The organism is Pectobacterium aquaticum, from assembly GCF_003382565.3.
Taxonomy (GTDB): domain Bacteria; phylum Pseudomonadota; class Gammaproteobacteria; order Enterobacterales; family Enterobacteriaceae; genus Pectobacterium; species Pectobacterium aquaticum.
Map to the genome: position 1 here is coordinate 804,910 of NZ_CP086253.1, position 230,686 is coordinate 1,035,595.

184 protein-coding genes, 3 tRNA genes, 4 rRNA genes and 3 pseudogenes (1 of these 194 cut by a window edge) are annotated in these 230,686 nt (G+C 52.8%); 115 read left to right on the plus strand and 79 right to left on the minus strand.

What is annotated here, in order from left to right:
* The 3 genes from DMB82_RS03820 to DMB82_RS03830 all read right to left on the minus strand — a co-directional run.
* A protein-coding gene (locus tag DMB82_RS03820) for an alpha-galactosidase (RefSeq protein WP_116164242.1) crosses the window boundary here: on the minus strand, positions 1-1,799 show its 5' portion. The gene continues 346 nt to the left of window position 1, outside the view; the window shows 1,799 of its 2,145 coding nt (coding positions 1-1,799); it begins with the start codon at positions 1,797-1,799; its stop codon lies beyond the left edge, outside the window.
* A 209-nt stretch (positions 1,800-2,008) separates the two neighbouring features.
* Entirely contained in the window at positions 2,009-3,013 is a 1,005-nt protein-coding gene (locus tag DMB82_RS03825; protein ID WP_102118033.1) for a LacI family DNA-binding transcriptional regulator, read from the minus strand.
* A 54-nt stretch (positions 3,014-3,067) separates the two neighbouring features.
* Positions 3,068-3,676 carry an HD domain-containing protein gene (locus DMB82_RS03830; RefSeq protein ID WP_010301802.1) on the minus strand — a complete coding sequence of 203 codons (609 nt, stop codon included), beginning with the start codon at positions 3,674-3,676 and terminating at the stop codon, positions 3,068-3,070.
* A 245-nt stretch (positions 3,677-3,921) separates the two neighbouring features.
* Here DMB82_RS03830 and trhA point away from each other — a divergent pair, with 245 nt between their 5' ends.
* Positions 3,922-4,569, plus strand: a complete 648-nt coding sequence (gene trhA, locus DMB82_RS03835; RefSeq protein ID WP_103183036.1) for a PAQR family membrane homeostasis protein TrhA — start codon at positions 3,922-3,924, stop codon at positions 4,567-4,569.
* A 54-nt stretch (positions 4,570-4,623) separates the two neighbouring features.
* Here the strand turns inward: trhA and ygfZ are convergent, their stop codons facing one another.
* A complete protein-coding gene (ygfZ, locus tag DMB82_RS03840) occupies positions 4,624-5,625 on the minus strand; it encodes a tRNA-modifying protein YgfZ (protein WP_102118032.1) in 1,002 nt (333 codons plus the stop codon).
* Between the two features lie 234 nt (positions 5,626-5,859).
* Between ygfZ and sdhE the strand changes: the two genes are divergently transcribed.
* From sdhE to rlmF, 3 genes are all read left to right on the plus strand, one after another.
* Positions 5,860-6,126, plus strand: a complete 267-nt coding sequence (sdhE, locus tag DMB82_RS03845) for an FAD assembly factor SdhE (RefSeq protein ID WP_005971623.1) — start codon at positions 5,860-5,862, stop codon at positions 6,124-6,126.
* Positions 6,127-6,145: 19 nt separating this feature from the next.
* Complete coding sequence (locus DMB82_RS03850) at positions 6,146-6,520, plus strand: protein YgfX (protein WP_226373417.1); 375 nt, start codon at positions 6,146-6,148, stop codon at positions 6,518-6,520.
* Between the two features lie 68 nt (positions 6,521-6,588).
* Positions 6,589-7,524, plus strand: coding sequence for a 23S rRNA (adenine(1618)-N(6))-methyltransferase RlmF (gene rlmF, locus DMB82_RS03855; protein ID WP_116164244.1), 936 nt, complete (start codon positions 6,589-6,591; stop codon positions 7,522-7,524).
* Between the two features lie 81 nt (positions 7,525-7,605).
* Here rlmF and fldB read toward each other — a convergent pair whose 3' ends face one another.
* Both fldB and DMB82_RS03865 read right to left on the minus strand, forming a co-directional pair.
* Positions 7,606-8,124, minus strand: coding sequence for a flavodoxin FldB (gene fldB, locus DMB82_RS03860; protein WP_102118029.1), 519 nt, complete (start codon positions 8,122-8,124; stop codon positions 7,606-7,608).
* A gap of 162 nt (positions 8,125-8,286) precedes the next feature.
* Complete coding sequence (locus DMB82_RS03865) at positions 8,287-9,615, minus strand: MFS transporter (RefSeq protein ID WP_014914180.1); 1,329 nt, start codon at positions 9,613-9,615, stop codon at positions 8,287-8,289.
* Positions 9,616-9,926: 311 nt separating this feature from the next.
* On the opposite strand from DMB82_RS03865, the gene xerD reads away from it, so the two are divergent.
* The 8 genes from xerD to DMB82_RS03905 all read left to right on the plus strand — a co-directional run bounded on the left by xerD (position 9,927) and on the right by DMB82_RS03905 (position 18,289).
* A complete protein-coding gene (gene xerD / locus DMB82_RS03870; RefSeq protein WP_102118028.1) occupies positions 9,927-10,826 on the plus strand; it encodes a site-specific tyrosine recombinase XerD in 900 nt (299 codons plus the stop codon).
* A gap of 182 nt (positions 10,827-11,008) precedes the next feature.
* Positions 11,009-11,725, plus strand: coding sequence for a bifunctional protein-disulfide isomerase/oxidoreductase DsbC (gene dsbC, locus DMB82_RS03875; RefSeq protein ID WP_116155174.1), 717 nt, complete (start codon positions 11,009-11,011; stop codon positions 11,723-11,725).
* Between the two features lie 6 nt (positions 11,726-11,731).
* On the plus strand, positions 11,732-13,492 hold the full coding sequence (recJ, locus tag DMB82_RS03880; RefSeq protein WP_189645110.1) for a single-stranded-DNA-specific exonuclease RecJ: 1,761 nt from the start codon (positions 11,732-11,734) through the stop codon (positions 13,490-13,492).
* A gap of 239 nt (positions 13,493-13,731) precedes the next feature.
* Positions 13,732-14,830, plus strand: a protein-coding gene (prfB, locus tag DMB82_RS03885; protein WP_116164246.1) for a peptide chain release factor 2 whose coding sequence is annotated in 2 segments (ribosomal slippage) — positions 13,732-13,806 and positions 13,808-14,830 — 1,098 coding nt in all. Because the reading frame shifts where the segments join, the coding sequence is not laid out codon by codon here.
* Between the two features lie 8 nt (positions 14,831-14,838).
* Complete coding sequence (lysS, locus tag DMB82_RS03890) at positions 14,839-16,356, plus strand: lysine--tRNA ligase (RefSeq protein ID WP_116164248.1); 1,518 nt, start codon at positions 14,839-14,841, stop codon at positions 16,354-16,356.
* Positions 16,357-16,632: 276 nt separating this feature from the next.
* Positions 16,633-17,388: an AraC family transcriptional regulator gene (locus tag DMB82_RS03895; protein WP_102118023.1), complete on the plus strand. Its 756-nt coding sequence runs from the start codon at positions 16,633-16,635 to the stop codon at positions 17,386-17,388.
* A 62-nt stretch (positions 17,389-17,450) separates the two neighbouring features.
* Positions 17,451-18,134 (plus strand): LysE family translocator, encoded by a 684-nt coding sequence (locus DMB82_RS03900; protein WP_116164250.1) that lies wholly within the window; start codon positions 17,451-17,453, stop codon positions 18,132-18,134.
* Positions 18,135-18,215: 81 nt separating this feature from the next.
* A tRNA-Gly gene (locus tag DMB82_RS03905) sits at positions 18,216-18,289 on the plus strand.
* 645 nt (positions 18,290-18,934) lie between these two features.
* Here the strand turns inward: DMB82_RS03905 and DMB82_RS03910 are convergent.
* Together DMB82_RS03910 and DMB82_RS03915 are read right to left on the minus strand one after the other, a co-directional pair.
* Positions 18,935-19,519, minus strand: a complete 585-nt coding sequence (locus DMB82_RS03910) for a hypothetical protein (protein WP_226887670.1) — start codon at positions 19,517-19,519, stop codon at positions 18,935-18,937.
* Positions 19,520-19,563: 44 nt separating this feature from the next.
* Positions 19,564-19,902 (minus strand): hypothetical protein, encoded by a 339-nt coding sequence (locus tag DMB82_RS03915; protein ID WP_102118019.1) that lies wholly within the window; start codon positions 19,900-19,902, stop codon positions 19,564-19,566.
* Positions 19,903-20,979: 1,077 nt separating this feature from the next.
* Between DMB82_RS03915 and DMB82_RS03920 the strand changes: the two are divergent.
* A pseudogene (locus DMB82_RS03920) lies at positions 20,980-21,454 on the plus strand (Hcp family type VI secretion system effector).
* A 228-nt stretch (positions 21,455-21,682) separates the two neighbouring features.
* Here DMB82_RS03920 and DMB82_RS03925 read toward each other — a convergent pair.
* On the minus strand, positions 21,683-22,360 hold the full coding sequence (locus DMB82_RS03925) for a hypothetical protein (RefSeq protein ID WP_116162495.1): 678 nt from the start codon (positions 22,358-22,360) through the stop codon (positions 21,683-21,685).
* A gap of 286 nt (positions 22,361-22,646) precedes the next feature.
* Positions 22,647-23,282 (minus strand): hypothetical protein, encoded by a 636-nt coding sequence (locus tag DMB82_RS03930; RefSeq protein WP_102117415.1) that lies wholly within the window; start codon positions 23,280-23,282, stop codon positions 22,647-22,649.
* A gap of 272 nt (positions 23,283-23,554) precedes the next feature.
* Between DMB82_RS03930 and DMB82_RS03935 the strand changes: the two genes are divergently transcribed.
* The gene (locus DMB82_RS03935; protein ID WP_116162505.1) at positions 23,555-23,947 is read left to right on the plus strand and encodes a YybH family protein; all 393 of its coding nucleotides are present in this window, start codon (positions 23,555-23,557) and stop codon (positions 23,945-23,947) included.
* A gap of 95 nt (positions 23,948-24,042) precedes the next feature.
* On the opposite strand, the gene DMB82_RS03940 is transcribed toward DMB82_RS03935, so the two are convergent.
* The gene (locus DMB82_RS03940) at positions 24,043-25,113 is read right to left on the minus strand and encodes a DUF1176 domain-containing protein (protein ID WP_116162493.1); all 1,071 of its coding nucleotides are present in this window, start codon (positions 25,111-25,113) and stop codon (positions 24,043-24,045) included.
* A 376-nt stretch (positions 25,114-25,489) separates the two neighbouring features.
* Between DMB82_RS03940 and lpxP the strand changes: the two genes are divergently transcribed.
* A complete protein-coding gene (gene lpxP / locus DMB82_RS03945) occupies positions 25,490-26,413 on the plus strand; it encodes a kdo(2)-lipid IV(A) palmitoleoyltransferase (protein WP_116162491.1) in 924 nt (307 codons plus the stop codon).
* Positions 26,414-26,479: 66 nt separating this feature from the next.
* Here lpxP and DMB82_RS03950 read toward each other — a convergent pair whose 3' ends face one another.
* On the minus strand, positions 26,480-27,964 hold the full coding sequence (locus DMB82_RS03950) for an NCS1 family nucleobase:cation symporter-1 (RefSeq protein ID WP_116162489.1): 1,485 nt from the start codon (positions 27,962-27,964) through the stop codon (positions 26,480-26,482).
* 151 nt (positions 27,965-28,115) lie between these two features.
* On the opposite strand from DMB82_RS03950, the gene DMB82_RS03955 reads away from it, so the two are divergent.
* Genes DMB82_RS03955 through puuE form a run of 3 tightly spaced genes read left to right on the plus strand, consistent with a single transcriptional unit; the run spans position 28,116 to position 30,546 of the window.
* Positions 28,116-28,838, plus strand: coding sequence for a GntR family transcriptional regulator (locus DMB82_RS03955; protein WP_116162487.1), 723 nt, complete (start codon positions 28,116-28,118; stop codon positions 28,836-28,838).
* Positions 28,839-28,882: 44 nt separating this feature from the next.
* Positions 28,883-29,572 (plus strand): aspartate/glutamate racemase family protein, encoded by a 690-nt coding sequence (locus DMB82_RS03960; RefSeq protein ID WP_207189305.1) that lies wholly within the window; start codon positions 28,883-28,885, stop codon positions 29,570-29,572.
* Between the two features lie 14 nt (positions 29,573-29,586).
* Positions 29,587-30,546 (plus strand): allantoinase PuuE, encoded by a 960-nt coding sequence (gene puuE / locus DMB82_RS03965; protein ID WP_116155183.1) that lies wholly within the window; start codon positions 29,587-29,589, stop codon positions 30,544-30,546.
* A gap of 274 nt (positions 30,547-30,820) precedes the next feature.
* On the opposite strand, the gene DMB82_RS03970 is transcribed toward puuE, so the two are convergent.
* A complete protein-coding gene (locus DMB82_RS03970) occupies positions 30,821-31,135 on the minus strand; it encodes a hypothetical protein (RefSeq protein WP_226887622.1) in 315 nt (104 codons plus the stop codon).
* 372 nt (positions 31,136-31,507) lie between these two features.
* Here DMB82_RS03970 and DMB82_RS03975 point away from each other — a divergent pair, with 372 nt between their 5' ends.
* From DMB82_RS03975 to DMB82_RS04085, 23 genes are all read left to right on the plus strand, one after another.
* Positions 31,508-32,863 (plus strand): NCS2 family permease, encoded by a 1,356-nt coding sequence (locus tag DMB82_RS03975; protein ID WP_116155184.1) that lies wholly within the window; start codon positions 31,508-31,510, stop codon positions 32,861-32,863.
* Between the two features lie 271 nt (positions 32,864-33,134).
* Positions 33,135-34,781: a Na+/H+ antiporter gene (locus tag DMB82_RS03980; RefSeq protein ID WP_102117421.1), complete on the plus strand. Its 1,647-nt coding sequence runs from the start codon at positions 33,135-33,137 to the stop codon at positions 34,779-34,781.
* 356 nt (positions 34,782-35,137) lie between these two features.
* Entirely contained in the window at positions 35,138-35,848 is a 711-nt protein-coding gene (locus DMB82_RS03985; RefSeq protein ID WP_102117422.1) for a response regulator transcription factor, read from the plus strand.
* Positions 35,826-37,325 (plus strand): sensor histidine kinase, encoded by a 1,500-nt coding sequence (locus DMB82_RS03990; RefSeq protein WP_102117423.1) that lies wholly within the window; start codon positions 35,826-35,828, stop codon positions 37,323-37,325. The genes DMB82_RS03985 and DMB82_RS03990 overlap by 23 nt, the downstream gene beginning before the upstream one ends.
* 257 nt (positions 37,326-37,582) lie before the next feature.
* Positions 37,583-37,807: a Flp family type IVb pilin gene (locus DMB82_RS03995; protein WP_040031053.1), complete on the plus strand. Its 225-nt coding sequence runs from the start codon at positions 37,583-37,585 to the stop codon at positions 37,805-37,807.
* A gap of 7 nt (positions 37,808-37,814) precedes the next feature.
* Positions 37,815-38,366, plus strand: a complete 552-nt coding sequence (locus DMB82_RS04000) for an A24 family peptidase (RefSeq protein ID WP_010295689.1) — start codon at positions 37,815-37,817, stop codon at positions 38,364-38,366.
* Positions 38,367-38,413: 47 nt separating this feature from the next.
* The gene (gene cpaB, locus DMB82_RS04005; protein WP_102117425.1) at positions 38,414-39,358 is read left to right on the plus strand and encodes a Flp pilus assembly protein CpaB; all 945 of its coding nucleotides are present in this window, start codon (positions 38,414-38,416) and stop codon (positions 39,356-39,358) included.
* A gap of 79 nt (positions 39,359-39,437) precedes the next feature.
* Positions 39,438-40,877, plus strand: coding sequence for a type II and III secretion system protein family protein (locus tag DMB82_RS04010; protein WP_116162485.1), 1,440 nt, complete (start codon positions 39,438-39,440; stop codon positions 40,875-40,877).
* 21 nt (positions 40,878-40,898) lie between these two features.
* Positions 40,899-41,585, plus strand: a complete 687-nt coding sequence (locus tag DMB82_RS04015) for a CpaD family pilus assembly protein (RefSeq protein ID WP_116155186.1) — start codon at positions 40,899-40,901, stop codon at positions 41,583-41,585.
* 14 nt (positions 41,586-41,599) lie between these two features.
* Positions 41,600-42,799: a CpaE/TadZ family protein gene (locus DMB82_RS04020; RefSeq protein ID WP_116162483.1), complete on the plus strand. Its 1,200-nt coding sequence runs from the start codon at positions 41,600-41,602 to the stop codon at positions 42,797-42,799.
* 79 nt (positions 42,800-42,878) lie between these two features.
* A complete protein-coding gene (locus DMB82_RS04025; protein ID WP_039282089.1) occupies positions 42,879-44,282 on the plus strand; it encodes a TadA family conjugal transfer-associated ATPase in 1,404 nt (467 codons plus the stop codon).
* Between the two features lie 17 nt (positions 44,283-44,299).
* Positions 44,300-45,280 (plus strand): type II secretion system F family protein, encoded by a 981-nt coding sequence (locus DMB82_RS04030; RefSeq protein WP_116162481.1) that lies wholly within the window; start codon positions 44,300-44,302, stop codon positions 45,278-45,280.
* Between the two features lie 14 nt (positions 45,281-45,294).
* Entirely contained in the window at positions 45,295-46,254 is a 960-nt protein-coding gene (locus DMB82_RS04035; protein WP_116162479.1) for a type II secretion system F family protein, read from the plus strand.
* Positions 46,255-46,359: 105 nt separating this feature from the next.
* On the plus strand, positions 46,360-47,211 hold the full coding sequence (locus DMB82_RS04040) for a tetratricopeptide repeat protein (protein ID WP_102117432.1): 852 nt from the start codon (positions 46,360-46,362) through the stop codon (positions 47,209-47,211).
* The gene (locus DMB82_RS04045; protein WP_102117433.1) at positions 47,211-47,783 is read left to right on the plus strand and encodes a hypothetical protein; all 573 of its coding nucleotides are present in this window, start codon (positions 47,211-47,213) and stop codon (positions 47,781-47,783) included. Before DMB82_RS04040 ends, DMB82_RS04045 begins: the two co-directional genes overlap by 1 nt.
* On the plus strand, positions 47,776-48,408 hold the full coding sequence (locus tag DMB82_RS04050) for a TadE/TadG family type IV pilus assembly protein (RefSeq protein ID WP_116162477.1): 633 nt from the start codon (positions 47,776-47,778) through the stop codon (positions 48,406-48,408). The genes DMB82_RS04045 and DMB82_RS04050 overlap by 8 nt, the downstream gene beginning before the upstream one ends.
* Positions 48,409-48,588: 180 nt before the next feature.
* The gene (locus tag DMB82_RS04055) at positions 48,589-50,208 is read left to right on the plus strand and encodes a Tad domain-containing protein (RefSeq protein WP_116155191.1); all 1,620 of its coding nucleotides are present in this window, start codon (positions 48,589-48,591) and stop codon (positions 50,206-50,208) included.
* Between the two features lie 58 nt (positions 50,209-50,266).
* Positions 50,267-59,938 (plus strand): beta-propeller fold lactonase family protein, encoded by a 9,672-nt coding sequence (locus DMB82_RS04060; protein ID WP_116162475.1) that lies wholly within the window; start codon positions 50,267-50,269, stop codon positions 59,936-59,938.
* A 325-nt stretch (positions 59,939-60,263) separates the two neighbouring features.
* Positions 60,264-62,069 carry a TolC family protein gene (locus DMB82_RS04065; RefSeq protein ID WP_116162473.1) on the plus strand — a complete coding sequence of 602 codons (1,806 nt, stop codon included), beginning with the start codon at positions 60,264-60,266 and terminating at the stop codon, positions 62,067-62,069.
* Positions 62,069-62,824: an efflux RND transporter periplasmic adaptor subunit gene (locus DMB82_RS04070; protein WP_102117436.1), complete on the plus strand. Its 756-nt coding sequence runs from the start codon at positions 62,069-62,071 to the stop codon at positions 62,822-62,824. The genes DMB82_RS04065 and DMB82_RS04070 overlap by 1 nt, the downstream gene beginning before the upstream one ends.
* On the plus strand, positions 62,821-64,176 hold the full coding sequence (locus tag DMB82_RS04075; RefSeq protein WP_116162471.1) for an efflux RND transporter periplasmic adaptor subunit: 1,356 nt from the start codon (positions 62,821-62,823) through the stop codon (positions 64,174-64,176). The genes DMB82_RS04070 and DMB82_RS04075 overlap by 4 nt, the downstream gene beginning before the upstream one ends.
* Positions 64,177-64,178: 2 nt before the next feature.
* Positions 64,179-66,308, plus strand: coding sequence for a site-2 protease family protein (locus DMB82_RS04080; RefSeq protein WP_116162469.1), 2,130 nt, complete (start codon positions 64,179-64,181; stop codon positions 66,306-66,308).
* Between the two features lie 328 nt (positions 66,309-66,636).
* Positions 66,637-68,367: a polysaccharide lyase family protein gene (locus DMB82_RS04085; protein ID WP_208644312.1), complete on the plus strand. Its 1,731-nt coding sequence runs from the start codon at positions 66,637-66,639 to the stop codon at positions 68,365-68,367.
* Between the two features lie 364 nt (positions 68,368-68,731).
* Here the strand turns inward: DMB82_RS04085 and DMB82_RS04090 are convergent, their stop codons facing one another.
* The 4 genes from DMB82_RS04090 to acs form a co-directional block, all read right to left on the minus strand.
* Entirely contained in the window at positions 68,732-68,941 is a 210-nt protein-coding gene (locus tag DMB82_RS04090) for an RpnC/YadD family protein (protein WP_226887620.1), read from the minus strand.
* 669 nt (positions 68,942-69,610) lie between these two features.
* Complete coding sequence (gene actP / locus DMB82_RS04095) at positions 69,611-71,269, minus strand: cation/acetate symporter ActP (RefSeq protein WP_102117440.1); 1,659 nt, start codon at positions 71,267-71,269, stop codon at positions 69,611-69,613.
* Positions 71,266-71,577 carry a DUF485 domain-containing protein gene (locus DMB82_RS04100; protein ID WP_102117441.1) on the minus strand — a complete coding sequence of 104 codons (312 nt, stop codon included), beginning with the start codon at positions 71,575-71,577 and terminating at the stop codon, positions 71,266-71,268. Before DMB82_RS04100 ends, actP begins: the two co-directional genes overlap by 4 nt.
* Before the next feature lie 125 nt (positions 71,578-71,702).
* Positions 71,703-73,664, minus strand: a complete 1,962-nt coding sequence (gene acs, locus DMB82_RS04105; RefSeq protein WP_102117442.1) for an acetate--CoA ligase — start codon at positions 73,662-73,664, stop codon at positions 71,703-71,705.
* 896 nt (positions 73,665-74,560) lie between these two features.
* Here acs and DMB82_RS04110 point away from each other — a divergent pair.
* The 3 genes from DMB82_RS04110 to DMB82_RS04120 all read left to right on the plus strand — a co-directional run bounded on the left by DMB82_RS04110 (position 74,561) and on the right by DMB82_RS04120 (position 77,200).
* Complete coding sequence (locus DMB82_RS04110) at positions 74,561-74,953, plus strand: hypothetical protein (protein WP_040031067.1); 393 nt, start codon at positions 74,561-74,563, stop codon at positions 74,951-74,953.
* Positions 74,954-75,809: 856 nt separating this feature from the next.
* The gene (locus DMB82_RS04115) at positions 75,810-76,010 is read left to right on the plus strand and encodes a FecR family protein (protein WP_226887619.1); all 201 of its coding nucleotides are present in this window, start codon (positions 75,810-75,812) and stop codon (positions 76,008-76,010) included.
* 170 nt (positions 76,011-76,180) lie between these two features.
* On the plus strand, positions 76,181-77,200 hold the full coding sequence (locus tag DMB82_RS04120) for an AI-2E family transporter (protein WP_116162465.1): 1,020 nt from the start codon (positions 76,181-76,183) through the stop codon (positions 77,198-77,200).
* A 94-nt stretch (positions 77,201-77,294) separates the two neighbouring features.
* Here the strand turns inward: DMB82_RS04120 and DMB82_RS04125 are convergent, their stop codons facing one another.
* The gene (locus DMB82_RS04125) at positions 77,295-78,821 is read right to left on the minus strand and encodes an MFS transporter (protein WP_102117444.1); all 1,527 of its coding nucleotides are present in this window, start codon (positions 78,819-78,821) and stop codon (positions 77,295-77,297) included.
* 382 nt (positions 78,822-79,203) lie between these two features.
* Between DMB82_RS04125 and DMB82_RS04130 the strand changes: the two genes are divergently transcribed.
* The gene (locus DMB82_RS04130) at positions 79,204-79,578 is read left to right on the plus strand and encodes a hypothetical protein (protein WP_102117445.1); all 375 of its coding nucleotides are present in this window, start codon (positions 79,204-79,206) and stop codon (positions 79,576-79,578) included.
* Here the strand turns inward: DMB82_RS04130 and DMB82_RS04135 are convergent.
* Entirely contained in the window at positions 79,571-81,058 is a 1,488-nt protein-coding gene (locus DMB82_RS04135; protein WP_116155198.1) for a mannitol dehydrogenase family protein, read from the minus strand. The genes DMB82_RS04130 and DMB82_RS04135 overlap by 8 nt on opposite strands.
* A 321-nt stretch (positions 81,059-81,379) precedes the next feature.
* On the opposite strand from DMB82_RS04135, the gene DMB82_RS04140 reads away from it, so the two are divergent.
* Positions 81,380-82,660 (plus strand): O-acetylhomoserine aminocarboxypropyltransferase/cysteine synthase family protein, encoded by a 1,281-nt coding sequence (locus DMB82_RS04140; RefSeq protein WP_116162463.1) that lies wholly within the window; start codon positions 81,380-81,382, stop codon positions 82,658-82,660.
* Positions 82,661-82,723: 63 nt separating this feature from the next.
* On the opposite strand, the gene DMB82_RS04145 is transcribed toward DMB82_RS04140, so the two are convergent.
* From DMB82_RS04145 to cybB, 3 genes are all read right to left on the minus strand, one after another.
* Entirely contained in the window at positions 82,724-83,791 is a 1,068-nt protein-coding gene (locus tag DMB82_RS04145; RefSeq protein ID WP_102117447.1) for a L,D-transpeptidase family protein, read from the minus strand.
* 184 nt (positions 83,792-83,975) lie between these two features.
* The gene (locus tag DMB82_RS04150; RefSeq protein WP_116162461.1) at positions 83,976-84,773 is read right to left on the minus strand and encodes a deaminated glutathione amidase; all 798 of its coding nucleotides are present in this window, start codon (positions 84,771-84,773) and stop codon (positions 83,976-83,978) included.
* Positions 84,774-84,794: 21 nt separating this feature from the next.
* Complete coding sequence (cybB, locus tag DMB82_RS04155; protein WP_116162459.1) at positions 84,795-85,331, minus strand: cytochrome b561; 537 nt, start codon at positions 85,329-85,331, stop codon at positions 84,795-84,797.
* A gap of 458 nt (positions 85,332-85,789) precedes the next feature.
* Here cybB and DMB82_RS04160 point away from each other — a divergent pair, with 458 nt between their 5' ends.
* Positions 85,790-86,215, plus strand: a complete 426-nt coding sequence (locus tag DMB82_RS04160; protein WP_116162457.1) for a hypothetical protein — start codon at positions 85,790-85,792, stop codon at positions 86,213-86,215.
* A gap of 94 nt (positions 86,216-86,309) precedes the next feature.
* Here the strand turns inward: DMB82_RS04160 and DMB82_RS04165 are convergent, their stop codons facing one another.
* Both DMB82_RS04165 and DMB82_RS04170 read right to left on the minus strand, forming a co-directional pair.
* Positions 86,310-87,878: a glycoside hydrolase family 43 protein gene (locus tag DMB82_RS04165; protein WP_116162455.1), complete on the minus strand. Its 1,569-nt coding sequence runs from the start codon at positions 87,876-87,878 to the stop codon at positions 86,310-86,312.
* Positions 87,879-87,931: 53 nt separating this feature from the next.
* Positions 87,932-89,368 carry a glycoside-pentoside-hexuronide (GPH):cation symporter gene (locus DMB82_RS04170; protein WP_102117452.1) on the minus strand — a complete coding sequence of 479 codons (1,437 nt, stop codon included), beginning with the start codon at positions 89,366-89,368 and terminating at the stop codon, positions 87,932-87,934.
* A 260-nt stretch (positions 89,369-89,628) separates the two neighbouring features.
* On the opposite strand from DMB82_RS04170, the pseudogene DMB82_RS04175 reads away from it, so the two are divergent.
* Positions 89,629-89,751, plus strand: a pseudogene (locus tag DMB82_RS04175) (GNAT family N-acetyltransferase); the annotation flags it as partial.
* A 75-nt stretch (positions 89,752-89,826) separates the two neighbouring features.
* Here the strand turns inward: DMB82_RS04175 and hemW are convergent.
* From hemW to DMB82_RS04205, 6 genes are all read right to left on the minus strand, one after another.
* Positions 89,827-90,966 (minus strand): radical SAM family heme chaperone HemW, encoded by a 1,140-nt coding sequence (gene hemW, locus DMB82_RS04180; protein ID WP_102117453.1) that lies wholly within the window; start codon positions 90,964-90,966, stop codon positions 89,827-89,829.
* Positions 90,959-91,552 (minus strand): XTP/dITP diphosphatase, encoded by a 594-nt coding sequence (locus tag DMB82_RS04185; protein WP_039470191.1) that lies wholly within the window; start codon positions 91,550-91,552, stop codon positions 90,959-90,961. Before DMB82_RS04185 ends, hemW begins: the two co-directional genes overlap by 8 nt.
* A gap of 31 nt (positions 91,553-91,583) precedes the next feature.
* On the minus strand, positions 91,584-91,874 hold the full coding sequence (gene yggU, locus DMB82_RS04190) for a DUF167 family protein YggU (protein WP_010295005.1): 291 nt from the start codon (positions 91,872-91,874) through the stop codon (positions 91,584-91,586).
* Positions 91,871-92,425 carry a YggT family protein gene (locus tag DMB82_RS04195; protein WP_010295003.1) on the minus strand — a complete coding sequence of 185 codons (555 nt, stop codon included), beginning with the start codon at positions 92,423-92,425 and terminating at the stop codon, positions 91,871-91,873. Before DMB82_RS04195 ends, yggU begins: the two co-directional genes overlap by 4 nt.
* A gap of 49 nt (positions 92,426-92,474) precedes the next feature.
* Entirely contained in the window at positions 92,475-93,296 is an 822-nt protein-coding gene (gene proC, locus DMB82_RS04200; protein WP_116162503.1) for a pyrroline-5-carboxylate reductase, read from the minus strand.
* Positions 93,297-93,397: 101 nt separating this feature from the next.
* Positions 93,398-94,111, minus strand: a complete 714-nt coding sequence (locus DMB82_RS04205) for a YggS family pyridoxal phosphate-dependent enzyme (protein WP_116162453.1) — start codon at positions 94,109-94,111, stop codon at positions 93,398-93,400.
* 21 nt (positions 94,112-94,132) lie between these two features.
* On the opposite strand from DMB82_RS04205, the gene DMB82_RS04210 reads away from it, so the two are divergent.
* On the plus strand, positions 94,133-95,173 hold the full coding sequence (locus DMB82_RS04210; RefSeq protein ID WP_116162451.1) for a type IV pilus twitching motility protein PilT: 1,041 nt from the start codon (positions 94,133-94,135) through the stop codon (positions 95,171-95,173).
* 1 nt (position 95,174) lies between these two features.
* Here DMB82_RS04210 and DMB82_RS04215 read toward each other — a convergent pair whose 3' ends face one another.
* A complete protein-coding gene (locus tag DMB82_RS04215) occupies positions 95,175-96,746 on the minus strand; it encodes a methyl-accepting chemotaxis protein (RefSeq protein WP_116162449.1) in 1,572 nt (523 codons plus the stop codon).
* Positions 96,747-97,089: 343 nt separating this feature from the next.
* Between DMB82_RS04215 and nsrR the strand changes: the two genes are divergently transcribed.
* From nsrR to rlmB, 3 genes are all read left to right on the plus strand, one after another.
* A complete protein-coding gene (gene nsrR, locus DMB82_RS04220) occupies positions 97,090-97,515 on the plus strand; it encodes a nitric oxide-sensing transcriptional repressor NsrR (protein WP_107333412.1) in 426 nt (141 codons plus the stop codon).
* A gap of 41 nt (positions 97,516-97,556) precedes the next feature.
* The gene (gene rnr / locus DMB82_RS04225; protein ID WP_116162447.1) at positions 97,557-100,013 is read left to right on the plus strand and encodes a ribonuclease R; all 2,457 of its coding nucleotides are present in this window, start codon (positions 97,557-97,559) and stop codon (positions 100,011-100,013) included.
* Positions 100,014-100,098: 85 nt separating this feature from the next.
* Positions 100,099-100,830: a 23S rRNA (guanosine(2251)-2'-O)-methyltransferase RlmB gene (gene rlmB, locus DMB82_RS04230; protein WP_040032596.1), complete on the plus strand. Its 732-nt coding sequence runs from the start codon at positions 100,099-100,101 to the stop codon at positions 100,828-100,830.
* Positions 100,831-100,906: 76 nt separating this feature from the next.
* Here rlmB and DMB82_RS04235 read toward each other — a convergent pair whose 3' ends face one another.
* Positions 100,907-102,439 carry a methyl-accepting chemotaxis protein gene (locus DMB82_RS04235; protein ID WP_116162445.1) on the minus strand — a complete coding sequence of 511 codons (1,533 nt, stop codon included), beginning with the start codon at positions 102,437-102,439 and terminating at the stop codon, positions 100,907-100,909.
* Between the two features lie 482 nt (positions 102,440-102,921).
* Here DMB82_RS04235 and DMB82_RS04240 point away from each other — a divergent pair, with 482 nt between their 5' ends.
* Complete coding sequence (locus DMB82_RS04240) at positions 102,922-103,320, plus strand: DUF350 domain-containing protein (RefSeq protein WP_102117460.1); 399 nt, start codon at positions 102,922-102,924, stop codon at positions 103,318-103,320.
* A 103-nt stretch (positions 103,321-103,423) separates the two neighbouring features.
* On the opposite strand, the gene bsmA is transcribed toward DMB82_RS04240, so the two are convergent.
* Positions 103,424-103,732: a biofilm peroxide resistance protein BsmA gene (bsmA, locus tag DMB82_RS04245; protein WP_102117461.1), complete on the minus strand. Its 309-nt coding sequence runs from the start codon at positions 103,730-103,732 to the stop codon at positions 103,424-103,426.
* Between the two features lie 438 nt (positions 103,733-104,170).
* A complete protein-coding gene (locus DMB82_RS04250; protein WP_102117462.1) occupies positions 104,171-106,111 on the minus strand; it encodes a methyl-accepting chemotaxis protein in 1,941 nt (646 codons plus the stop codon).
* A gap of 292 nt (positions 106,112-106,403) precedes the next feature.
* Between DMB82_RS04250 and yjfP the strand changes: the two genes are divergently transcribed.
* The 6 genes from yjfP (at position 106,404) to DMB82_RS04280 (ending at position 109,273) form a co-directional block, all read left to right on the plus strand.
* The gene (gene yjfP / locus DMB82_RS04255; RefSeq protein ID WP_116162443.1) at positions 106,404-107,156 is read left to right on the plus strand and encodes an esterase; all 753 of its coding nucleotides are present in this window, start codon (positions 106,404-106,406) and stop codon (positions 107,154-107,156) included.
* Between the two features lie 181 nt (positions 107,157-107,337).
* Positions 107,338-107,730 (plus strand): 30S ribosomal protein S6, encoded by a 393-nt coding sequence (rpsF, locus tag DMB82_RS04260; RefSeq protein WP_005974793.1) that lies wholly within the window; start codon positions 107,338-107,340, stop codon positions 107,728-107,730.
* Between the two features lie 5 nt (positions 107,731-107,735).
* On the plus strand, positions 107,736-108,056 hold the full coding sequence (gene priB, locus DMB82_RS04265; protein WP_015841576.1) for a primosomal replication protein N: 321 nt from the start codon (positions 107,736-107,738) through the stop codon (positions 108,054-108,056).
* A 4-nt stretch (positions 108,057-108,060) separates the two neighbouring features.
* The gene (rpsR, locus tag DMB82_RS04270; protein ID WP_005974788.1) at positions 108,061-108,288 is read left to right on the plus strand and encodes a 30S ribosomal protein S18; all 228 of its coding nucleotides are present in this window, start codon (positions 108,061-108,063) and stop codon (positions 108,286-108,288) included.
* A gap of 41 nt (positions 108,289-108,329) precedes the next feature.
* Positions 108,330-108,782, plus strand: a complete 453-nt coding sequence (gene rplI / locus DMB82_RS04275) for a 50S ribosomal protein L9 (RefSeq protein WP_102117464.1) — start codon at positions 108,330-108,332, stop codon at positions 108,780-108,782.
* A 128-nt stretch (positions 108,783-108,910) separates the two neighbouring features.
* A complete protein-coding gene (locus DMB82_RS04280; RefSeq protein ID WP_116155208.1) occupies positions 108,911-109,273 on the plus strand; it encodes a DUF488 domain-containing protein in 363 nt (120 codons plus the stop codon).
* Here DMB82_RS04280 and DMB82_RS04285 read toward each other — a convergent pair.
* Positions 109,270-109,983 carry a LysM-like peptidoglycan-binding domain-containing protein gene (locus DMB82_RS04285; RefSeq protein WP_116162441.1) on the minus strand — a complete coding sequence of 238 codons (714 nt, stop codon included), beginning with the start codon at positions 109,981-109,983 and terminating at the stop codon, positions 109,270-109,272. The two genes, DMB82_RS04280 and DMB82_RS04285, sit on opposite strands and share 4 nt — an antisense overlap.
* 299 nt (positions 109,984-110,282) lie before the next feature.
* Here DMB82_RS04285 and fklB point away from each other — a divergent pair, with 299 nt between their 5' ends.
* Positions 110,283-110,903: a BamJ family beta-barrel-assembly machinery protein gene (fklB, locus tag DMB82_RS04290; protein ID WP_010279036.1), complete on the plus strand. Its 621-nt coding sequence runs from the start codon at positions 110,283-110,285 to the stop codon at positions 110,901-110,903.
* Positions 110,904-110,987: 84 nt separating this feature from the next.
* On the opposite strand, the gene ytfE is transcribed toward fklB, so the two are convergent.
* A complete protein-coding gene (gene ytfE, locus DMB82_RS04295) occupies positions 110,988-111,653 on the minus strand; it encodes an iron-sulfur cluster repair protein YtfE (RefSeq protein ID WP_116162439.1) in 666 nt (221 codons plus the stop codon).
* Positions 111,654-111,881: 228 nt separating this feature from the next.
* Here ytfE and DMB82_RS04300 point away from each other — a divergent pair, with 228 nt between their 5' ends.
* Positions 111,882-112,304, plus strand: a complete 423-nt coding sequence (locus DMB82_RS04300; protein ID WP_116155884.1) for a DUF2502 domain-containing protein — start codon at positions 111,882-111,884, stop codon at positions 112,302-112,304.
* Positions 112,305-112,374: 70 nt separating this feature from the next.
* On the opposite strand, the gene DMB82_RS04305 is transcribed toward DMB82_RS04300, so the two are convergent.
* Both DMB82_RS04305 and DMB82_RS04310 read right to left on the minus strand, forming a co-directional pair.
* The gene (locus DMB82_RS04305; protein ID WP_116155885.1) at positions 112,375-112,929 is read right to left on the minus strand and encodes a flavodoxin family protein; all 555 of its coding nucleotides are present in this window, start codon (positions 112,927-112,929) and stop codon (positions 112,375-112,377) included.
* A 12-nt stretch (positions 112,930-112,941) separates the two neighbouring features.
* Positions 112,942-114,894, minus strand: a complete 1,953-nt coding sequence (locus tag DMB82_RS04310; protein ID WP_116162437.1) for a bifunctional 2',3'-cyclic-nucleotide 2'-phosphodiesterase/3'-nucleotidase — start codon at positions 114,892-114,894, stop codon at positions 112,942-112,944.
* A 212-nt stretch (positions 114,895-115,106) separates the two neighbouring features.
* Between DMB82_RS04310 and cysQ the strand changes: the two genes are divergently transcribed.
* Positions 115,107-115,847: a 3'(2'),5'-bisphosphate nucleotidase CysQ gene (gene cysQ / locus DMB82_RS04315; RefSeq protein WP_116162435.1), complete on the plus strand. Its 741-nt coding sequence runs from the start codon at positions 115,107-115,109 to the stop codon at positions 115,845-115,847.
* An 11-nt stretch (positions 115,848-115,858) separates the two neighbouring features.
* Here the strand turns inward: cysQ and DMB82_RS04320 are convergent, their stop codons facing one another.
* Entirely contained in the window at positions 115,859-116,428 is a 570-nt protein-coding gene (locus tag DMB82_RS04320; RefSeq protein WP_116155888.1) for a YtfJ family protein, read from the minus strand.
* A 348-nt stretch (positions 116,429-116,776) separates the two neighbouring features.
* Between DMB82_RS04320 and DMB82_RS04325 the strand changes: the two genes are divergently transcribed.
* Positions 116,777-116,983, plus strand: a complete 207-nt coding sequence (locus DMB82_RS04325) for a DUF1107 domain-containing protein (protein WP_005974755.1) — start codon at positions 116,777-116,779, stop codon at positions 116,981-116,983.
* 59 nt (positions 116,984-117,042) lie between these two features.
* Here the strand turns inward: DMB82_RS04325 and paeA are convergent, their stop codons facing one another.
* Complete coding sequence (paeA, locus tag DMB82_RS04330) at positions 117,043-118,368, minus strand: polyamine export protein PaeA (RefSeq protein ID WP_102117473.1); 1,326 nt, start codon at positions 118,366-118,368, stop codon at positions 117,043-117,045.
* Positions 118,369-118,539: 171 nt separating this feature from the next.
* On the minus strand, positions 118,540-119,178 hold the full coding sequence (gene msrA / locus DMB82_RS04335) for a peptide-methionine (S)-S-oxide reductase MsrA (RefSeq protein WP_102117474.1): 639 nt from the start codon (positions 119,176-119,178) through the stop codon (positions 118,540-118,542).
* A gap of 473 nt (positions 119,179-119,651) precedes the next feature.
* Between msrA and tamA the strand changes: the two genes are divergently transcribed.
* The 3 genes from tamA to DMB82_RS04350 are packed head-to-tail and all read left to right on the plus strand — an operon-like array spanning position 119,652 to position 125,763.
* Positions 119,652-121,367 (plus strand): autotransporter assembly complex protein TamA, encoded by a 1,716-nt coding sequence (gene tamA / locus DMB82_RS04340; RefSeq protein WP_116155898.1) that lies wholly within the window; start codon positions 119,652-119,654, stop codon positions 121,365-121,367.
* The gene (gene tamB, locus DMB82_RS04345; protein ID WP_116162433.1) at positions 121,364-125,401 is read left to right on the plus strand and encodes an autotransporter assembly complex protein TamB; all 4,038 of its coding nucleotides are present in this window, start codon (positions 121,364-121,366) and stop codon (positions 125,399-125,401) included. Before tamA ends, tamB begins: the two co-directional genes overlap by 4 nt.
* A 2-nt stretch (positions 125,402-125,403) precedes the next feature.
* Positions 125,404-125,763: a gamma-glutamylcyclotransferase family protein gene (locus DMB82_RS04350; protein ID WP_102117476.1), complete on the plus strand. Its 360-nt coding sequence runs from the start codon at positions 125,404-125,406 to the stop codon at positions 125,761-125,763.
* Positions 125,764-125,878: 115 nt separating this feature from the next.
* Here DMB82_RS04350 and ppa read toward each other — a convergent pair whose 3' ends face one another.
* Both ppa and plsY read right to left on the minus strand, forming a co-directional pair.
* Entirely contained in the window at positions 125,879-126,409 is a 531-nt protein-coding gene (ppa, locus tag DMB82_RS04355; protein ID WP_102117477.1) for an inorganic diphosphatase, read from the minus strand.
* Positions 126,410-126,682: 273 nt separating this feature from the next.
* Positions 126,683-127,318 carry a glycerol-3-phosphate 1-O-acyltransferase PlsY gene (gene plsY / locus DMB82_RS04360; RefSeq protein ID WP_102117479.1) on the minus strand — a complete coding sequence of 212 codons (636 nt, stop codon included), beginning with the start codon at positions 127,316-127,318 and terminating at the stop codon, positions 126,683-126,685.
* A 128-nt stretch (positions 127,319-127,446) separates the two neighbouring features.
* On the opposite strand from plsY, the gene folB reads away from it, so the two are divergent.
* Together folB and bacA are read left to right on the plus strand one after the other, a co-directional pair.
* Positions 127,447-127,800, plus strand: coding sequence for a bifunctional dihydroneopterin aldolase/7,8-dihydroneopterin epimerase (gene folB, locus DMB82_RS04365; RefSeq protein WP_102117480.1), 354 nt, complete (start codon positions 127,447-127,449; stop codon positions 127,798-127,800).
* Positions 127,801-128,150: 350 nt separating this feature from the next.
* Positions 128,151-128,969 carry an undecaprenyl-diphosphate phosphatase gene (bacA, locus tag DMB82_RS04370; protein ID WP_102117481.1) on the plus strand — a complete coding sequence of 273 codons (819 nt, stop codon included), beginning with the start codon at positions 128,151-128,153 and terminating at the stop codon, positions 128,967-128,969.
* A 75-nt stretch (positions 128,970-129,044) separates the two neighbouring features.
* Here bacA and DMB82_RS04375 read toward each other — a convergent pair whose 3' ends face one another.
* Positions 129,045-130,289, minus strand: coding sequence for a multifunctional CCA addition/repair protein (locus DMB82_RS04375; RefSeq protein ID WP_102117482.1), 1,245 nt, complete (start codon positions 130,287-130,289; stop codon positions 129,045-129,047).
* A 108-nt stretch (positions 130,290-130,397) separates the two neighbouring features.
* Positions 130,398-131,018 carry a TIGR04211 family SH3 domain-containing protein gene (locus DMB82_RS04380; RefSeq protein WP_102117483.1) on the minus strand — a complete coding sequence of 207 codons (621 nt, stop codon included), beginning with the start codon at positions 131,016-131,018 and terminating at the stop codon, positions 130,398-130,400.
* 322 nt (positions 131,019-131,340) lie between these two features.
* Here DMB82_RS04380 and DMB82_RS04385 point away from each other — a divergent pair, with 322 nt between their 5' ends.
* From DMB82_RS04385 to DMB82_RS04405, 5 genes are all read left to right on the plus strand, one after another.
* A complete protein-coding gene (locus tag DMB82_RS04385) occupies positions 131,341-132,678 on the plus strand; it encodes a CYTH domain-containing protein (RefSeq protein WP_116162431.1) in 1,338 nt (445 codons plus the stop codon).
* A gap of 52 nt (positions 132,679-132,730) precedes the next feature.
* Positions 132,731-135,586: a bifunctional [glutamate--ammonia ligase]-adenylyl-L-tyrosine phosphorylase/[glutamate--ammonia-ligase] adenylyltransferase gene (glnE, locus tag DMB82_RS04390; RefSeq protein WP_167469131.1), complete on the plus strand. Its 2,856-nt coding sequence runs from the start codon at positions 132,731-132,733 to the stop codon at positions 135,584-135,586.
* Between the two features lie 120 nt (positions 135,587-135,706).
* A complete protein-coding gene (gene hldE / locus DMB82_RS04395) occupies positions 135,707-137,143 on the plus strand; it encodes a bifunctional D-glycero-beta-D-manno-heptose-7-phosphate kinase/D-glycero-beta-D-manno-heptose 1-phosphate adenylyltransferase HldE (protein WP_102117485.1) in 1,437 nt (478 codons plus the stop codon).
* Between the two features lie 136 nt (positions 137,144-137,279).
* Complete coding sequence (gene ligA, locus DMB82_RS04400; RefSeq protein WP_116162429.1) at positions 137,280-139,334, plus strand: NAD-dependent DNA ligase LigA; 2,055 nt, start codon at positions 137,280-137,282, stop codon at positions 139,332-139,334.
* Between the two features lie 3 nt (positions 139,335-139,337).
* The gene (locus DMB82_RS04405) at positions 139,338-139,559 is read left to right on the plus strand and encodes a DUF3820 family protein (protein WP_039465978.1); all 222 of its coding nucleotides are present in this window, start codon (positions 139,338-139,340) and stop codon (positions 139,557-139,559) included.
* Positions 139,560-139,651: 92 nt separating this feature from the next.
* Here the strand turns inward: DMB82_RS04405 and DMB82_RS04410 are convergent, their stop codons facing one another.
* The 3 genes from DMB82_RS04410 to garD form a co-directional block, all read right to left on the minus strand.
* On the minus strand, positions 139,652-140,011 hold the full coding sequence (locus DMB82_RS04410; RefSeq protein WP_116162427.1) for a FlxA-like family protein: 360 nt from the start codon (positions 140,009-140,011) through the stop codon (positions 139,652-139,654).
* A gap of 183 nt (positions 140,012-140,194) precedes the next feature.
* Complete coding sequence (locus tag DMB82_RS04415; RefSeq protein WP_167469130.1) at positions 140,195-141,730, minus strand: methyl-accepting chemotaxis protein; 1,536 nt, start codon at positions 141,728-141,730, stop codon at positions 140,195-140,197.
* A 790-nt stretch (positions 141,731-142,520) separates the two neighbouring features.
* Positions 142,521-144,095: a galactarate dehydratase gene (gene garD / locus DMB82_RS04420; RefSeq protein ID WP_102117492.1), complete on the minus strand. Its 1,575-nt coding sequence runs from the start codon at positions 144,093-144,095 to the stop codon at positions 142,521-142,523.
* A 543-nt stretch (positions 144,096-144,638) separates the two neighbouring features.
* Here garD and DMB82_RS04425 point away from each other — a divergent pair.
* The 6 genes from DMB82_RS04425 to DMB82_RS04450 all read left to right on the plus strand — a co-directional run bounded on the left by DMB82_RS04425 (position 144,639) and on the right by DMB82_RS04450 (position 152,584).
* Positions 144,639-145,991: an MFS transporter gene (locus tag DMB82_RS04425; protein ID WP_102117493.1), complete on the plus strand. Its 1,353-nt coding sequence runs from the start codon at positions 144,639-144,641 to the stop codon at positions 145,989-145,991.
* Between the two features lie 741 nt (positions 145,992-146,732).
* On the plus strand, positions 146,733-148,070 hold the full coding sequence (locus DMB82_RS04430) for an enolase C-terminal domain-like protein (protein WP_116186507.1): 1,338 nt from the start codon (positions 146,733-146,735) through the stop codon (positions 148,068-148,070).
* 36 nt (positions 148,071-148,106) lie between these two features.
* Entirely contained in the window at positions 148,107-149,447 is a 1,341-nt protein-coding gene (gene gudD, locus DMB82_RS04435) for a glucarate dehydratase (RefSeq protein WP_102117495.1), read from the plus strand.
* A 69-nt stretch (positions 149,448-149,516) separates the two neighbouring features.
* Entirely contained in the window at positions 149,517-150,287 is a 771-nt protein-coding gene (garL, locus tag DMB82_RS04440) for a 2-dehydro-3-deoxyglucarate aldolase (RefSeq protein WP_116162419.1), read from the plus strand.
* Positions 150,288-150,376: 89 nt separating this feature from the next.
* Complete coding sequence (garR, locus tag DMB82_RS04445; protein WP_116162417.1) at positions 150,377-151,261, plus strand: 2-hydroxy-3-oxopropionate reductase; 885 nt, start codon at positions 150,377-150,379, stop codon at positions 151,259-151,261.
* Positions 151,262-151,438: 177 nt separating this feature from the next.
* The gene (locus DMB82_RS04450) at positions 151,439-152,584 is read left to right on the plus strand and encodes a glycerate kinase (RefSeq protein ID WP_102117498.1); all 1,146 of its coding nucleotides are present in this window, start codon (positions 151,439-151,441) and stop codon (positions 152,582-152,584) included.
* Positions 152,585-153,043: 459 nt separating this feature from the next.
* Here DMB82_RS04450 and barA read toward each other — a convergent pair whose 3' ends face one another.
* The gene (gene barA, locus DMB82_RS04455; protein ID WP_116162415.1) at positions 153,044-155,839 is read right to left on the minus strand and encodes a two-component sensor histidine kinase BarA; all 2,796 of its coding nucleotides are present in this window, start codon (positions 155,837-155,839) and stop codon (positions 153,044-153,046) included.
* 116 nt (positions 155,840-155,955) lie between these two features.
* Here barA and rlmD point away from each other — a divergent pair, with 116 nt between their 5' ends.
* The 5 genes from rlmD (at position 155,956) to eno (ending at position 164,049) form a co-directional block, all read left to right on the plus strand.
* Positions 155,956-157,308, plus strand: a complete 1,353-nt coding sequence (rlmD, locus tag DMB82_RS04460) for a 23S rRNA (uracil(1939)-C(5))-methyltransferase RlmD (protein ID WP_116162413.1) — start codon at positions 155,956-155,958, stop codon at positions 157,306-157,308.
* Positions 157,309-157,358: 50 nt separating this feature from the next.
* A complete protein-coding gene (gene relA, locus DMB82_RS04465) occupies positions 157,359-159,593 on the plus strand; it encodes a GTP diphosphokinase (RefSeq protein WP_116162411.1) in 2,235 nt (744 codons plus the stop codon).
* A 387-nt stretch (positions 159,594-159,980) separates the two neighbouring features.
* Complete coding sequence (mazG, locus tag DMB82_RS04470; protein WP_116162405.1) at positions 159,981-160,793, plus strand: nucleoside triphosphate pyrophosphohydrolase; 813 nt, start codon at positions 159,981-159,983, stop codon at positions 160,791-160,793.
* 226 nt (positions 160,794-161,019) lie between these two features.
* The gene (pyrG, locus tag DMB82_RS04475) at positions 161,020-162,657 is read left to right on the plus strand and encodes a glutamine hydrolyzing CTP synthase (protein ID WP_102117503.1); all 1,638 of its coding nucleotides are present in this window, start codon (positions 161,020-161,022) and stop codon (positions 162,655-162,657) included.
* A 96-nt stretch (positions 162,658-162,753) separates the two neighbouring features.
* Positions 162,754-164,049, plus strand: coding sequence for a phosphopyruvate hydratase (eno, locus tag DMB82_RS04480; protein ID WP_116155118.1), 1,296 nt, complete (start codon positions 162,754-162,756; stop codon positions 164,047-164,049).
* 182 nt (positions 164,050-164,231) lie between these two features.
* On the opposite strand, the gene DMB82_RS04485 is transcribed toward eno, so the two are convergent.
* Both DMB82_RS04485 and DMB82_RS04490 read right to left on the minus strand, forming a co-directional pair.
* Positions 164,232-164,909 carry a type 1 glutamine amidotransferase domain-containing protein gene (locus tag DMB82_RS04485; protein WP_116162497.1) on the minus strand — a complete coding sequence of 226 codons (678 nt, stop codon included), beginning with the start codon at positions 164,907-164,909 and terminating at the stop codon, positions 164,232-164,234.
* Between the two features lie 47 nt (positions 164,910-164,956).
* Positions 164,957-166,375: a coniferyl aldehyde dehydrogenase gene (locus DMB82_RS04490; RefSeq protein WP_116162403.1), complete on the minus strand. Its 1,419-nt coding sequence runs from the start codon at positions 166,373-166,375 to the stop codon at positions 164,957-164,959.
* A gap of 158 nt (positions 166,376-166,533) precedes the next feature.
* On the opposite strand from DMB82_RS04490, the gene DMB82_RS04495 reads away from it, so the two are divergent.
* From DMB82_RS04495 to bglB, 3 genes are all read left to right on the plus strand, one after another.
* The gene (locus tag DMB82_RS04495; protein WP_102117506.1) at positions 166,534-167,424 is read left to right on the plus strand and encodes a LysR family transcriptional regulator; all 891 of its coding nucleotides are present in this window, start codon (positions 166,534-166,536) and stop codon (positions 167,422-167,424) included.
* Between the two features lie 302 nt (positions 167,425-167,726).
* Positions 167,727-169,286 carry an MFS transporter gene (locus DMB82_RS04500; protein ID WP_116162401.1) on the plus strand — a complete coding sequence of 520 codons (1,560 nt, stop codon included), beginning with the start codon at positions 167,727-167,729 and terminating at the stop codon, positions 169,284-169,286.
* Between the two features lie 43 nt (positions 169,287-169,329).
* Entirely contained in the window at positions 169,330-170,469 is a 1,140-nt protein-coding gene (bglB, locus tag DMB82_RS04505) for a beta-galactosidase BglB (RefSeq protein ID WP_010309925.1), read from the plus strand.
* A 360-nt stretch (positions 170,470-170,829) separates the two neighbouring features.
* Here the strand turns inward: bglB and DMB82_RS04510 are convergent, their stop codons facing one another.
* Positions 170,830-171,576 carry an SDR family oxidoreductase gene (locus DMB82_RS04510; RefSeq protein ID WP_116162399.1) on the minus strand — a complete coding sequence of 249 codons (747 nt, stop codon included), beginning with the start codon at positions 171,574-171,576 and terminating at the stop codon, positions 170,830-170,832.
* A gap of 8 nt (positions 171,577-171,584) precedes the next feature.
* Positions 171,585-172,568: an MBL fold metallo-hydrolase gene (locus tag DMB82_RS04515; protein WP_116162397.1), complete on the minus strand. Its 984-nt coding sequence runs from the start codon at positions 172,566-172,568 to the stop codon at positions 171,585-171,587.
* A 202-nt stretch (positions 172,569-172,770) separates the two neighbouring features.
* Here DMB82_RS04515 and queE point away from each other — a divergent pair, with 202 nt between their 5' ends.
* The gene (gene queE / locus DMB82_RS04520) at positions 172,771-173,442 is read left to right on the plus strand and encodes a 7-carboxy-7-deazaguanine synthase QueE (protein WP_102117541.1); all 672 of its coding nucleotides are present in this window, start codon (positions 172,771-172,773) and stop codon (positions 173,440-173,442) included.
* Positions 173,443-173,526: 84 nt separating this feature from the next.
* Here queE and queD read toward each other — a convergent pair whose 3' ends face one another.
* Positions 173,527-173,889 (minus strand): 6-carboxytetrahydropterin synthase QueD, encoded by a 363-nt coding sequence (gene queD, locus DMB82_RS04525; protein WP_039470263.1) that lies wholly within the window; start codon positions 173,887-173,889, stop codon positions 173,527-173,529.
* A gap of 94 nt (positions 173,890-173,983) precedes the next feature.
* Complete coding sequence (locus DMB82_RS04530) at positions 173,984-175,318, minus strand: glycoside hydrolase family 28 protein (protein WP_116162395.1); 1,335 nt, start codon at positions 175,316-175,318, stop codon at positions 173,984-173,986.
* A 575-nt stretch (positions 175,319-175,893) separates the two neighbouring features.
* On the opposite strand from DMB82_RS04530, the gene DMB82_RS04535 reads away from it, so the two are divergent.
* Complete coding sequence (locus DMB82_RS04535) at positions 175,894-177,186, plus strand: ABC transporter substrate-binding protein (RefSeq protein WP_116162393.1); 1,293 nt, start codon at positions 175,894-175,896, stop codon at positions 177,184-177,186.
* Between the two features lie 53 nt (positions 177,187-177,239).
* Here DMB82_RS04535 and DMB82_RS04540 read toward each other — a convergent pair whose 3' ends face one another.
* Positions 177,240-178,919, minus strand: coding sequence for a hypothetical protein (locus DMB82_RS04540; RefSeq protein WP_102117512.1), 1,680 nt, complete (start codon positions 178,917-178,919; stop codon positions 177,240-177,242).
* A gap of 354 nt (positions 178,920-179,273) precedes the next feature.
* Between DMB82_RS04540 and cysJ the strand changes: the two genes are divergently transcribed.
* From cysJ to DMB82_RS04580, 8 genes are all read left to right on the plus strand, one after another.
* On the plus strand, positions 179,274-181,103 hold the full coding sequence (gene cysJ, locus DMB82_RS04545; RefSeq protein ID WP_102117513.1) for an NADPH-dependent assimilatory sulfite reductase flavoprotein subunit: 1,830 nt from the start codon (positions 179,274-179,276) through the stop codon (positions 181,101-181,103).
* Entirely contained in the window at positions 181,103-182,836 is a 1,734-nt protein-coding gene (gene cysI / locus DMB82_RS04550) for an assimilatory sulfite reductase (NADPH) hemoprotein subunit (RefSeq protein ID WP_102117514.1), read from the plus strand. The genes cysJ and cysI overlap by 1 nt, the downstream gene beginning before the upstream one ends.
* 12 nt (positions 182,837-182,848) lie before the next feature.
* Positions 182,849-183,583 carry a phosphoadenylyl-sulfate reductase gene (locus DMB82_RS04555; protein ID WP_102117515.1) on the plus strand — a complete coding sequence of 245 codons (735 nt, stop codon included), beginning with the start codon at positions 182,849-182,851 and terminating at the stop codon, positions 183,581-183,583.
* A 284-nt stretch (positions 183,584-183,867) separates the two neighbouring features.
* Complete coding sequence (gene cysG / locus DMB82_RS04560; protein WP_116162391.1) at positions 183,868-185,310, plus strand: siroheme synthase CysG; 1,443 nt, start codon at positions 183,868-183,870, stop codon at positions 185,308-185,310.
* Between the two features lie 9 nt (positions 185,311-185,319).
* The gene (cysD, locus tag DMB82_RS04565) at positions 185,320-186,228 is read left to right on the plus strand and encodes a sulfate adenylyltransferase subunit CysD (RefSeq protein WP_039494678.1); all 909 of its coding nucleotides are present in this window, start codon (positions 185,320-185,322) and stop codon (positions 186,226-186,228) included.
* A gap of 74 nt (positions 186,229-186,302) precedes the next feature.
* On the plus strand, positions 186,303-187,730 hold the full coding sequence (gene cysN / locus DMB82_RS04570) for a sulfate adenylyltransferase subunit CysN (RefSeq protein ID WP_039285240.1): 1,428 nt from the start codon (positions 186,303-186,305) through the stop codon (positions 187,728-187,730).
* Positions 187,669-188,349, plus strand: a complete 681-nt coding sequence (gene cysC, locus DMB82_RS04575; RefSeq protein ID WP_226893081.1) for an adenylyl-sulfate kinase — start codon at positions 187,669-187,671, stop codon at positions 188,347-188,349. The genes cysN and cysC overlap by 62 nt, the downstream gene beginning before the upstream one ends.
* A 57-nt stretch (positions 188,350-188,406) precedes the next feature.
* Entirely contained in the window at positions 188,407-188,739 is a 333-nt protein-coding gene (locus DMB82_RS04580) for a DUF3561 family protein (protein ID WP_189338692.1), read from the plus strand.
* Between the two features lie 53 nt (positions 188,740-188,792).
* Here DMB82_RS04580 and DMB82_RS04585 read toward each other — a convergent pair whose 3' ends face one another.
* The 3 genes from DMB82_RS04585 to DMB82_RS04595 all read right to left on the minus strand — a co-directional run bounded on the left by DMB82_RS04585 (position 188,793) and on the right by DMB82_RS04595 (position 191,185).
* Positions 188,793-189,515: an amino acid ABC transporter ATP-binding protein gene (locus DMB82_RS04585; protein WP_095700430.1), complete on the minus strand. Its 723-nt coding sequence runs from the start codon at positions 189,513-189,515 to the stop codon at positions 188,793-188,795.
* The gene (locus DMB82_RS04590; protein WP_039306715.1) at positions 189,502-190,266 is read right to left on the minus strand and encodes an amino acid ABC transporter permease; all 765 of its coding nucleotides are present in this window, start codon (positions 190,264-190,266) and stop codon (positions 189,502-189,504) included. Before DMB82_RS04590 ends, DMB82_RS04585 begins: the two co-directional genes overlap by 14 nt.
* 133 nt (positions 190,267-190,399) lie before the next feature.
* Entirely contained in the window at positions 190,400-191,185 is a 786-nt protein-coding gene (locus DMB82_RS04595) for a basic amino acid ABC transporter substrate-binding protein (RefSeq protein WP_102117520.1), read from the minus strand.
* A 320-nt stretch (positions 191,186-191,505) separates the two neighbouring features.
* Between DMB82_RS04595 and ftsB the strand changes: the two genes are divergently transcribed.
* From ftsB to rpoS, 7 genes are all read left to right on the plus strand, one after another.
* Positions 191,506-191,841, plus strand: a complete 336-nt coding sequence (ftsB, locus tag DMB82_RS04600) for a cell division protein FtsB (RefSeq protein WP_010299850.1) — start codon at positions 191,506-191,508, stop codon at positions 191,839-191,841.
* Between the two features lie 3 nt (positions 191,842-191,844).
* Positions 191,845-192,558 carry a 2-C-methyl-D-erythritol 4-phosphate cytidylyltransferase gene (gene ispD / locus DMB82_RS04605; RefSeq protein ID WP_116162385.1) on the plus strand — a complete coding sequence of 238 codons (714 nt, stop codon included), beginning with the start codon at positions 191,845-191,847 and terminating at the stop codon, positions 192,556-192,558.
* Between the two features lie 40 nt (positions 192,559-192,598).
* Positions 192,599-193,096 (plus strand): 2-C-methyl-D-erythritol 2,4-cyclodiphosphate synthase, encoded by a 498-nt coding sequence (ispF, locus tag DMB82_RS04610; protein WP_102117522.1) that lies wholly within the window; start codon positions 192,599-192,601, stop codon positions 193,094-193,096.
* 90 nt (positions 193,097-193,186) lie between these two features.
* On the plus strand, positions 193,187-194,233 hold the full coding sequence (gene truD, locus DMB82_RS04615) for a tRNA pseudouridine(13) synthase TruD (RefSeq protein ID WP_116162383.1): 1,047 nt from the start codon (positions 193,187-193,189) through the stop codon (positions 194,231-194,233).
* 140 nt (positions 194,234-194,373) lie between these two features.
* Positions 194,374-195,000 carry a protein-L-isoaspartate(D-aspartate) O-methyltransferase gene (locus DMB82_RS04620; RefSeq protein ID WP_102117524.1) on the plus strand — a complete coding sequence of 209 codons (627 nt, stop codon included), beginning with the start codon at positions 194,374-194,376 and terminating at the stop codon, positions 194,998-195,000.
* Positions 195,001-195,357: 357 nt separating this feature from the next.
* A complete protein-coding gene (gene nlpD, locus DMB82_RS04625; protein WP_167469129.1) occupies positions 195,358-196,383 on the plus strand; it encodes a murein hydrolase activator NlpD in 1,026 nt (341 codons plus the stop codon).
* A gap of 53 nt (positions 196,384-196,436) precedes the next feature.
* On the plus strand, positions 196,437-197,429 hold the full coding sequence (gene rpoS / locus DMB82_RS04630; RefSeq protein WP_102117526.1) for an RNA polymerase sigma factor RpoS: 993 nt from the start codon (positions 196,437-196,439) through the stop codon (positions 197,427-197,429).
* Positions 197,430-197,547: 118 nt separating this feature from the next.
* On the opposite strand, the gene proS is transcribed toward rpoS, so the two are convergent.
* The 6 genes from proS to metN form a co-directional block, all read right to left on the minus strand.
* Positions 197,548-199,266 (minus strand): proline--tRNA ligase, encoded by a 1,719-nt coding sequence (gene proS, locus DMB82_RS04635; protein ID WP_102117527.1) that lies wholly within the window; start codon positions 199,264-199,266, stop codon positions 197,548-197,550.
* Between the two features lie 145 nt (positions 199,267-199,411).
* A complete protein-coding gene (gene tsaA / locus DMB82_RS04640; protein WP_116162379.1) occupies positions 199,412-200,128 on the minus strand; it encodes a tRNA (N6-threonylcarbamoyladenosine(37)-N6)-methyltransferase TrmO in 717 nt (238 codons plus the stop codon).
* Positions 200,125-200,535 (minus strand): Rcs stress response system protein RcsF, encoded by a 411-nt coding sequence (gene rcsF / locus DMB82_RS04645; protein ID WP_102117529.1) that lies wholly within the window; start codon positions 200,533-200,535, stop codon positions 200,125-200,127. The genes tsaA and rcsF overlap by 4 nt, the downstream gene beginning before the upstream one ends.
* A gap of 118 nt (positions 200,536-200,653) precedes the next feature.
* Complete coding sequence (locus DMB82_RS04650) at positions 200,654-201,469, minus strand: MetQ/NlpA family lipoprotein (RefSeq protein WP_102117530.1); 816 nt, start codon at positions 201,467-201,469, stop codon at positions 200,654-200,656.
* Positions 201,470-201,536: 67 nt separating this feature from the next.
* Positions 201,537-202,190, minus strand: a complete 654-nt coding sequence (locus DMB82_RS04655; protein ID WP_010681577.1) for a methionine ABC transporter permease MetI — start codon at positions 202,188-202,190, stop codon at positions 201,537-201,539.
* Positions 202,183-203,214 (minus strand): methionine ABC transporter ATP-binding protein MetN, encoded by a 1,032-nt coding sequence (metN, locus tag DMB82_RS04660; RefSeq protein WP_116162377.1) that lies wholly within the window; start codon positions 203,212-203,214, stop codon positions 202,183-202,185. Before metN ends, DMB82_RS04655 begins: the two co-directional genes overlap by 8 nt.
* A 179-nt stretch (positions 203,215-203,393) precedes the next feature.
* Between metN and gmhB the strand changes: the two genes are divergently transcribed.
* From gmhB to DMB82_RS04700, 8 genes and pseudogenes are all read left to right on the plus strand, one after another.
* The gene (gene gmhB / locus DMB82_RS04665) at positions 203,394-203,957 is read left to right on the plus strand and encodes a D-glycero-beta-D-manno-heptose 1,7-bisphosphate 7-phosphatase (protein WP_039530687.1); all 564 of its coding nucleotides are present in this window, start codon (positions 203,394-203,396) and stop codon (positions 203,955-203,957) included.
* A 384-nt stretch (positions 203,958-204,341) separates the two neighbouring features.
* Positions 204,342-205,883: ribosomal RNA gene (locus tag DMB82_RS04670) — 16S ribosomal RNA — on the plus strand.
* Between the two features lie 140 nt (positions 205,884-206,023).
* A tRNA-Glu gene (locus DMB82_RS04675) sits at positions 206,024-206,099 on the plus strand.
* A gap of 231 nt (positions 206,100-206,330) precedes the next feature.
* A 23S ribosomal RNA gene (locus tag DMB82_RS04680) occupies positions 206,331-209,237 on the plus strand.
* A 129-nt stretch (positions 209,238-209,366) separates the two neighbouring features.
* Positions 209,367-209,482, plus strand: a 5S ribosomal RNA gene (gene rrf, locus DMB82_RS04685).
* A gap of 18 nt (positions 209,483-209,500) precedes the next feature.
* Positions 209,501-209,576: transfer RNA gene (locus DMB82_RS04690), tRNA-Thr, on the plus strand.
* A 37-nt stretch (positions 209,577-209,613) separates the two neighbouring features.
* Positions 209,614-209,729 (plus strand): 5S ribosomal RNA (rrf, locus tag DMB82_RS04695).
* Together the 16S, 23S and 5S rRNA genes with 2 tRNA genes alongside form the textbook arrangement of a ribosomal RNA operon.
* Before the next feature lie 129 nt (positions 209,730-209,858).
* Positions 209,859-210,203: pseudogene (locus tag DMB82_RS04700) on the plus strand (alpha-ketoglutarate transporter); the annotation flags it as partial.
* 107 nt (positions 210,204-210,310) lie between these two features.
* On the opposite strand, the gene pssA reads toward DMB82_RS04700, so the two are convergent.
* The 4 genes from pssA to trxC all read right to left on the minus strand — a co-directional run bounded on the left by pssA (position 210,311) and on the right by trxC (position 215,863).
* On the minus strand, positions 210,311-211,666 hold the full coding sequence (pssA, locus tag DMB82_RS04705; protein ID WP_102119430.1) for a CDP-diacylglycerol--serine O-phosphatidyltransferase: 1,356 nt from the start codon (positions 211,664-211,666) through the stop codon (positions 210,311-210,313).
* Positions 211,667-211,863: 197 nt separating this feature from the next.
* Positions 211,864-214,515 carry a bifunctional acetate--CoA ligase family protein/GNAT family N-acetyltransferase gene (locus DMB82_RS04710; protein ID WP_116164743.1) on the minus strand — a complete coding sequence of 884 codons (2,652 nt, stop codon included), beginning with the start codon at positions 214,513-214,515 and terminating at the stop codon, positions 211,864-211,866.
* A 32-nt stretch (positions 214,516-214,547) separates the two neighbouring features.
* Positions 214,548-215,297 carry a tRNA-uridine aminocarboxypropyltransferase gene (locus DMB82_RS04715; protein WP_420892624.1) on the minus strand — a complete coding sequence of 250 codons (750 nt, stop codon included), beginning with the start codon at positions 215,295-215,297 and terminating at the stop codon, positions 214,548-214,550.
* 146 nt (positions 215,298-215,443) lie between these two features.
* Positions 215,444-215,863, minus strand: a complete 420-nt coding sequence (gene trxC, locus DMB82_RS04720; protein WP_010305384.1) for a thioredoxin TrxC — start codon at positions 215,861-215,863, stop codon at positions 215,444-215,446.
* A 249-nt stretch (positions 215,864-216,112) separates the two neighbouring features.
* Between trxC and DMB82_RS04725 the strand changes: the two genes are divergently transcribed.
* A complete protein-coding gene (locus DMB82_RS04725; protein ID WP_116164745.1) occupies positions 216,113-217,264 on the plus strand; it encodes a tRNA/rRNA methyltransferase in 1,152 nt (383 codons plus the stop codon).
* Between the two features lie 86 nt (positions 217,265-217,350).
* Positions 217,351-217,785, plus strand: a complete 435-nt coding sequence (locus DMB82_RS04730) for a DUF3574 domain-containing protein (RefSeq protein ID WP_116156521.1) — start codon at positions 217,351-217,353, stop codon at positions 217,783-217,785.
* Between the two features lie 50 nt (positions 217,786-217,835).
* Here DMB82_RS04730 and DMB82_RS04735 read toward each other — a convergent pair whose 3' ends face one another.
* The 7 genes from DMB82_RS04735 to DMB82_RS04765 all read right to left on the minus strand — a co-directional run bounded on the left by DMB82_RS04735 (position 217,836) and on the right by DMB82_RS04765 (position 225,409).
* The gene (locus DMB82_RS04735; RefSeq protein WP_010305375.1) at positions 217,836-219,020 is read right to left on the minus strand and encodes a NupC/NupG family nucleoside CNT transporter; all 1,185 of its coding nucleotides are present in this window, start codon (positions 219,018-219,020) and stop codon (positions 217,836-217,838) included.
* Positions 219,021-219,226: 206 nt separating this feature from the next.
* Positions 219,227-220,723, minus strand: coding sequence for a multidrug efflux MFS transporter permease subunit EmrB (gene emrB, locus DMB82_RS04740; RefSeq protein ID WP_420892627.1), 1,497 nt, complete (start codon positions 220,721-220,723; stop codon positions 219,227-219,229).
* A gap of 56 nt (positions 220,724-220,779) precedes the next feature.
* Complete coding sequence (emrA, locus tag DMB82_RS04745; RefSeq protein ID WP_010305366.1) at positions 220,780-221,955, minus strand: multidrug efflux MFS transporter periplasmic adaptor subunit EmrA; 1,176 nt, start codon at positions 221,953-221,955, stop codon at positions 220,780-220,782.
* 275 nt (positions 221,956-222,230) lie between these two features.
* Entirely contained in the window at positions 222,231-222,746 is a 516-nt protein-coding gene (gene mprA / locus DMB82_RS04750; RefSeq protein ID WP_010305362.1) for a transcriptional repressor MprA, read from the minus strand.
* Between the two features lie 189 nt (positions 222,747-222,935).
* Positions 222,936-223,265, minus strand: coding sequence for an L-valine transporter subunit YgaH (ygaH, locus tag DMB82_RS04755; RefSeq protein ID WP_116156523.1), 330 nt, complete (start codon positions 223,263-223,265; stop codon positions 222,936-222,938).
* The gene (locus tag DMB82_RS04760) at positions 223,262-223,993 is read right to left on the minus strand and encodes an AzlC family ABC transporter permease (RefSeq protein WP_116164749.1); all 732 of its coding nucleotides are present in this window, start codon (positions 223,991-223,993) and stop codon (positions 223,262-223,264) included. The genes ygaH and DMB82_RS04760 overlap by 4 nt, the downstream gene beginning before the upstream one ends.
* A 195-nt stretch (positions 223,994-224,188) precedes the next feature.
* A complete protein-coding gene (locus tag DMB82_RS04765; protein ID WP_116164751.1) occupies positions 224,189-225,409 on the minus strand; it encodes an MFS transporter in 1,221 nt (406 codons plus the stop codon).
* Positions 225,410-225,567: 158 nt separating this feature from the next.
* Here DMB82_RS04765 and DMB82_RS04770 point away from each other — a divergent pair, with 158 nt between their 5' ends.
* Positions 225,568-226,725, plus strand: a complete 1,158-nt coding sequence (locus tag DMB82_RS04770) for a lactonase family protein (RefSeq protein ID WP_116164753.1) — start codon at positions 225,568-225,570, stop codon at positions 226,723-226,725.
* 60 nt (positions 226,726-226,785) lie between these two features.
* On the opposite strand, the gene proX is transcribed toward DMB82_RS04770, so the two are convergent.
* Genes proX through proV form a run of 3 tightly spaced genes read right to left on the minus strand, consistent with a single transcriptional unit; the run spans position 226,786 to position 230,281 of the window.
* Positions 226,786-227,790, minus strand: a complete 1,005-nt coding sequence (proX, locus tag DMB82_RS04775) for a glycine betaine/L-proline ABC transporter substrate-binding protein ProX (protein ID WP_116164755.1) — start codon at positions 227,788-227,790, stop codon at positions 226,786-226,788.
* A 27-nt stretch (positions 227,791-227,817) separates the two neighbouring features.
* Complete coding sequence (gene proW / locus DMB82_RS04780) at positions 227,818-229,086, minus strand: glycine betaine/L-proline ABC transporter permease ProW (RefSeq protein WP_116164757.1); 1,269 nt, start codon at positions 229,084-229,086, stop codon at positions 227,818-227,820.
* Positions 229,079-230,281, minus strand: coding sequence for a glycine betaine/L-proline ABC transporter ATP-binding protein ProV (gene proV, locus DMB82_RS04785; RefSeq protein WP_102119444.1), 1,203 nt, complete (start codon positions 230,279-230,281; stop codon positions 229,079-229,081). Before proV ends, proW begins: the two co-directional genes overlap by 8 nt.
* Positions 230,282-230,686 lie beyond the last annotated feature (405 nt).

Here is a 230,686-nt window from a genome sequence, read left to right on the forward strand (position 1 = left end):
ATCTCGACCCGCCAGGTGGTGCCGCTGTGCAGCAGCGGGCGCAGCGTTTTGTGCAACTGGATGTAGTGGCGATAGCCTTCCAGCTCGTCGTCATCGGCCTTCACGGGATCCAGCTCAATGCCCATGTGGCCGAACAGGGCGGTCAGGCCGCGAAAGGCGATGGTATGACGCCGATAGGTGGCGTGGCAGCGGGCGTGCCCGATGTGTTGCCCCATCACCTCCGGTGGGAAGAAGTAGCTCATGCCGCGCTGGATAGTCTGGCGTTCCAATGCGTCGTTGTTATCCGACACCCAGAAACGCTGGGTACGCTCCAGCACGCCGTAGTCGATGCGGCCGCCGCCGGAGGCACAGGATTCAAATTCGACATCGGGAAAACGCTGGCGCAGGGTATCGAGCAGACGATAGAACTGTCGGGTTTGCGCATCGGCGGCCAGACGCCCTTCATGGCCGGGTTGCACCAGTTCGCGGTTCATATCCCACTTCACATAATCGATCGGATGCTCACCCAACAGCCAGCTCAGCCGCTCCAGCAGATAAGCGAAGGCCTCGGGCTGGTTTAAATTCAGTACGTACTGGTAGCGGCCCGTTGGCTGCGCGTAGCCGGGTAATTGCAGCACCCAGTCTGGATGGGCGCGGAACAGGTCGGAATCGGGATTGATCATCTCTGGTTCGACCCAAATGCCGAACTCCATCCCCAAGGCTTTGACATGCTCAATCACGGGCATCAGCCCGTTAGGGTACTTTTCCTCGTCCAGATACCAGTCGCCGAGCGCGGCTTGATCGTGGTGACGTCCACGGAACCAGCCGTCATCGATAATGAAGCGTTCTACGCCGACGTCGGCGGCTTTGCTCGCCATCTGCATGATGTACTCGGGGTCATGATCGAAATAGATCCCTTCCCACGTATTGAGGTGTACCGGGCGCGGCTTATCGCCGCTGAATTGGATCAGGGACTGGCGCAAGAAGGTGTGATAGCGCTGGCTCATGCCGTTTAAACCAGCATCGGAGAAGGCGGCGTAGACCCACGGCGTGGTGAGGGATCCCGACTGCGCCAGCGTGATTTCACCTGGCAGATACAGGGCTTCTGCCTGTATGACGCGACGGCCATCCGTTTTGATATCGGCACGCAGGCGGTGGTTGCCGCTCCAGCCTAAATGCACGCCCCAGACAGCGCCATGCTGTTCGCTGAATGCGGACTCGCCGAGGATAAAGCTGGGGAAATACTCGTGGGAGCTTCTTCCCCGACGGCTTTCCTGAATAAAACCGCCGTGCTGCAACGTGAGGCGGTGGGTCTGAAACTCGCGCAGCCAGCGGCCGTGAAACGCCATGATGTCGCTCGCCCGTTCTGGGACAGGTAGCGTGACGGCGAGGCGCTGCACTTGCCAGGCATCCGCACGCAGATTCTCTAGCGTGTGGCGCAGTTGCAGGACGTCGGTCTGCGGATCCAGACGCAGTTCGCTGATCAGTCGAAGCCCAGCCTGTGCATCTTCCGCCGTGATGGTGAGCGTATTGTCCTGAACGTCAGTCTGCGTCGTCGTGAAGATCGGCGCAGCATCATAGCCTGAATGGTGCCCCTCAATACCCGGCGAACCGAACTGACCACGCCCGTATTCCATCGCCAGCGTCAGAGGAAGATCCACATCCAGACGACCATTAGCGACGGGGCGTTGCAGAGAAACGATATCTTCTGGCGAAAAACCGCGCAGCCGTGGCCCCCAGTAGAGAATTTCTGCCGCAGGGGTGCAGCGTACGATGACATCGCACTGCGCGCTGGTTAATTGAACAATATCACGCATCATGAGGAGGATTCCAAATTACGAATAGTGGATCTTAGTGAAAACTTAAACGTTTAAGTCATCAACTTAAACGTTTAAGAAATGTGATGTTGTTAAAATAATCGTTAGAAAATGGAAAAAGGTTGCGATGAGGCTGTGAAGGGCATCTCGCTGACGGTTGGCGTAGCAAACCAACCGATGATTTTATTAAACGTGGTCGATAACGGAATAGATTAGGCAGGAAAGCTCGTGTTGCCGAGGCGTAATGTTGGCTGCCACAACACCTGCAAGTTTTCTACGGCTTCGCCCGCGATCAGCGCCTGCATCATACTGGCAATCTGTTCGCCAACCTGCTCGCGAGTTGCCTGTTCGATTGCGGTCACGGTGATGTCGGTCAGGCTGTCTTGCGGCAAGCCGTCATACATCACTAATGCGATGGGGTGTGAACCGGAAAGCCGCCCCGCCTGCTGCAACGCGGCGACTGCGCCATCGCCGTGGACATTGCCGTCCATCACCATCGCGGTGGGTGGTTCAGGCAGCGCCAAAAGGTCGAGCATGGCCTGATAGCCCGCGCGCCGCGTGGGATTCACACAGCGCAGATACGCGTCGTGAAACGGCAGGCCGTGGTGTTGCAGAGCATCGTGATAGCCCTGACGACGCTGCATGATAAACGCCTGCGGGTGATCTTCGCTTAACATGGCGATACGGCGATGCCCGAGCGCGATCAGGTGTTCGGTTGCCAACGCCATGCCTGCACGGTTGTCAAAATCGAACCAGGCGTAAGGGTGAGGAAGCTGGCTGCGCCCCAGCGCCAGAAACGGGACGTTGTTACGTTGCAGTAACGTCAGTCGTGCATCCTGCTCGCATGTATGCGCCACGATCAGCGCGTCGATACGGCGGCTGGCGATCAACCGGGCGGCACCCTGACAGGCGTCTTGCTCGTCAGCCAGCAGGAGAAAATCGACCTCATGCTGTGCCAGTTTGCGGCTGATCGCGCCAATCATCTCGAAAAAAATATCGTTACTCAGGGAAGAGGCATAGGGATAGACCAGCCCGACGGCGTTGCTTTTGCCCATTTTCAGGCGGCGTGCGTGCGTATTGGGGCGATAGCCAATACGTTCCGCTTCCTCCTGAATACGCTGGCGCGTGGCGTCGGAGATATCCCGATGGCCGTTCAGCGCACGACTCACCGCCGCCACGGACAAACCCAGGTTATTCGCGATTGTTTTTAAAGACATCACCCTCTCCTGACGTGCATGCCCGGCGGCGGGGCGTCTAGCGAGAAAACCGAATTATAGCAACCAGCCCTTGGCTTTGGCGTCTTCCAGATGTTGCTGGAGGTATTGCCACAGTTCTGGGTTGATCGTGGCGATGAACTCGGCGCGGTCAAGAACCTGTTCCAGACGGATGCCGTTTTCTACCCAGCTTTGCCCGCCGTTGTACAGATTCATCAGCATTGGCATGACGCGATCGAGCATCATGGCGAACTGGGCGCTGGGCGTTTCGTTGGCTTCATACTCTTCCCACAGATCGTGGAATTGCTGACGCTGTGGCTCGGGCAGCAGGCCAAAGATGCGGGCGGCGGCAGCCACTTCCTGATCGTGAATCGCCAGACGAGCGGAAAGATCGTAAACGAGCACATCGCCCGCATCGATTTCAACGATGTCGTGAATCAGCGCCATTTGGATCACGCGCTGGATATCGACGCCTTCACCGGCATAAGGCGCCAGCGCCATCGCGGCGACGGCAAAATGCCAGCTGTGTTCGGCAGAATCTTCGTGACGTTCGCTGCCGATAATCTTGGTGCGGCGCTGTACGCTTTTTAATTTATCGATTTCTATCAGAAAGCCGAAGACATCGGTCATGGAACCGAAATTCAGAGTAGATGGGGCAGATGACATGAAAAACTTACCTCTAAACAGGGAGATATCGACGTCGATCATTGTAGGGGATGTCGCCCGAGATTGACATGCATGATTACAGGCTAAGTGAGAGGGAAAGCCGGAAGTCAGACGAAAGTAAATATTTTAGCTTACACGTGTACACTGAAACTATTCTCAGTTAATCTGCTCAAAGGTTAAACACCTAGGCTTGCTTCGTTTTGCACAAGAGCGTGGATTATTGCCGAATACTGCGGAATCGATTGATGTCAAAAAATGAACAAATGTCGGATTACTCTCTGGCAGAGGAAATTGCGAACAGCATAAGCCACGGAATCGGTGTGATTTTCGGGATTGTGGGGCTGGTTTTATTGCTGGTGCAGGCAGTCAACAATGACGCTGGCAGCGTGGCGATTACCAGCTACAGTCTCTATGGCAGCAGCATTATCCTGCTGTTTCTGGCGTCGACGCTGTATCACGCGATTCCGTCTCAGCGTATTAAGCCGTGGCTGAAGAAATTCGACCACTGTGCCATCTATCTGTTGATTGCCGGAACCTATACGCCGTTTTTGCTGGTAGGGCTGGATTCGCCGCTGGCGCATGGTCTGATGGTCGTCATCTGGAGCATGGCGCTGCTGGGCGTGATCTTCAAACTGGCGTTTGCTCACCGTTTTGAAGTGCTGTCGTTAATTACCTATCTGGTGATGGGCTGGCTGTCGCTGGTGGTGATTTACCAGATGGTGATGAAACTGGCGGCGGGGAGCGTGACGCTGCTGGCGGTGGGCGGCGTGGTGTACACGCTGGGGGTGATTTTCTACGCCTGCAAGCGGATTCCCTATAATCACGCGATTTGGCACGGATTTGTGTTGGGCGGCAGCGTCTGCCACTTTCTGGCGATTTATCTTTATATCTAAGCCTGCATAAAACGCATGAGCCAAGGTGGCTCATGCGCGGTATCACTCGTCGAATTAATCCGTGATTTCATACGGCAGAGGCTGAACCGTGAGCTGGCTTTCGGCATCGTCACGGACGCGCAGGACGTTCTCTGCGGTGAAATCGTTATTCAGCACCGCCTGTACCCAAACATCACCGTTCTGCAATTGGCTGGCTGCCAACACCGTACCGGTACGACGCCAGTTCTCGCCGAGCTGCAATTCGAGATCGTCCCCCGCTTGCGGCACCTTATTTGCCTTACCCGCCAGCCAGTAAAGTGCACGCTTGTTGGCTCCGCGATATTTTGCCCGAGCGACCATTTCCTGACCGGTATAGCACCCTTTGCTGAAACTAATCCCATTTAATGCCTGTAAATTAGTCGCTTGCGGGATGAACTGTGCACTGTTTGCGCTGTCAATGATGGGCTGACCTGCTTCAATATCCAGCGTCAGCCATTGGCGGCTGTCATTCAGGCTGACTTTATCGCCGAGTTGTTCAAGCAGCGACGCACTGTGCTCAGGAGACAGTACCAGCAAGAAACGTTCTGCAGGATGGGCAAAATGCAGTAAGGTAGCCCCTTCGTGCTGCACGACAGGGTGTTCAGCGTCCGGAAGCTGGTTAAATACAGAGGCCAGAAGCTCGCGGATGCCCGCACCCGCTGCGCCCAGCAGGAGGGTGTTATCGTCTGGTGCGATGGTCGTTTTTGAGAAAACGGCGTATTTTTTCAGTTCGCTAAGCTGGGCGTCGCGTAGATTACGGCGCTCAATAAACGCAAAGCCTTCGCCGTGATGGAACAGACGCAGGTTGCTCCACATTTTTCCTTTCGCGTCGCAGTGGGCGCAAAGGATGTGCCCATCGTCAGGCAGCGCTCCGACATCCGCGGTGACCTGCCCCTGAAGATATTTGACGGTATCCGGCCCGACCAGCGTGGCGAGTGCCCAGTCATCCAAAGAGATGAGCGTAGCGGCTAGTTGAGCGGAAGCCAATGGGGGCTGTGAGGCAAAAGGAAGTTGATGAGCCGTATGTTGATTAACCATATAGTACAATCCTGCGCTAAGGGCGATACCCGAATGTCCTAATGGTAAAAGAGCGCTCAGGGTTTGCAAGTGGTTATTCACGAGCGTTATGGCATAGCACATCCTGATGCTGATGAGCGCACTCGGCGCGGCGCACACCAGTAAACTATGTCAAAATGTTACTATTAGTTGATACCCGCTACCGGAATCAGAGTACACTAGCGGCAAGCAGCGATAACAAGGTGGACATGAAATATGGAAATCGATAATAAATCACGCATTCATTGGGCATGCCGCCGTGGTATGCGCGAATTGGATATCGCGATCATGCCGTTTTTTGAGCATGACTATGACACACTTAATGACACGGATAAGCGCACGTTTGTCCGCTTGTTACAAAGCGACGATCCCGATTTATTCAACTGGCTGATGAACCACGGTGAACCGGAGGACGGAGAGCTGAAACGCATGATTTCCCTAATTCAGACGCGAAATAAAGATCGTGGCCCAGTGGCAATGTGACCTTCGCGTTTCCTGGCGCATGCAGCTGCTTTCATTGGTTGTGCATGGCCTATTAGTATTGCTCATTCTGCTGGCACCGTGGCCGGACGGCTATGCGTGGCTATGGCTATGCCTGGTCACGATGGTGATGTTCGGTTTTATCCGTAGCCAAAAGAATATCAAATCCCGACAGGGGGAAATCGTTCTGCTTAGCGAAACGACCCTGAACTGGCGGCAGCAGGAATGGCAGATCGTTAAACGACCGTGGCTGCTGAAGAATGGCGTATTGCTGTCATTGCAAGCGGTTAACGGTAAAGACAAACAACAGCTGTGGCTGGCGTCGGACAGCATGGGCGATGACGAATGGCGTCACTTGCGTCAAATTCTTTTGCAGCAGAAACACTGGGCAAGATAGCAGCGCGTTGGACATGTTTTTATTCGGTCATCGTTTGGCCGTGCTTTGAAATTGATTGGATATAACTGATGACTAAGCCCGCAGTGCAAAAAAATGGTCTGCACCCTCGTAATCGCCATCGCGACCGTTATGATTTTCCCGCGCTCAAACAGAGTTATCCTGCGCTGATCCCGTTTGTAAAGGTAAATGCCTACGGTGATGAGTCCGTGGACTTTGCCAATCCTGAGGCGGTGAAAACGCTGAATCAGGCGTTGTTGCAGCATTTTTATCAGATTGAGCACTGGACGATTCCAGAGGGCTTTCTGTGCCCGCCAATTCCTGGCCGCGCCGATTATATCCACCATCTGGCTGACTTGCTGGCGGAAGATAACCGTTCGGTGGTGCTGCGCGATGCGTCCGTGCTGGATGTCGGCTGTGGTGCCAACTGCATCTATCCGCTGATTGGACATCGCGAGTACGGCTGGCGCTTTACCGGCAGCGAGATTAATCCGCAAGCGATGAAAGCAGCCAATGAGACGATTGAGGCGAACCCCGGCTTGAATCGGTCGATTCGCCTGCGTCGTCAGAAGAACAGCAAAGCGATCCTGGCAGGGATTATTCACAAGAACGACACGTTTGATGCCGTCATGTGTAACCCGCCGTTCCATGCGTCTGCGGAGGATGCTCGTCAGGGATCGCAGCGCAAACTGCATAATCTGGGGCTGGATAAACGCTCACCGCTGAATTTTGGCGGCCAGCAGGATGAGCTGTGGTGTGAAGGTGGCGAGTCCGCTTTTATTGGTCAGATGATCAAAGAGAGCGCCGGTTTCGCCCGTCAGTGCCTGTGGTTTACGTCGCTGGTGTCACGCAAAGAGAACCTGCCGGAGATTTATCGTGCGCTGGAAGCGGTTGATGCGGAGAAGGTCAGAACGATAGATATGGCGCAAGGCCAAAAGCAAAGCCGCTTTGTCGCGTGGAGCTTTCTTGATACCGCGGCGCGTACCCGCTGGTTACAAAAGCGCTAGGCTACTTCAACCTTTACGGATATCAATATTCGCGGATGCCGATCGCAACGGTATCCGCCTCACATCACCATTCGGCTCAGATTACAGCAGTGACGCCATTTCTTGCAGGATCTGTTCGCACCACTGTTCCAACCGTTCATCACTGAGGTCGTATTGGTTCACTTCATCCAGCGCCAGCCCGACAAAGTGTTTACCGTCGGTAGTCAGCGGTTTCGGGCTGGTGAATTCGTAGCCCTCTATCGGCCAGTATCCAACGAAGGTGACACCCAGCGGCAGCAGTTGGTCATGCAGCATGCCCAGCGCATCAAGGAACCATTCGCTGTAGCCAAGCTGGTCGCCCATACCGTAGAGCGCCACGACTTTGCCGTTGAGGTTTAGCGTCGCTAACTGACCCCAAATGTTCTCCCAGTCTTCCTGAATCTCACCGAAATCCCAGGTGGGGATGCCGAGAATCAGCGTACTGTAATCTTCCATACGTTGAGGGTCGACATCCTTAACGTTGTGTAGATCCACCAGTGCTTCGCCCAGAATGTCGCGAATTTTTTCCGCTGCCATTTCGGTGTAGCAGGTGCTTGAGCCGTAAAACAGACCGATTTTCATATTCAGTTCTTTATAAACAATTTCTATCAATAAGGGCGCGTTCGCTTCCGATCACAGAGATGATGTGATGAGCGAAAGATGCCGCCGGATGTCGGTATTCTAAAAGGAGAACAGGAGTAAAGAAAGACGCAGTGAGGGCCGTAGCCCCCACCGAAGGGGATATTATCCCAGAGACTGGTGACGCGTTTCTTTGGTGAGAAGCAGTGCAATCAGCGTCAGCGATGCCATAGCAGCCAGATAAACACCGACGTAGAACAGGCCATAGTTAGCCGTCAGCCACGCGGCGATATACGGTGCGACTGATGCGCCCAGAATCGACGAGACGTTATAGGAGAATGATGCACCGGTGTAGCGTACTTCCGTCGGGAACAGCTCCGGCAGCAGGGCACCCATCGGGCCGAACGTCAGCCCCATGATGCTCAGACCCAGCACCAGGAAGCCCATCACCAGCGCCTGATTACCAGAACCGAGCATATAAGGGAACAGCATAGCGAAGACGATCATAAGGCAGGTGATGGTAATCATGGTCTTACGGCGGCCAAAAGCATCCGCTAGATAGCCCGCTACTGGCACCATCAGACCAAAGCCGATCACCGCGATCATCAGCATCAACAGGAAACTGTTACGTGAGAAGCCAAGCCCCTTAGGTTCTGGCGCTGTACCGTACGTCATGGAGTACACAGTCATGATGTAGAACAGCGTGTAGGTCGCCAGCATGATGAAGGTGCCGAGGATCGTGACTTTCATATGCTTACTGAGCAGCGTGCCCAGCGGCATACGCACCTGCTTACCGGCTTTGACCGCTTTGGTAAATACCGGGGCTTCATGCAGAGAGATACGGACATACAGGCCAACCAGCACCAGCGCGGCAGACGCGACGAACGGCACGCGCCAGCCCCAGGTCATGAACTGCTCTTCCGTCAGCAGCCAGGACAACAGCAAGAAAGTGCCGTTAGCGAAGAAGAAGCCAATCGGCGCGCCAAGCTGGGGGAACGACCCATACAGCGCACGTTTATGGGACGGGGCATTTTCGGTCGCCAGCAGCGCCGCGCCGCCCCATTCACCGCCCAAACCCAGGCCCTGACCGAAGCGCGCCAGTGCCAGCAGAATCGGTGCAAAAATACCAATAGTTTCGTAGGTGGGTAACAGCCCAATCAGAACGGTTGAAATCCCCATGGTCAGCAGAGAAGCGACCAGTGTGACTTTACGTCCGACGCGGTCGCCAAAGTGACCGAAGACTGCCGAGCCAATCGGGCGAGCCACAAAGGCAATCGCAAAGGTGGCGAGCGACTGTAGCGTCGCAGCAGTCGGATCGCCTTGTGGGAAGAAAATGTGCGGGAAAATCAGCACCGCAGCGGTGGCGTAGATATAAAAATCGAAAAATTCGATAGCGGTGCCAATTAATGACGCAACAATCACTTTATTGCGTGAGTTTACGGGTGGTGCTTCCGCTTCGGCATCGAGAGTGGGAGTGATGGTGGTGGCTTGCATAATGTTTCTTTATTTTAACAACACGAACAGCCATTCTACGCACAGAAAAATCGGCTTTTCAACGTTGATTCAGTAAGGTCAATGCCAGTAGACGCGCGGCTTCAAGGAGCCTGTTCCGCTATATTGACGATACATAAGATATAATGTGCCTCGGCCTTATTTTTGCCGGAGAATGTTATGGCGATGTTAGTGTTCACGGAATATGTGAGATCGCGCACAATTCTGTTTTCGAGAGAAGGCGGACTGGATGAAGGTGTAAAGTCGCCGCTTCATCGGCATACTATTACCAACCAGCGAAGAAGGACACGGCGATGCAAGAACACGATCAGGCGCTTATCGAACAGTTTCTCGATGCGCTGTGGCTGGAAAGAAATCTGGCAGAGAATACGCTGGCCTCTTATCGGTTGGATCTGCGAACGCTCGCGGAGTGGCTTGCACATCATGAGAACGGTTTGCTACAGGCTCAGTCGCTCGATCTTCAGGCGTTTCTCGCTGACAGAGTCGAGGGGGGCTACAAGGCGACCAGTTCTGCCCGCTTGCTGAGCGCGATGCGCCGCTTCTTTCAGTACCTTTATCGGGAAAAGCGTCGCAGCGACGATCCGAGTGCGGTGCTATCATCGCCAAAACTGCCGCAGCGTCTACCCAAAGATTTGAGCGAGGCGCAGGTTGATACGTTGCTCAACGCCCCAAGCATTGAACAACCGCTGGAATTACGCGATAAGGCCATGCTTGAGGTATTGTATGCGACGGGGTTGCGTGTTTCCGAGCTGGTTAGTTTGACGATGAGTGATGTCAGCCTGCGGCAGGGCGTGGTACGCGTGCTGGGGAAAGGCAATAAAGAACGTCTGGTGCCGCTGGGTGAAGAAGCGGTGTACTGGATCGAGTATTATCTGGAACATGGTCGTCCGTGGCTGCTGAATGGGCAAACGCTGGATGTGCTGTTTCCCAGCAATCGCGCACGGCAAATGACGCGCCAGACGTTCTGGCACCGCATCAAGCATTATGCGGTACTGGCGTCCATCGACAGCGAAAAGCTTTCGCCGCATGTCTTACGCCACGCGTTTGCGACCCATTTATTGAACCACGGCGCGGATTTACGGGTCGTACAGATGCTCTTGGGGCACAGCGATCTTTCCACGACGCAGATTTACACCCATGTGGCGACGGAGCGGCTGAAACAGCTGCATCAGCAGCACCATCCGCGCGCCTAGGGATAATATAACCAATCGAGTCACTATAGAGTAACAGGACGTTATCTGGCTGACGGGACACCCCGTTCACTATCACCGCGCATGTATCACCGCGCATGGGTACAAGGCTACTTTGCTACGGACCATGTTTGCTACGGACCATGTTTGCTACGGACCATGCTGCGAAAAACAGGATTGATGAAATGAAAAAAGGGTTATTACTGCTTTCTTTGCTGGTGGCGACGGCGACCCATTTCGCCCATGCCGATGATGCTGCGATCAAGCAGACGTTAACGCGTCTGGATATGCAAGGGGCGGAAATCCTGCCTTCGCCGATGGCGGGTATGAAAACTGTCATTACCGATAGCGGTGTGCTGTACATCAGCGAAGACGGCAAGCATTTGCTGCAAGGCCCGCTTTATGATGTGAGCGGCACTATGCCAGTCAACACCACCAATAAGATCCTGATCGGCAAGCTGGATGCGCTACAGGATCAGATGATTGTGTATAAAGCCGCGCAGGAAAAACACGTTATCACCGTGTTCACCGACATCACCTGCGGCTATTGCCACAAACTGCATGAACAGATGAAAGACTACAACGCGCTAGGCATTACCGTGCGCTATCTGGCCTTCCCGCGTCAGGGTATGAAATCGCCGGCAGCGAAAGATATGCAGTCCATCTGGTGCGTGGCCGATCGCAATAAAGCGTTTGATAGCGCGATGAAGGGCGACGCGATCTCGGCTGCAACGTGTAAAACCGATATTGCCGCGCATTACCAACTGGGCATACAGTTTGGCGTGCAGGGTACCCCCGCCATCGTGCTGCAAGACGGTATGGTCGTACCGGGATATCAAGGGCCGAAAGAAATGCTGGCGATGCTGGAAGCACACAAAGCCTCGAAAAAAACCGGCGGTTAATGCTACGTGGATATGATTACCCAACTCCGCCGGCGTCCGCTGGCGGAGGACATTGATTTACCTGACACTGTTCCACCCTTGCTGCGTCGCCTTTATGCGCAGCGCGGCGTGAAAGGTGCGCAGGAGCTAGAACGTAGCCTGAGTGGTTTACTCAATTACCGTTTGCTCAGCGGCATTGATAAAGCGATTGATCTGCTGCAACACACGTTGGCCGAGAAGCGCTGCATCGTCATTGTTGGCGACTTTGATGCCGATGGTGCCACCAGCACCGCGCTCACCGTATTAGCGCTGCGCAGTATGGGTGGCGTTAACGTGAAATATCTGGTGCCGAACCGTTTTGAAAACGGCTACGGGCTAAGCCCAGAAGTGGTAGCGCAGGCTGCCGCGCTGGGGGCGGAAGTGATTGTGACCGTGGATAACGGGATCTCTTCTCACGCGGGGGTTGAAGATGCGCATCGGCGTGGTATCGCGGTGCTGGTGACCGATCACCATCTGCCGGGTGAAACCCTGCCTGACGCCGACGCCATGATTAACCCCAATCTGCCTGACTGCCAGTTTCCCTCCAAAGCACTTGCTGGTGTGGGCGTTGCGTTTTACCTGATGATGGCGCTGTTCGTGCGCCTGCGCGATAGCGACTGGTTTACGCAGCCCTTGTTTACGCAACAGGGACTGGCGAAGCCGAATCTCACCGAATTACTGGATCTGGTCGCGCTGGGCACGGTGGCTGACGTCGTGCCGCTGGATGCCAATAACCGAATTCTGGTTGCACAGGGGCTGAACCGCATTCGTGCTGGCGAGTGTCGCCCGGGCATTCGTGCGCTGCTGGAAGTGGCTAACCGCGATGCTAGCCAGCTTGTCTCCAGCGATTTAGGTTTTGCGCTTGGGCCACGATTGAATGCCGCCGGTCGGTTGGATGACATGACGGTCGGCGTTGAGCTGTTATTGAGTAACGATATTACTCAGGCGCGCATGCTGGCTAATGATTTAGATGCGTTGAATCAGGACAGGCGGGAGATCGAACAGGGAATGCAGGTCGAAGCGCTGCGCCTGTGCGAATCGCTGGAACGCACTCGTACTGAATTGCCTTACGGGCTGGCGATGTATCACCCAGAGTGGCATCAGGGCGTTGTCGGTATTCTGGCTTCGCGTATTAAAGAGCGTTTTCATCGTCCGGTAATTGCCTTTGCACCCGCGGGCGACGGCATGCTGAAAGGGTCGGGGCGTTCTATTTCTGGTCTGCATCTGCGTGATGCGCTGGAGCGGCTGGATACACTGTATCCCGGTATGATGGATAAGTTCGGCGGACACGCAATGGCGGCAGGGCTATCGCTGCATGAAGATCGGTTCGACGATTTCCGTCAGCGTTTCGGCGAGCTGGTTGGCGAATGGCTCGATCCGTCTCAGCTTGAAGGCGTTGTTTGGTCTGATGGTGAACTCGCTCTGCCGGAGCTGGATTTGTTATCGACGGCAGAAATGCTGCGCTACGCCGGGCCGTGGGGTCAGGCGTTCCCTGAACCGACGTTCGATGGTTGCTTCCGTATTCTGCAACCCCGTCTACTCAAAGAACGCCATTTGAAAGCGATGTTTGAACCGATAGGCGCAACTGGCGCTGTGCCGCTGTTAGATGGTATCGCGTTCAATGTCGATACCACCATCTGGCCGGATCCGAGCATTAAAGAAGTGGAAATGGTGTATCGGCTGGATATTAACGAGTTTCGCGGTAAACGCTCGGTGCAATTGATGATTCAACATCTGTGGCCGCGCTGATATACCCGTCATACTTCAAGCTGCTTGTGCGTTGGCTGTCCTTACTCGCCCCAGTCACTTACCTGAGTAAGTTCCTGGGGACTCACGCGGTTGCCGCCTTCACGCAACTCGAATTATCTAGGGTATAGTACGAACCACATACGGTGGGCAGAAAGTCTATAAAATGCGCCTTTTATCCGCTAGAATGGCGGGTTACACCATTCCGTTGTCAACGACTTAACGTAAGAATATAAAAAATCATGTTTGAAATTAATCCGGTAAAAAACCGCATTCAGGATCTGTCTGAACGTAGTGCCGTTCTTAGGGGGTATCTTTGACTATGATGCCAAGAAAGAACGCCTCGAAGAAGTAAACGCCGAGCTGGAACAGCCTGATGTCTGGAATGAGCCTGAACGCGCTCAGGCATTGGGAAAAGAACGTTCCTCGCTGGAAGCTATCGTAGACACCATCGATCAACTGACTCAGGGTCTGGAAGATGTGAATGGTCTGCTTGAGCTCGCGGTGGAAGAAGACGACGAAGACACCTTTAATGAGACGTCGGTAGAACTGGACGCGTTGGAAAATAAATTAGGCCAGCTCGAGTTCCGTCGCATGTTCTCCGGCCAGTACGACAGTGCGGATTGCTACCTGGATATTCAGGCGGGTTCTGGCGGTACGGAAGCGCAGGACTGGGCTAGCATGCTGGTGCGTATGTACCTGCGTTGGGCGGAAGCCAAAGGGTTTAAAACCGAAATTATTGAAGAGTCAGACGGTGACGTAGCCGGTACAAAATCCGCCACAATCAAGATCATCGGTGACTATGCGTTTGGCTGGTTGCGTACTGAAACGGGCGTACACCGTCTGGTGCGTAAGAGCCCGTTCGATTCCGGCGGCCGCCGTCACACCTCATTCAGCTCCGCGTTTGTCTACCCGGAAGTGGATGACGATATTGATATCGAAATCAATCCAGCCGACCTGCGTATTGACGTTTACCGCGCATCCGGTGCGGGTGGTCAGCACGTTAACCGGACAGAATCCGCGGTGCGTATTACCCACATTCCGACCAACATTGTCACGCAGTGTCAGAATGACCGTTCCCAGCATAAAAACAAAGATCAGGCGATGAAACAGCTGAAAGCCAAGCTGTACGAGTTTGAGATGCAAAAGAAAAATGCTGAGAAACAGGTGATGGAAGACAACAAATCTGATATCGGCTGGGGTAGTCAAATTCGTTCCTATGTTCTGGATGATTCGCGCATCAAAGATTTACGTACCGGAGTGGAAACACGTAACACTCAGGCGGTACTGGATGGCGATCTGGACAAATTTATTGAAGCAAGTTTAAAAGCGGGGTTATAAGAATTCACATGGCTGAATCACAATCACAGGGTGCCGATCAGGCGCAAGATCTGAATAATGAATTAAAAGCGCGTCGTGAAAAGCTGGTGGCGCTGCGTGAAACTGGGATCGCATTCCCGAATGATTTCCGCCGTGACAGCACGTCCGATCGTCTGCACGCAGAGTTCGATGCCAAAGAGAACGAAGAGCTGGAAGAACTGGGTATCGAAGTGACCGTTGCGGGCCGAATGATGACCCGTCGCATCATGGGTAAAGCCTCTTTCGTGACCTTGCAGGACGTCGGTGGCCGTATTCAGCTGTATGTTTCTCGCGACGATCTGGCGGAAGGCATCTATAACGAGCAGTTCAAGAAGTGGGATCTGGGCGATATCCTGGGTGCGCGCGGCAAGCTGTTCAAAACCAAAACTGGCGAGCTGTCTATCCACTGTACCGAACTGCGTCTGCTGACCAAAGCGCTGCGTCCGCTGCCGGATAAGTTCCACGGTCTGGCCGATCAGGAAACCCGCTATCGTCAACGCTATCTGGATCTGATTGCCAACGACGAATCACGCAATACCTTCCGCATCCGTTCTAACGTGATGGCTGCTATTCGCCGCTTCATGGTGGATAACGGCTTTATGGAAGTCGAAACGCCAATGATGCAGGTGATCCCTGGCGGCGCGTCTGCCCGTCCGTTCATCACGCACCATAACGCGCTGGACATCGACATGTACCTGCGCATCGCGCCGGAACTGTACCTGAAGCGTCTGGTTGTGGGTGGTTTTGAGCGTGTGTTCGAGATCAACCGTAACTTCCGTAACGAAGGCGTTTCGCCACGTCACAACCCTGAATTCACCATGATGGAACTTTATATGGCGTATGCCGATTATAAAGACCTGATTGTGTTGACGGAAAACCTGTTCCGTACGCTGACGCAGGACGTGCTGGGCTCGACGACGGTGGAATACGGCGACCAGACATTCGACTTCGGTAAGCCGTTCGAGAAGCTGACGATGCGCGAAGCGATCTGCAAATACCGTCCTGAAACCCACGTTGCCGATCTGGACGATCTGGAGAAAGCGACCGCGATCGCACAGTCTCTGGGCATCAAGATCGAGAAAAGCTGGGGCCTGGGCCGCATCGTTACTGAGATCTTCGAAGAGACGGCGGAAAGCAGCCTGATTCAACCGACCTTCATCACCGAATATCCGGCTGAAGTGTCACCGCTGGCGCGTCGTAACGATGATAACCCAGAAATCACCGATCGCTTTGAGTTCTTCATCGGCGGCCGTGAAATCGGTAACGGCTTCTCCGAGCTGAATGATGCCGAAGATCAGGCAGAGCGTTTTGCTCAGCAGGTGAATGCTAAAGATGCAGGCGATGACGAAGCGATGTTCTACGACGAAGACTACGTAACCGCCCTGGAACACGGCCTGCCGCCAACCGCGGGTCTGGGTATTGGTATCGACCGCATGGTGATGTTGTTCACGAACAGCCACACCATCCGCGACGTTATCCTGTTCCCAGCGATGCGTCCGCAGAAGTAAGATAGAGAAAGTCAGACTGACATTGTCGTCATACTTTATTAAACCGGTGCAACTGCACCGGTTTTTTTTATTATCGACAATGCCAAATTTTAGGGGAAACACGGGGATGAGGTTCCCGTAGGGATACCTCGCACCGTGGTAGCCCCGTGTATCTCGATCTCACCTCGATAGTATTATCATCTCGTTTTATCTCCGCATTTTGTCGTCATTCTGTGATTGTCGCCCAACGGGGGAAGATGCTATTTTCAGGCATTCATTCACTGCTGGAACACCCTCATGATGACGTACCGCGATGCCTGGTTCGAACTGGCGCTGTTAACTAATGGCCGCAGTTTTCCACGGCATACGCACGACGAGTTCGTCATCAGCGCCAATCTCAGCGGGTTGGAAACGGTCTGGCTGGATGGAGAAACCTTTGTTGCCACCAACGATATGGTGACAACCTACAATCCCAACCAACTGCAAGGCAGCGAGAACGCGTTTGACCGCTGGCAGTGCGCATCGCTGTACGTTCACCCGCAGGCATTCGAGCATTATTTCCACCAAACCTTTCGATTCTCACGGGGCTGGAATCCGTCGGCGCAATTGGCATCCGAGCTAAAACAGCTCGTCACCTCTGATTTGGACGATAGCTCGCGTCAGGAGCGTATTATCCTGCTGCTGGCCGGGTTGATGGAAAACCAACATCCTATGCCGTCTCAGGGACAGGTCAAAGAAGCAGAGCGGATCACGCGGATCAAAGACGGGTTGCTGAACGATCTTAGCGATGTCCCCACACTCGATCAGCTCGCACAGCAGGAAAATCTGTCGGTGGCACATCTGGTGCGCTCGTTTAATCAGGCAGTCGGGCTACCGCCGCTGGCGTGGTTGATGCAGCGACGCATGTGTAAAGCGCGGGAGCTGCTGCGGCAGGGCGCTGCGATTAGTCAGGTCGCGGGCGATGTCGGGTTTGCCGATCAGGCGCATTTCACGAAGGCCTTCAACCGCTATAATGCCATGACGCCGGGGCAATTCCGCCGTATCAATTTTTGACAATACAGCCTTTCCCTTCGGCTCTACACTCGCCTTATTGCTTAACGCTCGAAGGGAATACCATGCTGTTAGTTGTCTTCACGGGGATGCTGCTATCCCTGTCACTCTGTCTCGATCTGGGAATGGTCAATACCGCGATTATTAACCGTGGGCTGCGACATGGGGCGCGCTCGGCGTTTTATATCGGGCTGGGTTCCTGTTTCGGCGATCTGTTTTATGCCACGCTGTCGGTGCTGGGTCTGGCGGTGGTCTTTAACCTGACGCCCGTCCGCTGGGTGTTATGGATTGGCGGTGGGTTGATTCTGATTTGGATGACATTCAACATGGCGCGCGCGGCATGGCGTGACTATCAGGTTAAGCGCTTCGCCGACCTGTCTGCGACAGCGAATGCGGCGGATTTTACTGCCCCACCTGCCCGATATACCGAGTTTTTCAGCGGCTTCGGCATGGCGTTGGCGTCACCGACGGCGTTACTGTGGTTTGCGGCGATCGGCGGCACGATTATTGCGCAGTCTACCGATGGCTCTGCTTTCATGATTACGCTGTTTCTGCTGGGCTTTTTCGTCGGCGGCGTACTGTGGACGTTCTTCCTTGCCGCGCTGGTGAAATACGGCCAGAGTCTGCTGAAAGAACGGATCTCATTCTATTGCAGCCTGATTTCCGCACTGCTATTTGCCTACTTTGCCTGGCACGTCATTTCCAATGGCTATGAGACGCTGTTTCTACCGCTCTCCACAGCTGCATAACCGGCTAAAACATCAGCACTTTGCCGGGTTTTTTACTTGCTCGGCAACAGCATAGCGCTATAATGCCAGTCGCTTCTGTGTGCGAGTGTAGTTCAATGGTAGAACGGCAGCTTCCCAAGCTGCATACGAGGGTTCGATTCCCTTCACCCGCTCCAATTACACTTCTGTCAACGTCTACCCAAATCCAACAAATCCAGTAACCACAAGGCTTCGCGCGAATTCTCCGTCGCTCAGGGAAAACCCTCGTCTATCTAAATCTACAGCCTAGTGTGTATAGTTATGTGTACAGGACATGAGGACATCTGAAATACTATACGCGTCACTCCAATACTCGGAGGTAAACTATACAGATGCTGCTTACAGGTTTTGAACTCAGCAGCGCCAAGGTCTACATTAGAAATGATGGTCATGGCCTCCCTAACCTAACGGATCGAAGGGACAGCGTGATTGTTATAAATTCATTAGCCTATTGATGTATCTGGCCGTTTATTTTTTATTGGCTTCAACACATCTACTCGTCTGTAAGCCCCGTTCTGCAAGGGATTGCCGGAACTGCGGTACGTTCCTTTTCTCGCCTGATTTTTTACCACGTCACATAAAATAATAACGTGTCTTTAAATTCAAAGAGATAACGTGATTTTTGCGGGTTTCAAAACCAGAAAAAAACGGCAAAACTGAAAAATTTTATGATCCGAAACCGCAGGCGGGTGCGGTGTAGCGCCGATTTTGTGGTGTGAGTGTTTATTTGGTGTGGGTGAATGGAAAGCTGTTTTTTTTGCTAAAAAAACCATAAATGCCGACTAAGTATCTATCTTTGTGGCGATAAGAACGTGATCGCTTCGATCATGCCATGTGGGATGAAAGCCCAAACTTATGGGGTCGGATAATTCTACATTATCAGGATTGCCCCAAATTGTATCGGCTACAGCCTGCATTGCCTGGATATCACCTTGGTACACGTATCTTGCACCAGTTGTGTTGGTTTTAAATTCCAGTTTGCCATCGACTACGGTTAAGAGGGTGATCTCAAGGCTGCTTTCCTTAGGGATACCGAATAACCAAAGTAGCATTCCTGCTTCTGTTTGGTGTGTATCACTAATCACAGCGCCATAGTGCTCGATAATCGTTTTATATACAGCTGTTGATACACCGCCTAACTGATAGTCAGCATCAACGTAGGCCGACTCAACTTGAGGAATGCGGGTACCCAAATCAAGCGGTGGCGTTAACTCGAAAGATAATACATAACTGGCTATATGTTCGTCGGATAGTTCATCCTTAACATAAAGCATTGCCATTTCATTGTGGTAATCTTCAAGCAAAGCACGGTAATGTCTGCCACTCTTGCTGGTAAATTGCAACCAAACAAAATGACCGGAATCCATATCAATAGAATCCGGCCAGTATAAGGTTTTATCGTGTTCAGCTATCAAATTTGGCGACATTGATGCATGTGGCTCGACTGAGTAAAAAAGGACTCCAACGCGCGTTGAGAGAAATTTACATTCAAATTTTTCAAGTCATGCCAAAGAGAAGCTTGATTAACAGGGATCATCTGCCCATTTTTTTCAATGGTCACCTCAACAACTGGCTTCACTTTTGAATAAGTTGGCGTATTTTCCCAGTCTGAACGTAGCACCATAAGTACTGGTCGTTCTTTACGGTTTTTCATGCTTCTCACTTCAAAATCACCCAAAACGCCGGGTACAGAAAAACGCCCGATACGCTCGGTTCTGTTGGCGATAGTGTGCGGCGAATGTGTAATCATATTCTGCCCTCATGGAATGAAGAGACTTGGTTATAGTTTAAACACAAAGATGGATGACGTCTACTGGTGTCTACTCGCGTACTCTGGTGTCAAGAGTACGCGAGTAGACTGTCTGTTTTTGTCTTGTAAGCAAACAGATTGCTCGGTTGCAGCAAGACATTAAACTACAGCCGAATTTCAGTAGCAGTGCGGTGAGAAAGAAGAAATAGATGTGTATAGAAATATGAGTAAAGTACTTTTTATAATAAATTAAATTGTAATAATTACATTGTCTTATGTTTTTTATTCGATTCCCTTCACTGACGTCCACCCAAGTCCAATAAATCCAGTCACCACAAGGCTTCCCGCGATTTCTCAGTCGTTCAGGGAAAACCCTCGTCTATCTAAATCTACCAGTCAATGTGTATAGGACAGGATGAAATCTGAAATCCTATACATATTCGCTCTCAACACAGGTAGGAAACTATACACATATCTCTTTCATCAAGCATAGTGAAGTGTGTAAATATTATGATTTAGTTAATTTTTATTAATTTAATAATGATTTAGATATTTTTCCATGAAGCAATATAAATTGCTTAAATACAAGGCTTTCATAGATGTGAATATTATATGTTTAATAAAAAGGCATTCACCATCACTGGATGGCTTTTATTATCTTACCTATATTTTCATATAGAATAAATTAATAATAACTTGATTAGCAATAACCATCTGAGTAAAACATTCCTCTCCATTATCAAGTTTACTATCAATAATAACGATAGGGAATAACGAATTTTTTTAATGAAAAGTTAAGCATAGCGTAAGCAGGCTGATAAAGACATTCAACAAGGGTTAGAAAGAGTGGGCGTATGTTCTAATATATTCATGTAACGGTTATCCTTTAGATGATACATTTCATTATATGTTACTATGACCATGAAAGTGCTCAGTCCATCCCCATGGAAATAAAACGTTTATATATGAATAACGGTTTTGTGTGGTTTTAAAATTTCACATGAGAGAGTATTATATCCATGCAACAGAGACTACGGTTCCAAACCGTAGAATGGGATTTCTTTGTATGGAGGCATAATGTCCAATCTTATTTATCTTAGCGTTACCGGGGAAAAACAGGGACTGATATCAGCAGGATGTTCATCTCTGGACTCTATTGGCAATAAGTATCAATCGGCCCATGAGAATGAAATTTTTGTTTATGAGTTGGTGAACAACATTAGTCGAGAAGAGAATATTTCAATGTTTCCTGTCGAGATCAGAAAGCCAATTGATAAAGCCACGCCATTGTTCGCTCGGCAATCAATGATAAGGAAAAGCTGGAGTGCATTCTTTCTACAGAACGGCGCAGTCTGGTGGAAATGAACTTTATTTTAAGATGAAGCTTCGGGATGCACTTATCAGCAATATACGCTTTTTCTATCCTAATTCACTGACACATAATGACGTTCAGCCACAGGAAAGCGTATCATTCAAATTTGCTTCTATTGAATGGGAGCATGTTATTGCAAGAACAAGTGCTTACATGCTTTGGCAGAATGTAGCCTACTAAGATTATATTAAAGGCCGAATTATTTTCGGCCTGATTTTTTTGAGCCATATTTTATGTTGATAAAGACGATTATGGCAATTGAAAGTAACATTAGTTTCATCCAGTGTTCTGGAATAAACGAGACATAAAAAAACCATAATGCAATGGTTATAATAACTAAAACCTCGGTGATTATAAAGTTTTTTATCATATATTTTATCATTTTTTTTAAATTCATTACCTTATAACTCAATTAATTAAGTTGATTATTTCTTCTTCACTTTTATGATTTGTTAAATTATATGGTGAGAGAATTGGTTCTATTAAAAAATATAACATTTCTAATTTTTGTGAATAAAATAAAGCATATAATGCGGGATTAATATCCCGTAAATGACGGGCTGACATGGCCGCTTTCTGAACTTTTCCATAAAATGCTGTTACTGTTATAGCCCAATAAGATGTTTGATTTATTGTTCTGCGTAAAGATGTTTGGAAATTAAGCGTCGTGCTAATAAATTTAGCTAGTGCATATGATATTGACTCTTTTATCGCCCTGTTTGTGGAGAATTCAGACGCTACACCTAAAACTGCTTTGGCTATTTTTTTTTTCTGTTTATTTTCATCAAAATCTTTCATTAAATTATCGATGTAAATCTTCACCATATCCAGAATAACATCATCTCTTTTAAATACTTCTTTTATTGCGCTAACCATTCTGGAGTCTTCATACTGTAATTCTTGACAGACATCGTTATATTTCTCAAAGAGACATGATGAATACCAGCTTGTTCTTTCCATACCACTATATAGATCAGTTGTTAAACTTATTGAGTTGCTCTTTAATTTCTTTGTTATGTCATCTAAATGGGTTGCGAGAACTTTTTCAGATTCCATTTTGTATTTTAAATATTCTGATGCTTGCATTCTATGTATTCCTTTTACTAAACCTCTCTCCTTTTATGCAGGTAGTTTACCCGAGTAACTGGCAACATTTCAATGTTTTTGCTGTCCTGCTAATTTGCATCCTACTAATTATAGAGTGAAAGTGTTGTTTTTTTAGAAAAGACGATAATATATCCTTATATAAATGAAACTTCGTGGTCGCCCCCTCTGTTAAGATAGTTGGCAGTGTCTCCTGAAGGTAGAAATTCTGGATGAAGTTTTACCATGCTGTATTTGTGATAAGGATAAGAGCAGTTGTATCGAAAATTTACTTAATGCTCTTATTAAGAGCATTAAGTAAATCGAATGGATCTGGTGGATTTGTCTTAGCAAAAAACTCAGAACCTAAAACCAAAGGTTGATGTCTTATTTTATAAATCGACGATAACGTAGAAGCGCGACTAATGAATATCATGTTTGCTAATTCATTTGGTGCATTGTAATTTTTTACCAGTCTAGGTGGCAACGCCGCATCAATTATAGTGTCATCTCCCAATGTTACCCATGCATGAAGTGATTGTGGTGTTTCTAATTTATCAGATTCATACCATTCTTTTTTCAGGTATTCTGAAGTTGTTTCAAATTCATCGGTTCCGTTGATAATGACATTGCCGATGACAATTTCAGCAGCAATCCCCTTGTGATTTAAATATGCAAATATATGAGATGATAATAACTGACATGAATTCCCCCAGTAACCCGGATGAATACTATCAAGTATTGCTGATAATTCATTACATATGAGATCATTAACAAGATGTAATGTCCTATCTTGTATGGTTTTTTTTTCAGATGTAAATGGCTTTCTTTTAAAATTTAATACTGAAGCTTCGTTTGCTGCATTTACTAGTTGTTCTCGATAGGATAGTGAATAGCTATCATTATAATTAATTATTCCATGCATTCGTTTTACTCCTTCAGACTGCGTACTAAATTTTTGGAGATGGTGGCATTAATATCGCTCTGTTTCAAGTTCTGGGAAGAAAGACATTGATTAGTAACATGAAATTTAGACGACGGTTTCGGTGGATAATCACCCAAAAAATTGCTGTTTCCATAAGCAGAATTTTCTCGCAATCTGAATACAAGATATTATTATAAATAACATCCCTATTATCATGTGGTTGCGCGTTATTTCTATTGGGTTTTTACGCCATTTTACTGAGGTCAATGCTTATGAAACCGCATCCGATACGCGAAATTATTGAAGCCTGTGATAAAGCAATATCTGAGCGAAATTTTGATGCTCTGATGAGTTATTACGCCGAGGATGCTGCACTTGTTATCAAGCCAGGCATGGTTGCGAGAGGCAAAGATGATATAAGAAAAGCATTTGTCGCTATTGCTGATTATTTTAAAAACCAACTTATTGTTGAACAAGGAAATATGCAGGTTATTGAGGGCGGGGGAGATGCTTTAGTGATCATAGAAACCGTTCTTCATTACCCAGATGACACAGGGAATATTGTCACCACAACTCGACGAGCGACCTACGTGTTCAGGAAATATGTTGATGGGAACTGGCTTTGCACAATTGATAACTCCTATGGAACAACACTTCTTGACTGATTCTGTTGAGTGAATGCAGGCGCGTTCAGAGCGGTTACTCTAACGCGCGTTTTCTTATGCCGAAATTCGAGGCCAGCGAGTGGCCCCAATTCCTTTCACTTTTCCGCTTTAATCACCGTCGTCGTCCAGTAGGGTAAATCCCAGGTGCCGCCGAGACGGATCATACGGCACGATCCTGTGATGGACATGCGGCTCAACTGGAACGCTTTGCCATCCCATGTCCAGGCATCATCACTCATGCAGTCTGCGAGCCCGCGCCCTTTTTGTACTGAGGTAATTTCACCGTTTTCGTAATCTGTGCCATCTGTCGTCACGAGCTGCGGTTGAGTCTGCATGGCGTTATCGATGACCCAGTAGGCGTAGCCTTCGTTATAAGCCGCGCGCCAGCAAAGGGTGCTGAGCAGGGACATGTTGTCATTAAGTGGTGTGAGTTCAATTGGTTCTGCTGCTCTGTCATCCTGTGGTAGAAAGTCATAGCAGCTATCTTCCTTTAGCGTCTTGAGCAATTTTTTCTGGATGGCCGCTTGTTCTGCGTCTGTCAGATTCCGTGAGGGTTCCTGTTTGGTTGCTGCCGCGTAGATAACGGGGGCAGTTACAGCAGATAACTCACTGCTTTTATTTCCTTTTTTGGTAATGGCATCCGTTGTCCCGATGCGATCTTGTTTCTCATCCATCTTTAGCAGTACCGCATAGGCACCCGCTCCCGACAGTTCGGAAACGACGTCATTGTGATGAAACGCCACTTTCCCGCTTCCTTTTAGTGCCTGTAGGACGAGGGGAATCTGTGTCTCATTGAGCTGCCAGAGGTTGTCTCCGGTTGAGATGAGTCGTCCTTTATCCACGCCGTCAATGGTTAGCGTGAGTGTGGTGCTTTTAGGAATTACCTGGTATACCTCTGCGAGTATAACGTCAGCCGTGATTGGCGTATTTTGCCCAGCATGACGCGTGAGAAGCAGTGAGACTCCGGGAATATCCTCCTCTTCTCCTGTGTACTTCTCTTCTGGCGAGTAGCCGGCAGCCCGACACGTTAGCGTGTTATCGCAGACCACTTCCCAGTCTTTATGAAAGAAAGTGCTATCAGCGAAGGTTGTGGCAAACGCCAGAACAGGAATCCCCGTGATCAGTGCCGTTAGCATAGAGAGGTGGGAAGGGAGAGAAAAAGTCATTTTCCATCAAGTCCTTGATTATGTTGTGGCTTGCTGCCTGCCTATTTTCGCTGCCAGAAAGCCAGTCGCTTTTTTGGTGTATGCCAAGATGTTAGCGTTAGACGGCGTAATATTGCGAATATTTCTTGTCCGACCACTCCTTTATTCGCAGTGAATCGGGTATGATGCTGCTGCCGTCAGCCGTTCATCGGCTGCTCAAAATCCCCTCTGTGTTATCAGCATGTTTATCCTGCTTTTTAACCTCACGCGCGATAACGGTCAGAAACGGTTTTCCACACAATTGAAACGATCCCTATAAATAAGTGTCATGATAGATGTAGCGCGATGAGAACGACTCTTTATGCGGTACGCTGTTAATCACTTAAAGACGAGTATCATGAAGATTAAGCAAATATTTACCTGGGCACTACTCCACCCGCGCTATTGGATGACGTGGTTCGGTCTTGGCGTGCTGTTTTTATTAGTTCAACTCCCTTATCCGCTACTGATGAAGCTCGGGAGCAGTGCAGGTCGTCTATCCCGCATCTTTCTGAAACGCCGGGTGTCGATTGCCAGACGCAATCTTGAATTGTGCTTCCCTACGATCTCCTACGACGAAAGAGAAGCGATGATCGACAATAACTTCGCTTCGCTCGGGATGGCATTAGTCGAAACCGGTATGGCCTGGTTTTGGTCCGATCGCCGGGTGCGCCAGTGGTTTGATGTTTCAGGGCTGGAGCATTTACAGAATGCGACCGCAAAAGGTCAGGGCGTAATGGTGATTGGTATTCACTTTATGTCCCTGGAACTGGGGGGCAGGGCGATGGGGCTGTGTCAGCCTATGATGGCGATGTACCGTCCACACAATAATAAAGCGATGGAAATGGTACAAACCTGGGGACGTTCTCGTTCCAACAAAGCGATGATTGACCGCAAAGATCTGCGTGGCATGGTGCAAGCGCTAAAGCGGGGCGAAGCGGTATGGTTCGCTCCCGATCAGGACTACGGCCCTAAAGGCAGCGTTTTTGCCCCGTTCTTTGCGGTGAAAAATGCGGCAACCACGAACGGCACATACACGATTAGCCGTCTCGCAAAACCGGCAATGATGACGACAGTGCTGATTCGCAAACCCAATGCCTTGGGCTATCAACTGGTGATTCAACCTGAATTACAGGATTACCCTTATCACGATGAACAGGCTGCAGCGTGTTACATGAATAAGGTGATTGAGAAAGAAATCATGCGTGCGCCTGAGCAGTATCTCTGGCTGCACCGTCGTTTTAAAACGCGCCCGGCAGGGGAAGTGTCGCTTTACGCCTGATACGAACTACGCCTGATACGAAGTGCCGCACCGGTTTTCATGCGGTGCGGCGCTGCTGATGGTGCTTTATTCTTTTTCTAACAGTAGTCCGCGTGGAGCGAAGGATTTTTTCATGGCACCAACGCATTCGTGGCGAGCCAGATAGCGGTAGCAGCCAGCGGCAAGGAATGCGCCGATAAACCAACTGAAGTTGGCCGCGTCACGCCACTGTGGCGTGAAGGTGATAATCAACCCAATGGTCACCGCGGGGATTAACGCCATTATCGCATTGGGATTGAAGCCGTTGCGATACCAGTACTTCCCTTTTGGCGTTGCGTCGAACAGATCGTCCACATAGACTTTCCCTCCTTTGATGACATAGAAATCCATCAGCAGAATGCCGAACAGCGGGCCGATAAAGGCACCGAGTACGTCTAGCGTGTAGTGAATCAACTCTGGCGAGTTGAAGAGGTTCCACGGCGTGAGCAGTACGGAGCCGACAGCGGCGATCATACCGCCCGTGCGGAAGCTGATACGCTGCGGTGAACAGTTGGAAAAATCAAACGCTGATGAAACGAAGTTAGCAACAATATTGATCCCGATGGTCGCGATAATCATGGTCAGCACGCCAAGCGCGACGGCAAAACCGCTGTCAATATGCGAGACGGTTTCAATCGGATCGGTAATCATGCGGCCGAATAATGACTGTGTTCCCGAAACGATCACCACGGTGATAATCGAGAACAGCAGAAAATTGAACGGCAGACCCCAGCGGTTGCCTCGACGGATTTCCTGCATGCTTTTACCGTAGCGAGAAAAGTCACCGAAGTTCAGCAGCGGGCCGGAAAAGTAGGAAACCACCAGCGCCGTGGCGGTGAGCATTTGCCAAAGTTGCTCGCTGGTCGTGAGTGTTTTGCTGGTCAGCGTAAAAGAAATATTCTCCCATCCGGTCTGGTAAACAATCCAGATCGCGAGCGCCGTCATAACGATATAAACCGCTGGGCCTGCAAAATCGATAAAGCGTTTAATCGCGTTCATGCCATGCCAGAACACGAGGGCCTGCAGGAACCACATGATGCCAAAGCAGATCCATCCCAGTGCAGACAGGCCGAGCCAGTGACTCTGTGTCAGTGGGGTGAGCGCAGGATAAAACTTCAACAGAACCAGCATAAGTGCATGTGCCGCCAGGTATGTCTGAATCCCGTACCAGGCAAAAGCGATGAGGCCACGAATGACAGCGGGAATATTCGCGCCAAAGACACCGAATGCCTGACGGCAAATCACCGCATAAGGAACGCCGCTCATCTGGCTGGGCTTAGCCACCAAATTTGCGCAGACCTGCACAATACAGATGCCCACAAGCAAACACAGCAACACCTGCCAGCTTGCCAACCCCAGTGCAAAAAAGCTGGCTGCGACAACGTATCCGCCCATGCTGTGCACGTCTGACATCCAGAATGAAAAGATGTTGTACCAAGACCAGGTTTGAGCACGTGTCGGTGCCAGATCCTCATTGCAGAGTTTGGGGCTGTACGCGTTGCTACCATTACCTGTAATCATTTTTTCTGGCATGGAATCTGCTCCTTTTACCCTAGTCGTGAAATGAATGACGTTATGTATGTAAAAAAGGAGTTGCATTAATCAGGCCAAAATTAATTTATTGTATACACATTTTATGTTTTATGTGTACGATCTGATGGGAATGTGACAACGAGAAGAGCGAATGAACTACACTTACGGACTGGGAAATGAGCAGTTTTTGCAGCAAAAAGACGATGTTATCTATCAGGCTCTGCTTAACTCTATCGTCGAACACCAATTACTGCCGGGTACAAAATTGCCGGAGGAAGCGCTGGCAGAGGTGTTTGATGTGAGCCGAACGGGAATTAGAAAAGTCTTACAACGTCTTGCGATGGTGCAGATGGTGACGTTAACGCCCAAACGTGGTGCGCACGTATCGACGCCATCCGTTGAGGAAGCGCAGGAAATTTTCCAGACTCGCCGCTTTATTGAGTGTGCCAATCTGTCTGAGGTGGTGTTGCACTGCGAGTCTTCTCATCTGGCGGCGTTAGATCGGCTGATCGTGGCAGAGCAGCAGGCACATGCAGACCAAAACGGTGCAGAAGCGATCCGCCTGTCTGCCGCATTCCATATTCAACTCCAGGCGATCTCTGGCAACGCCGTGCTAACCGGAGTCGTGTCGCAACTGACGCTGCGTTCATCATTGGTTATCGCCGCCTATGGCACGCCGTGGCAGCAAGGGTGCCGATGCCACGATCATCACGATCTGCTGGTGTTACTACGGGATAAAAATGTCTCAGGGTTAGCGGAAGCGATGACGCGGCATTTTGATGACATTGTTGCCAGCCTGCGTTTTGACAGAGATGAAGACGTGGAGCCGGATTTCCGCCGACTGTTCGGCCATCTTAAGGAGACGCTCGCGTGAAACCTTGCGTGATTCAGGTGATTAACCCTAATACCAGCCTCGCCATGACCGAAACGATCGGTGCCGCGGCTCGCGCTGTGGCATCGCCGGGAACGGAGATTGTTGCGGTCTGTCCTTCTCAGGGCGCACCCTCTATTGAGGGGCATTTTGACGAGGCAATAGCCGCGATTGGCGTGTTGGAACAGGTGAAGCAGGGGAAGGCACAGGGCGTAGATGGGCACATTATTGCCTGCTTTGGCGACCCAGGGTTACTTGCTGCCCGTGAGGTCGCCAGTAAGCCAGTCATCGGTATTGCCGAAGCCGCTATGCATATGGCAACACTGGTGGCAACGCGCTTCTCGATTGTTACCACGCTACCGCGCACCGTCATCATCGCCCGCCATTTATTACAGCGTTATGGCTTTGAACATCACTGTGCTGCGCTGCACGCGATCGATTTGCCAGTGCTCGCGCTGGAGCAGGATAGCGGGATTGCACAGAACAAAGTGCGTGAATATTGTATACAATCTCTGCGTCAGGATGGCGTGGGTGCGATTGTGCTTGGGTGTGGTGGAATGGCCGATCTGGCGCAGGAACTGACGCAAGAACTGTCGATTCCCGTGATCGACGGCGTTAGCGCTGCCGTCAAGCTGATTGAGTCATTGTCGGCACTGGGATTGACGACCAGTAAACAGGGCGATCTGGATTACCCGATTGCCAAGCCGCTGAGCGGCATGTTTAGTTCGCTGCGTTAAAAAAGGGAAAGGACATGATCACAGCACCTGCTGCAACGATGTATGGCATTGAGAGCGATTATCCGCGTGACCTGATCGGATATGCAGGACAGCCCCCGCATGCTAACTGGCCTGAAAATGCACGCATTGCCGTGCAGTTTGTCTTGAACTACGAGGAAGGTGCGGAAAATAATGTCTTGCATGGTGACGCCGGATCCGAACAGTTTCTGTCCGATATTATTGGTGCCGCGAGTTATGCGGATCGTCATATGTCGATGGATTCGCTGTATGAATATGGTTCGCGCGCCGGTTTTTGGCGTATCCATAGTGAGTTTCAGCGTCGCGGGTTGCCGTTGACGGTATTCGGTGTGGCAATGGCATTAGCACGCAATCCCGCGGTGGTGGAGGCGATCAAATCGGCTCATTATGATGTGGTCAGTCATGGTTGGCGCTGGATTCATTACCAGCACATGGATATCGACACTGAACGCAAGCACATGCATAAAGCCATTGAGGTGCTGACGACGTTATTTGGTCAGGCTCCGCTTGGCTGGTATACCGGCCGAGACAGCCCCAATACCCGCCAGTTGGTTGTCGAACAGGGCAATTTTTGGTACGACAGTGACTACTACGGTGACGATCTACCGTTCTGGATGCCAGTCAAAAAAAACAATGGTGACGTGCATCCGCATCTGATCGTGCCGTATACATTGGATGCCAATGATATGCGTTTTGCCTCACCGCAGGGTTTTAACAGCGGAGATCAATTCTTCACCTATCTGAAAGACAGTTTTGATGTGCTCTACGAGGAAGGGGAAACCGCACCTAAAATGCTATCTATCGGGATGCACTGTCGTTTGTTAGGACGGCCAGGCCGTTTTCGGGCGTTGCAGCGTTTTCTTGATTATATTCAACAGCATGAGCGCGTGTGGATTTGCCGTCGTCAGGATATCGCCGAGCATTGGCGTCAGCATCATCCGTATGTCGCGCGCTGAAGCTCAGAGAATACCAGAAACAAAAATGGCTACCGGATGGCAGCCATTTTAGGGTGGTTAACGTACTTAAGTACGATTAACGGAAGATAGCGTGGGGGTTAACACCGCGATAGGTTTTGCCCAACGCTTTTAATATTTGATTGATTTTGCGGACAACGCGCATCTTTTTTATCCCCCACGATTCTTAAATAATTATTGGTTGAAAGTACCAAAGTTGATGTTGATGTTTTCAAACATAGCGATGATTTTGTTCAGCAGTTTCATGGTCATTTCCTCAGTGGTTAGTTGATTTGTTTTCTGTGATGCTGTTCACGTTTTTAAGAATACTCGCACTGATACGGGTGGTCAACTTTTTTGTGATGCGAATCACAAAAAAATGAACGATCAGTTTGTGAGGAGTAAACCGCTGTTTTGATTTCCGTCTAAGAACCCTTTCTGCTTTTTCTTCATACTGACCCACTTTCAGCGAGTTGCCTGATTGAGCATTACCTGTACGGTCTGGGCGCTTCTTTACCGGACAGATGAAGTGAGATAGGTAAATTGTCTCGATTAGCAGTTGAAATAAGCGCGGGTGAAGCGGGATAATCACGCGCTTCTATTGCCTGGCGCCGTTTTGTCCAGCTAGTTTTAGTGCCGCCTGTTGAATACAGCAGTGTTTTATACGTCAATATCTTGATACGACAACGTTTTCCAGCTTTGCGCCCAGTGAGTTAATCGTTTGCGTGCGGGGCTATACCCTAAATAATTCGAGTTGCAGGAAGGCGGCAAGAGAGGGAGTCCCGATGAGCTTACTTGAGTAAGTGATTCGGGTGACTGAACGCAGCCAACGCACGTGCAGCTTGAAGAATGACGGGTATATACGGTTCATGCTGCGCCAGCGATGTGGTGCATTCGCGGGGCAAGGCCGCAGGAACCGTCAAAATCGATCTTAAATAATAATGGCATTTCAGGGGATACCACCATGTCAAACACCACTCGTCAGGCAGGCTCGCAAGGCACGCTTGATGCTTTTTTCAAAATCACACAGCGCGGCAGTAACGTGCGTCAGGAAGTGTTAGCTGGCCTGACGACGTTTCTGGCGATGGTTTACTCCGTGATTGTGGTTCCGAGTATGCTGGGTAAGGCTGGCTTCCCGCCTACCGCCGTGTTCGTTGCAACCTGTCTGGTTGCTGGGCTGGGGTCGCTGCTGATGGGATTGTGGGCCAATCTGCCAATGGCGATTGGTTGCGCGATTTCGTTGACGGCGTTCACCGCGTTCAGCCTGGTGCTGGGTCAGCAAATCAGCATTCCTGTCGCGCTGGGAGCGATCTTCCTGATGGGGGTGCTGTTCACCATCATTTCTGTCACGGGTATCCGCTCTTGGATCTTGCGTAATTTGCCGATGGGCGTGGCGCATGGCACGGGAATTGGTATCGGTCTGTTCCTGCTGATTATTGCCGCCAACGGTGTAGGTCTGGTGGTAAAAAACCCGATTGACGGCCTGCCGGTTGCGCTGGGTAATTTCACTTCTTTCCCTGTCATTATGTCCCTGCTGGGGCTGGCGGCGACTATCGGTTTAGAGAAGCGTCGCGTGCCGGGCGGTATTCTGCTGGTTATCATTGCGATCTCTATTCTGGGACTGATTTTTGACCCGAATGTAAAATACGCGGGCTTCTTTGCGTTGCCGAGCCTGACAGCGGCTGACGGTTCATCGCTGATCTTCAGTCTGGATATCATGGGCGCATTGCAGCCGATGGTTCTGCCGAGCGTGCTGGCGCTGGTGATGACCGCTGTGTTCGATGCCACGGGGACGATCCGTGCCGTTGCCGGACAGGCGAACCTGTTGGATAAAGACGGACAAATCATCAACGGTGGTAAAGCCCTGACCGCAGACTCCGTGAGCAGCATTTTCTCCAGTCTGGTCGGGACGTCGCCGGCTGCGGTTTACATCGAATCCGCAGCGGGCACGGCAGCCGGTGGTAAAACGGGCTTAACGGCAACCGTAGTCGGTGTACTGTTCCTTCTGCTGCTGTTTGTGTCTCCGTTAGCGTATCTGGTACCGGGCTATGCCACTGCACCCGCGCTGATGTACGTCGGCCTGCTGATGCTGGGCAACGTCTCCAAACTGAACTTTGATGACTTCGTGGATGCGATGTCCGGTCTGGTCTGTGCCGTATTCATCGTGCTGACCTGTAACATCGTGACCGGTATCATGCTGGGCTTTGGCGCGCTGGTATTAGGCCGCATCTTCTCCGGCGAATGGCGTAAACTGAACATCGGCACCGTGGTGATTGCTGTCGCGCTGGTCGTGTTCTACGCTGGCGGCTGGGCGCTGTAATTCTTTCTAATAGACCTTCTGGTGCCGTCCAGAAGGTCTGTCATTCCTCGTCTTTCCTTCTTCCCTCATTACCTACGCCAAACACGATTTTATGTGCCCTTTTATTGGCTTTGGGTTTAAGTTTTTTGTGTGATAATCAACTTGGTTATTAATCTCGGCTTTTCGGCTAAAAGTCTATTTTCATACCGAGCTAAATGCGTTAGACATGGAAGAGCCGTTTGCTCGCTAACAGGTAGAGTTTTTTTGATTTAGGAGTACGTCTAAGGAAAGCATGGAAATATTTTTTACGATTCTTATTTTGACCCTGGTTGTATCCCTGTCTGGGGTTGTTACCCGCATTTTACCTTTTCAAATCCCTTTGCCTTTAATGCAAATCGCGCTGGGTGCCATCCTTGCCTGGCCTCAGTTCGGCTTGCACGTTGATTTCAATCCCGAGCTGTTTATGGTGCTCTTCATTCCGCCGTTGCTGTTTGCCGACGGCTGGAAAACGCCGACGCGTGAGTTCCTGAGGCACGGTCGTGAAATTATTGGTCTGGCGCTGGTTTTGGTTCTGATTACCGTGGTGGGCATCGGCTATTTCATCTACTGGATGGTGCCAGGTATGCCGCTGATTGCGGCCTTCGCGCTTGCCGCCGTGCTGTCGCCAACGGATGCCGTTGCGCTGTCTGGTATCGTGGGTGAAGATCGTATTCCGAAAAAGCTGATGGGCATTTTGCAGGGCGAAGCGTTGATGAACGATGCGTCCGGTCTGGTGTCGCTAAAATTTGCTATCGCGATTGCGATGGGCACGATGGTGTTTACGGTTTCCGGTGCGACGCTGGAATTCATGCAGGTGGCGCTGGGCGGTCTGCTGGCGGGCGTCGGTGTGACCTGGCTATTCGGTAAATCGCTGCGTATTATCAGCCGCTGGAGCGGTGGCGATGCCGCAACGCAGATCGTGTTGCTGCTGCTGTTGCCTTTTGCGTCGTATCTGATTGCGGAACACATTGGTGTGTCGGGCATTCTGGCCGCGGTAGCCGCAGGGATGACGATGGGTCAATCGGGTGTCATTCGTCGCGCGCCGCTGACGATGCGGCTGCGTGCGAACGGCGTGTGGTCGATGTTGGAATTCGTGTTTAACGGCATGGTATTCATCATGTTGGGCCTGCAATTGCCGGACATTCTGGAAACTTCGGTGACGCAGGCGGAACTGGATCCAACGGTTGAAACCTGGATGCTGTTTACCGATATCGCGATCATCTATGGTGCTTTGCTGCTGCTGCGTTTCAGCTGGCTGTGGGTGATGAAAAAATACAGCACACACATCCAGAAAAAGCGCCCGATGATCTTTGCTGAGTTTTCCACGCGCGAGCTGTGGATTGCGTCTTTTGCGGGCGTGCGAGGGGCGATTACGCTGGCGGGCGTGCTCTCTATTCCGCTGCTGCTGACGGACGGCACCGCGTTCCCGTCACGCTATCAACTGGTGTTTATCGCCACGGGCGTTATTCTGTTTTCTCTGCTGTGTGGCGTGCTGGCGTTGCCATTTTTGCTGCGTGGTGTGGTGGTCGCGGACAAGACCGCGCATGCTAAAGAAATCCGCATGGCGCGTATGGCGGTGGCAGAAGTGGCGATCAAAAGTATGCACAAAATGGAGGAGCGTCTGGCCGCCGATCGGGAGGAAAACATTGATGAGCAGGTGCTGAAAGAAGTCAGTGCGCGCGTCATCGGTAATCTGCGCCGACGGCTCATTGATAAAGACGACCCTGAAAATGGCCTGCTGATTGAGAATCTGGAGCGGCGTTTTCGCCTGACTGCGCTGAATTCTGAACGTGCAGAGCTGTATCACCTGCGTGCCACGCAGCAAATCAGCAATGAGACGTTGCAAAAAATGCTGCGCGATCTCGATCTGATGGAAGCGCTCCTTATCGAAAATGAGTAAGGCGCGGTGAGGCGATCCTCGTTACCGCGTTGATTTCTTTCTCTTCTCTATCCTTTTTCACCCTCCCCATGGCGTAAGTAATGGGGAGGTTTTTTATGCGTCCAGTCTAAGAACGGCGTCAGGTGATTGTAAACTGCTTGTCACTAAATGATAATGATTGTTATTATCTGTAGGGCTTTTCTCATAAGTGAAAAGCAGAGAAGTAAAAACCAGAGAAGTAAAAAATTAGAAGCAAAAAACGGCCCGCACGGTATCAACATCGTGTGGGGTGAATAGCTGTTTGAAGGACCAGATAAAATAAACGGACATTAACCCTGAATTAATTAGGTAATAAGCCACGTTTATAGGGGAAAATTATGCGTGTATTAGTGGTTGATGATGATTCTGTGCTGTGCCATTGGCTGGGGTCTAAATTACATTCCCACGGCCATTCTTGCCGAATGGTGCACGATGGCGCACACGCATTAAAAGCAATCAAGGATGAAGTTTATGATGTCGTTCTGCTGGACAGAATGTTACCCATCATGGATGGATTTACGGTATTACGTGAATTACAAGGCTCACGTCATCCGCCTATTATGCTGCTCTCGGCGCTGGATCGTGATGTCGATCGGGTGATGGGCTTAGAGCTTGGTGCGGAAGATTATCTCGGCAAGCCTTTTAATTTTAATGAGCTTAGATTACGTCTGGATATTATGGCGCGGCGCGGTAAACACCATGTCGATAATCCTTCCATGCTGACCTTTGAAGACCTGCAACTTGACCGTATGCAGCGTATTGCATGGCGCGGCGGTAAGCGTATCGATTTGACCGATAAAGAAATCAAATTACTGATTATATTAATGGAAAATCCGGGGCAGGCGATTACGCGTACGATGCTGTTAGAGCGCGTATGGGGCTACAATTTTGATCCGCAGACCAATCTGATCGACGTTCATATGTCAAAGCTGCGGGCAAAAATTGATAGAGGCTTCCCGCATCCATTAATTAAAACGCTAAGAGCGATGGGCTACGCACTAGGCGCGGTAGATAAGGACAAAACCGATGTTGGCAGCCACGCTGAATAAAATAAAAATAAAGAAGCTCGGGCAGCGCTGGCAGGTAAAAATAAAACACTGGCAATTACTGGGGGCAAGCCAATACCCTGGCTTTTTATGTACCTCTAATTTTCGCCAGGCAATAACCATTGTTTTTCTGTTCTTATTGATGATGCTGATGTGTATTGTTGGCTTCAGCTCATTAAGTGAAACGCTGATTAGAACGCATGTCCGTGAAGTTATTCTGGGTAATATTTACGATTACTCGATGCAGTCGCGTTTAACGAATGCCGATAGCCTGATTACGCAATTACGGCAGGATAATCGAGCGAAAGGGGATGAATTACCGCTGTTTCTGGTGATGGATAAACACGGTGATATTCTGTATCACAATCATCCCTTAAAAATGCATCCTTTACCCCCCTATTCTACCAATACGCACCCTCTGGAAATGCGACAGCATACCGATTGCCAGATGGATGTCAGCTGTCTTAAAGCCGAAATTTCCACCCCAGACGATCCCAATCTGATCGGTTTGTCCGTGATGTTAGATGACGGGGGCGTGCTGTTTACTGCTTACAACATTCGACCCATGTTAGAGCGGGTGAGGACAATCCCGCTTGTGGCGGGGGCGGGGCTGTTTGTCGTGCTGCTTTTCTGCCTGTTTATCAGCCGTCATTTCAGCTTACGCCGCTTGCGCAGCGTGGAGAAAATCCGTGCGGCGCTACATCGCTACAGCAGCGGTGAGCAACAGGTGCGTATGCCGCTGTCGCCTTACGACGATGATTTTGACAGTCTGAGTGCCGATATTAACCAGAATCTGGAACGCATCGAGCGCTTGATGGAGCAGGTGCGCAGCACCTCCAGCCATGTTGCACATGAACTGCGTACGCCGTTGACGCATCTGCAAAATCGCTTGTTCAACCTGACGGAGCGGGCAGGGCTGGATAACGACATTCGTGATGAGTTGAATCTGGCGGTGGGCGAGGTGCATAAAATCCTCGGGCTATTCCGTACCGTGATGCGCATCGGTGAAATCGAAAGCGGACGCTGTGTGCACCAGTTTGAGAATATTGAGGCGCGCCAACTGCTGGAAGAAATTGCCGAATATTATCAGCCGCTGGCGGAAGAGCGCGGCTGTCGTTTGAAGATTGAAATAAAAGCCGGCATTCAGCTCTTTGGCGACCGAGCGCTGCTATTTCAGGCGCTGGCCAATCTGGTCGAGAACGCGCTGAAATATGCGGCGCAGGGAAAATACATCACGTTGAGCGTGACGCTGTACCGTGGCTGGATCGCCCTGAGCGTAGCTGATCGCGGTCCGGGCATTCCGCCTGCGCTGCATGCCAAAGCGCTACAGCGCTTTCAGCGGCTGGATACCTGGTTTCAGTCCGGTTACGGGTTGGGATTATCTCTGGTGCAGGCAATTACCGACCTGCACGGTGGCAAACTCTATCTGGACTCCTCAGAGCCGGGCCTGAATGTTTATCTGTGCCTTAATCGCTGCTAATCCTATTTTTTTCTTGATCGCTTATGAATATCCCTGCAAAAAACATGAATATTTATTAATTTTTTCTGCAATGTAATGTGTGTTAATTATTGATTTATATTGATAATTTTTTGCATGGAAAGATTAACGAATATTAATGTTCTACTGCTTGCGGCTCTTGATAATAAGTCTCATTATTAATCTTATTATCATCATGGCACCTCCCGAATTTCCGAGTAGGCCATGATTTCTTTGTCTGCGGATTAGAGAGTCTTCCCATGAAAAATATTAAAGCAAAATTGCGTTCTTTCCTGCGTGACGAGAGCGGTGTAACGGCTATCGAATACGGCATTCTTGCAGCGGCAATGGCGGCAGCCATCGGCGCTATTTTCGGCGGCGACGGTATCTTCGTGAAAGCGCTGAATGAGAAATTCAGCCAAATCGCCGATCAAATCACCGGAGCTGGTACTCTGGGATCTGGTTCAGTAAACGTACCGAAATAAGCGCGAGATGGCGGATTACGCGCACTGGCCGCAGACGGCACTGCTGATGGGGTGCCTGCTGTGGTGTATCAGTACCGACCTGTTAGTACGCAAAATTACGAATCAGGCGGTACTGATTTTATTGCTGGGCTGGCTGTTTTTCAGCGCTTCACATGTCCTGCAAGCCGGTGCGTTAGATATGTTGGCACTACGGAAAATGCTCTGGGCGCTGCCTGGCGCGGCGGCAGTACTGGTTGTGGGATTTTTGCTTTTCCTCACCGGCAGATTAGGCGCTGGGGATGTCAAGCTGATGAGTGTGCTGTGCCTGTGGGTTGGGCAAGGACACCAGATTGTTTTCGTCATGGTGACGGCGCTGGCTGGCGGTGTTTTGGCGCTCAGTTTGCCGCTGCTGAATACCGTACCCACAGCGGTGGCGATGGGCATTCAAACCACCAACCGGATATTCAAGAGTCGGCTGCCTATGCCACCCGCGTTGCCCGCCGATCTTTCTCAAGGCATACCTTACGGCGTCGCCATTGCGTTTGGCGCGATGTATGTCCTGATTTTTCCCTTGTTTTAATTCTGTCGCAGCTTTAAGACACACACGGCTTAGGTAGGCAAGTTGAAATGAAAGTGAACTCTACATACGTACTGTCAGGCGCGCTCGTGCTGGCAGGCATTGTTGCGCTGATGGTGCGTAGCCATCTCTCTTCTGAACCCCCTGCGCCGCCTCCGGTCGTGGTTAAAGCGCCGGAAAAAACGGCTGTTTTGGTGGCCGCGAAAGATCTGCATCCCGGTGATTTTCTGGATTCATCCTCCCTGCGCTGGCAGGAGACAGATGAATCGGTTTCTCGTTCATTTAACTTTGTTCGCGGTAAAGACAGTCAGTCGCTACTGTTCGGCTCAACGTTGCGTGAAACAGTGGCAGAAGGTGCGCTGTTAAACAGTAATGTATTAGTAAAGCCTAATGAACCGGGTTTTGTTGCTGCGGTGCTGGGTAAAGGGATGCGTGCTATCTCCGTTCCTACCAGCGCTATTGCGAGCAATGCCGGGTTAGTGTCCGCTGGCGATCGTGTTGATGTGATCCTCAGCATGAAACGGGACGATCAGTCAGAGCTACCTGCAAGCCGTAATCAGCCTGTTGTGATGCCACTGCTGGCATCACAAACGATCGTGCGCGATTTACGCGTATTGGCGCTGAACGATAAAACCGGTACGCCGGTATACCCACGCTTTGATACCGCGGAAGACGGTACGGTGCTTGATGCCACCGCCAAAAGCCGTGAGTCTGCCGTGCGTTCTCGTCCTGCGACCTATCAAACCGTGACGCTGGAAGTGACGCCTCAGCAGGCTGAAGCGCTAGCGGTTGCCAAAGAACTGGGCATTCTGCATTTGGCACTGCGCAGTGCCGATCTGGATGACGCGGTCGATCCGGCCACAGGGCGACCACATGTGACCACGGTTCCGCTGGCGACCGATATCTACGGAGCGCTATCTGCCGGATCCGGCGGACATAAAGTGAAAATCTATCGCGCTGAGCAAAAAGACGTGGTGACGTTCCCCTCCCGATAGGAAGAACACGCCATCTGACAGCCTGCGGGGTGCCGCACGTTGCTCATGGAAAAATGAAGCCCATTACGGAATTAAGTAAATGACGATGTTTTCGCTGTTTTTGAAATCGGACTTTCGGGGTACGTGCAAACGATTGCTGGCCGCTGGCCTGTTTAATGCAGTATTGCCTGTCACGCTGACGACGATGATGTTGCCTTCGACCACGCTGGCCGCCGGGGTATCGGTGGCGCCAGTCACCGATGAGGTGCGACTGACCGTGAATCAGGGACGGTTACTGCACCTCAATGCGCTGCCGGACAGCGTGCTGGTGGCCGATCCGAATATTGCCAGTTTCGAACTGCCTTCACCGGGTAACCTGTTTGTCTACGCCAAAAGTGTCGGTACCACCACGCTCTATGCGATGGATGAAAATGGCAATGTGATCAACGCCATTCGTCTGGTATCCGAGCATGATTTGAAAGCGCTGGGTGAACGCATGAAGCGTGAATTCCCCGGTGCGGATATCCAACTGGAAGCCTCGATTCCCAGTGGCGTGATTGTGCGCGGCAGCGTCGATACCCCGCAGGATGCCAAGCGCGTGATCGACAGCATACAGGCTTATATCAGTGCGTCCTCCGGCGGTGGCGGGCAGGGTGGTGGAGGTGGTGGCGAAAAACTGCCAGGCTCCAGCGAATCCTCCGGCAAAGTGATCAATCAGCTCAAAATCAAAACGCCTTCGCAAATCAATATTCAGGTGCGCGTGGTGGAAGTGTCCCGCAAGTTAACCAGTGAACTGGGCTTCAACTGGGCGGCATCACTGAGCACCGGTAGCGGCAACATGACCGCAGGCAGCGGATCGCGTCTTAATCTGTTCAGCGCCACGACCGGGAGATTTGCTAACCCAACGGATACTGGCTTCCTGAACTTCGGTCGCTCCAGACTGAGCGGATTGTTAACCGCGATGAACCAGCAGGGCATGGCGACCGTGTTGGCCGAGCCAAACCTGACGGCGATGTCAGGGGAAACCGCTGCGTTTGCAGCAGGGGGTGAAGTGCCAATCGTCCTGATCACCAATAACAGCGTCAGCATCGATTACAAATCCTACGGTGTGATTCTGCGCATGACGCCAACGCTGCTCTCTGCCAATCGCATCAGCCTGCACATTGCGCCGGAAGTCAGTGAGCTAACCGACGTCGGCTCCGTGCAGCTGGAAGGCGGATCGCGCATTCCCGCTTTAACGGTACGTCGTGCGGATACCACGGTAGAGCTAGCCAGCGGACAGAGCTTTGCGCTGGCGGGCATGCTGCGTAGCGCCGGTAGCCAGACGATCAACGGTGTGCCGGGATTAAGCAGCGTTCCGATGTTTGGCCGCCTGTTTGAAAGCGAATCCACCAGTCAGGAAGAAACGGAATTAGTGATTATCGCGACCGCCTATGTCGTTGAGCCGGTTAACGCGGGCGATCTGCAGACGCCAGGACAAGGCGTAAAAATGCTGGATTCGTCTATGCCGCGTTCTGCATCTATCGGCTATCTCTACTGAGTCCGCGAGGGGCAATAAAACATGAAAACGATCAACAACCGTCACCCTCTGATTCGCCCACTGCACATGCGTGTGGCAGTACTTACCGCCGTGGTTCTGCTGGCAGGATGCGGATGGAATAAGCCGATTAACGATGTACGTATGCAGCGCTTCGATCAGCCCGGGCTTCAACCCATTGCTGTCCAGCCTTCATCGGTGTCCGTGCCGTTACTGGTTGCACCGAACGGGCGGGGTTTCCTTCCTGAATCCTTGAGACAGCTCAATATCATGTTGAAAGATCAGGGACGGCTCTCCGCACAGACGCTGACGCTTATCCCACACAGCGCGAGCGGCGAGCAGATGGCAGGGCGACTGGTTACCGTGCTGAAAAACGCCGGTGCTAATCCACAGAATCTGAAACAGATGCGCCGTTCTACGGCGAGTGGACAGAATGGCGATTTGGAAGTGATCTCCGAAGCGCTGGTGGTCAAAACCACCCGCTGCACGATCAATGACCCCAATCAGCTGATGGTGAAGCCCTATGAGGCGATGGGTTCTCTCGGCTGCGCTACGCAAAACAATCTGGCGATGATGGTCGCCGAACCACGCGATCTGATTCAGGCGAAAGCGCTGGATAGTGCGGATGGCGTGGCGGCGGTCAATAGCATCGAACGCTATCACAAAGATGAAGTGAAAGAGCTCATCGACATTAACTTTGAAGAAGATTAAGGGCGTGACATTCCATGAGTGAAATTACCCCTAACGATGGTGAAGAGCTGGCGCTACCGCTGGTGGCATTCGCCAATGACGTACGCGATGTCGCTGACCTCAGCGATCTCTTCAGCCGTTTGAAACAGCCGGATGTTCCGGTGATGTCTGGCGGTATCGCCGCGGCTCGCCAATGGTGCGAACTGAATGTCCCGCCGCGTATTTTACTGGTGGATCTGGAAGGGGCGCACTGGCCACTTCCGGCACTGGAAGAACTGCTGAGCGTCTGTGGCCCCACCAGTCAGGTGATTGCGATAGGCAAAGAGCAGGATGTCGGTTTGTATCGCGCACTGCTTCAGGCGGGCGTGGTGGACTATCTGGTGAAGCCGCTCACGCTGGATCTGCTGGCGGCAACGCTGGCGAAGTGTGAAGGCCAACAGGCTGGGCCAGAATATGCCCGCATGGGCAGGACGATTGCGGTCGTCAGCGCCAGCGGCGGAAGCGGCGCAAGTACCGTGGCGATGGGGCTGAGTCGCCTGCTGTCCGGCGAGCGTCATTTGCCTGTGGCACTGGTGGATTTTGACCGTCGTAACGGCGATCAGCTGCTGTTGCAGGGGCAAACCGATGATGCGGGTCTGGCGGCGGTGTTGGGGACGCAGGAACTGGATACCCGACTATTACAGCGTGCCATGCTGCGCGTGGATACCCGTCTGCACCTGCTGGCACAGAAGCCGGAACTGGGGGAATTGGCTCCGGTTGACGTGGATAACGTGCTGAATCTCGGTGGTGCGCTGTGCCGCATGTTCAATCAGGTGATTTGGGATCTGCCTAGCAGCTACCCAACCGGTGCGCTGGACGTGCTGACTTACGCGGATCTGCGCATCATCGTGACGGAATTGACGCTTCAGGATGCGCGTAATGTACGGCGCGTGCTGAATGAGATCGGCGACGAAAGCGAAGGGCAACGCCTGCTGCTAGTGCATAACCAGAGCCGTTTTGCTACGACCGCGCCGTTAAGCCGCGATCAGTTCGAGCAATTTACCGGTCGGAAGATTGATGTCGTGCTGCCGAATGCGGGCCACGCGCTGTCGCAGAGCCTGACGCTCGGCGCACTGAATCTGGCTGCAGCACCTGCTTTCCAGCAGGGATTACGCCAACTGGTCGATCTAGCCTGCGGTGTACGCGCCAGACCGGCGGAAAAACGCTGGTTCTCACGTTGGTTAAAACGCGCGTGATGATGTTCAGCGTGCACCGTTTTCTTAAAGGTTAACGGACTATTTTAGGGTTACGGACTGTTTTTTGGGGTTAAGGATTATGTTGATTCGCAAGAATAACCTGCAAAAAAGTGAAGCAGGAAAAAGTACGCCTCAGCCTGCGCCTGCTGCCAACGTGGCAGAACTGAAAACGCGTCCGGCTGCGGAGAACCGCACACAGCCTGCGGCGAACACGTCTTCTGGATCTGCACCGGCTGCCCGCCAGACGGACAACCGAAACAGCCAGCGTCGGATTATCCGCGCACAGCTCTACGATCAGATCGACGCAGGTAAAGCGGCGATGATGGGGCGTGACAAGCTGTTAGTGCAGATCGAAACGGTGATCCGCCGGATCTGTGATGAGCAGCGCTTGCAGCTTTCCCGGCAGGAAGAAGAAGCTATCGCCGCCGAAATGCTGGATGAGATGACCGGGATCGGGCCGATCCAGCCGCTGCTGTCGGATGACACGGTCAACGATATTTTGGTCAACGGTGCTGGTCAGGTGTTTGTCGAGCGCTTTGGCAAGCTGGAACTGTCGCCGATTACCTTCATTGATGAAGAGCATGTGTTTAACACCGCGCAGCGTATTGCCGCCGCGGTGGGCCGTCGTATCGACGAAGCCAGCCCGATGGTGGATGCGCGTCTGCCGGACGGTAGCCGTGTCAACGTCATCACCTATCCGCTGGCGATCGACGGCACCACGATCTCGATCCGTAAATTTATGCGCCGCAACCTGTCGTTGGAAATGCTGGCAGAGCGCCGCTGCATGTCCTACGCGATGGCGGATGTCCTGAACAAAGCGATGCAGGCGCGCGTTAACGTGATCGTCTCCGGCGGAACGGGGGCGGGTAAAACCACCTTACTGAATGCGCTGTCGCAGAAAATCGGCAGCACCGATCGCATTATCACCATTGAAGATGCCGCCGAGCTGCAATTGCAGCAGGAGCACGTGGTGCGGCTGGAAACTCGTCCTGTCAGCGCCGAAGGCACTGGCCGCGTCGATCAGCGCGATCTGATGCGTAACGCCCTGCGTATGCGCCCCGACCGCATCATTCTGGGTGAGGTGCGCGGCGGCGAGAGCTTTGACATGTTGCAAGCAATGAATACCGGTCACGACGGTTCGCTGTGTACGGTGCACGCCAATACCTCGCGGGATGCGATACAGCGTTTGGAAAACATGGTGATGATGGCGAACATGCAGCTGCCGCTGATGGCGATCCGCCGTCAGATCGCCAGCGCGGTGCACCTGATCGTGCAGATCGAACGTATGCGTGACGGCATGCGCCGCGTGGTGTCCATTACTGAAGTGTGTGGTATGGAGAACGAAGTGATCCAGCTTCAGGATCTGTTCAGCTTCAACATTCAGGGGATGGATGGACAAGGTCTGTTGACGGGTGAATATGTTCAGCACATTCAGCGCCCGCAGTTCTACAGCGATAAAGCGCATCTGTTCGATGCGCAGTGACGGGCTGAGGAGACGCGATGAGTGATTTACGCCTGAATCTGATCACGTTGCTGGTGTTTGGCAGCGTGCTGATGCTGCTGTTGGCGGTCAACGCCTGGAGAAAATCACGGCAGCAGCGTATGCAGCGTGAACAACGCTGGCAGCAGATTTTGAACGAGGTCAGCCCATCGGCTGCCGCCGTGGCGTCTGATTCCATTCTGCGTGACGAGATCAGAACGCCGCTGATGGGTGTCCCGGTGATTGGGCGCTGGCTGGCGATCCTCTGGGCGCAGATGACGTTCATCGGCTGGAAAAAGAACCTGCTCCAGCGCTCCCTTTCGCTAGGGGCGGTGAGCCTGATTCTCGGCATGATTCTGGGACAACGCACTCTGCTGCCGCTCACGATGGGGCTGATATTTACGCTGATGCTGTTTATCAGCATCGGCATGCTGCTATTCCGTTCGACGCTGCAAAAACACCTGAAAGCGCTGCGCGAGAGCCTGCCGGAAGCCATTGATGCCATTACCCGCAGCTGCCGTGCCGGTGTGCCGGTGGCGAATACCTTCGCGATTGTCGCGGAGCACCTGACCGGGCCGCTGGCGAATGAATTCAAGACGATCGATCACTGGCTGCGGTTGGGGATTCCGCTGCGTCAGGTGATCCAGGCCTCGGCTACGCGGGTGCCGATGTCCGAATATCGCTTTTTCGTGGTGATTCTGATCATCAATCAGGAAGCGGGTGGGCGACTGGGGGAAACGCTGGAACGTCTGTCCGCGACGCTGCGTGAACGTCGGGAACTGCAACTGAAAGTGCAATCCAAAACGTCGGAAGCGCGCGCGTCCGCCAAGATTGTCGCCGCGCTGTTCCCCGGCTGTCTGGCTTATCTATACATGAAGTCACCGGAGGATTTCAGTTTCTTGTTCTCCGATCCGGTGGGAACGACGGTACTGATTTACGCCTTGTGCAGCGTCTCGGTCGGCATGTTGATCACGCACGTTATGGTTAAACGGATAGGCTAAAGGGAGAGCCATTCATGACTGTTTTTGACGATCCCTTACTGCTGCTGGCGCTCGTGCTGATGGTGGCGGGGATTTACCTTGCACGTACACAGCATAAAGCGCAGCAATACAAGCAGTTGGAAATTCGCATGCGTGGGCATCTGCCCGTCGCCTCTATAGAGGCGGCCTCTCAGGAAAATATCCTAAGAGGCCAGGGAGCAACACTCTCTCCCCTGCTGGAAAAGCTGTTGCAGCCGATTGCCACCCAGGGCGAGCGTTTGTCGGGATCGGATCGCGATCGCCGCAATCTGCGCCGTCTGCTGGATCTCGCTGGGCTCCGCCGCAACGAAGCGGTGGGCTGGCTGGTCATGGGAAAATTTGCCGCCGGGGCGCTGTTCGCTATCGCGCTGGTGTGGGGATGGTTACCACCCGCTGACCGTGCAGGCCTGACGGGCGTAGCTGCGGGGCTGATCGGCTTCTTTGTCGGTTCGATGGTGCCGGAATGGTGGCTGAAATGGCGTGCGGCAAGCCGGGGTGAAAAGCTGGCGCGTGCGGTGCCGGATGCACTGGATCTGATGGTGGTCTGCGCCGAAGCCGGCCTGCCTATCGGACGCGTGTTGCAGGTGGTATCGAAAGAACTGGGGTTGTCTTCACCGGAAATGGCGGATGAACTGCACTACACCGCCGCCGAATTACAGATCCTGTCGGATCGTACGTTAGCGATGAAGCATCTGGCGGAGCGTACCCGCGTCAGCGAGATCGAAAGTATGGTGGCGACGCTGATTCAGGCGGAGCGCTACGGTACACCGCTGTCTCAGGCGCTGCGCACGATCGCGGATGAAAGCCGCAAGACGCTGATTCTGGGGCTGGAAGAGAAAGCGGGTAAATTGCCTGCGCAGCTGAGCGTGCCGCTGATGGCGCTGATCCTGCCACCGATTATCGCCATTATGGCATCGCCTGCACTGGTGCGAGTGATTCGCCTGCTGGCGCAGTAGCGTTTTATTTTTTAACGCATTGATTTTAATGTGTTTATTTAAAAAATATCGATTCCCGGTATCAGCCGGAAATCACAACGGTTACAACCGATGGAGTTATCGAAGATGGTCGATCTGGTAGCAAAACTTAAGCGCGGCGCGCCCATGCTGGCACTGCTGATTGTCAGTACCGTACTGGCGGGATGCAGCAGCTCGATGGCGATTAAAGGCAGTAAAGATGAAGGCCTGCGTTTGGCACGCTTGCTGCGCGATCAAGGGCGTGTTGAAGCGGCGACGGAAGTGTACGCGCGCCTCGACAGCCGCGATGCGCTGAAAGGCGCAGAGATGCTGGAGTATGCCAGCGTGGCGGCTCTGGCGCGTTCACCGCAGCAAACGCTGGAGCTGTACGGACGAGCACGCCAGGCGCTGGGCGGCGATACCAATAAAATGACGCCGGAAGAAGCGCTGGCGGTGTGTTTGGGAATGGGTCGTGCGCAGCTGGCATTAGGACGTAATGCCATGGCGCAAACCGACTTTGCCTGTGCACTGAAAGCACAGCCGAACGATGCGGGTGCACTCAATGGCATGGGCGTGGTGATGGATGCCTCAGGCAAACACGCCGAAGCGCGTCAGCTGTTTGAAAAAGCGTTGCAGATAAACCCGGCAGATGTCGCGGCACTCAACAATCTGGCGCTCTCATGGCTGGCAAGTGGCAACGCAGACAAGGCGATTTCTCTGCTACGTTCGGTGGATGAGAGTAATGCAACTGGCAGACTGAATCTGGCGCTGGCCTACCTTTCTGGCGGCAGAGACGATGACGCGCGTGCCGCGCTGGCAACCATTGCCCAGCCACAGCGTATTGATGGCCTGATCGACGAGCTGAATCAGCGTTTACAGCAGATGCAGCAGGATAAATCCCGCGGTGAAGCGCTGTTGTTATCCAGCCGTCAGCGCCTGCAATTGAGTACGCCTGAGTAATGGCATGGCTTCGTAATCTCGGCCCGTGGCGTGATAAGGGCATCGTGCAAGGCAGAATACAAAGTATCGTGCCGCGCCATGAACGCCACTGGCGCAGCACGCGCGGCGTGATTGCGACGGAAGTGGCGTTTCTGGTGCCGGTGGTGCTGGTCGGGGTGATGATGCTGTTTGAACTGGCGCGTATCGGGCTGGTGATCGCTGCCGGCAGCGCCGCGCTGGATAAAGCCGTGCAGGCTTTCCGCCTCGATAACCTCGCCTCGGATAGCGCGGAACAGATGGGAACCCGTCTAAAGGCGCGCATGGTTGAAGCGGGATACGGCTACCTCAAAGAAGACGATTTAACCGTCAGCGTGTTGCACTTCGACAACCTGAGCCAGCTTGGCGGGCTAACGAACGGCAATGGCAGTCAGGACAATCCCAATGGTGAGGAAACGACGACGCTGCCAGTGTGGTCCGTGACGGTGCAGATTAAAAAGGCGTTTATTACGCCGTTGCCGGAAGTGTTAACGCTGGGGGACACCTTCCGCTATCAGTACAAACATGTGTTTGGGACGGAACTGCGCAATGACTGATCGGTTACTGAAAACCAGTCGTGTATCGAAAACCAGCCGTTTCCTGAGCGGGATACGCCGCTTCTGGTTTTCTCACCGTGCCTCCACGGCGGTAGAAACGGCGTTAGCGTTCCCGATTGTGTTGGCGATTGGGTCGCTGTGTGCGGATATCTACACCGTCGGGCTTGAACGTACGCGCATGGAACAGCGTGCGGGCGCTATTTCGTCAATATTAGCGATGCAGCAGAAGCTGGATGAGAAGGGGCTACAAGGGCTACTCGATACGATGTTGCCAACGGAAGGTGCAGGAAATTACCAACTGTTAATCAGCAACGTGCGTCAGACCGGTGAGCTGCACTGGCAGTTGAGCAGAGGCACGGCAGAGGCGCTGTGTACGGAAAGTGAAACGCTGCCGGGTGAAGAATATCTTCCTGAACTGCCGGAAAGAGACCGCGAAGAGGGCAGCAAGAATATCTCCATGATCGTGGTTGAGATCTGCCGTCAGGGAAAGGATGTGGGTCTGCTGGGCGGCCTGTCGCTGGGCGGACTGCTGCATGCATCGTCAGTCAACCGGGTCGCTATCGACGTGGTTGAGCTGGATGAGGTACTCAGAAAAGAGGCCGGTCTGGAAGAAAAAGATCAATAACGACGGACTTTATACAAGACACAGAAGCGGCAAATAGACCGCAAACGGCAGCGAGCTTCTCGTTACCGGAATAACGAAACCATTAAAAACCGATAGGCATATGAGCAATGTCGTTTTTATTTTCCCGCTTTATGGGCGGGTTGAATACGCGCTGAATCCAGGAATACAGGATAGGAAGGAATGAAAAAAACCTTACAGAACAGAAGAGTAAAAAAAGATGCTACCGGAATCACTCTGTTCTGGCGTGAACGCCTGTCTGCCTTTATTCAGCAGGAAAAAGGCGCGGGCACGGCATTCTATACGCTGGGTGCAATGGCGTTATTGGTGACGGCGGCTTTTATTGTCGATACCTCCACGGCAACCGGCGATGCAACGCAAATCAAACGCGCGACGGATGCCGCTGCGTTGGCCGTCGGGCATCAGGCGACCATTAATGGCGAAGAATACAGTCAGGAAGAGACCAATAAGCTGGCGTATGACTACGTCAAAAACAATCTGGGGATGAATCGTGCTCTGAGTGAAAAACTGGCAGCAGGTGACGTGTCCGTCACGGAAGGGCGCAACAGCGAGACGCGTAAAACCTATACCGTCACCGTCGCCTTCGAAACCAAGCCCAGTTTGCTGAGCCTCGGTGCGAGGAAACAAGAAGTGTACTCGACCTCCGAAGTCATCAACCGCCCGACCGAAATTGCCTTTGTCATGCCGGTGACGGGGGATATGAGTGAGGGGGATATCCGTTCGCTGAAAAGCGTTAGCCGTAGTTTTGTCGAACGCATGCTGAGCAGCGCAGACGGCAAACGTGACAACCTGTGGCTATCGCTGGTGCCGTACAGCCAGTCGGTTAGCGTATACGATGCGGAAGACGCCAACCGCATTCGGCGCTGGGCTGCACCGGGTGCGTTGAATCCGCCAGAACTGCGTTCGCTGTTTGCCAGTGGCGTGGTGAGTAGCATAGCTGACCGCCGTTTCCCCGATCGTCGCGCTAACCTGCTGTGCATGTATCGTGGGCTGGGTCGGGAAGAAAACTTCTTCTGGGATGAACCGCCCGTCGGCCAATTCAAGGTCTATTACCGCCACGATTTGCCGCAAAACGGCAGTCCCGGCGCACCCCCTATCTCCTGGCGCGGCCCGAATCCCGATTTTGACGATACCAATGCGGTAGATACCCGCTGGATCGTTGCAGACAAAGGGTGCCCGAACGCCGCGCTGATGCCGCTGACCAATGAAGAAAGTAAGCTGAATCAGCGTATCGAACAGTTTTCTGCCCGCTTCAACGTGAACTATGCCATCGGTATGTCGTGGGCGGGCGCGGCGCTGTCGCCCAACATGCGCGGTTCAGACGGCTGGGGCGATGCCACGCTGCCGCTGGATTTCAATCTGGACGGTAACGGTGATGGTCAAAAAGTGATCGTGATGATGGCGAATACCGTGGGCGATTGGTTCGACACCGACAGCTACAACTTCAACCGCAACCAGTTTTCTGGCAGTAGCGGATCAGATGTTGCACGCGAATTCGCGCAACAACGCTTTCGTGACCTGTGTTCCAGCTTCCGCGCGCGCAACATCAAATTTTATTTTGTCGGCATTCGCCCCGGCGACCCAGAGGATTTTGGCCGCAACCTGTTTGACCGCGAAGCGACGCCGGGCCTGCTGATTTGCACCGAAGGTGAAAAACGCATGAGCTTTATCGATGGTGCAGGCTTCGGCGCAGAGGGCGTTGAGGATCAATTGATTCAACGGTTGAATCGTATTGCCGGCCAGATCGAAACCGAGGGCGGCTATGTTCGGCTGGTTGAATGACCGCTGAAGGTAGCCAGGAATGACGCGATTTGCCCCTTTCATTACAGGACATGACACGATGACTTTTTCCCGCTCAAAATCTGGTTCAGGCTTCACGCGCACGCCGCGTCAGGCGTGGGTATTGGAACCGCGCATGATGTTTGACGCCGCTGCTGTGGTAACGGCGGTAGATGTGGCGGCGCATGTTGCGGCAACGGACACCGCGCCCGGCATTGATGCCACGCCGGTTAAGGCGACGGTCACCATTACCGACAGCAGCGACAGCTTTCAACCGGTCGATCTGTTCAGCGACGTTCGCGTGTCGGCAGATAAAAACGGACAGACACTGAAAGATTTGGTGATTACCGTCAACCGCACGGGCGCGAATCAGGCATTAGTCATTGACGGTAAAAGTATTACGCTGGAATCAGGGAGTGGGACGACGCGCGCGGAAGGGGATGGTTTTTCATACCGCGTGGCAGTGAGCGGAGAAACCACGACGGTGACCGTTAATATCGACGGTTTCACCAATAACCTCGCGGATACAAGGGCGATGATTGACAGTATCGCCTACCAGCCGCTGGATAAAACCGTGGCCGGCGGTGACGTGGTGGTGACGCTGAAAAGCCTGAGCGATGAGGGCGGTGATGATACCGATACTGCCGATCTGAATATTCACGCTACCGTTACTATCGACAGCAAGATCAATGTGGCACCGGTGGTATCTGGTGATGTGGTTCGAGAAGTAGAATCATTTGTTACCGGTACTCTGGCTCATTCTACGGAAGTGGCTTATTCCTCTGATGGCCGCTTTGTCTATGCCGCAGGTGCAGACAACACCCTTTCTGTTTTTTCAGTCGATGAGTTGGGTCGCCTGACGCAGAAGCAGAGTGTCGTCGTTGAAAACCTGGGAACCGTCAATCATTTAGTGGTCAGCGGTGATGGCAAATCGGTCTATACAGTTTCTGGTAACGGTAATCTGGTTCACCTGAGCGTGAACGACGGCCTGCTGAGCTACACCGGCACAATATCGTTGGGAAGTGGCGCCAACGGTGGACTGGCTATCTCTGATGATGGTGCTCAAGTTTATGTGGATGCGAGCAACAACTATGGCCGGGAAGTCTACGTTTATAGTCGTGATGCTGTGACAGGTGAGTTGAGCCGCGTACAAACGTTAGAGTCACATCGTAATGGCTCCATCGCAACCTCTGGTAATTACGTTTATATCGCACATAGCAGTCCACTTGTTTTTGAAAATCATGAGTTAAAAGTCTATCAGCGAGAGGCGGACGGTAAGTTAACGCTGCTCCACACGTTATCTCTCAGTGCTAAAGGGCAGGACGCTATCGATTATGCACTGGCGACATCTCCTGATGGAAAACTGCTGTATATGGGTAACCCTACGGAGAACACGATTACCGTTTATCGCTTGGGTTCTGATAATCGTTTGACTCAGTTCAACACGGTATCCAGTGCTCCTGTGGGGAGTTTGACGCTGAATGCTGATGGCTCGATGTTGTATGCCGCGACGACAGACGGCGCGATCAATATCTATACGGTGGCTGACAGTGGCAACCTCATCCTGACCGGGAGTGCGGCAGGTAGCACGACTGGCGAAGATATTGCTTTATCGGCGGATGGACGATCGCTTCTGGTTTCTGGCGGCGGACTGATTCGCTACTCATCGATTCGGACTGTGATTCACGGTTCTGAAGTGGTGTTGGCCGAGAGATTAACGTTATCCGACGCTAACTTTGACAAGCTGGCAGAGGGGAAAGGTGATTACGGTTCGTCTCAGTTAGTCTTGAACCGTTCTGGCGGCGAATCCAGTGATGATGTGTTTGGTTTTAATGCAGAAAATGGCCTGCGTTTTGATAATGGTCAGATCTTCAAAGGCGAGCAGGCGATAGCCACGTTTGACCAGACTGGTGGCAAACTGACGATTGCTTTCCTTGCTGGAACCAGTCGGGATGACGCTAATAACGTCCTGAAGCAGATTACCTATCGCAACGTCGGTAGTCAGAGTGCGGCCGAAACAGTAGTGCTCGCAGTGACGGCGAACGATGGCGAGCTGAACAGTACTGTGACCACGGTCGCGCTGCTGCTGACCGCTAACAGTGCGCCAACGCTGGTTAGTCAGGGTGGAAGCAATCTGACGCTGGATACGCGCGGCTCCTCCGTCACGCTGTTCAAAGATACCGCGATTAACACCGGAGAAGCCGGGCAGGCGCTGACAAAACTGTCGATCGGGATTGATGGCCTAAATAACCCGCATCAGGAGTACCTGGCGGTGGATGGCACGGTCATCGATCTGAGTAAGAACAGCGCGGGCACCACGGCTAGCGGTTACCAGTATAGCTACACCTATAACGCCCTGAGCGGCGAGTCTTCACTGGTGCTGAGCAGCGTTCAGGGCATCAGCAGCATGGCAGTGATGAAGCTGGTCGATGGCCTTAGCTACTCGACTGGCAAAGAGAGCACCAGCGACAGCGGCTTGCGTACCATCACGTTAACCGAATTGCAGGATAACGGCGGCACTGCCAATGGCGGGAGTGACACCGCGACGCTGACGATCTCCAGCAGCATCAATCTGGCCTTAAACGATGCGCCTGCGATTGATGCAATCTATTCCCCTGATGCCACGCTGTTTTACAACGCGGTGACGCTCAGTGGTTACAGCGAACGCGTCTCGGCAATCAGTGTCTCTCAGGATGGTAAAACCCTGCTGGTCACCGGTAGTGAAGGGAACAATAACAGCGGCAAGACTTATCTACGCGTTTACGCCCGTGATGCGGAAACCGGCGAATTGACGTTGCTACAAAGCTTCACGCAGGGCGAACAGGACGATCCGTCCACCCCTGCGATTGAAGTTAACGGCCTGAATACCATCACTACGCTGGCGCAATCGAAAGATGGCTCCAGCGTGTATGTCGCGGGAGGAAGCGGAAGCGCCTACTCGCTGGTGCAGTTTAGCCGTGACACGACGACGGGGCTGCTGAGCTATGTCGGGATTGTCGCTACGCAGGGCGTGAATGGTGTTAGCGGTCTGGATGCGGCGGTTTCCGAGATTGTGCTGTCCGACGACGGCACCTCGCTGTATGCCATTAACGGCGTGACGCCAGTTGATGGCGCGACCACTAAAAACACCGTTGTTTTCTTCTCGCGTGATACCACCTCCGGTGCGCTGACGTTTGTCGGTTCACTGGTTGGTAGCGATACCATTCCGCTGAAAAGCCCAAGCGGTATTGTGCTGTCCAGCGATGGCACATCGGCTTATATCTCTAATCTGGGGAATAACAGTATTACCGTACTGTCGCGCGATGCAGAGACGGGCGCCCTGGACTACGTCACCACGATCAATAAAAGCACCATAGCGGCTGATGCGAACAGCGCGGAGATTCCGAAGGACGACCGTTATCTCACTGGGTTGCAGGATATCGTGATCTCCCCTGACAATCGCTTTGTCTATGTGTCCTCAAATACGCAGGGCACCGTCTCGATTTTCAGCCGTGATGTGGACACCGGGTCGCTCACCTATGCTGGGACATTGGATTTGTATAATGCAGGACATATTCCTGCGAATGCGCTGTCACTGCGTGAACTGGTAATTTCCGAAGATGGTTCGGCGCTGTATGTTGCGGCGTTCGGCAGTAAGTCACTGCTGGTGTTTAGTCGCGATAACGATTCCGGTGCGTTAACGTACCTCAATAGCGTTGAACTCTCGGTTAACACCGTCAACCATCTCGCCGTCAGCGCGGATGGCAAGAATATTTATGCTGGGGTCAGTACGTTCTTTGCCGGGCTGAACGTGCTCACGGCGGCCGCACATGCACCTTATAGCCAGACAGCGGACATGCCGTTTGCCACGAGCGTCACGTTGTCAGATCCGGAGCTGGATGCTGCCGATGATTACAAGGGCGCGACGATTACCGTTGGCCGTAACGGCGATGCATCGGCAAATGACCATTTTGCTTTCCAGAGCGGAGGTGACCTGACGCTGTCCGGTAGCGACATTCAGTATCAGGGCGCGACAATTGCCACTTTTAGCGTAAGCGAAGGCACGGCGAAGATTGTCTTTACCGACAGCGTGACTAAAACGGTTGCCAACCAGGTTCTGCATCAGGTGACTTACCGTAATGAAGGCGGCACGGTAGGCGCAGCCATTCCGATGAAAGTCAACTTTAGCGATGGCGCTAAGGAGACCAGCCTGCTGTTGACACTGGTGCCGAACAAGCCACCCGTGGTGGATAACGCTGAGTACACCCCACCACCTGCGACGGCTGGGCAATCGTATACCGTAGCACTGCCAAAAAACCTGTTCCGCGATCCTGAAAACGGCGCACTGAAATGGGACGTCAGCGCTCTTCCTGCTGGATTAACCTTCGATCCTGAAACGCGTACGATTTCTGGGACGCCTGCGCTCAATGGTGCAGGCACTTTCGCCATTACCGTGGTTGTGACCGATGACTCGGGCGCACAGGCAGAACAGGCGCTAACGCTGAGGATTGCTCCCAATCCTGAGCAAGTCCCCACGATCGGCGGTGAATCCTCCGCGCTGAAAAACGATCAGTCTCTGCAAGACTTGTATAACCTGGTTATCGAAAGGAATCTGATGGCGGGGGTGAAAGACACCGCGCTGTCTGCTGACGGGAAAATCCTCTACGCCGTCAGTTCACCGGATGGTGGCTCAGCGGTGTTGAGTGTTTTTACTCGCAATGCGGAAGGGAAATTCATCCTGTCAAAAATACTTCCTCATTACCGAGAAGTGTTTAACGAGGCGACGTCACAGTTCGACAGATTCACCGACAATCCTTCATTAGCGGGGGCGTCCGAGGTGACTCTGTCTGCCGATGGGCAATATCTGTATGTGGTGGGTAGCGAAGGCAATGCAGTCACGATTTTCAGCGTTGGCAGCGACGGTGAACTGACGCAAGCGGGCATCCTTGACCAAGCGGCGTTGGGCGGGCGTTCGCTGGATGTGCGTTCCCACATCGTTTCTCAAGGCGATTATCTCTATGTGACGGCCGCACAGCCCAGCAGCGATACCGATGCCCGCAGCGTGCTGGTGTTTAAGCGCGGGACAGATGGTCTCCTGACGGCGGTTTATCAGGCTAATAATGTGATTGGGGCGAGCCGTCTGGTGCTTGATCCAACCGGGCGTTACCTGTTCGTATCGGGTTCCGGCAGTATCGTTGGCGTCACCGCTTTCAGCATTGATGCGCAAGGTTCGCTGGCTCAGGTCGGTCAGATTAGCGGAGCGAGCGAGTATTATATTAACGGACTGGCGCTGTCGCCCGATGGCAAAACGCTGTATGCAATTCATGCCGATGTGGGGAATTACACGCTCAATACGATAGCGGTGAGCGCCAATGGGGCACTCACGCTTGCATCGACAGAGCCATTTGTTTTTACCGATGACAGAAGTGACTCTGGTGAACCGTTGGCGACCGATCTGGTAGTGTCCGCTGACGGAACCGCGCTATTCGTGATCGGGAGGAATATTACCGTTTTCTCCCGTGCCGAAGACGGTAGTCTGACGCTGAAACAGACCATTAAAAGTGGTGAGATTGGCATCGGTTTCTCTGGGCTGCAAAATGTGGAACTGAGCGCAGATGGTAAGCAACTCTATCTGGTCGGTAGCGATCAGGTCCGCATACTGAATGTAGGTACGACTGGGGCGGTTTACACCGAAGGCAATGATCCTGTTGTGCTGCTGCCGTCAGGCCGTCTGTCCGACCCGCAATTTGATGCCTTGAATGAAGCGAAGGGCGACTATAACGGTGCCACCATCACAGTGGGTCGAGAGAATGGTGGGCGGCCGGAAGATGTCTTTGGCTTGAAGGCGGATAACGGTTTAACGCTCGATGGCAACAACATCCTAAAAGATGGCGCGGTAATCGCGACCTTTACCCAGGTAGATGGCGCATTAACCGTGACATTCACGGCAGCAACAACTAAATCCGATGCGCAAAATGTTCTGCGTCAGATTACCTACCAGAATACCAGTCAGGATCCTGAATTGGCGGGTTCGTCACCCACTTTCACTTTCAGCATTCGTGACAATGACAATAACGTCGCTGACCTGGATATCACCGTCGATCTCGTCGGTGTGAACGATCCGTCAACGTTAACGACGACGGTGCTCAACCCACAGATTCCGGGCAACGGCGAGTTCGTTAAGCTGTTTAAAGATACCCAGATTGACACCATTGAGCGCGGGCAAACCCTCTGGCAGATCGTGATGACGTTTGATGTGTCAGGGCCGAATGAGGCGATCAACGTGGGAGGCGCCACGATCGTTCTTGAATCATCCAATGGTGTACGAAAAACCGCCAATGGGGCGGAATATTCTGTTGCGGTACAAGACGGAAAAGCGACACTTATCTTTTATTCGAGGAGAGACGGCAGTGAAACCGCCAAAATTATCGACAGTATCGGCTACAACTATTTGGGCAACAACCCGAGCGGTGAACGCCATGTCACCCTGATGATCAAGGAAGATAGCTATAACGGCACCGCACCGGAAACCACGCTGGAGCAGGCGATTACGCTGACGCTGGTGCCTGCGGCAGAAACCAATACTGCGCCGGTTATCACGATTCCTGGTACGACGCCGACGTATACCGAACGTGCCGATCCTATCGTGTTGGCACCGGACGCAACGGTGTCCGATGCGCAGATGGACAAGCTCAACGGTGGCAAGGGCAACTACGACGGCGCGACGCTGAAGATTACGCTGGGTGACGGTAAAACGGCGCTGGATAAGCTAAGCCTCCGTTCTGGCAACGGCCTGACGCTATCCGGCGATACGCTGCAGAAAGACGGCGTCACAATTGGTCAGGTCAGTAATAAAGACGGCGTGTTGACGATTCGCTTCAACGCGAATGCAGGCACAATCCCGACCACGGAAGACGTGCAGAATACGCTGCGCCAGATTACCTACGCCAGCGACAGCCGTACGCCAGCCGCGCAGGTTGCCGTGACGGTGACGTTGTCCGATCGCTATCTGGACTCTCAGGTCACGGCCTTGTCGGTCGCGATTACCGCGATCAACGACACGCCTGTCGTGGCGAACGATCCAGTGCTTTCTGCCGATGAACTGCGTTTGGTGAATACCTACACCGCGATTAGCGGGCTGGGCACGTTGACGGCGGCTGCTCGTACGACCGATGGGCTGTCTTTGTATGTCAGCGATGATAAAGGCGCGATTGCCTTATTCCAGCGTGATGCGAACAGCGGCGAATTAACCTATGTGCGCACCTTTGCGGCGGCAGAGGGCGTGACAGGAATCAGTCGGCTACAGGTTTCTGCCGATGGCAACAGTGTGTATGCGCTGCGTGCCGACGGCAATGCGATTGTCTGGTTTAGCCGGAATAGTGAAGGCAATCTGGAACATAAAGAAACCATTGTTGATGACTACGAGATACACAACAGCAACCTTTACGACATCAAAGGGATCATCCTGTCTGATGATGGCAAGACGTTGTATGTCATCAACAACTACAACCTTCTCTGGTTTACCCGCGACACAGCAACAGGCAAGCTTGATTATGTTGGGCTGGTCGAGGGCGGGATGTGGAGTGAGCCTTACCTGTGGCAATCGAGTGAGGTAGTCAGCCGCGGTAATCTGCTATTTGTGACGACGAACACCAGTAGTGGTTCATCACTGATTGTGTATACGCGTGGTGACGACGGCAAGCCGACGCTATTGGGGAACATCCGCAGCTTTACCGATGCCGCAGACAATACCGTAGAACTTTCAGGGCTGGAGCAACTCACGGTCAGCGCTGATAGCCGCAGCATTTTTGTCGCCAGTGCAGGGCAGATCGATGCCTTCTCGCTGGATACCGCTACGGGAACCTTCACGCACCTTGCTCGCGTTGCGGCAGAAGGCACGGTGAGTGATATCGCCCTCTCTGCGGATGCGCGGGTGCTGTACGTCACGCAAAGCGACGGGGCGCTCACTCGCTATGTATTGAACGGCGAGACGCTGACAAAACTCGATACGCTGAAAAACGAGGGTACAGGCTTCATTCATCTGCTGCCAGTTGACGGTGGGCTGATTGCGCTCGGCAACGGCGTGTCTGTGCTGGATGAAGCTTCTCGCCTGCCGGTTTATCGCATTGATGGCCCGGCAATTATCGTTGCACCGTCTATCGTCCTCAGCGATGCGGAACTCGATGTATTGAACGGCGGGGCGGGAAATTATCAGGGTGCCTCCATCACGCTACAGCGCGGTGAAACGGCCTCAACAAGCGATCGCTTCGATTTTACTGCGGGTAACGGTTTCACCTTAGCGAATGGCGTCATTAGCAAAGACGGGCAAGCGGTGGCCATCTTCACGCAGGCGGATGGCAAGCTCACCGTGACCTTCACTGCTGCCCTTTCTCGTGCGGATGCGACGGTGCTGGCACGCCAGATTAGCTGGGCGACGAGCGCACCGCTGACGGGGAGCGCGACATCGCTGACGCTGGTGTTTAATGACGGCGCAGCCGATTCTGCGGTACAGGCGCTCGACGTTACGCTGTCGAGAGAGGTGAACCTGCCTCCGGTTGGTCATGCTGAGCAGTTCACGCCGCCAACGGCACAGGCGGGTACTCGCTGGTCTTATACCTTACCGGGTACGTTATTTACCGATCCTGAAAATAATGCGCTGACGTTTACTGTTAATGATGCGCAACTGCCAGACGGCGTGCGTTTTGATAGTGCAACACGGACGCTCAGCGGCACGCCGTCAACGGCGGGAACGTTCAACCTGACGATTACCGCCAGAGACAGCGCGGGTAACGCGACGGCGCTGAATGTGGTGCTGACGATCAATGCTGCCTCGACGCCGGTCGATCCTGGCACACCAGTCGATCCCGGTACACCAACAGAGCCAGTGAACCCCGACACCACCACAGCGGCACCAGTGATTCTGGTGCAGCAAGGCGTGAGCCTGCCTGCTGATTCGGGCGAAAGAGAGCGCGAACAGCCGCTGGGGGCGATTGTCGCCGATCTGTCTCGCCCGGAAGCACAACCGCTACCAACCAACATCGTTACCGAACCCGTACGCCAGCGTGATGCCGATACGTCACGCCAGTCGGATGCCCCTTGGGTGCTCGATCCCGTCATGTCATCGCTGATGCCGACGCTGGAGCAGGTCAACTTCTCTTCACGCGCTGAGGCGTCTATTCGCGATAACACCGCGCTGCGTTCGGCTGACTCCAATCTGTTCCTGAGCGTGCGCGGTCAGACAACGTCGCTGGAATCGGCTTTCAGCAGCGTACAGGGCGCCTTACAGCCGGATGCCTCCGGCGCACTCGCCTTTAGCCTGCCGCAGCGCATGTTCAGCGTGCGTGAAGGCAATGCCACGCTGACGCTGCAACTGGCGAACGGACGTCCGCTGCCTGCTTGGGTGCAGTTCGATGTCCGCAACGGCGTGGTGCGCATTACCGATGCCAGCGCGGTGCAGGTTAATCAGATCCAACTGGCGCTGAAAGCGCAGGCCGCAGACGGCACCAGCCGAATCGTACCGATTACGCTGCAAACCGGACAGGGCGATGGCGCAGAGATGACAACTGACCGTGGTGCTATGCAATTACCCGCACACTCTGTTGTTCCCACTGCCGCATACCCGGCTGAAAACCGGAATGCAGAACGGTTAGCGCCAGCGGGGAAAACCGCCTTTACCGAACAACTGCGTCAGCATCAGCCTGAACAGGATGCCCTGCTGGCGGCGCTCAGTGAACTGAGCAGCCTGCGTACATAGCACACGTAGGCTGAATATTAAGACGAGATTTTATTTACTTATACCCTAAATAATTCGAGTTGCGTGAAGGCGGCAACTGCACGAATCCCCAGGAGCTTACACAGGTAAGTGACTGGGGTTAGTAAGGACAAATCGGCTTAGCCGATTTGAACGCCGCTTGCGGCGGCTCTTCAGAGCGAGGCTCAGATATGAGCCGAGTATTGCCAACGCACAAGCAGCTTGAAGTATGACGGGTATAACCACTAACCCGGGCGTTTGCAGGCGGTAACCAACCCACCGCCTGCAAGATGAAGGGAACAGACAAATAGAAGATGGGGAGAACCCGGTGAATCAGCACATAGCGCATTTCTGGGATAGCCAGCAACACGACAGTCAGCAGCAGAACGTTCAACACGAGGCTACACCACGCACCGCGGGTTCCCGGGCGTTACGGATCGCGGTAGCTCTTGCCTGTCTGGGGCTGGCTGGCTGTGCCGTCAAACCTGAACCGGTTACGATCGAACAGCAGGTCGCACAGGCGCTGAGCGACAGAACGCAGATGTTCGCTAATCAGGAACCAGTACGCGGTACGATCACGCTGGATGAGGCGATTGCCCGTGCGCTGAAATATAACCTGCAACAGCGGGTCGCGCTGATGGAACAGGCGATGGAAGATGACCTGTTGGGCGTACAGAATCTGGATATGCTGTTACCGAAACTGACCGCACGCGCTGGGTTACAAACCCGCGATAACGTGGCCGGTTCCAGCAGCCAGTCGGTCACCACTGGACGGCAGTCGCTGGAAGCGTCCACCAGTCAGGATCAGACCATGCGCACCGCCGATCTAACGATGAGCTGGAACGTGCTGGACTTCGGTATCAGCTACTTCAACGCTAAAGTGCAGGCGAACAAATCGCTGGCGGCGGAAGAGCGTCGTCGTCGCGTGGTGGCCGATATTACCCGTCAGGTGCGTACCGCTTATTGGGAAGCGGCCACGGCACAGCGTTTGCAGCCGGAAGTGACCACCGCGCTGACGCAGGCACGTCAGGCACTGGAATATGCGCGTCAGACCGAACAACAACGCCTGCTGGCACCGGTTGAGGCACTGCGTTTCCAGAAAAACATGCTGGAGATGGTGCGTCAGTTAGAGATTGTCGACAGCGATCTGGTGGTGGCGAAATCTCGTCTGGCGGCGCTGATGAACCTGCCACCGTCGAGCAAATATGACGTCGTCGTGCCGAGCGAAAGCAGCTTGGTCGCGCCGAAGATGGCCTACTCGCTCGACGATCTGGAAAACTTCTCGATGGTTAAGCGCCCGGAAGTGCGCGAAGAGAGCTATCTGGCACGCAATAGCGTACTGGAAACCCGTAAATCGCTGCTGCGCCTGCTACCGGGCGTGTCGCTGTTTGCAGGTATCAACGGTGACAGCAACAGCTATCTGGTCAATCACCAGTGGGCGAACGCAGGTGTTCAGGTCAGCGGCAACCTGCTGAACGTGCTGTCGTGGTCATCGGTGAAACGTGCCGGACAGGCGAATGAAGATCTGGCAGAAGTTCGTCGTCAGGCGCTGCGCATGGCGGTGCTGACGCAGGTGAACGTCGCCTGGCAGGAATATCAGCAGAGTACGCAGATGTTTGGCCGCTATCAGGAACTGGCGCGGATTCAGCGCGGCATCCTCAACCAGACCACGCTCAGCGTACAGCATCGTGCCGAAACGCAAATGGAACAGGTGCGCGTCAGCACGGAAACGATTCTGACCACCCGCGCGCGTGACCGCAGCTTTGCCGATGTGCAGAACGCGCTGGGCGCGGTGTATCAGGCTGCTGGGCTGGATGTGCTGCCGGATAACGTGAACGATGTCAGTCTGGCGGCGCTGAGCAACTCAATTGCCCGCACCACGGGTAACCTTGAGAAAGGCGGCGTTGCGGTGCCACGTCTGTCCCTGTCAACACCAGCTACGCCTGCCACCACGACGGCGTCGGCTAAAACCGCATCCACTCCATCCGCAGCACCTGTTGTGAAGCCGATTGCCTCGTCGACGACGGCATCGTCTGCTGCGACATCATCGGCTGGCGCGGGTAAGCCTTATCGCGTGGTGAACACGGATATGTGGGATAACCTGCAATCCCTACAGGCGGGAGGTTCGCGTTAATGGCTTTTGGCATGATGCGCCCGCTATTGCTGGTCAGTGTATTAGGTCTGCCCCTGTTGGGGCAGGCTGCGACAACGGGAGACATTCGCGTACAGCTTAGCGCGCAGCGCTATACCGTGTTATCCAGCGAAATTGCGGGGAAAGTGACGGATATTGCGGTGAAAGAGGGCGAACACTTCAAGCAGGGCGATACGCTGGTGACGTTTGACTGCACCGTGCTGCGCGAAAAGCTGAACTACTCAAACGCCGCAGAGAATGCCGCGCGTAAGAAGCTGGCGATTGCCGATCGGCTGGATAAGCTCAATTCGATCAGCCTGTCGGATGTCGATCAGGCGCGATCGTCGGTGTCGATGGCGCAGGCCGAAAGCGGCGTCAATCGCGCCATGCTGCAACGCTGTGCCATCAAAGCCCCGTTCTCTGGTCGCGTGACGGAAACCAAGGTGAAACGTTGGGAATCCGTGCCGGAAGGCAAAGAGCTACTAGCGATTTATGATGACAGCGCGTTCGAGCTGGAAATGATCGTGCCATCGCGCTGGCTGGTGTGGTTAAAGCAGGGCAGCGCCTTTCAGGTCACGCTGGATGAAACTGGCCTGAGCTATCCGGCGGAAATCAGCCGCCTTTCTTCGGCGATCGATCCGGTTAGTCAGTCGGTAAAAGTCTTTGGTCGCATTACCCAGTCTACCGCCGGATTGCTGCCGGGCATGAGCGGCGTGGCGCAAATCGTACCGCCTGATGCCGGTAGCGTGTCGCCATGACCGAACGGAACACGACAGCAACACAAACTGAACAGGATAACCGGCTGGCACTGCTGGCCGAACTATTACAGCTGCAAAGCCGTGCCAGAGCGCGTGAAACGCTGGATGAACTGGCGTTTTTTATCGTCAACGAGACGCATAATTTAGTGAAGTATCGGCAGGCGCTGCTGTGGGACTGTGATAAACGGCGCTTGCAGGCGGCTTCCGGGCTGGCCTCGCTCGATCACAACGCGCCGTTTTGTACCGAATTTAGCCGCCTGTGCCGCCAGTGGCAGGAAGAGGGGCGTCAAACGCAGGTGCTGCAATGCCGCGAGCTGCCTGCCGATGACCAGATTTTGTGGCAGGAACATCTGCCGGAATTTTTACTCTGGCTACCGCTGCGTTTAGCGCAGGGCGATACGCCGCTGGTGCTGGTGTTAGCACGGGACAGCGCGTGGCTGCCTGCCGAGATCGTGCTGTTGGAAAAACTGGCGGACGCGTATGCTCACGCGTGGGCGAGTTTGCAGAAACAACGTCGGCGGCAGACGAATACCAGCCCGAAGAAGCGTCGTTTGATTCTGGCTGGGATCGTGGCGCTGGCGCTGATCTTATTGATCCCCGTTCGCCAATCGGTGCTGGCTCCGGCTGAGATCGTCGCGCATCGTCCGGTGATGGTGCGCGCCCCCGTGGCGGGCGTGGTGGATGACATTCTGGTGCGCCCTAATCAGGCCGTTAGCGCCAATCAGCCGCTGGTGCGACTGGACGTGCGCGAACTGGAAAACCGGCTGGAATCGGCCCGACAGGCTTTTGCTACCGCTGATGCTCAGTATCGTCAGGCACAGCAGCAGGCGCTGTTTGATGCCAATAGCAAGGCCAGTCTGGCCGTGCTGCAAAGCCGCCGCGAACAGGCGCAGAGCGAGATGGATTTTCTGCAACGTCAGCAGGAACGCATGCAGCTTGTTTCTCCGCGTGACGGTGTGGCGATTTTTGACGATAGCAGTGACTGGATTGGGCGCTCGGTGGCGGTGGGAGAACGTATCATGATGATCGCCGATCCGCACGATGTTGAGCTGGAGATCCAGTTGCCGGCGGCGGATGCGATTGCGCTGGAAAACGGCGCGGACGTGCGCCTGTTTCTCAATGTGGCGCCGAATTCGGCACAGGACGCACGGCTGGAGCAGATTGGCTATCGCGCCGCGCCGACGCCGGACAATGTGATGGCCTATCGGTTGCGAGCACGCTTTACGCAGGATGATCCGCAGCTGCGCGTGGGCCTGAAAGGGACCGCCAAGCTGTACGGTAAACGCACGGTGCTGTTCGTTTACCTGCTGCGCAAACCGCTGGCGTCACTGCGCGTCTGGTTGGGCGTCTAACGATGGCTGGAGGTGCGACGTCGGCCGCTGGGCTCAGCCCGCTGCGCGATGAACTGATCCTGCATGCTGGCCCCGCTAACCGTGACGGATCGCCTAGCTGGACGCTGGAAGATCCGCTGCGTGGCCTCTATTTTCGTATCGGTTGGGCGGAAATGGCAATGCTATCGCGCTGGTCGATGGGGAACGCGGCGCAAATTGTTGCCGAGGTTAACCAGACTTCTGCGCTGACGCTCGATGACAGCGATGTGCAGTACTTCAATCGTTTCTTGCAGGTTAACAGCCTGACGCGCGTTTCCGGTAATGAGGCGCTGGCGCAATTTGCTCGTCAGGTGGAACAGTCGCGCGTTTCGATTTGGCGCAAATTGTTGAAGAATTATCTGTTTTTTCGCATTCCCTTGTGGCACCCCGATCGCTTTCTGGGCGCAACGCTGCCGTGGATCGCGCCGTTTTTCAGCCGGACTTTTCTCAAGCTGACGCTGCTGGTGGCCGTGCTGGGGCTATTCCTCGCCGGACGCCAGTGGGAAACGTTCAAGCATACATTTCTCCATTTCTTCACGCTGGAAGGCGCAGCACTGGCGGGGCTGACGCTATGCTTTACCAAGATTCTGCATGAGTTCGGCCACGCCTACACCTGCAAGCGCTTTGGTGCGCGGGTCGCTACGATGGGCGTCGCCTTTCTGGTGATGATGCCGGTGCTGTACACCGATACGTCCGGTTCGTGGAAGCTCACCCGCCGTCGGCAGCGGATGGCGATTGGCGCAGCGGGCATGATGACCGAACTGGTGCTGGCGGCGTGGGCGACGCTGGCATGGAGCTTCTTGCCGGACGGCATGCTGCGCAGCGCTGCGTTTATGCTGGCGACGACAACCTGGATTATGACGCTGGCGATTAACCTCAGCCCGCTGATGCGCTTCGACGGCTATTTCCTGCTGTCCGATGGATTACAGATGCCTAACCTGCAAAACCGAGGCTTTGCTATCGGCCGCTGGCAAATGCGGGAATGGCTGTTCGGCTTAGGTGATGCACCGCCGGAGCACTTTCCGCGCTGGCTGCAACGTACGCTGGTGGGCTATGCCTTTGCGGTGTGGATATACCGTTTCTTCCTGTTTACCGGTATCGCGATTCTGGTTTACCACATGACGTTCAAACTGCTGGGGATGCTGCTTTTCGCGATTGAAATCGGCTACTTCGTGGTGATGCCGGTGGTAAATGAAGTGCGCGAGTGGAGTCAACGCCGTAAGGATTATCGTATGAACCGTAATATGACGACAACGCTGACCGTGAGCGCTGTGGTTCTGCTCTTGCTGATGATTCCCTGGCAGCGCGGCGTGTACGCACCGGCGCTGCTACGGGCGGAACAGCAAAGCAGCCTGTATATGCCCGTACCGGCGATGATTCAGCGCATTGACGTACGGGTTGGTCAGCCCGTGAACGCTGGGCAGACGCTGTTTACGCTGTCGTCTGACGCGCTGGCGCATGAACGGCAACAGCTAGAGCGACAAATCGCTACGCTGAACTGGCAAAGCACCTTTCAGGTATTCAACAAGGAAGCGGCTGGCGATCACCAGCGGGTGAAGCAGGAGCACGAAGCGGCGCTGAAAAAGCTACAGGTATTGCAGCGTCAGTCGGAACAACTGACGGTGCGTGCGCCGATAGACGGCGTGGTGGCAGACATGGCGACGCCGCTGGAAACCGGTGAGTGGCTGGGGCAAGGCGAATGGCTGGCGGTCGTCACCAAGCCAACCGGCGGGCTGGTGGAAGCGTTCGTGTCGGAAAAAGACTGGCAGCGGCTCCGCACGGGTGCAAAGGGGACGTTTTATTTACAGGACGTGAGCCGCTCGTCGCTGCCGCTCACTATTGTGGAGATTGCCAGCACGGCAACCCGCGATCTGAACGCCGCGCCGGAGCTGGCATCCATTTATGGCGGCGATATTGCCACGCTGAGCGATTCACAACGCAAGCTGCATCCTGAACAGGCCGTTTATCGCGTGCTGCTCAGTCTGCCTGACGATTATCGTGCTCAGCCGCAGGTGCTGCGCGGCACGGTGGTGATGGACGGTGAAGCACAAAGCCTGTTGATTCGCGGCTGGAAAATGGTGTCCGCCGTACTGATTCGCGAACTGTCATTCTAATCAGTTTTGATTTCTGCGATGTCGATCCTGACTTTCTTCCCGCTATTGCCAGATTCTTGTTGTTGCTGGCAGTAGCGTGAAGGAGGGGGCTTATCCCCTCGATTATGTTGTTCCTGTTATCTCCATTCTATCTGTTTAAAATAGCTGATTTTTTTACATTAGTGGCAAGGCAGCGACGTGACATCGAGATACACGGGGCTACCACGGTGCGAGGTGTCCCTGCGGGAACCTCATCACCGTGTTTCCCCTAATATCTGGCATTGACCGTTACCTTGAACCGCCGCGATGAAAATTATGATTTAACTGACTGAACACAAGAGGGCTGACTGTGAAGCGATCTGTCTTGTTGTTGGTGGGGGCCATGCTGGCACCCTATGGCTATAGCGCGCAGGATAATGCGGTGTCGTTATCTGTTTCTGGTTTGAATACCGTTCTGGATAACGGCTTACTAAAAGTCGCGTTCGGGGAGGATGGCAGCGCGGTGAGCATGGTGACGGGAGGCAAAAATATCGTCACCAACCTGTCCGGTGCGGCGCGTGACCCAAGCAAAACGCGTAGCGCCTACCTCGATTACTATATTAACGATGCGCATGCTAAAGGCGTCAAAGATTTTGTCCCCGAGCGGGTAGAGGTGCTGCGCAACGATCGAGATATAGCGCATGTGGCCTATATCGACGATCGGGACGGACTGTTACGGCTTGAATATCATCTGATTATGCGTCGTGGTGTTAGCGGGCTTTATAGCTATGTTGTCGCTGAGAATAGCGGAAATCAGGATGTTAAAGTCAGTGAACTACGTAACGTTTATCGCTTCGATCCCGCTCGGTTAGATCATCTTTACAATGGCGATCGTCAGGGTAAACCGCTGCTCTACAGCCAGCTTGAAGCGTCGCCGAAGGTGCAGGATGAAACCTGGCGATTGCCGGATGGCAGCATTTATTCCAAATATGATTTTGCCGGCTATATGCGTACCGCGCCTTTCTGGGGCGTTTTCGGCAATGGCGTGGGAGCGTGGCTGATTCATGGCAATCGTGAGTATTTCTCTGGCGATGCGCTCAAGCAGGATCTGTTGGTGCATCAGGATGCGATCATTCTGAACTACATGACGGGCTCGCACTTTGGTACGCCGGATATGATAGCCCCACCGAGCTGGAAAAAATTCTACGGTCCGTGGCTGCTGTATATCAATCAGGGCGATACCGAAAAAATGCTGGCGGACGCTCAGCGTCAGGCACTGACGGAAACCGTCAACTGGCCGTACAACTGGGTCAACGATTCCCGCTATGCGCGCGATCGCACGCAGGTGAGCGGACGCGTTGCCAGCCAGCAGCCAGTGACCGTCGTGCTTTCGTCATCGCTGGATGAACCGTTTGATGTGCAAACCCGCGGCTATTCGTATCAGGCAACCACCGATGCTCAGGGGAATTTTGCGATTCCCCATGTCCGTCCGGGCAATTACCATCTAGCGGTATACGCCAACAGCGGTACGCAGCCAGGGATAGTGGCAGAGAAAACGCTGTCCGTTTCCGGTGATAAGCAAGCGCTGCCTGTGATAACGCTGCCTAAAGCCGAACCGGTTGTGTGGGCCATTGGACAGGCCAATCGGCAGGCGAGCGAATTCCGCTTTGGCAATGAGGCACGCAACACCCGCTGGCAGCAGGAGGTTCCCGCAAACCTGACGTTTGATATTGGCCGCAGCGACTATCAGCGCGACTGGTATTACGCGCAGACCAAACCGGGAAAATGGGATATCCGTTTTGCCCTGCAACCAGAGAGAAAAACCTATTTCCTGAATATCGCACTGGCGGCCGCGAGCAACAGCGGCATGAGCGAGCCGACCCTGCCACAACTGGCGGTAGCGGTGAACGGCTCCACGTTGGAAACGCTGACGTACGCAAACGACAAAACCATTTATCGCGGCGCGCTACAGAGTGGCCGTTATCACATTGCCCGCATCCCTGTGTCATCTCGCTTTCTGAAAAACGGCAACAACACGATCACGCTACAATTAAAAGGCGGCAGCGTGATGTATGACGTGGTGACCTTAAGCGAGGAATAAATCCCGTTTTAACAAGGGGAAGCGCGGGGTTCCGCAGAACGGTGGGCAGGGATAGCCCACGATAAAAAAGTGCAGGAGCAATTTTCAACAACGCGTAGCGTTGGCCCGAAGGGGCGTGGGCAGGGATAGCCCACGATAAAAAAGTGCAGGAGCAATTTTCAACAACGCGTAGCGTTGGCCCGAAGGGGCGTGGGCAGGGATAGCCCACGATAAAAAAGTGCAGGAGCAATTTTCAACAACGCGTAGCGTTGGCCCGAAGGGGCGTGGGCAGGGATAGCCCACGATAAAAAAGTGCAGGAGCAATTTTCAACAACGCGTAGCGTTGGCCCGAAGGGGCGTGGGCAGGGATAGCCCACGATAAAAACTATTTCTGCTCGCTGCGGAGCAACTGTGTCATCTCTTCATCGGACAGTTGGGTAACGCGCTGAACTAGCTCCTGCTCCATCTTGTTTTGCAGTAACTGGCGGGCGATGTTTAGCGCGCTAGATTTCATCCCTTCTTGCTTTCCTTCCTGTAGCCCTGCCTGCATCCCCTGCTCAAATCCCCTCTGGTGTAATTGTTGTGCAATCGTCATTGTGTCCTCCTTATGCGTTGACAGGGGCTCAGCCACTGAATCAATGAACCTGTCTATGTCAGACGTGTTGCCCACTGTCGCGACGTACAGTAATAATGCATGCCGCAGTGGCAAGGACAGGTTCCAGTGTTCAAATAATAGCCCGATGTCGTGCGCCAATTCCAGCATATCCCGTGTTCGGATATGCGCTTCTTGAGCGGGTTTCAGAGCTCCTACCAGCCTCAATATTTGGGATATAGTTAGATTTTTCCTTCTCCGTGGCAGCCTATTTATGGGTTGTATTTTATGTAGCCTAAGAGAGGGTTTCGTGCGCCACACCGTCGCCATTCATATGCTAAATCGTATACGCGCCCGACGCAGGGCGCTCAATCGCCGCCGCCCTGCGAACCCAGGCTTCCGGCTAAATTATGCCGCTGCGCGGTTCCATCGGTGTTCATGACCGCTAATCGAGCCGTCAGTGACGCGTTCCCGACGCGACACTGACTTTCGCGACGTCCTGTCGCTCACTCGGCATTCATGAATACCGCTGCATAATTTTGTATGCCGGATAACGGCATAATCCATCATCAGTCGTGGAGTTTATGTATAAAAATCTTGGTAGGGGAGAGTGAACCGAAAACATCAATGAGTTAAATCCTCCCCTGTGAAGGGGAGGATGAGAGAGATAGATTAGTGGGAACTGCCTTTTGATGCGCCGACGCCAGTTTGTGAGCGGACAAACTGTGCATGGAAGCGTGCACGTTCCTGCTGCCCAGCTTCTGAACGATCGGTGATGGAGAAGAACCAGATCCCGATAAACGCGACCAGCATGGAGAACAGCGCTGGATAGTCGTAAGGGTAAATAGGCGTAGCGTGACCGAGGATTTTCACCCAGATAGTCGGCCCTAATATCATCAAAATAACCGCGGTCAATAGCCCCGCCCAACCGCCGATCATGGCACCACGCGTGGTCAGCTTCGACCAGTACATCGAGATGATAATAATCGGGAAGTTACAGCTCGCTGCGATGGAGAACGCTAAGCCGACCATGAAGGCGATGTTCTGTTTCTCAAACAGGATACCGAGTGAAATGGCCACCACACCCAGCACCAGCACGGTGATTTTCGAGACTTTCAACTCGTCACGCTCTGTCGCTTTCCCTTTCTTGATCACGTTTGAGTAGAGATCGTGGGACACGGCAGAAGCACCCGCTAGCGTCAGACCCGCGACGACCGCCAAAATGGTGGCAAAGGCCACGGCAGAGATAAAGCCAAGGAAGAAGTTGCCGCCGACCGCATCGGCCAGATGCACCGCTGCCATATTATTTCCACCGATTAGCGCGCCTGTCGCGTCCTTAAACGCAGGGTTGGCGCTGACCAGCAGGATGGCACCAAAGCCGATGATGAAGGTCAGGAAGTAGAAATAGCCCATGAAGCCCGTGGCGTAGAACACGCTTTTTCGTGCTTCTTTCGCATCGCTGACGGTGAAGAAACGCATAAGAATGTGTGGAAGACCGGCCGTACCGAACATCAGTCCTAACCCGAGAGACAACGCAGATATCGGATCAGAGACCAGCCCGCCGGGACTCATGATAGCCGCCCCTTTCGAGTGAACCGCTATCGCCTGTTTGAACAAGGTATCAAAGCTGAACCCTACTGATTTCATCACCATGACGGCCATGAAGGTTGCGCCGAATAGCAGCAGCACGGCTTTAATAATCTGTACCCATGTGGTGGCGAGCATGCCGCCAAACATCACGTACATCACCATCAAAATCCCAACCAGCACCACCGCTATATGGTAATTGAGGCCGAACAGCAACTCGATGAGTTTCCCTGCGCCCACCATTTGTGCGATGAGGTACAAGGCCACCACCACCAGCGAACCGCAGGCGGACAGGCTACGGATCGGGCGCTGCTGCAAACGGTAGGATGCGACGTCAGCAAAGGTGTAACGCCCGAGGTTACGTAGCCGTTCTGCGATCAGAAACAGAATAATCGGCCAGCCGACCAAAAAGCCGAGTGAGTAAATCAGGCCGTCATAGCCGGAGGTATAGACCAGCGCAGAAATACCGAGAAAGGATGCTGCGGACATGTAGTCGCCTGCAATCGCCAACCCGTTCTGGAAGCCGGTGATATTGCCGCCAGCCGTGTAATAATCGCTACGTGAACGCGTTTTCTTCGACGCCCAGTAGGTGATATACAGCGTGCCGCCGACGAACAGCAGAAACATCACGATGGCCTGAATATTCAACGGCTGGCGCTGGACATCCCCCGCGAGGGCATCTGCCGCCCATGCAAGTACAGGCAGCGCCAAAAGCCCGAACAGCATCATAAAGCGTATTTTCATTGCGTTACCTCATCCAGTAACTGCTTGGTCAGACGATCAAATTCACCGTTAGCGCGATACACATAGACGCCAGTTAGAATGAAAGAAATCGCAATCAATCCCACACCAATCGGAATACCGCGGGTAATGCTGGAGCCTGGAGCGATTGGCGTTCCCAGCCAGCCAGGCGCAAAGGCGATCAGCAGAATAAAGCCGACATAAAGCACCAGCATGATGAGTGAAAGAAATGCGGCAAAACGCTGTCGCTTGTTGACCAGTTCTCTGAATAAGGGGTGACTTTCAATCCGTTGATAAATGGCATCATTCATCGTAAGTCTCCAGTAATCTATAGGGTTGGGTGCTACCGCGACGTCACTATCTGATTTATCTCCACCCACATTCCCGCAATCCACATCATGGCTTACAGGAATGAAGAGAGTGGTGGGTCAGAAGGTTATTGAGAGGCGGTACTCATCGCCTGCTTTTCTTCGAGCAGTTTTTCGACGACGCCAGGATCGGCCAGCGTTGAGGTATCCCCCAGATTGCTGGTGTCACCGGCAGCGATCTTACGCAAAATACGACGCATGATTTTGCCGGAGCGCGTTTTTGGTAAAGAGTCAGTCCAGTGTAGGATGTCCGGTGTAGCAATCGGACCGATTTCCTTACGCACCCAGTTGCGGACTTCCGTATACAGCTCGCTGGACGGTTCTTCGCCGTGGTTCAGCGTGATGTAGGCGTAAATAGCCTGCCCTTTCATATGGTGCGGAATGCCGACCACGGCTGCTTCGGCAATCTTGGGGTGTGCAACGAGCGCTGATTCGATTTCCGCTGTCCCTAGACGATGCCCAGAAACGTTCAGCACGTCATCAACGCGGCCCGTGATCCAGTAATAGCCATCATCGTCACGGCGCGCGCCGTCACCGCTGAAGTACATGCCTTTAAAGGTGGAGAAATAGGTTTGCTCGAAGCGATCGTGATCGCCAAACAGGGTTCGTGCCTGACCCGGCCAGGAGTCCACGATGACCAGATTACCTTCAGCGGTGCCTTCTTGCGGGTTGCCGAGGTTATCGACGAGCGCAGGCTGTACACCGAAGAAAGGGCGCGTCGCGGAACCCGCTTTCGGCTCAATCGCGCCGGGCAGCGGGGTGATCATGAAGCCGCCCGTTTCCGTTTGCCACCAGGTATCGACGATGGGGCATTTACCATTGCCGATTTTGTTGAAATACCACTCCCAAGCTTCTGGGTTGATCGGCTCACCGACGGAACCCATTATCCTGAGGGATTCACGTGATGTTCCTTCGATCGCTTTATCACCCTCAGCCATCAGCGCACGGATCGCAGTAGGGGCGGTATAGAGGATGTTGACCTTATGCTTATCGACCACTTGCGCCATGCGGCTGGCGTCTGGCCAAGTTGGCACACCCTCGAACATCAGCGTAATCGCACCGCATGCCAGCGGGCCATAAAGCAGGTAGCTGTGCCCCGTGACCCATCCAACGTCCGCTGTACACCAGTAAATGTCGCCGGGATGGTAGTCGAAGACATACTTGAAGGTCAGCGCGGCATAAACCAGATAGCCGCCAGTGGTGTGCAACACGCCTTTGGGCTTACCGGTCGAGCCTGACGTATAAAGGATGAACAACGGATCTTCCGCCTTCATCTCTTCTGGCGGGCAATGGTCGTCTGCTTTTTCAACCAGATCGTGCCACCACCGATCGCGTCCGTCCTGCCATTCATTGATCTTACCCGTACGACGGAAAACGATAACGCTGGAAATGGTGGTGACGTTCGGGTTCTTTAACGCTTCATCAATATTCTTCTTCAGCGGAATCACGCGCCCGGCGCGTACGCCTTCATCGGCAGTAATGACCAGTTTGGCGCTGGAATCGATGATACGCCCGGAAATCGCTTCGGGAGAGAAGCCCCCGAAGATCACCGAGTGAATTGCCCCGATTCTGGCACAGGCCAGCATTGCCACGGCCGCTTCTGGCACCATCGGCATATAAATGGCGACGACATCACCTTTCTTAACGCCCTGCGACTTCAGTACATTGGCGAAGCGGCACACGGACTGATGCAGTTCACGGTAGGTGACTTTTTTACTTTCTGTTGCGTCATCGCCTTCCCAGATGATGGCGGTGTCATCGCCACGCTCGGCCAGATGGCGATCCAAGCAGTTTGCTGCCACATTGAGTGTACCGTCTTCAAACCAGCGGATACTGATGTGGCCGGGGTCGAATGAGGTGTTCTTGATCGTATTATAGGGTTTAATCCAATCGACGATTTTTCCTTGCTCGCCCCAAAAGGCGTCTGGGTCGTCAACGGACAACTGATACATATTTTTGTATTGCTGGGCATTTATCAGTGCATTTTCCGCAATTGAAGCGGGAATAGCGTGTTTATTATGTTGTGTCATAGCGCTTCTCCTTAAACATGTTAATGCTATGTCAAAAAATCGTTAATTGTAGTCAGCTTGTTATCTTTGTTTCTTTTTTGCGCGATTGATCACGCAATGCAGGAAAAGCAGTGGGGCGTTACTTAAAAGATAGCCTTTTGGCTCAGAAAGCAGGCAGTTTTTTCGTGGTAGTCAAAATGCAGTAAGTGATGTACGTCACAATATGACGGCGAGCAGAATTATCAGAGCTGTTACCATGCCATTAACGATCAATTCATTGTTTTCAATAGATTATATCTATTGTTATCAAATTTTTGATCGCCCTTTACGATCAAAAGGCATAAAGATCCCGCTTATTCAGCCGATAGTAAAAATCCTGTTCAGAGTATATTCCTACGTAGACCAGCTAGTTAGCGCGTTAAACTATGGTTGATGTGTTGAAATTTTGTTCCGGTTGTTAATTATATGTAGACTATTAATGAAATAGATTTATCTGATTATCAACGCGGGAGGTAAACATTGATAATCTACCCTGAGTTCTACAGCACAGAGATGGATCTGCTTAAAAGCATAAAGATGCCGTGTGCTAGCCGCTGACAAAAAGAAAAATAAAGTGTTATTTTTTGTGTCTGATTCAGAAATACTCGGTTTCCAAAAATAAATAACATAGATATACCCAATACAACTGACGTTGAGTAAGGCGGCAGGTGTTTTAGCTCCAGTAGCCTGAGAACGTGTAAATGGTTCCGGTTAGCGAAATTCCCTATTCTTATTAGGGGATTTTCTGGGGTGGGGAAGAACATTATTAGTCCGGAAACCTTTTATATTCCGGTAGGTTGATTGCTTATCAATAGTGCGTCGTGGTGTCATGGCGCGCTGTCAGATATCTTTTTACATAGCATGATGCAGAGGAAACAATGAGTCTGATATTTGGCCGGAATGAGATTTTAGGCATGCTTTCTCAACCTGTTCATAACGATCGCCGTGCGGTGGCGGTGATTGACGAAAAATGTAAGGTTGTTTGCGCGAATTCTGCTTTCAAAGCCCATTTTGGATTGCGTGCTGAAATGAATACGCCTGTCTCAATTGATGATGTACTCCCTATCAACGTGAAGTTTGCTTATCACGATTTTATGACGAATTCCAACATGTTGAGTACGCGTGTGGTTTCGGATTTGTTGTCTGATGGCTTTACCAAAAAGCAGTTAAGTACGCTGTCTTTTTCGAAGTTGAACGTTGAAAACCGCGTGCTTTCTCTGCTGATCCTAAATCAGGATGCGGTTGAGCCTTCGACGAATTTAGCGTCATAATCTCGAGTAATCGGAGATTATCTTGCTGGAATGCTAAAAACGCGTATTTCTCAGTGGAAAATCACGACAAAAGAAAAATTATTGCAATTAATAACGTTTTTGTGGTTGATTTAACGCCGTTTTTTCAACAGCAAGTGATGGCGTCGCGCCAGTTTTTCGTGAATGAAGAATGAAAGGCATTATTTATTAACTACGATAATGTTAAAATTAAGAAAAATAGAGAGTTATATACTTTATTGCATATACTATGCTTGTTTAAAATAAACAGCGAAACGTTTCGATATCATTCAGCTTTTCTTCTTACCTATTGATTCATTCTTTCTTTTTCCTGTCCACAAATTATTCCCTTAGACATCATGGTTTATTAACTGCTGGCAATAAGCTCTGGAAGTTTTCTTTATTTTTAGTGTGTTGAATCCGAAAAGATGACAAATGAATAAGTAGACTATCGTCTAATTATTGATGTGGTTGAACCTATGCCGTGTTTATAGCGATATAGCACGTTTTGATAAAGATGACGTCAGTTTTTTATTAGTTACTGTATCGGTTTACCAATAGCGGCGCCGTATTTTTCCTAATATTTCTGATTGATAATCGGTTACTTTAATTACTTTTCGATTTTTGGTTCCCCTTTTTACTCTCTCAATTGGCATAGCTTCTGAAAAAGTGTTTCTTATGCGATAGGGGATCAGTAATGCTTAAATTCCGTACCCACCTGTTAGCGCATACTTTACGTGCTGGGGTATTTCTGCGGCGCCTGTCCAAGTGCGTCAGGCATGGCAACGATGTTGACATCAGCATGATATACACCCGAGCAGGTTATCTTTACCCGTGACAGGCGCAGGTTGCGGATAACATGCCGCTAGGGCAGTTCATCAATAAAGTTTCCCGCTATCAAAATGGTTATTTTCATGTTGATTCTGCGGTGGTGTCGCTACGGATTTCCGGCGTTTTTCCGCTACATGAAACCGATCGCTTGCTTGATGCCGTTGCACGGACGCTGCCAGTGAAGGTGACTAGGCGTGTTGCCTGGTGGGTGGATATCCGTCCGAGCTAAAACACTGCTGGTATTTTGCGGGTAAAACACCAAAAATATCCCTCGTGTGTTATCACTGACAGAATAGACGTCAATCTGACGCATATATATCAATCTGTTGGTACCGAAAAAGGCGTAGCATACTCCACAAAGCGTATCCTCGGCGTTGCCTCTTCATACGGGATGTCATCATGCAGTTACTGAATCTGAAACAAGCTCGCCTGTTGAGCTTTTTCTTTATTATGGGTGGCTTGCTTATATTGCTGCCTTTACGCCTGCTGACCTGCTTTATTGCCGGTTTTTTGGTGTATGAAATTGTGAATTTACTGACGCCCTATTTTCAACGGGTCATCAGCGGTAAGCGTGCTCGCTGGATTGTGGTCGCGGTGATCAGCACATCGGTCGTCAGCCTGTTGAGCCTATTGTTTGGCAGTCTGGTCGGGCTGTTGATGCAGGAAATGAAGGATACCGCTGCCTTCAATGTGCGCATTGGCTACATCCTCAATGACATCCAGCAGCAGATCGTCCACTACTTACCGGGGTATCTGCCGGTCAGTATTGAAGAGCTCCAGCACGAACTGCTGCAATGGGTTCAGGCGCATATTGTGATGTTGCAGAACATGGGGAAAAGTTTTCTACATGGTTTTGTGACGATGCTGATTGGTATGGTGCTGGGCGCGATTGTCTCACTTTATAACGTCGATAAAGACACCGAAAAACCGTTACTCAAAGCGGAGTTACTGCGTCGGGTTTCGCTGTTGTCGGCCTCGTTCCGCAACATCGTTTTCGCTCAGGTGAAAATCTCTGCAGTTAACACGGTGCTGTCTGCCATTTTCATTCTTGGCGCTCTACCGCTGTGTGGTATCCATCTGCCGTTTGCCAAAACGCTGGTGGTGCTTACCTTTGTTTTCGGTCTACTGCCGGTGATTGGTAACCTGATCTCCAATTCGATCGTTTTCCTGTCTGGCTTATCGCTTTCATTGCCGATTGCGCTGGTTGCGCTGGTGTATTTGATGCTGATTCACAAGTTTGAATACTTCCTGAATGCACAAATCGTTGGGACGAGGATCAAAGCGCACGCGTGGGAAATCCTGCTGGCGATGCTGGCGATGCTGGTGTTTGAGGCGGCGTTTGGCTTGTCCGGTGTGATTGCTGCTCCGATATACTACGCTTACCTGAAAAGTGAATTGAAAGAAGCGTCGTTGATTTAATCCTGCCCGATCGGTTAATCAAAACACGACGCGCTAAATGAATCAGCCCAATACGAGATTGGGCTGATTGTTTTTACCTGATACCTGTCTTCAATTAATGTTGGGCAGTGGCAACCTGCGGTTTAGCCTCTTCTGACTGAACGCCTAACGGGTTGTTACCCCAGCACTTCTCATATTCCCAGCCCGTCAGCTCTTCTGCGACTGCGCGAGCATGAGCCGGTACGTCGGCAATCGCGCCGCCCGCTTTGATACGTGCAATCTCTTCCAGCAGAATGGCGTGGTTTTTACGATCCAGCTTCATCTGCGTCGTGTAGTAAATCGCAACCAGCGCAAGACCGATAACACCCAGCGAGAACACGCCAACAATCGCCTGTACGGCAGATTCCGGCTGTACTGACTGTCCGGAGACAAAGCCGAATTGGCTCAGCGTCCAGCCCATCGCGAAGACAATCACAGAGCGAACCATTTTACCGGCAAACGTCATAGCACCGGCGTAAATCCCTTCACGACGACGTCCAGTGAGGACTTCATCCACATCGGCCAAGAAAGTATAAACCGTCCACGGAATGTAGTAGATACCGCCCGTGCTCAGGCCAAACACTGCCGTAATAGCGAACAGAACAAAGATGGTCATGTCTTCTGACCAGTTAGCGAAATAGAGCGCGGCATAGGCCATCACGCTGACAATCACTACCATCAGTGCCAGGCGGAATGGTCGTGCAAAGCCCATTTTGACGCAGATACCAATGAAGGCTGCGGTAGAAATGAGCTGCATAATTGAGCTAAAGCTATTGAGGTGCGATACCAACGCTGTGTTCTGCTTCAGACCAAAGACGATGAAGTAGGTAAACGCGGAAGCGAAAAGCCATTCAGCGCCAAAGCCAAACAGGTACATCCCCAGATGCTTGCGGAAAATACGCAGACGGAAGGTGGAAACCATATCCACACTCAGCTTTTTCATCGCTTGCCACAGGCTGGATGTGCTTTCACGGACGATTTCGTTGACCGGGCGCTCCCAGGATGTCATGTACAGCGCGACCATCGCCCCACACATAATGGCGCCGTAGACTAGGCCGGTGTAGAAGAATGGCGTTGCGGAATCTTTACCGTAGATGGCAATAAACTGCCCAGGAATGAACGCTGCCAGAAAGTTGGCGATTTTACCGAAAATGGCTTTAGAACCTGTCAGCTTAGAGCGCAGTTTAAAGTCAGAGGTCATTTCGGTAGCCAGCGTTTCATACGGCACCATGATCGAGGTGTAAATCAGCTCGAACAGCACGTACGTCGCCAGATAGTACCAGAAGCCAAAGCCTTCAACCCAGAGCATGGGGTAGACCAGAACCAGCGGGACACCCAGCAAAATAAAGAAGCGGCGGCGGCCAAATCGGCGGCCAACCCGAGTGTTGTAGAAGTTATCGCTGATGTACCCCATGATGGGGTTACTGACAGCATCAATGATACTGGCAACGGAGAAGATAGCAGCAGCCTGTACCAATGTTAATCCACAGAATGTGGTGTAAAAGTACATCAGCCATGCGCCGCTGATAGCAAGGGCACCACTGCCAAGCAGGTTCGCACTGCCGTAGCAGAACGTATGTTTAAAAGAGATTGGTTTATTCATGATCAGCCTAGTTACAAAGATGAAACAATATTTCAGTTCTATTGAACTATCATTTCTTTATCATTTGCTCTATTGAAAAGAAAGTAAACTGACGATCACGCTTTAGCGCGATTTTAATGACGATCTGTCAGGCAGATCATGAAATAAGATATTTTAATTTGCTTTTTATAATTTTTTGATATTGTCTTTATGTTCTTAATTTACAAAGCCTGTAGGTTTCTTACGGGAAATGTTGCGCGTGCAGATTGGCGACGAGGCGATAGTGAGCGCAGCCCCACAAATCGATGGCATGGTATGAAATAACGCATTGACCGCAGAGAGGAAATGTCGTCATCATCCCGCCCAGTTTACTTTATCGTATTCCCTCATCAGGAGCCGTAACGTGAGTCATTTGCTGGTCTATGCCATTATTTATGTGATTTTTATTGCTGTGGTTGGGTTGTTTGCTTTTCAGGCTTGGTTGCCGTCTTCCGCACCGCGTGGGCTGAGAGATCGTGCGGGTATTTTGGTCGGGGTGTTGCGCTGCGCTACGCTGTTTCTCGTCGTTTCTGCAATGCAAATTTTGTTTCCCAATTCTCTGCTGGATAAGCTTGTCTGGCTGGTTGCCGCAGCGATGCTGTTGATCGCGGTTATTGGTGCAGGAATGAGTTGGTCATCGCTGCCGTGGCTGGATGAAACAAAGGGGAAAGGCCGCACTCTGTCGCTGGGCGTCCAAAGTACGGTATATCTTGCGCTGCTTGGATTTATCGTTATTTAAAGTCTTGTACCAGTGCGGCCACGGTGTTCTTCGCGCCGTGATCGCGCAGCTTCAGATAAGCCTGTGCGATAGCGTTAAATACATCGTGGTTTGCTGACAGATCCTCGCCGAAAATAGAACGAATATTGAGAAACGCACTGACCCGCTCGGGGCTGTCTGACGTTTCCGCAACGACCTGTCTGAGCTTATCAGCCAGCGGATCGCGGATCTCGATAGGGTTGCCCGCATCATCTTTTCCGCTGACATAACGCATCCAGCCTGCGACCCCTAATGCCAGACAGCGATAGTCTCCACCATTACGCAGATGCCAGCGTAGCGATTCTAGCATACGCTGAGGCAGCTTTTGTGAACCATCCATCGCGATTTGCCAGGTTCGATGCTTGAGCGCGGGGTTGGAAAAACGGGTAAGTAGCTGAACGGCATAGTCTTTCAAGTCGATATCCACCACACTGAGTGTCGGTGCTTGCTCCAGCAGCATGAGATGAGACACCGCACGGCGATAGTTCTCGTCATTCATACAGTCGCTGACGTGATCATAACCGGCGAGATAGCCCAGATAAGCTAAAAACGAGTGACTGCCGTTCAGCATGCGCAGTTTCATTTCTTCAAACGGCAGTACGTCATGCACCATCTGCACGCCCGCTTTTTCCCACTCAGGGCGTCCGGCAGTAAAATGATCTTCGATCACCCATTGAATAAAGGGTTCACAGGCTATCGCACAGGGATCGGCGACGCCGAGGTGATCGGCAATTTCCTGCAACGCTTCTGGCGTCGCGGCGGGGACAATGCGATCCACCATCGTATTCGGGAAAGAAACCTTAGCCTCGATCCAATCGATTAGGCGCTGATCGTTGAGTCCCGCCGATTCCAGCACGGCGGCTTTGGCCGTTTTGCCATTTTCCGGCACGTTATCGCATGAGAGGATAGTGAACGGTGCGATCCCGCGTTCGTGGCGCAGGCGCAGCGCTTCCGCCAGCAATCCCGGCACTGAGGCAGGATGACGAGGATCGCTGAGATCCTGCTGAATTAGCTTATTGGCCCGATCCAGCTTGCCGCTCGTCCCATCCATGCAATAACCTTTCTCGGTAATCGTCAGGGAAACGATGGCAGTTTCTGGCGCGGCAAGTTTCTCAATAATGGCGCCAATGCCTTCTATTTTGGCATGTAACGATTCACACACGGCACCGAGCACAATTGGCTGATTTTCCGTCGCTGCTTTTTCCAACACGGTAAACAGATGATCCTGCTGGCGCAGCGCATTGATCATGGTGCTGTCGCTGAACAGCACGACTTCACAAATTCCCCAGTCTCCTCCCACCATATTCAGCACGCGATCGGTGAGCAGTGCCTGATGAGCGCGATGAAAAGCACCAAAACCGATATGGACGATGCGCGGCTTCAGCGCCTTACGATCGTAGTGGGGGAATTGGACGCTGTCAGGCAATTCACAGGTAGCGATATTTTTTATTGTATCAGTCATTTATTGCGCTTTCGGGTGGGGGATCTATGACGTTAAAAGTAGCTGTGATTTGCAGGCGGTGCAATACAAGACGCGCAGATAGGTTACGGTGCGCACGTTTTTTTCTCTGCACAAATTTTATCGTTTTTTAAGATTCGGTTCCGCGGTGGAGCTCGGTTTTGTGAGGGCGCTTCAGTGTAATAATGTAACGCTGAAATTTAGTCTTGTTTTTACTAACTTATCTCCATTTCTTCTACATCATCAAGTGCTTTTCCCAATCGCAGTCTGCTATTTTGTCTGGATATTTTCCTCACTCCAACGATCAACAAAAAGGTCCGTAAGATGAAACTTGAATCCCTTGCGCTACATCATGGTTATGAATCTGAAGCGACAACGAAGTCCGCCGCCGTGCCGATTTACCAGACGACCTCTTACACATTTGACGACACGCAGCACGGTGCCGATCTGTTTGATCTGAAGGTGGCGGGCAATATCTATAGCCGTATCATGAACCCGACGAATGCGGTTCTGGAACAGCGGCTGGCAGCTATTGAGGGCGGTATTGGCGCGCTGGTGCTTTCATCCGGTATGGCGGCGATTACTTATTCGCTTCAGGCGCTCACGCAGGTTGGGGACAATATCGTCAGCACCAGCCAACTGTATGGCGGCACCTACAATCTGTTTGCCCACACTCTGCCACGTCAGGGGGTTGAGGTGAGGATGGCCTCTTTCGATGATTTTACGACGCTGGAATCGCTGATTGATGAGCGCACTCGCGCTGTTTTTTGTGAATCTATCGGGAATCCGGCGGGAAATATCGTCGATATTGCCAAAATCGCGGAGATTGCACATCGCCACGGCGTTCCGGTGATTGTTGATAACACGGTTGCGACGCCCGTACTGTGCCGGCCTTTTGAGCACGGCGCAGATATCGTCGTCCATTCACTGACCAAATACATCGGCGGTCATGGAACCACGATTGGCGGCGCGATTATCGATTCAGGTAAGTTTGACTGGGTCGCGAATAAAGCGCGTTTCCCGTTACTGAATGAGCCCGATCCTTCTTACCACGGCGTGGTGTATACCGACGCTTTCGGTCCGGCGGCCTATATTGGGCGCTGCCGCGTGGTACCGTTGCGTAATACCGGTGCGGCGCTTTCTCCGCATAGCACCTTCTTGCTGTTGCAGGGGCTGGAAACGCTCAGCCTGCGCATCGAACGCCATTGCAGCAATGCCGAAGCGTTGGCTGGCTACCTGAATCAGCACCCGTTGGTTACTTGGGTGAACTATGGCGCGTTGCCGGATAGCCCCTATAAAGCAAACTGCGACAAAATTACCTCGGGTAAGGCGTCTGGGATTATCAGCTTTGGCATTAAAGGCGGGAAAGCATCAGGCGGTCATTTTATTGATGCGCTGAAGATGATTTTACGACTGGTGAATATTGGCGATGCCAAATCGCTTGCGTGCCATCCGGCAAGTACCACGCATCGGCAGTTGAATGCGGAAGAGTTAGCGCAAGCGGGAGTGAGTGAGGATCTGGTCAGAATTTCGGTAGGCATTGAGCACATTGACGACATCATCGCTGATGTGGCGCAGGCGCTGGAAGCCTCACAGAAAAAATAAACGATAGGGATGTTAGAGACACGCGTTGGAAACCTGAATCGGTTTCCAACGCGTCATAGACGATTACGAACGGTTAGCGTCGGCTGCGGTCGTCGTCTGTGCTTCAACTGGTGCGGTATTTTGCACGGCATTGAGGCTATCTTGCGGCTGTGCTTCTGGTGCAACCGGTGCCGCAACAGATTCAACCGGAATGGCTGGCGTGGCTTGTTCGATCAGACCATTGATTTTGGTCGGCATACCAGAACGTCTCTGGATTGCCTGATCGACTTCGCTGGTGTTCACGCTGGCGTCGGCTAGAACCTTGCTCACTTTTGGCGTCATGCTGATCGGTGCCGGAGAATCAGAATGGAATTCTTCTACCGTGCGAGACAGCGGATTGTGAATTTCAACATAGCGTGAACCATCTGGCTCAACGGTGGCTTTCACTGGTTCATTGATGAACTGAACGCGAGTACCGACCGGAACGTTGTTGAACAGATACTTGATATCATCGGCGCGCAGACGGACGCAGCCGTGGCTTACACGCAGGCCAATACCGAAGTTGGCATTGGTGCCGTGGATCGCGTACAGGTTACCGATGTACAGCGCATATAGCCCCATTGGGTTATCTGGGCCCGCTGGGAAAACTTTTTGCAGGGTTTCACCGCGGGCCGCATATTCTGCATGCATCTTCGCAGTAGGTGTCCAGGTTGGGCCCGCTTTCTTGCGCTGAACAGACGTTGTCCAGTTAATCGGCGTGTCTTTACCTAACTCACCAATGCCAATTGGCAGCACGACTACGGTCTTGGAGCCTTTCGGGTAGTAGTACAGACGCATTTCTGCGCTGTTGATGACAATGCCTTCACGCGGTGCATCTGGCAGAATCAACTGATGAGGAATCACCATTTTGCTGCCGGGAATGGGCAGGTAAACGTCCGCATCTGGGTTGGCTTCCATCAGGTTGCTCAGACCCATTTGGAACTGTGCTGCAAAATGTTCCAACGGCTGTGTGCTGTCTTCCGGTACGGTGATGTCGATATTCTCGCCTATCAGCCGGCTGTTAGCCGCAGGCAGAGGATAAACAACGGCAAAAGCGGCTTGGCTGAATGCGGTTGCTGCAAGAACTAAAGTAAAGATCGCGCGAATACTCATTTTCATTTCTTTATTTGAGTGGTGAATGCACCTCCCGAATCAGGAGGCTGGTCTGCTAGGGTCGCCATGACGACCGGATGCGCATTATATGTGCAGAACGGCCTCAGAGGGAAACAACATGTGTAACTAATCACACTTTTTGGTGCTCTAATGAGAAAGAAAACCTCTTAGGGTGAACCGCGACTCAGTTTTCCTCTTCCAGCGTGGGTGTGCTAAAGCGGCGATTCTCGAGAACCGGGAGAATCTGACGGGCATACGCCAGTCTTTCAGGATCAATGTTGGCATAGATGAGTGCGGGTGTTTCCGGTGCCTGAGCGACAACAACGCCTAAAGGATCGACCACCATGCTGTTACCGATATTCTTGACGCCGCATTCGCCAACGGCGACGAGATAAGTGGTATTTTCCAGTGCCCTAGCGCGCACCAGCAACTCCCAATGCGCTTCTTTCAGCGGCCCCTTAATCCAGGCGGAGGGGAGAACGAGTACGTCAGCGCCGTCCAGCACCAGACGGCGTGCAAGCTCAGGGAAGCGGATGTCATAGCAGGTCATCAGCCCGACGTTCAACCCAGCTATAGTCAACAGCGGCGGAACGTCTTCGCCTGCCAGTACGTTTTCCGATTCCTGTACGGAAAACGCATCGTACAGATGCAGCTTCCGGTATTGCGCGACGATCTCGCCGTTGCGCAGCGCCAGCAGCGTGTTCCAGACTTTCCCTTCGCCATTCGGGATATGCACACACAACATGGTTGTCAGGTCGCTGCCTTTGCTGGCTTCCAGCAGATGCGAGATAAACGGGCCATCAAGCGGCTGGGCAGCGGTGAGCACCATATTGGGATTGGTAATATCGCGAGCCAGCACGCCTTCGGGCAGCACCAGCAGGTCGGTACCGTTTTGCTGTGCTGACAACATAAACTCAGTAATGGTCGTGGCGTTTTGCTGCCACTCGCTGTCAACAGCGAATTGTCCCAGTGCGACTTTCATACTTGCTCCCTCGTTGCCCAGTTAATCGCGCTTGGCTGGCATCATGCGCAGCAGCGTGTTGTCTTTCATCACATAGTGGTGGAACAGGGCCGCGGCGGTATGCAGGGCAATGAGCCAGTAGCCTAGCGGTGCCAGCGTTTCATGCCAGCCAATCAGCGTTTCAGCGAGATCGAAATTTGGTGTCGTGGCGGTTGGCATGCCGATCCCAAAAAGCATCCAGTCCCGACCGCTGTAATAGCGTGAGGCAACGCCCAGCATCGGTAGTGTGATAAATAGCAGGTAAATGACGGCGTGAGTGAGTGAACCCAGCGCACTTTGCCAGCGGGACGGCGGTGGCGTAATCGCGGGTGAGGTATGCCGATGGCGTAAAAATAAGCGAGCCAGCATAAGAACCAATATGGCTACGCCGCAGCTAAAGTGCGTCACCATCATCACGGTGCGCAGCAGCGAACCGCGTTCAGCAAATCCGCGTAGTTCGATGGTGGCATAAGTCACAACGAGCAACAGAAAAACTAGCCAGTGCAATGCAATTTGCGATGGTGCGAACTTTCCTTTCATGTTTTGTCCTCTGCGACGTTGAGTGCGGGTTGACACCGTAACGAGCGAATAATCTCATAAAGTATAAGGTAACTTGTCTCTTGTCAGCCCTTCTTTACCCTGCCTGACAAACTGGGTTATCGACGTTGGATTCTTCAGTACTCAGCTTTGTTTGGATAGGGTAAAACTCAAATAAAAAATTTCTGGGAGAAATTTTTAACGTTGCGCCAGCAACGGCCCGTAAGAGGGGCGCTCAGGGATGGCACGCCATAAAAACCGGCCGAAGCCGGTTTGGAGAGGAACGATTATTCCTGCGGTTTTTTCTCTGCCTTGCCTACCATCATCGCGTGGATTTGTCGATTTCCGGCAATTGCAGATGGAAGGGGATTGCCGCATGATTTTATTTGCTCATTACTGCCACGACAGGTAGCGTTTATACTAAAATAACATCTGTAATCAATGTATGAAGGAACCGGGCGATGGCAAATGATGAAATAAAAAATAAATTGGTTTCCGTACTGGCTTCACAACAGGCGAAGGGAAAAACGCCAGAACAGGCTGTCGAGCACATCCTTCAGGCATTGGGGGGGCGAGCTGGTGATGTGTCCCGTATTTCGATTTTGACGTCGACATTAATCGCCGATGTGCTTTATACCGTGTATCAGGAGACGATCACACATCAGCAAATTGCGGTGATTTTACGCAAATTGGGTTACGCAGCGCGCGACATTGCCACTGCATTACACGCCATTTATCCCCCACTCACCGTCCATGAAATAGGCCAGCTTTTGCAGAGTCCGGAAATCTATCCGACGATCGATCGCACTGCGTTACTCGATGCGCTTACTTACGCAAAATTCTCCAAAGCGGAAAGCGAGCTGGTTGCTGATGCTCTCGGTGTTTAATACCATAACATTTTGATATCAGAGAAATTTGATATCAGAACAGTACCGAAGCATAGGCAGCCAGACTCGTGATTTTCCTATAGCCGTTATCGGACTACCGATCGATAGCGGTGATTTTCACGTCTTTAACCTGAGCGTGACTCTCGCCATTTCCTGATGCTGTTGTCAGCGCGTACAACCCCACTTTAGCGCCGACCCACTTGCCAGGGCCTGCTGCGAAGCTATCGTTAAGCCTACAATATTCTCCGTCGTCGCCCAGCCAGGCGAACTGGCAAATGGCATTCTGCCGCACGGTGACGCGTAGGATGAGACTCTGCTGTCTGGGCAACACCATCAGAGGTTCCTGATATTGATCCAACTGCTGTGCATCACTCATCCAGCCGAATCCGGTTACTAATTCAAGACCTTTCGCGCTTTTCTCAACGCCGAGGAAATCGAAGCGCTCGCCATAAATAATCAGGCCGCATCGATCGCCTATCTGCTCAAAAACCGGCGTCAGGTGTACGGTCACCTCGAATTCCTCTGCCGGAAATTTTTGCATCAGCAAATTAGGTACGTCATACCATGACGGTTCGCCCGCGCGAGTAGGCATGGGCTGGCAGAATAGCTGGAGCCCCGGCTGAGTGAGCGTTAGCCAGCGTGAGTCTGGGTTAGCTTGCCACTGCCATTGCCGCCCCAGCGTGGCCGATGAGAAATCGTCGGAGGTTGAGGGGGACTGTATGACAACAGGAGTATTAACACGAGGTTTAGCTGCTTCCTGCACCGGTTGCCCCAGCCCCTGCGAATTATGTTGTTCGCCGATCAGCGGCCAGTCATCCTGCCAGCACATTGGCTGTAGATGGACGACGCGGCCATAAGCATGACGATCCTGAAAATGTACGAACCAGCTTTCACCGTTATCTAACTCGACCCACCCGCCCTGATGTGGGCCATTAACCGATGTAGTCCCCTGATGCAGGACGATTCTGCTTTGCCATGGCTCATTCAGTGAACGCGTGCGTAGTACGGTTTGCCAGCCGGTAGGAACGCCACCCGCTGGTGCAAAAATGTAATACCAGCCATGGCGCTTATACATCTTCGGCCCTTCGATGGTTGGCTGCGTCGCTCGGCCATCGACAACGATTCTGCCTTCATCAAGTAAGGATCGGCCATCTTCTGCCATTCTGCACAGTTGCAGCAGGTGTTTCTTACCACTGCGGCTGAAGGCAAAAGCGTGTATTAACCAGGCTGTGCCATCGTCATCCCAGAACGGGCAGGGATCGATCCAGCCTTTAGCCTGCTTCAGGCAATGCGGTGCACTCCATTCGCCTCTGGGATCGTCAGTCTGTGACATAAAGATCCCTTCATCAGGCGTACTGAAGAACACCCAGAATTTTCCCGAATGATAGCGAATACTGGGTGCCCAGATGCCTTTACCCGGCTGAAATTGTTCATATCCTGGCAGATCGAATCGGCTCAATACGTGGTTGATTAGCGTCCAGTTCACCAGATCCTGAGAATGCAGGATTGGTAACGCTGGCATGTGGTTAAAGCTGGACGACACCATGTAAAAGTCGTCGCCGACTCGCACGATGTCAGGATCGGAATAATCGGCGCATAAAATCGGATTTTTATAACGTCCGTTACCCAAATCTGGGTTCCAGGGAGAATGTGCTGTGCTCATGTTATTATCCTGATAATAAAGAACGGGCAACGTATTGCCCGCCGGTATCGCGATCAGGCTGCACCTTTTGGCGTCAGACCTTGATCGACAGGAAGTTCACTTTCTGCTGTGCGGTCAGCCGTGCTGTGACGTTTCGCCAGATCGGCCTGAATGGTTGCCATCGTCTTATCGTCCAGTTTGTAAAAACGTACCAGCCAATAAAGTACCAGGTAGGAAAGTGAGGGGCCGATGCTCAGCAGGCCGATAATACCAGCGGTGGCAAGTGGCGTTTGTGTCGGTGAACCCGCGACATAGCCGAACCAGCCGAGTGAAAAGCCGACGATAGCTCCCGCAATTGCCATACCCAGCTTCAGCGCAAACAGGTTGCCAGAGAATGACAGGCCGGTAATCCGGCGGCCTGTTTTCCACTCACCGTAATCGGCGGCATTTGCCATCATGTTCCATTTGAAAGGTTGGTACATCTGGTGGAAAAAACCGATCAAAAAGTAGAGCGGGAAAACAACAGCCAGCCACTGTGGCGGCACCATAAACAGGATGGCGCCGACAAACACCAGCAGCAGGTTGATGTTTTTAAAAAGACTTATGCTGCTGAATCTCTTGCCAAAGTAACCCGCCATCATTGCACCAATAATGGTGCCGACAACGCTGGTAGTAATAAATGCGGATTTCATTGCCGTTCCGGCGGCACTGTCTTGCTCCGGCCCCACCATCAGGTAGGTTGCATAATAAAGCGTTGCCGCACCGCGCATGACGCCAGCCATGCTGGAAAAGAAAGTAATGATGGCTACGATGCGCCACTGATCGTTGCTTAGCAGATTTCTGACATCGTCCCAGACGTTCTGATTTTTATCTACCGCAGGATTGATGCGTTCGTTTGTAGTGAAAAAACAGAAAAACAGCATCACGACAGCTAGGCTGCCCATGATCATCATCGTGCCCTGATAGCCCAATTGCTTGTTCGTGCCGCCAATCCAGTCAACCAGCCACAGCGTGCCGACCGACACCAATAACCCGGCCATTGAGGAGATGGTAAAACGGTAGGATTGCGCGGAAATTCTGTCCTTTTCATCACTGGTGATCACTCCGCCGAGTGAGCAGTAGGGAATGTTGATAAAGGTATAGAACAGCATCAGCAACGTGTAAGTGATGTAGGCATAAACCAGTTTTCCGGTGCCATTTAGCTCTGGTGTGGTGTAGGCCAACACGGCAATCACGGCGTAGGGAACGGCAAACCAGACCAGCCACGGGCGAAAATGTCCCCAGCGGGTTTTGGTCCGGTCTGCAATCAGGCCAATCAGTGGGTCGACGATGGCGTCCAGCACGCGAGTAACCAGAAACATCACCCCCACTGCGGCTGCGGAGATGCCATAGATATCCGTATAAAAGTAGGTAAGAAACATGGTTACGGAAGAATAGACGATGCCACAGGCGGCATCGCCCATGCCAAAGCCGATTTTCTCCGCAACGCTCAGCTTATTATTGTTGGTCATTGGAAACTCCAGATGATGATTGAGGAACTTCTTGCCAGGCTCGCGGCTATTGTTATCCCCTTGCTGGGGATTAACTATTGCGGATTTTATTAAGAAGGTTACGTTTCTTGGTATGTGTTAGACAGGTCACAAAAAAATGATAATAAAAGTGGCGTGAATCAGAAACTATGTGGAGTTATTTCCATTTTATATCAATTAATTAACGTGGTCTTTTTTCTTTTTTATTTGTATGACAAGTTATCTTTCGGGACTATTTATGGAATGGCAAGCCTGTTGGCTATGCGATTTTCTTCATGAGCTACCCAACCTGGCTGGGGAAATATGGCATCTATCTGGAAGATCTCTACATCGCACGGGCGTATCGTCAAGCCGGAGCGGCAAAGCGCTGCTGAAAAGGAGAGGTCGGGTGGGAAATGGTGGGCAGGCTTATAAAAGAAAACGTGCCCACTGAATTATCATTATTCTTCCGCCAGAAACAGCTCCAGCAGAGAATTCAGAAACAGTTTGCCGTGCTCGGTGATTTGCCAGTACGTGGCGGTTTCTGTCAGGTAGCCTTGCGCCAGCGCCTGATCCAGCTGTGAGCGGATGCTGTGCTCGTCCAGACCGGTGTACGCCGTGAAATCCTCGCGCGGAGCGGCTTCCAGCAGGCGAAAGCGGTTCATGAAAAACTCAAAAGGCCGATCGTCGTTAGCAACATCGTGTTGTTTATCCAGATACGTGCCCTGCATATAGCCACGAGGATGGCGGACTTTTACCGTGCGCAGAATGCGGCCGTCGCTGAAGGTCAGCTTGCCGTGTGCTCCACAGCCAATCCCCAAATAGTCACCGAAGCGCCAGTAGTTCAGGTTGTGCTGACACTGGTAGCCCGGTTTGGCATAGGCGGAGGTTTCATACTGCTGGTAGCCCGCGGCACTCAGTAACGCGTGGCCTTGTTCGTAGATGTCCCACAGCGCGTCGTCGTCCGGCAGCGTAGGCGGGCGCGAGCTAAACAGCGTATTGGGTTCGATAGTCAACTGATACCACGATAAATGCGGCGGGTTGAGCGCAATGGCCTGACGCAGGTCGTCCAGCGCTTCATCCAGCGATTGATCCGGCAAGCCGTGCATCAGATCCAGGTTAAAGCTGCGTAATCCCAGACCGGTCGCCAGGTGCGCGGCGCGTCTGGCCTCGTCTGGGCCGTGAATACGCCCTAAGCGCGTCAGCTTCTGTGGATCGAAACTCTGAACGCCGATGGAGATACGGTTAATGCCCGCGCGCTGATAGCCGCTGAAACGGTCGGCTTCAACCGTACCGGGATTGGCTTCCATCGTAATTTCGGCATCCGGCGTTAACGGAATTCTTGCCCGAACGCCGTCGAGCAGCGCCTGCATCGCTTCCGCGCTCAGCAGGCTGGGCGTGCCGCCACCGATAAAGATCGAGTGCAGTTCACGGCCGCTCGCTAGCGGCAAATCAGCATCCAGATCCGCCAGCAGATGATCGACATATTCCTGATGCGGCACGTCGCCTTTCAGCGCGTGAGAATTGAAGTCGCAATACGGGCATTTCTGTACGCACCACGGAATATGAATGTACAGGCTGAGCGGGGGAAGCTTAAGCATTGCGTAGCGCATCCAGCAACAGGCGCAGCGCCTGGCCGCGGTGAGACTGTGCGTTCTTCTCTTCACGCGTCAGTTCCGCTGCCGTTTTACCCAGCTCTGGCACAAAGAAGATCGGGTCATAGCCGAAGCCACCGCTGCCCGCCGCTTCATGCGTCAACACACCCTGCCAGCTACCGTGGCAGACAATCGGCGTCGGGTCTTCAGCGTGGCGCAGATAAACCAGCACGCAGTGGAAGCTGGCACGGCGCTGTTCGTCCGGCACGTCTTTTAGTGTCAGCAGCAGCTTATCCAGATTTTGCTGGTCGCTGGCATCCACACCCGCGTAGCGTGCCGAGTAAATGCCAGGTGCGCCGCCCAGCGCATCGACAGCCAGACCGGAATCATCGGCAATCGCTGGCAATCCTGTGATTTGTGCTGCATGACGTGCTTTCAGGATGGCGTTTTCGATAAAGGTCAGGCCGGTTTCTTCGGCGGAATCCACACCTAGCTCAGTCTGAGCCACAATATCCAGACCGAAATCGGCCAGCAAGCTGGCGAGCTCGCGCACTTTACCGGGGTTTCCGGTAGCCAAAACCACTTTTTGCATCGTCTTGTCCTGCGTATTTATTCAATCGTGTTTATTCAATGAAGCCCGCGACGTCAGCCGGGATGTGTTGCGGATGGGTAATTCTAATCTGTTTATGCCGTCCGAGTTCGCCTTTTTCAATCACGACCAGACTCTTGGCGACTCGAAACTGTTTGGCGAGGAATTTGGTCAAATGGGCATTGGCCTGCCCATCAACCGGCGGAGCGGTGATGGCGACTTTTAGTTCGTCGCCATGCAAACCCACGATCTGATCCCGGCTGGCTTTCGGCTGAATATACAGCCGAATTACCAGCGCATCGCCGTGGCGGGTAATGGCACTCACAGCAGAAACCACAGCCCCGGAAACAGGTCCATGCCCAGATAGTTGAGCATATACAGAATCAGAATCACCGCCATCGCGGAGAAATCGATGCCGCCCATAACCGGAATAATGCGGCGGAGCGGCGCCATCAGCGGTTCGGTCAACTGATGCAGCAGATACTCGATGGGGCTACGGCCCTGGCTGACCCAGCTCATAATCGAACGGATGATGATGACCCAGAAAACCAGATAGCCCGCGGATTTAATTAGCGAAATGAGCCCGACCAGCAGGTTCATTGGGCTAAGGGAGATCGCGCCAACCTGAATCAACAGCAGTAACGGGTATTTGATCGTCGTGAGAATAAAGGCCAGCAGCAGCGAGGCGCTGTCAATCGGCCCCAGCGACGGCAGAATGCGGCGTAGCGGCCCGACAATCGGCTGGGTGATTTTGACGACAAACTGCGACAGCGGGTTATAGAAATCGCTGCGTGACCACTGCATCCAGATGCGTAGCAGCAGGACCATTACATAGAGGTCGACCAGCGTTTTGACCAGAAAAGTCAGCGTGAGCATAAGTACGTCTTTTCCTTAATAAGATAAAGAATCGGGGAACCCGCTTTGGTTAAAAAAGCGTTTCCATTTCCTGTGCGCGAGCAATTGCCGCCTGCATGGCTTCAGCCACGGTTTGCGTCAACTGCTGTTCGTTAAATACCCGTAAGGCTTCTGCTGTGGTACCGCCCTTGGATGTCACATTTTCCCGCAGGGTCGATAGCGGCGTATCGGGATTGGCTTCAACCAGTGCGGCAGCGCCGGACGCGGCCTGTTGCACCAGTAGGCGAGCCGTTGCCTGGCTGAACCCCTGACGAATGGCTTCCTGCTGCATCGCTTCCATAAACAGGAAGAAATAGGCCGGTGCGCTACCCGCTGCGGCGATCACGCCGTTAATACCTTGTTCGCTCTCCACCCAGCACATTTTACCGACGCTCTGCATCAACTGTGCGGTGAAGTCTTTATCAGCCTGACTGACGGAGGCGGGGGCATACATCCCGCTCATGCCTTTGCCGACCAGAGACGGCGTGTTTGGCATAATCCGCACGATATTCAGTGGCTCCCCCAGCAGCGCCTGAAAACGGGCGATGTTGATGCCTGCGGCAATTGACAGCACCAGCTTACCGCTGAAGTTGACTTGTTCACGTAGCGGTGCGCAAACCGTTGCCATCATCTGCGGTTTGACGGCCAGCACAATGACGTCGGCTTCCTGAGCGCAGCGTACATTGTCCGCGCTGCTGACGACGCCATACTGTGCAGCCAGCGCATCGCGGTTCTTACCCGAAGGCGCGCAGACGCTGATGTGTTGAGCGGGATAACCGCCGTTGACCAATCCGGCGATAATGGCCTGCGCCATATTCCCGGCACCAATAAACGCTATTTTACGTTGCTGCATCTGCATTATCGCTGATCACCTGTTCCGTTTGTATTCTGTCAAAGATGACGTGCCGTTCAGGGCGTGCCCTGCTGTTGATTCGTTTTTGACTGACTGTTTATTTATACGCTTTTGGCCGAATAGTCGCGCGCGCCAAAGATTGCCGTACCAATGCGCACCAATGTGCTGCCTGCGGTAATCGCCGCACGCATGTCGTCCGTCATCCCCATAGAAAGTGTATCAATATGCGGATGATTTGCAGACAACGTTTGGAACAGCACGGCCATTTGCTTGAAAACAGCAAGCTGCTGCTCATAATCGGTTGCCGGTGCCGGAATCGCCATCAGGCCACGCAAGCGCAGGTTGGGCAGTGCGGCGACGCTGGCGGCGAGTTCCGCGAGTTCATTGACCATAATGCCGGATTTGCTCGGTTCGCCGCTGATATTAATCTGCAACAGAACGTTTAACGGCGGCAAGGTGGCCGGACGTTGTTCACTCAGACGCTGCGCGATGCGCAGGCGATCCACGGTGTGAAACCAGTCAAAATTCTCAGCCACCAGCCGACTTTTATTTGACTGTAGCGGGCCGATAAAGTGCCACTCCAACGGTGTGTCTGGGTGGTTTTCCTGGAAATAATGGATCTTCTCCACGCCTTCCTGAACATAGTTCTCGCCAAACGCCCGTTGCCCTGCCGCGATGGCTTCTTCGATCGCGCTCACAGGTTTGGTTTTACTGACTGCAAGTAGCGTAATTTCTTCTGGTGCCCGCGCGCAATGCGCGGCGGCGGTGGCGATTTGCTGCCGGATGTCCTGTAGATTCTGCTGGATTGTCGTCATGGTTATTCAGGAGGTTAATCTATGGAGTTGGATGAGTGGATGGCGCGTAGTGTAAAACATAATGCCTCGGATCTGCACCTTTGTAGCGGTCACCCGCCGGTGTTACGTGTGGACGGGCGGCTACAGCCTGAAAATACCTTACCACGTTTAACGCCAGATCAGGTGGCACAATGGTGCGATGCCTGGCTCGAACCGGCTCAGCGCGAGCAACTGCGGCAGGCTGGTCAGGTGGATGGAGCATTAATGCTGCCTGATGGGCAACGCCTGCGGGTGAACGTGTTTCGCCAGCGGGAAGGGCTGTCTGCGGCGCTGCGCGTTATTCCATCCGTTCAACCTTCATTGGACGCGCTACACGCGCCACCTGTTTTCTCGACGCTGCTGGAGAAACCGAACGGACTGCTCCTGATTACCGGTGCGACGGGGAGCGGCAAATCCACAACGCTGGCGGCCATGCTTGGGGCGTTAAACGACCGCTGCGATCGCCATGTGATTACGCTGGAGGACCCGATCGAGTTTATCCATGCTAGCCGACGCTGCCTGATTCAACAGCGGGAGATCGGTGCGCACAGCGCGTCGTTTGCGCAGGCATTACGGGCCGCATTGCGGGAGGATCCCGATGTCATTCTGCTGGGAGAACTGCGCGATACGGAGACGATTCGGCTGGCGCTGACGGCGGCGGAAACCGGCCATCTGGTGTTGTCGACGCTGCATACCCGTAGTGCATCGCAGGCGGTCGATCGTCTGATTGACGTCTTTCCTGGTGAAGAGAAAGCCTATGTTCGCAGCCAGTTAGCCACCTGTTTGCAGGCGGTGGTGACGCAAAAGCTGTTGCCTGCTGCGCAAGGGGGGCGAATCGCGCTTTATGAAGTACTGACCGCCACCGCGGCAGTCAGTAACCTGATTCGGGAAGGGAAAACGCACCAGCTCCCCGGCCTGATTCAGACGGGAGCCGCTGCGGGAATGCAAACGTTCGAGCAAAGCTACCAGCAGCGCTGTCGGGATGGGCTTATTTCACACCGTTTTAGCGCTGGGCCGACCACAGGCTGTGCAATCCATCCGTAGATTAGGAAAGCCGAGGCTCTACCTGAAACAGCGCCATGGAACGCATCAACTGCTGAGACTGCTGTTCCAGCGACTGTGTAGTCGCCGATGAGGCTTTGACGAGCTGCGCGTTGTGCTGAGCGACCTTGTCGATCTGTGTGAAGGCGACGTTAACCTGCTCAATACCGCGATGCTGTTCTTGCGTGGCGGTGGAAATATCTCGCATCAACTGTGTAATACGGATGATTTCGTCGGTCACTTCATCCATGGTTTCACCCGCTTTAGAGGCTAATTCAAGCCCTTCGGATACGCGAGTCTGGGAATCTAGAATCAACGCGCGGATCTCTTTCGCCGCCTGCGCACTATGCTGCGCCAGATTACGGACTTCTCCTGCGACGACGGCAAAGCCCCTGCCTTGTTCGCCTGCGCGAGCGGACTCGACGGAGGCGTTCAGCGCCAGAATGTTGGTCTGGAACGCGATGCCGTCAATGACGCTGAGAATGTCATTGATGCGCTTGGCGCTGGTGGCGATCTCCTGCATTTTTTCAATGACGTAACAGACAGACTCGTTGCTGCGGCTGCTGGTGTTCGAGACATTATTGGCCAACTGATGCGCGAGTTCCGCGTGATCGGCATTGAGTTTTACCGTCGCGCTCAATTGCTCCATGCTCGCTGCCGTCTGTTCCAGTGCAGCAACGGATTCTTCGGTGCGTTGAGAAAGCTGAGCGTTTTCTTCAAACAGTTCGCGGCTACCGAGATCGATTTGCGTGCTGGCATCACGCACCTGACTGACCGACTCCAGCAGCGCACCCTGCATGCGGCCGATAGCATCATTGAGTCGACCCAGTTCATTGTCTCCGCCTTGAATCAGGCGGCGGGTCAGGTTACCGGCGGCAACCTGCTCCAGTTGCTCAATGGCATAGTCCAGCGGTTTGAGCAACATGTGCCGTAGCGCGACCCAAGCTAATCCCACCAGCGTGATAGACAGCAGGCAGGCGATGGCTATGAGCAACAGCATGATGCGTTCATTGCGCTCGGACTGTGCCAGACCCTGTTCGGAAAGTTGTTGGGCATACTGGCGGAAATTCTGGATCGACAAATCAAAGGCTTCGCTCAGTGGGCCGAGCTGTTTTTCCAGAACGTCATAATATTCGTCGGTATACTGTTTTTGCAGTGCGCTCAGCATCGGGGCCATGCCCTGCTGAAAATAGGCCTGATAGGTTTTCAACACGTCCTGTGCCAGCGTCTGCTGCTTCGGATCGGCATTGGCCGATTTGATCACACGGTCAATGTCTTCCTGCGATTGGCGAAGATGCTTCTCTACGACCCCAGTTTCTTTGGCACCGTCGTCCAGCAGGCCGATTTCGATTTTCCTGACGGCGAGCGTTGCCGAGGCTCTCGCGCTGAGCGTCTGGTTATAGCCGCTCATCAGGCTGCCCAGCTCAATGCCCTGAATCTGGTTTTGTGCTGTCAGCGTTTCCCTGTCTTTCTTAATCGCGACTACGCCCATGCTGCTGACGATAAGCAGCAGCAGGGTGGTTAATAGCAATAACGTTAATAAGCCGGTACGAATAGAAATATTTTTCAACCTCATGGTGTCCTTTTCCTTACGCCGCCTTCGTCGGTGATAAACCAGTCATCACTGAGTGTAGTATGTGTCACTAAAGAGGATACGTTATCTGTGTTGCGGTGAGATAAAATTAAAAAGCTATGGCAGACGTGAAAAGGATTGGGCAAGAAGGGCGTAGCCAAGAGGCCTCCCGCAACATAGGCTTCTCTCACACGGGTTTATCTCAACGCAGGTTTCTCTCAACGGAAAGGGTATAAATAATTAGCCGTAGCGTTTACGCCTAGTTTATTATCTGTTAATAGCGTTGGTTTTTCAGGGGCGTATTCAATACGCCAGTCAATGATACCCAGAGGTATCCGAGGTTTATGTGCAGTTAACAAGTTTTACGGATTATGGTTTGCGAGCGCTGATTTACATGGCATCGCTGCCGGGCGGGAAAATGACCAGCATTTCGGAAGTCACGGAAGTGTATGGCGTGTCCCGTAATCATATGGTCAAAATTATCAATCAACTTAGTCGTGCTGGGTTGGTGATGGCCGTGCGCGGAAAGAATGGCGGTATCCGTCTTGGAAAACCGGCAGAAACCATCCGAATTGGCGATGTCGTGCGCGCATTGGAGCCACTTACGCTGGTTAACTGTAGCCACGAATTTTGCCACATTACGCCAGCCTGTCGCTTAAAGCAGGTGCTTCAACAGGCGGTACAAAATTTTCTGCATGAGCTGGATCAATACACGCTGGCTGATATGGTCAAAGAAAACCCGCCGCTTTATAAATTATTGTTGGTTGAATGAGTTTTGTTCAGCCTCCTGCTGATGACAACGGAGGAACCGCAATGTCACAAGATCCATTCCAGGAACGAGAAGCAGAAAAATACGAATCTCCCATCCCCAGTCGTGAATATATTTTGGCGCACATCGCCAAACGCGATACCCCGATTAGCCGAGAAGAATTAGCCACCGACCTGCAATTAACCGGAGAAGAAGCGCTCGAAGCGCTGCGCCGCCGCCTGCGTGCGATGGAGCGTGATGGCCAGCTTATCTTTACCCGCCGCCAGTGCTACGCGTTGCCTGAAAAGCTCGATCTGCTGCGCGGTACGGTTATTGGTCACCGTGATGGTTTTGGCTTCCTGCGGGTGGAAGGCCGTAAAGACGATCTTTATCTGTCGGCTGAAGAGATGAAACGGACGATTCACGGCGATGTTGCGTTGGCACAGCCGCTGGGTGCGGATCGTAAAGGGCGTCGTGAAGGGCGTATTGTGCGCGTGCTGGAACCGCGTACCGGACAAATTGTCGGCCGCTATTTTGTCGATGCCGGTGTCGGGTTCGTCGTACCGGATGATAGCCGCCTGAGCTTCGATATTCTGATCCCGAAAGAAGAAATTAACGGTGCTCGCATGGGCTTCGTGGTGGTGGTTGAGCTGACGCAACGCGCAACGCGCCGCACGAAAGCGGTGGGTAAGATCGTCGAGATCCTCGGTGACAACATGGGCACTGGGCTGGCGGTGGATATCGCCCTGCGCACCCATGATATTCCGCACACCTGGCCATCTAAAGTGGAAGAACAGGTAAAGGATCTCTCCGAAGAGGTGCCGGAAGCCGCAAAAAAAGGCCGTGTGGATCTGCGTAAGCTGCCGCTGGTTACGATTGATGGCGAAGATGCTCGCGATTTCGACGATGCGGTGCACTGTGAACCGAAACGCGGCGGTGGCTGGCGCTTATGGGTTGCGATTGCGGATGTGAGCTATTACGTTCGGCCAAATACGCCGCTCGACCATGAAGCGCGGGCGCGTGGCACCTCGGTGTACTTCCCGTCGCAGGTGGTGCCGATGCTGCCGGAAGTGCTGTCGAACGGACTCTGTTCGCTTAATCCGCAGGTCGATCGCCTGTGTATGGTCTGTGAAATGACCGTTTCGGCGCAGGGTAAGCTGTCGTCCTATAAGTTCTATGAAGCCGTGATGAGCTCACATGCGCGCCTGACCTACACTAAGGTGTGGCATATTCTGCAAGGCGACACCGAGCTGCGTGAGCACTACAAGCCGCTGGTGGGTGGGTTGGAAGAGCTGCACCGCATGTACAAAGCGCTTGAACATGCGCGTGAAGTGCGTGGCGGTATCGCATTCGAAACGGAAGAAGCGAAGTTCATTTTCAATGCTGAACGCCGTATCGACCGAGTGGAAGCGGTGGTGCGTAACGATGCTCACAAATTGATCGAAGAATGCATGATTCTGGCGAATATCTCCGCCGCGAAATTTGTGGAGAAAAACGAAGAGCCTGCGCTCTTCCGCGTGCATGATCAGCCGAGTGAAGACCATGTCTTAGCCCTGCGTAGCGTGTTGGGCGAGCTGGGGCTGACGCTGAAAGGCGGAATGAAGCCACAGCCGAAAGATTATGCGGAATTGATGAATGAGTTGGCTGACCGTCCCGATCGGGAAATGCTGCAAACTATGCTGCTGCGTTCAATGAAGCAGGCGATTTATGACCCAGAGAACCGAGGCCACTTCGGTCTGGCATTAACGTCTTACGGCCATTTCACATCGCCGATTCGCCGTTATCCAGACCTGTCGCTGCACCGTGCCATTAAATATCTGCTGAGCGATCGTCATGAGCGCTGGACGTCAACGGGCGGCTGGCATAGCGACATTAATGAGATGCTACAGTTGGGTATGCATTGCTCGATGACGGAGCGCCGTGCGGATGAAGCGACGCGTGACGTTGCGGACTGGCTGAAATGCGACTTTATGCAGGATCACGTGGGTGAGGTTTTTACGGGGATTATCGCCAGTGTGACCGGTTTTGGCTTCTTTGTGCGCCTGAAAGATCTGTTTATCGACGGGCTGGTGCACGTTTCCACGTTGGATAATGACTACTACCGCTACGATAATATTGGCCAGCGGCTGATCGGCGAATCGCGCGGGCAGGTTTATCGTCTGGGTGATGAAGTCGAAATTCGTGTTGAAGCTGTTCATATGGATGAGCGCAACATTGATTTCGCGCTGATTTCCAGTACGCGTAAGGTACGTGGCGAAGGTAAAACGGCGCGCGACCGTGTGAAGAAGCCGGAGTCGCGTGAGGCCAAGCCAGCTCGACGTCGCCGCAGCGCGAGCAAAGCGCCCGCAAACTTTGAGCCGGATGCTGCATTCCGCAAAGAAGGCGATAGCAGCACGAAGTCGGATAAGCCAAAAGCCAAGCCGAAAAAGAACCGCGATAAAGCGAAAAAGAACGCGGAAAAAACGCGTAAAATTGCCGCCGCGACGAAGGCTAAACGAGCAAAGAAGAAATCTGAGGAATAACGAACGGCTTGACGTTGTAGAGGCTTCGGTCTCTACAACCCGCAAGACGAATGTTATCTCGCTTTACACAATTTGAAGAGTATCAATGAGCGAAATTATTTACGGTATCCACGCGGTTAAGGCACTGCTTGAGCGCGATCCACAGCGTTTTCTGGAAGTCTTTATTCTGAAAGGACGCGACGATCGTCGCCTTCAGTCCGTTATTACGGAGCTGGAAGCGCAGGGCATCGTCATTCAAGTGGCGAATCGCCAATGGCTGGATAAGCAGGCTGAAGACGCGGTGCATCAGGGGATCGTAGCGAAAGTCAAAGAAGGGCGGAAATATCAGGAAAACGATCTGCCTGCGATGTTAGACAATTTGGAAACGCCTTTCCTGCTGATATTGGATGGCGTGACCGATCCACACAACCTGGGCGCTTGCCTGCGTAATGCGGATGGGGCTGGCGTGCACGCGGTGATTGTGCCACGCGATCGTTCCGCGCAGCTTAATGCGACGGTGAAGAAGGTCGCCTGTGGTGCGGCGGAAACCGTACCGGTTATCAGCGTGACCAATCTGGCCCGTACGATGCGCCTGTTGCAGGAACGTAATATCTGGATCGTCGGTACAGCGGGGGAAGCGGATCATACGCTGTACCAAAGCAAACTGACTGGGCCGCTGGCGCTGGTAATGGGCGCTGAAGGGGAAGGGATGCGTCGTCTGACTCGTGAACACTGCGATGAACTGATCAGTATTCCGATGGCGGGCAGCGTGTCTTCACTTAACGTGTCGGTTGCTACTGGTGTGTGTCTGTTTGAAGCTGTTCGCCAACGGGCATAATTGCCGTCGCTATCAATAATGACGAGGTGCCAGCAGGCACCTCGTTGATTTTTTTGGTTGGTGTTCTAAATAGTGATTATGCAGCAGATGTCAGTCTGCGAACGTCTTGCTGCGAAGGCTGTAAAAGCCGGAAAACAGACACCGCGTCAGACAGCACGATCGCCTGCTGCTCCAGCGACTGAGCGGCAGAGGAAGATTGCTCCACCAGCACGGTGTTTTGCTGCGTGTTCTGATCCATTTCTATAATGGCCTGACCAACCTGAGAAATGCCGCGATGCTGTTCGTCAGAGGCGGTAGTAATGTGTTTCATGATGTCGTGGACCTGCGTCACTGACTGGACAATCCCTTCCATTGTTTTCCCCGCGCCGTTAACGAGTGCTGCACCGTTATTAATCTGCGAAACCGACTCGGCAATGAGCGTGTCGATCTCTTTGGCGGCCTGTGCGCTGCGCTGTGCCAGATTGCGCACTTCGCTGGCGACAACGGCGAAACCACGTCCTTGTTCACCGGCTCGTGCCGCCTCTACCGCAGCATTAAGCGCCAGGATATTGGTTTGAAACGCGATGCTGTTGATCATTGAGGTAATTTCAGCGATGCGGTGAGAGCTTTGCGCGATATCGTGCATGGTGTTGACGGCTTTAGAAACCTGTTCTCCCCCTTGATTCGCGGTGTCTGAAGCATCCATAACCAGTCGATTAGCCTGATGGGCGTTATCGGCATTCTGTTTCACCGTTGACGTCAGTTGTTCCATACTGGCGGCGGTTTCCTCAAGCGCAGCAGCTTGTTGCGTCGTGCGAGAAGAGAGATCGGTGTTACCGGCAGAAATTTCCCCTGCGGCATAAGAAATCTGATTTGCGCTAAGGCGAATTTTATCAATCATGCTGTGCAGATTGCTGTTCATCTGCCCCATGGCTGAAATCAACTGGCCTAATTCATCATGACGATCGTTGTGAAGCTGCACGGTGAGATCGCCTTCCGCAATCGCACGGGTGGCGTGTAACGCCTGATGCAGTGGGCGAACGATCTGCCGTGAGATAACAATTGCTGTGGTCAGGCCGAGTATGATGGCAATCAGCGTAATCACGCCCAGTTGTATGTCGCTGCTAATGACGTTACGACCTGCGCGGCTCTCTTCGGTGAAGTAAAGTTTGTTGATGTTTTCTTGCAACACCGCCATCTGCTCGTTCAATTCACTGAGCCGCTGTTGGCTCACCTCCGAGCTCATAACCTGCTGGCGTTGTGAAATATAAGCGCTGAGTGACGCATTGATATCCTGAATGGCACTTTTGTCTTCCGCTGGCCAGTGGCCCGTGTCGATCGCTTTCAGCAACGCGGACAGCTCTTCCTTAATGTTACCGATCGCACTGTCGTGCTGTTCCAGATACTGTGCTTTACGCTCCAGCGCATAACCAAAGTTGCCTTCCCGCGCGACTACCGTCTTGTCATACATGGCACCAAGACGGCTGATGCGTTTTAACGATTGGTCGCTATTGTGCAATCCGTAAAAGCCGACCATGGAGAGGATGACTCCCATGACGAGCAATAAACCAAACCCTACTAATAACTTACGCGTTACGGACAGGTTTTGAAATGACATCCAGCGCAGCATAAACCTCTTCCTTTCGTTCATTAATTATTTACCGTCATCGCAGGTCAATAACGGATTAGCTGTTGTTGTGTGTTGGCATAAAAAGCAGGTGATGAGTGTGAAACGGGCTCCTATCTAACTGATAAAATATACCTTATCTGTTATCGGCATTTCAGGCGCAATGCTTATCCATTTTCTTAAAAATCGTGCGGGTATGATAGCGAGGTTGGTAAAGTGTGCCGCTGGGGATTTCTGCGTTTTTTATCACGTAAAGTCATGTATAAACGCTCTGCTATGCAATAATCATCTATACCCGTCATACTTCAAATTGCCTGTGCGTTGGCTGCCCTTACTCACCCCAGTCACTTACCTGAGTAAGCTCCTGGGGACTCGTGCGATTGCCGCCTTCACGCAACTTGAATTATTTAGGGTATATAATCCTTCTTTCTTCGCCTTATCTGTTGCTGATGCGCCAACGGGGCTCATTTAAAAGGAATATCGCTATGCCTATTGTTACGTCGCTACTCGCTTTCGCCTCCTATTTTTTAATCGGCTTTGCCATGGTGCTGACCTTTCTGTTTATCTACACCCGCATCACGCCGCATGATGAATGGGCACTGATTAAAGAGAACAACGGTACGGCGGCCATTGGGTTTGGTGGGGCGTTAATTGGCTATGTGATCCCGCTTTCCAGTGCGGCGATTAATTCGGTGAGCCTGGTGGATTACATCACCTGGGGAGCGGTCGCGCTGGTGGTGCAATTACTGATTTATTTCGCGGTGCGTCTGTATATGCCGCGCCTCAGCCAACATATCCAGAATAACGATATTGCTTCCGGCACCTTTCTTTGTGCCGCCTCGCTCAGCGGCGGGATCCTGAATGCGGCGTGTATGTCGTATTAATTTGCCATTGCATGACAATACCGGGAATCCGCCCGGTATTGTTTGGCGGATATCCTTGCCCAGCACCTTTGTTTACCGCGTTTTGATAACCTGTCCCACAGATTCAGCGATATATCACGGCGCGCGCAAACCACATGCCGGGGAGCGTGGCAGCCTCGGATTTCATTACAATCACATAATAATGTGCACCAGAGGCATCGGCTTTTTGTTGAAGGGCGCGATCCACATCATCTGCGTTTCCGCGCATGCTCACCGAAATCGTCCCCATTTTTTCCAACTGGCTGGTTTGTGCGTAGCGAATTTCAAGCGCTTTCTCCGCAGGCGGCGGTGGCGCGACAGGCTTACCTTGTATGATCTGGCAGCCGGACAGCATCAATATTAAGGGTAAGAAAAGTATCCGCACGATGTTCATTGTTTCAGCCTGACAGGAGTAGATAGCGGAAGTGTAGCGCTATCATCGGGCCGATGGCATTCTCTTTCACAGGGAAGTCGTTCAATTTTGGGAAGGAGTCTACTCTGTGCGCTGTATCGTTAATGCTGCTTTTTTGCTGTTGTTTACTGGCTGTGCGTATGCCGAACCTTCATTACACGAATTAGATTCGATCTATCAGCAGTGCCGTGAGCGGGGAAGGATAGCCCTGTCGCGCTGCCGTCTGAAAACCACTGGTTCTGGACGTTAAACAACGAGGATAAAGCCACCGCGCTTGTTTATTTGAATGAACAGACGCCGCTGTGCCCGTAGCAAGTGGTGGCCATTGCACAATATCTGCAACACGATGACTGATAAGAGAGGCCGCTTTTGTGTAGCGCGATTAAAATAGCGACACAAAAGCGGGTATTTTACTGGCGGTTAAATACGGAAGACGCTGACCAGCTCGCTGAGATGGTGACCTTTCTGGCGCAGGCTCTGAGCGGTATCTTCCGAATTGTTGACCAGAATGGCATTTTCCTGTGTTGTCTGACCAATCTGTACAATCGCGATGTTCACCTGGCTGATACCCGCAGACTGCTCGCGTGAGGCGATATCGATATCGTTCACGATGGTACTGACCTGCAAGATGCGGTCACGCAAGTCATCCATTACCGCCTGCGTTTTTTCTGAGAAATGATAACCCGCTTCGATTTTCTCCAGTGATTCATCAATCAGCGTTTCGATCTCTTTCACCGCAGTAGAACTGCGCTGTGCCAGCGCCCGCACTTCGGCGGCAACCACGGCGAAGCCTCTACCGTGCTCACCCGCACGAGCGGCTTCTACTGCGGCATTCAGTGCCAGAATATTGGTCTGGAAAGCGATAGATTCGATGACTGTCGTGATATCAGCAATCCGCTGGGATGAGTTCTTGATATCGCTCATCGTAGAAACGGAGTCGATAACGGTCTGGCTGCCGTTGCGTGCTGCTGCGGCGCTCTGCGCTGCCAGATCTTTGGCGGCGGAGACGTTATCGGCATTCTGCTTCACGCTGGCGGAGAGTTGCTCCATGCTGGCAGACGTCTCTTCGACGCTGCTGGCCTGACGGGCAATCTGCTCGCTGATATTTTCGCTATCGGCAGCCAGCGCATCGGTGCTAGAACCGATTTCTTCGGACGAATTTCTCACCTGCGACACGATGGTCGTTAGCCCTTGTCCGATGCCGTTAATGGCATCGATCAGGCGGCCAACTTCATCGTAACGGTTGCTTGAAAGCGTTGCCGTCAGGTTACCGGCAGAAAACTGTTCCGCTACTTTGACGATTTCAACCAGCGGCTGGCTCAGCCATTTGCGCGTCAGTACGACAAAGAATCCAGCGAAGAGCAGAACCAGAATAATGCCGCCGCCCAAAAACAGGTTACGGGTGTGATTAATTTCTGCCATCAGGCTTTCTTTGCTCACCGTGCCTGCAACAATCCAGTTCCATTGCGGAATACTGCGGTACACCATGATTCGGTTTTTTTCTTCGCCCGTCATCGTGTTGTTGACGTATTCGATCGTACCATTACCAGTTGCCAGCACGTTTTCTAACGCACCGTCTGACCAGTCAGGGCGTTGGTTGGCATTGCTTGGGTGGTAAAGATAGTTACCTGCATCCTTTCCTTTTTTCGTGCTAAGGACAAAGAAATGGCCGGTTTCACCCATTTTCTTGTTCAGAATCGTTTGCTGCATCTCGGTAAATTGCTTCGTGATGTCGACGCCGGCGAACAGAATGCCGATCACCTTGTTTTCACTATCGCGTATTGGTTGATACTGGGTGATGTACTGTTTGCCGAATAGTGTGGCTAACCCACTGTAAGTGTCACCTTTCATCACGTGCGCATAGGCTGGGCTTTCACGATCGAGTTTGGTGCCCATCGCGCGCGATCCATCTTCTTTTTTTAGTGAAGTGGTAACGCGCGTAAAATCCTCTCCATCACGGGCAAAAACGGTTGAAACGGCATTGGTACGGCTCAGAAAATCGTCCGGCACTTCGGTGTTGAGGTTCAATACCGTATCGCCAGCCTTAAGCGTTGGGTGAGAGGTGTTGCCGAAAGGCGTGCGGTTAACGGTATCCAGTGAAAACCGCGTCGGCAGAAAGCTCGCCAACAACTGCGTATAGTTGCTGACCTCAGCTTGCAGGCCGGTATCGTACATGTTGATCATGTCAGTGACGCCATTCACCTGGCTCTGCATGTTATTGAGGGTCAACGATTTCAGTTGAACGCCTGCGGAGCGGGTTAGGGTGAGGGTAAAGACTATGAACAATATCGCCACGCTTAGAGAGGCGATAATTGATAGTTTGATACCCAAACCCCAGTGCTTAAAGGAAAGTCCCAACATATGTGTGTCTCTTATAATAAAAAAGGTTATTTTTTAGTCTTACTTCACATGCGTTAACGGCAGTAAATGAAAAAAATTAATCACGGAGTGCAAGTGTTAACTTCAGTTATTGATCTAGATTAATGCTATTTTTTATTCACATAAATGCGCTAGTTAGGCCAGCACGTGACGAATGACGACACGGAGATAAAACATTGCTGTGAGTGTGGTTATCGTAAAAGGTAGTAAATTTTCCGCTAAATACAATTTCGCTACATAAAAATAGGCTGACGGAAGGGAACACGAGGGAAATATGGTCGAAATGTCACTGGATAAACTCGGTAGCGGTATTGAAACGATTCACGCGGCACCTGCGGGAAAGAGAGAGCAGCCCCTCCCGACGATTTTCTTCTTTCATGGTTACACGTCATCAAAAGAGGTGTATTCGTATTTTGGCTATGCGTTGGCTCAGGCTGGATTTCGGGTGATTTTGGCCGATGCGGCCATGCACGGTGCGCGCTATAACGGCGATGAAGCGCATCGATTGCGCCATTTCTGGGATATTTTGCAATCGAATATTGAAGAACTTCCCGACTATGTCGCGGAATATCGGCAGCGTGGCCTGATCGACGGGGAACGGGTTGGCGTTTGCGGCGCGTCACTTGGTGGAATGAGTGCGCTTGGGTGTATGGCGCGTTATCCGTGGATTACTGCGGTGGCAGCGTTTATGGGATCGGGCTATTTCTCTACGCTATCGTCCACGCTGTTTCCTCCGGTTCCTGTCGATAGTGAGGAAAATCAGGCGGTGTTGCAGACGTTAGCGAGCAAACTGGCTGATTATGATGTCACCACGCGTCTGGACGCGTTGTCCGATCGGCCGCTGCTGGTGTGGCACGGGGAAGCGGATGATGTCGTGCCTGCGGCAGAAAGCGCCCGTCTCTATCAGGCATTACAGGCACGCGATAAGCTGGCCAATCTGACGTATTTGACCGAGTCGGGTGTAGGGCATCGCATTACGCCAACGGCGCTGCAGGCGGGGGCTGATTTCTTCCGGCGGACGCTGTAATCCTGTCCTGATGGTTTAAACATCACCACGCAGAAAACTCCTGTGTTTCTTCCTTGTGTTCTTTAATCTCGGGCACTATACTTACGCGTCATTTTTTCAGCCGCACATACACACGTTCCTTGCCTCCACGGGCCGCGGTTGACCCAGACAGGAGGCTGAATAATCCGTAAGGAGCAATTCGATGCGTCATTACGAAATCGTATTTATGGTTCATCCTGACCAGAGCGAACAGGTTCCGGGCATGATCGAGCGCTACACTGCCACTATCACTGGTGCGCAGGGCACGATCCACCGTCTGGAAGACTGGGGCCGCCGTCAACTGGCTTACCCGATCAACAAACTGCACAAGGCACATTACGTTCTGCTGAACGTTGAAGCGCCGCAGGAAGCGATCGATGAGCTGGAAACAAACTTCCGCTTTAACGATGCCGTTATCCGCAGCATGGTTATGCGCGTTAAGCACGCGGTAACTGAAGCATCTCCAATGGTGAAAGCGAAAGACGAACGCCGTGAGCGTCGTGAAGATTTCGCTGAAGCTGGCGATGATGTGGATGCAGGGGATTCTGAAGAGTAATTGTTGTGGTGACGGTGAATCGTCTGGTGTTGTCCGGCACAGTGTGCAAGACGCCCATTCGTAAAGTCAGCCCGTCAGGCATTCCTCACTGTCAGTTTGTGCTTGAGCACCGCTCGACACAGGAGGAAGCCGGATTGAGTCGGCAAGCATGGTGTCGTATGCCCGTGATTGTCAGCGGACTCTCGTCACAAGCAGTTACCCACAGTATAACGGTCGGCACGCAACTTACCGTGCACGGGTTCATTAGCTGCCATCAAGGGCGCAATGGCTTGAGCAAGATAGTGTTACATGCCGAGCAGATTGAATTGATAGATTCTGGAGACTAGCCACATGGCACGTTATTTCCGTCGTCGCAAATTCTGCCGTTTCACCGCGGAAGGCGTTGTAGAGATTGATTATAAAGATATCGCTACGCTGAAAAACTATATCACTGAAAGCGGCAAGATTGTTCCGAGCCGTATCACCGGTACTCGTGCAAAATACCAGCGTCAGCTGGCCCGCGCTATCAAGCGTGCGCGTTACTTGTCTTTGTTGCCGTACACTGACCGTCATCAGTAATCGGCCACTGTCCATTAACGAGACTTTGAGAGGATAAAGTAATGCAAGTTATTCTGCTTGATAAAGTAGCAAACCTGGGCAGCCTGGGTGATCAGGTAAACGTTAAAGCGGGCTATGCTCGTAACTTCTTGGTTCCACAGGGCAAAGCTGTCCCAGCAACCAAGAAAAACGTGGAGTTCTTCGAAGCACGCCGTGCTGAACTGGAAGCCAAACTGGCTGACGTTCTGGCTGCTGCTGAAGCTCGCGCTGCTAAGATCAAAGAACTGGGTAGCGTTACCATCGCGTCTAAAGCAGGCGACGAAGGTAAACTGTTTGGTTCCATCGGTACTCGCGATATCGCTGATGCGGTAACGGCTGCCGGTGTTGACATTGCTAAGAGCGAAGTTCGCCTGCCGAACGGCGTCCTGCGTACTGTGGGTGAGCACGAAGTGAGCTTCCAGGTACACAGCGATGTCTTTGCTGCACTGAATGTCGTTGTTGTTGCTGGAGCGTAATTCACGTTTATCGTTGAATTAACACTTTAGTTAACATGTGAAACGCTGGCCTTGTGCCAGCGTTTTGCATTTTAGGGATCGGGAAATGACCTATCATTACCTACACCTAAAAGCAGGCCGGAGACCGCATGTCTGACTTGATTCATCTCATCCGTGTTTATGACGCGCACGCGCCTTTCTCTTCCCCCACTTTTCTGATTGACCGTCTGTGGCCGCGCGGTATCAGCAAATCACGTCTGGAGGGTGTTGAGTGGTTTAAAGATATCGCACCGAGCAGCAAGTTAAGGAAATGGTTTCACGCCGAGCCTGAACGCTGGGCGGAATTTGTAGATGATTATTGTAATGAGTTAACCCAGGGTACGGCGTGTGACAGGTTGCTAGCGTTACTTGAGCAGAAGCAGGCAATCACGCTGCTTTATGGCAGTAAAGATGCGCAGCACAACCATGCTATTGTCCTGCGCGATTTTCTATTGGAACGGCATGCTCGTTAGCGAGTACGAGTAAAAGCACCGCCTGCACCGCGGGTGAACCGAATCGTCTGGTTTGCCGTGGTTTCGATCTCCAGCTCTGCGACCATACCTTGTGCATTCAGCTGTAATTTGACTGCCTGACCCGCCCGTAAATTGCTGAGCGGCTTATCCCTGCCTTCCACCTGAGCCATCGCGAACACATCGCTGACTGGCAGATTGTTATCGCGAAAGAGCTGGGCCAGCGTTTGCCCCGAGGCGATCTCATACTGTCGCCACGGTGCTGATGACTGTGCTGGAGGTTCGGTGGCCGTAGGCTGATGTTGTGATGTTGAAGGCGGGTTTTCAATAATCACGGCCTGCATTGCCGCCTGATTATCTGCCTGCGTAAGGGGGACGAGCGTGGTACGGGTAGTCTGCGGGTGTTGGGCGCTGTAAGGCCAGAGCAGCACGACCAGCAGCAGTGCGATAGCGATTAAAATCCAGCGGCGATGGAGGAACGGCAGCGGTTCCATCCAGTGATAGCCATCGGGCAAATGCCAGACTTTTTGCAGTATGTTGCCAAGATGCTCGCGCAGAGAAGGAGAGGACAACTGTTCCTGCTCTTTGTGTTCCCCGTCGTTTTCTACGATTACAGCATGTGAGGGCTGCCGCTGGATGATTCGCTGGCAGAAGCGTACTAGCGTTTGATAATCCCAGGTGGTTTTCCGCTTCCTGGGCGCAATTCTGCCCATGGTGACCTCTCTTACTACGGTTTAATATAAAAACAGTTCAGTATAAAAAACAGCATCATATAAAAATGATGTCATTAACAACGCTATGCCAGTAACTAAAACTATGCCAGTAACTAGGCTACATCACTAGCCAGGCGGCGTCGGCATAAAAACCGTATTGGGATAATAATGCAATCCAGTATACCGATAATCCGCATAAGCTGACTAGTTAACGCGTTTACCTGCACTCAGGATTTTACCCCAATCCCCGTCGCTGTTATGCTGCGCTTTCAGTTTTTTACAGATTAAAAGGAACATCCATGACAACTCCTTCTTTTGATAGCGTCGAAGCGCAGGCAAGTTACGGCATCGGCTTACAAGTTGGTCAACAGTTACAGGAATCAGGTCTTGAAGGTCTGATCCCAGAAGCCCTGCTTGCTGGTCTACGTGACGCGCTGGAAGGTAATGCGCCAGCGGTGCCTGTGGATGTGGTTCATCGTGCGCTGCGTGAAATTCACGAACGTGCTGATGCGGTACGTCGCGATCGCCAACAGGTGCTGGCGGTAGAAGGCCAGCAGTTCCTGGCTGAAAACGCGCAGAAAGAAGGCGTGAACAGCACGGAATCGGGTCTGCAATTCCGCGTGTTGACGCAGGGTGAAGGTTCGATCCCGGCTCGTCAGGATCGCGTACGTGTGCATTACACCGGTCGTCTGATTGACGGCAGCGTGTTCGACAGCTCCGTCCAGCGTGGTCAACCTGCTGAATTCCCAGTAAGCGGCGTGATTCCTGGCTGGATTGAAGCGCTGACGCTGATGCCAGTTGGTTCCAAGTGGGAACTCTATATTCCGCACAATTTGGCGTATGGCGAACGTGGCGCGGGTGCTTCTATTCCGCCGTTCAGCGCGCTGATTTTTGAAGTGGAACTGCTGGAAATTCTGTAATCTCCAGACAAAAGAAAGGCGCTCACTGAGCGCCTTTCTTGTTTCTACTTAATTGCTTTTAATTATTTTTTTATTGAAGCGACATTACTCACCGCGTAGTGCGCGTGGGAACAGCAAATTGTTTTCCAGATGGATGTGTTCCATCAGGTCGGTAATGAATTCGTTGATACCGGAATACAGTGCACGCCAGGTGTTGCAGGCACCTTCCGGTGGTACGACACTGTTGGTCAGCTCTTTGACCACTTCCACATCACGTCCAGCGTCATCGTGCTCATGCTCCATCACTGAAATCGGTGCGGCAGCATTCGCGCCCATTCCCTGACTGATCATCGGGAAGAGGATGCGTTCTTCTTTCATCATATGCTGAGACAGCTCGTTATAGATGGCGGTCAGTTGGTTTGCGAGGCCGTGCGGGCAGTCGGCTTTATCGTGATGCACGCGCTCGACTTTTTCTGCCATCAGAATCAGCTCTGGCAGTTGTTCGCGGTGGCGATCGTGAAAGCGGGGAATGATGTACGCAATAATGTCGGCCAGCGGCGCTTCACGCCAGTCGCGCGCGTCAGAAGGCTGCGCGGCCAGTTTTTCTAGTTGTGCTTCCAGCTCGTCGATATTGAGATCTTTTTTGCCCGCCGCGCGGCTGAGCGTTTGCTTTCCGCCGCAGCAGAAGTCCAGATTGAGTTCACGAAAGAGTTTGGTCGCGCGCGGAATAGCGGTAGCCAGCTCACCCAGGGATTGATCGCGGTATGCCATGATGATGCCTCTCAACGAATGCAGTTTATAAATTGCATTTTAAATGCATCTTTATTCGTTGAATATACCGCTTACGAGGTAGGCGGTAAAAAGCATGCTGTGCTGACTCGTAGATAAAACGTTAAAAACGGTAAAATCATGAAAATAAGTATTTATCTGATAGTGGTGCAGAGGATTTCCCCGTATATCTCTGTCAGGCCGCAGTCGCGGTGAGCAAGGAGTTACCCTATGTTTAAGCCACTCGTCATCAGTGCTCTGTTTGTAGGAATGTTTGCGGTCATGCCAGCGCCAGAGGCTAAGGGTGCCAGCATCGATCTGATGCCCGGCGTCACGTTGAATATCGGCGAGCGTGACAGACGAGGTAATTACTGGGATGGCTATGACTGGCGCAGCGAGCGCTGGTGGCAGGAGCACCGGGGTTACCACCGTGGTGAACGTAATCAGCACGGTTACTATTGGGATGGTTGGCGCTGGCGCGATGCCCGCTGGTGGCGTGAGAGTCAGCACGACAGGCGCGATTATGATAAGCGCCGCTTTGATCCCCCTCGCTACGTTGACGATCGCGGGCCGCGTCGCGGTGATTGGGACAGACGCGGGCATGAGCGGGGGAATGGGTACTATCGCAATGGGTGGGGATCGTTTCGCGACTAGCGGATAAAAAAGCGCCGCGAAAGGGCGGCGCTTGTGAATTGGATAATGGTACGTAGAGTGTGTTGCTGAACTAGTTAGCCAGTTTTGCGGCGATGTCAGCAACGCGCTGACCATACAGCTTACCGGTCGCCAGATCGCCCGCGACCACTTCATCTGCGCTGGCGTCAGACGGCGTCTGTGCCAGCAGACCGACAGAACCACCGAGGTTATTCAAATCATCGCGTTTTGCCGCTTTGGCATTGGAAGGCAGTTGATTCAGGCTGACCCAAATTCCGCCGTGCTGTGAAGCCAGCGTTTGCAGATAAATCAGCGTGACCTGCTTGTCGCCGTTCAGGCTGGCGCTGTTAGTAAAGCCGCCAAACACTTTGTTGCTCCAACTGCGGGAGAACCAGGCTTTAGAGCTGGCATCTGCGAATTTCTTGAACTGCCAGGTTGGGCCACCCATGTAGGTCGGTGTACCGAAAATAATGGCGTCAGCGGCAGTGAGTTGCTCCCACTCGGCATCGCTGATATTTCCTTCCGCATCGATGGCAATCAGCTCGGCGTTAGCGCCTTCGGCAACGGCAGTAGCCAAACGCTGGGTGTGGCCGTAGCCTGAATGATAAATAACGACTGCTTTTGACATAACCTATCCTCTTTATTTAGCGTGTTGCAGGTCGAGGCGATAAACCGCAAAGCCCGTTTCGTCATTGCCGACGGACGTCATCGGGTACTGCGCTTTCTCTTTGATAAACGCCGTAGCTTTCTCAGACGGTGAGGTCTCAAAACGGATATCCAGCGGCGTATCGCTGACGATAGGTGCCAGACGCCAGTTGTTATCGGCCTGCGGTTTCACTTCTCCCGATTTTTGCGTTTCCGCGCTGATGTAGGCCGCCAGAACGGAGCGGTTTTCATCCGGTGAGGCGAAGGCCACGTACTTCTCACCCGTACCGGCAAATTTCTCGCCGTAGGCGCGGTAGTTATTGGTGGCGATCAGGAAGGTCGCTTTGGGATCGATCGATTTGCCGTTAAACGTCAGCGCTTTGATACGGTGTGATTTATCGTTGATTAACGCGCATTCGCTGTCGTAGCGGGCAGGTTGCGTCACATCAATCTGATAGTTGACGCCATCGATCACGTCGAAGTTATAGGTGCGGAAGCCGTCCCAGTTGAGCAGAGATTGCGGTTCACGCTTGCTTGGATCGATTTGTTTGAACTGACCCGCAGAGCATTCCAGCCACTCCTGTACCTGCTGCCCGTTAACTTTCACCACCACCAGCGTATTCGGGTAGAGATACAGATCGGCAGCGTTACGGAACGTGAGCTGGCCTTTTTCCACTTCGACATAGCTGGCTGGATCGTTTTTACGTCCACCAGCTTTAAACGGCGCAGCGGCGGAAAGTACCGGCAGATCGGCCAGATCGGGATCGCCCTGAATAAAGTGTTCCACATAGGCGCGCTGGGCATTATTGACGATCTGCACGGTCGGATCGTCCTGAATCAGCGACAGGTAGCTATACATGTTGTCTGCGGATTTACCGATCGGTTTGCTGACAAACTCGCGCGTATTTTGGTGGGCATCGGACAGTACCTTCACCAGCTTGTCGTCTTCCGCTGCCAGTGATTTCTTCTGCGCTTTGTCATAGATCGGTCTGGCTTCCGTTTTCGCCTGTTCCACCTTCCATGTGCCGCTGTCGTTATTCAGCGTGAAATCGACGACACCGAGGTGGTCACCCCATTGTCCTGGCATCACCGCAGGCACGCCGTTGAGCGTTCCCTGTTTGATGTCAGCGCCCTTGATGTTCGCAAAGTCATTGCTGGGGAAAACCGCGTGAGCATGGCCGAACATGATCGCGTCGACACCGGGAATTTGGCTGAGGTAGTAAACAGAGTTTTCCGCCATCGCTTTATACGGCTCGGCAGAAAGGCCGGAGTGAGGGATCACAATCACCAGATCGGCACCTTGCTTGCGCATTTCAGGCACCCACTTTTTGGCACTCTCCGTGATGTCTTCTACGGTAACTTTTCCGGTCAGATTAGCTTTATCCCATACCATAACCTGCGGCGGAACGAAGCCAATATAGCCGATACGCAGGGTATGCTGTTTACCGTCGCGGTCGGTGACCAATTTGTTTTCAATGTGGTAAGGCGTAAACAGCGGTTTGCCCGTTTTCGCATCCAGCACGTTGGCGTTCACATAAGGGAATTTCGCGCCGGACAGCGCCTTGTGCAGGTAGTCCAGGCCATAGTTGAATTCGTGGTTACCGATATTGCCGACGGAATAATCCAGCGTGTTCATCGCCTGATAAACCGGATGTACATCGCCTGCCTTCAGCCCCTTCGCCGCCATGTAATCCCCTAACGGGCTGCCCTGGATCAAATCGCCGTTATCCACCAGCACGCTGTTGGTGGCTTGTTCGCGCGCGGCGTGAATCAGGCTGGCGGTACGCACCAGACCAAATTTATCGGTTGGCGTATCCTTGTAATAGTCGAAGTCCATCATATTGCTGTGCAGATCGGTGGTTTCCAATACCCGTAGATCAACAGTAGCGGCATGAACGGTCGTGGCGACCAGCGTAGCAAGCAGGCTGAGTGCCAGTGAATGCTTCATTGCGTAACTCCTTGTGCGGTAATTGTCGACGCGTGAGGCGATCGGGGTGTCTTTCATATCATGATGAAGTTAAAGTGATTATCGTCTCTAAATGCTGAGGATGACATCAATAATGGCAATAATCGTAGATTGCCTCACAGATGTATAATGAATGACAGAGATGAAGTCTGCGTTACGCTATCGTCGCGTAACCGATAACGACGAGGTAGATCATGCTAGAACCTATTTGCCAACTGGCCCGTGATGCTGGTGCTGCCATTATGCAGGTTTATGACGGGCAGCATCCCGTGGATGTCGCGCACAAGAAAGATGATTCGCCAGTAACCGCCGCCGATCTTGCGGCGCATCGGGTCATTAAGGATGGCTTGGCTGCGGCGTATCCTGATATTCCTTTGCTGTCAGAAGAAGATCCGCCTGAGTGGGAAATCCGCCGGCACTGGCAGCGCTATTGGCTGGTCGATCCGTTGGATGGCACCAAAGAGTTCCTCAGCCGCAATGGCGAGTTTACGGTGAATATTGCGCTGATCGAGAACGGTCAGGCCGTACTTGGCGTGGTTTATGTACCGGTTACGGGCGTGATGTACTCCGCGGCGGAGGGTAAAGCCTGGAAAGAAGAGAACGGCCAGCGTCGGAAAATTACGGTGAAGCAGGCGCATCCGCCGCTGGTGGTGGTTAGCCGCTCTCATGCCGATAGCGAATTAAAGGATTATCTCAGCCAACTGGGTGAACACCAGACGGTGGCGATTGGGTCATCGCTAAAATTTTGTCTGGTGGCGGAAGGCGAAGCGCAGCTTTACCCACGCTTCGGGCCGACGAACATTTGGGATACGGCGGCGGGCCATGCGGTGGCGGTAGCGGCTGGGGCGCAGATTCACGATTGGCAGGGGCAGACTCTGTCTTACACACCGCGTGAATCTTTCCTCAACCCCGGTTTTCGCGTCTCCCTGTTTTAACTACTTTAGCGCTATTTCTCTTCCAGTAACTGGCGCAGCAGGGACATCACCTGCTGCACTTCCTGTCCGCTCAATGCGCCATCCTTCACGAAACGGATTTTTCCCTGTTTATCCAGCACCGCGATAGCCGAGCTCTCTGGCTGGAGCTGCCAGGTTTTCCGCACGTTGCCGTTGCTATCGACAATAAACTGCGACCACGGAAAGGCTTTCTTGTTGTCTTCAAGGCTACTGCGCACAAACATACTGGTGCCGATGATGGCATCGTCGGTATTCACGATTGTCGTCGTTTGGTAATAATCATGCGGTAGGTTAGCGGCCTTCAGTGCAGAGATGAGCGGATCGTTCATCTCTTTGGCTGAGGTGCGGCCAGCGATATGTTGTATCACCCGCACTTTTCCAGACAACTGCGCGCTGTTCCAGTTTTTATAACTAAACTGATTATTAAGGTACTGAAGTTCTCCCTTGTCTGCGACGCCAACCGGTGGAACCAATTGGTTGAGCACCAGCGTATGGGCTAAGGCTGGGAGCCCCAGCAGAGGCGTGATAGAGAGCGCGAGGAGCAGGTGGCGTATTTTTATCATGGTATGTCCTTCAATGTGGGTGGCCCGATGCGATGTCAGATATGGGAAATATCAGGCTATGGAATAAGCGTAGATTCAGGAAACTGGTCTGTCCTGCTCCGTGATAAAACGGTTTGTGCCCGAGTGCACAAAACCCTTATTTTTGAAGGTTTATACTGATGACTAAGGGTTTCCTTAAACACTACTCTGTAAAAATCTGTAAAAGCAGTTAAGAATACTGAATAGTGAGGGAACTAAATGCCGTTTTACAGTACTAACTAGCAGTATCCGTTATCTCATTAGCGCTCCAGAACCTCAGCCATGTTGGCGAAAGGGAGAGCGTAAAAAATAAAACGGGAGAGTAAAACGATGAGGATCTTCGAACGTTACAATCCTTTGAAAGTCGCCAAGTATGTGAAAACCCTGTTTCGTGGGCGGCTGTACATAAAAGGGGTTGGTGCTTTTGAGTTCGACTACGGCAAAATTCTATTGCCAAAGAAACAGGATAAGCAGCATCTTCTGGTGATGTCCGAAGTCAATCGCCAGGTCATCCGGCTTCAGGCCGAGATGGGATGAGTGATAAAGAAACGGCCCGTAGCGGGCCGTTCTGGTTTTTTATGCATGCCTTTTAGCGGTTAATCGTCGCTATCAATCTTCGCGCTTGATGAGACAATCGGGCGATCTTCCAGACGCGTCACCAGCAACTGATCGATCTTGTAGCTGTCGATATCTACCACTTCAAACTTATAGCCAGAGAAGCGCACCGCATCGGTACGTTTCGGGATTTTCCGCAGCGTATACATCATGAAGCCGCCGATGGTTTCGTAATTGCCAGAATGCGGGAAATCATCAATATTCAGCGCCCGCATCACGTCTTCTATTGGCGTACCGCCTTCAACCAGCCACGAATTTTCATCGCGCGCGACAATCTGTTCTTCCATTCCCTGACCGACGAGATCGCCCATGAGCGTCGTCATCACGTCGTTAAGGGTGATGATGCCGACGATCAGCGCGTATTCATTCAGAATAACGGCGAAATCTTCGCCCGCGGTTTTAAAGCTTTCTAACGCTTCGGACAGCGTCAGCGTATCCGGCACGATCAGCGCGGGACGAATCTGTACACCGCTACTGAGCGTCAGGCTTTGGTTTCCCAGCACTCGAATCAGCAGGTCTTTGGAATCCACGTAGCCGACGATCTGATCGATCGTGCCATCGCAAACCAGAAATTTGGAATGCGGCTGCTGGGCGATCTTTTCCTTAATGCTGTCTTCCTGCTCGCGCAGATCGAAATAGACCACGCTTTCGCGTGAGGTCATCGAAGACGGCACGGTACGGGATTCCAGCTCAAACACGTTCTCAATAAGCTCATGTTCCTGCTTACGCAGTACGCCAGCCAACGCACCGGCTTCCACCACGGCGTAAATATCATCGGATGTGATGTCATCTTTACGCACCATCGGCAGCTTGAGCAGGCGGAAAATGACGTTAGCCAGGCCGTTAAATACCCAAACCAGTGGGCGGAAAAGTAACAGACCGAAGCGCATGGGGTTGATTATGCGTACGGCAACAGCTTCCGGCGCAATCATACCAATGCGTTTCGGGGTGAGATCGCCAAACAGAATAAACAGACTGGTGACGAGTACGAATGAGCAGATGAAACTGACTTTATCTGCGGCTTCGGGTGACATGAAGCGTTCAAACAGTAGGGAAAACGTCGGGGAAAATGCCGCATCGCCGATGATACCGGCCAGAATCGCGACGGCGTTGACGCCAATTTGAATCACGGTAAAGAAGATGCCCGGTGTTTCCTGAAACTTGAGCACCAGATCGGCATTGAGGTTTCCCTCATCGGCCATCAGTTTGAGTTTAATTTTACGGGATGCCGCCAGCGAGATCTCGGAAATCGAGAAAAACGCACTGATGGCAATCAGAAAAAGAATCAGTAATAGACTGTTTAACATAGTTTTTGCTTTAGGTAAGTTTTTGCATGAACCGAAAGTGGCACAGCGACTCTCAGAAAAGTGAACACAGTAAAGTGAACACATTATGATCATTATTGAAGGCTATAACCGGGCAACGATCCGCCCGGTTCGGACGCAGTATAGCAGGAGCGGTGAAATTACCGCCAGTGGTCAACGCTGAGGAGGCAGACAGATGCCGATGCCGCCTAATCCACAGTAGCCGTTCGGGTTCTTGTACAGGTATTGCTGGTGCTCGTCTTCCGCGTAATAGAACGGACCCGCAGACTCTATTTCTGTGCTGATGGCGCGGTTGTCACCGTTCTCCCTCATCGCCTGCTGAAAGCGTTGAAGGCTTTCCTGCGCTGCCTTTTCCTGTTCGGGCGTGAGCGTATAGATAGCAGAACGGTACTGACTGCCGATATCTCCGCCCTGACGCATACCCTGCGCGGGGTCGTGATTTTCCCAGAACAGCTGTAGCAGTTGCTCGTAGTCGATCACCGCGGGATCGAAAACGACACGCACCGCTTCGGCATGATCGGTCTGCCCGCTGCACACTTCACGGTAGGTCGGGTTGGGCGTGTAACCGCCAATGTAACCCGCCGCCGTGCTATAGATCCCCGGCTGTTGCCAGAACAAACGCTCTGCGCCCCAGAAGCAGCCCATCGCAAAAATCGCAACGGACATCGAGTCTGGCACATGTGTCATGGAATGTTCATGAACGACATGCAGCCTGGCGACTGGCATGGGGGTGGAACGCCCTGGTAAAGCATCGGATTGCGTAATCCGCCGTGTCTTATCAATTGAATTCATCACGTTGTTAACTCCAGCTAGACTGGGTAAATAACCCGTTTTCATGGAAAGCATAACCAAGAAGCATGTGGCTGTCTTGATATCTTCATGGTGTTTAATGTTAAGGTAATGTGTATCTGTAATGCCTCCTACGGATATTTTTAGGTGAAAATCTATTCTTAAGCTGAAAAATTAGTATTTATCACTAACATCATGCAAAGTTGGTGGGAGATTTCGGCGCTGCGTGGCGGATTGTCCGGTAAGCGTACCGCGACGGTCGTCAATGCGGTGGGCGAAGTGATAAAAGCCATGCTATAGGTTTTAGACGACAAGGTTTTAGGTGACAGACCGATTTATCAGGGAGCTCAGTGACTATTTTCATCTCAACGAAAAGTTTCATTGGAAAAAAAAGCGTTACCGAGCAAAAAGGCATAGCAGTACAAAAGAATAGCTTTGCTGGCTGTGGGGCGCCACGATACCGGATTCTTGGCCTGATGTGCGCGCTGCTGATGCTGGCCCCAGAGTGCCTGGCGGCGAATGTGCGTCTGCAAGTCATGGGGCTGGAAGGGCAGTTACAAAAAAATGTACGGGCACGCTTATCTACCATTGCGACCGATGAGATCAATGCCGACGGGCGTTTCCGCTCACGCGTCGATGAAGCGATCCGTCAGGGATTGCGTGCGCTCGGCTACTACGATCCACAGATTGGTTTCGAATTCCGGCCTGCCGTTAATGGCGGACGACCCGTATTGATTGCCACCGTCACTCCCGGTGAACCGGTAAAAATTGCTGGGGTGAACATCACCCTGCGCGGTGGTGCACATGACGATAAAGACTACCAACAACTAGTTAAAGACGATCGCCCCGAAATCGGTTCAGTATTGAACCACGGTGATTTCGATCGCTTTAAAAGCGGGCTGAACGGTTTGTCATTACGCAAAGGCTATTTTGATGCGCGCTTCCAGCAAAGCCAGCTCGGCGTGATGCGGGAAGAGAGAGAAGCGTTTTGGGATATCGATTTTGATAGCGGTGAACGCTATCGCTTTGGCGCCGTACATTTTCAGGGCGCACAAATCCGCGATGATTACCTGCAAAATCTGGTGCCGTTTCATGAAGGCGATGCCTACACCAGTGAAAATCTCGGTGAGTTAAACCGCCGTCTTTCTGCGACAGGGTGGTTTAACTCTGTCGTGGTGTCGCCTGATTTTGACCAGTCGAAAAGTTCTAAGGTGCTGCCGCTGGAAGCCGTGGTGACGCCGCGAACCCGTAACCGGATTGAAACCGGTGTTGGCTATGCCACGGATGTTGGCCCCCGCTTTAAAACGACCTGGAATAAGCCTTGGGTGAATTCACGGGGCCACAGTCTGGAAAGCAGCCTGAGCGTGTCCGCGCCGGAGCAATCACTCGATTTTAGCTACAAAATCCCCTTGCTGAAGAACCCACTCGAGCAGTATTACCTGCTACAAGGTGGTTTCAAACGCGAAGATCTCAACGATACTAAATCCGATGGCACCACGCTGAACGTGGCGCGCTACTGGGATCTCTCCAGTGGCTGGCAACGGGCGATTAACCTGCGCTGGAGCCTCGACCACTTTACGCAAGCAAGCGTGACGGATACCACGATGCTGATCTATCCGGGCGTCAGCATTAACCGAACTCGCCAACGCGGCGGGCTGATGCCAGTGTGGGGCGATACGCAACGTTATTCTATCGATATTTCCGACACCACCTGGGGATCGGATATCGATTTTGCTGTGGTTCAGGCACAAAACGTCTGGATTCGTACGCTGGCGGATAAACACCGCTTTGTCGCGCGCGGCAATCTGGGCTGGATTGAAACCAATAATTTCTCCCGCGTCCCGCCTTCACTGCGTTTCTTTGCTGGTGGCGATCGCAGCATTCGTGGGTATAAGTACAAATCTATTTCGCCGCGCGACAGCGACGGCAAACTGACAGGTGCGTCCAAGCTGGCGACTGGCTCGCTCGAATACCAATACAACGTGACGGGAAAATGGTGGGGCGCAGTTTTTGTTGATTCAGGTGAAGCAGTGAATGACATCAAACGGAGTAACTTCAAGACCGGCACGGGCGTTGGCGTACGCTGGGCCTCGCCGATTGGTCCGGTAAAACTCGATGTTGCTATGCCGATCGGCGATGCAGAGAAGAAGAACGATGTTCAGTTCTATATCGCGCTGGGGCCTGAATTATGATGGATGAGAAAAACGAAAAAAAAGCTCATGATCCGGTAGCGGAAAAAAACGTCTCGCACGACAACGCGCCGACAACGCCCGCGCGGAAAGGGCGCGGGTGGAAAAGAGTCGGCATGGGTTTTGTCGCCTTCTTACTATTTCTCGTTGTTGGGCTAGGGTTGCTGGTGGGAACCACACCGGGCCTGCATCTGTTGCTGAATACCGCCGCACGCGTGGTGCCGGGGCTGGACATTGCTAGCGTGAGCGGCGGCTGGCGTGATTTAACGCTGAAAAACGTCAGCTACGAAATGCCAGGCGTGACGGTAAAGATCGATGAATTTCATCTCTCGCTCGCGCTGGGCTGCTTGCGTAAAAGTCAACTGTGCATCAATGACCTCTCGGCAAACCGCATTGATGTGGTTGTGGATTCCACAGCCTTGCCTGTGGCGGCAGAACCACCGCCGCCTTCAACGCCAGTAACGGAAATTTCAACACCCTTCCCGATTTCATTGCGTCAGTTAACGCTCAGCAACGTTCAGGTTACCGTGGATGATACGGCGATTTCACTGGGCGAGTTCCGCACCGGCATGCAGTGGGAAGGGCGCGCGTTGACGCTGCTACCGACTACAATCAGCGCGCTGCTGGTGGCCTTGCCGAAGACCCCCGTCGATGTGCTGGAAGATGGCAAAGTGACGGCGGCGGAAATGGCGTCTGTCGTCAAAGAAACGGTGCAGAGCGTGCGTGATGCGGCCGAGCAAGGCTCCTCGCAAACGCTTCACATTGATAACGCGCTGGCCGCAAACAATACCGTCGCGGCAGCCACCACCACGACACCGATACCGACGGCGTCGACATCCAAAGCAGATAATGATTCTGACAAGCCTGCCGTGCCTGAACAGCCATTGGGTGAACGCCTTAGCGAGCTGTTCTCCAAACCGCTATTACCTGATTTACCGCAGTTCACGCTGCCTCTGGATCTGAATATTGTCGAGATTCACGGTGAACAGCTACGGCTGACGGGCGATCAGGACATTTTGATTAATAACCTTTTCGTACAGGCATCGACCCAGCAACAGCATTGGCGTCTGGACAAGCTGGTCGTGCAATCGCCACAGGGTGGATTGAATGTGCGCGGTGAAGCGACACTCAGCGATAGCTGGCCCGTCTCGCTGACAGCAAACGGCGTGCTGAATGTCGATCCGCTTAAAGGTGAAACGCTGAAACTATCGGTCAATGGCGGCCTGCGCGAACAGTTGAATGTGGCGCTGAACCTCTCCGGGCCCCAGCGTGCGCAGTTGGATCTGCAAACTCAACTGGCGGAAGCCGGGCTGCCGCTGGCGTTGACGCTGCAAACCGAACGCGTGCGCTGGCCGTTGACGGGCGCGACGCAATATCAGGCTGACAACGTCAAGCTGCGTTTTAACGGCAAAGCGACCGACTATGCGCTGTCGCTGCGAGGCGATCTGAGCGGCGCGGAGATTCCTCCCGCAACGCTGCTGCTCGATGGTAAAGGCAGCGAGCAACAGTTTACGCTGAGCCGCCTGCGGCTGGCAGCATTGCAGGGCAATGCCGATCTGAGTGCGCTTATCGACTGGAGCAAAGCCATAAGCTGGCGCAGTGAGCTGGTGCTGAACGGGATTAACACGGCGAAACAGTGGCCTGAATGGTCAGCTAAAGTAGACGGCAAGATTACGACGCGCGGCAGCATCTATGGCGGTAGCTGGCAGTTACAGGTGCCAGAATTGCGTCTGGACGGCAACGTGAAAGCGAATAAGCTCACGGCCAGAGGCGAACTGCGCGGTAACGCGGCGGGCCAGTGGACAATTCCAGCGCTGAATCTGGCGTTAGGCCGCAACCAACTGAACGTCAAAGGCGACCTGAGCGACGAGTGGCAGTTGGATGCGGACATTAATGCGCCGTCGTTGGACGGCATCTTGCCCGGTCTGGCAGGACGCGCCATCGGCGCACTCAAACTCCGAGGCAATCTGCGTGAACCGCGGATGCTGGCGGATATCACGGCTTCTGGACTGCGTTGGCAGGCGATGACGATTAGCAGTGTGAGGGTGGAAGGCGATGTGCGCGCCGAGCAGCAGATTCAGGGCAAGCTGACCGTACGCCTCGAAGCACTGAAGCAAGAAGGCTTGAATATTGCGCTGCTGACGCTGGATGCCGGCGGTAACGAGAAACAGCACCAGCTTCGGTTGACTATGCAGGGCGAACCGGTCGCGGGGCAACTGGCACTTTCGGGCAGTTTCGATCGTCAGGAACAGCGCTGGCGCGGCACGTTGAACAATACCCGCTTCGACACGCCAGTGGGTGAATGGCGTCTGACGCAGGATATGGCGCTGGATTACTTGAATGCGCAGCAAAAGATCACCATCGGCACGCACTGCTGGCGGAATCCGAATGCAGAGCTTTGTGTACCAAAAGCGATTGAAGCCGGACCGAGCGGACAGGCGAGTATTCGACTAAACCGCTTCGATCTCGCCATGCTTAAACCCTTCCTGACGGCGGATACGGTGCTAGCCGGGACGTTCACCGGTGGTGCGGATATCAGCTGGCAGGCGGGGCAAGGTTTACCGCAGGCGAAAGTGTCGCTGGTGGGTAACGGCGTCAGCGTTCGCCAGCAGATGCGGGGCAACACGCTACCGATTGATTTCGATACCTTTACGTTGAATGCTGGGCTCGACCGCGGTCGGGCGCAGCTCGGCTGGCTGATGGCGATTCGAGAGAACGGACGCTTCAGCGGTGATATTCAGGTGACAGATCCACAGGGTCGACGCAATCTCGGCGGCAGCGTCACGATCAACACTATTTCACTGGCCTTGCTCAACCCTGCGTTGAGTAAAGGAGAAAAAGCGGCGGGGATACTCAATGCGAACCTGCGTCTGGCAGGGAATGCGGCGCGTCCTCAGCTCTTCGGCCAGATGGTGCTGGAGCGGGTGGACATTGACGGCAACTGGATGCCGGTCGATCTGACCAACGGGCGGCTGGCGGTGAATTTCAATGGGATGTCGTCAACGCTGCAAGGCTTCCTGAAAACGGATAACGGGCAGTTGAACCTCGGTGGGAATGCGGACTGGTCGCAGCCTGATGCCTGGCGTGCGCGCATTGCGGCGAAAGGCCAGAAGCTGCGCGTGACGATTCCGCCGATGGCGCGGCTGGATGTCTCTCCGGATATGGTCTTCGAGGCCACGCCGCAGTTGTTCGCGTTAAACGGGTCGGTCAGTATTCCGTGGGCGCGCATTATGGTTAAAGACATGCCGGAAAGTGCGGTGGCGGTGTCATCGGATGAAGTGATGCTGGATGCCCAGCGCCAGCCGCCGAAGAAAGCCAGCGCCGCGATTCCGATTAACAGCAACCTGACGATCCGTGTTGGTAATGATGTGCAACTGGATGCGTTCGGGCTGGCGGCACGCCTACAGGGTGACCTGAAAATGGTTCAGGACGAGCGCGGATTAGGGCTGAACGGCCAGATCGACATTCCATCTGGCCGCTTTAAAGCCTACGGACAGGATCTGATCGTCCGCAAAGGGCTGATCCTATTCTCCGGCCCGCCGGATCAGCCGATCTTGAATATCGAAGCTATTCGTAACCCAGACAACACGGCGAACGACGTCATTGCCGGCGTGCGCGTCACCGGCATGGCCACGACACCGAAGCTCGAAGTCTTCTCCGATCCGGCCATGTCACAGCAGGAAGCGCTCTCTTATCTGCTGCGTGGGCAGGGTTTGGACAGCGGCGGAGCAGATAGCTCGGCAATGACCTCAATGTTAGTCGGTTTAGGGGTTGCACAAAGTGGTCAAGTTGTGGGTAAAATCGGCGAGGCCTTTGGCGTAAGTAATTTAGCTCTGGATACACAGGGTGTTGGCGATAATTCTCAAGTTGTCGTCAGCGGCTACGTCCTTCCGGGTCTGCAAGTAAAATATGGTGTTGGCATATTTGATTCTTTGGCAACGTTAACGCTGCGTTATCGCCTGATGCCAAAGCTATACTTGGAAGCGGTGTCTGGCATTAGCCAGGCATTAGATGTGCTCTATCAGTTTGAGTTCTAGCGATGCGAATTATTGTTTACGGCAGTTTACGACGCAAACAGGGAAACAGTCATTGGATGACAAATGCGCAATGGTTAGGGGACTGTCAGCTCGCGGGTTTCGAGCTGTACGATCTCGGCCATTATCCGGCAGTCGTACCTGGTAATGGAGAAATCCATTGCGAGGTCTATCGCATTAGTTCGTCGATTTTGACAGAGCTGGATGCCTTGAAGCGAGACGGCCACGAATACCAACGTGAGCTGATTCGTACGCCTCTGGGCAGTGCCTGGATCTATCTGTACAAACACCCTGTTGTAGGGCTGACGCGTATTGCCAGCGGTGACTGGCTAAAGCGCAGCGAAGAAGATGAAGAAGAGGCTTGAGGCCGAGTAGCCAATCAAGTCATGGTCGCCATAAATAAAAACACCGCGCAAGGCGGTGTTTTTGATTATGCGATATCTTGAGCCCGTAAGGGCTTTAATGCATATCGTGTGGCGCTTATTTGTTTTTCGCGCGCTCGAAGGAAGCAACGATCTCGGCTTTCGCCGCAGCAGCGTTATCCCAACCTTCCACTTTCACCCACTTGCCTTTTTCCAGATCTTTGTAGTGTTCAAAGAAGTGGCCGATCTGTGCACGCAGCAGTTCAGGCAGGTCGTTAACGTCTTTAATATGATCGTATTCTTTGCTCAGCTTGCTGTGTGGAACGGCAACCAGCTTGGCATCTTCGCCCGCTTCGTCAGTCATTTTCAGCACGCCAACAGGACGGCAACGGATCACTGAGCCCGGTTGCAAGGGATACGGGGTCGGAACCAGAACGTCAACCGGGTCGCCATCCAGAGACAGCGTGTGGTTGATGTAGCCGTAGTTGCATGGGTAGAACATGGCCGTAGACATGAAACGGTCTACAAACAGCGCACCGGTATCTTTATCAATTTCATATTTGATCGGATCGGCGTTCGCGGGAATTTCAATCACTACATAGATATCTTCCGGCAGATCTTTACCCGCCGGGACATTGTTCAGACTCATGTCGGTTTCCTTCTCTTAAACCTGAAATAGCGTGGCCGTCATTATAGCCAAAAAGCGTTTAATGTCCCTGATTTTTAGCGTGTGCAAGGCGTGATGCGCTTGCGCGAGTCGTTTAAGTAAAAATACGTTCGTTACTCAATGTCTTCCGGCAATGAAAGACATCCTGTCTCTCACCGGAGGTCAGCCTTTGGCTGGTCAAATTCGTTCCCGACGAATTTGTCACTGCGTCGTCGCCTTCACGCAACTCGAATTATTTAGGGGAATTTTTTTGTCTTATTCTTCGGAGGGCGTCTGTTCGTCTTCTGGCTGCTTCTTCTTGCGTAGCCTATTCCAGATTTTACTTTCCTGCCCGCGCCAGAGGCGTTGGATATTGTCATGATGGCGCATCAGTATCAGGCAAGAGAGCATCGCGACGGGGAAGGTAAACTGTGGCTTGAACCACCAGACATAAAACGGCGCGATGAGCGCACTGACAATCGCACCTAGCGAGGAATAACCGCTCAGCAGCACGGTCAGTAGCCAGGTGCCGGTCATCAGGCCGGTCAAATCCCAGCCGATCGGTGCAATGGCACCCAGCGCCGTTGCCACACCTTTGCCGCCGCGAAAGTGGAAAAAGACGGGATAGATATGGCCGAGGCAGGCAGCGATAGCGGTTAGCCCGAGATACAGCGGGGCAACGCCCAGCGCGTAAGCGGCCCAGACTGGCAGCATGCCTTTCAGAACATCAAACACCAATACGGTTGCAGCGGCCGCTTTGCCGCCAATACGCAATACGTTAGTGGCTCCGGGGTTCCCAGAACCATGCTGGCGCGGATCGGGCAGCCCAGTAATTCTGCAGAACAAAATCGCACTGGAAATAGAGCCACACAGATACGCGATTAACATCATACCAAGCGCGGTAACACTCATAACGCTATTCCGTTTAGTTTGTATAGAGAGACGTTTAATAAGGGTCGTTTTACTCTTCTTATCTGTGGATAATACGCACATTCCGTCGGAAGTGGTATCCGACAGCGACAAAAACAGAGAATGGCGTGATGGATATCGTATTTATTGAAGAACTTACTGTAATCACAACTATTGGTGTTTACGATTGGGAACAGACCATTCAGCAGAAACTGGTGTTCGATATCGAAATGGGCTGGGATAACCGTCAGGCAGCCGCCAGTGACGATGTGAATGACTGCCTGAGCTATGCCGATGTCAGCGAGGCGGTGATTGGCCACGTGGCAAACCAGCGCTTTGCTCTGGTGGAACGCGTTGCCGAAGAAGTCGCACACATGTTGATGCAGCGCTTCTCGACTCCCTGGCTGCGGATCAAGCTCAGCAAGCCTGGGGCCGTCGCGCAGGCGCGGCAGGTTGGCGTTATCATTGAGCGCGGCACGCGATAAATCTGATTTAACAGAAGAAATACTGATTTACGTGCAACTAAACCGTAACCCAAATAGTCTATAAGCCAGTTATACCCGTCATACTTCAAGCTGCATGTGCGTTGGCTGCGCTACTCGGCCCACTTACGTGGACCTCGCCCCGTTGGGGCCGCTGCAAGCAGCGTTCAAATCTGCCTATGGCAGATTTGTCGCTCACCCGAATCACTTACTTGAGTAAGCTCATCGGGACTCGTTCGCTTGCCGCCTGCCTGCAACTCGAATTATTTAGGGTGTGTAGCGGCTCGCGGAAGTACGCGGCCGCTTTTTTGTGCGCTGCATTTTTCGTTTTTATTAGAGGCAAGGATTTTTAGATGACTGACCTGCATTCATTGCTAATCGCATTTATTCTTGGCGTGGTCGAAGGACTGACTGAGTTTTTGCCCGTATCGTCTACAGGGCATATGATTATTGTTGGTCATTGGTTAGGGTTTGCTGATGAGAAAGCCAAGACATTTGAAGTGATCATTCAGCTTGGCTCGATTCTGGCCGTTGTTGTGATGTTCTGGCGCCGCCTCTTTGGTCTGATAGGGATTCACTTCGGCGATGTTCCGCACGAGGGGAAAACCGCTGGGCGTTTGAAATTAACGCACATCTTGCTGGCTATGATTCCCGCCGTGGTGCTTGGGTTGGTTTTCCATGACGTGATCAAGTCGCTGTTTTATCCGCAGAACGTGATGTATGCGCTGGTGATCGGTGGCTTCCTGCTGTTAGCGGCGGAATGGTTCAAGCCAAAACAGCCGCGTGCTGCCGGGCTGGATGACATCACGCATCGTCAGGCATTTATGATTGGCTGTTTTCAATGTCTGGCGCTGTGGCCCGGCTTTTCGCGTTCAGGGGCGACCATTTCCGGCGGGATGCTGATGGGCGTCAGCCGCTATGCGGCTTCTGAGTTCTCTTTTATTCTGGCGGTTCCCATGATGATGGGTGCGACCGTTCTGGATCTGTATAAAAGCTGGCATTTCCTGTCGCTGGCCGATGCGCCGATGTTTGCCGTAGGCTTCGTGACGGCCTTTATCGTGGCGCTGATTGCGATTAAAACCTTCCTGAAAATCATCAAACGCATCTCGTTTGTCCCGTTCGCGATTTACCGTTTTATGGTCGCGGGCGTGGTTTACATGGTGTTTATGTAAGACTGATTGCCTAGATTTTAGGTCGACCATTATTTATAGAGAGAAGAGGCCACGCTGATGCGTGGCCTCTTTGTTTCAGGACATACCCGAGCTATCTGGCTGTTGTGCTTTCCAGTCTGCCAGTGCATGAATGCGGCGACGAGCCAGTTCGTTACGTACATCAATGCCCTTAAACCCATCGGCGACGACGTTCGCACTGCTGACTTGACTGGCGATGCAGAAGGCTTCACGCAGGTAATCACCCTGTGGATAGGGGTTCTCTTCAAAACCAGCACGGCCTCTGGCATCGGCTTCGCTCGTGAGCGCTAACTGCTCCAGACGCTGTGGTTTACGCCAGACGTCAATCGCATCAAATAACTTCAGCAGGGTTTTGGGTTGCAGCACCTGCACGGTATGAACCAGATCATGATATTCCGCAACCAGCTTTGCCAAATCGCGAATCGGGTTAGGTACGCGCAGACGCTGGCACAGTGCTTCAACCAGTTTGACGCCCGCCGGGCCATGCCCGTGATGACGCGGCCACAGTTCGGGGGGCGTCAGCCCTTTTCCTAAATCGTGGCACAGCGTAGCAAAACGTACGTCAATCTCAGGGCTGAGACGAGCAGCCATCGCCACTGTCATCATCGTATGAATACCGGTATCAATTTCCGGGTGCCATTTGGCGGGAGCCGGCACGCCGTACAGATTATCGATTTCAGGGAACAGCACGGCCAGCGCACCGCAGTCACGCAGCACCTGAAAATAGACATCTGGCGACGAGGTGCCGAGCGCTTTTTCCGTCTCTTTCCAGACGCGCTCTGGCGTCAGGTAAGCCAGCTCGCCCTCATGCACCATTGTTTGCATCAACGCCATGGTCTCTTCGGCAATCTGGAAGCCGAGATGGGCAAAACGCGCGGCAAAACGCGCGACGCGCAGCACCCGTAACGGATCTTCGCTGAATGCCTCGGAGACGTGGCGCAGCACGCGATTTTCAAGATCGTGCCGACCGTGATAAGGATCGATAAGGTCGCCCCGCTCGGTGCGGGCAATGGCATTGATGGTCAAATCGCGGCGCAGCAAATCCTGCTCTAACGTGACATCGGGGGCGGCATGGCAGACAAACCCGGTATAGCCTTTGCCAGATTTGCGTTCGGTACGCGCGAGAGCGTATTCATCGCGGCTAATGGGGTGTAAGAAGACGGGGAAATCCTTTCCAACCTGCTGGTAGCCCTGCGCGAGCAGGTTTTCCGGCGTCGCGCCGACCACCACCCAATCTTTCTCGGTGACGGGTAAACCCAGCAGGCTGTCCCGAACAGCGCCGCCGACAAGGTAGATCTTCAACGTCGGGCTCCTGAATCAATAACCAATACTTCACCACATACTACCATCTTTGCGCCGCTGTGTTGGCCGCAAAGAAAAATGCCTGCAAGAAGCAGGCACGTATTCTGATTAGCTCATCCAGCGGTCATTTTTCTTTTTGCGAGGGATGATGTGCGGCAATAGCAGACCCAGCAGCAAACCTATGCCAGCAACGCCGCCGCCATACATAAACCACTGTAGAATGATGGTGCGCTGCTTATCGTCAAGCTGGACATTCGCCGCGCTGACTTTCTTCTGCGCGATGATAAGCTGATTTTTCAGATCCTGATTTTCCTGACGTAACCCGTTGATAATATTATCGCTGGCAGCGACTTTCTGCTGCATATCTGCGGTACGTTGGTTCCAAGTCTGATCGATATTATTCAGTTTGTCAGTCAGGTCTTTGACCTGATTTTCCAGCTCCGGCACCCGCGTGCGCAGGCTCGGCGTATTGCTAAGCTGGTCGAGTGGGATCCAAGTCGTACGGTTTTTATCATCACGGATCTGCGCATAGCCCGCGTTTTCATTAACGCTGAGTAGCGTGACTTCAGCGCCAGCATTCACCGTGCCAACGATACGATATTGATTGCCCGGCCCGCTGTGCACATACGTCAATAACTCATCGGAAATATAACGTTTTTCTTCCGCCTGTGCGGTCCAACTCAGCGTGAGAGAAAATAAAGTAAAACAGAGTAAGCCTAATTTCTGCATAAGATCATCATGTTGCGTTAATGGTGGTCCGATAGTAGAGGCTTAAGTCTGACGAGGCAATGTATAAACCTAAATGAGAACAGTCTTAGAACCTGCCCCATTAGGGCTATTTTGCCCCAATAGCGCTTACTGGGATAGGTTCTTAGAAGGCGGCGTGCAGCGTGTTTAAGCGGCGTAAAACCGCGCAGTTGCTGACAGGTTTGCATAAGAAATGCGCGCTTGTTCGCAGGTGAAAAAGAGTGTGTGCGGTAAGAGTAGTCAGGTAAGGTAAAATGTTATTTACTGACATAATAATGAACGCGGTCTTGGTGTTGTGAATGCTATGAGTGAAGAGATTGAGCTTAAGTTTATTGTTCATCCCGACAGCGTTGAATCGCTGCTGACGCAACTGGCTGAATGGGAGAGTGATTACAGTCAGTATGAGCATATGCGTGCTCAGCGTCTGAGCAATACCTATTATGAAACGGCGGATAATTACCTGCGCCGCAATGGCATCGGCCTGCGTATTCGTGGCGAAAATGAACGCTACGAAATGACGGCGAAAACGGCTGGCAAGGTGATTGGCGGGCTGCATCAACACCCAGAATATAACGTTGAGCTGGAGAAAGCAGAGCTGGATCTCAGCCTGTTTCCGGCGGAAGTCTGGCCGGAGGATTGCGATGTTATGGCGCTGCAATCGTCGCTCAGTCCACTGTTTAGTACGGATTTTACGCGTGAAAAGTGGGTGTTTACTTACTATCAAAGCGTGATTGAGGTTGCCTTAGATCGCGGTGAGATTCGTGCTGGCGATCTGAGTGAACCGCTGTGCGAACTGGAGATGGAGCTTAAGGTCGGACAGACCACCCATCTGCTGGAGCTGGCAAAGGAAATCGCGGAATTTGGTGGTATGCGACAGGGCAGCCTGAGTAAGGCGGCGCGCGGATACCATTTGGCTAAAGGTAACCCAGTTCGCGAGTGTCAGCCTCTCAATCGACTGGTTGTGGATCCAAAAACCAATATCGATCAAGCCATCCGCGCGGCGCTGGAACTGGGGTTGAGTCACTGGCAATACCATGAAGAACTGTGGATAAGAGGGAATGCCTCTGCCCGTGAAGCCCTGCCAGAGGCCAGCGCGTTGATGCGCGAAATGCTGGTGCTGGTGGGCGGCGTCGTGTTACGCAAGGTCACCACGCTTTTTCGCTCTGCACTCGCCACTCTGGAGGCTCGGCTACAAGGCTCCGATGGCGCGGAAGTGTGTTACAGCGTCGACTACCTGCAAAGTAAGTTAGTACTGACTTCCTGGCTGTTCGAGTCTGGCTGGCGTAATCATATGGATAATAAAGATCGTATTAAGCTACAGGGATCGTTCAAACGCTTTGCTGACATTATGCTAAGCCGTAGTACGGCCGATCTGAAAAGCGCCTTTTTTTCTAAATTGACGGAAGCGCAATACGAACAGCAGATTCCTCGCCTGCAACGTAATATCTACGCGTTTCTTCTCTTATCCGGTGCTTATCCGGCGGAGCAGGTGGAAGCCTACGTTGAACATTGGCGGGTGTTACTCCAGGAAATTGAGCGACTCGCTGCTGGGAAGGCTCCTTCTGCGTATCTGGAAGCTTACCGTAAAGAGGCGCTAGCCTTGTCGCCGTTCTGGCTACATAGCGGCGGACCATCACAGTAACCGTTAACTGCCGCTTGTCAGTGAAGATAGGCGGCGCATCAAGGGAACCCCCATGTCGATACTTCCTTTGCCCGCTTTACCTGTGCTTCTGACGGAACACTCTCAGCGTGCTCTGTCACGTTTGCGGGAAGCTGCACCTGATGAACCGATAACCGACAGTGACTCTGCTGTTCTGGCATTGAGCGATTTTGTCAGCGATGCGCTTGCGCTGCATCCTGACTGGTGGCAAGGGATTCATCAGCAACCGCCGCAGCCCGAAGAGTGGCAGCACTACGCCGACTGGTTGAGCAATGCATTGGCCGATGTGAACGATGAAAATGCGTTGATGGCGGCATTGCGACGGTTTCGCCGACATATGTTGACACGAATTGCGTGGTCACAGGCGCTGCAAACCAGTACGACAGAACACACGCTACGTCAGCTTAGTGAACTGGCTGAGGTAATGATTGTGGCGGCCAGAAGCTGGCTATATCAGGCCTGTTGTCGCGAGTGGGGCACACCTTGCAATGCACAGGGTGTGGCTCAGCCTCTGCTGATTCTTGGTATGGGAAAATTGGGTGGGGGAGAACTTAACTTCTCTTCGGATATCGATCTGATTTTTGTCTATCCCGAAAATGGTCATACGCAAGGCGGGCGGCGCGAGCTGGATAACGCGCAGTTCTTCACGCGTCTGGGGCAGCGGCTCATTAAGGTTCTGGATCAGCCGACCGTCGATGGTTTTGTTTACCGTGTGGATATGCGGCTACGTCCCTTTGGTGACAGCGGCCCGCTGGTGCTTAGCTTTGCGGCGATGGAAGATTATTATCAAGAACAAGGCCGCGATTGGGAACGCTATGCAATGGTCAAAGCGCGCCTGATGGGGGGAATGGACGATGCTTACAGTCAGGAACTGCGCAGTACGTTGAAGCCTTTTGTCTTCCGTCGCTATATCGATTTCAGTGTGATCCAGTCGCTGCGGAATATGAAAGGCATGATTGCCCGCGAAGTGCGTCGCCGAGATCTGCGCAATAACATCAAGCTGGGTGCGGGCGGCATTCGTGAAATCGAATTTATCACGCAGGTTTTCCAACTGATTCGTGGCGGGCGTGAACCGGGATTACAAGGGCGTTCGCTGCTCCCTACGCTCCAGCATGTAGGCGCGCTGGGATTATTAACGCCGCAGCAGGTGCTTGACCTCAGTACCTCTTACCTGTTTCTGCGTCGTTTAGAGAACCTGTTGCAGGCCATTGCCGATGAGCAGACGCAAACCTTGCCGGGTGATGAGCTGAATCAGCAGCGGCTGGCATGGGGAATGGGTTTCGACAACTGGGACACGCTGCAATCCATGCTGGAACAGCATATGCAGGCGGTGCGCCACGTATTTGATGACCTGATTGGCGATGATGCGCCGGACAATAATGATATCCCCGAACATGGCAGCTATAGCAGTCTATGGCAGGACACGCTGGACGACGGCGAACTGGCTCCGCTGACGCCGCATCTCTCGGAAAGCGTGCGCGAAAAGCTGATGCGGACGATTGTGGAATTCCGTCACGATGTAGCGAAACGCACCATAGGGCCGCGTGGGCGAGACGTGCTGGATCAGCTCATGCCGTGTTTGCTGGCGGAAGTCTGCGCTCGTCAGGAAGCGGATACGGTGCTGTCTCGTCTGACGCCGCTGCTGCTGGGGATCGTCACACGAACCACCTATCTCGAACTGCTGCTGGAGTCTCGTGCTGCGCTCGGCCAACTGATTCGCCTGTGTGCGGCGTCGCCGATGGTTGCCAGCCAACTGGCACGCTATCCCTTGCTGCTGGATGAATTGCTCGATGCGTCAACGCTGTATCAGCCGACGGCACCGGGTGCGTACGCCGATGAGCTACGTCAGTATTTGATGCGCGTCCCTGAGGATGACGAAGAACAGCAGTTAGAAGCGGTTCGCCAGTTCAAGCAGTCGCAGCAGTTGCGTATCGCCGCAGGAGATATCGGTGGCGTACTGCCAGTGATGAAAGTGAGCGATCACTTAACGTATTTGGCGGAAGCGATTATCGCGGCAGTGGTTCAGCAGGCGTGGGGGCTGATGGTGGCACGCTATGGTCAGCCGTCGCATTTGCAGCATCGTGAAGGTCGTGGGTTTGCCGTGATTGCCTATGGCAAACTCGGCGGCTGGGAGCTGGGATACCGCTCCGATCTGGATTTGGTGTTCTTGCTGGACTGTCCATCGGACGTGATGACGGATGGCGAACGCAGTATTGATGGCCGCCAGTTTTACCTACGCCTTGCACAGCGGGTGATGCATCTGTTTAGCACTCGGACGTCATCAGGCATTTTGTATGAAGTGGATGCCCGCCTGCGGCCATCGGGCGCGGCGGGTATGTTGGTGAGTACGGTAGAAGCGTTTGATGAGTATCAGCGCAATGAGGCATGGACGTGGGAGCATCAGGCGCTGGTGCGCGCGCGTATGGTGTACGGCGAAAGCGGCGTGCAGCAGACATTTGAGTCTATTCGCCGCAGTATTCTGTGCGCAGAGCGTGACGCGGAGACGCTGCGAACCGAAGTGCGAGAAATGCGGGAAAAAATGCGCCAGCATCTGGCGAACAAAGATAAAGCACTCTTTGACATCAAAACGGATGCAGGCGGCATTACGGATATCGAATTCATTGCCCAGTATCTGATGCTGCGTTACGCCGCTCAGGAACCGCGTTTGACCCGTTGGTCAGACAATGTGCGTATTCTGGAGCTGATGGCGCAATATGGCGTGATGGAAGAGAGCGAAGCCAATGCGCTCAAGCTGGCCTATGTCACTATGCGCAATGAACTGCACCATCTGGCCTTGCAGGAACTGTCCGGTCGGGTCAGCAAGGATCGGTTTGTCGCGGAGCGGGAGCAGGTTCTGGCGAGTTGGAATAAGTGGTTAGTGGGAGCGTAAGTTCTTCCTATCTATATGGTCAAATGTGCCGTGCGGTTTAGAGCAGCACGGCAGTGGCGTGTATGATACGTGCCTATGATATTATTACGCGCATTATGCGAAATAAGCCTGGAGTAGAGGATGAAAGTGACGCTGCCTGATTTCCGTCAAGCGGGTGTGTTAGTGGTGGGTGATGTCATGCTGGATCGTTACTGGTATGGGCCGACCAGCCGAATTTCACCAGAGGCACCGGTGCCTGTGGTCAAGGTTGATACGATCGAAGAGCGCCCAGGCGGCGCAGCGAACGTCGCCATGAACATCGCAGCATTGGGCGCGGGATCGCGTCTGGTAGGGTTAACGGGCATTGACGATGCTGCTCGCGCACTGAATGCCAAACTTGGCGAAGTGAATGTGAAGTGTGACTTTGTCGCTGTTCCTACGCACCCGACGATCACCAAGCTGCGCGTGCTGTCGCGCAATCAGCAGTTGATCCGACTGGATTTCGAAGAGGGCTTTGAGGGGATTGATCCTCAGCCGATTATCGAACGTATTCAACTGGCGCTGCCAAAAATTGGCGCACTGGTGCTGTCTGACTATGCAAAAGGCGCACTAGCACATGTGCAAACCATGATTCAGACGGCAAAAGCGGCTGGCGTTCCGGTGCTGATCGACCCGAAAGGCACGGATTTTGCCCGTTACCGTGGCGCGACGTTGCTGACGCCAAACCTGTCTGAGTTTGAAGCGGTCGCAGGGCGTTGCAAAACGGAAGACGAGTTGGTTGAGCGCGGTATGCAGATGGTAGCCGATTACGATCTGTCCGCGTTGCTGATTACCCGTTCCGAGCAAGGGATGACGCTGCTACAGCTGGGCAAAGCACCGCTGCATTTGCCGACTCAGGCGCAGGAAGTGTACGACGTGACCGGTGCGGGTGATACCGTCATTGGTGTGTTGGCCGCTGCGCTGGCGGCAGGTAACTCACTGGAAGAAGCCTGTTTTCTGGCGAATGCTGCCGCAGGCGTTGTCGTTGGCAAGCTGGGTACATCAACGGTCACGCCGATTGAATTGGAAAATGCGATCCGCGGCCGTGCTGAAACCGGATTTGGCGTGATGACAGAAGAACAGCTGAAACATGTTGTTGAACTGGCGCGTCAGCGTGGCGAAAAGATTGTGATGACTAACGGCTGCTTCGATATTCTGCACGCCGGACACGTGTCTTATCTGGCAAATGCCCGCAAACTTGGCGATCGGTTAATCGTTGCAGTAAACAGCGATGCTTCAACCAAGCGTCTGAAGGGGCCGACTCGTCCCGTCAACCCGCTGCCGCAGCGCATGATCGTGCTGGGTGCACTGGAAGCCGTCGACTGGGTTGTACCGTTTGAAGAAGATACGCCGCAGCGCCTGATTGCCAGCATTCTGCCGGACATTCTGGTGAAAGGTGGAGACTACCAGCCACATGAAATCGCCGGTAGTGAAGACGTCTGGGCCAACGGCGGTGAAGTGAAAGTCCTGAACTTTGAGGACGGCTGTTCCACGACGAACATCATCAACACGATTAAAGCCAACACGTCTCAATCTTAAATGAAATAAAACTAACGGTACTCGCAAGATTTCGGCACCGTTAGGCCGCAAGCTAATGATTCTCGCTCTAGTAGATCACGAGCGAGAATCATAACAATCACGACGCCGACAGGGCGACACGTCAGATAAAACAGGTATGAAACCAGTGAAGAAAGAACCAGCCGAAGTGAATGCGGCCGCACTACGGGTAGCGGAGTTGCGCCGGGTCTTACGCCATCACGAATACAAATATCACGTTGAAGATGCGCCCGACATTCCTGATATCGAATATGACAAACTCATGCAGGAACTGAAAGCGTTAGAGGCGGATCACCCCGAGCTGGTAACCAGCGACTCACCCACGCAGCGCGTGGGGGCGGCACCGCTGGCGGCATTTGAGCAGGTACGTCATGAAGTGCCGATGTTATCGCTGGATAACGTATTTGATGAAGAAAGTTACCTAGCTTTCAGCAAGCGAATTGGCGACAGGCTGAAAAACGGTGACGATCTGACATTCTGCTGCGAACTGAAACTGGATGGTTTAGCCGTCAGCTTGTTGTATGAAGAGGGCGTTTTGGTACAGGCGGCCACGCGCGGTGATGGCACGACTGGGGAAAATATCACCAGTAACATTCGTACCGTTGCGGCGATTCCACTGCGCCTTGAGGGTGACAATATTCCGCGTCGTGTTGAAGTGCGCGGCGAAGTGTTTATGAAGCACAGCGGCTTTGAAAAACTGAACGAAGAGGCTCGTCGTACGGGGAGCAAAGTCTTTGCCAACCCACGTAATGCTGCCGCCGGATCGCTACGCCAGCTTGATCCGCGCATTACGGCTAAGCGTCCACTGACCTTCTTCTGCTATGGCGTAGGTCTGCTGGAAGGCGGTGAGTTGCCTGCGAGCCACTGGGAGCGGCTGATGCAGTTCAAGGCGTGGGGATTGCCGGTTAGCGACAGAATTAAACTATGCACGGGTCCGGCTGAAGTACTCGATTTTTATCGTCAGGTTGAGCAGACCCGCAGTTCGTTAGGTTTTGATATCGACGGCGTCGTTGTCAAAGTTGACTCGCTGGAGTTGCAGGAGCGGTTAGGGTTCGTTGCCCGTGCGCCTCGCTGGGCTGTTGCCTTTAAATTCCCGGCACAGGAACAGCTGACCTGGGTGCGCGATGTCGAATTTCAGGTTGGGCGGACAGGCGCGATTACGCCCGTTGCGCGTCTGGAACCCGTCGCCGTAGCTGGGGTCATCGTCAGCAACGCCACGCTGCATAATGCCGATGAAATTGAACGGCTAGGTTTGCAGATTGGCGATCGCGTGATTGTGCGTCGAGCGGGGGACGTGATCCCGCAGATCGTCGGTATCGTGGAATCTGAACGGCCAGAAACGGTGCAGCCGATCGTTTTCCCTACTGCTTGTCCCGTGTGTGGATCTGACGTTGAACGCGTAGAAGGCGAGGCCGTCACGCGCTGTACCGCTGGCTTGATCTGCGGTGCCCAGCGCAAAGAGGCACTGAAGCATTTTGTTTCTCGTCGCGCGTTGGATGTGGAAGGCATGGGCGATAAGATCATCGATCAACTGGTGGAAAAAGAGTACGTCAAGACGCCAGCCGATCTGTTTCGTCTGAGTGCTGGGATCATGACGGGGCTGGATCGTATGGGGCCGAAATCCGCGACGAATCTGGTCAATGCGCTGGAAAAGGCGAAAAGCACCACGCTGGCGCGTTTCCTCTATGCGTTGGGGATCCGCGACGTTGGCGAATCGACGGCGGCTAATCTGGCTGCCCATTTTGGTTCGCTGGAAGCCCTTTTTGCTGCTGATGAAGATGCGCTACTGGAGGTGCCGGATGTCGGTAAAGTCGTTGCCGCGCATGTGCGTCATTTCCTTGAGGAAGAGCACAACCAAACCGTGATCCGCGAATTGACCGATCCCGTGGGCATCAACATTCACTGGCCTGAGGTTCAGGTGGTCAATGCTGAAGAGATCGACAGCCCATTTGCAGGGAAAACGGTGGTATTGACCGGATCGCTGAGTATTCTGTCCCGCGACGAAGCCAAAGATCGGCTAACGGCGTTAGGGGCAAAAGTGAGCGGCAGCGTCTCGAAGAAAACCGATATGGTGATTGCTGGTGAAGCCGCAGGTTCTAAACTGGCGAAGGCGCAAGAATTGGGGATCCCAGTGCTCGATGAGGCGGAAATGATCCGACTATTGGGAGTGTAAGAGGTGGAAAAAGAAGACCTGATAGACATTGCCACGATGCAGATGCCGTTTGGTAAATACAAAGGGCGAGTGCTGATCGATTTACCGGAAGAGTACCTGCTGTGGTTCTCTCGCAAGGATGAATTTCCTAAAGGTCGCTTAGGGGAATTGATGCAAATTACGTTGGCAATCAAGATAGAAGGTTTGCAAGGGTTGGTCACGCCGCTGAAACGGCCCCGTCCCTGATTATCCATTTCCTGTCGTAACCCTCGATGAAAAAAGGTCGCTTCAGTGAAACGACCTTTCACGTTTACTGGCTACCCCATCCCTGACGTAGATTAGACGTAGATATTAATCTGGTTGTCTGCTGTCGGGCGGTTAACGCCTTCTTGTTTAGCACTTTGAGTCGACGCAGAGGAAGCAGACTGCTGTTCCGAGCCTTCGCTCTGCAAACGGGCAATTTGCGCCTGTAGCATCTGGATCTGTGCCTGAATAGTCTGCTGCTGTTGCTGGATCTGCTGACGTTCTTCGTCGCTTTCTGCGCTGGAAGCGGATTCAGCCAGCTTACTGACCTGTTTGGTTAGCGTCTGGACCTGCTTATTGAGCTGCGCAATCTGTTGCTCAGAAGTGTTGCTACTGCTTTTACTGCTGCTTGCCGTTGTTGTCGATACGCTGATACTGCTGATGGTGTTTGACATTTTCCCTCCTGAAAAGATGCCGGTGTACCCTAATGACTTGTGCTACATGCCTTTGCATCGGCAATTTAAGCACTTTCTCGAAGGTAATATTGTTGGCAATCAAACATGAAACGCTCACTTTTTTGACAGCTCATGTAACAAAATGTATCAGTCAGTAAAGGGAGAAAAAGAAGATAGCGTCAGTTAACTTCCGTACACGTTAATCGCGCTATTCAGCCTTCTGGCTTGAAGGTTTAGCCCTTCAGCCGCTTCTGTGGAGTGCGTAACCATATCGGTGTTGCGCTGTGTCATTTGTTCTATCTGTGCAATAGAGGTATTGATCAGGCCCAATGCCGAGGTTTGCTCATGCGTTGCGTTGCTGATCTCTTTGATCATAGTGGAGACCTGCAAGACTTCATCAACAATGTCGCTGATATGCTTGCCCGCGTTCTCGACCATTATGCTGCCCTGTTTCACACTTTCGACGTTGGCGTCGATCAACGTTTTAATCTCTTTAGCCGCAGAGGCGGAATGCTGCGCCAGATTGCGAACCTCAGCGGCTACCACCGCAAACCCGCGTCCTTGTACGCCAGCACGAGCGGCTTCAACGGCCGCATTCAGCGCAAGGATGTTGGTCTGGAAGGCAATACTGTCTATCACGCCAATGATATCAACGATTTTATCGCTGGCGCTGGAGATGGAATCCATCATACCGATGGTTTCCTTCATGATATTGCCACCTTTAAACGCGGTGCTGCTGGCGGCTTCTGCCAAGGTGGTGGCCTGTGCTGCCGTTTCTGCACTCTGCTGCACGGCAACGGTAATTTCTTCAATGGCGGCGGCAGTTTGTTGCAGATTGGCCGATGTCTCTTCCGTGCGGGTATTCAAGTCGACATTGTTTTCCGCCAGCTTATGGCTGACGTTGGTGATGCCGTTTACCTGTGTACTGACGTCGTCGACAAGCGAATGCAGGTTCAGGCCAAACTGGTTAACAGAGCGTAGCAGCAAGCCGATTTCGTCGACCCGGTTCAGGTGGACATGCTTTACTTTACGGCCTGATACCACATGCTGAGCCTGCTTCAGTATCATCCTGATTGGCTGGGCAATTTGCTTTTGCAGAAACTGATCCATGATGACGATGAGTAGTAGCGTCAGTGCCAATAGCCACAGCGGATTTATGCCGTTGAACGCAAGCAGTGCGGGAATGAGGCCCACCGTTAAGACTGCCAGGCGCAAGCGCCAGCGGACTGATAATTTCTGTAAGAGCGACAGTGGCGAAAAGAGCCCAGTACGAACGACTAACCCTTTGTAGAACTTACGGCTGCCCGCCTGTTTTTTCTGCACGGCGCTATACAGCGTTTCGGCATACTTGATTTCTTCAGCGTTAGGCGTGTTACGTACTGAGATATAGCCTGCGAGCTGCTCCTGCTGATAAACCGGCGTAACGTTGGCGCGGACCCAGTAGTGGTCACCGTTATTGCGACGATTTTTAACTAATCCAGTCCAGCTATCGCCTTGTTTCAGCGTAAACCACATGTCGGCATAGGCTTCAACGGGCATGTCGGGATGGCGCACAATATTGTGAGGCTGATTGATGAGCTGCTCTTCGGAAAAACCACTAACCGTGATGAAGGCAGAGTTGGCATAGGTGATGTGGCTGTGAATATTTGTCGTGGACATCAATATGGTGTCCATGTCTAACAGATACTCCTGCTGTGTAACAGGTGTATTTAATCTCATTAGAAACCCCGGCGTACGTATCCCGCTCAGTTTTCATGTTCAGACACGTTGGCCGCTTTTCTTGCTTCAGACGCTCTGGTTGTTACAGAGGCTGAAACGCCATGTTGCTGCCGAATGGTCCGTCCCGTGAAATCTGTCAGGCATATTGCTGTATAAATATTCAAGTTATTCAAATAGGTATACTGAAATTTTTTGGGTGACGCGTTCATTTATATAAAATAATGTCAGACATTATTTATAATGATCAGCCTATTGACCCTATATTGTGCGTGATGGAGATTTTGTAACTGTATCCGTCATACTTCAAGTTGCATGTGCGTTGGCTGCATTCAGTCACCCGAATCACTTACTCAAGTAAGCTCATCGGGATGCCTGCCCTTGCCGCCTGCCTGAAACTCGAATTATTTAGGATATATATTTTTGTAACAAATATGTCATCAGTGTTAGCACGCTTTTTCAGCACGCGTAAATTTATGATGAGGATGATTATCTGTCAATTGATTCATTTTATTGACAATAAATAAATGGTAAAAAATGATTAAAAATAGGGGGAGTAAAATAGAGATTTTTCTTAAAAGGTGTTTTGGTGTCGATGATGATGACGTTAAGAAGAATGACTTGTTAAGTTTTTTTTATTTTTTCTTTGCGCGAATGAAATTAAATGTTGCTGCTCTGCTGTTTATTCTTTTAATTACGACTTTCTTCCATGTTTATTGACGCTGAATTTATTATAGATCAAATAACGCGATCCGCAGGCCAGATAATGACGCTGGCCTGCGGAGAACGGTAATCAGGTTACCGGCGCTGGATTGAAGACGGCCAGCGCATTATGCAGTCCCCACTGATCGGACCAGGTTTTTTTCCTGCCGCTGGCGATATCCAAAATGAAGTGGAAAAGCTGCCAGCCCACGTCTTCGATCGTGGCCTCTCCGGTAGCAATGGTTCCGGCATCAATATCCATCAGATCGTGCCAGCGGTTTGCCAATGCGGTTCGGGTTGCCATTTTGATGACGGGTACAGCCAGCAGGCCATAGGGTGTGCCACGACCTGTGGTGAAGACTTGCACGGTGATACCAGAAGCGAGCTGTTGGGTGCCACACACGAAATCACTGGCTGGCGTTGCGGCGTAAATCAGCCCGCGTTTGGTTGGGCGCTGACCGGGGGACAGGACTTCGACAATCGCACTGGTGCCGGATTTGGCGATGGAGCCGAGCGCTTTTTCCACCACGTTCGCGAGGCCACCTTTTTTGTTGCCCGGCGATGGGTTAGCGCTACGATCGGTCTGCCCGCTGTCGAGGTAGTTATCGTACCAGGCCATTTCTTCCAGCAAGCGTTTACCGACCTCTTCATTGATGACGCGCGGCGTTAACAGATGAATGGCGTCGCGTACTTCGGTCACTTCGGAGAACATGACTGTCGCCCCGCAGCGTACCAAAAGATCGGATGCAAAACCAACGGCTGGGTTCGCGGTGACGCCGGAGAACGCATCGCTGCCGCCACACTGCATGCCGACAACCAGCTCAGAGGCCGGACAAGTTTCACGCTGGCGTTTGTTCAGTCGTTGCAGGTGTTTGTCTGCCATCGTCAGAATGTCATCCACCATCGATCTGAAACCAACATGGTGTTCATCCTGCAAGCGGACAATGCTGGTGTCGTCGAGGGAGATGGCTTGTACATCAGGCGTCCCTTCCAGCAGGCGCTCCGGCTGTAATTTTTCACAGCCCAAGCCGACCACCAGTATCTCGCCGCCAAAATTCGGGTTCAGCGCCAGATTGTGAATGGTACGGATGGGAACCACCGCGGCAGGAGCATTAATTGCCACGCCACAGCCATAAAGATGGTTGAGTGCGACCACGCCATCCACATTGGGATATCTCGGCAATAAATCACGCTCGATAATTTTGACGACATAGTCCACCACGCCCGCGACGCAGTGCACGCTGGTGGTAATGCCCAACAGGTTTTTCGTCCCTACGCTGCCATCGGCGTTGCGGTAACCTTCAAAGGTGTAACCTTCCAGCGCAGGCAGCGTGGGGGGGATTTTGGTCGCCAGCGGCAGGGTGTCCAGCGCGGGAGCCTGAGGCAATTCGACCAGCGATTCATCGATCCAGCTTCCTTTGGCAATATCACGCAGCGCATACCCGATAATTTCACCATAGCGGATGATGGCGCCTGATTTGGCGATATTCACAAGGGCCACTTTGTGACCTTGCGGAACATGCTCAATTAATTCCAGAGCATCATTAAAACGGGTTCCGGCACGTAAGCCATTATTATTAACAACAATGGCAACATTATCAGAATCGTGGACCTTAATATAAAGTGGCTGCTCTTGTGCAGCATTACTTTCTGATTTATCTGACATGATGCAAGCCTTTATTATTGGTTTATCAGAAACACGGTGGTAACTATTACCACACTATTACTTCATTGCTTGCTAATGAGTATACGTGAGGTTCCCTTCTCGTACATTATGCAATTGACCTAAGCCAGCGCTTTTTGTTTCTGATTTATCAGGCGAAGACCCAGTTTTTGGTGAGATTGATCACATTCTTTCAGCGCACGGTTTTTAAGTCAGAAATGACAATAATGTGTATAAATGTAAAAAGAGAATAGCGGCGTTTTTCGTGAAACACCTCGCACTATATAGGGCAAGTGCACCAACATATTCAAAAGGACATTTTTAATGTTGTGCTTTTAGCTAGTGAGCAGTCAGTGGGTAAAAATTATAATGTTCCTGCGAGTTGAAGATGTCAGCTAATTACTCTGAGGCTATATAGCCTGGCTATTCGCAAAAAAAATAAAAATGGGAATGTTAACTATCCACTGATCTTCATTCTGATAACCCTACACCGTTATCTGTTATTCGGAATGAATGAGCGAACCGCGATTGAAGCAGGAGTTCATCATGAATACAGTAAGCTCAGCAGCTGGCGCGATACAAAAGAGAACAAACGCCCGCTACTGGATTGTCGTGATGTTGTTTATTGTCACGTCATTTAACTATGGGGACCGCGCAACCTTGTCCATTGCTGGTTCTGCAATGTCTAAGGAAATTGGGCTGGATGCAGTGGGGATGGGCTATATCTTCTCTGCTTTCTCCTGGGCATATGTTATTGGGCAAATACCTGGAGGCTGGCTGCTCGATCGCTTTGGTTCAAAGAAAGTCTACTTCTATAGTATTTTTACCTGGTCGATTTTTACCTTATTACAAGGTTTTGTCGATATCTTCAGCGGTGCGGGGATCGTCATTTCTCTGTTCTTCTTGCGCTTTATGGTTGGCCTGTGTGAATCGCCTTCCTTCCCGGGGAATAGCCGAATTGTAGCGGCTTGGTTCCCTGCACAAGAGCGTGGAACGGCCGTCTCGATATTCAACTCGGCACAGTACTTTGCGACCGTGATCTTCGCCCCTATCATGGGCTGGCTGGTACACGCCGTGGGTTGGGCGCATGTGTTCTGGTTCATGGGCGGATTGGGGATCATTCTGAGCTTTGTCTGGCTGAAAGTGATCCACGATCCTAAAGATCACCCTAGCGTGAATCAGGCCGAACTGGATTACATCGAGGCCGGCGGAGCCCTGATCAATATGGATGCCAAAGGGTCGAAAAAAGCGACCGAAAAAGGCGAAAAATGGCATCAGATCAAACAATTAATGCAGTCCCGTATGATGCTGGGTGTGTATATCGGTCAATATTGTATTAACGCACTGACTTACTTCTTCATCACCTGGTTCCCGCTTTATCTGGTTCAGGCGCGCGGTATGTCGATCCTCAAAGCAGGATTCGTCGCCTCTGTGCCTGCTATCTGTGGTTTTGTGGGAGGCGTTCTGGGCGGCATTATTTCCGATTACCTGATGAGACGGACCAATTCACTGACCTTTGCCCGTAAAACGCCAATCGTTCTCGGTATGTTGCTCTCCATGTCGATGGTGATTTGTAACTACGTTGAAACCGAATGGGTTGTTATTGCGGTGATGTCTGCAGCCTTCTTCGGCAAAGGTATTGGGGCACTGGGCTGGGCGGTGATGGCCGATACCGCACCGAAAGAAATCAGCGGATTGAGCGGTGGGCTGTTCAATATGTTCGGTAACGCGTCTGGTATCGTGACGCCGATTGCGATTGGCTACATCATCGGAATGACCGGTTCCTTCAATGGGGGGCTGGTGTATGTCGGGATTCATGCGCTGGTTGCGATCTTCAGCTACCTGTTCATCGTAAAAGATATTAAACGTATCGAATTGAAGCCGTTCGTTAAGAATTAAGGCCAGTCGTTACCATATTAGTCTACATGTAAGCAATAACACAAAACGCTGTTCCATCAGTACGATGGCGCAGCGTTTCGCTATATACCCGTCATACTTCAAGTTGCATGTGCGTTGGCTGCGCTCACGCACCCGAATCACTTACCTGAGTAAGCTCATCGGGATGCCTTCTCTTGCCGCCTGCCTGAAACTCGAATTATTTAGGGTATAGATTTGTCATTTATTCATGCCCTTTAACGTCGGGTTTTACCTCTTCGAAATTGGGTGCCAAAGGGGCGTATTTCGGTGTTTATAAGACGGAAATTCGCTTTTCACGGTTTTCGTGAAACACCTCCCATTGGTCTGTGATAATGACATATTTAATCTGCATTTTTGCAGGGAATACTGTGCTATTGCCCAATGAGTTGTGAAATAAGAAAACTTATACTTTTTACTGAGGTTGGTAAGGCAGCATTGATGACGACACTGCTTTTCTGACTGTTTTATTCCGATATCGGGACAGTAATAACCTGTTTTTATTCTGATAACCCTACAAGCAGTGTTCAGTTCAAATCAGAGTAAAAACAAGGTCGCGCTAATAAAGTAGGAAAACAACATGAAATCATCTACTGGTGCACCATCTGTTTTTTATTTCTGTATGACTGAATTATTTTCATCCGCCTCAGCGCGCCTCTGCGTTGTGGCAACCATCGGAAACCTAAGCGTCAATCCTGTGCGCTCCATTCATGACGGGAGCCTGTCATGACACACTTTTCAGCGACGCCTGTGATTACTGACATGAAAGTCATCCCCGTTGCGGGCTATGACAGCATGTTGCTGAACATTGGCGGTGCGCATGGTGCTTACTTCACGCGTAACCTCGTCATTTTAACCGACAGCGCTGGGCATACCGGTGTCGGCGAAGCGCCCGGTGGCGACGTCATTTACAACACGCTGGTTGAAGCCATTCCCCGTGTGAAAGGCGAACAAATCGCCCGCATGAACCGTCTGGTTCATGACATCCATGTCGGCAACCAGTCTTCTGATTTTGATTCCTTTGGCAAAGGTGCCTGGACGTTTGAACTGCGCGTGAATGCGGTGGCAGCACTCGAAGCTGCGTTGCTCGATCTGCTGGGGCAATTCATGGGTGTCCCCGTTGCCGAACTGCTGGGGCCGGGTAAACAGCGTGATGAAGTCACCGTGCTCGGTTATCTGTTCTATATCGGCGATCGCACGAAGACGGATCTACCTTATTTAGCTGGCGAAAAAGGCAAGCACGAGTGGTATCACCTGCGTCACCAGCAGGCGATGGACAGCGACGCGATTGTGCGTTTGGCCGAAGCCACCACTGACCGCTACGGATTTAAAGATTTCAAACTCAAAGGTGGTGTACTGCCCGGCGAGCAGGAAATCGATGCCGTGAAAGCGTTGAAAAAGCGTTTCCCAGATGCGCGTATTACCGTCGATCCAAACGGTGCCTGGCTGCTGGATGAAGCGATTGGTTTGTGCAAAGACATGAAGGGCATTCTGACCTATGCGGAAGACCCGTGCGGTGCCGAGCAAGGTTTCTCCGGTCGTGAAGTGATGGCGGAATTCCGCCGCGCCACTGGGCTGCCAGTCGCGACCAACATGATTGCAACCAACTGGCGCGAAATGAACCATGCGGTGATGTTGCAGGCGGTCGATATTCCGCTGGCCGATCCGCATTTCTGGACGATGCACGGTGCAGTGCGCGTCGCCCAACTGTGTGATGAGTGGGGCCTGACGTGGGGCTGCCATTCCAATAACCACTTCGATATCTCTCTGGCGATGTTCACGCACGTGGGGGCTGCGGCACCGGGTAACCCGACGGCGATTGATACGCACTGGATCTGGCAGGAAGGGCAGCATCTGACCAAAGAGCCACTGCAAATCGTCAACGGCAAAATTAAGGTGCCGGATCGTCCCGGTCTGGGAATTGAGCTGGATAGGGAACAGGTCATGAAGGCTCACGATCTCTACAAAAAATTACCGAGCGGGGCACGTAATGATGCCGTCGCCATGCAGTACCTGATTCCTGGTTGGAAATTTGATCGTAAACGCCCGGTTTTTGGCCGCTAACCCTACAGTGAAAAATTAGAGAGAAAGGATAAGAAAATGACATTGCAAAGTTCAACTCCGGTGATTACCCACATGCAGGTTATTCCGGTTGCAGGTCACGACAGTATGTTGCTCAACCTGAGTGGCGCACATGCACCTTATTTCACTCGCAACATTGTGATTCTGAAAGATAACGCCGGGAATACCGGTGTCGGAGAAATTCCCGGCGGTGAGAAAATCCGTCAGACGCTGGAAGATGCTGCCGCGCTGGTGGTGGGCAAAACGCTGGGCGAATACAAAAATGTGATGACGGCGGTGCGTGCGCAGTTCGCCGACCGCGATGCTTCCGGGCGCGGTTTGCAGACATTTGATCTGCGTACCACCATCCATGTCGTCACGGGGATCGAAGCGGCCATGCTCGATCTGCTGGGGCAATTCCTCAACGTCAGCGTGGCCTCGCTGCTGGGTGATGGGCAGCAGCGTGATGCCGTCGAGATGCTGGGTTATCTGTTCTACATTGGCGATCGTAATAAAACCGATCTGCCTTACCAGAGTCAGGCTAACGAGAAATGCGACTGGTATCGCCTGCGTCACGAAGAAGCGCTGACGCCAGAAACCATCGTGCGTCTGGCTGAAGCCGCCTACGAAAAATACGGTTTCAACGATTTCAAACTGAAAGGCGGCGTACTAGCCGGTAGCGAAGAGGCTGAAGCAGTGACCGCGCTGGCGAAACGCTTCCCGCAGGCCCGCATCACGCTGGATCCAAACGGTGCCTGGTCGCTGGATGAAGCCATCGGTCTGGGCAAACAGCTTCGTGGCGTGCTGGCGTATGCAGAAGATCCGTGTGGCGCGGAGCAAGGTTTCTCCGGTCGTGAAGTGATGGCGGAATTCCGCCGTGCGACAGGGCTGCCTACTGCGACCAACATGATCGCCACCGACTGGCGACAGATGGGGCACACCATTTCGCTGCAATCGGTCGATATTCCGTTGGCCGATCCGCACTTCTGGACGATGCAAGGTTCCGTACGTGTGGCGCAGATGTGCCACGAATGGGGCTTAACCTGGGGTTCTCACTCCAATAACCACTTTGATATTTCACTGGCCATGTTTACTCAGGTCGCGGCGGCGGCTCCGGGCAAGATTACGGCGATTGATACGCACTGGATCTGGCAGGAAGGCAACCAACGCCTGACGAAAGAACCGTTGCAGATTGTTGGCGGCATGGTGGAAGTGCCGAAGAAACCGGGTCTGGGCGTCGAGCTGGATATGGACCAAGTGATGAAAGCACACGAACTGTATAAAAACATGGGATTAGGCGCACGTAACGACGCCATGGGAATGCAGTACCTTATTCCTGAGTGGACGTTTGATAATAAACGTCCGTGTCTGGTTCGCTAACGTTCTGATTTTCCGTTTTTTGAGCGCGCCGCTTCAGGCAAGCGGCGCTGGAATGACCGAGGATAAAAAATGAAGACTCCGCTGTTACCTAACCGTTTTCGCCAAGATTTGCAGCAGGGGAAAACGTTGATTGGCTGCTGGTGTGCGCTGGGCAACCCGATTTCAACTGAAGTGCTGGGGCTGGCGGGATTCGACTGGCTGGTGCTGGATGGAGAACATGCGCCTAACGATATCGTGACGTTTATTCCTCAGCTCATGGCGTTGAAAGGCAGCCACAGCGCGCCCGTCGTTCGTCCGCCGTGCAATGAGCCAATCATCATCAAGCGACTGCTGGATATCGGGTTCAATAACTTCCTGATTCCTTTCGTGGAAACGGCGGAAGAAGCCGCGCGTGCGGTCGCGTCAACCCGTTATCCGCCAGCGGGCATCCGCGGCGTTTCCGTGGCGCACCGTAGCAACGGCTATGGCACCGAACCGGACTATTTCGCCAAGATTAACGACAACATTACCGTCGTAGTGCAAATCGAAAGTCAGGACGGCCTCGACAATCTGGATGCAATTATTGCCGTAGACGGCGTAGACGGCGTGTTTGTTGGTCCGAGCGACCTGTCTGCGGCGCTGGGCTACCTCGGTCAGCCTAACCACCCTGACGTGCAGAAAGCGATTCGCCACATCTTCGATCGTGCGGCGGCGCATAACAAGCCGTGCGGCATTCTGGCACCGGTTGAAGCCGATGCGCGTCGCTACCTGGAATGGGGCGCAAGCTTCGTTGCCGTCGGTAGCGATCTGGGTGTGTTCCGCAGCGCAACACAGGCGCTGAGCGACAAATACAAGAAGTAATTCTGTCATTCCGTGCGAATCGGATCCGCTATGAGGCGGGTTCATCGTGAATTGAAGTGATATCTACATCAGACAATGAGGTTAGGGCGATGAAAATTGGTTTTATTGGATTGGGCATCATGGGAAAACCGATGAGTAAAAATCTGCTGAAAGCAGGTTACTCATTAGTCGTGATGGACAGAAATCTGGACGCGGTCGCGGAAGTGGTTGCGGCGGGTGCCACGGCGGCTACAACGCCGAAACAGGTTGCAGAGCAGTGCGATGTCATCATCACCATGCTGCCTAACTCTCCACACGTTAAAGAGGTGGTGCTGGGTGAAAACGGCGTCATCGACGGTGCGCGCGCTGGAAGCATTGTGGTGGATATGAGTTCAATCGCCCCGCTTGCCAGCCGTGAAATTGCGACCGCACTGGCGGCGAAAGAGATCGCTATGCTGGACGCGCCGGTCAGTGGCGGTGAGCCTAAAGCGATCGACGGCACGCTGTCTGTGATGGTCGGTGGCGACAAAGCCCAGTTTGATCGCTGCTTTGAGATTCTGAAATCCATGGCGGGTTCTGTTGTACATACTGGTGATATCGGTGCAGGGAACGTGACCAAACTGGCGAATCAGGTGATTGTGGCGCTGAACATTGCCGCCATGTCCGAGGCGCTTGTGCTGGCGACGAAGGCAGGCGTTAACCCAGATCTGGTTTATCAGGCGATCCGCGGTGGATTGGCGGGCAGCACCGTACTGGATGCGAAAGCGCCGATGGTGATGGATCGTAACTTTAAGCCAGGTTTCCGCATCGATCTGCATATCAAAGATTTGGCGAATGCGCTGGATACCTCACACGGCGTCGGCGCACAGTTGCCGTTAACGGCGGCGGTGATGGAAATGATGCAGGCGCTGAAAGCGGACGATCTGGGATCGGCCGACCACAGTGCGCTGGCGTGTTACTACGAGAAGCTGGCCAAAGTTGAAGTTACGCGATAAGCCGTGAAGCGATAGTCACGAGGCTGGCACAGGATGCCAGCCGACTGGCAGATAATCACTCTGATCTACCTACTGGGTTTCAGGGTCTGCTGCCCTGAACGTTGGCAGGTATAAGCGCCGTTTCATGAGCGCGCGGATTATTGATGCAATCGGAACGTTGATGAAATCGGATCGTTTATGAAAATAGTGATCGCACCGGATTCTTATAAAGAGAGCCTGTCTGCTCAAGAGGTTGCTACGCAGATTGAAAAGGGATTTCGTGAAATATTTCCCGATGCCTGCTATGTCAAATTGCCTGTTGCAGATGGTGGGGAAGGCACCGTTGAAGCCATGGTCGCTGCGACCGATGGCAAGATTGTGAATGTTAAGGTGACAGGACCGTTAGGCGATAACATCGATGCGTTCTTTGGCCTGTCTGGAGATGAAAAAACGGCTTTTATTGAGATGGCGGCGGCGAGTGGTCTGGAACGTGTGCCTTCGCAACTGCGTAATCCGTTGAAAACCACCAGCTATGGCACAGGCGAGTTGATTCGCTGCGCGTTAGATCACGGTGTTCGGCACTGCATCATCGGGATTGGCGGGAGCGCAACCAATGACGGCGGGTCGGGCATGGTGCAGGCGCTGGGCGCGAAGTTGTTGGATAAGCAGGGCGAACAGATCGGTTTTGGCGGGGGTGAACTCGACAAACTTGCTCGCATTGATATCAGCGAGCTGGATGAGCGTATTAAAAATTGTCGCTTTGAAGTGGCCTGTGATGTGACCAACCCGTTGACGGGGAAACAGGGTGCGTCGGCGATTTTTGGCCCCCAGAAAGGGGCAACGCCGGAGATGATTGAACAGCTGGATAATGGGCTGAAGCATTATGCGGCGGTGATTCGCCACGATCTGGACATGGACGTGGAACATGTTCCCGGTGCGGGGGCGGCGGGCGGTATGGGGGCGGCGCTACAGGCTTTTTGCGGCGCTGAGCTACGTCAGGGCATTGAAATTGTCACGGAAGCGTTGGGGCTTGATGAACTGGTACGAGATGCCACGCTGGTGATTACCGGGGAAGGGCGCATCGACAGCCAGACGATCCACGGCAAAGTACCGATTGGTGTGGCGCGGATTGCCAAACAGTATAATAAACCGGTGATTGGCATTGCTGGCAGCCTGACGGCAGATGTCGGCGTGGTACATGAACATGGTCTGGATGCCGTATTCAGCGTGCTTTACAACATCTGCTCACTCGAAGAAGCGCTGGATAATGCGGCAGAGAATGTACGGATGACGGCACGTAATATCGCGGCCACGATCCGACTAGCGCAGTCTGTGTCGCGATAATGCTACGGTTAGTCAGTGCCTTTTATCTACATATTTTATGCAGACTGATAGAGGGTTTCGTGCGCTCGTCCCTTAAACGTTCAGCGTTAGGTGCTCCCTCTGTCAGGCTGCTGTTTCTTATACGAATGCAGCGACATTGTGGTTTTTGCCGTTATCCGGCGTAAAAAATTATGCTGAGGAGATAGCTGGCTTAGGATGAGCCGCAGGACGCGGTGAAAGCTTGCGCCACGTAGGGAACGTGTCGCAAGCGGTCCGTTAAGCCGGATATCGACGAAGGTACCGCGTTAGCGGCATAATTTCCGCCGAAAGCCTGGGGTCACGGGGCGAGCGGCGTGTGAGCCGTCCCGTGTCGGGCGCGTGCTGCGGAGGAGCATGAAATAGCCATATTGTAAGCGCACGAAACGGTCTCTGCATCCACATAGCATGTGACAAAAATACAGGTCTATGCTGGGATATTGATTACGAATGCATCGGTTTGATATGCGGCTGGGCGGCTTTGTTGACGTTGTCTATTTCGTCCAGCAGCTCTAGCCATTCGGGTTCCAGATCGCTGGCGTGAACGCCTTTACGCAACTGTTGTTCCAGATAGCGGCAGATGCGTTGCAGACGCGGGACGCCGCTGTAGCTGCAACTGCCGTGCAGTTTATGAACCAGCTCGATGATGCCATCATCCGTCTGCCCCTTCAGCACGTTTTCTATCTTCCGCTGAACCTCTGGCAAGAAATCCAACAGCATTTGCAGCAGGTCGCGCGCCAGTTCCGGTTTGTTGGCTGCCTGTTGCTGCGCCAGCGCCCAGTCGAGCGATAGCTGGCTATCGTTGTGCTCACTCAGTAAACCTATGATATCGCCTCGGTAGCGCTTCAACGGATCTCTCCTCGCATGGCGTGTCAGCACGCTTTTCAGCATCTGTTCGTCTATCGGCTTAGCCAAATAGTCATCCATACCCGAACGCAGCAGATGCTCACGTTCCCCCGTCATGGTCTGCGCTGTCACCGCAATGATAGGCGTGGTGGCATGGTGAGGGATCTGACGGATCAATTCGCTGGCGCAAATGCCGTCCATACCCGGCATCTGAATATCCATGAGGATAATGTCGCACTGATTCCGTTCTGCCTGTGCAATCGCATCTTGTCCGCTTTCGCACAGGATAATCGTCTCGACCTGCTCTTCCAGCAGCGTACCGATCAGTTTCAGATTAGCTGGGTTGTCGTCCACCGCCATCACCCTCAGTGGCAAACGGGCAGGATGTCGCATTGCACTCTGGTTTGGTGCGGCGGCATCCGACAGAAAAGAGAGCTGGAACAGCGTGCTGTCGTGTAACAGCGGCAGCAGGCGTGACGCGGCGAGCGGTTTACTCAGGCAGGCATGTACGCCGAAGGTTTTCAACTGCTCGGCATCCATTTGCGCGAGGCTGGGCAGCGCCAGAATCACATAAGGCGAACGGCGGCAGATATCGCGCAGTCTGGGAGTGTAGTCGAGCAGAGAGTTGCGATATTGGACGGGAATACCGAGCAGCAGGATATCGAATCCCCCTTCCGGCAGTTGCTCAAACGTCGGGCTGTAGCTCACGATAAGCGGCGTCTGGCTCAGGATGTCCAGCGTGGCCTGTGCGGCAATAGGATGGGACTCAACGTACGCCAGATGCTTGCCTTGCAGCATCGTGTAGGCGGACTCGGTCGGTATCGCGTGCGGATTGAGCGGCAGCGTGATATGGAACCAGAAGGTCGATCCCTTGTTGAGTTCGCTCTGAAAACTGATGTCGCCACCCATCTCTTTGACCAGACGCTGGGTGATGACCAGCCCGAGACCCGTGCCGCCATGACGGCGCGAAATACTGGTGTCGGCCTGGCGGAAAGCCTGGAACAACTGCGATTGCTGCAACTCGGCGATACCGATACCGGTATCGCGTATTTGCACCTCTAGCTGCACCTGATGTGGTTCCTGCCGGCGCTTCTCCACCCGAATATCGATATTGCCCTGTTCGGTAAATTTAATCGCGTTGCCCAGCAGGTTGGTGATGATTTGCTGTATCCGCAGTGGATCGCCGACAAACTGTTCGGGCACGTCATTCTGAATACTGAGCGTCAGCTCCAATCCTTTTTCATGTGCCGTGTGCGCCAGCAGCATCACCACGTCGTCCAGCGTGTTGTGCAGGGAGAACGGAATATCCTCCAGCACCAGCTTTCCGGCTTCTAGCTTCGAGAAATCCAGCACATCGTTAATAATATTCAGCAAGTTATTGGCAGACCGCTCGATGGTGCGTAGATAGTCCGTCTGCGTGGTGTTCAGCGGCGTCTTCAACGTCTGGCGGGTGAAACCGATCACGCCATTTAGTGGCGTTCTCAGTTCGTGCGACATATTTGCCAGAAACTCAGACTTGATACGGGCGGCTTCCTGCGCGCGCTTTTTGGCCAGATCCAACTCGACGTTTTGGATCTCCATCTGCTCCAGTGTTTCCCGCAGATCGTAGGTCGCCTGATCGATATTTTGCTGCATTTCTTCGTGGTAGGCGGTCAGCGACATCGCCATCGAGTTGATGCCGTTTTTCAGCATATCCAGCTCGCCGAGCATGTAACCTTCGACCCGGCTATCCAACTGCCCACGGCGAATGCGGTCAACGGTATCCACCATATTACGAATCGGGGTGGTGACATCCCGCATCAGACGATAGGCAAAGATGACGGCGGCACCCAAACAGAGCAGCAGCAGGAGCGCGGCGATGAAGATTTCCTGATACTGCTGAAGCCGAATGGGGCTGGTATCCAGCTCGATCACCAGATAGCCGAGAGGTGTCGCGGTACTGGGCAGCACCGGAGTCGTTCCGCCCGGCATGAATTCGCTGTCATTGACGATCGGGATGTGCAGAATCAGCGCGTCATTCGTGTGGTGCAGGTGCAGTTTATTGTGTGCAAGTACATCGTTGCTGAGCGACTGCAATGTCACGTTGTTGCGTACGTTGGTGGTGGCCAGAAGCTGATTACGCGCATCGAACACGCTAATGGTACGAATAATCGCGGAGTGGCGGCGATGAAGCGTATTGATTAATGCTGGAATCGTGTCCATCTGGCGATGGGTAATGGCGTAAGCGCTGATGGTTGCCAGCGGCTCAATGATACTGGCGCCTGAATCGGCCAACTGCGACTGCAACTGATTGTAACGATGAATCACGAAGAACGAACTCAGCAGCAGCCCGATCATTAGCGTCGGTGCCAAAATCAGTATCAACATCCGTGCACGAAGACTGTATTTGGTCATGAGGTTCCAATGTGGGAGAATTAGAGGATGCTGAGCACCCAATGATGTAATTAGTTATCGGGTACTGCATGTACCGATTACAGCCGTTCAACTCAAGAGAAAATCGATAGTACATTATGGCGCAATTCTACTCTCCAAACCGGCGTGTGACGACCCGGAAAGCGATTCCTGCTAAGAACCTCACTGTTACGGTCACGTCGCTTGATCCGTTTGGGCAGGGGGTGGCGCGTCACGAAGGCAAGACGGTGTTTGTCACGGGGGTACTGCCGGGAGAGCAGGCCGAGGTCCAACTGACAGAAGAAAAGCGTCAGTTTTCGCATGCAAAACTTAAACGCCTTCTGACGCCTAGCCCGCAGCGCGTCGCACCGCCGTGTCCGCATTTTACCCGCTGTGGCGGCTGCCAGCAGCAGCACGCGGACATTGCGCTGCAACAGAGCAGCAAAACGGCTGCATTGATGCGTCTGATGACGCGGGAAACGGGCGTGGAGCTGTCTGAAGCCTCGCTGATTGCTGGCACACCTTATGCCTATCGGAGGCGCGCGCGGCTTGCGTTATACTTTCAGGCAAAAGAGCAGCGTCTGTTGATGGGCTATCGGCAGTCAAATTCTCACGATCTGGTGGATATCAAAGCCTGTCCGGTGTTGCGCCCCGAGCTTGAAGCATTGCTGCAACCGCTGCGCGACTGCCTGAGTCGATTAAAGGCGGTGAAGCGCCTTGGGCATGTAGAACTGGTGCAAGCGGATAACGGTCCGCTGCTGGTGCTGAGGCACCTTGATCCACTCCATTCATCGGATCAGCAGGCACTGCGTGATTTTGCGCAGCAGCAGGGCGTTTCGGTTTATCTGGCACCGGATGCCGATTTGCTGACGTGTCTACAGGGCGAAGAGCCGGTTTATCACGTTGCTGGGCTGACGCTGGCCTTTAGCCCGCGCGATTTTATTCAGGTTAATGACGCGGTGAACCAGCAGATGGTCGCGCAGGCGCTGGCATGGCTGGATGTGCAACCGCAGGATAGAATATTAGATCTGTTTTGTGGCATGGGTAACTTCACGCTGCCGCTGGCACAGCATGCCGCGAGCGTCGTCGGCGTTGAAGGGGTGACCGCGTTAGTCGAGAAAGGACGCGAAAATGCCCGACGCAATGGGTTGTCCAATGTCACATTTTTTCACCAAAATCTTGAAGATCATGTCACGCAGCAGCCGTGGGCGGTTCAGGGTTTTGATAAGATATTACTTGATCCGGCACGTGCGGGCGCGGCAGGCGTGATGGAGCAGATAACCAGACTGGCACCTAAACGGGTGGTGTATGTTTCCTGTAACGCCACGACGCTAGCGCGCGACAGCAAAGTCTTACTGGCTGCGGGTTTTAGACTGGCGAATGTCGCCATGTTGGATATGTTTCCACATACCGGTCACCTTGAATCGATGGCACTGTTTTTGCACGATACGGGCACGCGGAAGGCGCAATAACCAGCAAAAACGCATCATTTGCAAGGTGAAGGGTAACGTAGGGAGAAATTATGGTTGCGGTAAGAAGTGCGCATTTGAATACGGAAGGTGAGTTCGTCCCTGACGCGTGGATTGCTTCACTGGGTATTGCCAGTCAGCAATCGTGTGAACGTTTAGCCGAAACCTGGCGTTATTGTGAGCAGCAAACGCAAGATCACGCTGATGCGCCGCTACTGCTGTGGCGTGGCATCGAAATGGTGGAAATCCTTTCCACACTCAGCATGGATAATGACAGCATGCGCGCGGCGCTGCTTTTTCCGCTGGCCGATGCGAACGTGGTCGATGAGGCGACGCTAGAAGCCGCGTTTGGGAAAAACATCGTTGATTTGGTGCATGGCGTGCGCGATATGGATGCAATTCGCCAGCTCAAAGCGACGCAGAATGATTCCGGCGCGTCTGAGCAGGTCGATAACATCCGCCGCATGCTGCTGGCGATGGTGGAAGATTTCCGCTGCGTGGTGATCAAACTCGCGGAGCGGATCGCGCATCTGCGTGAAGTGAAGGATGCCCCGGAAGAAGAACGGGTGTTGGCAGCCAAAGAGTGTACCAATATCTATGCGCCGCTGGCTAACCGCCTGGGTATCGGCCAGTTGAAGTGGGAGCTGGAGGATTTCTGCTTCCGCTATCTGCATCCTGATGAATATAAAAAAATCGCCAAGCTGCTGCACGAACGCCGTATCGATCGCGCGCAGTACATTGACGATTTTGTCAAAACGCTGCGCAACGCGATGAAAGAAGAGGGCGTGCAGGCGGAGATCTATGGTCGTCCCAAGCATATCTACAGCATCTGGCGCAAGATGCAGAAGAAGGCGCTGTCGTTCGATGAGCTGTTCGATGTGCGCGCAGTGCGCATTGTCGTTGAACGCTTGCAGGATTGCTACGGCGCGCTCGGTATTGTGCATACCCATTATCGCCATCTGCCGGACGAGTTTGACGACTACGTCGCTAACCCCAAACCAAACGGTTATCAGTCCATCCACACGGTGGTGCTAGGGCCGGGCGGTAAGACGCTTGAAATTCAGATTCGCACGCGTCAGATGCATGAAGATGCTGAACTGGGCGTGGCGGCACACTGGAAATACAAAGAAGGCACGGCTGTCGGCGGGCGTTCCGGCTACGAAGGCCGCATTGCCTGGCTGCGTAAACTGCTTGCCTGGCAGGAAGAAGTGGCGGATTCGAATGACGTACTGGACGAAGTTCGCAGTCAGGTGTTTGACGACCGGGTTTATGTCTTTACGCCGAAAGGCGATGTGGTGGATCTCCCCATGGGCTCCACGCCGTTGGATTTTGCCTATCATATCCACAGCGATATCGGGCACCGCTGCATCGGGGCGAAAATCGGCGGACGTATCGTGCCGTTTACCTACCAACTGCAAATGGGCGATCAGATTGAAATTATCACCCAGAAGCAACCGAACCCGAGCCGTGACTGGCTGAACCCGAATCTGGGGTATATCACCACCAGTCGCGGACGTTCGAAGATTCAGAACTGGTTCCGTAAGCAAGATCGCGACAAGAACATTCTGGCGGGTCGACAGATTTTGGATGACGAACTGGCGCATTTGGGTGTCAGCCTGAAAGCTGCGGAAAAACTGCTGCTGCCACGCTACAACGTGAATTCGCTGGATGAGTTACTGGCCGCTATCGGCGGCGGCGATGTTCGCCTCAACCAGATGGTGAATTTCCTGCAATCGCAGCTAAAACAGCCGAGTGCGGAAGAGCTGGATCGTGAAGCGCTGCGCCAACTGACGCAAAAATCGCATCAGCCTGTGGCACGTAACACGAAGGACAACGGCCGCGTGGTGGTAGAAGGTGTAGGCAATCTAATGCACCACATTGCCCGCTGCTGCCAGCCGATTCCGGGTGATGAGATCACTGGGTTTATCACGCGCGGACGGGGCATTTCGATTCACCGCGCGGACTGTGAACAGTTGGACGAACTGCGTGCCAGTTCGCCGGAACGCATTGTGGATGCGGTATGGGGCGAAAGCTACTCCAGCGGCTATTCGCTGGTGGTGAGGGTGATTGCCAACGATCGTAGCGGGCTGCTGCGCGATATCACCACGATTCTGGCGAATGAGAAGGTTAATGTACTGGGCGTCGCCAGCCGCAGCGACACCAAGCAGCAACTGGCCACGATTGATATGGATATCGAGATCTACAACCTGCAAGTGTTGAGCCGCATTCTGGCGAAGCTCAACCAACTTCCAGATGTGATCGATGCGCGGCGCCAGCAGGGGGCGTAAATACTGGTTTCACCATCTGCCAGTTGAAAACCTTGGCAGGTGTGGTGAACAGTTTCGTGCGTGATTAGCCGTATTGTTCTTTGTGGCACCATTGCCACGCCCGACTGAGGGATGCTCAGACGCCGCATCCCTCAGAACCCAGGCTTTTGGCGAGAATTGTGCCGCGATGCGGTTCCTTCGATGAACATGCCCGCTGCCGAGCCACCTGTGACGCGTTCCCGACGCGGCACAGGCTTTCGCCGCATCCATGCGGCTCACTCGGCGGTCATGTGCATCTCAGCACAATTTTCTACGCCGTTTAAATGAAGATAGTGATGTCTTTTCGCTTTTCAGCACAAGTTAGCTACCGTATTTTGCTATTTTCACACAAATTTTTTCAGGAATATTATGACTGTACCTTTGACGAACGTATCCTCCATCGAGCGCCTGCTCGCCATCATGAAAACTCTGCGCGATCCTGAAAACGGCTGCCCGTGGGACAAGAAACAGACATTTGACACTATCGCGCCCTATACATTGGAAGAAACGTATGAAGTGCTGGATGCCATCAGCCGTCAGGATTTTGATGATTTGCGCGGTGAGTTAGGGGATTTGCTGTTTCAGGTGGTGTTTTACGCGCAGATGGCGCAGGAAAAGGGCCTGTTCGATTTCTCCGACGTGTGTAACGCCATCAGCGACAAATTGGAACGCCGCCACCCGCATATTTTCGGCGATCTGACGCTGACGGACAGCGATGCCGTGCTGGCAAACTGGGAGCAGACCAAAGCACAGGAGCGAGCGGAGAAAGATCGTCATTCACCGTTGGATGACATTCCTGATGCGCTGCCTGCCTTAATGAAAGCGCAAAAAATTCAGCAGCGTTGTGCCTCTGTTGGCTTCGATTGGGACAGTCTGGGTCCGGTGCTCGATAAAGTGTATGAAGAAATCGACGAGGTGATGTTTGAGGCGCGGCAAGCCGTTGTCGATGAAGAAAAATTAGGTGAAGAGATTGGTGATTTATTGTTCGCCACAGTCAATCTATCTCGTCACCTAGGGCACAAGGCCGAGAATGCGTTACAGGCGGCGAATCGTAAGTTTACGCGTCGTTTTCGTAAGGTAGAACAAATCGTTACGGCATCGGGAAAAACGCTGGAACAGGCGACGCTGGACGAAATGGAAGCGGCATGGCAGCAGGTGAAAAAACAGGAAATAGACCATTAATCCGTTTTTAATCGCAAACCCTGTTTTTATCGATTTTAATGAATTTATTGCTTTGTTATTAAAGGTAATTATTGGTTTTGGTGAGGGTGGTTTTACCTCGCCTTAGAGTGTGTTGGAATCGCCACATTGTGTAAAACGAACATTTGTGGCGTTCATCAGGTTCAGGTATACTACTTTCCCGTCTTGGTACCTCCATCGTCTTTAAACCTAAACTCTCAGGTTCAGCATGACAACTAATTATATTTTTGTGACCGGCGGGGTCGTTTCCTCTCTGGGTAAAGGCATTGCCGCAGCCTCTCTGGCGGCTATTCTTGAAGCCCGTGGCCTCAACGTTACCATCATGAAACTGGACCCGTACATCAACGTGGATCCGGGCACGATGAGCCCGACGCAGCACGGTGAAGTGTTTGTCACCGAAGACGGCGCCGAAACCGATCTGGACTTGGGTCACTACGAGCGTTTCATCCGCACTAAAATGTCGCGCCGCAACAACTTCACCACTGGCCGTATCTACTCTGATGTCCTGCGCAAAGAGCGTCGTGGTGACTATCTGGGCGCGACTATTCAGGTGATTCCACATATCACCAACGCGATTAAAGAGCGCATCATTGAAGGTGGCGAAGGCCACGATGTCGTTCTGGTCGAAATCGGTGGTACTGTTGGTGATATCGAATCTTTGCCGTTCCTTGAAGCGATTCGGCAGATGGCGGTGCAAGTGGGCCGCGAGCACACCCTGTTTATGCACCTGACGCTGGTGCCGTATCTGGCGGCGGCAGGTGAAGTGAAAACCAAGCCGACGCAGCACTCCGTTAAAGAACTGCTTTCTATCGGTATTCAGCCTGACGTGCTGATTTGCCGTTCCGACCGCACCGTGCCTGCCAACGAGCGAGCAAAAATTGCTTTATTCTGTAATGTGCCGGAAAAAGCAGTAATCTCCCTTAAAGACATTGATTCGATTTATAAAATCCCGTCGCTATTGAAATCACAGGGGCTGGACGATTATATTTGTAAACGATTCAGCTTGGATTGCCCCGAAGCCAACCTGTCAGAATGGGAACAGGTTGTGTATGAAGAAGCCAATCCGGGCGGCGAAGTGACCATCGGTATGGTCGGTAAATATGTTGCGCTGCCGGATGCCTACAAATCTGTTATCGAAGCCCTGAAACACGGTGGGTTGAAGAACCGCCTGACGGTAAATATCAAGCTGATCGACTCACAGGATGTTGAAACCCGTGGTGTCGAAGTATTGAAAGATTTAGACGCTATTTTGATTCCGGGCGGTTTTGGCTATCGTGGCGTCGAAGGGAAAATCATGTCGGCGAATTACGCCCGTGAGAACAAGATCCCTTATCTGGGCATTTGCCTGGGGATGCAGGTCGCATTAATGGAATTTGCCCGTAACGTTGCTGGGATGGAAGGGGCAAACTCAACGGAGTTTGTGCCAGACTGTAAGTACCCGGTGGTTGCGCTGATTACAGAATGGCGTGATGAGAACGGCAATGTTGAAGTCCGTGATGAAGCAAGCGATCTGGGCGGCACCATGCGCGTTGGCGGGCAGCAATGCCATCTGACCGAAGGCAGTCTGGTGCGTCAGATGTACGGTGAGCAGACGATTATCGAACGTCACCGTCATCGTTATGAAGTTAACAACATGCTGTTGAAACAGATTGAAGCGGCGGGATTACGGGTTGCTGGCCTTTCCGCCGACCGCAAACTGGTGGAGATTGTCGAGTTACCCGATCATCCCTGGTTCGTTGCCTGTCAATTCCACCCGGAATTTACATCAACACCGCGAGATGGACATCCGCTGTTTGCCGGCTTTGTCAAAGCCGCTGGCGCGTACCAGAAGCGTCAGGTGAAGTAAGAGTTATATCAGCAACGCGCGATCTATCGCGCGTTGCTCGTCTAGGGTTTTAGTTCTATCTAAAGTTTTAGTTTAACTTGTACTGAGGAAAATCTAATGTCCAAAATTGTTAAAGTCATCGGCCGTGAAATCATCGACTCACGCGGAAACCCAACTGTTGAAGCGGAAGTTCATCTGGAAGGTGGTTTTGTAGGTCTGGCTGCTGCGCCATCAGGAGCTTCTACTGGCTCTCGCGAAGCACTGGAACTGCGTGACGGTGACAAATCCCGTTTTCTGGGCAAAGGCGTAACGAAAGCTGTTGCTGCTGTTAATGGCCCGATTGCTCAGGCTGTACTGGGTAAAGACGCGAAAGATCAGGCGAACATCGACAAGATCATGATCGATCTGGATGGTACTGAGAACAAATCCAAGTTCGGTGCTAACGCCATTCTGGCTGTTTCTCTGGCTGCGGCTAAAGCAGCAGCAGCGTCAAAAGGCCTGCCACTGTACGCGCACATCGCTGAACTGAACGGCACTCCAGGTAAATATTCCATGCCACTGCCAATGATGAATATCATCAACGGCGGCGAGCACGCGGATAACAACGTTGATATCCAAGAGTTCATGATTCAGCCTGTTGGCGCGAAAACCCTGAAAGAAGCCATCCGTATGGGTTCTGAAGTGTTCCACACCCTGGCTAAAGTTCTGAAATCCAAAGGTATGGGTACAGCTGTTGGTGACGAAGGTGGCTATGCGCCAAACCTGGGTTCCAACGCCGAAGCGCTGGCTGTTATCGCTGAAGCGGTAAAAGCAGCAGGCTACGAGCTGGGCAAAGACATCACGTTGGCGATGGACTGCGCAGCGTCTGAATTCTACAAAGACGGTAAATACGTTCTGGCTGGCGAAGGCAACAAAGCGTTCACCTCTGAAGAATTCACCCACTTCCTGGAAGATCTGACCAAACAGTACCCAATCGTCTCTATCGAAGACGGTCTGGACGAATCTGATTGGGCTGGCTTCGCTTACCAGACTAAAGTTCTGGGCGACAAAATCCAGCTGGTTGGTGACGATCTGTTCGTAACCAACACCAAGATCCTGAAAGAAGGTATCGAGAAAGGCATCGCTAACTCCATCCTGATTAAATTCAACCAGATCGGTTCTCTGACCGAAACGCTGGCTGCAATTAAAATGGCGAAAGATGCAGGCTACACGGCTGTTATCTCTCACCGTTCAGGCGAAACTGAAGATGCCACCATCGCTGATCTGGCAGTAGGTACAGCGGCTGGCCAGATCAAAACGGGTTCTATGAGCCGTTCTGACCGTGTTGCTAAATACAACCAGCTGATTCGTATCGAAGAAGCGCTGGGTGATGCTGCACCGTTCAATGGACTGAAAGAAGTTAAAGGTCAGTAATTACGTTTCTGGTGTCGTCAGACCGCGGATAAAACGGCCTGATATACGCCAACGTGATTAACTATAAAAATCCAGAAGCGTGAAAACGTTTCTGGATTTTTTTATGACGGACATCCTTGTCCGTCACCCTACTGGCCGTTGCTACGCGATGCTGAAAAACGCTCTGATACCGCTAGTATCGATCACGCTAGCTGTTTGAGAATCGCTTTGGCAACCACTTCCGAGCTGGCTGGGTTCTGACCGGTGATCAGCTTGCCGTCTTCAACGAGGTATGGTGCCCAGTCTGGGCCTTTTTCGTATAGTCCGCCGAGTTTCTTGAATTCATCCTCAATCAGGAAAGGTACGACGTCCGTCAACTGAACTGCTTCTTCTTCACCGTTGGTGAAGCCCGTCACTTTGCGGCCTTTAATCAGGGCATCGCCATTTTCTGCTTTAACATGAATCAGTACGCCTGGGGCGTGGCAGACAAACCCGGTCGGTTTGTTGGCGCGTACAAAGGCTTCGATGAGCGCGATAGAGACAGGCGATTCTGCCAAATCCCAAAGCGGGCCGTGGCCGCCGGGGTAGAAGACGGCATCGAAATCCTGTTCGCTGACGGTATCGAGTTTTACCGTATTCGCCAGTGCCTGCTGCGCAGCCGGGTCTGCTTTAAAGCGATGTGTCAGTTCGGTTTGAAAATCAGCCAGATCGCTTTTCGGGTCGAGAGGCGGCTGGCCGCCCGCAGGGGAGGCGAGCACCAGCTCGGCGCCTGCGTCTTTAAAGGTGTAATAAGGGGCGGCAAACTCTTCCAGCCAGAAGCCGGTTTTATTGCCCGTGTTGCCCAGTTTGTCGTGAGAAGTCAGTACCATTAAAATTTTCATCATTTTTCTCTCTATTGTTGCAGGATGATCGGGTGGATAGACGCCAGTTAGCCTTTGAGGACGGCGACAATCGCGTCTTGTTTTTCATGGTAAGGCGCACGCAGTGTCAGGTTAGACGCACCATCTTCACTTTGTATGACAATCGGTTTGGCATGGCTGAAACGGCGGAATCCGTGAACGCCGTGGTATGCACCGATACCGGATGCGCCAACGCCGCCGAACGGAAGTGTGTCGATAGACACGTGCGTCATCACATCGTTGATAACCAGCGCACCTGATGTCGTTCTGGCAGCGAAGCGTTGCTGCATAGCTTCATCGTTGCTGAACAGATACGCCGCCAGCGGGCGTGGGTGCGCATTGATGTAGTGAATCGGTTCCTCTGCTACCTGATAGGTTTTAATCGGCAGCAACGGGCCAAAAATTTCTTCCTGCATGATCGTCATATCATCATGTACGCCGAACACCAGATGTGGGGCAATCTTGCGGCTTTTCGCATCGTAGGGCGCTTCGCCTTCCGGTGCCAGACTGACGACAGTTGCGCCCTGCTGTTCAGCCTCTTTCAGAATACGAATCAGGCGATCGTAATGCCTGTCAGCAATGATAGACGTGTAATCCGGGTTCGCCTGTAACGTCGGGAAACTTTTCTGCATAAAGGCTTTCGCGGCATCGCGGAAAGCCTGCTCCTGGCCTTCGGGCAGCAGAACATAGTCTGGTGACAGGCAGATTTGCCCAGCGTTGAAGGTTTTCACCGTCAGCGTGCGTTCAACGGCTTCGGTGATGTTTGCGCTACGATCGATGACGACCGGTGATTTGCCACCCAGCTCCAGCGTAACCGGCACCAGATTCTCTGCTGCTGCGCGCATCACATGTTTCCCAACGGCGGTGCTGCCGGTGAAGACCAGATGATCGAACGGCAGTTCGCTGAATGCCTGACCGATTTCTGCATCACCCAGCACCACGGCTAATTCCAGCGGATCAAAATAGTGGGCAATCAATTCCCCCAGCAGTTCAGACGTACGCGGCGTGAGTTCTGACGGTTTCAGAATCGCGGTATTACCGGCGACAAAAATATCAGCCAGCGGGCCGAATGACAGGTTTATCGGGAAGTTCCACGGGCTGATCACGCCGATCACGCCCAGAGGCTGATGCTGGATCCACGCCTGCATGCCGGGAGCGGGTTCATCAACAGGCTCTGGCTGCATCCAACGCTCAACGTTGTCGATGGCGTTCTGTAGCATCTTCAACGTAGTGCCGAGATCAGCGGTGAAGGACTGATACAAGCTACGGTGGCCGAAATCGTCACTCATGGCCTGTGCGAGCGCCGCGTGGTTTTCACGGATAAGATTGATGCTGCGTTGTAAGCGGTCTTTACGCAGTGCGGCATCGGCTGGGCCAGATGCAATGTGAGCACGCTTCATCGTATTCAGGATGGCTTGTAAATCCTTTTGGGATTGTTGTGTCGACATGTTTTGTCCCCTTTTCGTTGTCGAGTACCAGAGAAAACAGAAAGTTAACCGAGGGTTCCGGGTCACTCAAGATGGGATAAAGGATACGGCAGGGGTTGATCCGTCCGCCAACAAGATTATTATTCGAGGGGTATAAATAATTTTATAGGTATCATCGTATGTCACTTATCCGTCTACGCACGTTTGTGGAAGTCTATCGGCAGCGCTCGATTAGCGGCGCGTCGCGCGCGCTCAATCTGACCCAGCCAGCGGTGTCGCAGCATATTGCCGGGCTGGAAGTGGCGGTGGGGCGTCGTCTCTTTGAGCGTCAGGCAAACGGTGTAACGCCAACGTCGGCAGCGGATGATCTGGCGGCGGATCTGGGGGATAAGCTCGATGAAGCGGAAGCAGCGCTGGCTTCTGCCCGTGCGAGGTCAATGGACGTCGCGGGGACGCTGCATATCATTGGTCATGCGGATTTCATGGCAGAAGTGGTGTCGGAACAGCTATTGCCGCTGCTTGAGGCGGGCGTGCGGGTGCATATGCATACCGGCGACGGCGATTTAATTAAACAGATGCTGCTGGAAGGGCACTGTGATTTGGGCATAACGGCGCATCCGGTGACGGATAAGCGGCTGAAAAGCGATCTGTTAAAGAGTGCGACACTACAGGCGGTGGCGGCTCCCGCGATTGTCGAACGGCTCTTGCAGACGGGCGATCTGCCGCAGGCGCTGGCGCAGGAACCGATGCTGGCGTATGACCTTGAATTTCCTCTGATCGATCACTGGTTGAAGAAGAACCGCATGGAGGATAAGGGACTGGTGCCCGCGGTGGTGAGTCAGGATCTGCGTGCGCTGCGTCGTGTGCTAACCAGTGGATTTGGTTGGACGGTGATGCCGGTGTATTTATGTCAGGATCTGCTGGATACGGGGGCGCTTGCCATTATTCCGCCTCCTGTCGGCACCACGCAACTGGATTACTATCTGGCCTGGGTACCGGGCGCACTGCGCCAACCGCGTTTAGCCCATGCGCGGCAAACCTTCCTGTGGCGGTTGCAGCACGCAGAATAGCGCCATTTTTTTGCCAAAAAACGCCAATTTTTCAAAGCATCACAAGGCAACGTCCGCTGGCGACGTTGCCCTTCTTTCTGCTGACGTCCCATCTTCTATCCTGTGATCGCCATAAACGAACTGTTGGTTTCGTTCAGTTAAAATGCCTTTTTATAAAATCTTTGAAGCGGATCGCGCCAATCTTCCCTGTGCTGCCAGCGTGGGGCACGTGGTGGCAAACGCGCAAAGGTTTTCACGATCGCCGAGCGCTACCGTATCAGCGTGACACCTTCATAACTAAAAATGTTCGGGGAAGGATGGCGATGAAAACGCGTAAGATAGGTTTGGCTAACTATTTAGCCTACGGTTCAGGGGACTTTCTTGGTGCGGGTACAACAGCGCTGACGGCCGCTTGGTTACTCTATTTTTATACCACGTTCTGTGGCTTAACACCGATTGAGGCAACGTTTATTTTTGCGATGGCGCGTGTGCTTGATGCCGTCGTCAGCCCGCTGATGGGCTTTCTGACTGATAACTTCGGTTCAACCTGGCTCGGCAAACGCTTTGGCCGCCGCAAGTTCTTTATTCTGCTCGGTATTCCCTTCGTGTTCAGCTACAGCTTCATGTGGGTCGGGGATATGAGCTATTGGTACTATCTGCTGACGTACCTGCTGTTCGATGTCGTGTATACGATGGTGCTGGTGCCGTATGAAACGCTGGTGCCGGAAATGACCGATGACTTCAAACAAAAGACCAAGTTCTCCGGCGCACGTATCGCGCTGGCGCAGTTGTCCGCGATTCTGGCCGCGTTCCTGCCGGGTATCCTGCTGGGCTACTTTGGCAAAGATAACTCGGTGTCCTTCTTCTATTCGAGTCTGGTGTTCTCCGTTATCTGTGCGCTGGTGCTGACGCTGGTCTATCTTTTTACCTGGGAACGGCCACGCGATCAGATGTCGGAAGCGTCGCTGCGGGCGGAGAAAGAGCGCCAGTCTCTGACGTTAGGCCAAAGCCTGAAGCGGCTGAACGTCGAACTGGTTTCCACGCTGCGTATTCGCATTTTCCGTCAGCATCTCGGGATGTATCTGGGCGGGTATATCGCGCAGGACGTGTTTAACGCTGTGTTCACCTATTACGTGGTTTTTGTGCTGATGCAAAGCCCGACCATGGCGTCAAACCTGATGGGAACGATGGCGATTCTGCAATTCATTGCGGTGATCGGCATGATTCCGCTGTGTATCCGCTTTGGGCCAGCCCCGTCTTACCGATTGGTCGTGTGCCTGTTTGGCGTGAGTGCGCTTTCCTATGCCGTCCTGTGGTACAGCGGTCTGCATGACACCTTCTCTCTATTGCTGTTGATTTCTGCGCTGGCGGGTATCGGACGCGGCGGGATCAACTACGTGCCGTGGAACACCTACACTTACATCGCGGATGTGGATGAAGTGATCACCGCGCAGCGTCGCGAAGGGATCTTCGCCGGGATTATGACGCTGACTCGCAAAGCCTCTCAGGCTGGTGCGGTGATGCTGGTGGGCGTGGTGTTACAGCTCTCCGGTTTTGTGTCTGGCCAGAGCGTACAAGCACCGAGCGTTAGCCACACGATTCTGATGATTTTGAGCGTCGGCACCGTTGGCGTGCTGGCGCTGGGCTTCCTGGTGTCTCTGCGCTTTAAACTCAATCTGCAAACGCACAGCGTGCTGCGGGAAGAGACGTTGAAAATGCGTGAAGCTGGGCGTCCGGTGCCGGAGAAGATTACGCCGCAGGCGCGGGCAACGGTCGAAATGCTGGCGGGTATGCCGTATGAATCGCTGTGGGGCAATAACAACATCGGCTATCTGAACCGCCATAAAGGTGACAAGCCGGTCACGCACGCCACGCAGTCGTAACTGTATTGAACTGTTAACTGATAACTCAATTGGATGAATGACTATGACCGTATTCAGTGTAAAACATAGCCCGCTTTTACGTCAGCCAGAACGCTTCATCTCCCGCGAGGATCTGAAGGCGCTGATTTGCCGTATCACCGACAATCTGGTGAATATTGAGGATAAAACCGGTGAGTTTTTGTTACGGCTGGACGATGGTCGGGTAATTGATACCAAAGGCTGGGCGGGTTGGGAATGGACGCACGGCATCGGGCTGTATGGGATTTACCAGTATTACCAGCAGACGGGCGACGAGCAGATGCGCGCCATCATCGACGACTGGTTTACCGAGCGTCTGGCGGAAGGTACGCCGACGAAGAACGTGAACACCGTATGCCCGTTTTTGACGCTGGCTTATCGCTATGAAGAAACGGGCGATGCGCGCTGGCTGCCGTATCTGGAGCGCTGGGCGGAGTGGGTGATGTACGAAATGCCGCGCACGGATAAGCAGGGCTTGCAGCATATTGTTTATAACAACGAAAACCATCAGCAGCTGTGGGATGACACGCTGATGATGAGCGTGCTGCCGCTGGCGAAAATTGGCAAGCTGTTAAACCGGCCTGAGTTTGTGGAAGAAGCCACGTATCAGTTCCTGCTGCACGTGCAATATCTGATGGATCGCGAAAGCGGCCTGTGGTTCCACGGCTGGACGTTCGAAGGACAACACAACTACGCGAAGGCTCGCTGGGCACGTGGTAACAGCTGGCTGACGATCGTTATTCCTGAATTTATCGAACTGCTGGATCTGCCGGAAAATAACGCCACGCGCCGCTTCCTGTTGCAGGTACTGGAAAGCCAGATTGAAGCCTTGGCGAAATATCAGGATGACAGCGGCCTGTGGCACACGCTGATCGACGATCCGAATTCGTACCTTGAAAGCTCGGCAACCGCCGGTTTTGCCTACGGGATCCTGAAAGCGGTGCGCAAGCGCTACGTGGACCCGAGTTACGCTGAAGTGGCGGAGAAAGCGATTCGCGGCGTAATTAATCACGTCAATAAGGACGGTGAACTGACGCAGGTGTCATTCGGCACCGCGATGGGCAACGATTTGGATTTCTACCGCAACATCGCCTTGACCTCCATGCCGTACGGTCAGGCAATGGCGATTCTGTGTCTGGCGGAATACCTGCGGGTCTATTTGTAACGGGTTAACGTGAGCGCCGTCTCTTATATAAAAATGCTGCAAATTTTTATGGTTTGGCCGTTATCCGGCGTAAAAATTATGCAGCGGTGCGCTTGACCGCCGAGTGAGCGACAGGACGTCGCGAAAGCCAGCGCCATGCCGGGAGCATGTCGCTGGCGGCTCGAAAAGTGGGCATGGGCACCGATGGAACCGCGCAGCGGCATAATTTAGCTGGAAGCCTGGGTTCGCAGGGCGGCGGCGACTGAGCGCCCTGCGTCGGGCGCGTGTATATATTGCATATGAATGGCTGCAGTATGGCGCACGAAACTTTCTCTTAGCCTACATAACAAATGTGATTAAGAGGGGGATGAAAGGGTGGTTTCATTTCCCGCCTGCCAAGTCGATAAAATTCCCTGTGACATAGGACGCCTCATCCGATAACAGCCAGCCTATTGCCTGTGCGACTTCCATCGGGTGGCCGCCCCGTTTCATGGGGAGCGAGTGCTTGATGCGATCCACTCTTGCCGGTTCGCCGCCGTCAGCATGCATATCGGTATAAATAAAACCGGGACGCACGGCGTTCACTCGAATGCCCTGATCGGCGACCTCCAGCGATAAGCCAATCGTCAGCGTATCAAGCGCGCCTTTTGACGCCGCATAATCAATATATTCATGCGGTGAACCCAGCCTAGCGGCGGCGGATGACACGTTGACGATAGCCCCGCCTTTTCCGCCATGACGGAACGCCATACGCTTGACCGCTTCTCGGGCACAGAGAAAGCTGCCAATCGTGTTGGTGGCAAAAATATCGTTAAGCCGCACGGTATCAAGCTGTTCAATGGTGGCTTGAGGTTTCAGCATCGCGGCGTTATTCACCAGACCGGTGAGGCAGCCAAGTTCTTCATCCGTTCGCTTAAAAAGCTCGATAACCTGCTCTTCATCGGCGATATCGACCTGAACGGCGATGGCCGTCCCACCGTTAGCGCGAATCTCGTCGAGAACGCTATATGCACTGTCCTGCTGGGTGCGGTAGCCGATGCAAATCTTGTGGCCTTTGCCTGCCAGATAGCACGCGGTTGCGCGGCCAATGCCGCGCGAACCGCCAGTAATTAACGTAATGAATGCCATTCTGATACCTAGTTCTTTAACCCTGCCACACTGTAATTCACCGGAAGCCAGCGATAGCCGTTGGTGGTGCCGTTGCGTTCCAGACGCGTACCGACGTGGCCGATGCCGGGGAAGGGTAGGTGAGCGCCTGCAACCCAGTAACCCTGACTGGCGGCGTCGGCCAGCGCTTTATTACGGGATTCCGTCGCCTGATCCATATTTGAGTCAAAGCTGATGGTGGTGGCCGGTAAGCTCATTTGCACCGCTTCGGCATGAATGATGTCTCCCCATGCCAGCAGTTTCTTGCCTTCGCTCTCGATCAGAAAAGACGTGTGCCCCGGCGTATGTCCCGGGCTCGGAATCGCGGTGACACCGGGCAGCAGTGTTGTCTGTTGAGCCGAGAACGTTTTCAGCTTGTTCTCTTTGCGAATGGTATCAAAGAGGTTTTGCACGCGTTGGAACGCTGCTTTTCTGCCTTCAGGGGCATTCTTCAGGTTTTCTGGGTTGAGCCAGAAGTCGGTTTCTGGCTGGCTGACATACACGTTGGCATTCGGGTAGTTGAGTTTATTGTCCTGCACCAGACCGCCAAAATGGTCGCCGTGCAGGTGAGTCATCAATACGGTATCGACCTGTTCAGGTTTATAGCCCGCCGCAATCAGGTTCGGCAGCACTTTTCCGACCGTAGGGTTGCTCTGCTTGCCGTTACCTGTGTCGATTAGAATCAGGTGTTTGCCGGTATTGACCAAATAGGCGTTGATAGAGGTTTCTACCTGCGGCGTCAGCGCTTTTTCTGCCAGCAGTTCGGTGATTTTTTCCGGCGGGGTGCGCTGTAACAGCTTATCCATCGGCATGGTATTGGTGCCGTCAGACAGGGCGGTAATTTCGAACTGGCCCAGCATCATGCGGTAATAGCCCGGCTGCGTTTTAATCTGCGCGATATCCTGCGCCTGAGAAAATGCAGGCACAAAGGCACACGAGACGAATAATAGGGCCAGTGGTTTCAGTAACTTCATTGATTCTTTTCCTTGTTAATAATGAAACGTATGCAAGCAGGTGAAGTCGTAACAACAGATTGATTATGACGCACGGGCTAAATTACTCAACTGTCCCCGATTTAGTGTGCTCCAGCCAGATTTGCTCGCGCATTGCTGACGTCCTGCAACGCGAATGATTTAAGGTATACTGCATTTTTAAGTGAGAGAGACAGTGAAAACCATGCAGTACCCGATTAATGAAATGTTCCAGACGTTACAGGGCGAAGGCTATTTTACCGGTGTGCCGGCGGTGTTTGTGCGCCTGCAAGGCTGCCCAGTTGGCTGTAGCTGGTGCGATACCAAACATACCTGGGACAAACTGGCAGAGCGGGAAACCTCATTGGATCAGGTGCTGGTAAAAACGGAAGAAAGCGATGCCTGGGGTGCGGCGAGTGCGGACGACATTCTTGCGCTGATGGTGCAGCAAGGCTACACGGCGCGCCATATTGTGATCACCGGTGGTGAACCCTGCATCCACGATTTGGCACCGCTAACGCTACAGCTGGAAAAGCAGGGCTTTAGTTGCCAGATCGAAACCAGCGGTACGCATGACGTGCGCTGTTCGCCCAAAACCTGGGTGACGGTATCGCCGAAAGTGAATATGCGCGGCGGTATGAAAGTGCTCGATCAGGCCCTGCAACGGGCGGATGAGATCAAACACCCGGTGGCGCGTGAACGTGACATTGAGGCGTTGGATGCATTACTGGCACGGCTTGATGATGATAAGTCGCGGATTGTGGCACTACAGCCGATCAGTCAGAAAGACGATGCGACTAAACTGTGTATCGAGACCTGCATCGCCCGCAACTGGCGGCTGTCTATGCAGACACATAAATACCTGAATATCGCCTGATATTCATTTACTGATAATAGCGACCGATCGTAGCGGCGTGAGTAAGGGATGCTCACGCCAGACTACAGCACCACCACTTCTTTGTTACTCGCCTTTATAGACGCAGCCGGCAGTGCAGGTTTCTTTCACCATGACGGCGCTGAGCAGCGGTAATGTCGGCTTCAACTGATGCCAGATCCAGTGTGCCAGCACTTCGCTGGTCGGGTTTTCCAGACCGGGGATCTCGTTCAGATAGTGATGATCCAATCGTTCCCACGTAGGTTTGAACGCGGCTTTCAGCTCAGAGAAATCCATCACCCAGCCGGTATGTGGATCTACTTCACCGGTAATTTCCAGTCTCACCATGAAAGAGTGCCCATGCAGTCGTCCGCATTTGTGGCCGTCTGGTACGTGAGGCAGATGATGCGCGGCTTCAAACTGAAAATCTTTAAATAGTGTAGTGACCATAGCGATGTTCCCGGTTTCGTTCTGAAAAAGGGGCTCTCAGAACAGAGTATGCAAAAAACCGTCGCATACTACCCGAAAGTGTTGCTTGAATCACTTATTCTTCCTGCTGCACGATCGCGGCGTGATGCCAGCCTGATGGTAGCGGATCGGGGCGGCGGATCGTCATGTGGCGGGTGGTCAGGTTCACAACGCCACGGGCAAAGAGCGCGGGCATGCCGCCTGGGTAATGGTCGACACCGAAGGCGCGGCCTGTCGCTGGATCGACCCGATACGCATTATCCAGTCCCATTCCCGTCGGGCGCTCTGGGTTACAAGGGGGGCGTACATCGTACATGCCCTGTTCCGATGAGTCGCTCTGCCGCTGTTCGAGATGCACGGCATGGAAATGAATATCCCGAATGTAGCCTGCGGGCGTGCTGTGCAGGTTAATCGCCCCCTCGCTGACACCGGCGATCTGGGAAAACTGTACCGCTTCGATCCGGCCCGGCTCGATGGCGGGATCGCGATAGCGTACGGAGATAAAGATCGGATCGGCTTTGCCCCAATGGCAGGGATGTGCAGCAACGCACTGGAACGTGATGTTGCTGAACTGTAGGCGTCGGAACGCGCCACCATCGCGTGAGATCAGGCCGATCGCACGGTTGGTATCGTAAATGGCGCAGTTGCTGACGGAAATATCCTCGATGTCGGCAAAGGTTTCGGTGCCGATCTTTAGGGCGCAGCTCTTGGATCGCAGTAGGCAATTGCTGATGACGACCTGCTGCACCTTACGCTGTAGATGGGGCGGCTTATGGGTGGTTTTGATGCACAGTGCATCGTCGGCAGCGCTCAGCGAGCAGTTGCTGATTTGCACCTGCTGGCAGCTATCAAGATCCAGCGCGTCGGTATTCGCCATGCTCAGATCGTTATCAATCGTCAGCCGTTCGACGATGATTTGGCGACAGCTGACCAGATGCACGGTCCACATCGGGGCGTGTTCAATCGTAAAATCACACAGGCGGACGTGTTCGCAATCCTCAAAGACCACAATGCGCGGGCGATGCTGTGCAGGCAGGCGATAGCCTTGATCGTCGGGCTCCGCAGAGAAATAGGCGTCGGCATTTCCCATGATCTTACCCTGACCGCAGATCGTGATATTGCGTTGTTGGTAGGCATAAAGAAACGCGCGGTGCGACAGCTCGGCCATGCTGATCGTCGTGGCCTGCGTAAACTGTTCATAGTCACCGCTGACGATGAGCTCAGCGCCTGCCTCCAATTGCAGACAAAAATTGGAAGGCAGCAGTAATCCCCCTAATAGATAGCGCCCCGGTTCGACCGTCAGGGTGCCGCCACCCTGTGCCGCAATCCGATCGATAGCCTGCTGAAAGATGGCAGTATCCGGCGTGATGCCGTCGGCGGCGGGGGAGTATGACTGAATAGAGTGCTTCATCGCGTTATCCTATCTGATCGAGCCTGTTCCGATTGCAGCACGTTTACTGGCCTTTGGCTGTGGCTGTCGTGATGAAATCTGCGCAGGTTGGAGCGGGCTTCACAGCGTACGGTGCGCAGCGTAAGAGAATGTGAAAAGCATAACGGATAGGGCGACGCTGTGCTTCTTACCGTGTGTGTTTCATCACACTTTTACGCCGTTTTTTCTCTTTTACCGCGCACGTGGCGTGGTTTTGTTGTTTTTGTGTTTCTTATTTGTGAATCAAATCTCTTTTTGGTGTGGTGCGGCGGTTAATGATGTGAGGCACCTCCCTGCCGCGTTACCTAGGGCTCACGCTGTGTGGTTGAAACGCTCGCTAACGCGGTGCGGTCATCCGCATTTCTTCCGTCAGCCCCGCAAATCACGCGTTTTCCCACCGTGATGACTAGCGTGATAAAACGGGTTCTGCCTATCTTGTCAGCGTCGAGAAATGGTTTGATTCACGGCTATGTACCTGACCTGCTTTCTCATCTATATCGCCACACCAGTACGCCAGACACACGCACAAACACAATAATAATGTCGTTGGGGGAAAAATGAGATTACCTGGACTGATTGCCATCGCCTTCTCTGCGCTCTGTTCGTTCGCGCAGGCTGCTGAACCCGTAGAATTACGCCTCTCTTGGTGGGGAGGAAACAGCCGCCATCAGGCGACCTTGACCGCGCTGGAAGCGTTTCAGAAAAAGTATCCGCACATCAGCGTGAAACCAGAATATACCGGTTGGGACGGGCACTTATCCCGCCTGACGACGCAGATTGCCAGCGGCGAAGAACCGGATGTGCTACAGGTTAACTGGAACTGGCTGCCGATTTTTTCCAAGACCGGCACCGGCTTTTATGACCTGAATACGCTGACTGATACGCTGAAATTGCAGGATTTCCCCGAAGATGCGCTGAAGCCAGCGACGATCGATGGCAAAGTGAACGCGATTTCTACTTCGCTGAATGCACTGGTGATGTATTACAACACGGAAACCTGGAAGAAGGCCGGGCTGCCGTATCCCACCACCTGGGATGAGCTGTTCCATGCGGGCAAGGTGTTTAAAGAGAAACTGGGCGATAACTATTTCCCCATTGCTTCACCTGCGCAGGACAGCGGTGAAGGCATGCTGGAATTGATCAACTATTACATGACGCAGAAGTACCAGATCGGCATGATCGATGAAAAGAATAAACGCTTTAACTACAGTGAGGCGCAGTGGATCGAGGCGTTTCGCTTCTATAAGCGTTTGATCGACGAGCATGTGATGCCGTCTTCGAAGTATTACAACGCGTTCGGCAAAGTCGGCATGTATGAAACACGTCCCTGGATTAACGGTGAATACGGTGGGGCGCATCTGTGGATTTCGGTGGTGAAGAAATACGCCGATCCACTGGCGGCACCCAGTAAGCTCGAATTAGGTCCGTACATCATGACGCCGGGATCGGACAACTCTGGGCAGTTCTTCAAACCGTCAATGCTGTTTGCCATCAGTAAAACTACCAAGCACCCGAAAGAAGCGGCACTGTTGTTGAATTATCTGATGAACGATCCTGAAGGCGCGCTGCTGATGGGCACCGAGCGCGGCATTCCGCTCAGCCGTATCGCCAGACAAGCGCTGGAAGAAAAACAGAAACTGGATACGAACGATCTGTCGGTTGCTGGGCTCTCAATGGCGTTGCAAAAACCGATGCAAACGCCGGTGTCCTCGTATCTTGAAGATCCACAGTTGGCCAGCCTGATCCTGCAAACCATCGAACAGCTCGACTATGGCAAGAAGAGCGTGGAAGAGTCGGCGAAAAATTTCAGCAATTCAGGCGAACGTATTCTGAAACGTATGATTCGTTAAGTGAATGATTAGCGTAGTCAGTTACTGACTACGCTATGTGATTGGCCGATGCGTTACGTGAGTTCAGCCAACTGCTGTTGCAGGCTATCGGCTAACGCGCGTGGACGCCCGGCATCAAACATCACATGCAGGCTCACTGGATAATCCCGATGTTGCAGGCAGAAATCTTCCATTTCATGCCCAATCCCGTACAACGCCTGAATATTGGTTTTGCCGATTTCCCGCAGCGTCCAATTGTTCTCCACCTGTTTGCAGTAGTGCAGCGTAAAGAAGGCTTTCTGCGCGTGAACAAAGGCGCGGCAATACAGCGTCAGACCGCGCCATTCCTGCTGCCAGCGTTGCTTGAACGCGTCCGGCATCGTGTGTTCGCGGGAGAATTGTAGTGCGGCCTGCTGGCACTGTTCCGCCAGTTGCCAGGCGGCATCTTTCTCTTTCGCAATGTGATAAAGATTCTGCGAAGCCAGCTCCGCATGCTGCGGATCGAACGTAATATCCTGACCGGAACCCGGCAGCCAGTGGTTACGGTTGAGCTGGCCGTACAAGCTCCAGATCGCCTGACCAAAGCTGGTCGGCAGCAGGCTGTGACGGTGGAAAACGTGGTGGCGCGCATACAGCGACAGGGAAATGGCCTGATGAGCCTGATCCAACAAGGCGAGCATCGCATGCAGCACGGTATCGTCCGGCTGCCATTGGTATCGCGTCATTAACCACTGTGCAAACAGCGTGCTTTCGTTTGCCGCTGCGGTCTGGTTAGTCAGCAGTCGGGAACAGGCAAACAGCGTAAATTCGCTCAGTGTGCCGATCACGCTGTGATTATCTACCCCTTCCCAACTGATGCGGCACAGCGCGCTGACAATCGCGGGATTTTTCTCCCGACACCATAGTAACCGCCCCTGTACCTCGGTGTAGCGCAGGAAGGGGAGATTGCCCCAGCCGACCTCTTCGCCAGCCAGATCAAGCTCAACCCAGACCTCACGCCCGTTGATGTCCAGCAGCGCCGGATTATTGGGGAACTCAGGCCAGAAGCGTTCCGGCGTGACTTTGATGGCGACAGAGACGGATTCCGGCAGCGTGCGAATGGCGTTCAGGACATTACCGATATCCTGATGGCTGGCGGGGAACGCGCGTAACACCAGATGGCGCTGGTGGTAGTGCATCACGCGGGCGACGGCGGAGAATAAGCGGTGATAGATCTGCTCACTGTCGGCGTGGGTCGGCCAGTGCGTGGTAACGGGAACGACGCCATTGATCGCATCGCCGGAAGGGGCAGAAAAGCGCAGCAGGCTATCGCTGTTGGAGATCGCCAGCAGCAGGCCGCTCAGCCTCGGGATCTGCTGCATCAGCAGTTCGACTTTGGCGGCAAGGTAGTCACACCAAAAATCGGTATCCATACGGAGGCTATGTGTATCGTCCAGCAATTCCGGGTGATGAAGCAGTAGATCCGTGGGAAACGACAGCTCTTTGCATTGCAGATACAGCGCCAGCCCCTGTTCACGGCAGTGCGCCGCGACTTGATTCAGGTAAACACAGCGTGAACGCTGCTGGCTGCTGATGCGATCGTCAAAACGCGCGTTATTGTAGGCTTCCGGCGTTACCAGTTTATCCAGCAAATCCGCCGCGCCCAGCACCAGCGTATTGAAACCCTGTTCACGGGCGTAATCGACGACCGAGATGACCTGTTGCCAGTGCCAAATATCCTGCGTATTGAGTTCCAGCGCGCGTCGTTGCCACATTGTTTTTCTCCCGTTGCCACTGGCGTGAGTATCGCATTGATGTACGATTGCAAAGGATAAATTCCTGCGGCGAACGCCAGAAATGTGAGCCTGTTCGCTTCTTTTAGAGACGACGGTGTCGCGCTCTTGTTATGAGAAAACGGCGTCCTGGATGCGTGCTTCCCGCTATAACACTTTAAGCAATAAGGACTATCAGAAAAACCATTTAGTCATTTTGGTTATTTAATATTTCCATCATTTCTTTAATTGTTAAGATGCAGACGGTTACCCTTATCCTCCATCCATCTTTTTATTGCCTATTTTTGTATTAGCGTCGTTGGCTAACAGCACAGGCACAAGGAAACAGAAATCACAATGACTACCCCGGTTTCCCCCACTTCATTGCTTCCGCTGAGTGTGGAGCAATTAACGCGTTTACAGGCGGCAACCGGTGATTTCTCATCGACGCAGCTGGCCTGGCTATCCGGCTATTTCTGGGGGCTGGTACAGCAGCCTGGGAACGTGCAGCCGGGGGCGATCGCCGCCACGGCAACGACGGCATCCGCAGTCACGGTGCCAGTACAAACGATTACGCTGATTTCTGCCTCACAGACTGGCAATGCACGTCGGGTAGCGGAACAGCTGCGTGACGATCTGCTGGCAGCCAAGCTGTCCGTCAATCTGGTCAATGCGGGTGATTACAAATTCAAGCAAATCGGACAGGAAAAACTGCTGCTGATCGTCGCCTCGACGCAGGGGGAAGGGGAGCCGCCGGAAGAAGCCGTCGCGCTGCACAAGTTCCTGCTGTCCAAAAAAGCCCCGGAGATGAAAGACACCGCGTTTGCCGTGTTTGGTCTGGGTGATACCTCTTACGAATTCTTCAGCAAGGCGGGTAAAGATTTCGATAGCCGTCTGGCTGAGTTAGGCGCTGAACGCCTGCTGGATCGCGTGGATGCCGATGTGGATTATCAGGGGCTTGCCGAACAATGGCGACGTCAACTGGTTGATATTTTGCAGGCGCGGGTGCCGGTTCAGGGCGAAGCCGTCGCGCAGATTGCCGCTCAGGGCGCACTGGATGAAATTACCAGCAGCCCGTACAGCAAATCCTCACCGCTGCATGCCACGTTTGCCGTTAATCAGAAAGTGACCGGGCGTAACTCCGAAAAGGATGTTCGCCATATCGAGATCGACTTGGGCGATTCCGGTTTGCGTTACCAGCCGGGAGATGCGCTGGGCGTGTGGTTCGATAACGATCCTGCGCTGGTGCAGGAATTGCTGGAACTGCTGTGGCTGAAAGGCGATGAATCCGTCAGCGTTGACGGCAAGACGCTGCCACTATCGCAGGCGCTGAAAAGCCACTTTGAACTGACGCAGAACACCGCGCCGATTGTCGAGAAATACGCGGCACTGTCGCGTAATGAAACGCTGCTGTCGCTGTTGGCCGATAAACCTGCGCTTCAGCAGTTCGCACAGCGCACACCGCTGGTGGATATGGTGCGACAAGCGCCGACGGAACTGACGGCGGAGCAACTGCTGGGCCTGCTGCGTCCGCTGACGCCGCGTCTTTACTCTATTGCTTCCTCGCAGGCGGAAGTCGAAAGCGAAGTGCACATCACCGTTGGCGTGGTGCGCTACGAATACGAAGGCCGCGAGCGCGCCGGTGGCGCTTCCAGCTATCTGGCCGATAGGCTGAGTGAAGACGATGAAATCCGCGTCTTCATCGAACATAACGATAACTTCCGTTTGCCTGCTAACTCCGACGCGCCGGTCATCATGATTGGGCCTGGCACCGGAATCGCGCCGTTCCGTGCGTTTATGCAGCAGCGCGATGCCGATGGGGCAGAAGGGAAAAACTGGCTGTTCTTCGGTAACCCACACTTTACGGAAGATTTTCTGTATCAGGTTGAATGGCAGCGCTACGTCAAAGATGGACTGCTAACCCATATCGACTTGGCTTGGTCACGCGATCAGGCGAACAAGGTCTATGTGCAGGACAAACTGCGGGAAAAAGGCGCGGAAGTCTGGCGCTGGATTCAAGACGGTGCACACTTGTACGTGTGTGGTGATGCCAACCGTATGGCGAAAGACGTCGAGCGGGCACTGCTGGACGTGATAGTTGAGCATGGCGGCATGGACAGTGAACAGGCCGATGAGTTTTTAAGCGATCTGCGCCTTGAGCGCCGTTATCAGCGAGATGTGTACTAATGAGTGAAAAATACGTTTTCAGTGAAAAACACCCTGGTCCCTTGGTGGTAGAAGGGAAACTCGCTGACGCAGAGCGCATGAAGACAGAAAGTAATTTCCTGCGCGGCACGATTGCTGAAGACCTGAACGATGGTCTGACCGGTGGTTTTAAGGGCGATAACTTTCTGCTGATCCGTTTTCACGGTATGTATCAGCAGGATGACCGCGATATTCGCGCCGAACGTGCCGAGCAGAAGCTGGAGCCGCGCCATGCGATGCTGCTGCGCTGCCGTCTGCCCGGTGGCGTGATAACGCCAGAGCAGTGGCTGCGGATCGACAAATTTGCGACTGAAAATACGATCTATGGCAGCATTCGCATCACGAACCGCCAGACGTTCCAGTATCACGGCATTCTCAAATCGAACGTGAAACCGGTACACCAGATGCTGAATAGCATCGGGCTGGATGCGCTGGCGACGGCGAATGACATGAACCGTAACGTGCTGTGTACGTCTAACCCGATAGAATCCGAACTGCATCAGCAGGCGTATGAGTGGGCGAAAAAGATTTCTGAGCATCTGCTGCCGCGCACGCGGGCTTATGCTGAGATCTGGATGGATCAGGAAAAAGTGGCAACGACGGATGAAGAGCCGATTTTAGGTTCAACGTATCTGCCGCGTAAGTTCAAAACCACAGTGGTGATCCCGCCGCAGAATGATATCGATCTGCATGCGAACGATCTCAACTTCGTTGCGATTGCCGATAACGGCCGTCTGGTGGGCTTCAACGTGCTGGTGGGCGGTGGACTCTCTATCGCGCACGGCGACAAAGAAACTTACCCGCGTACCGCCAGTGAGCTGGGCTACATTTCCATTGAGCATACGCTGGCCATCGCGGAAGCGGTGGTGACCACACAGCGCGATTGGGGTAACCGGACCAACCGTAAAAATGCGAAAACCAAGTACACGCTGGAGCGTGTGGGCGTAGACAACTTCAAGCAGGAAGTGGAAGCGCGTGCTGGTGTCAAATTTGAAGCGGTGCGCCCTTATGAATTCACCGGACGTGGCGATCGCATCGGTTGGGTAAAAGGCATCGACAATAAATGGCATCTGACGCTGTTTATCGAAAACGGTCGTGTTCTGGATTATCCGGGCCGTCCGTTGAAAACCGGTCTGGCGGAAATTGCCAAGATCCACAAAGGGGATTTCCGGTTAACGGCGAACCAGAATTTGATCATTGCGGGCGTTCCTGCGCGTAGCAAAGCGAAGATTGAGGCGCTGGCGCGTGAGCACGGCCTGATTGATGACGGCGTCAGCGAGCAGCGCAAGAATTCGATGGCCTGTGTGTCGTTCCCGACCTGTCCGCTGGCGATGGCGGAAGCCGAACGCTTCCTGCCGGAGTTCGTCACGAAAGTGGAAGGCATCATGCAGCAGCACGGCGTGGGCGATGAACATATCGTTCTGCGTGTGACGGGCTGCCCGAACGGCTGCGGCCGTGCGATGCTGGCAGAAATCGGCTTGGTGGGTAAAGCGATGGGGCGTTATAACGTGCACCTTGGCGGGAATCGCGAGGGGACACGCATTCCTCGTATGTATCGTGAAAATATTAATGAAACCGAGATCCTCGCGGAAATCGATCGGCTTATCGGGCTGTGGGCGCAAGATCGCCAGCCGAATGAAGGCTTCGGTGATTTCGTGATTCGTACCAACATCATTAAACCGGTGCTGGATCCCGCTCGCGATTTTTATGACTGACAGGAGAGCCTGATGGCCGAATTTAATCTTGAGGCGCTCAACGCGTTACCGAAAGCGGAACAGACCGCTGAGTTGGCTACGGTGAACAGTCAGCTTGAATCGCTGTCTGCGCAGGAAAGAGTGAGCTGGGCGCTGGAGAATCTGCCGGGCGACTATGTTTTGTCGTCCAGCTTCGGCATTCAGGCGGCGGTATCGCTACATTTGGTGACGCAACAGCGGCCAGATATTCCGGTTATCCTCACGGATACGGGCTATCTGTTTCCTGAAACCTATCAGTTTATTGATGCACTGACAGAGCAATTAACGCTGAATCTGCAAGTGTATCGCGCAACAGCGTCTCCGGCCTGGCAAGAGGCGCGCTACGGTAAGCTGTGGGAGCAGGGCGTGGAAGGCATCGAACGCTATAACCTGCTGAATAAAGTCGAGCCGATGAACCGTGCGCTGAGCGAGTTAAAGGCGAAAACCTGGTTTGCTGGTCTGCGCCGCGAGCAGTCCGGCAGCCGGGGGGAATTACCCGTGTTGGCGATTCAACGTGGCGTCTTCAAATTCCTGCCGATTATCGATTGGGATAACCGAACGGTGTATCAATACCTGAAAGAAAATGGCCTGAGTTACCATCCACTGTGGGAGCAGGGCTATCTGTCCGTCGGTGATACCCACACCACCCGCAAATGGGAACCGGGTATGGCCGAAGAAGAAACCCGTTTCTTCGGCCTGAAACGCGAATGCGGACTGCACGAAGGGTAAAAGAGAAACCGGGCACTGCCTAATTCTGGTCACTTAAGCCTGTTATTAGGGGAAACACAGGGGGAGGTTCCCGCAGGGAGGCCTCACCCCTGTGGTCGCCCCGTTTATCTCGATGCTTAAACGATCGGCATTAGAGCACTGCCCGGTTTTTTATCGCCTGAATAACACTTGTGAACAGGGTGTTATTCCATTACGGAACTTGTCATTCCAATTCGGCATTTCATAAGTGTTCTGTCCGCACCGTATAGTCGCATTATCTCTTTTTTTGCTTAGTTAAGGCGACTGTGAACTATCTCCCTTTATTTGCCGATGTTCGTCAGCGTCCGGTACTGGTTGTTGGCGGCGGTGAGGTTGCTACGCGCAAAATCGATCTGCTGCAACGCGCGGGTGCGGAGGTAAAAATTGTCGCACAGGCGCTGGCGGAACCGTTGGCGGTGCAGCATCAGGCCGGACAGGTTGAATGGCTGGCGCATACTTTTACGCCAGAGCTGTTATCCGGCGTGTTTCTGGTGATTGCCGCCACGGATGACGCCGAGCTGAATGCTGCGGTATTTGAGGCGGCGAATCAGCGGCATTTGCTGGTGAACGTGGTGGACGATCAGCAGAAGTGCTCGTTTATTTTCCCCTCGATTGTCGATCGCTCTCCGCTGGTGGTGGCGATTTCCTCAGGTGGACAGGCGCCAGTGCTGGCGCGTCTGCTGCGTGAAAAGCTGGAATCATTACTGCCCGCCAGTTTGGGCACGATGGCGGATATCGCCGGAAGCTGGCGCGACAGAATTAAAACCCGACTGCATTCGATGCCGGCACGCCGTCGTTTTTGGGAACGGCTGTTTGTCGGACGCTTTGCGTCGCTGGTGTCCGCGGGGCAACTGGCGCAGGCCGAAGACGAATTGCAGCAGCAACTGGTGCATCAGCAAGAGGAACAGCAGCAGCCAGCGGCGGTACGTGGCGAAGTCGCACTGGTTGGCGCAGGCCCCGGCGATGCCGGACTGCTTACGCTACGCGGATTACAGGTGATGCAGCAGGCGGATGTGGTGCTGTATGACCATCTGGTCAGCGCTGACGTGCTGGATCTGGTGCGCCGCGACGCCGAACGTATCTGCGTTGGAAAACGCGCCAGCGCGCATTCGTTGCCGCAGGATGAGATTAATCAGCTACTGGTGAAGCTGGCGCAGGAAGGGAAGCGGGTCGTGCGCCTGAAAGGCGGCGATCCCTTCATTTTCGGCCGCGGCGGCGAAGAGCTGCAAGCGGTCGCGCAGGCGGGTATCACATTTCAGGTCGTGCCCGGCGTGACGGCGGCAGCGGGCGTCACGGCATATGCGGGGATCCCGCTAACGCACCGTGACTACGCGCAGAGCGTGCTTTTTATTACCGGACACTGTCGCCCGGATGGCGACGAGCTGGACTGGTCGACGCTGGCGCGTGGCCGTCAGACGCTGGCGATTTACATGGGCACGATGAAGGCCGCGGAGATTTCGCAGCAGTTGATCGCGCATGGCCGTTCATCGCAGACGCCCGTTGCCGTGATCAGTCGCGGCACCCGACACGATCAGCAGGTGCAAATTGGCACGCTGCAAGAGTTAGAACATTTGGCACGGCAAGCGCCGACACCGGCGCTGCTGGTGATTGGCGAGGTGGTGGATCTACATCATCAGATTGCCTGGTTTGGTCAGACAACGCCGACGGTGCCGCAAGACAGCCGCCCAGCGGTAGTAAACTTGGCTTAAGGAAAGGGTATGGACGAGAAACGACTCACGCATTTACGGCAGCTTGAAGCCGAAAGCATTCACATCATCCGCGAAGTGGCGGCCGAGTTCAGTAATCCGGTGATGATGTACTCCATCGGCAAAGACTCTTCGGTGATGCTGCATCTGGCGCGCAAGGCGTTCTATCCGGGATCGCTGCCTTTCCCGCTGCTGCACGTTGATACCGGCTGGAAATTTCGTGAAATGTACGAATTCCGCGACCAGACGGCAAAGGCCTACGGCTGTGAACTGCTGGTGCACCGCAACCCGCAGGGTGAAGCGCTGGGGATTAACCCCTTTGTGCACGGCAGCGCCAAGCACACCGACATCATGAAAACGGAAGGGCTGAAGCAGGCGCTGGATAAATACGGCTTTGATGCCGCGTTTGGCGGGGCGCGCCGCGATGAAGAAAAATCGCGTGCTAAAGAGCGTATTTATTCCTTCCGCGACCGCTTCCACCGCTGGGATCCGAAGAACCAGCGCCCGGAACTGTGGCACAACTACAACGGCCAGATTAATAAAGGCGAGAGTATCCGCGTTTTCCCGCTCTCCAACTGGACCGAGCTGGACATCTGGCAATACATCTATCTGGAAAACATCGATATTGTTCCGCTGTATCTGGCCGCGCCGCGTCCGGTGGTGGAGCGCGATGGCATGCTGCTGATGGTGGATGACGATCGTATCGATCTGCAACCGGGCGAAGTAATCGAACAACGCATGGTGCGCTTCCGCACGCTGGGCTGCTGGCCGCTGACGGGGGCGGTAGCATCAGAGGCGCAGACGCTGCCGGAAATCATCGAAGAGATGCTGGTTTCCACCACCAGTGAGCGTCAGGGAAGGGTAATTGACCGCGATCAGGCCGGTTCAATGGAGCTGAAAAAGCGTCAAGGGTATTTCTGAGGAATCGTCGAATGAGCCAAATTTCGTTAAAAGACACAGCGGCAGACAATGCGGCTGAGAAAGATGCCGTCGTCATCAACAATGCGATTGCACAGCAGATCGCCGAGCAGGGCGGTGTGGAAGCGTATTTACACGCGCAGCAGGATAAAACGCTGCTGCGTTTCCTGACCTGCGGTAGCGTCGACGATGGAAAAAGTACGCTGATTGGTCGGTTGCTGCACGATACGCGCCAGATTTATGAAGATCAGCTCAGCACGCTGCACAATGACAGCAAGCGTCTTGGGACGCAGGGCGAAAAGCTGGATCTGGCACTGCTGGTCGATGGGCTTCAGGCCGAGCGTGAACAGGGCATCACGATTGACGTGGCCTACCGCTATTTTTCGACGGAAAAGCGCAAATTTATCATCGCTGATACGCCAGGGCACGAGCAGTACACGCGCAACATGGCGACGGGCGCATCAACCTGCGAGCTGGCGATTCTGCTGATTGATGCTCGTAAAGGCGTCTTGGATCAAACCCGTCGTCACAGCTTTATTGCGACCCTGCTGGGGATTCGCGATCTGGTGGTGGCGGTGAACAAAATGGACTTAGTGGATTATCAGCAAACGGTGTTTGAGCAGTTTAAGCAGGATTATCTGGATTTTGCTCAGCAGCTGCCTGCCGACCTGAATATCACCTTTGTGCCGATTTCCGCACTGGATGGCGACAATGTCGCGACGCCGAGTACAACGATGGGCTGGTATACCGGGCCGACGCTGCTGGACGTGCTGGAAACGGTCAATGTGGCACAGCGCACGCTGGAACAGCCGATGCGCTTCCCGGTGCAATATGTGAACCGCCCGAATCTGGATTTCCGTGGCTATGCAGGAACGCTGGCCTCCGGCATCATCCGCGTTGGGCAACGAGTTAAAGTGCTGCCATCCGGCGTAGAATCTACCGTCAGCCGTATTGTGACTTTTGACGGGGATTTACCGCAGGCGCAGGCGGGTGAAGCGATTACGCTGGTGCTGGCGGATGAGGTAGATATCAGCCGTGGTGACCTGCTGATCGACAGCAGCGAGTCGCTGAAAGCGGTGCAGCATGCGCTGGTGGATGTCGTCTGGATGGCGGAACAGCCGCTGGTGCCAGGACAGAGCTACGACATCAAGATTGGCGGTAAGAAAACGCGCGCTCGGGTCGAGAATATTCAGTATCAGGTTGAGATCAATACGCTGACGCAGCGCGTCGCGGAGAACCTGCCGCTGAATGGTATCGGTTCGGTTGAGCTGATTTTTGATGAGCCGCTGGTGTTGGACAACTATCAGCACAATGCGGTGACGGGCGGGATGATCTTTATCGACCGTCTGAGCAACGTCACGGTGGGCGCAGGGCTGGTGCGGGAACCTATCGAGCAGGTGTATCAGGAGCCGGGCGCACACAGCGCGTTTGAGTTGGAACTGAATGCGCTGGTACGTCGCCACTTCCCACATTGGGGTGCGCGCGATCTGCTGGGAGGCAAATAACGTGTCTTTACGCGATGAACCGACTGACGATAACGTCGTCTGGCATGCGCACGATGTCACCCGAGAGTCGCGCGAGAAATTGCATGGTCATCAGGGCGTCGTTATCTGGTTTACTGGGTTGTCTGGATCCGGTAAATCCACGCTGGCGGGGGCGCTGGAACAGGCGCTACATCGGCGTGGTGTCAGCACCTACCTGTTGGATGGTGACAACGTGCGGCACGGGTTGTGCCGTGATTTAGGCTTCACCGACGACGATCGGCGCGAAAACATCCGCCGCGTGGGTGAAGTTGCCAAACTGATGGTGGATGCGGGTCTGGTGGTCCTGACCGCGTTTATCTCGCCGCACCGCGCCGAGCGTAAAATGGTGCAGGATTTACTGGGCGAAGGGCAGTTCATCGAAGTCTTCGTGGATACGCCGTTAGCGACCTGTGAAGCGCGCGATCCTAAGGGTTTGTATAAAAAAGCCCGTGCGGGAGAGCTACGTAATTTCACTGGGATTGACTCGGCGTATGAAGCGCCGGAAGCGCCGGATAGTCATCTGGATGGCGAACAATTCGTAACAAATTTGACAGACCAATTGTTAGATCTGCTTGGCAAGCGAGCTATTATCAAGCTCTGATGTCCCCGCTTTTTTCACCGCGTTGTTGGGTGATTCAGGGGAAGAATGGGAAAGATTATGCAAAATGCCACGCAGTTAACGATTAGCAAGACTCGGCCAGCACAAGAAGAAGATGACGGCGTTTCCTACCAGTTTATGGGGGCGGTCACGGGGTTCTCTTTTTATTGGTTGGCCTTTACTATCCCTTTTCTGGTATACGGCTCCAATACCACGTTTTTCTTCATGCTCTACACTTGGCCGTTTTTTCTGGCGCTGATGCCGTTTTCAGTGCTGGTTGGCGTCGGGTTTAGCTTTTTGCTGAGAGGCTATCTCTTTTATACGCTCTTTGCGACGGGCTTGACGGTGGTCTGTCTGTTCTGGCTGGTCTTTTCTTTTTTGATGGGGTGGTAAAAAGAAAAAGGCTGCCAGCGTGGAAGGCGCTGACAGCCTGTGGTTTTAACGCGCTACAGTATCTTGCTCAGGAAAGCCTGCGTGCGCGGGTTACTCGGATGCGTAAAAATCGCTTCTGGCGTCCCTTGTTCCTGAATAATCCCCTGATCGATAAAGATCACCCTATCGGCCACTTCTCGGGCAAATGCCATTTCATGGGTCACGATGACCATCGTCATGCCTTCGTTCGCCAGCGTTTTCATGACCGCTAACACTTCACCAACCAGTTCTGGGTCCAGCGCGGATGTGGGTTCATCGAACAACATGATCGCGGGTTCCATCGCTAACGCGCGGGCAATCGCGACACGCTGTTGTTGTCCACCGGACAGGCTATTCGGCCAGGCGTCGATTTTATCCAGCAGGCCGACCTTGCTGAGCAACGCTTTAGCCCGTTCAACGGCTTGTGCTCGCGGCAATTTCTTCACATCCATCGGCGCCATAATCACATTTTCCAACACCGTCATGTGCGGAAACAGATTGAAGCGCTGGAATACCATTCCCACGCTTTCACGCACGCGATTGATATTGGTTTTCTGATCGTGAATGGCAAAACCGTTGACCGTGATCTCGCCTGCCGACAGCGTCTCCAGTGCGTTGATGCAGCGCAGAAAGGTACTTTTTCCTGAACCGGATGGGCCAATCAGGCAGAGCACTTCCTGAGGGGCGATGTCGCAGGAAATACCACGTAGGACATGCGTATCGCCAAACTGTTTTTGCAGGTTTTTAACGTGAATCACTTTTGCCAAACCTCGTTTCCATGTGCCGCACCAGCAGCGAAAGCAGGAAAGTAATAACCCAATAAACGATAGAGATCGCCAAGTAGGGTTCCCAGTACGTGGCGTAAGCCCCTGACACCGTACGAGCGGCATAGGCGAGATCCGCCAATCCGATTGCTGAAGCCAGCGATGAATCTTTAACAATCGCGATGGCGTTGTTGCCCAGCGGCGGCAACATGCGGCGAAAAGCCTGCGGCAGAATGACTTTCCGCATGGTGCGGCCATAGCTCATTCCGAGAGAGCGTGACGCTTCCATCTGGCCGCGATCGATCGACTGAATGCCAGCGCGGAATATCTCAGAGACATAGGCACCCGCATTCAGCGTAATTGCTACGATGCAAGAGAGGAACGCGCCGTAATCGGAGCGTAGCGTACGGGCAAAATCGACCGACATAATATTGCTGGTCACCAGCAGCCCGTCACGCGGATTGATGAACAGCGGCACCAGCGCGAAGTGCACCACCATGATTTGTACAAACAGCGGCGTGCCGCGGAAGGCGCTGATGTAGATGCGTACCGGCCATTGAACGCCGTAGTGCAGGATATATTTCCACGGCCCGTGCGGTGCCTGCGCTAAGCGGCCTAATCCGAGCGTTAATCCCCAGCAGGTGCCAAGAATGACACAGATAATGGTGCATTTGATGGTCATCCAGGTGCCTTCCATAAACAGCGGGGCATATTCCTGAATGATCTCCCAACGAAATCCCGTCAAGATCGTTTCCTTTTTTGAATAGGCTAACGTAATGATTACTCTAAATTAAACCGGGCAGGCTAGCTGTCCGGTTAATGCGACGTCTCGTGTGAGGCAATGGAGACCTAGAGAGATGCGCAGTGTCTTGCAGGCGTTATTCTGCGGGTAAGGTCGGAACGTTGTTATCAAACCAAGTTTGATAGATCTTGGCGTAGGTGCCATCAGCAACGATTTTTTTCAGCCCAGAGTTAATCTTCGCGCGCAACGGGTCGTTACCTTTTGCGACGGCGATTCCGAAATACTGGCGTTCGAATTTGGCGTCGGAAACCAGATTGAACTGTTTTTCAGGGTGAGTCTTAATGTAAAACTTCACCACGCCCACATCGCCAACCGCTGCGCCCACACCATCTTCATACAGCTCTTGTAACATTAACGGAGTGTTATCAAAGCGCTTAATCGATGTACTGTTTTTGCCTAATACGTCGGACACCACGATATCGGCGGTGCTGGAGTTCACGACACCAACTTTGTGATCTTTCAGCGCAGCAATCGAGTCGATCGTCGAGCCTTTAGGCACCACGATGGACTGTTCGGCTGGGAAATACGGTGCGGAAAAATCAACCATTTGCCTACGTTTGTCGGTAATCGTGATACCGGAAATGATAATGTCGCGGTCGCCGGAGTTAAGGGTCGCGAAGATCCCTTCCCACGGCGTATTGATCAGCTTGATATTAAAATTCTCCGCCTTGGCGATCGCTTTAATGATATCAATATCAAAACCTTCCAGCTCTTTCTTCGCGTTTTCAAACTCAAAAGGGCGATAGGTCCCGCCAGAGCCAACAACGTAAGTGGGTTCAGCAGCGAAGGCGCTGGTGGGCAGTACGGTAGTGGATAGGGCGGTAGTGAAGAGCGCACCGACGAATAACAGTTTTTTGAACATGGTTTTCTCCTGGTTTAAATGTAAAAATTTCTTTTTTTATGCACTTTGTATGCATAAAAATACACAGATAGCATTAATGGTTCAACTGACGTTTTTCCTATGGTCGGTTTTAGCCAAACGGACGCTATGCGCTGACGTCTTCTGATGAACAGAAAGTACAAGGGAATGAGAGAGTGGCCTGAGAGCACGTTTGGCATGCTCTTATGCCCGAAATATCCCCATTTGGGCACGCGGCAGGGTGAATATTGCCTCCCATTACTGGACACAGTGGAGTCGAAACAAAAGTTATGGGATGATTAGGCGGTTTTTCAGGGGGCGGGATGGGAAAGCTTACGCTGTTATTATTGATATTGCTTGGCTGGCTTCAGTACTCACTGTGGCTGGGTAAGAATGGCATTCATGATTATGTTCGGGTAAAGGATGATGTTGTTGTCCAGCAGGGGAACAATGCCAAATTAAAAGACCGTAACGAACAGCTGTTTGCCGAAATTGACGACCTCAATGGCGGACAGGAAGCGATTGAAGAGCGCGCACGCAATGAACTGGGGATGATCAAACCCGGTGAAAGCTTCTATCGTCTGGTGCCAGAATCGAACCATCGTAACGCGAATACGACGTCATCTAATAACGCTTCATCTAACAACACACAACGTTGACGCATGCAGACACCACGCCTTTACCCGCCTGACATTGTTGCCGTTTTGCCCGCTGCGGGTAACGGCAGCCGGATGCAAAACGATCGTCCTAAGCAGTATCTGACGATTGGCAATGATGCGACCGGCCATAAAACCATTCTTGAACATACCATCGACGCGCTTTTACGCCATTCACGAGTAGCGCGTGTCGTTGTCGTTATCAGTCCCGCCGACGCTTTCTTTCATACTCTGGCGATAGCCAACGATCCCCGCATTTGTGCCGTGACAGGCGGGCTGCAGCGTGCGGATTCCGTGTTGGCTGGGCTGGCTGCCGTTGCCGATAGCGCGTGGGCGTTAGTGCACGACGCGGCGCGTCCGTGTCTGCATCAGGACGATCTGACGCGCCTGCTGGCGATTGTTGAGCAGAGTGAGGTTGGTGGAATTCTGGCCGCGCCGGTTCGTGACACCATGAAGCGTGGCACGGACGGGTTTATCGATCGCACGGTAGAACGTAACGATTTATGGCATGCGCTGACGCCGCAGCTTTTTCCTGCTGCGCTGTTGAAACAGTGCCTGCAACGAGCGCTTCAGGATGGCGTTGCCGTCACAGATGAAGCCTCCGCGTTGGAATATTGTGGCTATCGCCCGCAAATTATCAGCGGGCGTTCGGATAATATCAAAGTCACGCGTCCAGAGGATTTGGCATTAGCTGAATTCTATTTAACCCGTTTGCAGTAACCTCATTTTATTCGTTAAATACAGATAAGGAGAACGCGCGATGCGTATCGGTCACGGTTTTGATGTCCATAAGTTCGGTGGAGAAGGTCCGCTGGTGATCGGTGGCGTGCGCATTCCTTATACTCAAGGCTTGCTGGCGCATTCCGATGGGGATGTGGTGCTGCATGCGGTGACCGATGCCCTGTTGGGGGCTGCCGCGTTGGGTGACATTGGCAAGCTATTTCCTGATACCGATCCGGCTTTTAAAGGGGCGGACAGCCGTGGCCTGCTGCGTGAAGCCTGGCGTCGTATCAATGAAAAAGGCTACCAGTTAGGCAATCTGGACGTCACGATTATTGCTCAGGCGCCGAAAATGGCACCACATATCCCGCAAATGCGCGTGAATCTGGCGGAAGATTTGCAGTGCCACATGGACGACGTCAATGTGAAAGCGACCACGACAGAACAGTTGGGCTTTACTGGTCGTGGCGAAGGCATTGCCTGCGAAGCCGTTGCCCTGCTGGTGAAAAAAGAAATGGGTGAAATTATTGCTTGGTAAGCGATAGTCTTATCAGTTATAGAAAGTTAACAGCATAAAAAACAATGTCGTGGCCGTGTGTCATCCTGCCATGCACTTTGTAGGATAACGATGGAAAATAACGAACAACTCGTCTGGTTGCACGGTGAACCACAGGCTACTGGCTCATTGAAATCCGCTGCGGAAGACTTTCTGGTGGTGGAAGATCTGGGGTTTCAGCCGGATGGTGACGGTGAACAGGTATTAGTGCGTGTGCGCAAGCGCGGCTGCAATACGCAATTTGTGGCCGAGATGCTGGCGAAATTTGTTCGTCTACCGCTACGTGCCGTTAGCTATGCGGGCCTGAAAGATCGTCATGCTGTCACCGAACAGTGGTTCTGCCTGCACATGCCGGGAAAAGAGACGCCTGATTTCTCCTCGCTGGCGCTTGAAGGTTGTGACGTGCTGGAGGTGATTCGCCACCGTCGCAAGCTGCGGATCGGTACGCTGCGGGGTAACCATTTTACGCTGATGCTGCGCCAGGTCAGCGACCGAAACGAGGTTGACGCTCGTTTGGCGCTGATTGCCGCGAAAGGCGCGCCTAATTATTTCGGCAGCCAGCGTTTCGGGCGCAACGGAAATAATCTTGAGCAGGCTCGTCTTTGGGCAAATAACGAGATTCGGGTAAAAGAACGCAGTAAGCGGAGTTTTTATCTTTCTGCCAGCCGCAGTGCGATGTTTAATCAGGTTGCCAGTGCACGACTCGCGGGGCAGCAGGCAAAAACCGTCTTGTGTGGTGATGCATTGCAACTGACAGGGCGCGGCAGTTGGTTTGTTGCTAAGCCTGACGAATTGGATGCTTTACAGACGCGCCTTGATGCGGGTGAACTCCAGATTACTGCGCCACTTCCCGGAGATGGCGAACTGGGCACGCAGGATGACGCGCAGCTATTTGAAAAGCAGGCGTTGGTCGGACAAGACGCGCTGTGGTCTTTGGTTAAGCGTGAGCGGGTTGAACCTGCCCGGCGTGCGGTGCTGCTGTATCCGCAGCAGATGCACTGGGAATGGCAGGATGATGCGACCGTGGAAGTGAAGTTTTGGCTACCTGCGGGCAGTTTTGCGACCAGCGTGGTACGTGAATTGCTGCATTCACAGCAGGATACCGATCTCGGTGCCTGATGTGCTGCGATACGTTTTTGCAGAAAATTGTTGAAGATAATCAATGCTGGCAACCGTGTAATCGCGGCAACTGGCTTACCCCTATGCGGGAAAATTGCTGTGTTGGTGACGAGGTTAACCAGAGCTAAGGTCGGCGGGGAATGGTAAACAAACGTATAGAAACGTTGTTGGCGCAGTTGCGCCAACAGGGCATTCAGGACGAACGTCTACTGAGTGCGATAGAAGCCGTACCCAGAGAACGTTTTGTTGACGAGGCGTTCGAGCACAAAGCGTATGAAAATACCGCTCTGCCTATCGGTTCCGGTCAGACGATTTCGCAGCCCTATATGGTTGCGAAGATGACGGAACTGCTCAGCCTGACGCCCGTCTCCCGCGTGCTGGAAATTGGCACTGGATCAGGCTATCAAACGGCAATTTTAGCGCATTTGGTTCGGCATGTTTGCTCGGTTGAGCGCATCAAAGGGCTGCAATGGCAGGCTAAACGTCGCTTAAAACAGCTTGATTTGCATAATGTATCTACCCGTCATGGCGATGGGTGGCAGGGCTGGGCGTCGCGCGGGCCGTTTGATGCCATTATCGTGACTGCGGCACCGCCGGAAATTCCTCGAGCGCTGATGGAGCAACTCGATGACGGTGGCGTGATGGTATTGCCCGTCGGTGAACAGTCACAATACTTACAAGTTGTTCAACGCCATGCTGGCGAATTTATTATTCAAACGGTTGAAGCTGTTCGGTTTGTTCCGCTGGTCAAAGGGGAATTAGCCTGATAACGTGGCGTTGGTATGCATTTGTTGTTAAGTCTTTAAAATTTCAACACAACGGTTTTATAGTGCGAACTTGTTGATATTGTTAGCATCTAATCATCGTGGTGCCTTTCCCATTTTGCTTATGCGCCAGCGATGGTGAAGTAGCGATCTTTCTCGTTCCAACTAACGAATAAATCACCGGATACCGGTACGCTACAATCACTTACGCGATAGGCAGTTTAGCAACGGCCCGTTAAGCGAGAGCAGATGCGAGGGAGGCATGTCCGAATTGGGTTCTGAGTATTACTGTTTTTTGAATGTTATCGACACTTTTTTGAACGCTATAGTTATAGGGGAGTAAGGCGCATGGGAAGCCGAATGATGAATTTGCGTCACATTGCTGCTTGTACGGTGATTGTCTTAGGATTGGCGGGATGTACTAACAATAATTCCAAATCCGCACCGATCAGCAGCGTTGACGGAAATACGGGCAGCCGAGGGGGAATGTTATCTGCGCCACCATCACGCATTTCAACAGCGGGTGAAAGCGTTTCAACAACGTCCGACGGCCGAATTGTTTACAACCGCAGCTACGGCAATATTCCGAAAGGCAGCTACAGCGGCGGCAATGCCTACACGGTTAAACGGGGCGATACCCTATTTTATATCGCGTGGATTACCGGTAATGACTATAGGGATCTAGCGCAACGCAACAATATTCCTGAACCGTACAGCTTGAATGTCGGGCAATCACTGAGCTTAGGCAGCGGATCTGGTAGCAATGCTTCGGGCGGCGGACTGACGAGTGGTGGTGGAATGTTGGCAACCACCGATGCCACCCGAGGTGGAATCCCCACGCCGCCATCAAGTGCTCAAATACAAACTACATCGGTTGATTCTCAGTCAACTAATGCGTATTCTGGTAATCAAGGTAAACAGAATAATGTAGGTAAGATGTTACCTACGGCAGGGGCGACAACAACCGCTCCTGTTTCCGCACCAGCAACTGTTGCCAGCAGCAATATGGCTGCTGTAGGCAGTTGGCATTGGCCTGCCGATGGGAAAGTCATAGATAGTTTCTCCGCTTCTGAAGGGGGAAATAAAGGGATTGATATCGCCGGCTCACGTGGGCAACCGATCACCGCAACCGCCAGTGGGCGCGTGGTGTATGCGGGTAATGCGCTACGTGGTTACGGAAATCTGATAATCATCAAACATAATGATGACTACCTCAGTGCCTATGCCCATAACGATACGATGCTAGTCCGTGAGCAACAAGATGTCACGGCAGGACAAAAAATCGCTACGATGGGCAGTACGGGTACCAGCTCAGTTCGCTTGCACTTTGAAATTCGTTACAAGGGGAAATCCGTAAACCCGCTGCGTTTTCTGCCGCAGCGATAAATCAGGCAGAATATTTCGGTATTCTGCCAAGGGATCACGGGTAGGAGCCACTTATGAGCCAAAGTACGCTGAAAGTTAACGAGTTACATGAAGATACCGATTTCGAAGAAAATGGACTTGACGTTTTTGACGATAAAGCGCTGGCAGAGGAAGATACCAATGATAATGACTCAGCGGAAGACGAGCTGTTATCACAAGGGGTCCCACAGCGTGTCCTTGACGCAACCCAACTCTATTTGGGAGAGATCGGCTATTCGCCACTTTTAACCGCAGAAGAAGAAGTCTATTTCGCACGACGCGCGTTGCGTGGCGATGTCCCATCGCGCCGCCGTATGATCGAGAGTAACCTGCGGCTGGTGGTGAAAATTGCCCGCCGTTACAACAATCGTGGTCTGGCGTTGCTGGATCTGATTGAAGAGGGGAACCTCGGCCTGATCCGTGCGGTTGAAAAATTCGATCCAGAAAGAGGATTTCGTTTTTCAACCTACGCAACCTGGTGGATTAGACAAACGATAGAACGGGCGATTATGAATCAAACCCGTACCATCCGTTTGCCGATTCACATTGTCAAAGAACTCAACGTTTATTTGCGCACTGCGCGCGAGCTGTCTCACAAACTGGATCACGAGCCGAGTGCGGAAGAAATCGCCGAACAGCTTGATAAGCCCGTTGATGACGTCAACCGCATGCTGCGCCTGAATGAACGAATTACTTCCGTCGATACCCCTCTGGGTGGTGATTCGGAAAAAGCGTTGCTGGATATTCTAGCAGACGAAAAAAATAACGGACCTGAAGACACTACTCAGGATAACGATATGAAGCAGAATATCGTTAAATGGTTGTTTGAGCTGAATGCCAAACAGCGTGAGGTGTTGGCGCGTCGTTTCGGCCTGTTAGGGTACGAAGCGGCTACGCTCGAAGATGTGGGTCGTGAAATCGGCTTAACGCGTGAACGTGTTCGCCAGATTCAAGTTGAAGGCCTACGCCGCCTGCGGGAAATTTTGCAGGTTCAGGGGCTGAGCATTGAAGAACTGTTTCGTGAATAATTCGTGACGAGTTACTGATGTTTTGAAATAAACGTCTTGAAATAAAAAATGGTGGGTTTCCCCACCATTTTTTATGCCTGTATTTGCCCTCTCGGGTGAAAGGGCGGTTCGGCGGCAATTAGCGGATGATATTCGCCAGCAGGAAATCGACGATTTCGCTGGTTTTAATCATTTGCTTTTCACCGACCCGGCGGTTCTTATATTCAATCTCTTCGCTATCCAGATTGCGATCGCCAATGACGATGGTATGCGGTACGCCAATCAACTCCATATCGGCGAACATCACGCCCGGACGCTCTTTACGGTCATCAAGCAGAACTTCAATGCCTTTAGCGCGCAACTGCTGGTAGATATCCTCAGCCACTTCCTTCACGCGGAAAGATTTGTGCATATTCATTGGCAGAATAGCGACGTGGAAAGGTGCAATCGCATCTGGCCAGATGATGCCACGTTCGTCATGGTTTTGCTCAATCGCCGCTGCGACAACGCGCGTCACACCAATACCGTAGCAACCCATCGTCAGCGTCTGGTTGCGGCCATCTTCACCTTGAACTGTCGCTTTCAACGCTTCAGAATACTTGCCGCCCAGTTGGAAAATATGGCCGACTTCGATACCGCGTTTAATTTGTAGTGTGCCTTTACCGTCTGGACTGATGTCGCCTTCAACCACGTTACGGATGTCTGCAACCTGCGGCAGGGTAACGTCACGTTCCCAGTTGATGCCAAAATAGTGTTTGCCATCAATGTTTGCGCCAGCGCTGAAATCGCTCATCGCCGCAACGGTACGATCGACAACGACAGGAATCGACAATTTGACTGGGCCAAGTGAACCTGGGCCTGCACCGATAGTTGCACGAATCTCTTCTTCTGTTGCGAACGTCAGCGGGCTGGCAACCTGAGCAATTTTCTCAGCCTTTATTTCGTTAAGTTCATGATCGCCGCGAACCAACAACGCAACCAATTTATGGCCGCTTTCTTCCGTTGCTTTAACCAGCAGCGTCTTCACGGTTTTTTCTACTGGCAACGTAAACTGCTCAACCAGCTCGGCGATGGTCTTGGCATTTGGCGTATCAACCAGACGCAACTCTTCCGTCGCTTCAGCGCGGCCTAACTTCGGCGCGACAGCTTCTGCCAGTTCAATGTTTGCTGCGTAGTCGGATTCCGTTGAGAAAACGATATCGTCTTCGCCGCTGGTCGCCAGCACCTGAAACTCATGGGAGGCATTGCCCCCGATAGAACCGGTATCTGCCTGAACAGCTCTGAAATCCAGATCCATACGGCTGAAAATCTTGCTGTAAGCGGCGTACATCGCGTCGTAAGTGACCTGCAACGATTCCTGAGAGGTATGGAAAGAGTAGGCGTCTTTCATCAGGAATTCACGTGAGCGCATGACGCCAAAACGCGGGCGCACTTCATCGCGGAATTTGGTTTGAATCTGGAAGAAATTCAGCGGCAGCTGTTTATAAGAGCTAATTTCATTACGAATCAGGTCGGTAATCACTTCTTCGTGTGTTGGGCCGAGCACAAATGGGCGCTCACCACGATCGACAAAGCGCAGCAGTTCTGGGCCATATTGATCCCAACGTCCACTTTCCACCCATAAGTCGGCAGGCTGAACAACGGGCATGGAAACTTCAATCGCGCCAGCGTTGTTCATCTCTTCGCGCACGATATTTTCAACTTTTCTCAAAACACGCAAACCGGTCGGCAACCAGGTGTAAAGACCTGAGGCCAGTTTACGAATCATTCCTGCCCGGAGCATCAACTGATGGCTGATGACTTCTGCATCGGCTGGCGTCTCCTTGAGTGTGGAGAGCATGTATTGGCTAGTACGCATGGGGTTTTAGTTCCGTTAGAACGACAAGTAGCATAGGGCTGCCGTGCAGCCGAAGGCACATAAAAAGTGGCTTAGTTTACCAGCGTGGACGACGTGTCAAAAGAGAGCAGGGACAATTTTAGAATATATTGCTGTGGTTCGTGTATTAACACGTGTGTGACGGGTCGAGACTCAACACTTCGGTTTGTTCTTCGCAGACGCGCCAGCGCACATTGAACTGCAATAGCAAAACGGCGTATTCCCGCGTGGTATTTTCCCCTTTACGGTAGGCGGGGCGCGGATCCTGCGCCAATACCTGCGAGATAAAGCGTTTCAAATGGGGATATTTCTTGTGGTGTTCTGCGATCTGGCTTTCTGCGAGGGCGGAAAAAACTACCGGCATCGCGGCATCGGGTGCCATTTGGGCAAAACCCGCTCGCGCCTGAGGATGGCTTTCTGCAAAGGGTAGGTAAGGTTTAATATCGACGACCGGTGTGCCATCGACCAGATCAAGACTGCCTAAGTCGAGTGTAATCGCATCGCCTTTTGCTCGGATGCCTTTTAATTCAACTAGCGACATGCCAACAGGATTGGGACGGAAGGTGGAACGCGTAGCGAAAACGCCCGTACGGGTGTTTCCTCCAAGACGCGGTGGTCGAACTGTCGGACGCCAGCCGCCTTCCATCGTTTGGTGAAAAATGAACAATATCCAAATATGGCTGAAATCTTCCAGCCCCCGCACGCAGTCCGCCTGATTGTACGGTGGTAATAGCTGAAGCTCTCCGCCTCCATCTTCAATCAGGCCCGGTTGCCGCGGAATGGCAAACTTTTCTTTATACGGTGAGCGGATAATCCCGATCTGATTGAAAACAAATGGACTCATTGTGCAGAGACTTTCAGTGCAGTGCCTTGGCAAACGACCTGGCTGTAGCAACCTGCTACGCCGCTGACGGTTTGGCATTCATGCAGTAAAACTGCATTGGCTTTCATTGCGGTTGCGCGGTTTTGCATTCTTTTACGCGCATTTGCCGTGTTAGGGGGAGAGTCCTGAGCGCTGACCTGACATGAGGAGCCTGAAACTTCGCCCATATCACGGAAAGGTTTACCGACTAATTCTTCTGCACTTTTATATAACACCGCTGGTGTCGGGCGTGCCGCTGGCTTCGGTTTAGGCGCAGGTTCTACAGTTTTGGTTTCAATAGCGGGTTGAGGTGCCGGTGCCGGTGGCTTCTGAAATAAAGAACAGCCTGTCAGCGACATGGCCAACAATATAAAGGGAACAGCACGCATTAAGGATTCCTCTGCTTTTTCTCAAAGAGCGGGTATTGAAGCAAGCAATTGCACAAATAACAAGACGGGCCGTAGCCCGTCTTAACAATATCTTTTAATTAAACGCGTTAGGATGGGATTACCAGCCTTTCACTGCGCCGCCATTAAAAATTTTATTTGCTGCGTCATTTACTGCGTCAGACTGATAAGCCTGAACGAATTTCTTCACATTTTCAGCGTCTTTATTGTCTTCGCGTGAAACCAACAGGTTTACATACGGAGAGTCTTTCTCTTCAACAAACAGGCCATCTTTGGTCGGCGTCAGGTTAATCTGGCTAGCGTAAGTGGTGTTGATTACCGCCAGCGCGATTTGTGCATCATCTAAAGAACGTGGCAGCTGCGGCGCTTCCAGCTCAACCAGTTTGATGTTTTTCGGGTTTTCGGTCACATCCAGTACGGTTGGCAGCAGACCAACGTTGTCTTTCAGTTTAATCAAGCCGACTTTTTGCAGCAGCAGCAGAGAGCGGCCCAGATTGGTCGGATCGTTTGGCAGTGCAACTTGGGCGCCATCTTGAAGCTCATTCAGCGATGTGATTTTTTTGGAATAACCCGCAATTGGGTAAACAAAGCTGTTGCCAACAGAAACCAGTTTATAACCACGATCTTTGATCTGTTGATCCAGATAAGGTTTGTGCTGGAAGGCATTCAGGTCGATGTCACCTTTGCTCAGGGCTTCATTTGGCAAAACGTAGTCGTTGAATGTAACTAATTCAACGTCCAGACCGTATTTGTCTTTCGCCACTTTCTGCGCGATTTCAGCAACCTGTTGCTCCGCGCCAACAATAACGCCGACTTTAATATGATTAGGATTCTTTTCTTCCTGACCACATCCCGCTAGCGCCAGAGCACCAATAAGTGCGCCAATGGTCGCAATAGATTTCAGTTTAATCGCCATATCCTAACCCCTAATTAATTATTCTCTTGGCAGATGCCTGTATGGCAAATGCGTATTGTGATGATGACTACTTGTGTGTGACAGCTTTTACTGCCCTGTCGCCGCAGAATTGAATCAGGTAAACCAAAACAACCAGTAATATTAATACCGTATTCATGACCGTCGCGTTATAACCAATATAACCATACTGATAACCAATTTGACCTAAGCCGCCTGCGCCCACGGCTCCACCCATAGCAGAATAGCCTACGAGCGTAATTAGCGTGATGGTTGCGGCATTAATGAGTCCCGGTAATGCTTCCGGCAGCAATATTTTTCTGATGATTTGCATTGGCGTCGCACCCATTGCACGAGCGGCTTCGATCAGGCCAGTAGGAATTTCAAGCAGCGCATTTTCCACCATGCGGGCAATAAACGGCGCTGCACCTACGGTGAGGGGAACGATAGCCGCTTGCAGGCCAATAGAGGTTCCGACAATGATGCGGGTAAAAGGAATCATCCACACCAGTAAAATAATGAATGGAATCGAGCGGAAAATGTTTACCAGTGCAGAAACGGTTCGGTAGAGTTTTGGGTTGGCGATGATTTGCCCCGGACGTGTGGTATACAACAAAACGCCTACGGGTAAGCCAAGCACAAAGCCAAAGAAACCAGAAACGAACGTCATCGCGACGGTTTCCCATACTCCCTTAGCCATTAACCACATCATTGCTTCAGACATAACCCAGAACCTCAATTGTAACGTGACTTTTCTGCAGGAATTGGATTGCGGCTTTGATATCCGCATCGTTACCGTGCATTTCTGCCAGCATGATGCCGAACTTGACGCCACCGGCATAATCCATCTGGGCGCTGATAATGTTGTTGTTGATGCTAAAGCGTCGGGCAACCTCGGACAGCAGCGGAGCATCCACCGATTTACCCGTAAATTCCATCCGTAATAATGGCGTGGTATCTGGGCGATAGTCAGGGGACAGACGGGCGAGGTAATCGTCAGGGATATCCAGGTGCAACGTTGACTGAATGAATTTCTGCGCCAGCGGCGTTTTCGGGTGTGAGAAGACTTCGCTTACGGTGTCTTGCTCGATGAGTCGCCCATCGCTGATCACCGCAACCTGATCGCAAATGCGTTTCACCACATCCATTTCATGGGTAATAAGAAGAATGGTTAGGCCGAGACGGCGATTGATGTCTTTCAGTAATTCGAGAATCGAGCGCGTTGTTGCAGGATCTAATGCACTGGTTGCTTCGTCACATAGTAGAACTTTAGGATTGCTCGCCAACGCACGGGCAATAGCGACGCGCTGCTTTTGCCCGCCGGACAAATTGGCTGGATAGACATCGTGCTTATCTGCCAGACCAACCAGCTCCAACAACTCGTTGACTCGTTTGATGATGTCGGCTTTCGGCGTGTTATCCAATTCCAGCGGTAGCGAAATGTTGCCAAAAACGGTGCGCGAAGCGAGCAGGTTGAAATGTTGGAAAATCATGCCAATTTGACGGCGTGCGCGCGTCAATTGGCTATCTGACAACTGAGTCAATTCTTGCCCATCTACCAGAACTTTCCCTTCTGTCGGTCGCTCCAATAAATTGACGCAGCGGATCAATGTACTTTTACCTGCGCCCGATGCGCCGATAACGCCATAAATTTGTCCAGTGGGAACATGAAGGCTGACATCAGCAAGCGCGGTAATTGTCCGCCCGTTCTGCTGGAAAACCTTAGTAATATTAGAAAGTTCAATCATATTTTTTTATCGTGAGTGCCTATGGCTGGATAAATCAGTTTCTGAATTAACAGAATATGAAATGGATGTTAGGGCGTCTAGACGTCTAAGTCAATCGGGATTGTCATGGCTCTGCATTCTCCCTCTCGGCGAAAACATGCGATACTACCGCGTAATTTAGGCATTCAGGAGCAAAGTCAGTGGCACAAAGCGTTCCAGCAGTTTTTCTTGATCGTGACGGCACGATCAATGTCGATCACGGTTATGTTCATGACATTGACCATTTTCAATTTATTGACGGTGTCATTGACGCCATGCGAGAGCTGAAGAGCATGGGGTTCGCGCTGGTTGTGGTGACTAATCAGTCCGGCATTGCCCGCGGTAAGTTTACAGAAGATCAGTTTATGCAACTGACGGAGTGGATGGACTGGTCGCTGGCCGATCGTGGTGTTGATCTGGATGGCATCTATTTTTGTCCGCATCACCCTGAAGCTGGGGAAGGTGAGTATCGCCAGAGTTGTGATTGCCGTAAGCCTGAGCCGGGCATGCTGCTTTCTGCACAGCGTGAGTTGAACATTGATATGGCAGCTTCTTATATGGTGGGAGACAAATTAGAGGATATTCAGGCTGCAATGGGTGCTGGTATAGGAAAAAAACTGCTGGTTCGTACTGGTAAACCCGTCACTGAGCAAGGCGAAGCACTGGCTGATGGTGTGCTGGAAAGCCTCGCAGACCTGCCAAAATGGATAAAAACGCGCAGTTAACAAGCGGAACGAATGAAAGATGCGCAAACAGAAAAAAAGTTTACGAGATTTGCTTGCGCTTCTGAATCGGATCCCTATAATGCGCCTCCATCGACACGGCGCTGTGAACACACAACCGGGTCGATAAAGAAAGGGAAAACGCTTTAAAATAAGCGTTGACTCTGAAGGTGAAAAGCGTAATATACGCCACCTCGCGAAGTGGTTAAGACCGCAACGCACTGCTCTTTAACAATTTAATCAGACAATCTGTGTGGGCACTCACAAGACCGTATCTTAACGATATAAAAAAGTCTTGAAGAGTGAACAACAGTAAAATTCATTACGAATGAACAGTGACTAATTCTTTGAGCATCGCTGACGAGTTCAGCAAATCAAACAAATCTTAAATTGAAGAGTTTGATCATGGCTCAGATTGAACGCTGGCGGCAGGCCTAACACATGCAAGTCGAGCGGTAGCACAGGAGAGCTTGCTCTCTGGGTGACGAGCGGCGGACGGGTGAGTAATGTCTGGGAAACTGCCTGATGGAGGGGGATAACTACTGGAAACGGTAGCTAATACCGCATAACGTCTTCGGACCAAAGAGGGGGACCTTAGGGCCTCTCGCCATCGGATGTGCCCAGATGGGATTAGCTAGTAGGTGAGGTAATGGCTCACCTAGGCGACGATCCCTAGCTGGTCTGAGAGGATGACCAGCCACACTGGAACTGAGACACGGTCCAGACTCCTACGGGAGGCAGCAGTGGGGAATATTGCACAATGGGCGCAAGCCTGATGCAGCCATGCCGCGTGTGTGAAGAAGGCCTTCGGGTTGTAAAGCACTTTCAGCGGGGAGGAAGGCGGTGAGGTTAATAACCTTATCGATTGACGTTACCCGCAGAAGAAGCACCGGCTAACTCCGTGCCAGCAGCCGCGGTAATACGGAGGGTGCAAGCGTTAATCGGAATGACTGGGCGTAAAGCGCACGCAGGCGGTCTGTTAAGTTGGATGTGAAATCCCCGGGCTTAACCTGGGAACTGCATTCAAAACTGACAGGCTAGAGTCTTGTAGAGGGGGGTAGAATTCCAGGTGTAGCGGTGAAATGCGTAGAGATCTGGAGGAATACCGGTGGCGAAGGCGGCCCCCTGGACAAAGACTGACGCTCAGGTGCGAAAGCGTGGGGAGCAAACAGGATTAGATACCCTGGTAGTCCACGCTGTAAACGATGTCGATTTGGAGGTTGTGCCCTTGAGGCGTGGCTTCCGGAGCTAACGCGTTAAATCGACCGCCTGGGGAGTACGGCCGCAAGGTTAAAACTCAAATGAATTGACGGGGGCCCGCACAAGCGGTGGAGCATGTGGTTTAATTCGATGCAACGCGAAGAACCTTACCTACTCTTGACATCCACAGAATTTGGTAGAGATACCTTAGTGCCTTCGGGAACTGTGAGACAGGTGCTGCATGGCTGTCGTCAGCTCGTGTTGTGAAATGTTGGGTTAAGTCCCGCAACGAGCGCAACCCTTATCCTTTGTTGCCAGCGATTCGGTCGGGAACTCAAAGGAGACTGCCGGTGATAAACCGGAGGAAGGTGGGGATGACGTCAAGTCATCATGGCCCTTACGAGTAGGGCTACACACGTGCTACAATGGCGTATACAAAGAGAAGCGACCTCGCGAGAGCAAGCGGACCTCATAAAGTACGTCGTAGTCCGGATTGGAGTCTGCAACTCGACTCCATGAAGTCGGAATCGCTAGTAATCGTAGATCAGAATGCTACGGTGAATACGTTCCCGGGCCTTGTACACACCGCCCGTCACACCATGGGAGTGGGTTGCAAAAGAAGTAGGTAGCTTAACCTTCGGGAGGGCGCTTACCACTTTGTGATTCATGACTGGGGTGAAGTCGTAACAAGGTAACCGTAGGGGAACCTGCGGTTGGATCACCTCCTTACCAAGAAGATGTGTGTTAAGTGAAGTGCTCACACAGATTGTCTGATGAAAATACTGAGCAAGCGCACCTGTTGATGCGATGAGTGTAAACTCATGCTGACGCGATAGTGCCGAATTTCTGATTCGGTACGGATTTTTCGTGTCCCCATCGTCTAGAGGCCTAGGACACTGCCCTTTCACGGCTGTAACAGGGGTTCGAATCCCCTTGGGGACGCCAATCCGATAATGAGTGAAAGACATTATCATGAATATCTTAAAGATGATTCTTCGGAGTCATGTTTACGATATTGCTCTTTAACAATCTGGAACAAGCTGAAAATTGAAACATGACAGCTGAACATGCATTGGTACCTGCGGGTATGAATGGTGTATCAGTGCGTCAATGAGTCTCTCAAATAATCGCAGCGCGACGTTGGCTTTATTTATTAAAGACACCTTCGGGTTGTGAGGTTAAGCGACTAAGCGTACACGGTGGATGCCTAGGCAGTCAGAGGCGATGAAGGGCGTGCTAATCTGCGATAAGCGTCGGTAAGCTGATATGAAGCGTTATACCCGACGATACCCGAATGGGGAAACCCAGTGTGTTTCGACACACTATCATGACATGAATACATAGTGTCATGAGGCGAACCGGGGGAACTGAAACATCTCAGTACCCCGAGGAAAAGAAATCAACCGAGATTCCCCCAGTAGCGGCGAGCGAACGGGGAGGAGCCCAGAACCTGAATCAGTTTGTGTGTTAGTGGAAGCGTCTGGAAAGTCGCACAGTAAAGGGTGATAGTCCCGTACACAAAAATGCACAAGTTGTGAGTTCGATGAGTAGGGCGGGACACGTGACATCCTGTCTGAATATGGGGGGACCATCCTCCAAGGCTAAATACTCCTGACTGACCGATAGTGAACCAGTACCGTGAGGGAAAGGCGAAAAGAACCCCGGCGAGGGGAGTGAAATAGAACCTGAAACCGTGTACGTACAAGCAGTGGGAGCCTACTTGTTAGGTGACTGCGTACCTTTTGTATAATGGGTCAGCGACTTATATTCTGTAGCAAGGTTAACCGTATAGGGGAGCCGCAGGGAAACCGAGTCTTAACTGGGCGTTAAGTTGCAGGGTATAGACCCGAAACCCGGTGATCTAGCCATGGGCAGGTTGAAGGTTGGGTAACACTAACTGGAGGACCGAACCGACTAATGTTGAAAAATTAGCGGATGACTTGTGGCTGGGGGTGAAAGGCCAATCAAACCGGGAGATAGCTGGTTCTCCCCGAAAGCTATTTAGGTAGCGCCTCGTGAATTCATCTTCGGGGGTAGAGCACTGTTTCGGCTAGGGGGTCATCCCGACTTACCAACCCGATGCAAACTCCGAATACCGAAGAATGTTATCACGGGAGACACACGGCGGGTGCTAACGTTCGTCGTGAAGAGGGAAACAACCCAGACCGCCAGCTAAGGTCCCAAAGTCATGGTTAAGTGGGAAACGATGTGGGAAGGCATAGACAGCCAGGATGTTGGCTTAGAAGCAGCCATCATTTAAAGAAAGCGTAATAGCTCACTGGTCGAGTCGGCCTGCGCGGAAGATGTAACGGGGCTAAACCATGCACCGAAGCTGCGGCAGCGACACTTAGGTGTTGTTGGGTAGGGGAGCGTTCTGTAAGCCGTCGAAGGTGGCCTGTGAGGGCTGCTGGAGGTATCAGAAGTGCGAATGCTGACATAAGTAACGATAATGCGGGTGAAAAACCCGCACGCCGGAAGACCAAGGGTTCCTGTCCAACGTTAATCGGGGCAGGGTGAGTCGACCCCTAAGGCGAGGCTGAAAAGCGTAGTCGATGGGAAACAGGTTAATATTCCTGTACTCGGTGTTACTGCGAAGGGGGGACGGAGAAAGCTAGGTTATCCGGGCGACGGTTGTCCCGGTTTAAGCGTGAAGGTGGATGACCTTGGTAAATCCGGGTCGTCATTAACACTGAGGCGTGATGACGAGTCACTACGGTGATGAAGTAACCAATGCTACGCTTCCAGGAAAAGCCTCTAAGCTCCAGGTAACATCAAATCGTACCCCAAACCGACACAGGTGGTCAGGTAGAGAATACTCAGGCGCTTGAGAGAACTCGGGTGAAGGAACTAGGCAAAATGGTGCCGTAACTTCGGGAGAAGGCACGCTGATGGTAGGTGAAGTGACGTGCTCACGGAGCTGAACTCAGTCGAAGATACCAGCTGGCTGCAACTGTTTAATAAAAACACAGCACTGTGCAAACACGAAAGTGGACGTATACGGTGTGACGCCTGCCCGGTGCCGGAAGGTTAATTGATGGGGTCAGCCGCAAGGCGAAGCTCTTGATCGAAGCCCCGGTAAACGGCGGCCGTAACTATAACGGTCCTAAGGTAGCGAAATTCCTTGTCGGGTAAGTTCCGACCTGCACGAATGGCGTAATGATGGCCAGGCTGTCTCCACCCGAGACTCAGTGAAATTGAACTCGCTGTGAAGATGCAGTGTACCCGCGGCAAGACGGAAAGACCCCGTGAACCTTTACTATAGCTTGACACTGAACCTTGAGCCTTGATGTGTAGGATAGGTGGGAGGCTTTGAAGCGAGGACGCCAGTTCTTGTGGAGCCAACCTTGAAATACCACCCTTTAATGTTTGATGTTCTAACGTGGGCCCGTAATCCGGGTTGCGGACAGTGTCTGGTGGGTAGTTTGACTGGGGCGGTCTCCTCCCAAAGCGTAACGGAGGAGCACGAAGGTTAGCTAATCCTGGTCGGACATCAGGAGGTTAGTGCAAAGGCATAAGCTAGCTTGACTGCGAGAGTGACAGCTCGAGCAGGTGCGAAAGCAGGTCTTAGTGATCCGGTGGTTCTGAATGGAAGGGCCATCGCTCAACGGATAAAAGGTACTCCGGGGATAACAGGCTGATACCGCCCAAGAGTTCATATCGACGGCGGTGTTTGGCACCTCGATGTCGGCTCATCACATCCTGGGGCTGAAGTAGGTCCCAAGGGTATGGCTGTTCGCCATTTAAAGTGGTACGCGAGCTGGGTTTAGAACGTCGTGAGACAGTTCGGTCCCTATCTGCCGTGGGCGTTGGAAGATTGAGAGGGGTTGCTCCTAGTACGAGAGGACCGGAGTGAACGCACCACTGGTGTTCGGGTTGTGATGCCAATTGCATTGCCCGGTAGCTAAGTGCGGAAGAGATAACCGCTGAAAGCATCTAAGCGGGAAACTTGCCTCGAGATGAGTCTTCCCTGGGCACTAGATGCCCCTGAAGGGCCGTTGAAGACGACGACGTAGATAGGCTGGGTGTGTAAGCGTAGCGATACGTTGAGCTAACCAGTACTAATGACCCGAGAGGCTTAACCTTACAACACCGAAGGTGTTTTGCGAGTGACTCATAGAGACGTGTTTTGATATTTAGCTTGTTTTAGGATTGGTTCTGATGGTTGTGCGAGAGCGTAAGCAAAGCATGACGGTTAGAATGAAACAGAATTTGCCTGGCGGCGATAGCGCGGTGGTCCCACCTGACCCCATGCCGAACTCAGAAGTGAAACGCCGTAGCGCCGATGGTAGTGTGGGGTTTCCCCATGTGAGAGTAGGGAACTGCCAGGCATCAAATTATACAGGTGCGCTGATATGGCTCAGTTGGTAGAGCGCACCCTTGGTAAGGGTGAGGTCCCCAGTTCGACTCTGGGTATCAGCACCAGTTACTTGGGTTAATGTTCGGTTTAAAAAAGAATTTACCTGGCGGCGATAGCGCGGTGGTCCCACCTGACCCCATGCCGAACTCAGAAGTGAAACGCCGTAGCGCCGATGGTAGTGTGGGGTTTCCCCATGTGAGAGTAGGGAACTGCCAGGTTTCAATTAAGACAAAAGGCCGTCCTGTTAAGGATGGCCTTTTGTTTATTTCAGGATAGTAAACTTTTCATTTTACCTGAATAGACTCGCTTATCTTCTTATTAAACAACCTCATAATAACGTCCTCGTTGCTGCTGTTTTATTAATTCCCATTCTGACGGTACTGCAGAGTGTGACGAGCCCTGTCATTGCCTTCTCATTGGTGATGCTTTCACTGATTATTGTCAGTTTCTACACGTCCATCTGCGGCATTTTAAAAGCAGAAATGTTCCCACCTGAAGTTCGGGCGTTGGGCGTAAGCTTATCTTATGCGGTTACTTATGCGCTGTTTGGTGGTTCGGCTAAGTATGTTGCACTTTCGCTGAAATCATTTGGTATGGAAACGGCTTTCTTCTGGTACGTATCAGTGATGGGAGCGATTGCGTTTATTGTGTCATTGACGCTGCATCGCAGAGGCAAGGGGATGAAGCTTTAGTTTTCAGACAATTGCCATAACGCATAGCCGGTGGTTGCACCGGCTAGGTTCCAAAATGACAATAAAAAACCTCGGAAGCCGAGGTTTTTCAAAGTACAGCGTGAGTCTTAAAGAATACGGCTGATGAGTCGATCGATACGGATACGGCGCAGACGTCGTATCAGCTTGCGGACTTTCACTGGATATTGCGCAATGCTCTCCAGTTCCATATAGCTTTTTACGACGTGAGTATGCGTCCTGATCGTGTCCAGCTCGTCCAGACGTTGCTGCAATAGAACCTTCTGAGGATCGTGAATCAGGATGGCATTTTCCAGATCCAGACGCCATGCGCGCGGGTTAAGGTTATTCCCCGTCAACAGTTGCCACTTGTCATCTACCCACATACCTTTCAGGTGGAAGCTGTTGTCACCGTCTTTCCATAGCCGCACAACAAGCTGCTGATTCTCAATGTAGCGCTCCAGACGACTCAGAAAACGGCGAAGGTTGATCTCATAGAGATACGGTAACGCGCCGATGATTTTGAAAGGCTGGTCTTCTGGAATATAGAAATCGTTAGCGGTCTTATCACCGATAATAATTTCTACTTTTTTACCGCCTCTCAATAGCCGGATGATATTTCTCACTAGCAGCGCTGGCAGGTTGAAATAGGGGGTGCAGATACCCACATGCTCATCAGCGCAATACATCAGGTGATGTATGGTCTTATTCAGCGGGCTTTGTTTTCCTAACCCGACCAGTGGCGTGACGGTTAATTCGTTTGCATCCGCGCTGTGTTCCGGGGCTTGATAATTGGCAGTACGCAACGTTTGGCGGAACTGCTTAATATCATTTTTGATTTCCAGACTCTTGGGGCGATCGGTATGATCCAACCGCTGTACTGCCGGAGCCGATAGCATGGTCTGGATATATTGCACCATCGTATCTGCCAATGCCGGATTATGAATCAGCTGATAGCGGTCATAACGGTATTTCTGATGTTGGTGCAGATAAACATCATTTAGGCTGGCCCCGCTGTAGATAACTGTGTCATCGACAATGAACCCTTTCAGGTGCAGCACGCCCAAGGCTTCGCGCGTGTTGACAGGAATGCCATAGATAGGGAAATGCGTGTCTGGATGTTTTTTCGCCATATCGCAATACCAGTCAGCATTGGTATTTTCTGCCGCTGCGCCGATCCTGCCGCGCTGAGCACGATGCCAGTCTACCAGAACACGGACATCCAGCTCTGGGCACTGCCGTTTGGCTTCATAAATTGCGGATAGAACTCCCATGCCGCCGTCATCACGCTCGAGATATAACGCTACGATATAGATGCGTTTTTTAGCACTCAAAATGGCGTTAATCAGCGTCGTGCGGAAAAGCTCAGGCGAATGCAACGTCTGAATATCATCTGCGTTCTGAGGAATTCTGGGCAGTTGTGCAAGGTGCTGTTGGTATTTATTGCGTTTAAAATTTGACAGCATCACAGTGCGTTTCTTCTCTCATCAGTTTATACCCACCATACGTCGAGCTGCATTAGGGTATATGACCTTCTGGTCATTATCAAAAGTTAAGGAGTAGTCGAATGGGCGATAATACCATTACTTTCCGGCTGTTGTGAGTCTGTTTTGCCATTGAATCGATATCACAATTTCCGCTGCAAGAGCCATGTCACGTCTTACTATCCATTCTTCAGCGGCAATTCCAGTGTCACAATTCCCTCTTCTAATTGTACGTCGATGTGAAAACCGAGCTTTTTGGATAGCTGGATCATGCCTTGATTATGCGGCATGGTGATGCCGGTCAAACGAGAGAGACCATGTGCTTTGGCGTAATCAATCAGCTTTTCCAACAGGCGTCTGCCAAGGCCCAGCCCTTTTAGATCGGATCGCACCAGCACGGCGAATTCTGCATCCGTATTATCCGGATCGGAAATCGCACGCGTCACGCCAATAATCTCCGTTTCCTCACCGAACTGGCGCACGGCAACGAATGCCATCTCACGATCGTAGTCAATTTGTGTCATATTGGCTAAGTCTTCGTGAGTAAATTCATTAATTTCGCTGAAATAACGGTAGTACAGGTCTTCTTTCGTCACGCTTGCAATGAACGAACTGAGCAGCGGTTCATCTTCCGGCAAAATTGGCCGGAATAGACAACTATCACCATTTTTGAGGGTAACGGTTTCTTCCAGCTCATGCGGATAAGGGCGAATTGCCAGCCTTGACTGCGGATCGCCACTGAACGGCGTCAGATGTAGCGTGACATCCAGCAGCGTAAACGTATCCCCAGACGCCAGCAGAGGATGAATGTCTAGCCGGGAAATTTCAGGGCAGTCGAGTATCAGGTTGGAGACCTGAACCAGCAAGCGGCTGAGTGCGGGAACGTCCAGCGGACGCAGCGCGCTGTACTCCCGAATTTTGTCGCCTTTCACCGCTTGCAGCACCAAATATCGGGCTAGCGTCATATTCAGCGGAGGCAGGGCGACGGCAGCCTGCTTTTCTCGCCACTCAACACCACCTTCTCCTAGCATAATCAGCGGGCCGAAAACGGGGTCTTGCTCAACGGCAATCCTGAGCTCCTGCGCACCGGCGCGATTTGCCATGCTCTGCACCAGCAGGCCGTAGATACGTGCCTGTGGATAGGTGCGCTTCACTCGGTCAAGAATGGCATCTGCCGCCTGCTGGACTTCTCTGGCGGTTCGCAGGTATAGCATGACGCCCTGAACTTCCGATTTGTGCGGAATATCTGGCGATCTCAGCTTAATCGCGATCGGATAGCCAATTTGTTCTGCGATATGGACGGCTTCTGCGCTATCGCCAGCAATCCAAGTAGGTAACGTATCCAAACCGTAGGCTTGCAGGATCGGCTGAACTTCATGCGTGTCGAGCTGTGTCACGCCGTCTGACAGCGCCTGATGAATCAGCGCATGTGCCTGACTGGTGTTGATGCCTAAATTCAGCGGCAGCGCTGGGGTTTCCTTTAGCTGTTTCTGATTACGTCGATATTCGACGGTATGCATAAATGCCGTGACCGCGCCTTCCGGTGTGCGATAGGTCGGAATGCCAGCGTCGTTAAACAAACGTCGTGCTTCCTGCGAGGAAAATTCGCCGCACCAGTTGGTCAGTAGCGTAATTCTTTTCCCACGCGGATGCTGTTGGAAGAGCGTGATCAACTGAGATGCGCTATCGGTGCCGGGAGCCGCGGCGCTGGGTGCGTGAATGATTAAGAGTGCATCGACTTCATCGCTGTCCAGTAATACTGAAACCGCTGCCAGATAGCGAGCCGCAGTCGCGTCATCACGCAGATCGAGCGGATTGCCGATCGTGACGGTCGGCGGTAGCGCGTCCTGTAGCGCTTGTCGGGTCGCCTCGCTGAGCTGTGCTAGCTTGCCTTGTCGGCTGAGGAGCTGATCCAGCGCCTGTGCAGCGGGCGATGCGCCATTGCTTACTAGCATCAAGCGTTCACCGCGTAGCGGCCGCAGGTGGCTTAAGGTTTCCACCGCGGAAAAAAGCTCATGCGTATCTCGTACCCGCAGTAAGCCTGCGCGTTGAATTGCCGCGTCATAGGCGGCATCCAGGCCGTGGCGCTGGTCATTCAGCAACTGCTGTGCCTGCTGGCTGCGCCCGCTTTTTATCACCAGTATTGGTTTATTCCGGGATGCGCTACGGGAGGCGGAAAGAAAGCGGCGCGCATCGCTGATGTGTTCCAGATGCAGCAGAATCGCACTGGTTTTGCCATCGCGTGCCAGAAAATCTAACAGGTCGTCGACATCGATATCCAGACTGTCGCCCAGAGCGATAAAATAGGAAAAGCCAATACCGCGCTGCTGCGCCCAGTCCAGTATCGTGTTGGACACAGCGGCTGACTGCGAAATGAATGCCAGCTTGCCTTTCATAATCGGTACAGGGGAGAAACTGGCATTCAGGCCTTGCCAGGGCGCGAGTAGCCCGAGGCTATTAGGGCCAAGCAGACGCATGTGGTAGCGTGTAGCACAGGCCTTTAATTCGCTGAACTGGGTCGGTGGTGCGGAGAGGATGATGACTGTTTTGCAGCCTTTCTGTCCCAGATCGTCTAACAGCGTGAGATTACGGCTGGCGTTGGTGCAAATCACGGCAAGGTCGGGCGTCATGGGCAGGCTGGCAACAGTCGGATAGGCCAGCACGCCGCAGACGGCACGATATTTCGGTGTAACAGGCAGCACGGGGCCGCTGAAATGGCCGTCCAGCAAGTTTTTCATCATCAGAAAACCGGCTCTTCCCAGTTTTTCGGACGCGCCGAGAACGGCGATAGACTTAGGGCGTAACAGTGCTTCCAATCCGCGCTGGCTCATACGTCACTCCTTCACATCAATCCCTTTTGATACTAAACGCTTTCTGCCGCTTGTGCTGTGACGATGGGTAAATTTTCCCGCAAGCTGTGGTGTGATTTCCCCGCCAGATAGTGTCGCCGGAAACGATCAAAATGCTGGGATAGCGCGTCGGCCGCGACGATATCCCCCGCCTGTGCGAGCAGGGCGATGGCAATTTCGGCGGTGCAGTGTTGCCCTGCACTGCTGGCTTCACGCAGTTGATAGCGGGACAGTGCCTCTACATTCAGCGACAGGATAGGCAAATTGTCCAGATAAGGGCTTTTACGGAACATTTTACGCGCTTCCGGCCAGGTCCCGTCGAGCAAAACAAACAGGGCGGGCTTTTCCGTTACGGGAAGTTGGTGAAACACCTGACGTCCTTCTTCCGCTGCATCGGCAAGGAAAACCAGATAGGGCTGAATGTCTGGGTTTTGTAGGGTAGCAAGCAACTCGGGATCGGGCTCGGTGCGTGACCAGCGAAACGCCAGCGTTTCGGGAAGAATATCGGCGATAAGACGTCCGGTATTGCTCGGCTTTAACGGTTCGGTATCAAACATCACCAGACAGACGCGGCTGCGGGACTCCTGCGCCTGAATGGTGTGACACAGGCAGTTGGTTGCGGGTAATAAACACTGCTGGCAGCGTACTACGCGGCTGCCACGGGCGCGGAACGGTTTGGTTGACTGCTCAAGACGTTGCTGGCGCAGGCGGAGTACGGCATTGTCCGTGAGGGGACGGTTAACCATTAAAGGATGGTTGATCATGAAATAGATGACGCCATGAGATTCTGCAACGAACCGGCTTCTTTCTCATCATTGAGAAGCCGATTCAGAAAGGCGACATTCTAATCGACAGGCGAGTTGACCAAAAGGGTAGGAGACAATAATACCTACGCTCCTACCCTAATTCTCTACAGTGATTCGTCCAGCCAGCTCTCAAACTGTGCTTTTGGCAGTGCGCCGTTGAGGATGTCGACCATCTGGCCCTGTTTAAAGATCATGAGGGTTGGAATACTGCGGATACGGAAACGTGCGCTGAGTGCCGGTTCGGCTTCGGTATTGACCTTAATAAAGCGGATTTTCCCGCTACGCTCCTGCGCGACGTTTTCAAACACCGGGGCGAAGTTGACGCAGGGGCCGCACCAGGGCGCCCAGAAATCGATTACGACGGGAAGATCGTCCTGTAACAGCTTATCGAGCGTCGCTTCTGTGGCATTGGTAACGTCACCGCTGAATAAGGTTTCTCCGCAACGACCACATTTAGCATGGTCATCAACGCGCTCCTCTGGCAGGCGATTGGTTGTTTGGCAAGATCCACATACCGTATTCATAACAGGGCCTCAGATAAAAGGGCTAAAATAAAGATGTCGCTGATAAAATGCGCGCAATGCGGCATTGGAAAGTCAACGTCATGTTGCTTAAGCGTTAATAAATTATGGTGGTGAGACATTATGGCAACAACGTGGTTTGCCCAATAGCTACAATAGCTTCTGACTGTTAGCGCTCTTTTACCACAAGCGTGTGGCTAAGCGGGTGTACATAAGGTAATCTTCGCGCCCAGCGCGTAGGTGGAGAAAACAATGAGCGATTCATTCAATAGTAAAAGCGGCAAAGTCCGTGTGATGTACGTCCGTAGTGATGATGAGGGCGAGAAAGAGAATAAAAACAAGCGCCCTGCTGACAAAGATCGCCGTGGCGATCGGCGTGACGGCAGTGGCTCTCGCGATCAACGCGAAAAGCCGAAGCATCCGCGTGATGTTAACCCGCGCTATGCCCGGGAAAATCCGTCCCGTGACGGCGATAGCAATGCGAAATCGCCGTGGGGCAATAAAGATCGTAATGAACGCAGCGGTGATAAGCCTCGCCGACCGCGCGGTGACGATACCGGTGGCTATGAATCACCGTGGAAAACCGTGTCTCGTGCGCCAAGCGATAGCGAAACGCCGGACCATGGCGGTATCACAGGCAAGAGCCATATCGATCCTGAGCAACTGCGTCGCCAGCGTCAGGAAGAAACACGTGTGTATGGCGAAAATGCCTGTCAGGCGCTGTTTAAAAACCGTTCTGAAGTGATCGTTCGTGCCTGGTTCCTGCAAGAAGTGACACCGCGTTTCCGCGATGCACTGCGCTGGATGGCGGCAAACCGCAAGGCTTACCACGTTGTGGAAGAGGATGAGCTGATTAAGGCTTCCGGCACCGAGCACCACGGCGGCGTGTGTTTCCTGATTAAAAAGCGTCAGGGAATGGATGTGCGTGAGTATCTGAAAACGGCTGGCGAGCACGACTGCGTACTGGCGCTGGAAGATGTGGGTAACCCGCACAACCTCGGCGGCATTATGCGCAGCTGCGCGCATTTCGGCGTGAAAGGTGTGCTGGTGCAGGATGCGGCGCTGCTGGAATCTGGCGCTGCCGTGCGCACGGCAGAAGGCGGTGCGGAACACGTTAAAGCGATTAACGCTGACGATTTCCTGTCCGTGTTGACGGAATTCCGCAACGCAGGCTACACCATTGTGACCACGTCCAGCCATAAAGGCACGGCATTGTCGCAAGCAACGCTTCCGGCGAAAACCGTGATCGTGCTGGGTCAGGAAGGTGATGGTCTGTCGGATAGCGCTTGGCAGCAAGGGGACGTAAAAGTCTCTATCGGCGGTACCGGTAAGGTGGAAAGTCTGAATATTTCAGTCGCTACGGGCATTTTGCTGTCCGAGTGGTGGCGACAGAACCAGGCCTGATAGTACGTGTCGGCTGATCGTGCGCGTCGACGCTCAGGGAGAATGGGCTCCCTGAGTAAGTGTAACCACGGATGAGAGAACGAGTGATGAAGCAGAAAATTATCGCGGTATCGTTACTGTTGGGTACATTGCTGGTAAGCGGTTGCCACTCGCTGCAGCGCTCGTCCGCTGCCGCTGCGCCAGCGGCTGAGGCGTGTCAGATTGGCGATAAACAGGTGCAGACCACACTTTATTTTGGTTTGAATCGTCCTGCTGGCCCGGTGATTTCAGATGCCGAGTGGAAAGCATTCTTGGATGGTGACGTTACGCCACGCTTTAAAGAAGGGCTGACGGTGTTTGATGCCAAAGGACAATGGCTAGGGAATGATGGCGTGGTTGCCCGAGAGAACAGCAAGGCGCTGATGTTGATTCACGGCCCCGATCGGGAGCGTGATATTGAAGCGTTGCGTACGACCTACAAATCACGTTTCGCGCAGGAATCCGTCATGCGGATTGATGCTCCCGTCTGCGTCGCGTTCTAACTTTTTCATCAGCCCCTTTTCAGGGGCTGATGATTTTCATCTCACACGTATTACAGCACCAGTCCCGCCACTGCCGCAGACAGTAAACTCACCAGCGTAGAACCATAAACCAGCTTCAGGCCGAAGCGCGATACCACATTGCCCTGTGCTTCATTCAGCCCTTTGATGGCACCCGCGATAATGCCGATTGACGCGAAGTTAGCGAAGGAAATCAGGAACACGGATAAAATGCCCAGTCCGCGTGGCGACATCTCTGCTGCGATCTTCTTCAATTCGATCATGGCAACAAATTCATTCGCCACCAGCTTGGTCGCCATGATGCTCCCTGCGTTCAGAATATCGGAAGAGGGAATGCCGATAAGCCACGCCAGCGGTGAAAAGACATAGCCCATGATCGCCTGGAAGCTAATGCCGAAGACGGTGCTGAACAGTGCATTCACGGCGGCAATTAACGCCACGAAGCCGATCAACATCGCCATAATAATCATCGCCACTTTAAACCCGGCAAGAATGTATTCCCCCAGCATTTCAAAGAAGCTTTGGTCTTCATGCAGCTTTTCCAGTTTCAGTTCTGGTTCGTCGTCAGGCTGATAAGGGTTGATAATCGACAGAATGATAAAGGTGCTGAACATATTCAGAATCAGCGCGGCGACGACGTATTTGGCGTCCAGCATGGTCATGTAGGCGCTGATAATCGACATGGACACGGTCGACATTGCTGTTGCCGCCATCGTGTACATCCGACGTGGCGACATGTCGGCGAGGATGCCCTTATAGACGATAAAATTCTCTGACTGCCCGAGCATCAGCGTACTCACAGCGTTAAACGACTCCAGTTTCCCCATCCCGTTCACTTTGGACAGCAGTGTGCCGATACCTTTGATAATCAGCGGTAAAATGCGCCAGTGCTGCAAAATGCCGATCAGCGCAGAAATAAAGACGATAGGGCAGAGCACATTGAGGAAGATAAAGGAAAGCCCTTGTGCGTTCATCCCGCCGAACACAAAATCGGTCCCTTGATTGGCAAAAGATAATAGCTTTTCAAACAAACCAGCAAAGGCGCTAATCGCGTTAAGCCCGATGCTGGAATGTAGAAGGAAATAGGCCAGCAAAATTTCAATCACCAGCAGTTGCACAATAAAGCGCAGTCGGATGCGTTTTCTGTCGTGACTGACGAGCAGTGCCAGCAAAAAAATGGCTGCGGTTGCCAAAATGAAATGTAAAACCTGTGACATAAAAAACCACGTAATCCCTGAATAAAAGAGGCGCATTGTAATCGGAATGTGAAAATATGTTTATCCCGAATCTGTAAATCCTTATTCGCTACCGCGCTATAAGGATGGCGAGACGTATTCGAGTCATCAGGGGACGGTGGGAAGGGTAAAAGAGAATTCCCCTTCGGCCCGTTGCTGGCGGAAGGGGAAAGAAAGTTTACGGCGAGTTAGTGCGCGCCACCGCCTCCACCACCAGTGGTAAAGGGCGGTTTAGCGAACCAGACCAGCACCAGAAGAACCAGAAATACGGCCGCTGCGGCCCAGAAGATTTCGTTGGCGGAAATAATCAGCCCCTGTGCGGTAATCTGCTCTGCGATGTAGGCTGAGGCCTGCGTTTGGCTCATTCCCATCGCCTGAAGCCGCTGGTACGTTTCCTGCGCGATCGGATTATAGGGCGTGATAGATTCCGTCAGGTGCGCATGGTGTAGCGATTCGCGCTGCGTCCAGAGCGTGGTGGTCAGCGACGTTCCTATTGAGCCCGCCAGCGTACGGGCAAAGTTCGATAGGCTCGATGCTGCCGCCAAACGTTCCGGCGGAAGCCCAGACAGCGTGATGGTTGTCAGCGGCATGAAGAAACAAGCGACGGCAAACCCCTGAACAAACTGCGGCCAGGCCGATGCGCCGAAATCCATGCCCGGCTCAAAGGTGTACGCGCGCCAGTAAAAGCAGACGGCGTACATGATAAAGCTGAACGTCACCAGTTTGCGCATGTCCAGACGCGGCGCGAATCGACCGATGATCGGCGACAGCACCACCGGCATCAACCCAACCGGTGCGGATGCCAGCCCCGCCCAGGTGGCGGTATAGCCATACACCTCCTGCAACAGTTGCGGCAAGAGCACGATCGCCCCGAAGTAAAACATGTAGGCTAGGCTGATACACAGACAGCCAATGGTGAAGTTGCGCGATTTAAACAGCGATAAATCCACCACTGGGTGGTCGTCGGTTAGCTCCCAGACAATCAGGAACGCGATTGCAATCACCGCCACCACGGTTAGGGTGATGATTTCCGTCGAGTTAAACCAGTCCAGTTCTTTTCCGCGGTCGAGCATCATCTGGAGGCTACCGATACCGACAACCAACAATGCCAGCCCGATGGTATCGATGGGCTTGATCTCGGTTTTGGTTTCTCGCCCGCGCAGCGTTTGCATGGCAATAAATACCACGGCGATGCCGAGTGGAACGTTGATGAAGAATATCCAGCCCCAGTGATAGTTGTCGCTAATCCAGCCGCCCAGAATCGGGCCACAGATCGGCGCGACGACCACGGTCATCGACCATAGCGCCAGAGCGATGCTGCGTTTGGCGGGGGGATAATTGCTGAGCAACAGGCTCTGTGACAGCGGGATCAGCGGCCCGGCGACAATCCCCTGCAACACGCGGGAGAAAATCAGCATTTCCAGGCTGGTGGATATTCCGCATAGCCAGGACGTCAGAGCGAAGAGTGCCGTTGACCACAAAAACAGGCGGACTTCCCCAAACCGTTTGGCCAGCCAGCCGGTAATAGGAATAGAGATGGCGTTGGCAACGCCGAACGAGGTGATGACCCACGTTCCCTGTGAGTTGGACGCACCCAGATTACCGGCGATAGTCGGAATAGCGACGTTGGCGATGGTGGAATCCAGCACCTGCATAAACGTTGCCAGCGACAGAGCAACGGTCATCCAGGCCAGACTGGCACCTTTAAGCGGTTCTCTCTGCACGTTTCTCTCCTGCCCGCTTAACCGGCATTCGCCTGAATAATGGCGCTGATTTCCTGATTAACAGGCGTGAGATCCAACGTCAAAGCATCACTTTGGTAGGCTGGCGTGGTGCGTGAGGTTTCTGCTAACGCGCTGCCTTCCGTATTGGCGGTATCGACATTAACCAGCGCGGACAGACCGATACGCAACGGATGTTCTGCAATCTGCTTCGGATCGATCTCAATACGCACGGGTAGGCGCTGAACGACTTTGATCCAGTTGCCCGTCGCGTTCTGGGCAGGCAGCAGAGAGAACGCGCTACCGGTACCCATATCGAGGCCGACCACTTTTCCTTGGTACACGACATCGTCACCGTAGATATCCGCGATCACGGTAGCCGGTTGCCCGATACGCATATTGGCTAACTGTGTCTCTTTGAAGTTCGCATCGACCCACAGGTGATTGGCAGGAACGACGGCCATCAGCGCTGATGTCGAAGAGATACGCGCCCCAATCTGCACGCTGCGGCGTGAGACATAGCCGTCGATCGGGCTGACGATTTTGGTACGCTGTAGCGCCAGCCAGGCATCGCGCATTTCTACGGAGGCTTGCTGTATGGCGGGTTGCTTCTCAAGCGGCGTATCCAGAATCATTGCCTGATTCGCCTGATATTGCTGTCTGGCGACTTCCAGTGCGGCTTTGGCGGTTGCGACGGCATCACGAGCATGCTGCACTTCTTCACGCCCGATAGCATTAGCGCTGCCGAGTGCTTCCCGGCGGCTCAAGTCACTTTGCGCCTTGTTCAGCTCGGTTTGGCGCAACTCAATATTGGCCTGATACTGCTTACTGTTGATGATCAACTGGTGCGTCTGGCGGACGCTGTTGGCCAGCCCGGTTTTCGCGCGTTCAAACGCCTGCTGGGCATCGGTCGGATCTAACTCCACCAGCACCTGTCCCTGCTTAACAAAATCGGTATTGTCGACGTTAACATGAGTGACGCTGCCGCTGACCTGCGCCATGATCTGAATCTGATTGCCTGCGACGTAGGCGTCATCGGTGCTTTGGTGGTGTCTGAGCACCAGGAACCAGTAAACCAGCCAGGCACAGCCCAACACGACGAAAATAAACGTCAGCAGTGATAACACGCGTTTGCGTTGCTGTTTTTTGTTTTTCTGTGGCGTCTGCGGCACCTGATTTTCCACACTTTCACTCATGCTGTTCTCTCTCTTTTTATTTTCTTTGTATCGGCTATCGCACCAGACAGAGCAGTCTGGCGATAGTCGCAATGAATTCATTTTGCTGTGCGGCCCGGTGGGCTTAAGGTCGCCCGCCCAGCGCGTGAAATTGCCGTTTTGCTAAGCCGCATACCGCGGTTGCGGAGAAGTCATGCCTATTTTTTGCAGCAAAACGCCTCCGCCCGATACATAAGCATCGGGTCATTCCGAGTGGAAAGGTGCTGACTATTGTTTTTTTGTTGTTGTTTTTTCTGTTATTGGTTGACTGACTCGTCCATCTCATCCAGCCGGACCAACAGTTTTCTCATCAGGCTTTCGAGCTGTTTTTGCTCACCAGATTCAAGCACGGAGCAAAGCACATGGAGGCTATGGTGCTGCGGTGGAATCAGTTGACCAAGAAATGCTTTACCTTCTTCCGTCAGATGCAGATGCAGGCAGCGTCTGTCACTACTGCTCTCGCGTCGTTCAATCCAGCCTCTCTTCTCCAGATCGTCGGCAATGCGCGTCGCATTGGTGCGTGACGATCCCAGTGCAGCACTGAGTTCAGAGGGCTGAATGCTATAGGATTCTTGAGACTCCAGCGTCAGCAATGCCATGAAGAGGGTTTCATTGATGCCCTGTTCTTTCAGAATTCGGTTTCTGTGTTCCAGGATTTTGCCCTGTACGTGCATGAATAAACGCAGCAATAGCACTTCCTGACGTGGGAAGTCGGGCTTACGCGAAGCACGCAGGTCGAGCATTTGTTCTATAGGAGTGAATGAACTGTCCATTTTTTATATAAACCTCATTAATCACGGAGTGCATAGTAACTAATGTTACTAACTGGGTAAACGGCATTGAGGTGGGAAATTGTGCTTATTTCTGTGACAGAAAGTAAGCGGAGAATCGCTGGAAATGAAGATTATTCACCGCTTACTTTATTTAAATCAAAATGTTAGTTGATAATTCGCTCGGCGGATTCAAAGCAGTTTAAAGGCTACGCCGTAGCAGAGCGCGCCCAGTAACGTCGATAAGACGATACTGCGGGTTTTATAAAAACAGGCGGTCAGCGTAATAAAGCCTATAAGCGTTGGCAGCAGCTTTTCACGATGCGCGAGAATATCCGGCACGCTGGAAACAATCAGCAGCGCACAAATGGAAGCAATGCCGATGCTATCAAGCAACAGCGCTTTTTTGCCGCGTTGCAGCGAACCGGAAGCGCGTGAGGCGCTCAGCCGCAGAGGCAGATAGCGGAAGAGGTAGTTCACCAAGCCGACAATCAGCCCGATAAGAATGACTTCTGTACTCATACGTTCACCTGTGGCGTAGCAGGGTTAACCAGTGAAGCCAGGCAGCCGCTGAGAATGCCGAACAGTATTGCGGCCGGGATGGAGGAAAGCAGCAGACCAAGCAGCGCGCCGCCGAGTGCGCAGGCGACGACCAGACTCTGTTTCCGCCTGAAGGACGCGAGTAAAAAGCTCAGGAAAAGTGCGGGCAGCATAAAAGACAGCGCCGCTTCAACGGCTGGGTAATCATTCAGCGGGCCGTTACCGAACACGGCTCCAATCACCGTGCCGAGCACCCATGAAAGCCAGGCGAGCAGCGACACACCCATCATCCAGTCTTCTGACCAGCGGCGGTTATCTTTCGCCAGTCGGGTGGCGGCGGCGGCAAAAACTTCATCCGTCAGGCCGAACGCCCACAGCGCGGTTTTTCGCGTCGGCAGCCGTTGTGCAATGCGATGTCGTAACGCGGGTCCATACAGCACATGGCGGACATCCATCGCCATGACGGTCAACGCCGCCACCCAGATGGACATGCCCGCGCTGAGCAGGGCGGTGATGACGAACTGGCTGGCGCCGGCGTAAATGATGCAGGAAAGGAAAATGCCTTCCAGCGGGGTAAACCCGAGCTTGACGGCGTTCATGCCAAACGCGAATGCCACGGGCATGTAGCCGATAACAATTGGCAGACTGTCAAATACGCCTTCGCTAAAAGAGGCAGATTTTGTCGGTGCAGATGGGGGTGATGTCTTCACTGGCTTGATATGTTTTGTTCTTAAAGGAAATTAACCGATAACACTAGCAAAGCATCACCGGAATTTCACGTTATTACGTAACTGGCGTGATGGTTTTTGACGAAATGGTATCGGGTGTAATTTTCTCGCGAGAAACTGTCTCAAATGAGACAGTCTCACGCGAGCGTGTTACAAATACGAAAGTCTATGAAGGCACTATAGTGCCGCCATCGCTTCCTGCGTTTCATGATGATGGCTTCGCCACCACACCAGCAGGTTCAACAGGCTGATAATGCCGCCTGCGGCACAGACGCCCAGCCAGCCCCACTGCTGGTAAGCCGAGGCTGAAAGGAGCGATCCTAGTGCGCCGCCGATAAAATAGCTGGTCATATAGCCTGCCGTCAGGCGATTACGTGCTTCGGGCATCATACGGTAGATCACGCTCTGGTTGGTCACGTGTACGCCCTGAACCGCCAGATCCAGCACGATAATACCAATGAGCAGCGCTGCTACGGAATGAATACCGAGCGCGATAAAGCCCCATGACAGCAAAAGCAGGATAATCCCCACGCTGGTGGTCGGCTTGGCCTTGCCCTGATCGACTAAACGCCCAGCGCGTGATGCTGCTAAGGCTCCGGCGGCACCGACCAGTCCAAACAGGCCGATAACGCCTTCGGAATAACCGTATGGCGATGAGGCCAGCAGGAAGGCCATCGACGTCCATAGAATGCTGAAGTTAGCAAAGGACAGACAGCCCAGGATGGCACGCGTGCGCAGCAGCGGAGTGGCAGAGAACAGGCGGAAGATTGAGACGAGCAACTGCGGATAGTTCAGCGTGTTTTGCTGAGGAATGCGCGGCAATGCCCGCCACAGAATCAGCGCCATGATGACCATCAGCGTGCTGGCAACCCAGTACACGGTGCGCCAGTCACCGAGTGAAGCCAGCGCACCCGCGACGGTACGCGCCAGCAGAATCCCCAGCAGCAGGCCACTCATAATCGTGCCGACGACTTTACCGCGCGTTTCCGGCGTCGCCAGCGTGGCGGCGAGAGGCACCAGCAGCTGCGCGACAACGGAGAACAGCCCAGTTAACGCCGTACCCGCAATCATGATCCAGAGCGTGGGTGCAGAGGCGGTAATCAGCATCCCACCCGCGGCGAGTAGCGTCATGCCGACAATCAGCGTTCGGCGTTCAAACATATCCCCCAGCGGCACCAAAAATAGCAGGCCGACGGCATAACCCAGCTGTGCGGCGGTGACAATGAACCCTGCCTGATTAACGGAAAGCGCAAAGACTCTGGCGATGGTCTCCAGCAGCGGTTGGGCATAATAGTTACTGGCGACGGCAAGGCCGGTCGCGACAGACATAATCAGGGTCAAAGACAGGCTAAGCCCCGGTTGTGGCTGGGGTGATACAGATTGTTGCTGAAGAGACATAGTGTGAACGTTAATATGATGTTAAAAGCAGAAGGTATAGTATCCGGCAGAGCCTAATGAGATACCAGAATATCTTTACGCTGCTCAAGTTTGTTTTGTTTTTCCTGAGATTGATTTAGCTTATCGCCAAAGTCATAACATTATCGACAGGGGACATTATGTTTAAGCATTATCAGATATTTAAGAAAAAAAGCGTTGCAGTGTTAATGGGATGCGCACTTCTTCCTGCGGCACTGTGGTCGATGGGCGCGCAGGCGGTCACGGCCGTCTACGTCTCTGCTGCCACTGATGGCGCGATTGATGCCTACACACTCAATACGCAAAGCGGCGAATTAACCGCTATCGGCAAAGCAGCCGCAGGCGCGAAAGTGATGCCGATGGCCGTTAGCCCGGATAAATCCTTCCTCTATGCCGCCACACGCGGCATTCCTTACTCGGCGGTTAGCTATAAAATCGATCCTAAAAGCGGCGTGCTGAGCCCGTTAGGCAAAGCGGAATTGCCGGACAGCATGGCCTACATCTCGACGGACCGAACTGGAAAGTGGCTGTTCAGCGCCTCGTACGGCGGTAATAAAGTCGCCGTTAATGGCATTGATAACGATGGCAAAGTGAACGCGAGTGTCGTCACCGTGGTGCCGACAGGTGAGAAGGCACACAGTATTATTGCCGATCGCAAAAATAAGTTCGTTTTTGCCAGCAACCTGGGCAGCGACCAAATCGTACAGTTCCGGTTTGATGCGAAAACCGGCACGCTGACGCCAAATGAACCGGCAGAAATTACGCTGCCTAAAGGATATGGGCCGCGTCATCTGGTGTTATCACCCGATAATAAAACGCTCTACGTGAGCAATGAACTGTCCGGCAAAGTCGCGCGTCTGGCGTTGAATGAAAATACAGGGCAGCTCACGCTGTTGGATTACACGGACACCGTGCCGGCCGATGCGGGGATGCGAGCGGGAACCATTACGCCGGATAAAAATAGCACCGATAGCCGCCCACAGATATGGAGCGCTGATTTACATCTGACGCCAAATGGAAAATTCCTGTACGTATCGGAACGCACCAAAAGCACGATTGCGCTGCTGCGGGTAGAACCGAAAACCGGACAGCTGCAATACATTACGCGCTACCCGACGGAAACGCAGCCGCGCGGCATTCAGATCGATCCAAGCGGGAAATTCCTGATCGCCAGCGGTGAGAAATCGACGTCGCTGTCGGTGTATCGCATCAATCAGGATAACGGGGATTTAGTGCGAGTAGGGCAATTCCCGACCGGAAAAGGCGCGAACTGGGTCGAAATCGTTAACCTGCCGTAATTATCGCCCATCAATGAAAAACGCCCCTTTCACTGGAAAGGGGCGCTCGTCTACTGGTGATTATTTCGCTGCATCAGCGGCGGTTTTCACCCAACCGTCAAACAGCTGCTGGTGGGCTTTGATCCAGCCATCAAGATGACGTTCGATATCCTTCTGTGAACCCTGCCCTTCGTGCATACGTAGGTTCTGCGCATTCACATCCGCAATTGGCAACTTCATGATAGCGAACAGCTTCGCCGCTGCTGGGTTTTTCTCGGCCCAGGCTTTATTCGCGGCAATCTTCATCGTGTTAACGGGGAAGCCATAGTCGGCACCGTTTGGCAGCTTGGTGCTGACATCTTTCATTTCACCCGGTTGAGAAGAGAAAGGTACCTGCAACCAGACTACGTCACGTCCCGGAACCAGCACATCACTCACCCAGTACGGCGTCCAGGTGTAGTACAGAATCGGCTTGCCTTCTTTGTAGCGGGTGATGGTATCGGCGATCATCGCCGCATAGTTCCCCTGATTATGTTCTACCGTGTCGGTTAAGCCATAGGCAGGAAGGTGGTGGTTGATGGCGGCTTCACATCCCCAGCCCGGCGTACAGCCCGTCAGGTCGGCTTTACCGTTGCCGTTGGTATCAAACAGCTTGGCGATTTTCGGATCTTTTAGCTGCGCAATATTAGTGATTTTATATTTTTCAGCCGTTTTCTTGTCGATCAGGTAACCCTGAGCGGCACCGGAGACATATTCACCCTGACGGTAGAATTTCGCATCCCCGCCAGCGGCTTTGTACTGATCGGCGTGCAGCGGGTCCCAGTTAACCGCGATAAACGTTGCATCGCCGGAGGCGATCGAGGTGTAGGCCACGTTGTAGTCCACTTCACGGGGGGACTGCACGTCATAGCCCAGCTTTTCCAACGCGCGGCTGACCAGCAGCGTCTGGAACGTTTCCTCGGAGATGGTGCTTTGCACTGGAATAACGGAAATACCTTTGCCGGGGTGTGCGGTATCGGCGGCGTAAACCTGTGTACTCAACAGGGCGGTAGTCAGGGCGGCGGCCCAAAGTGTGGTGTTACGCATCATGATTCCCTCTGTTTTTATCGTGCGTTATTGCTTGATGAAAGGACGGGTCAGCAGGCCAATCGGGCCGCTGGCGTACCAGCTTTTGTTGCCTTTGCTGCGGCGATCGCGTCCCAGAGATTGGGTAAGGCGGTCAAGAATAATGGCCAGAATGACGATCCCGACACCACCGACGGCAGCCAGACCCATATCCAGACGACCAATACCGCGCAGTACCATCTGACCCAAACCGCCTACGGCGATCATCGAGGCGATAACCACCATCGACAGCGCCAGCATCAGCGTCTGGTTAACACCTGCCATAATGGTTGGCATGGCCAGTGGGAGCTGAACCTTAAGCAGCATCTGGCGCGGGCTGGCGCCGAATGACTCGGCGGCTTCGATCAAATCGGCCGGCACCTGACGAATACCCAGAATCGTTAAGCGAATAATCGGCGGCAGGGCAAAGATAATGGTCACCACCACGCCCGGTACATTACCGATACCGAACAGCATGACGATAGGCACTAAATAAACGAATGCGGGTGTGGTCTGCATGGCATCTAACAGTGGCCGAATGAACTTTGCGGCCCGTTCGCTACGTGCGAGCCAGATCCCAACGGGGAGCCCGATGAGCACGCAGAAGAACAGCGCAGTCAGTACCAGCGCTAACGTGATCATAGCCTGCGACCAGGCACCAATTGCGCCAATCGCAATGAGAGACAACAGGGTAGCCACGCCCATGCCGAGGCTGGACATCTGCCAGGCAATCAGCGAAAACACCAGAATGGCGATCGGCGCTGGCATACCCAGCAGGAATTGTTGAAAGCCGCCCAGAATAAAATCAACCGGGACGCGAACGCCCTGGAAGATCGGTCTGAAGTGCAGCACAACCCAGTCGATGCCGTGGGTGACCCAACTGTCCAGTGGGATCAACGTGTCTTTAAACGGATCGAGCAGGTTGAAATGCTCGGGGGGCGCTGGGGCTGCGCTGTTTAACCAGTCACTGCCGGATTGTGTAGCCTGATGGGCGGCATCGACAGAACCATCGGGTGCCGGAGTACTGCTCCATGCATCGCCGCCGTTGGCGGGGGCATCCTGAGCGGGCGCGCCGGTGGACCAAGGGTCGCTCTGTGCAGCACTGTCAGGCGTAGCGCCATCATTCGCTGGTGCAGAATCGGCTGGAGCGTTTTGCGAGCTGGCCGCCCACGGATCGTTTTGCTGTGCGCCACTAGCCTGCTCAGAGGTTGTGCCTTGATCGGCAGGCTGGTTTTGTGCCGTGGTCGCATCCCACGGATTCGATGTTGATTTACTCATTGGTCACTCCTTCCTTATCCAGTGCCTGTAGCAGCATTCCTTTGGAAATGATGCCTATGTACTCATTGTTCTCGCCGACGACAGGAACGGCACAGGGAGCCTGTGCGACCTGAGAAATCAGCTCGTTGAGTGACATATCTGCGGGCACGGGAACAGGTTCGGGCAGTAACGCCTGTTCCAGCGGCTGCTGTTCTTTAAGCGCCTGCTTCAGTGAATCAATAGACACGATGCCAATGAAACGTTTTCCACCTTCCAGCACGTAGCCGTAATCACGGTCTTCATCCTGAAGGATCTTCAGCGCGGAACGCGGCCCCACGCCGGGGGTTTTACGAATCAAGGTGACCGGGCGACGACGGGCGATATCTTTGGCGCTAAACACGTGGCTGATATCGACACCGCGGAAAAAGGTGCGCACATAGTCATTGGCGGGGTTATTCAGGATTTCATCGGGTGTGCCGACCTGAATCACTTCACCACCGTGCATAATGGCAATGCGGTCACCGATGCGCATCGCTTCATCCAGATCGTGCGAGATAAAGACGATAGTGCGTTGATGACGAGACTGGAGCTTGATCAACTCATCCTGCATTTCAGTACGGATCAGCGGATCAAGCGCGGAGAACGCCTCATCCATCAGCAGGATATCGGGGTCGTTTGCTAACGCACGAGCCAGACCGACACGCTGTCGCATCCCGCCGGACAGCTCATCTGGGTAAGACGCCGCGTAGGCTTCAAGCCCTACCTGTTGCAAGGCATCCAACGCTTTTTGCTCACGTTCCGCTTTCGGTACGCCAGCCAGTTCCATACCAAACGCGGTATTGTTGAGGATGTTCAGATGCGGCATTAGCGCAAAGGATTGGAACACCATACTGATCTTCTTGCGGCGTACGTCACGCAGCGCGGTATCGGATATCTTGGAGATATCCTCACCGTCGATCAGCACCTGACCCCGAGTGGGTTCGATCAGACGATTGAGAAGGCGTACCATGGTTGATTTGCCGGAACCGGATAATCCCATGATGACAAATATCTCGCCTTCTTCAATGGCCAGACTGGCATCTTTTACCCCGACAGTAAGCCCTGTTTTTTCAAATACCTGATCTTTGCTCAGGCCTTTATCAATCAGTTTAAATGCTCTGTCTGGGTGCTCGCCAAATATCTTATAAAGATTCTTTACTTCAAGTTTAATTGCCATGAAATTATTGTTTTCCTGTGTCGTTTATAATTCTATAACGTAACCCTGATAATGATTAAACATAAGCTACCCTACCATACTCAGATTCTGAGACAACCCTTTATTGCCTCAGGGGCGTTTCCCGGAAGGCGAATATTTGCGATAACAGTAACGCTATTATTACTGCCTTATCTTCATGATTTATGTGATCTTTATGATTTTTTATTTGAATGGTAATTCTTTTTATAACAGTGCGTTACCTGTTAGTTATTACGTATTGAATTAGTGGCTGATATAACCTTTTCTGATTGTGAATACATCACCATTTATAGTGAATTCCACTAATCGAATAATAGGGTAAATAAATCAAGATTTTTGTCTTATAGACACCCGAATAGGCCGACGTAACTACATTTTTTACTTATG

What these genes read in the sequence shown, in the direction of transcription:
- DMB82_RS03825 (WP_102118033.1), bottom strand. Translation starts at nt 3,013, where the DNA reads ATGTCTTTAAAAACAATCGCGAATAACCTGGGTTTGTCCGTGGCGGCG.
- DMB82_RS03830 (WP_010301802.1), bottom strand. Translation starts at nt 3,676, where the DNA reads ATGTCATCTGCCCCATCTACTCTGAATTTCGGTTCCATGACCGATGTC.
- trhA (WP_103183036.1), top strand. Translation starts at nt 3,922, where the DNA reads ATGTCAAAAAATGAACAAATGTCGGATTACTCTCTGGCAGAGGAAATT.
- ygfZ (WP_102118032.1), bottom strand. Translation starts at nt 5,625, where the DNA reads ATGGTTAATCAACATACGGCTCATCAACTTCCTTTTGCCTCACAGCCC.
- sdhE (WP_005971623.1), top strand. Translation starts at nt 5,860, where the DNA reads ATGGAAATCGATAATAAATCACGCATTCATTGGGCATGCCGCCGTGGT.
- DMB82_RS03850 (WP_226373417.1), top strand. Translation starts at nt 6,146, where the DNA reads ATGCAGCTGCTTTCATTGGTTGTGCATGGCCTATTAGTATTGCTCATT.
- rlmF (WP_116164244.1), top strand. Translation starts at nt 6,589, where the DNA reads ATGACTAAGCCCGCAGTGCAAAAAAATGGTCTGCACCCTCGTAATCGC.
- fldB (WP_102118029.1), bottom strand. Translation starts at nt 8,124, where the DNA reads ATGAAAATCGGTCTGTTTTACGGCTCAAGCACCTGCTACACCGAAATG.
- DMB82_RS03865 (WP_014914180.1), bottom strand. Translation starts at nt 9,615, where the DNA reads ATGCAAGCCACCACCATCACTCCCACTCTCGATGCCGAAGCGGAAGCA.
- xerD (WP_102118028.1), top strand. Translation starts at nt 9,927, where the DNA reads ATGCAAGAACACGATCAGGCGCTTATCGAACAGTTTCTCGATGCGCTG.
- dsbC (WP_116155174.1), top strand. Translation starts at nt 11,009, where the DNA reads ATGAAAAAAGGGTTATTACTGCTTTCTTTGCTGGTGGCGACGGCGACC.
- lysS (WP_116164248.1), top strand. Translation starts at nt 14,839, where the DNA reads ATGGCTGAATCACAATCACAGGGTGCCGATCAGGCGCAAGATCTGAAT.
- DMB82_RS03895 (WP_102118023.1), top strand. Translation starts at nt 16,633, where the DNA reads ATGATGACGTACCGCGATGCCTGGTTCGAACTGGCGCTGTTAACTAAT.
- DMB82_RS03900 (WP_116164250.1), top strand. Translation starts at nt 17,451, where the DNA reads ATGCTGTTAGTTGTCTTCACGGGGATGCTGCTATCCCTGTCACTCTGT.
- DMB82_RS03910 (WP_226887670.1), bottom strand. Translation starts at nt 19,519, where the DNA reads ATGGATTCCGGTCATTTTGTTTGGTTGCAATTTACCAGCAAGAGTGGC.
- DMB82_RS03915 (WP_102118019.1), bottom strand. Translation starts at nt 19,902, where the DNA reads ATGATTACACATTCGCCGCACACTATCGCCAACAGAACCGAGCGTATC.
- DMB82_RS03925 (WP_116162495.1), bottom strand. Translation starts at nt 22,360, where the DNA reads ATGCAAGCATCAGAATATTTAAAATACAAAATGGAATCTGAAAAAGTT.
- DMB82_RS03930 (WP_102117415.1), bottom strand. Translation starts at nt 23,282, where the DNA reads ATGCATGGAATAATTAATTATAATGATAGCTATTCACTATCCTATCGA.
- DMB82_RS03935 (WP_116162505.1), top strand. Translation starts at nt 23,555, where the DNA reads ATGAAACCGCATCCGATACGCGAAATTATTGAAGCCTGTGATAAAGCA.
- DMB82_RS03940 (WP_116162493.1), bottom strand. Translation starts at nt 25,113, where the DNA reads ATGACTTTTTCTCTCCCTTCCCACCTCTCTATGCTAACGGCACTGATC.
- lpxP (WP_116162491.1), top strand. Translation starts at nt 25,490, where the DNA reads ATGAAGATTAAGCAAATATTTACCTGGGCACTACTCCACCCGCGCTAT.
- DMB82_RS03950 (WP_116162489.1), bottom strand. Translation starts at nt 27,964, where the DNA reads ATGCCAGAAAAAATGATTACAGGTAATGGTAGCAACGCGTACAGCCCC.
- DMB82_RS03955 (WP_116162487.1), top strand. Translation starts at nt 28,116, where the DNA reads ATGAACTACACTTACGGACTGGGAAATGAGCAGTTTTTGCAGCAAAAA.
- DMB82_RS03960 (WP_207189305.1), top strand. Translation starts at nt 28,883, where the DNA reads ATGACCGAAACGATCGGTGCCGCGGCTCGCGCTGTGGCATCGCCGGGA.
- puuE (WP_116155183.1), top strand. Translation starts at nt 29,587, where the DNA reads ATGATCACAGCACCTGCTGCAACGATGTATGGCATTGAGAGCGATTAT.
- DMB82_RS03975 (WP_116155184.1), top strand. Translation starts at nt 31,508, where the DNA reads ATGTCAAACACCACTCGTCAGGCAGGCTCGCAAGGCACGCTTGATGCT.
- DMB82_RS03980 (WP_102117421.1), top strand. Translation starts at nt 33,135, where the DNA reads ATGGAAATATTTTTTACGATTCTTATTTTGACCCTGGTTGTATCCCTG.
- DMB82_RS03985 (WP_102117422.1), top strand. Translation starts at nt 35,138, where the DNA reads ATGCGTGTATTAGTGGTTGATGATGATTCTGTGCTGTGCCATTGGCTG.
- DMB82_RS03990 (WP_102117423.1), top strand. Translation starts at nt 35,826, where the DNA reads ATGTTGGCAGCCACGCTGAATAAAATAAAAATAAAGAAGCTCGGGCAG.
- DMB82_RS03995 (WP_040031053.1), top strand. Translation starts at nt 37,583, where the DNA reads ATGAAAAATATTAAAGCAAAATTGCGTTCTTTCCTGCGTGACGAGAGC.
- DMB82_RS04000 (WP_010295689.1), top strand. Translation starts at nt 37,815, where the DNA reads ATGGCGGATTACGCGCACTGGCCGCAGACGGCACTGCTGATGGGGTGC.
- cpaB (WP_102117425.1), top strand. Translation starts at nt 38,414, where the DNA reads ATGAAAGTGAACTCTACATACGTACTGTCAGGCGCGCTCGTGCTGGCA.
- DMB82_RS04010 (WP_116162485.1), top strand. Translation starts at nt 39,438, where the DNA reads ATGACGATGTTTTCGCTGTTTTTGAAATCGGACTTTCGGGGTACGTGC.
- DMB82_RS04015 (WP_116155186.1), top strand. Translation starts at nt 40,899, where the DNA reads ATGAAAACGATCAACAACCGTCACCCTCTGATTCGCCCACTGCACATG.
- DMB82_RS04020 (WP_116162483.1), top strand. Translation starts at nt 41,600, where the DNA reads ATGAGTGAAATTACCCCTAACGATGGTGAAGAGCTGGCGCTACCGCTG.
- DMB82_RS04025 (WP_039282089.1), top strand. Translation starts at nt 42,879, where the DNA reads ATGTTGATTCGCAAGAATAACCTGCAAAAAAGTGAAGCAGGAAAAAGT.
- DMB82_RS04030 (WP_116162481.1), top strand. Translation starts at nt 44,300, where the DNA reads ATGAGTGATTTACGCCTGAATCTGATCACGTTGCTGGTGTTTGGCAGC.
- DMB82_RS04035 (WP_116162479.1), top strand. Translation starts at nt 45,295, where the DNA reads ATGACTGTTTTTGACGATCCCTTACTGCTGCTGGCGCTCGTGCTGATG.
- DMB82_RS04040 (WP_102117432.1), top strand. Translation starts at nt 46,360, where the DNA reads ATGGTCGATCTGGTAGCAAAACTTAAGCGCGGCGCGCCCATGCTGGCA.
- DMB82_RS04045 (WP_102117433.1), top strand. Translation starts at nt 47,211, where the DNA reads ATGGCATGGCTTCGTAATCTCGGCCCGTGGCGTGATAAGGGCATCGTG.
- DMB82_RS04050 (WP_116162477.1), top strand. Translation starts at nt 47,776, where the DNA reads ATGACTGATCGGTTACTGAAAACCAGTCGTGTATCGAAAACCAGCCGT.
- DMB82_RS04055 (WP_116155191.1), top strand. Translation starts at nt 48,589, where the DNA reads ATGAAAAAAACCTTACAGAACAGAAGAGTAAAAAAAGATGCTACCGGA.
- DMB82_RS04060 (WP_116162475.1), top strand. Translation starts at nt 50,267, where the DNA reads ATGACTTTTTCCCGCTCAAAATCTGGTTCAGGCTTCACGCGCACGCCG.
- DMB82_RS04070 (WP_102117436.1), top strand. Translation starts at nt 62,069, where the DNA reads ATGGCTTTTGGCATGATGCGCCCGCTATTGCTGGTCAGTGTATTAGGT.
- DMB82_RS04075 (WP_116162471.1), top strand. Translation starts at nt 62,821, where the DNA reads ATGACCGAACGGAACACGACAGCAACACAAACTGAACAGGATAACCGG.
- DMB82_RS04080 (WP_116162469.1), top strand. Translation starts at nt 64,179, where the DNA reads ATGGCTGGAGGTGCGACGTCGGCCGCTGGGCTCAGCCCGCTGCGCGAT.
- DMB82_RS04090 (WP_226887620.1), bottom strand. Translation starts at nt 68,941, where the DNA reads ATGACGATTGCACAACAATTACACCAGAGGGGATTTGAGCAGGGGATG.
- actP (WP_102117440.1), bottom strand. Translation starts at nt 71,269, where the DNA reads ATGAAAATACGCTTTATGATGCTGTTCGGGCTTTTGGCGCTGCCTGTA.
- DMB82_RS04100 (WP_102117441.1), bottom strand. Translation starts at nt 71,577, where the DNA reads ATGAATGATGCCATTTATCAACGGATTGAAAGTCACCCCTTATTCAGA.
- acs (WP_102117442.1), bottom strand. Translation starts at nt 73,664, where the DNA reads ATGACACAACATAATAAACACGCTATTCCCGCTTCAATTGCGGAAAAT.
- DMB82_RS04110 (WP_040031067.1), top strand. Translation starts at nt 74,561, where the DNA reads ATGAGTCTGATATTTGGCCGGAATGAGATTTTAGGCATGCTTTCTCAA.
- DMB82_RS04115 (WP_226887619.1), top strand. Translation starts at nt 75,810, where the DNA reads ATGCCGCTAGGGCAGTTCATCAATAAAGTTTCCCGCTATCAAAATGGT.
- DMB82_RS04120 (WP_116162465.1), top strand. Translation starts at nt 76,181, where the DNA reads ATGCAGTTACTGAATCTGAAACAAGCTCGCCTGTTGAGCTTTTTCTTT.
- DMB82_RS04125 (WP_102117444.1), bottom strand. Translation starts at nt 78,821, where the DNA reads ATGAATAAACCAATCTCTTTTAAACATACGTTCTGCTACGGCAGTGCG.
- DMB82_RS04135 (WP_116155198.1), bottom strand. Translation starts at nt 81,058, where the DNA reads ATGACTGATACAATAAAAAATATCGCTACCTGTGAATTGCCTGACAGC.
- DMB82_RS04140 (WP_116162463.1), top strand. Translation starts at nt 81,380, where the DNA reads ATGAAACTTGAATCCCTTGCGCTACATCATGGTTATGAATCTGAAGCG.
- DMB82_RS04145 (WP_102117447.1), bottom strand. Translation starts at nt 83,791, where the DNA reads ATGAGTATTCGCGCGATCTTTACTTTAGTTCTTGCAGCAACCGCATTC.
- DMB82_RS04150 (WP_116162461.1), bottom strand. Translation starts at nt 84,773, where the DNA reads ATGAAAGTCGCACTGGGACAATTCGCTGTTGACAGCGAGTGGCAGCAA.
- cybB (WP_116162459.1), bottom strand. Translation starts at nt 85,331, where the DNA reads ATGAAAGGAAAGTTCGCACCATCGCAAATTGCATTGCACTGGCTAGTT.
- DMB82_RS04160 (WP_116162457.1), top strand. Translation starts at nt 85,790, where the DNA reads ATGGCAAATGATGAAATAAAAAATAAATTGGTTTCCGTACTGGCTTCA.
- DMB82_RS04165 (WP_116162455.1), bottom strand. Translation starts at nt 87,878, where the DNA reads ATGAGCACAGCACATTCTCCCTGGAACCCAGATTTGGGTAACGGACGT.
- DMB82_RS04170 (WP_102117452.1), bottom strand. Translation starts at nt 89,368, where the DNA reads ATGACCAACAATAATAAGCTGAGCGTTGCGGAGAAAATCGGCTTTGGC.
- hemW (WP_102117453.1), bottom strand. Translation starts at nt 90,966, where the DNA reads ATGCTTAAGCTTCCCCCGCTCAGCCTGTACATTCATATTCCGTGGTGC.
- DMB82_RS04185 (WP_039470191.1), bottom strand. Translation starts at nt 91,552, where the DNA reads ATGCAAAAAGTGGTTTTGGCTACCGGAAACCCCGGTAAAGTGCGCGAG.
- DMB82_RS04195 (WP_010295003.1), bottom strand. Translation starts at nt 92,425, where the DNA reads ATGCTCACGCTGACTTTTCTGGTCAAAACGCTGGTCGACCTCTATGTA.
- proC (WP_116162503.1), bottom strand. Translation starts at nt 93,296, where the DNA reads ATGCAGCAACGTAAAATAGCGTTTATTGGTGCCGGGAATATGGCGCAG.
- DMB82_RS04205 (WP_116162453.1), bottom strand. Translation starts at nt 94,111, where the DNA reads ATGACGACAATCCAGCAGAATCTACAGGACATCCGGCAGCAAATCGCC.
- DMB82_RS04210 (WP_116162451.1), top strand. Translation starts at nt 94,133, where the DNA reads ATGGAGTTGGATGAGTGGATGGCGCGTAGTGTAAAACATAATGCCTCG.
- DMB82_RS04215 (WP_116162449.1), bottom strand. Translation starts at nt 96,746, where the DNA reads ATGAGGTTGAAAAATATTTCTATTCGTACCGGCTTATTAACGTTATTG.
- rnr (WP_116162447.1), top strand. Translation starts at nt 97,557, where the DNA reads ATGTCACAAGATCCATTCCAGGAACGAGAAGCAGAAAAATACGAATCT.
- rlmB (WP_040032596.1), top strand. Translation starts at nt 100,099, where the DNA reads ATGAGCGAAATTATTTACGGTATCCACGCGGTTAAGGCACTGCTTGAG.
- DMB82_RS04235 (WP_116162445.1), bottom strand. Translation starts at nt 102,439, where the DNA reads ATGCTGCGCTGGATGTCATTTCAAAACCTGTCCGTAACGCGTAAGTTA.
- DMB82_RS04240 (WP_102117460.1), top strand. Translation starts at nt 102,922, where the DNA reads ATGCCTATTGTTACGTCGCTACTCGCTTTCGCCTCCTATTTTTTAATC.
- bsmA (WP_102117461.1), bottom strand. Translation starts at nt 103,732, where the DNA reads ATGAACATCGTGCGGATACTTTTCTTACCCTTAATATTGATGCTGTCC.
- DMB82_RS04250 (WP_102117462.1), bottom strand. Translation starts at nt 106,111, where the DNA reads ATGTTGGGACTTTCCTTTAAGCACTGGGGTTTGGGTATCAAACTATCA.
- yjfP (WP_116162443.1), top strand. Translation starts at nt 106,404, where the DNA reads ATGGTCGAAATGTCACTGGATAAACTCGGTAGCGGTATTGAAACGATT.
- rpsF (WP_005974793.1), top strand. Translation starts at nt 107,338, where the DNA reads ATGCGTCATTACGAAATCGTATTTATGGTTCATCCTGACCAGAGCGAA.
- rpsR (WP_005974788.1), top strand. Translation starts at nt 108,061, where the DNA reads ATGGCACGTTATTTCCGTCGTCGCAAATTCTGCCGTTTCACCGCGGAA.
- rplI (WP_102117464.1), top strand. Translation starts at nt 108,330, where the DNA reads ATGCAAGTTATTCTGCTTGATAAAGTAGCAAACCTGGGCAGCCTGGGT.
- DMB82_RS04280 (WP_116155208.1), top strand. Translation starts at nt 108,911, where the DNA reads ATGTCTGACTTGATTCATCTCATCCGTGTTTATGACGCGCACGCGCCT.
- DMB82_RS04285 (WP_116162441.1), bottom strand. Translation starts at nt 109,983, where the DNA reads ATGGGCAGAATTGCGCCCAGGAAGCGGAAAACCACCTGGGATTATCAA.
- fklB (WP_010279036.1), top strand. Translation starts at nt 110,283, where the DNA reads ATGACAACTCCTTCTTTTGATAGCGTCGAAGCGCAGGCAAGTTACGGC.
- ytfE (WP_116162439.1), bottom strand. Translation starts at nt 111,653, where the DNA reads ATGGCATACCGCGATCAATCCCTGGGTGAGCTGGCTACCGCTATTCCG.
- DMB82_RS04300 (WP_116155884.1), top strand. Translation starts at nt 111,882, where the DNA reads ATGTTTAAGCCACTCGTCATCAGTGCTCTGTTTGTAGGAATGTTTGCG.
- DMB82_RS04305 (WP_116155885.1), bottom strand. Translation starts at nt 112,929, where the DNA reads ATGTCAAAAGCAGTCGTTATTTATCATTCAGGCTACGGCCACACCCAG.
- DMB82_RS04310 (WP_116162437.1), bottom strand. Translation starts at nt 114,894, where the DNA reads ATGAAGCATTCACTGGCACTCAGCCTGCTTGCTACGCTGGTCGCCACG.
- cysQ (WP_116162435.1), top strand. Translation starts at nt 115,107, where the DNA reads ATGCTAGAACCTATTTGCCAACTGGCCCGTGATGCTGGTGCTGCCATT.
- DMB82_RS04320 (WP_116155888.1), bottom strand. Translation starts at nt 116,428, where the DNA reads ATGATAAAAATACGCCACCTGCTCCTCGCGCTCTCTATCACGCCTCTG.
- DMB82_RS04325 (WP_005974755.1), top strand. Translation starts at nt 116,777, where the DNA reads ATGAGGATCTTCGAACGTTACAATCCTTTGAAAGTCGCCAAGTATGTG.
- paeA (WP_102117473.1), bottom strand. Translation starts at nt 118,368, where the DNA reads ATGTTAAACAGTCTATTACTGATTCTTTTTCTGATTGCCATCAGTGCG.
- msrA (WP_102117474.1), bottom strand. Translation starts at nt 119,178, where the DNA reads ATGAATTCAATTGATAAGACACGGCGGATTACGCAATCCGATGCTTTA.
- tamA (WP_116155898.1), top strand. Translation starts at nt 119,652, where the DNA reads ATGTGCGCGCTGCTGATGCTGGCCCCAGAGTGCCTGGCGGCGAATGTG.
- tamB (WP_116162433.1), top strand. Translation starts at nt 121,364, where the DNA reads ATGATGGATGAGAAAAACGAAAAAAAAGCTCATGATCCGGTAGCGGAA.
- DMB82_RS04350 (WP_102117476.1), top strand. Translation starts at nt 125,404, where the DNA reads ATGCGAATTATTGTTTACGGCAGTTTACGACGCAAACAGGGAAACAGT.
- ppa (WP_102117477.1), bottom strand. Translation starts at nt 126,409, where the DNA reads ATGAGTCTGAACAATGTCCCGGCGGGTAAAGATCTGCCGGAAGATATC.
- plsY (WP_102117479.1), bottom strand. Translation starts at nt 127,318, where the DNA reads ATGAGTGTTACCGCGCTTGGTATGATGTTAATCGCGTATCTGTGTGGC.
- folB (WP_102117480.1), top strand. Translation starts at nt 127,447, where the DNA reads ATGGATATCGTATTTATTGAAGAACTTACTGTAATCACAACTATTGGT.
- bacA (WP_102117481.1), top strand. Translation starts at nt 128,151, where the DNA reads ATGACTGACCTGCATTCATTGCTAATCGCATTTATTCTTGGCGTGGTC.
- DMB82_RS04380 (WP_102117483.1), bottom strand. Translation starts at nt 131,018, where the DNA reads ATGCAGAAATTAGGCTTACTCTGTTTTACTTTATTTTCTCTCACGCTG.
- DMB82_RS04385 (WP_116162431.1), top strand. Translation starts at nt 131,341, where the DNA reads ATGAGTGAAGAGATTGAGCTTAAGTTTATTGTTCATCCCGACAGCGTT.
- glnE (WP_167469131.1), top strand. Translation starts at nt 132,731, where the DNA reads ATGTCGATACTTCCTTTGCCCGCTTTACCTGTGCTTCTGACGGAACAC.
- hldE (WP_102117485.1), top strand. Translation starts at nt 135,707, where the DNA reads ATGAAAGTGACGCTGCCTGATTTCCGTCAAGCGGGTGTGTTAGTGGTG.
- ligA (WP_116162429.1), top strand. Translation starts at nt 137,280, where the DNA reads ATGAAACCAGTGAAGAAAGAACCAGCCGAAGTGAATGCGGCCGCACTA.
- DMB82_RS04410 (WP_116162427.1), bottom strand. Translation starts at nt 140,011, where the DNA reads ATGTCAAACACCATCAGCAGTATCAGCGTATCGACAACAACGGCAAGC.
- DMB82_RS04415 (WP_167469130.1), bottom strand. Translation starts at nt 141,730, where the DNA reads ATGAGATTAAATACACCTGTTACACAGCAGGAGTATCTGTTAGACATG.
- garD (WP_102117492.1), bottom strand. Translation starts at nt 144,095, where the DNA reads ATGTCAGATAAATCAGAAAGTAATGCTGCACAAGAGCAGCCACTTTAT.
- DMB82_RS04425 (WP_102117493.1), top strand. Translation starts at nt 144,639, where the DNA reads ATGAATACAGTAAGCTCAGCAGCTGGCGCGATACAAAAGAGAACAAAC.
- DMB82_RS04430 (WP_116186507.1), top strand. Translation starts at nt 146,733, where the DNA reads ATGACACACTTTTCAGCGACGCCTGTGATTACTGACATGAAAGTCATC.
- gudD (WP_102117495.1), top strand. Translation starts at nt 148,107, where the DNA reads ATGACATTGCAAAGTTCAACTCCGGTGATTACCCACATGCAGGTTATT.
- garL (WP_116162419.1), top strand. Translation starts at nt 149,517, where the DNA reads ATGAAGACTCCGCTGTTACCTAACCGTTTTCGCCAAGATTTGCAGCAG.
- garR (WP_116162417.1), top strand. Translation starts at nt 150,377, where the DNA reads ATGAAAATTGGTTTTATTGGATTGGGCATCATGGGAAAACCGATGAGT.
- DMB82_RS04450 (WP_102117498.1), top strand. Translation starts at nt 151,439, where the DNA reads ATGAAAATAGTGATCGCACCGGATTCTTATAAAGAGAGCCTGTCTGCT.
- barA (WP_116162415.1), bottom strand. Translation starts at nt 155,839, where the DNA reads ATGACCAAATACAGTCTTCGTGCACGGATGTTGATACTGATTTTGGCA.
- rlmD (WP_116162413.1), top strand. Translation starts at nt 155,956, where the DNA reads ATGGCGCAATTCTACTCTCCAAACCGGCGTGTGACGACCCGGAAAGCG.
- relA (WP_116162411.1), top strand. Translation starts at nt 157,359, where the DNA reads ATGGTTGCGGTAAGAAGTGCGCATTTGAATACGGAAGGTGAGTTCGTC.
- mazG (WP_116162405.1), top strand. Translation starts at nt 159,981, where the DNA reads ATGACTGTACCTTTGACGAACGTATCCTCCATCGAGCGCCTGCTCGCC.
- pyrG (WP_102117503.1), top strand. Translation starts at nt 161,020, where the DNA reads ATGACAACTAATTATATTTTTGTGACCGGCGGGGTCGTTTCCTCTCTG.
- eno (WP_116155118.1), top strand. Translation starts at nt 162,754, where the DNA reads ATGTCCAAAATTGTTAAAGTCATCGGCCGTGAAATCATCGACTCACGC.
- DMB82_RS04485 (WP_116162497.1), bottom strand. Translation starts at nt 164,909, where the DNA reads ATGAAAATTTTAATGGTACTGACTTCTCACGACAAACTGGGCAACACG.
- DMB82_RS04490 (WP_116162403.1), bottom strand. Translation starts at nt 166,375, where the DNA reads ATGTCGACACAACAATCCCAAAAGGATTTACAAGCCATCCTGAATACG.
- DMB82_RS04495 (WP_102117506.1), top strand. Translation starts at nt 166,534, where the DNA reads ATGTCACTTATCCGTCTACGCACGTTTGTGGAAGTCTATCGGCAGCGC.
- DMB82_RS04500 (WP_116162401.1), top strand. Translation starts at nt 167,727, where the DNA reads ATGAAAACGCGTAAGATAGGTTTGGCTAACTATTTAGCCTACGGTTCA.
- bglB (WP_010309925.1), top strand. Translation starts at nt 169,330, where the DNA reads ATGACCGTATTCAGTGTAAAACATAGCCCGCTTTTACGTCAGCCAGAA.
- DMB82_RS04510 (WP_116162399.1), bottom strand. Translation starts at nt 171,576, where the DNA reads ATGGCATTCATTACGTTAATTACTGGCGGTTCGCGCGGCATTGGCCGC.
- DMB82_RS04515 (WP_116162397.1), bottom strand. Translation starts at nt 172,568, where the DNA reads ATGAAGTTACTGAAACCACTGGCCCTATTATTCGTCTCGTGTGCCTTT.
- queE (WP_102117541.1), top strand. Translation starts at nt 172,771, where the DNA reads ATGCAGTACCCGATTAATGAAATGTTCCAGACGTTACAGGGCGAAGGC.
- queD (WP_039470263.1), bottom strand. Translation starts at nt 173,889, where the DNA reads ATGGTCACTACACTATTTAAAGATTTTCAGTTTGAAGCCGCGCATCAT.
- DMB82_RS04530 (WP_116162395.1), bottom strand. Translation starts at nt 175,318, where the DNA reads ATGAAGCACTCTATTCAGTCATACTCCCCCGCCGCCGACGGCATCACG.
- DMB82_RS04535 (WP_116162393.1), top strand. Translation starts at nt 175,894, where the DNA reads ATGAGATTACCTGGACTGATTGCCATCGCCTTCTCTGCGCTCTGTTCG.
- DMB82_RS04540 (WP_102117512.1), bottom strand. Translation starts at nt 178,919, where the DNA reads ATGTGGCAACGACGCGCGCTGGAACTCAATACGCAGGATATTTGGCAC.
- cysJ (WP_102117513.1), top strand. Translation starts at nt 179,274, where the DNA reads ATGACTACCCCGGTTTCCCCCACTTCATTGCTTCCGCTGAGTGTGGAG.
- cysI (WP_102117514.1), top strand. Translation starts at nt 181,103, where the DNA reads ATGAGTGAAAAATACGTTTTCAGTGAAAAACACCCTGGTCCCTTGGTG.
- DMB82_RS04555 (WP_102117515.1), top strand. Translation starts at nt 182,849, where the DNA reads ATGGCCGAATTTAATCTTGAGGCGCTCAACGCGTTACCGAAAGCGGAA.
- cysD (WP_039494678.1), top strand. Translation starts at nt 185,320, where the DNA reads ATGGACGAGAAACGACTCACGCATTTACGGCAGCTTGAAGCCGAAAGC.
- cysC (WP_226893081.1), top strand. Translation starts at nt 187,669, where the DNA reads ATGCGCTGGTACGTCGCCACTTCCCACATTGGGGTGCGCGCGATCTGC.
- DMB82_RS04580 (WP_189338692.1), top strand. Translation starts at nt 188,407, where the DNA reads ATGCAAAATGCCACGCAGTTAACGATTAGCAAGACTCGGCCAGCACAA.
- DMB82_RS04595 (WP_102117520.1), bottom strand. Translation starts at nt 191,185, where the DNA reads ATGTTCAAAAAACTGTTATTCGTCGGTGCGCTCTTCACTACCGCCCTA.
- ftsB (WP_010299850.1), top strand. Translation starts at nt 191,506, where the DNA reads ATGGGAAAGCTTACGCTGTTATTATTGATATTGCTTGGCTGGCTTCAG.
- ispD (WP_116162385.1), top strand. Translation starts at nt 191,845, where the DNA reads ATGCAGACACCACGCCTTTACCCGCCTGACATTGTTGCCGTTTTGCCC.
- ispF (WP_102117522.1), top strand. Translation starts at nt 192,599, where the DNA reads ATGCGTATCGGTCACGGTTTTGATGTCCATAAGTTCGGTGGAGAAGGT.
- truD (WP_116162383.1), top strand. Translation starts at nt 193,187, where the DNA reads ATGGAAAATAACGAACAACTCGTCTGGTTGCACGGTGAACCACAGGCT.
- DMB82_RS04620 (WP_102117524.1), top strand. Translation starts at nt 194,374, where the DNA reads ATGGTAAACAAACGTATAGAAACGTTGTTGGCGCAGTTGCGCCAACAG.
- nlpD (WP_167469129.1), top strand. Translation starts at nt 195,358, where the DNA reads ATGATGAATTTGCGTCACATTGCTGCTTGTACGGTGATTGTCTTAGGA.
- rpoS (WP_102117526.1), top strand. Translation starts at nt 196,437, where the DNA reads ATGAGCCAAAGTACGCTGAAAGTTAACGAGTTACATGAAGATACCGAT.
- proS (WP_102117527.1), bottom strand. Translation starts at nt 199,266, where the DNA reads ATGCGTACTAGCCAATACATGCTCTCCACACTCAAGGAGACGCCAGCC.
- tsaA (WP_116162379.1), bottom strand. Translation starts at nt 200,128, where the DNA reads ATGAGTCCATTTGTTTTCAATCAGATCGGGATTATCCGCTCACCGTAT.
- rcsF (WP_102117529.1), bottom strand. Translation starts at nt 200,535, where the DNA reads ATGCGTGCTGTTCCCTTTATATTGTTGGCCATGTCGCTGACAGGCTGT.
- DMB82_RS04650 (WP_102117530.1), bottom strand. Translation starts at nt 201,469, where the DNA reads ATGGCGATTAAACTGAAATCTATTGCGACCATTGGCGCACTTATTGGT.
- DMB82_RS04655 (WP_010681577.1), bottom strand. Translation starts at nt 202,190, where the DNA reads ATGTCTGAAGCAATGATGTGGTTAATGGCTAAGGGAGTATGGGAAACC.
- metN (WP_116162377.1), bottom strand. Translation starts at nt 203,214, where the DNA reads ATGATTGAACTTTCTAATATTACTAAGGTTTTCCAGCAGAACGGGCGG.
- pssA (WP_102119430.1), bottom strand. Translation starts at nt 211,666, where the DNA reads ATGCTGTCAAATTTTAAACGCAATAAATACCAACAGCACCTTGCACAA.
- DMB82_RS04710 (WP_116164743.1), bottom strand. Translation starts at nt 214,515, where the DNA reads ATGAGCCAGCGCGGATTGGAAGCACTGTTACGCCCTAAGTCTATCGCC.
- DMB82_RS04715 (WP_420892624.1), bottom strand. Translation starts at nt 215,297, where the DNA reads ATGATCAACCATCCTTTAATGGTTAACCGTCCCCTCACGGACAATGCC.
- trxC (WP_010305384.1), bottom strand. Translation starts at nt 215,863, where the DNA reads ATGAATACGGTATGTGGATCTTGCCAAACAACCAATCGCCTGCCAGAG.
- DMB82_RS04725 (WP_116164745.1), top strand. Translation starts at nt 216,113, where the DNA reads ATGAGCGATTCATTCAATAGTAAAAGCGGCAAAGTCCGTGTGATGTAC.
- DMB82_RS04730 (WP_116156521.1), top strand. Translation starts at nt 217,351, where the DNA reads ATGAAGCAGAAAATTATCGCGGTATCGTTACTGTTGGGTACATTGCTG.
- DMB82_RS04735 (WP_010305375.1), bottom strand. Translation starts at nt 219,020, where the DNA reads ATGTCACAGGTTTTACATTTCATTTTGGCAACCGCAGCCATTTTTTTG.
- emrB (WP_420892627.1), bottom strand. Translation starts at nt 220,723, where the DNA reads ATGACCGTTGCTCTGTCGCTGGCAACGTTTATGCAGGTGCTGGATTCC.
- emrA (WP_010305366.1), bottom strand. Translation starts at nt 221,955, where the DNA reads ATGAGTGAAAGTGTGGAAAATCAGGTGCCGCAGACGCCACAGAAAAAC.
- mprA (WP_010305362.1), bottom strand. Translation starts at nt 222,746, where the DNA reads ATGGACAGTTCATTCACTCCTATAGAACAAATGCTCGACCTGCGTGCT.
- ygaH (WP_116156523.1), bottom strand. Translation starts at nt 223,265, where the DNA reads ATGAGTACAGAAGTCATTCTTATCGGGCTGATTGTCGGCTTGGTGAAC.
- DMB82_RS04765 (WP_116164751.1), bottom strand. Translation starts at nt 225,409, where the DNA reads ATGTCTCTTCAGCAACAATCTGTATCACCCCAGCCACAACCGGGGCTT.
- DMB82_RS04770 (WP_116164753.1), top strand. Translation starts at nt 225,568, where the DNA reads ATGTTTAAGCATTATCAGATATTTAAGAAAAAAAGCGTTGCAGTGTTA.
- proX (WP_116164755.1), bottom strand. Translation starts at nt 227,790, where the DNA reads ATGCGTAACACCACACTTTGGGCCGCCGCCCTGACTACCGCCCTGTTG.
- proW (WP_116164757.1), bottom strand. Translation starts at nt 229,086, where the DNA reads ATGAGTAAATCAACATCGAATCCGTGGGATGCGACCACGGCACAAAAC.
- proV (WP_102119444.1), bottom strand. Translation starts at nt 230,281, where the DNA reads ATGGCAATTAAACTTGAAGTAAAGAATCTTTATAAGATATTTGGCGAG.